Origin of the sequence: Micromonospora sp. GCM10011541 (assembly GCF_042650725.1) — a bacterium.
Taxonomy (GTDB): domain Bacteria; phylum Actinomycetota; class Actinomycetes; order Mycobacteriales; family Micromonosporaceae; genus Micromonospora; species Micromonospora sicca.
In genome coordinates, this window is sequence record NZ_JBHSBP010000049.1 from 558910 (window position 1) to 783936 (window position 225027).

Here is a 225027-nt window from a genome sequence, read left to right on the forward strand (position 1 = left end):
TGGTCGCCGAGCTGCTCGACAACGCCACCCGGTTCTCTCCGCCGAACACCACGGTGGTGGCCGACGGCCGGCGGATCCGGGACTACGTGCTGATCCAGGTGGAGGACCGGGGTCTGGGCCTCAGCGACGAGCAGCTCGACTCGCTGAACCGGCGACTGGCCGCCCCGCCGACCGTGGACGTGGCCGCGTTCCGCCTGATGGGCCTCGCCGTGGTGAGCCGGCTCGCCTCCCGCTACGGCATCCGCGTCGAGCTGCGGCGGAACGTGGAGGGCGGGACGGTCGCCCAGGTGACCCTGCCGAACTCCACGGTGGTGCTGCCGGCCAGCCGGGGCCACGACCCGGCGCCGCTGACCCGGCCCCGCCAGCCGCTGGCCGTCGAGCAGACGCCGCCGGCCCCGGTCGGTCACGCCGACCCGTTGGCCGGCGTCGGGCGTACCGCCGCGGCCACCCTGACCGACCAGTGGCGTACCCCGGCGCCCGCGCCGGCCCGCTGGCAGGGGCCGGACACCGGCCCCGCGGTGCAGGTAAGGGGCTCCACCGGCGCGCTGCCGAGCCTGCCCACCATGCCGGCCACCACGCCGGCCGCGCCTCCGCCGCCGGCACCCGTCTCCAGCGGCGGCCTGTCGGTGGGTACCTCCACCGGCGCCCACCCCACCCGCAAACCGCTGCCGAAGCGGACCCCGGGCGGGGAGACCGCCGGCGCGGGCGCCACGGGGCTGCCGGACGGTCCGACCGCCGGACTGGGCGGCCGCGCCACGGCCGGCCGAGCCCCGGTGACCCCGCCGGTCGCGGCGGCTCCGGAGGCGCCGCCCGCGCCGGCCGTCCCGGTGGCCGCCGGGCGGGAACAGCCGGGCGAGGCGCCGATCTTCCGGGAGATGGAGGCGGTCTGGTTCCGCTCCCACGGTGACGACGAGACGACGATCTTCACCCGGCCCCGGTTCGACGACGAGCCGGCCCCGGCCGCGCAGCAGCCGGTCGCCGCGGCGTCGCGCCCGCCGCTGCCGGCCCGCACCCCGGGCGCGCAGGCGTCGGGCGTGACGTCGCCCCCGCCGTACACCGCGCCGTCGGCGCCGTCGGCGCCGTCCGTGCCGCCCGCTGCGGCCGTACCCCCGCCCGTGCCACCGGTCGCCGCGCCGGCGTCGGCGCCGCCCGAGGCGGACGCGGGCGCCTGGCGGACGGCGGCCGACGAGGGCTGGTCGCGGGCGACCCGAGCTGCCGAGCCGACCACCGGCGGCACCACCCGCTCCGGTCTGCCGAAGCGGGTGCCGCAGGCCCAGCTCGTCCCCGGCGGCATCGAGCCGAAGGGGGGCCGGTCCCAGAGCCGGCGCACGCCCGATGAAGTACGCGGCCTGCTGTCGGCCTACCACCGCGGTGTGCAGCGGGGTCGGACGGCCGGCGCGGACCTGAACAGCACCTCGATCAAGGAGACGAACCGATGAACAGGCCAGCGGCCATGCAGGACATGGGTTGGCTGCTCACCAACTTCGCCGACAGCGTGGCGGGCATCGCCCACGTGGTGGCGGTGTCCGCGGACGGGCTGCTGCTCGCCTCCTCCCGGGATCTGCCCGGGGACCGGGCGGACCAGCTCGCCGCGATCACCTCCGGCGTGGTGAGCCTGACCGAGGGCGCGGCGCGGATGTTCAGCGCGGGCGGCGTGCTCCAGACCGTGATCGAGATGGACAGCGGATACCTGTTCCTGATGTCGATCAGTGACGGCTCGTCGATGGCGGTGCTCGCGGCGCGCAGCTGCGACGTCGGGCAGGTGGGCTACGAGATGGCGCTGCTGGTGGAGCGGGTGGGTGCGGCCCTGGTGCCGCTGCCCCGGGACGCCGTGCGGTCCTGACCGGAACCCGCGTGACCAGGTGATCCGGAGCCGACCCGGCTCCGTACGGAGGGAGGTGATGGCGATATGGAACCACGGCGGGACCCGCGCGGCGCGCTGGTGCGGCCGTACGCGGTCACCCGGGGCCGTACCGAGCCGCTGCAGAACATCGCCCTGGAGGCGGTGCTGTCCTGCACTGCCACCCAGGTGGCCGAGGCGCGGTTCGCCGGGCACGACAAGTACCGCATCGCGTCGGTCTGCGAGGGCCGGGCGCAGTCACTGGCGGAGATCGCCGCGTACACCCGGATGCCGCTGGGTGTCGCCCGGGTGCTGGTCGCCGACCTGGTGGCCGAGGGCCTGCTGACGCTACACACCGCCGCTCCCGCCGAGGGATTCGAGGAGCGGATGAACCTGCTTGGAAGGGTGCTAAGTGGACTTCGCGAACTATGACCCCGCCGGGGCGCGCCGCAGCCGGGAGATCATCTCCGCGAAGATCGTGGTCGCGGGTGGCTTCGGCGTGGGCAAGACGACCCTGGTCGGAGCGATCTCCGAGATCACTCCGCTGACCACCGAGGCGTTGATGACGGCCGCCGGGGTGGGCATCGACGATCCGTCGAAGGTGCCCGGCAAGGAGACCACCACGGTCGCCATGGACTTCGGCCGGATCACCATGGCCGAGGACCTGATCCTCTACCTCTTCGGCACGCCGGGCCAGACCCGCTTCTGGTTCATGTGGGACGAGATCATCCGGGGGGCGGTGGGTGCGGCGGTGCTCGTCGACACCCGGCGGATCACCGACGCCTTCGCCCCGCTGGACTACTTCGAGAACCGCAATCTGCCGTACGTGGTGGCGCTGAACCGGTTCGACGGCGCGCCGCAGTACGAGGTGGAGGAGGTCCGCGAGGCGCTGGCCATCCCGCCGGACGTGCCGCTGGTGATGTGCGACGCGCGGCAGCGGGAGTCGGTCAAGCAGGTGCTGGTGACGGTCGTCGAGCACGCCATGCTCCGCCTCCAGGCCGAGCACGGCCGCGGCTTCCCGACTCCAGTGGGCTGAGTCCCCCCGGGTGTCCCGGCTCAGTCGACCCGGAGCCGGTAGCCGCGCTTGACGACGGTCTGCACCACGCGCGGGGCGCGCAGGCCGGCCCGCAGCCGGGCCACGGCCATCTCCACCGCGTGCTCGTCGGCGCCCCGGGGGAGCGTCCGCAGCAGGGCGGTCCGCGGCAGCACCCGGCCCGGGTTCCGGGCCAGCGCCCGCAGCACCGCCATCGGGGCCGGGGCCAGCGGGCGCAGTTCCCCGTCGACCACGGCCGCGTGCCCGCGCAGGGTGAGCAGGTGACCGGCGGCCTTCACGGTGACCGTCCGGCGCGGCAGCTCGTCGACGATCGTGCGGACCAGCGCGCCGAGCCGGGCCCGGCTCGGCGCGCTCACCGGCACCCCCCGCCGGACCAGCGGCTCCGCGGTGACCGCGCCGACGCAGCCGGCCAGCACGTCACCGCGGAGCGCCTCCAGCACCGTCTCGATCCGGTCCCCGGCGGCCCGCAGCAGGGCCTCCGCCGCCGGGGCCGAGGTGAACGTGACCGCGTCGACCAGCCGGTTGGCGACCAGGTCGATCAGCCGGTGCAGCGGCGCCGGGTCGGTCGGCGCGGCCCACCGGTAGACGGGCACCTCGATCACCGTGGCCCCGGCATCCTCCAGCGCGGCGGTGCACTCCGGCTGCCGGTCGCCGTGCAGCTGCATGGCGATGACCTGCCCGGCCACGCCGCGCCGGCGCAGGTGCTCCACCACCTCCTCGCAGCTCTCCGAGGCCGGCGACCACTGGTCGTGCAGGCCGGCGGCCCGGATCGCGCCGCGCGCCTTTGGCCCGCGGGCCACCACGTACGACTCGGCGAGCACCGAGCGCAGCGGTTCGGCCAGCCCCCAGCCCTCGGCCGCCTCCAGCCAGCCGCGCATCCCGATGCCGGTGTTCGCCATCAGGATGTCCGGCGGCCGGTCGAGGCAGGCCCGGGTGGCCTCGCGCAGGTCGGTGTCGTCGGCCAGCGGCACGATCCGCAGTGCCGGGGCGAGCACCACCCGGGCGCCCCGCCGCTGGAGCAGCGCGGCCAACTCGTCCCGCCGCCGGTCCGCGGTGACCCCGATCGTGAAGCCGGCCAGTTCGTCGGCCATCACTCCTCCTGTCGCAACCGCACCTCGACCATCCCGTCCCGGCAGCGCGCCCGGTGCCGCCGCAGCGTCACCTCCGGCAGGTCCAGGCAACGCCCGGTCCGCAGGTCGTAGACCTGCTTGTGCAGCGGGGAGGCGAGCGTCGGCACGCGGCCGCGGCTGCCCACGATGCCCCGGGACATCACGTACGCGCCGCCGACCGGGTCGAGGTTGTCGACCGCGTACAGTTCGCCGCCGGTGCGGAAGAGCGCCACCTGCACGCCGTCGACCAGCGCGGCGACACCCCGGTCGGGGTCCAGCCGGTCGAGCGGGCAGACCGCCGTCCAGTCCAGCGTGCTCGTCGGGTTCATCGGCGTACCTCCGGAAGGCCGAGCGCGACCGGCTGGCGGCGGCGGTCCGCGCCGGCCGCCGGCGGGGCCCCGCGCGCCGGTACGGGTTGGCCGCGTTCCACGGCGAAGGTGATGGACGGGTCGGGCACGTCCGGGGCGTTGACGAAGGAGGTGAACCGGCGCAGCCGGTCCGGGTCGTCGAGGACGTCCCGCCACTCGTCGGAGTAGGACGCCACGTGCCGGGCCATCGCCGCGTCGAGGTCGGCGCAGAGCCCGAGGGAGTCGTCCACGATGACCGCGCGCAGGTGGTCGAGGCCGCCCTCCATCGCCTCGATCCAGGCTGCGGTGCGTTGCAGCCGGTCGGCGGTGCGGATGTAATACATCAGGAATCTATCGATCAGCGGAATCAGCGCTTCTGTGGATAGGTCAGTGGCGAAGAGGTCGGCGTGCCGGGGCCGGAAGCCGCCGTTGCCGCCGACGTAGAGGTTCCAGCCGGTCTCGGTGGCGATGATCCCGAAGTCCTTGCTGCGCGCCTCGGCGCACTCCCGGGCGCAGCCGGAGACCGCCGACTTGATCTTGTGCGGGGCACGCAGGCCCCGGTAGCGCAGCTCCAGGGCGATGGCCAGCCCGACCGAGTCCTGCACCCCGTACCGGCACCAGGTCTCGCCGACGCAGGACTTCACCGTGCGCAGCGCCTTGCCGTACGCGTGGCCGGACTCGAAGCCGGCGTCGACCAGCCGGCGCCAGATCTGCGGCAGCTGGTCGACCCGGGCCCCGAACAGGTCGATCCGCTGACCACCGGTGATCTTCGTGTAGAGCCCGAAGTCCCGGGCCACCTCGCCGATCACGATGAGCTTCTCCGGGGTGATCTCGCCGCCGGGGATCCGGGGCACCACCGAGTAGCTGCCGTCGCGTTGCAGGTTGGCCAGGAAGTGGTCGTTGGTGTCCTGCAACGACGCCTGCTCGCCGTCGAGCACGTGCCCGGTGCCCAACGAGGCGAGGATCGAGGCCACCGCCGGCTTGCAGATGTCGCAGCCGCGCCCCCGCCCGTGCTCGGCGATGAGCTGCGAGAAGGTGCGGATGCCCCGCACCTGGACGATCTCGAACAGCTCCTGCCGGCTGGCGTCGAAGTGCTCGCAGAGGGCCGTCGACTGCTGCACCCCGGCCGCGTCGAGGAGCTGCTTCAGCATCGGCACGCAGGAGCCGCAGCTCGTGCCGGCCCGGGTGCACGCCTTCAGCGCGGGCACGTCCGCGCAGCCGTCGGCGATCGCCGCGTCGATCTGCTCGCGGGTCACCGCGTTGCAGGAGCAGACCTGCGCCGCGCCGGGCAGCGCGGCCACCCCGCCGCCGGTCTCGCCGGCCGGGGCCAGCAGCGCCAGCGGGGGAGCGGGCAGCGGCCCGCCGACGCTGGCCCGCAGCGTCGGGTAGGCGGTCGCGTCCCCGACCAGCACGCCGCCGAGCAGCGTCCGCGCGTCGTCGGAGAGGACCAGCTTCGCGTACGACCGGGTGGCCGGGTCGGTGAAGGTGACGTCGAGGCAGCCCGGGGTGGTGCCGTGCGCGTCGCCGAACGACGCCACGTCCACGCCCAGCAGCTTGAGCTTGGTGGCGGTGTCCGCCCCGGGGAAGGTGGCCGCCCCGCCCAGCAGCCGGTCGGCGACCACCTCCGCCGTCGCGTACCCGGGGGCGACCAGGCCGTGGCAGGTGCCGTCCACGGCGGCGCACTCGCCCACCGCCCAGATCCACTCGTCCGCCGTCCGGCACGTCGCGTCGACCAGCACCCCGCCGCGCGGGCCGACCGCCAGCCCGGCCGTCCGGGCCAGCTCGTCGCGGGGCCGGATGCCGGCGGCGACGACGACCAGGTCGGCGTCGACCGTGCCGCCGTCGGAGAGCTCCAGCGCCGCGACCGCGCCGTCCGGGCCGGGGCGGAGCGCGGTGGTGGCCACCCCGAGATGGGTGGTGACGCCCAGCTCCTCGACGTAGCGGCGGAGCATCGCGCCGCCCGCCTCGTCCACCTGGACCGGCATCAGCCGGGGCGCGAACTCGACGACGCTGGTCGCCAGGCCGAGCAGCCGCAGCGCGTTCGCCGCCTCCAGGCCGAGCAGGCCGCCGCCGATCACCGCGCCGGTCCGCCGCCCCGCGGCGTGCGCCCGGATCGCCGCCAGGTCGTCCAGCGTCCGGTAGACGAAGACCCCCGGCAGGTCCGTGCCGTCGACCGGCGGCACGAAGGCGGACGACCCGGTGGCCAGCACCAGCGCGTCGTACGGATGCTCGCCGGCCGCCGTGGTCACCACCCGCCGCGCCCGGTCGACCCCGGTGGCCGGCTCGCCGAGGCGCAGCGTCACGCCGTCGTCGGGGGTGTGCAGGTTCAACTCCTCGGCGCTCACCCCGTCGAAGAAGGCCGAGAGCCGCACCCGGTCGTACGCGGGCCGAGGCTCCTCGGCGAGCACCGTCACCCGCCAGCGCCGGTCGTGGTCCCGGGCGCGCAGCGCCTCGACGAAGCGCTGCCCCACCATGCCGTTGCCGATGACGACCAGATCGCCGCCACTCATCGCGTCACCTCCATCGCCTCGCGGTCCCATCCCGTCACCTCCGCCGGTTCGGCGCCGGCGAGCCAGTCGACGATGCCGGCGAGGGCGTCCCGGCAGCCGCCGCAGCCGGTGCCGGCCCGGGTCGCCCCGGACAGCGCGTCGACCGTCCGGGCACCGGACCGCCAGCAGGCCACCAGCGCCCCCTTGCTGACGTCGTTGCACTGGCAGACCGTGGCCGCGTCCGGCATCAGCGCGGGGGACGCGGCGGGCGCGGCCGGCACCGCGCCGAAGGCCCGGCCGAGCAGCAGCGACCGGCGGTCCGCCGGCACCGGGGCACCCCGGTCGAACAGCTGCACCACGGTGCCGACCGCCGGGTTGTCGCCGAGCAGGATCGCCCCGGTCAGCCGCTCGTCGCGGATCCGCAGCCGGGCGTACGTCCCCCGGGCCGGGTCGGCGAAGGTCAGTTCCTCCACCGGCTCGCCGGTCCCCGGGCCGTCGGTGGCGTCGCCCATCGCGGCCAGGTCGATGCCGGCGGCCTTGAGCCGGGTCACCACCGGCCGGGGCCGGTAGCGGGCCAGCGGGTCGTCCCCGGCCAGCACCTGCGCCACCACCCGGGCCTGCGCCCAGGCCGGGGCGACCAGTCCGGTCAGCGCGCCGTCGTGCTGGGCGCAGTCGCCGATCGCCGAGATCCGCCGGTCGCTGGTCCGCATCCGGTCGTCCACCACCACGCCGCGCTCGACGGTCAGTCCGGCCGCGGCGGCGAGGGCGGTGTCGGGGCGTACCCCGCAGGAGAGGACCAGCAGGTCGGCGGTGAGGGACCGGCCGTCGGCGAGGTCGAGGCGGACCCCGTCGGCGTCCGCGGCCACCCCGGTCGCCGACACCGCCAGCACGGTGCGCACGCCGAGTCCGGCGAGGGTGCCGACGAGCACCGCGCCGGCGGTCGGGTCGAGCTGCCGTTCCATCAGGTGGCCCATGGGGTGCACCACCGTCACGTCCAGCCCCCGGGCGGTGAGCCCGCGGGCCGCCTCCAGCCCGAGCAGGCCGCCGCCGAGCACCAGGGCGCTCCGGGCGCCCTCGGCGGCGGCGAGGATGCGCCGGCAGTCGTCCAGCGTGCGGAACGGCACCACCCGCTCGGGCAGCGGGTCGAGGCCGGGCAGCGGCGGCACCAGGGCCCGGCTGCCGGTGGCGAGGACCAGGTGGTCGTAGCCGTACCGGTCGCCGTCGTCGGTGTGCACCTCGCGGGCGGCCCGGTCGATCGCGGTGACCGCCACTCCGGTCCGCACGTCCACGCCCTGCCCGGCGACCTCGGCCAGCTCCACCTCCGGCTCGGCGATCTTCCCGGCCAGCAGGGTGGAGAGCATGATCCGGTTGTACGCCCGGTGCGGCTCCGCCCCGAGCACGGTGACCTTGTGGTCCCCGCCCCGGGCGTGCACCTCGGCGGCGAGCCGGGACCCGGCCATCCCGTACCCGACGACGACCACCCGCTGACTCACGACTCGACCCTTTCGACGCGGACGGCGCAGATCTTGAATTCGGGCATCCCGGAGACCGGATCGACCGCGTCGTTGGTGACCGAGTTGGCGCGGGCGGCGCCGGCCCAGTGGAACGGCGCGAAGACGGTGTCCGGCCGGATCGTGGGGCTGACCCGGGCGGGGGCGCGCAGCTCGCCCCGGCGGGAGACGACCCGCACCTCCTCGCCGTCGGTGACGCCGAGCCGGGCGGCCAGGTCCGGGTGCAGCTCGACGAAGGCGCCGGGTGCGGCCCGGCGCAGCGCGGCGACCCGCCGGGTCTGGGTGCCGGACTGGTACTGGGCCAGCACCCGCCCGGTGGTGAAGTGCAGCGGGTAGTCGGCGCAGACCTCCTCGGCGGCCGGCCGGTGGGTCACCGGGTGGAACCGGGCCCGCCCGTCCGGGGTGGGGAACCGGTCGGCGAAGAGTCGGGGGGTGTCCGGGCCGTCCGGGTCGGGGCAGGGCCAGAAGACGCCACTCGCGGCGTCGATCCGGTCCCAGGTCACGCCGGCGTAGTCCGCCGGCCCGCCGGCCGAGGCCCGCCGCAGCTCGGTGAAGACCGTCCGCGGGTCGGTCGGGAAGTCGACCGGTGCGTCGAGCCGGGTGGCGAGGCCGGCGAGGACCGCCAGGTCGGTGCGGACGCCGGGGGGCGGTTCGCGCAGCGCGCGGCGGCGGAGCACCCGGCCCTCCAGGTTGGTCATCGTGCCGTCCTCCTCGGCCCACTGCGCGACCGGCAGCACCACGTCGGCCAGGGCGGCCGTCTCCGAGCGCAGGAAGTCGGCGACGACCAGCAGGTCCAGGTCGCGCAGCCGGGACTCGATCCGGGCCGCCCGGGGCGCCGACACCACCGGGTTGGAGCCGAAGACCAGCAGCGCCCTGGGGCCGTCGGGCGTGCCGAGCGAGTCCAGCAGCCGGTACGCCGGCACCCCCGGCCCGGGCAGGTCGTCGGCCGGTACGCCCCAGACCCCGGCCACGTGCGCCCGGGCCGCCGGGTCGTCGATCTTCCGGTAGCCGGGGAGCTGGTCGGCCTTCTGCCCGTGCTCGCGGCCGCCCTGGCCGTTGCCCTGCCCGGTGAGGCAGCCGTACCCGGAGCCGGGGCGGCCGGGCAGGCCGAGGGCGAGCGCCAGGTTGACGAAGGCGGTGACGGTGTCGACGCCCTTGGCGTGCTGCTCGGCGCCCCGGGCGGTGAGGATGATCGCGCTGCCGGCGGTGGCGAGCGCCCGGGCGGTCGCCTCCAGGTCGGCCACCGGCACCCCGGAGAGCCGTTCCACCTCCGCCGGCCAGTAGCCGGCCACCGTGCGGCGGACGGCGTCGAAGCCGGTGGTGCGGGTGGCCAGGTACTCGCGGTCGAGCCAGCCCTCGGTGAGCGCGATGTGCAGCAGCGCGTTGGCGACCGCCAGGTCGGTGCCGGGGAGCGGTTGCAGGTGCAGGTCGGCCTGGCGGGCGGTCGCGGTCACCCGGGGGTCGATCACGATCAGCCGCCCGCCGCGTTGCCGCTGGTCGGTGAGGTGGCGCAGCAGCGGCGGCATGGTCTCCGCCGGGTTGGCGCCGACCAGCAGCAGGGTCTCCGCCCGGGCGAGGTCTTCGAGGGGGAAGGGGAGTCCCCGGTCGACGCCGAACGCCCGGATGCCGGCGGCCGCCGCGGAGGACATGCACCAGCGGCCGTTGTAGTCGATGTGCCGGGTCCGCAGCGCCACCCGGGCGAACTTGCCGAGCGCGTACGCCTTCTCGTTGGTCAGCCCGCCGCCGCCGAAGACCGCGACGGCGTCCCGGCCGTGTCCGCTCTGGACGGTGCGGATGCCGGCGGCGACCCGGTCCAGCGCCTCGTCCCAGCTCGCCGGGCGCTGCTCGCCGGTAACCGGGTCGCGCACCAGGGGGGTGGTGAGCCGTTCGGGGTGGTCCAGCAGTTCGGCGGCGGTCCAGCCCTTCTGGCAGAGCCCGCCGCGATTGGTGGGGAACTGCCGGGGGAGCACCTCGGTCCGCCCGTCGGTCTCGCGCAGCGTCATCCCGCACTGGAGCGCGCAGTACGGGCAGTGGGTGGCCGCCTCCCGGGATGTCGCCCCCGGTCGCGTCGCCACCCGTGCACCGTCTGTCATGTCGGCAAAGCGTGCCGCCGGGCGGTTTCCGGTCCGGGTCCCTTCTGTTTCGGTCCTGTCAAGAGCGCCTCACACCGCACGGGGTCACCGGGCCGGACCTCCGGGTTTAGAATGTGAGACAAAAATCCTGCATCTTGGGAGGCCGGGATGACCGTGGCGGACGCGTTCGACGCCGTGGCGGGGACGTACGACGAGGCCCGGCAACGGCTGGTGCCCTGCTTCGACGCCTTCTACGGGACCGCCGTCGAGGTCGCCGCCCCGCCGCTGCGGGCGGCGCTGGCGGCGGGACGTACCCCGGAGGTGCTGGACCTGGGCGCGGGCACCGGCCTGCTCTCCCTGCTCCTCTCCGCCGCCGTGCCGGGGGTCCGGCTGACCCTGGTCGACGCCGCGCCCGCGATGCTCGCCGTCGCCGCCGACCAGCTCCGCGCCCGGGACGTGTCGCACCGGGTGGTCCGGGCGGACCTGGCCGACCCGCTGCCGCCCGGCCGGCACGACGCCGTGGTCTCCGCGCTCGCCATCCACCACCTGGCCGACGCCGACAAGCGGGCCCTCTACCGCCGGGTCGCGGCGGCGCTCGTCCCCGGCGGGGTGTTCGTCAACGCCGAGCAGGTGGCCGGCCCGACGCCGGCTCTCGACCGCCGCTACGACGAGGTCTGGACCGCGCGGATCACGGAGCTGGGCTCGGACGCCGAGGAGATCGCCGCCGCCCGCGATCGGATGCGGCACGACCGGCCGGCCACGGTGGCCGACCAGTGCGGCTGGCTGGCCGAGGCGGGGCTGGTCGACGTGGACTGCTTCTTCAAGGAGTGGCGCTTCGCCGTGTTCGGCGGCCGGGCGGCCTGACCGCGTGGATGCCTCGTTGCTATCCGGAGCCGGCTCCGGATACGCTGACGTGCCCGGCGGCGATTCGCCGGGGATGTCGGTGGTGGGCGTTCTGGCGTCCCCGGCCGAGGGGCGCCGACCGGGATGACCAGCGGTCATACCAGCCGGTAATCTCTCCGGCATGACTGCCAAGGTGACACTCTCGTTCTCCGACGAGACGATCGAGGAGGCGCGCCGGTTCGCCAAGCGGGAGGGGCTGTCGCTCTCCGCCTGGATGGACCAGGCCGCCCGGGAGAAGGCGCTGCGCGAGGTCTTCACCGCGCACGCCGCCGCCGTCGGTCGCGCCGGCCTGGATCTGGAGTCCGACGCCCTCGCCGACGCCCACGAGGTCGCCCTGGTCGACGACGTGCTCTTCGGCGGACGCCCGCGTGCTGCGTAGGGGAGAGGTCTGGCGCATCGAGGGCGCCCGGGAACGGCTCGGGCTGGTGATCAGCTCCGACGTCTACAACTCCACCGACGTGCCCATCGTGATCGTCGTCGAGGTGGTCGACGAGTCGCTGCTGCGGGACTCGCCCCTCGCGGTGACGATGGGCCGCTGGGTGGTGATGCCCGACCGGCTCTCCTCACCGATGAAGAAGTGGTTCACCGAGTGCGTCGACGTGGCCGACACCGAGACCATGCAGCGGGTCGGCCGGGCGCTGCGCATCCTCCAGGAGATCTGACCGGCTCACCACCGGTCCGGGGCGGACGTGCGATCCCCGTTTCCGGAACGACCCCCGACGGGCACCGCCGGGAAACCGCCCGTTCCTAGGCTCCTCCTCGTCGCATCGACGAGGAGGAGTCGCCGTGAGCACACTGGCCCCCACCCCCACCCCCACCGCCACCCCCACCCCCACCGCCACCGCCGCCCCGGCCGCCGCCGGCCGCCGCCCGGCCATCACCGACTGGCGCCCCGAGGACCCGGAATTCTGGCGTACGACCGGCGCCCCGATCGCCCGGCGCAACCTGTACGTCTCGATCTTCGCCGAGCACGTCGGCTTCTCGGTGTGGAGCCTCTGGTCGGTCACCGTGCTCTTCCTCGGCCCGGCGTACGGCATCGACCCGGCCGGGAAGTTCCTGCTCACCGCCGTACCGGCCGCGCTGGGCGCGGTGCTGCGGCTGCCGTACACGCTGGCGGTGGCCCGCTTCGGCGGCCGGAACTGGACCATCGTCAGCGCGCTGCTGCTGCTGGTGCCGGCAGTGCCGATGGCGGTGCTGCTCGAACCCGGGGTGTCCTACCCCACCTTGATGGTGCTGGCCTGCCTCACCGGGGTGGGCGGGGGCAACTTCGCCTCCTCGATGGCGAACATCAACCTCTTCTACCCCGATCGCCTCAAGGGCCGGGCGCTCGGGCTCAACGCCGGCGGCGGCAACCTCGGCGTGCCCGCGGTGCAGCTGGTCGGGCTGGCGGTGCTGGCCACCGCCGGGGCCGCGTACCCCCGGCTGGTGCCCGCGGTCTACCTGCCGCTGATCGTGCTGGCGGCGCTGGCCGCGGCGCGCTGGCTGGACAACCTCCCCGGGGCGCGCAACGAGCCCGGCGCGCTGCGCGAGGCCGTCCGGGAACCGCACACCTGGGTGATGTCCCTGCTCTACGTGGGCACCTTCGGCTCGTTCATCGGGTTCGGCTTCGCCTTCGGGCAGGTGCTCCAGCTCCAGTTCCACGACCGCTTCCCGACCCCGGTCGACGCCGCCTGGCTGACCTTCCTCGGGCCCCTGGTCGGGTCGCTGATCCGGCCGCTCGGCGGGCAGCTCGCCGACCGGCTCGGCGGGGCCCGGGTGACCTTCTGGAACTTCGTCGCCATGGCGGCCGGCGCCGGGCTGGTGCTGTACGCGGCCCGGGAGCGGTCGCTGCCGCTCTACCTGGCCGGGTTCCTGTCCCTGTTCGTCTTCTCCGGGATCGGCAACGGCTCGACGTACAAGATGATCCCGGCGATCTTCCGGGCCCGGACGGCGGCCGCGGTCGACCGCGGGGCGGACCCGGTGGCGGCCCAGCGCCGCGGCCGGCGGCTCTCCGGGGCCCTGATCGGCATCGCCGGCGCGGTCGGCGCCTCCGGCGGGGTGCTGGTCAACGTCGCCTTCCGGCAGTCGTTCCTGACCTCCGGAAACGCCGACGCCGCCTACCTGGCCTTCATCGGCTGGTACGCGCTCTCCTTCGTGGTGACCTGGGCGGTCTACCTGCGGCCGGGGCCGCGCCGGCTGGCCGGCGTGTGACCTGTACCATCGCCATGTCGCGAGCCGCGCTGGGGTGACCCCCCGTTTTGACCTGCCGACCGGGCGGCGGGTATCGTTGCCTGCTGTTGTACGACATCCAGAGGCGTGCCGCATCAGGTACGCTTGGTCGTTCGTGCGCGCCTGGTCACCTCGGCGCGCGACCCCAGACCGACGACGAGACAAGGTAGACCTGTGCGTACGTACAGCCCGAAGCCGGGTGAGATCGAGCGTCAGTGGCACGTTATCGACGCCTCTGATGTCGTGCTGGGCCGCCTGGCCACCCACGCCGCCACGCTGCTGCGCGGCAAGCACAAGCCGACTTTCGCGCCGCACGTCGACACGGGCGACTTCGTCGTCATCGTGAACGCGGGCAAGGTGGCGCTGACCGGCAACAAGCGGCAGACCAAGATTGCCTACCGCCACTCCGGTTACCCGGGTGGTCTGAAGCAGGTCGGCTACGACGAGCTGCTGACCAAGCGTCCCGAGCGGGCCGTCGAGCTGGCCGTGAAGGGCATGCTCCCGCACAACAAGCTCGGCCGTCAGCTGATCAAGAAGCTGAAGGTCTACGCCGGTGCCGAGCACCCGCACGGCGCGCAGCAGCCGGTGCCGTTCGAGATCAAGCAGATCGCGCAGTGAGCGCGGGCGAAGGAAGCAGCATGACCGACATCACCGAGACCGAGGTTGCCCCCGAGGCCACCGAGGCGCCGGCGCCCGTCGCCCGCGCGCCCCGCGGTGACCGCCCGATCCAGACCGTGGGTCGGCGCAAGGAGGCCATCGTCCGGGTGCGCATCGTCCCCGGCAGCGGCAAGATCACCTGCAACGGCCGGGACCTCGAGGCCTACTTCCCGAGCAAGGTGCACCAGCAGCTCATCAAGGACCCGCTGGTGACCGCCGAGAAGCCCGAGGCGTTCGACGTCATCGCCAACCTGCGGGGCGGCGGCACCACCGGCCAGGCCGGTGCGCTGCGGCTGGCCATCGCCCGGGCGCTGATCGTGAACGAGCCGGACGACCGCCCGGCCCTGAAGAAGGCCGGCTTCCTGACCCGTGACGCCCGGGTCAAGGAGAGCAAGAAGTACGGCCTCAAGAAGGCCCGTAAGGCTCCTCAGTACTCGAAGCGCTGATCTTCGACAGCGCGTTGTACTTCTGACGGACGGCCGGGTCCGCCTCCCTCGAGCGGGAGGTGGCCCGGCCGTTCGCCTTTCCCTGGGACCGTTTATCGGAGGTTGGCGGGTATGGGCCGGTTGTTCGGCACGGACGGGGTACGCGGGCGGGCGAACGCGGATCTCACCCCGGAGTTGGCGCTCGCGGTGGCGGTGGCCGCCGCCCACACGCTTGCCGAGACGGACAAGAGTCATCCGCCGCTCGCCGTGGTCGGGCGGGACACCCGGGCCAGCGGCGAGATGCTGGAGGCGGCCGTGGTGGCCGGTCTGACCAGCGCGGGCGCCAACGTGGTGCGGGTCGGCGTGCTGCCCACCCCCGCGGTGGCGTTCCTCACCGCGGAGGCCAAGGCCGACCTGGGCGTGATGCTCTCCGCCTCGCACAACCCGATGCCGGACAACGGGATCAAGCTCTTCGCCGCCGGTGGGCACAAGCTGCCGGACGAGATCGAGATGCGGATCGAGGCGGCCGTCGAGGCGAACGCCACCACCGCCTGGGACCGGCCGATCGGGGCCGGCGTCGGGCGGGTGCACGACCTGCTCGACGGCGCCGACCATTACGTACAGCACCTCGTCGGCACGGTGCCGCACCGGCTGGACGGGATCAAGGTCGTCGTGGACTGCGCGAACGGCGCCGCCGCCGAGGTCGCCCCGGTGGCGTACCGGGAGGCGGGCGCCGAGGTGATCGCGATCCACGCCGAGCCGGACGGGCTCAACATCAACGACGACTGCGGCTCCAACCACATCGACGCGCTGCGCGCCGCCGTGGTCGAGCACGGCGCACACCTGGGCATCGCCCACGACGGCGACGCCGACCGGTGCGTCGCGGTGACCGCGGACGGCGACGAGGTCGACGGCGACCAGCTGATGGCCATCCTGGCGGTGGGCATGCGGGAGGCCGGCGAGCTGACCCAGGACACCCTGGTCGCGACGGTGATGAGCAACCTCGGCCTGCGGCTGGCGATGTCCGCGCAGGGCATCCGCCTGGTCGAGACCAAGGTCGGCGACCGGTACGTCCTGGAGGAACTGCGCGCCTCCGGCCTCGCGCTCGGCGGCGAGCAGAGCGGCCACATCGTCATGCCGGCGTACGCCACCACCGGCGACGGGGTGCTGACCGCGCTGCACCTGATGTCCCGGATGGCCGCCACCGGCAAGTCCCTCGCCGAGCTGGGCTCGGTCGTCACCAAGCTGCCCCAGGTGCTGATCAACGTGCCGGTCGCCGACCGTACCGTGGGCGCCGCCGCGCCGGCCGTCCGCGCCGAGGTGGAGCGGGCCGAGACCGAGCTGGGCGAGACCGGCCGGGTGCTGCTGCGCCCGTCGGGCACCGAGCCGCTGGTCCGGGTGATGGTCGAGGCGGCCACCGAGGCGGCGGCCCGTGAGGTCGCCGAGCGCATCGCCGCCCACGTCCGCGTCGCCAGCCCCACCGCCTGACCGGCTCTTCGGCTGACCGGTTCTTCGGCTGACCGGTTCTTCGGCTGACCGGGCGCGGCGGGGCAACCCGCCGCGCCCGGTCGCGTCCGGCCGTCGTCCCGGTCCGTGCGTCGCCGCAGCGCCTGCTTGCTCCTGCGGCGCTACGAAGCTGATGACGTGAATGGATCACGGCGCGACATCGGCCGGGACCGCCCGTGGTCGCCGCTGGTGATCCACCTACGTCATCAGCTTCGTAGCGTCACGTCACCCATGTCCGGGTCGGTCGAGCGCCGATCGCACAGCGCCGGTCGTCCGGAGGAAGCGGTCGGCGAGGTCGATGACCTGGTCGGGGTCCAGCTCCAGGGCGGGCCCGGCCACCGTCACCTCGGCCATCGCCACGCCGGGCAGCTCGGTCTCCTGCCAGCCGCCCACGAACCAGGCCTTCTCCTCTTCGGCGAGGGCGAGGTTGGCGTCGTTCAGGGCGCCCGCCGGGTGCGGCAGCCACAGCCGGAACTGGTGGGTGTGCGGCGGCGCCGGGTGGATCCGCGCGCCCGGCAGCCCGGCCAACGCCTCCGCCACCCGCTTCGCGTGGGCGACGTAGGCGGGCAGCCGGGGCAGCTCGCGGTCCAGACCGGCCAGGGCGGCCAGCGCCGCCGGCCACTGCTGGAACAGGTTGCCGCCGTAGCGGTGCCGCCAGGCGCGGGCGTAGCGGACCAGGTCGGCCGTGCCGGCGAGGGCCGCGCCCGAGTGGCCGCCGAGCGATTTGTAGAACGAGACGTAGGTGCTGTCGGCCAGCCCGGCCACCTCGGCCGGCGAGCGTCCCAGGTGGACGGTGGACTCCCAGAGCCGGGCGCCGTCCAGGTGCACCCGGAAGCCACGGTCGCGGGCCGCCCCCACCACCGCGACCAGTTCGTCCCAGGTGGGCAGAACGAAACCCGCGTCCCGCAGCGGCAGCTCCAGCAGCAGGGTGCCGACCGGCTCGTCCAGCCCGGCGATCTCCTCGGCGGTCGGATTGCGCGGTGCGCCCGTGGTCCGCACCGCGCGCAGGCCGCCGAGCACCGCGTACGCGTCGCGCTCGTGCATCAGCGGGTGACTCAGCGGGTGCAGGCCGACGCCGTCCCGACCGGTCAGCTCGGCGCCGTACCGCATGGCGACCTGCTGGGCCATCGTGCCGGTGGGGAAGAAGGCGACCGCCTCCGTGCCCAGCAGCTCGGCCACCCGGCGCTCCACCGTCTCGACCGCCCCGCCCTCGCCGTAGAAGTCGGGCAGCAGTTCCTCGGTCGCGGTCGCCCGGATCGTGTCGAGCTGCTCGGCAACGGACGTCGGCCGGATGCCGGAGAGCACGGTGTCGCAGGCGCGCAGCGCCGCCACCCGGCGGACCCGATCGGCGTACGCGTCGGTCATCTGTTCTCCTTCAGTCGGCGCAGCCGGGCCACCGCCTCGGTCAGCACCTCGGGTCGCTTGCAGAAGGCGAAGCGGACCAGCCGCCGGCCCGCCTCGGTGTCGTCGTAGAAGACCTGGGTCGGCACCGCCACCACCCCGCAGCGCTCGGGCAGCGACCGGCAGAACTCCACCCCGTCCCGACCGCCCAACGCGGTCACGTCGGCGGTCACGAAGTACGTCCCCTCCGGGGCCAGCACCTCGAACCCGGCGTCGGTGAGCCCGTGGACGAGCTGGTCCCGCCGCCGCCGCATGCCCTCGGCGAACTCCGCGAAGTAGGCGTCCGGCAGGGCCAGCGCCACGGCGACCGCCGGTTGCAGCGGACCCGCGTTGACGAAGGTGAGGAACTGCTTGACCCGCAGCACCGCGGCGACCAGCGGCGCGGGTCCGCTCACCCAGCCCACCTTCCAGCCGGTGCAGGAGAACGTCTTGCCGGCCGAGGAGATCCGCAGCGTCCGCTCCCGCATCCCGGGCAGCGTGGCCAGCGGCACGTGCGGGGCGGCGGCGTCGGGGAAGACCAGGTGCTCGTACACCTCGTCGGTGACCGCGTAGGCGTCGCGCTCCCGGCAGAGCTCGGCGACCAGCGCCAGCTCGTCCGGGGTGAACACCTTGCCGGTGGGGTTGTGCGGGGAGTTGAGCAGCACCAGCCGGGTCCGCGGGCCGAACGCCGCGCGCAGCTCCGCCGGGTCGAAGGCGTACCGGCCGCCGGCGGCGGGACGCAGCGTGACCGGGCGGCGGACCGCGCCGGCCAACGCGATCGAGGCGGCGTACGAGTCGTAGTACGGCTCGAAGCAGACGACCTCGTCGCCCGGCTCGCAGAGGGCGAGGATGCTGGCGGCGATCGCCTCGGTGGCGCCCGCGGTCACCACGATCTCGTCGTCCGGGTCGTACGCCAGGCCCCAGAACCGGCGCTGGTGGGCGGCGACGGCCGCGCGCAGGGCCGGGATGCCGGGGCCGGGCGGGTACTGGTTGTGGCCGGTGCGCAGCGCCTCCGCGGCCGCGGCCAGCATCTCCGGCGGGCCGTCGGTGTCGGGGAACCCCTGGCCGAGGTTGACCGCGCCGGTACGCACGGCGAGCGCGGACATCTCGGCGAAGATGGTGGTGCCGAACGGCCGCATCCGGGCCACCAGGGGATCGGTCGTCGTCACGCGGGCCAGCCTACGGTCCGCCGCCGACGCCGCAAGCCCGCCGCCGGCCGCGCGCCCGGTGCTACCAGCCGAAGCACGCCGTCCCGTACCGCCCCGTCTGTTGCGAGACGACCTTGCCGTTGAGGATGATCCGACAGCGGCCCCTGACCGGTGACCTCGTACGCGACGGCGAACCGGCCAGGTCCGCTGGACGGGGTGGCGGCGGGCCTCCCGCTGGGGGTGGGGGTCGGTGCCGGCTGCCCGCCCTCGGCCGCCTCCGCGTCCGGGTCCTCGTTCTCGCCCTCGTCCGTGGTGGTCGGCCCGTCCTGCCGCGGCTCGGCGGCCGTCGGCCCGCCGAACGGGTCGACCGCGCGGCACCCACGGTTCGGGCGCGGCTGTCGGGCCGGCCCGGACCGCGCCCGCCGGCGGCTGTGGGTCGGGGGGTGGCGTCGCCTCGGACATCAGTTCGGCTCGCAGGGGACGGGCGCGGAGAACGTCCGCGCCGGGGCGGCGTGCCGGGGGTGCGGCATCGCCCCGGCAGGAGAGCCCCAATCTACGCGGGCGGCGCCGTCCGCGAGGACGGGACGCCCTGCCGCCCGGGCCGGCGCGGTCGTCCCCCCGACCGGTCGGCGCGGGGCCATCCGGGCTGAGTGATATGTCCGATCCTTCGGTGGTGTTCACCTGAACGCTCAAATTCAGTGATCGATTACCGCACTTCCGCGCACACGCGATGAGCGGAACTGGGTTAGGCTCGGGGCCATGTGTGGAATCGTGGGTTACGCCGGCGCGCGCCCGGCGCTCGGCATCGTGCTCGACGGACTGCGGCGGCTGGAGTACCGCGGCTACGACTCGGCCGGCGTCGCCATCGTCTGCGACGACGAGCTGCTGACCGAGAAGAAGGCCGGCAAGCTGGCCAACCTGGAAAAGGTGCTCGCCGAGCGCGCCGCCGTCGACCCGGAGTCCTGCGCCGCCAGCCCGATCGGCATCGGTGACGGCACCACCGGTATCGGCCACACCCGCTGGGCCACCCACGGCGGCCCCACCGACCGCAACGCGCACCCGCACGTCGCCCCCGACGGCCGCGTCGCGGTGATCCACAACGGCATCATCGAGAACTTCGCGAAGCTCCGCGCCGAGCTCGAGGCCGACGGCGTCGAGTTCGCCAGCGACACCGACACCGAGTGCGCCGCGCACCTGCTCTCCGCCGCGCTGGCCGACCTGCGCTCGGCCGGCGAGGTGGACAGCCCGCAGCTGCTCGCCTCCGCCATGCGGGTGGTCTGCCGGCGGCTGGAGGGCGCCTTCACCCTGCTCGCCGCCGACGCCGGCATCCCCGGTGCGGTGGTCGGCGCCCGGCGCAACTCGCCGCTGGTCGTCGGCCGCGGCAACGGGGAGAACTTCCTGGCCAGCGACGTGGCCGCGTTCATCGAGCACACCCGCGACGCGGTCGAGCTGGGCCAGGACCAGATCGTCCTGATCACCACGGACAGCATCGAGATCACCGACTTCGCCGGGCAGCCCGCCACCGGCAAGGACTTCCACATCGACTGGGACGCCTCGGCCGCCGAGAAGGGCGGTTACGACTGGTTCATGCTCAAGGAGATCGAGGAGCAGCCGCAGGCGATCGCCGACACGCTGCTCGGCCGGCTCACCGAGACCGGTGAGATCGCCCTCGACGAGGTCCGCCTCAGCGAGCAGGACCTGCGCGACGTCGACAAGATCTTCATCGTCGCCTGCGGCACCGCGTACCACTCCGGGCTGGTCGCCAAGTACGCCATCGAGCACTGGACCCGCATCCCCTGCGAGGTCGAGCTGGCCAGCGAGTTCCGCTACCGCGACCCGGTCCTCGACCGGTCCACCCTGATCGTGGTGATCTCGCAGTCCGGCGAGACCATGGACACCCTGATGGCGCTGCGCCACGCCAAGGAGCAGAAGGCCCGGGTGCTGGCCATCTGCAACACCAACGGCTCGACGATCCCCCGCGAGTCGGACGCCGTGCTCTACACCCACGGCGGCCCGGAGATCGCGGTCGCCTCCACCAAGGCGTTCCTCACCCAGCTCGTCGCCTGCTACCTGATCGGCCTGCACCTGGCCCAGGTGCGTGGGATCAAGTTCGCCGACGAGGTGGGTGCGGTGGTCGCCCAGCTCCAGGAGATGCCCGGCAAGCTGCGCGAGCTGCTCGACCGGATCGAGCCGGTCCGCGAGCTGGCCCGCGAGCTGAAGTCCGAGCCGACGGTGCTCTTCATCGGCCGGCACGTCGGCTACCCGGTGGCCCTCGAGGGCGCGCTCAAGCTCAAGGAGCTGGCGTACATGCACGCCGAGGGCTTCGCCGCGGGCGAGCTGAAGCACGGCCCGATCGCGCTGATCGACAAGGGCACCCCGGTGATCTGCGTGGTCCCGTCGCCGGTCGGCCGGGGCATGCTGCACGACAAGGTCGTCTCCAACATCCAGGAGGTCCGCGCCCGGGGCGCCCGGACCATCGTGATCGCGGAGGAGGGCGACGAGGCGGTCGTCCGCTACGCCGACCACCTGATCTACGTGCCGCGTACGCCGACCCTGCTGGCCCCGCTGGTCACCACGGTGCCGCTCCAGGTGCTCGCCGCCGAGATCGCCGCCGCCCGCGGGCACGACGTCGACCAGCCGCGCAACCTGGCCAAGTCGGTCACCGTCGAGTAACCGGCTGCCATCCGCGCCGGGCCCCCTCCACCGCGGTGGAGGGGCCCCGCGCATTGGTGAGGCCCGCGTTCACCGGCCCAGCACGATCCGGGCCATCCCGTCGAGGGCCGGGTTGCCCGGGTCCCAGTAGCCGGTGTGGCCGTACCGGCCGCTGGGGAAGCGCCGGCCGCCGAAGCCCGGATCGCTCGGGTCGTGCCCGAACCACAGCTCGTGCTCGCCCAGCTGGAGCAGCGACGCCGCCGGGCCCAGCGGCGTCGCGCCGAGCACCGCCCGGCGGGCCAGCTCGTCGGGCGGCCGGGCCAGCCGGATCACGTCGTCCGGCGCGGTGCTCGCCCACACCTGACCCGCCGGCATCCGCAGCTCGGCGGCGTGCGCCACACCCACCCCGGGTGAGCCCACGAAGACCAGGGCGTCGGCGCTCAGCCCCTGGTCGCGGGCGGTCGTGCCCACCACGACCGACCCGTAGCTGTGCCCGAGCACGGTGTGCCGGGCGGGTGGCCCCTCGTGGGAGGCGCGCAGCCCCTCCTGGAACCGGTGCAGCGCCGGCCCCGCGTCCCGCGCCTGCCCGCCCCACGCCGCCTCGTGCAGGAAGTCCGGGGCGTCGTAGTCCAGCCAGAGCACCGCCGCCGTCTCCTCGGCCGGGGCGAGCGCCGCGCAGCGGTCCAGCACCCGCGCCGCCCGGCCCAGCTCGCCCGGGGCGTCGGCCAGGTCGGCGGTCATCCCCGGCACGTACGTCAGCACCGCGCCGGCCCGGTCCGGGTTGCCCAGCGCCACGATCGCCCGCCCGTCGCCCGCCGGGTCGAGCCCGAGCAGGTACGCCCGGGGTGGCCCCGGTGCGGCCAACCGCTCGGTGAGCGCGTCCAGCCCGCGCAGCGCCGCCGCGACCCGGGCCAGCGCGGCCACCGCCAGCGGGTCGGGGTGCGCCCGGCTCAGCAGCCCCCGCTCCCGCGCCAGCAGCGCAGCCCGCCGCGCGCCCAGCAGCAGCCGGTTGGCCTGGTCCCGGGCGGTCACCGGCACCCCGTCCAGGCGACCGACCAGGGTCGGCTCGTGCGCCACCAGCCACCGGCGCTCCGCCGGCGTGAGCCCCGCCCACCAGCGGCCCACCTCGGCCGGGCCGGCGTCGGCGGGTGGCCGCCGGCCGGGCGGGACGCTCACCCAGCCCGCGCCGGCCGCCGCCGTCAGCTCGGCCAGCCGGGCGCTCGCCTCCCGGTCCGCCGCCCCGGCCAGCTCCAGCGCCGCGCGCACCGCCGCCGCCACCTGGGCCACCCCGGGGCCGACCCGCTCGGCGGGACGCGGCACGGTCGGATCCGCCCGGACCCGGCCCGACCGGTCGACCAGCAGTCGGCCCTGCTCGGCGAGGGCGACGGCGGTGGCGAGCCGGGCCTTCGCCCCGCGCAGCCGGGCGGCGAACTCGGCGAGCACCTGGTCGACCTCGATCAGCGCGGGCAGCACGTCGGTCAGCTCGGTGCGGAGCCCGGTGAGCCGCTCCCGCGCCGCGTCACCGGCCGCGCCGGACCAGGCGGGACGCAGGCCCGCCACCCGGGTGTCGAGGGCCGCCACCCGCCGGCCCACCGGGCCGGTCAGCCCGCGCCAGGCCGCCCCGGCCGCGGCCCAGGCGGCCGGGTCGGCGGACCAGAGCTGGGCGTATCCGACCGCCTCCGGCGCCCCGGCCGCGCCCACCGACGACGCCCCCGCCGCCGGGGGCCCGGGGTGGCGGCTCACCGGGGCACTCCGGCCAGGCGGCGCGCGGCGCGCTCGTCGACTGCCTCGTAGCCCTCCGCCGCGAGGCGGACCGCGTCGGCGGTGGCCGCCACCCGGGCCGCCCGCGCCCCGCACCAGCGATGCACCGCCGACTCCAGCTCGGCCAGCGCCACCCCGGCGCGCCAGCCCTCGGCCGGCACCACCAGCCCTGGGGCGCCGGTCAACCCGCAGGCCAGCCGGTACGCGTCGTCCGCGAGCGACCGGGCGGCCTCGCGCAGCACCTCGGGTTCGACGCTCAACGGCTCCTCGGTCATCGGCGGGCTCCCCGGCTCGGTGGCCACCGAGCGAGGGACGTCGGCGGCGGATCGACGCCCGCCCCGGTGACGGGCCGGGGCCGGGCGGGCAACGGGGACGACGCTAGGCAGCCCACTGCCCACGGCACCGGCCCTGTGGATGGCGGGCGGTGGTCGTACCGGCGGGTCGTCCACAGGCGTTGCCCACCGCGGAGCCGGTGGCTAATCTGCGCCCCGCCCGCCGGTAGGGTGAGTGCCGTGATCGTGGCTGTCGGCATCGACGTCGTGCTGGTGGACCGGTTCGCCCGGGCCCTCGCCCGGACGCCGCTGCTCGCCGACCGGCTCTTCACCGAGGGCGAGCGCTACACCCGCTCCGGCAACCCGCGCTCGCCGGAGTCGATGGCCGCCCGCTTCGCCGCCAAGGAGGCGGTGGCCAAGGCCCTCGGCGCCCCCGCCGGGCTGAGCTGGCACGACTGCGAGATCGTGCCGGACCCGGACGGCCGGCCCTGGCTGACCGTCTCCGGCACGGTCGCCGCCGCCGCGGCCGAGCGCGGGATCAACCGCTGGCATCTGTCGTTGTCGCACGACGGCGGGATCGCGTCGGCCATGGTGGTGGCGGAACGGTGAGCTGGCCGGCGGGCCGGCCGGCCCGCCGGGGATGGGACGGGGTGGCATGAAACCGGTGTGGCGGGTCGCGGACGTACGCGCGGCGGAGGCAGGCCTGATGGCCACCCTCCCGCCGGGGACGCTGATGCAGCGGGCCGCCGCCGGGCTGGCCCGCCGCTGCGCACTCCTCCTCTCCGACCGGGGCGGGGTCTACGGCGCGCGGGTGCTGCTGCTGATCGGCTCCGGCGACAACGGCGGCGACACCCTGTACGCCGGCGAGCGGCTGGCCCGGCGCGGCGCCGCCGTGTCCGCCCTGCTGCTCACCCCCGGCCGGGCGCACGCCGAGGCGCTGGCGGCGCTGCGGGCCGCCGGCGGGCAGCTGGTCGACCGGCCGCCGGCCCTGGTCGACCTGGTGCTGGACGGCATCATCGGGATCGGCGGCAGCGGCGGGCTGCGGGAGACCGCCGACCAGTTGGCGGCGAGCCTGGTCCGGCACTGCGGGCGGGACGGCGACCGGGCCACCGTGGTGGCGGTGGACGTGCCGAGCGGCGTGGCGGTGGACACCGGGCACGTGCCGCTGACCGCTTCCGGCCGGCCGAGCGCGGTGCGGGCCGACGTGACGGTCACCTTCGGCGCGCTGAAGCCGGCGCTGGTGGTCGGCCCGGCCGCCGAGCTGGCCGGGCACGTCGAGCTGGTCGACATCGGGCTGGCGCCGTGGCTGCGCGGTTCGCCGGCGCTGCGGGTGACCGAGTGGTCGGACGTGGTCGACTGGTGGCCCCGGCTCGGCGCGGCCTCCGAGAAGTACACCCGGGGCGTGGTCGGGGTGGCGACCGGGTCGGCGACGTACCCGGGGGCGGCGGTGCTCTCGGTCGGAGGGGCGCTGGCCGGGCCGACCGGCATGGTCCGCTACGCCGGCGGGGCACGCCCGGAGGTGCTGCACCAGCACCCGTCGGTGATCGCCACCGGCCGGGTCGCGGACGCCGGCCGGGTGCAGGCCTGGGTCTGCGGCTCCGGGCTGGGCACCGGCGAGGAGTCCGCCGCCGAACTGCGTGCGGTGCTCTCCGCGCCGGTGCCGGTGGTGCTCGACGCGGACGCGCTCACCCTGCTGGTGGACGGCAAGCTGGCGGACCGGCTGCGCGACCGGGACGCCCCGATCGTGGTGACCCCGCACGACCGGGAGTACGCCCGGCTCTGCGGCGAGACCCCGGGCGCGGACCGGGTGGCGGCGGCGCTGCGGCTGGCCGCCTGGATGAACGCGGTGGTGCTGCTCAAGGGGGATCGCACGATCATCGGCACACCGGACGGCCGGGCGTACGTCAACCCGACCGGCACCCCGGTGCTGGCCACCGGGGGCACCGGGGACGTGCTCGCCGGGCTGCTCGGCTCGCTGCTCGCCGCCGGGGTGCGGGCGGACCGGGCGGCCGCCGCGGCGGCGTACCTGCACGGGCTGGCCGGCCGGGAGGCGGCCCGGAGCGGGCCGGTGACCGCGCCGGACGTGGCCAATGCGCTGCGCCCGGTGCTGGCCCGGCTGCCCTGATCCCGCGGCGCGGGCCCCCGCGAGCCCGGCTGCGACCCGCCGTGATCACCGGCGGAAGTAGGCTGGGGACATGTGGCAGTCGGAGGTACGCGTCGACCTGGACGCGATCCGGGAGAACGTGACCCGGCTCAGATCGGGCACGAGCGCCGAGTTGATGGCGGTGGTCAAGGCCGACGGGTACGGCCACGGCATGGTCCCGGCCGCCCGCGCCGCGCTGGACGCCGGGGCCGACTGGCTCGGCGTCTGCACCCTCGACGAGGCGCTGACCCTGCGCCGGGAGGGGATCAGCGCCCCCGTGCTGGCCTGGCTGCTGAGCCCGGGTTTGCCGCTGCACGACGGGGTCGCCGTCGGCGTGGACCTGGGCTGCGCCAGCCTGCCGCAGCTGGACGAGATGATCGAGGCGAGCCGCCGGGCGGACCGCCCGGCGCGGCTGCACCTGAAGATCGACACCGGGCTGTCCCGGGGCGGCGCCACCGTCGCCGACTGGCCCGCGCTGCTGGAGGCCGCCGCGAAGGCCCAGGCCGACGGCCTGGTCGAGGTGGTCGGCGTGTGGAGCCACTTCGTGTACGCCGACTCGCCCGGCCACCCCACGACCGACCGGCAGCTCGCCGTCTTCCACGAGGGGCTGGCCATGGTCGAGCGGGCCGGGCTGCGCCCGCGGTACCGGCACCTGGCGAACTCGGCCGCCACGCTGACCCGCCCGGACACCCACTTCGACCTGGTCCGCCCGGGGCTGGCGGTCTACGGCCTGTCCCCGGTGGCCGGCGAGCGGTACGGGCTGCGCCCGGCGATGACCGCCCGGGCCCGGGTGATGCTGACCAAGCGGGTGCCGGCCGGCACCGGGGTCTCGTACGGCCACACCTACCTGACCGAGCGGGAGGCGAACCTGGCGGTGGTGCCGCTCGGCTACGCCGACGGGGTGCCCCGGCACGCCTCCAACACCGGTCCCGTGCAGCTCGGCGGCAAGCGGCGGACGATCTCCGGCCGGGTCTGCATGGACCAGTTCGTGCTGGACTGCGGCGACGACGAGATCGCCGCGGGTGACGTGGCGACGCTCTTCGGCAGCGGCGCGGACGGCGAGCCCACCGCCGACGACTGGGCCGAGGCGGTCGGCACCATCAACTACGAGATCGTGACCCGGTTCGGCGGGGTCCGGGTGCCCCGCGTCTACGACGGCGAGCGGCCGTGACCTCGTCGCCCCGCTTCCGGGTCCCCCGGCCCCGGACCGCGGCCGGCAAGGTCGCCGGTGTGGTCGGCGCCGCCGTCGGCGTGGCCGCCGCCGGGCTCGCCGCGGGCGTGGTGAGCGAGCGGATCCTGGTCCGCCGGCTCAAGGGCGACCCCACCGATCCGTACGCCCACGAGGTCTTCGGCCAGCAGCGGTACGACGAGTCGTACCGGTTCGAGATGCCGGACGGCACCGACATCCACGTGGAGGTGGTCGAGCCGACCCGCCCGGTCGCGGGGCACCCGACCGTGGTGCTGGTGCACGGCTTCTGCCTGGACATGGGGACCTTCCACTTCCAGCGGGAGATGCTCGCCGCCCGCGGCGACTACCGGATCGTCGCGTACGACCAGCCGGGGCACGGCCGGTCGGGCCGGCTGGAGACCGGGGAGTACGACCTGGCCGCGCTGGGCCGGACGCTGCGCCGGGTGATCGACGAGACCGCGCCGGAGGGGCCGCTGGTGCTGGTCGGCCACTCGATGGGCGGGATGACCATCATGGCCCTGGCCGAGCTGTACCCGGAGATGTTCGGCGACCGGGTGGTCGGCACGGTGCTGATGGCCACCTCGGGCGGTCTGATCGCGGAGACGAAGCTGGTGGCGCCCGCTCTGCTCGGCCGGGTCGGCGCCCCGGTGCTCTACATGATGAGCAACGCCACCCGGTACGGCGGTTCCGTGATCGACAAGGCCCGGAAGTCGACTACCAACGTCGCCTGGCTGCTGACCCGCCGATACGGTTTCGGCACCCCGAAGCCCAGCCCCGCGCTGGTGTCGTACGTGGAGACGATGAACTCGCGGACCTCGGCCGACACGGTGACCCGCTACCTGCGGACCCTGGCCACCCACTCCCGGTTCCCGGCGCTGGCCGCGCTGGCCGGCACGCCGGTGCTGGTGATCGTGGGGGACAAGGACATGATCACTCCGGTGAACCACTCGGAGGAGATCGTCCGGCGGCTGCCGCATGCCGAGTTCGTCAAGATCCACGACAGCGGGCACGTGGTGATGCTGGAGCACGCCGACGACGTCAACGCCGCGCTGGAGCACTTCCTTGACGAGCTGTGAGCGGGGAGGCGCTGTGACGGTCGTCGTCATGCTGCCGACGGTCGAGGACACCCACGGGTTCGGCCGGCGGCTGGCCGGCGTGCTGCGCGCCGGTGACCTGCTGCTGCTCAGCGGCCCGCTCGGCGCCGGCAAGACCGCGCTCACCCAGGGCATCGGCGCCGGCCTCGGCGTGCGCGGCGACATCACCTCGCCGACCTTCGTGATCGCCCGGGTGCACCGGCCCGACCCGGCGCGGGGCGGCACGGTGTCCCTGGTGCACGCGGACGCGTACCGGCTGGGGGAGTCGGCGGATCCGCGCGCCGAGATCGACGACCTCGACCTGGACGCCTCGGTGGACGAGGCGGTGACCGTGGTCGAGTGGGGCGAGGGAATGGTCGAGCAACTGGTCGACGCCCACCTGCGGGTCCGCATCGACCGACGCGAGGACGACACCCGGGTGGTGACCCTGGAACCGGTGGGCGGTGACTGGGCGGAGCGCCTCGCCACCCTCGACTGACGGCCTGTCGTACCCGCTGCCTACAGTGCCCGGGACCGACTGCGAAAGGTTGCCGATGCTCGACGACGCCCCGACCCTCGACCTGCTGGCGCTCCTCCCCGAAGAGTGGCGCGCGGTGCTCGCCCCGCACCTCGACCCGGCCCGCACCGCGGCGCTGGCCGAGTTCGTCGCCCGGGAGTACGCCACCCAGACCGTCTTTCCCCCGGTCGAGGACCTCTTCTCCGCCTACCGGCTGTGCGGGCCGGCGGGCTGCCGGGTGCTGATCCTCGGGCAGGACCCGTACCACAAGGCGGGGCAGGCGCACGGGTTGAGCTTCAGCGTCCGCGAGGGGGTGACGGTGCCGCCGTCGCTGCGCAACGTCTTCAAGGAGCTGGGCGAGGACCTGGGCGTGCCGAAGCCGCGCAGCGGCAACCTGAACGGCTGGGCGGCGCAGGGCGTGCTGCTGCTCAACTCGGTGCTCACCGTCCGCCAGGCCACCCCCGGCTCGCACGCGAACTCCGGCTGGGAGGAGTTCACCGACGCCACCATCCGCGCCCTCGACGCCCTCGACCAGCGGGTGGTCTTCCTGCTCTGGGGCGGGTACGCGCGCAAGAAGGCGGCCCTGGTCACCAACCCGCGGCACGTGGTGCTGGAGGCCGGCCACCCGAGCCCGATGAACCCCCGCGGCTTCCTCGGCAGCCGCCCGTTCAGCGCGGCCAACAAGGCACTCGCCGACGCCGGCCTGCCCACCATCGACTGGGAGCGCTCAGCCGGCTGACCCCGCCCTGCGCGCCCCGGCGGCCCGCGGTGCGCGTGGCGGGTCGCCGGCCGGGTCGCCGGCCTGCCGCTGCCGGTGGCGGCGCAGCAGGTCGGCGGCGCGCGGATCGGTCAGTTCCACCTGGAGCAGCGGCACGACCGGATAGGAACGGCCGCCGTGCCGGACCTCGATCGACTCGGGCAGCTCGTCGCACAGCTGCGCCCGGATCTCGCCGTACCGGGTCCGCCAGCGGTGCTCGCCCGGTTCCTCCGGCTCCAGGTGGAGGCCGCCGAACTCCTCCCACCGGGCGTTCCAGCGCTGCCCGTACGCCGCTTCGAGCCAGGCGGTGAACCGCGCCGAGTCGCGCCACCGCAGCGCGATCTGCACCGCCTCCACCGGGAGCGGAGCGCCCTGGAGCAGCGCGGCGGTGCTCCCCGTCAGCAGGTGGGGCAGGTCCCCGAGCCGGTCGATCATCCGGTCCAACCCGAGATCGTCGATCCGGTCGGCCAGGGGCCGGGCGGTCAGCTCGGCCATCCTGGCGTCGAGGTGGCTGTCCAGCGGCTCGACGCCGACCGCGAGCTGAAGGTCGAGCGCGGCGAGGAGCCGCTCGACGAGGGGGATGCTGGGCAGTCGATCGCCCCGCTCGACGTGGGCCACCGCGCTCTGGCTCACGCCCGCCAGGTCGGCCGGCGCCTGCTGGCTGAGGAGGTGGGCGCTCCGTTCTCCGCGGAGGACGGCGGCGATCTGGCCGGCGAGCCGGCTGTCGTCGGGCAGGACCTCGCAGGCGATCCGATCGCGGGCTCCGGCGGCCCCGGATCGCACGGCGGTTGGCGCACCGACCGCGGCGCCGGACCGGATCGCCGGGAGTTGCCGGGCCGGCTCGACGAACGAGGGCGCGCCGGGCAGGGACGGTCGTCGTCAAGGAGGCGGTCCCGCTGCCGCGTGCCGGGACGGGGTGTGACCGGGTGTGCGCGGAGCCGACTAGGCTGGCATACCGTGCTCGTACTGGTGGTGGACTCCTCGACGCCCGCGGTGACCGCGGCGCTGGTCGAGGTCTCGGCGGACGGCGTCACGACCCGCGCGCAGCGGTGCACGGTCGACGCCCGGGCGCACGGTGAGCTGCTCGCCCCGCAGGTCGACGCGGTGCTGGCCGACGCCGACGCCCGCCCCGCCGACCTGGCCGCGATCGTCGCCGGGCTCGGCCCCGGGCCGTTCACCGGGCTGCGGGTCGGCCTGGTCACCGCCGCCACCATGGGTCAGGTGCTCGGCATCCCCACGTACGGCGTCTGCTCGCTGGACGGGATCGGCCACCCGGTGGCGGCCGGCGAGCCGGTCCTGGCCGCCAGCGACGCCCGCCGCCGGGAGATCTACTGGGCCGTCTACGACGGCGCCGGCCAGCGGATCGCCGGACCGAACGTGGACGCCCCCGTGGTCGCCGCCGAGCGCGCCCGCGACCTGGCCGTCACCGTGGCCGTCGGCGACGGCGCGCACCGGTACGCGGACGTCCTCGGCCTGCCGCTGCGGGCCGAGCCGCGCTACCCGGACGCGACCGTGCTCGCCGCGCTGGCCGCCGAGCGGATCCGGGCCGGCGCCCCCGGCGAACCGCTCACCCCGCTCTACCTGCGCCGCCCGGACGCGGTGGCGGCAACCGGGCACAAGCCGGTCCTACCGTGAGCGCGGTACGGCTGAGCCGGTTCCGCTGGTGGCACATCGACCAGGTGCTGCCGATCGAGGCGGACCTCTTCGGCGCCGAGCAGTGGTCCCCGGCGATGTTCTGGAACGAACTGGCCCACGGGCACCACTACCTGGTCGCCACCGACGACGACGGCAGGGTGCTCGGGTACGCCGGGCTCACCGTGACGCCGCCCGACGAGGCCTGGGTGCAGAACATCGCGGTCCGCCGGGACGCGCAGCGCCGGGGCATCGGCCGGCTTCTGCTGGAGGCGCTGCTCGCCGAGGCGGACCGGCGCGGCGCCCGCAGCACCCTGCTGGAGGTCGCGGCGGACAACGCCCCGGCCCAGCGGCTCTACGCCACCTACGGGTTCGAGCCGATCGGGGTGCGGCGCGGCTACTACCAACCGAGCAACACCGACGCGCTGGTCATGCGGCGCAACGAGGATTGATGAGCATGGCTGACGAACCCCTGATCCTCGGCATCGAGACCTCCTGCGACGAGACCGGCGTCGGCATCGTACGCGGGCACACCCTGCTCGCCGACGCGCTGGCCTCCAGTGTGGAGGAGCACGCCCGGTTCGGTGGCGTGGTGCCCGAGGTGGCCAGCCGGGCCCACCTGGAGGCGATCGTCCCGACCATGGACCGGGCCCTCGCCGAGGCGGGGGTGACCATCGCCGACATCGACGCGATCGCCGTCACCTCCGGCCCGGGCCTGGCCGGCGCGCTGCTGGTGGGCGTGGCCGCGGCCAAGGGCTACGCCGTCGCCGCCGAGAAGCCGGTGTACGGGGTGAACCACCTCGCCGCGCACGTCGCCGTGGACACCCTGGAACACGGGCCGCTGCCCGAGCCGGCGATCGCCCTGCTGGTCTCCGGCGGGCACTCGTCGCTGCTGCTCGTCGACGACCTGGCCCGCGGGGTCACCCCGCTCGGCTCGACCATCGACGACGCCGCCGGTGAGGCGTTCGACAAGGTGGCCCGGCTGCTCGGGCTGCCCTTCCCCGGCGGCCCGTGGATCGACCGGGAGGCCCGGGCCGGCGACCCCGGGGCCATCGGCTTCCCGCGCGGCCTCACCGCCGCCAAGGACCTCGCCGCCCACCGGTACGACTTCTCCTTCTCCGGCCTGAAGACCGCGGTGGCCCGCTGGGTGGAGGCGCGGCAGCGGGCCGGCGAGCCGGTGCCGGTGGCCGACGTGGCCGCGTCCTTCCAGGAGGCGGTCTGCGACGTGCTGGTCGGCAAGGCGCTGGACGCCTGCCGGACGAACGGCGTCGAGACGCTGGTGATCGGCGGCGGAGTGGCTGCCAACTCCCGGCTGCGGGCGATGGCCGAGCACCGGGCGGCGAAGCAGGGCGTCCGGGTCCGGGTGCCGCGCCCGAAGCTCTGCACCGACAACGGCGCGATGGTGGCCGCGCTCGGCTCGCACCTGGTGGCCTCGGGCGTCGCGCCGAGCCGCCTCGACCTGCCCGCCGACTCCGCCATGCCGCTGACCGTGGTCAGCGTCTGACATGCCGCCCGCCGCTGACGAGAGGGACGACGTGATCGTACGGATGTGGGAGGCGCGCGCCGAGCCGTACGGCTTCGCCGACCTGATCACCTGGGTCTGCGACACCGCCCTGCCCGAGTTCGAGCACGACCCGCTGCACCTGTCCAGCGAGGTCTTCTCCTCCACCGACCACCGGCTGGTGGTGATCTCCAAGTGGCGGAGCAGCCCCCGGGACCTGCCGGAGCCGCCGATGCGGCTGGTGGCCCGGCCCCCGCACTCCTGGGACTTCACCCAGGTCGACCGCTGACCCGACGGCCGGCGGTCGACCTGGGGCCGGTCAGACCTGGATGGTGGGCGCCGGGTTGGGCCGGTCGCGGATCGAGGGATCGGTGCCGATCTGGAACGACGGCAGGAACTCCAGCCGACCGTCCGCCTTGTACACCACCGGCACCGAACCGGCCATCATGTACGACATGTCGCCGCCGACCAGGAACTCCCGGGCGCCCACCTCGAACACGTAGAACGCGTCGTTCTCGACGATCTTGCGGTCGTCCAGGCAGTAGGTGCCGATCGGCCAGTCCGGCTCGGTCGCCCGGCGCACGATGTCCCGGGCCTGCTCGTAGGTGACAGCCATGAGGCGTGATCCTATCCGGGGGGTCGAACGAACTGGGTGAGGCCACCGGGCATGGGGATGTCGTCCAGCCGGACGAACGAGGTGCTGTGCCCCTGGGCGAAGTAGTCGGCGACGTCCCGGCCGGCGTTCTGGCCGTCGATGAAGCGGACCTTGCCGCCGACGTTCTCCACGTTGAACACGTGGCCGCCGCCGTTCTTCCACTGGATGGCGACCACGCCGCGGGACCCCGGGCCGAAGTTGTCGAAGGCCTTCTCGATGTCGGCCTGGCCGCCGGAGGTGAACCGGCGCCCCCAGGTGTTCTCGATGTCGGCGAGCGGACGCCCGCCCCACGGGTGGTACGCCTTCGGCAGCGCGGTCGCCTCGACGTCGATGCCCCGCCGGCGCAGCTCGTACGTCTGCACACAGTGGGTGCAGTTCGCCGAGTAGTCCGGGTGGGGCGGGTCGAACTTCGGGTTGACCCGCTTGAGGTCGTGCGCGATCTGCCGCTCGACCTTGCGGGCGGCCCGCTTGGCGCCCACCTTGCGGGCCAGCTTGAGCAGCCGTTTGGCCTGCTCCAGGATCTGCTTGAGCACCGTGCGGACCTGCTGCACGATCATCCTGATCAGGCGTTGGCAGATCATCCGGGTGGCGGCGATGAAGCCGGGCACGGTGGTGGTGGAGGCGCCGACGGTGGCGATCGCGGCGGCGAGCGCGATGGTCACCTGGACCAGCAGGATGATCAGTTGGACGATGAAGGCGATCTTCATGGCCAGCGTCATCGCCGCGAAGATCATCAGCACCGCGCCGATGAGCTGCGCGGCGATCGCGTCCTCCAGCAGCCGCAGCTGCGGGCCGTCCTCCCGCTGCCACCACGCCTCGAACGCGTCCACGGTGTCACCGGTGTTGTACCGGCCGACCGCCGCGGCGGCCCCGTTCGCGCGTTCCGCGGCGGCCTGCAACGTCATCCCGAAGGACAGCCACTGCTGTCCGGCGGCGAAGAGCAGCTCCTCGTCGGCCTGCGGCCACTCCAGACCGATCCAGCTCAGCGGCTCGGTCAGCTCGGCCGGGAGTTCGAGCCCCACCGGTCAGGCTCCCAGCCGGCCGTGCAGCGAGGTGAAGAGCGCGTCGGACTGCTGGTCGACCTCGACCACCTGCTGCGCCCAGTCGGCCAGCCCCTCGGCGGCGGTGATCAGCAGCTGCACGTGCGAGCCGTACGTCTCCAGCGCGTGCGACAGCACCTCGGTGTACGCCGCCCCGAAGACCGTGCCCGGCTCGTCGGCGCCCCACGGGTTCTGCGTGGTCACCGTGGCCTCCAGGGCGCCCAGGCCGGTCTCCAGCTCCACCGCCACCCCGGCGATCTGCTGGGCCGCCCCGGCCAGCACCTCCGGCTCGGTGTGCATCGGCTTCATCATCGCGGCGCCGCCCCGCCCATCCGGTCCAGCCGGTCCGCGATCTGCTGCGCCGCCGCGGCCAGATCGTCCAGCCGGCGCTGCGCGCCGAAGCCGAGGTCGTTGAGGAGCGGACCGAGCCCCTGCGGCAGCGTCACCGGCTGCGCGGCGAGCTGCTCCTGCAGGGCGGCCTGCAACGCGGCGCGGGCGGCGCCGAACGCCTCGCGGATCGCGGCCGCCAGGTCCTCGGAGGGCAGCCGCATGACCCGCGGGTCGAGGTCGAGGGCGCTCAGGTCCCCGGTGCCGTCCAGCTCGACGTGCACCAGGCCACCCGCCGCGTCACCGGAGCCCCGGGCGGCGGCGAAACGGCCCAGCGGGCCCTCCGATCGGTCGTACTGGTCGGTCACGCGGCCACCCCGTTCCCCGGTCGACTGTGGAGGGACCCGGACCCGCCGCGTCCCGCCGGAAGCGTAGCGACCACTGGCGACCGGGGTGGTCCCGCCGTCCTCGTCGGCGGTGCGACCTGCGTCGCACCCGGCGCTGACCGGCGGGAATTCGGATGCGGCCGGCCGGCCCGCCCGCCTAGCGTCGGGTCGCCATGCGTTTCTCACCGGCCGGCGATCCCGGCATCCCCGACGACCGGTCCGCCACCCGCTACCTGCTGTGGCTGGCCGGCCGGCACCCGTTCCTCTTCGGCTCCGGCATCGCGCTGGGCATCGTCTGGATGGTCGCCCAGGCGCTGATGCCGGCCGCCGTGGGCCGGGCGGTCGACGCCGGCCTCGCCCACCGGGACCCGGACGCCCTGCTGACCTGGGGCGCCGTGCTGCTGGGGCTGGGCGTGCTCCAGGCGGTGGCCGGGATCCTGCGGCACCGCTGCGCGGTGCACAACTGGCTGGCCGCCGCCTACCGGACCGTGCAGGTCACCGTCGGGGCCACCAACCGGCTGGGCGGCGCGCTGCACCGCCGGGTCGCCGCCGGCGAGGTGGTCAGCATCGGTACGGCCGACATCGAGCACATCGGCAGCGCCATCGACATCACCGCGCGGGGCGCCGGTTCGATCGTCGCCGTCGGCACCGTCGCGGTGATCCTGCTGGACGCCTCGGTGCCGCTCGGGCTGGTGGTGGTGCTCGGCGTGCCGCTGCTGATGGGCCTGGTCGGGCTGCTGATCCGGCCGCTGCACCGGCAGCAGCAGGCGTACCGGGACTCGGAGGGGCGGCTGACCGCCCGGGCCGGTGACATCGTCTCCGGGCTGCGGGTGCTGCGCGGCGTGGGCGGCGAGCCGGTGCTCTCCGCGCGCTACCGGGCGCAGTCCCAGGCGCTGCGCGCCGACGGCCTCCGGGTGGCCCGGGTCGAGTCGCTGCTGGAGGCGGCGCAGGTGCTGCTCCCCGGCGCGTTCGTGGTGCTGGTGACCTGGCTCGGCGCCCGCTTCGCGCTGCGCGGTGAGATCAGCGCCGGCCAGCTCGTCGCCTTCTACGGCTACACCGCCTTCCTGGTCAGCCCGCTGCGCAACCTGACCGAGGCGGCGGACAAGCTGACCCGGGGGCACGTCGCCGCCCGGCGGGTGGTGCGGCTGCTCCGGCTCACTCCGGAGCTGGTCGATCCGGCCCACCCGGCGGCGCTGCCCGCCGGCCCCGGTGACCTGGTCGACGTGCAGTCCGGGCTGGTGCTGCGACCGGGCCGGTTCACCGCGCTGGCCGCCAGTGCCCCGGAGGACGCGGCCGCGATCGCCGACCGGCTCGGCCGGTACGCCGACGGCGACGTGACGCTGCACGGCGTACCGCTGCGGGACCTGGCGGTGGCGACGGTGCGCGAGCGGATCCTGGTGGCCGACAACGACGCGCACCTCTTCACCGGCCCGCTCCGGTCGGAGCTGGATCCGCACGACGCGGCCGACCGGGCGGCGGTCGAGGCGGCGCTGGTCGCGGCGAGCGCGACGGACATCGTCGAGGCCCTGCCCGACGGGCTGGACGGCCGGGTGGCCGAGCGGGGACGGGAGTTCTCCGGCGGGCAGCGGCAGCGGCTGCGGCTGGCGCGCGCGTTGGTCGCCGACCCGGAGACGCTGGTGCTGGTGGAGCCGACCAGCGCTGTGGACGCGCACACCGAGGCGCGGATCGCCGAGCGGCTCGGCGCGGCCCGGCGCGGCCGGACCACGCTGGTCTGCACCACCAGCCCGCTGGTGCTGGGCCGGGCCGAGCACGTGGTCTTCGTGGAGGACGGCAAGGTGGTGGCCGAGGGCCGGCACGACGAACTGCTCGCCGCCGAGCCGCGGTACGCGGCCACGGTCAGCCGGGAGGAGGAGCGATGAGCAACGCACTGCCCGTCGCCGACGCCGACCAGGTCCGTCGGTACGCGCGCACGCTGGTCCGCCGGCACCCGCGCGGCCTGGCCGGGGCGCTCGGCCTGCACGCCCTCGCCGCGGCGGCCGGCCTGGTGGCGCCCCGGCTGCTCGGCGACCTGGTGGAGGGCATCTCGCGGGGCGTGTCGGCGGTGACCGTCGACCGGGTCGCGCTGGCCATCGCGGGTTTCGTGGTCGTCCAGTCGGTGCTGGTCCGGTTCGCGCACCTCGCCTCGGCCCGGCTCGGCGAGCGGGTCCTGGCCGAGCTGCGGGAGGACTTCGTCGACCGAGTGCTCGCCCTGCCGCTGTCCACGGTGGAGCGGGCCGGCACCGGTGACCTGCTCACCCGGACCTCGCGGGACGTCTCGGCGTTGTCCCGGACGGTCCGGTTCGCGGTGCCGGAGACGCTGATCGCGGTGGTGACGGTCGCGCTGGTCCTCGGCGCGCTGCTGCTGACCGGCCCGCTGCTGGCGCTGCCCTGCCTGCTCGCGGTCCCGGTGCTGTTGGCCGGCACCCGCTGGTACCTGCGCCGGGCGCCGGCGGGTTACCTGCGGGAGAACGCCGTCTACTCGGACATCACCGACGGGATCAGCGAGACGGTGGAGGGGGCGCGGACCACGGAGACGCTGCGCCAGCAGGCCCGCCGCCGGGCCCGCAGCGACGCCGACATCCGCCGGTCGTACGCGGCCGAGCGTTACACCCTCAACCTGCGTACGGTCTTCTTCCCGGTCGCCGAGATCGGGTACGTGGTGCCGGTGGTCGCCACCCTGGTGATCGGCGGCTGGTTCCACCTGAAGGGCTGGGCCAGCCTGGGTCAGGTCACCGCGGCCACCCTCTACGTGCAGCAGCTGGTCGACCCGATCGACCGGCTGCTCTCCTGGCTGGACGAGCTGCAGGTCGGTGGCGCCTCGATGGCCCGCCTGCTCGGGGTGGCCGTCGACGGGCCGTCCGCGCCGGCGACGGCTGCCGCGTCCGTTCCGGCGGACGGGAAGCGCCGGCTCGCCGCCCGGGACGTCCGGTACGCCTACCGGGAGGGTCACGACGTGCTGCACGGGGTGACCCTGGTGCCGCGGCCGGGGGAGAAGCTGGCCATGGTGGGCCCGTCCGGCGCGGGGAAGTCCACGCTGGGGCGGCTGCTGGCCGGGGTGCACGCACCCCGCTCCGGTTCGGTGACGGTGGACGGCCGGCCCCTGGCCGAGCTGCCCCTGGCGGAGCTGCGCACCCACGTCGCCCTGGTCAGCCAGGAGCACCACGTGTTCATCGGCACCCTGGCGGAGAACGTGGCGATGGTCCGGCCGGAGGCGGGCGACGCCGAGGTCCGGGCGGCGCTGGCGGCCGTCGACGCGCTGGGCTGGGCGGAGGCGCTGCCGGAGGGGCTGGCGACGCCGGTCGGCTCGGGCGGGCATCCGCTCTCCCCCGCGCAGGCGCAGCAGCTCGCGCTGGCCCGGCTGGTCCTCGCCGACCCGCACACCCTGGTGCTGGACGAGGCGACCTCGCTGATCGACCCGCACGCCGCCCGAGAGTTGGAACGTTCGCTCGCCGCCGTGCTCGACGGTCGGACGGTGATCGCGATCGCGCACCGGCTCTTCTCCGCGCACGACGCGGACCGGGTGGCGGTGGTCGAGGACGGCCGGATCACCGAGCTGGGCTCGCACGACGAGCTCGTCGCGGCGGGCGGCTCGTACGCGGCCCTGTGGCGGTCCTGGCACGGCTGACGGACGCGACCGGTCCCCGCCGGGGTGGCGGGGGCCGGTCGGTGCCGGTGCTCCGGGTGGCCTGCTGCGCCCCGCGTCAGCTGCGGCGCAGGATGCGGTACGTCGCGATGCCGGCGGTGCCGAGGGCGGCGAGGAAGACCAGCCAGACGACGGTGGTGCTGACCTCGGCGCCGCGGCCGCCGCTGCCGACGTTGGCGGCTGCCGCGGCGACCAGCGAGTCGCTCTGCGCCGGGGGCAGCGCGGCGGGCGGCAGCTGCTGCCAGCGGACCAGCCCGGTGCTCTCCAGCATCGCCATGTGGTCGGAGACGAACTTGTTGGCCTCGTCGGCGAGCTTGCGGACGGTGGCGTCCCGGGTGCTGGCCCGGACCGCCCCGATCACCGGGAAGATCTTGCCGTGGGCGACCCGGAGCCGGGTGACGAAGATCTGGTCGAAGCGGGCGCCGGTCGCGTTCTGCAGCTCGCCCAGCCACCCCTTCTGCTCGGTGGTCGGGTCGGTCGGCAGGGTGGCGCCCAGCTTGTTGGCGGCGTTCACCACGAGCTGGTCGAGGACGCCGTGCTGCCGGGAGATCTCCGCCCCGATCTCGCGTACCCGGGGCGAGAGGCCCTTCTCGGCGGCCATCTGCCCGGCCGGCATCTCCCAGAGCCCGGCCAGCCGTACGCCGTTGAGCAGGGTCATGTCGGCGGCGTTCAGCTGCGCGCCGGGCGCGGCGACGGCCACCCCGGGGAGGACGCCGAGCCCCGCGACGAGCGTGATGAGCAGCAGCGCCACCCGGCGGGTCCGGTGCGCTGGCCGGCGGCGTGCGGATTGCAGCGGTGCCATTGTTGCGGTGCCTCCTCGGTCCGGACCGAACGCGGGTGTCGCGGGCGTCCGCACCCCGTCGGCCGCCCGTCCGCACACTGGTACGGATCACCGGCGCGATCAGTTCACCGGCCGGGCCGTGGCCCGCCTCGTCAGGCCTCCAGCGGGTCCGCGAGCAGCCGCTCGAAGGCCAGTTCGGCCGCCCCGACCAGGGCGGCGTCCCGCCCCAGTTGCGGGGTGCGGAGCCGGACGTGCTCCAGGCACGCCGAGAGGCCCACCGAGTTGAGCCGGCTGCGCACCTGCGCCGCCGCCGCGAGGTAGAGGTCCCGCATGGTTCCCCCGAAGATCACCATCTCCGGATTGAAGATGTTGACCAGGTTCCCCACGCCGAAGCCCAGCCAGTCGCCGACCTGCCGTACCGCCGCCTGGGCCCGGGCGTCCCCCCGGTCGGCGGCGTCGATGACCGCGAGCACCGCCTCCCGGCCGGAGGCCGCCGGGCGACCGGCGGCGTGCAGGAGCGCGTACTCGCCGATCTCGGTCTCCCAGCAGCCGCGCGACCCGCACTCGCAGCGGGACCCGTTCCGGTTGACCACCATGTGGCCCACCTCGCCGCCGTAGCCGCCGTGCCCGGTCAGCCGGCGGCCGCCGGCGATGATGCCGGCGCCCACGCCGACGTCCCCGTACAGGTAGATGACGTTGTCGCGCCCGGCCGCGGCGCCGCGGGCGTGTTCGGCGAAGGCGCAGACGTCGGCCACGTTGGCCACCACCACGGGCGTCTCCGCGTCGAGTTCGGCGGCCAGGGTGGCGCCGATCGGCTCGTTGACCCAGCCGGTGTGCGGGCTGAGCCGGACCAGGCCGTCGTCGCGGCGCACCATGCCGCAGACCGCGATCCCGGCCCCGACGCAGATCGTCCCCGGCGGCACCGCCGGTTGCATCTCCTTGAGCGCCCCGGCCAGCAGCGGCGCGGTCTCCGCCGCGACCAGACCGCGCGGCCGGCTCAGCTCGCGCCGATCGAGTACGACGCCACCGAGCCCGACCCGGGCGGCCTGCAACCGGTCCACCTCGATGCTGAACGCCCACGCGTGGACCCGGGCGGACTCGGGCCGGACGACCAGCGAGGGGCGCCCGGCCCGCCCCCGCTGCTTCGGGGTCGCCTCGCTGACCAGTCCGGCGTTGGCCAGGTCCGCGGTCAGCGCGCCGATGGTGCTGCGGTTGAGCCCGAGGGCGGAGGTGAGTTCGGCCCGGGACATCGCCCCGTGGACGTGGACGTGGCGCAGCAGCGCGCCGAGATTCTGCCGGCGAATCTCCTCCTGGCTCGGACCCGCGCGCATCGCCGGCCTCAGCGGTTTCCGGTCGCGAGGGCGCGGCGCCGGGACAGCGCATCGACCCCGGCGGCGAGCAGCAGCACCAGCCCGGTGAACAGGTACTTCACCCCGGAGCTCGCATCCATCAGGCCCATGCCGTTGTCGATGACCGCGACCACCGCGCCGCCGAGCACCGCGTCGACCACCCGGCCCTTGCCGCCGAAGAGGCTGGTGCCGCCGATCACCGCCGCGCCGACCGCGTAGAGCAGCACGTCGCTGCCGCCGGTCCGGGCGTCCACCGAGCTGAACCGGCTGGCCGCCACGATGCCGCCGACCGCCGCCATCGAGGAGCAGACCACGAAGACGGAGATCCGGATCCGGTCGACGCTGATGCCGGCCCGGTGGGCGGCCTCCCGGTTCCCGCCCACCGCGTAGATGTGCCGCCCGTACGCGGTGCGGGACAGCACGAAGCTCAGCGCGACGAGCAGTACCCCGACCAGGGGCACGACGACCGGCATGCCGCGGTTCGAGCTGATCAGGCTGTTCAGGCTGCGTTCCATGTTGAGCACGTACACGGCGACGCCGACGACGGCGGCGAGGCTGCCGATCCGGAGCAGCACCATCGACATCGGATCGGTCGCCAGGTCCCGGGCCCGCCGGTTGCGGTACCGGAGCAACTGGGTGGCGGTGTACCCGCCGACGGCGGCCGCGGCGAGCAGCCAGCCGACCAGCGGCGGTAGGTTCCGGTTCTCGATGGCGACGATGGGGGCGGCCTGGACCGAGACGTTGGTGCCGCCCTTGATCAGCATCAGCATGATGCCCTGGAAGGCGAGGAACGCGGCGAGCGTGACCACGAAGGACGGAATGCCGACCTTCGCCACCAGGAAGCCGAGCACCAGGCCGATGGCCGCGCCGGTGGCGAGGGCGGCGAGGGTGGCCACGTACCACGGGTACCCCTGCAGGGTCAGCAGGTTGGCCAGCACGGCCGCGCAGACCCCGCTCGCGAAGCCGGCGGACAGGTCGATCTCGCCCACCAGCAGGACGAACACCAGCCCCATCGCGATCAGGACGACGGCCGCCCCCTGGGTGAACAGGTTCGCGAAGTTGCCGGCGGTGAGGAAGTTGGGCCGCAGGACCGAGAAGAACACGCAGAGCACGACCAGACCGAGGATCGCCGGCAGGGCGCCCATCTCACCGCCCCGCAGGCGGGCGAGGTAGCCGCGTACGTGGGCGCCGAGACCGGTCCGCGGGGCGGCCGTCTCCGGCTGGGGGTGGGCCAGGTCGGCTTGGGTGATCATTTCTCGGCTCCCGTCGTCCCGGTGCCCCGGTAACCGTTGGCGTTCCTGCCGGCCGTGCCGAGCGAGCCACTGCGCCCCGAGGTGATCAGCTCGACCACCTGGGCGTGCGTGACGTCGGTGGTCCGGACCTGGGCGACCATCTGACCGAGGTAGAGGGTCGCGATCCGGTCGGAGACGGCGAAGACGTCGTTCATGTTGTGCGAGATGAGGACGACGGCCAGCCCGTTGTCGGCGAGCCGCCGGACCAGTTCGAGGACCTGGGCGGTCTGCGCCAGGCCGAGGGCCGCCATCGGTTCGTCGAGGATGACCAGCCGGCTGTTCCAGAGCACCGCCTTGGCGATCGCCACCGTCTGGCGTTGGCCGCCCGAGAGGCTGGACACGTGCTGGCGCAGTGAACTGATCGTGCGGATGGAGAGCCCGGCGAGCGTCTTGGCGGCCAGTTCCTCCATGGCCGGCTCGTCGAGGACGAGGCCGGAGCGCCGTTCCCGGCCGAGGAACATGTTCTGCACGATGTCGAGGTTGTCGCAGAGCGCGAGATCCTGGTACACCACGTCGATGCCGAGCCCGGCGGCGTCCCGGGGACCGTTGACGGTCACCGGCCGTCCCTCGAAGAAGAACTCGCCGGCGTCGGTGCCGTAGATGCCGCTGATGCACTTGACCAGCGTCGACTTTCCGGCTCCGTTGTCGCCGACGAGCGCGGTCACCTGGCCCGGATACACCGAGAAGGCGACGTCGCGGAGCACCTGCACGGGGCCGAAGCTCTTGTCGACGCCACGCAGTTCCAACAGGGGTGTCTCGGACACGGGTGTCTCCTTCAGTTCAGCCGATGCCGGCCCGGGCGCACAGCTCGGCGTACTTCGCGGTGCACACGTCGGCCTTGTCGACGTAGCCGTCCGCGATGACGTTCTTCACCGTCTCCTTGGTGATGGCCTGGGCGCCCAGCAGCACGGCGGGGACGTTCCGGTCGCCCTTGGGGTCGTGGAAGGTCTGCTCGGTCTTCTTCTTCTCGCCCCGGGCCAGCGCGATCGCCAGGTCGGCCGCCGCCTCGGCCTCCGTCCTGACCGGCTTGTACACGGTCATGCACTGGTCGCCGGAGAGGATGTGCTGCAGGGCCTGGGCGTCGGCGTCCTGGCCGGTGACGGGGACCTTGCCGTTGAGCTTGTTCTTCGCCAGCACGGAGATGACGGCGTTGGCCAGCCCGTCGTTGGCGGCGACGACGGCGTCGATCCGGCCGTTCGTCTGGGTCAGCATCTGCTCGAAGATGGTGCCGCCGGTGGTGTTGTTCCACTCGGGCACCGACTGGTCGGGGCCCTTGAGGTACTCCTTCGCGTCGTACCTCGGCGCCAGGACCGAGTCGTAGCCCTCCTTGAACTGGGCCGCGTTGTTGTCGGTCGGCGAGCCGTTCAGCTCGGCGACCACCGGCTTCTTCACGCCCTTGTCGGTGAGGCACTTGACCAGGCCCTCGCCCTGGAGCCGGCCGACCGCGACGTTGTCGAAGCTGACGTAGTACTGCGCGGAACCGCCCAGCGTGGGCCGGTCGTAGTCGATGGTGGCGACGCCCTTCTGGGTCGCCTTGTCCAGAACCGCCTTCCCGGTACCCGAGTCGAGATTGGTGATCATCAACGCGGTCACGCCATTCGTGATCATCTGTTCGGCGATGGTGACGAATCGCGCCTTGTCGTTCTGGGCGTTCTGGATGTCGTAGTCCACCCCGGCCGCTTTGAAGGCGGCCTCCAGGTATCTGCGGTCCGCGGTCTCCCACCGGTTCGACGAGGCGCTGTCGGGCAGGATGACCCCGATCTTCGGCCTGGGACTGCCCGCGGCGCCGTCACCGGAGTCGGTGCCGCAGGCGGTGAGGTTTCCCGCGGCCAGCAGGCCGACCGCGGCGACGGTGAGGATCCCTCTGCGCATTCTGCACGGTTCCTTTCAAGGGGGACGGAACTCGAGGGGAAGGTGGGTGGGGTGACGAGCCGGTGAGCCGCGGGGTCGCGCTGCCAGCGGTTTGTTGTTCCGGGCAACGTATTGTTCGTCGCTCGGGCGCACAAGACCGTAGTGGCCAGCAGTTTGTTGTTGCCAGTAACAATTCGGCAACGCGGCCGACATTCGACCGCTCCCCCGTCGCTGGCGGTGGAGCGCCCTGCCCGCGGAATTGGTGTGGATCGGGAATGCCGCCGGCGCAGATATCGACGGTGAGAGATTATTTTGCTGCCAGACCTTGGCCGCCTTCGATGTGCGCGTAAGAAGGTCAGCACTCACCGCTGACCCGCCGGCCGGGCGTCGCGCTCGTGCTCAGCGGCCGGCGAGCGGGGCCGTCACCGCGCCGGTCAGGGCGATCAGGTCGGCGGGGCTCAGTTGGAGCTGGAGTCCGCGGCGCCCCGCGGAGACGTACACGGTCGGGTGGTCCAGCGCCGAGGCGTCGACCACGGTCGGGAGGCGCTTGCGCTGGCCGAGGGGGCTGATGCCGCCGCGGACGTACCCGGTGGCCCGCTCCGCCACCGTGCGGTCGGCCATGGTCGCCCGCTTGCCGCCGACCGCGGCGGCCAGCGCCTTGAGGTCCAGCTCCCCGGTGACCGGGACCACCGCCACGATGAGCCCGCCGTCCACCTCGGTGACCAGCGACTTGAACACCCGCTCCGGCGGGACCCCGAGCGCCGCCGCCACCAGGGCGCCGTAGTTCGGCGCCTCGGGGGAGACGTCGTACGGGTGCGTGCTGTGGCTGATCTTCCGCTTCGCGAGCAGCGCGGTCGCCGGAGTGCCCTGTCCCGCCATGCCGACAAGCTAGCCCGGGCCCGGCCGGCGGGGCGAGCCGAATTCAGGCGGCTACCGGGTGGCCGACGAGCACGGTGGGCGCGCCGGCCACCCGGGTCAGCACCAGGCTCGCCGCCGCGTCGCCGGAGAGCCGCAGGGCCCGGCGCAGCTTCTCCGGCTCCAGCGCCGAGCCGCGCTTGAGGATCTCCACCCGGCCGACCCGGCGTTCTCGGAGCAGGGCGCGCAGCCGCTTGAGCGAGAACGGCAGCACGTCCGTCACCTCCAGACAGCGGGCGTACGGGGTGCGGACCGGGGCGTCGGCGTACAGGTAGGCGATGCTCGGGTCGGCGAGGGTGGCGTCCAGCTCCGCGGCCAGTTCGGCGACCAGGTGCGCGCGGACCACCGCCGGGTCCGGGTCGTACAGGAACCGGCGGGCCGGGCCGACCGGGGCCTCCGCCGCGCCGGATCCGGTCAGCACGTGCGGCGTGCCGCCGCGCAGCAGGGTGGCCCGGCGGGGGACCTCGGCGAGCCGGCCGCACCAGAGCGCGGCCTCCACCAGGTCGCCGTCCACGCTGACCCATTCCGCCTCGGCGCCGGGCGGGATCAGCGCGTGGTCCAGCCCCGGGGCCACCTTCACCACGGTGTGCGGCACCCGCTCGGCGAGCCCGGTGACGAAGTCCCACGGCGGCGAGTAGGAGTTCGGGTCGAAGATCCGCCGCCCGGTGCCGGCGGTCCGCCGGGCCGGGTCGCAGAAGACGCCGTCCACCCGGCTGACGTCGAAGGCGGTCGCGTCGCCGCACTCCACCGTGAACCGCTCGGCCAGCCCCGCCGCCTCGGCGTTGGCGGCGGCCATCGCGGCGGTCACCGGGTCGGCCTCCACGCCGTACACCCGGATCCCGGCGCGGGCGGCGGCGAGTGCGTCCGCGCCGAGGCCGCAGCCCAGGTCGGCCAGGGTGCGTACCCCGGCGGCGTGCAGCCGCGCGGCCCGCCGGTCGGCGACCACCCGGCGGGTGGCCTGTTCCAGGCCGGCCCGGGTGAGGAACATCCGCGCGGCGGCCGGCCCGAACTTGCCGGCGGCGCGGCGGCGCAGCTCGGCCTGGGTGAGCGCGGCGGCGGCCAGCCCGGCCGGCACCCCGGCCGAGCGGAGCGCGGCGGCCGCGGCCAGCGGGTCGCCGCCGGCCACCTCGGTGGCCGCGGCGAGCGCGGCCGACCCCTCGGCGGTACGCAGCGCGGCCAGCTGGTCGAGATCCACCGTGCCATTCTCCCCGCCCGTCGGGGCGGATCGGCCGGGCGGGGGCGGGTGCGGCATGGTGGGGTGCTGCCCCCGGGCTGCCGCGACCGGCCGCGGGCGGAGTTGATCATGTTCGTCGGGACGACGCGCCGGACGACGGATTGGCACTCTCCTTGACGGAGTGCTAGCCGAGGAATAACCTGCGATTAGCACTCTCCCATCGAGGGTGCCAGCTTCCGGGCCTCGGCCCGGGCGCTGAACGCCAGGCGGACCGGCACCCGCGACGACGGCCCCGCCCGGTGGCATGTGGCAGATTGACGCCGTTCGGCTTGCCGTCCGGCAACGAAACCAAGTACCCCAGGAGGGTATGCCCGTGACTACCGCGACCAAGGTTGCGATCAAGCCGCTCGAGGACCGGATCCTGGTCCAGGCGAACGAGGCTGAGACCACCACGGCGTCGGGCATCGTGATCCCCGACACCGCCAAGGAGAAGCCGCAGGAGGGCACCGTCCTCGCTGTCGGCCCGGGCCGCATCGATGACAAGGGCAACCGGATCCCGGTTGACGTCAAGGTCGGCGACACCGTCATCTACTCGAAGTACGGCGGCACCGAGGTCAAGTACGCCGGCGAGGAGTACCTGGTGCTCTCCGCCCGCGACGTCCTCGCGGTCATCGAGAAGTAACCAACCGATCAGTGTCGTTGCCCCGGTCCGGCTCGCCGGGCCGGGGCAACGTCGCTTCGAAGGGACATTCATGGCGAAGATCCTGAGCTTCTCGGACGACGCCCGGCACCTGCTCGAGCACGGTGTCAACGCCCTCGCGGACGCGGTCAAGGTCACCCTCGGCCCGCGTGGGCGCAACGTCGTCCTGGACAAGAAATTCGGTGCGCCGACGATCACCAACGATGGCGTGACCATCGCCAAGGAGATCGAGCTCACCAACCCGTACGAGAACCTCGGCGCGCAGCTGGTCAAGGAGGTGGCGACCAAGACCAACGACGTCGCCGGCGACGGGACCACCACCGCGACCGTGCTGGCCCAGGCCATGGTCCGCGAGGGCCTGCGCAACGTGACCGCCGGGGCGAACCCGGCCGGCCTCAAGCGGGGCATCGACGCGGCGGCCGCCAAGGTCTCCGAGGCGCTGCTCGGCCGGGCCGTCGAGGTGGCCGACAAGGAGTCGATCGCGCACGTGGCGACGATCTCCGCGCAGGACGCCACCATCGGCGACCTGATCGCCGAGGCGATGGAGAAGGTCGGCCGCGACGGCGTCATCACCGTCGAGGAGGGCTCGGCGCTGCACACCGAACTGGACGTGACCGAGGGCCTCCAGTTCGACAAGGGCTTCATCTCGCCGAACTTCGTCACGGACGTGGAGGGGCAGGAGTCGGTCCTGGAGGACCCGTACATCCTGATCACCACGCAGAAGATCTCGGCGATCGAGGAGCTGCTGCCGCTGCTGGAGAAGGTCCTCCAGAACAACCGGCCGCTGCTGATCATCGCCGAGGACGTCGAGGGCCAGGCCCTGTCCACGCTGGTGGTCAACGCGATCCGCAAGACCCTCAAGGTCTGCGCGGTGAAGGCCCCCGGCTTCGGCGACCGCCGCAAGGCGATGCTCCAGGACATGGCCATCCTGACCGGTGCCGAGCTGGTCGCCCCGGAGCTGGGCTACAAGCTCGACCAGGTCGGCCTGGAGGTGCTCGGCACCGCCCGGCGCGTCGTGGTCGACAAGGAGACCACCACCGTCGTCGACGGTGGCGGCCAGACCTCCGAGGTCGCCGACCGGGTCGCCCAGATCCGCAAGGAGATCGAGGCCTCGGACTCCGAGTGGGACCGGGAGAAGCTGGCCGAGCGGCTGGCGAAGCTCTCCGGCGGCATCGCGGTCATCAAGGTGGGCGCCGCCACCGAGGTCGAGATGAAGGAGCGCAAGCACCGCATCGAGGACGCCATCTCGGCGACCAAGGCCGCGGTGGAGGAGGGCACGGTCCCGGGCGGCGGCGCCGCCCTGGCCCAGATCCTCCCGGTCCTCGACGACGACCTCGGCTTCACCGGTGACGAGAAGACCGGCGTCTCGGTCGTGCGCAAGGCGCTGGTCGAGCCGCTGCGCTGGATCGCCCAGAACGCCGGCCACGACGGCTACGTGGTGGTGCAGAAGGTCGCCGGCAAGGAGTGGGGCAACGGCCTCGACGCCGCCCGCGGCGAGTACGTCGACCTGGTCAAGTCCGGCATCATCGACCCGGTGAAGGTGACCCGCAACGCGGTCACCAACGCCGCCTCGATCGCCGGCCTGCTGCTCACCACCGAGAGCCTCGTGGTGGAGAAGCCGGAGAAGGCCGAGCCGGCCGCCGCCGGTGGGCACGGCCACGGCCACGGTCACGGCCACCAGCACGGCCCGGGCTTCTGACCCGACGCCGTACGGACGACGTCAGGGCACACCGTCACGCCGACGGTGTGCCCTGACCCGTATCTGGTTACGGAACGCTGACGCCGCTACCGGTCCGGCGGGGTGATCGACAAGACTGTTCCGATGACCACCACGTCCCGCGGGTACGCCGCGCTGGCCGGGATCACCGCCGCCGCCGTGGCGATCGGCGCCGCCGAACCGGTGGCCGTCCTCACCGGTGCCCGTTCCGCGCCGCTGATCGCGGTCGGCGGGCTGGTCGTCGACGTCGTCCCCGCGCCGCTGAAGCAGTTCGCCATCGCGCTCTTCGGCACGTACGACAAGATCGCCCTGCTGGTCGGGACGGCCCTGCTGCTCGCGGCGTTCGCCGCGCTGCTCGGCGTGCTGGCCGCCCGCCGGCTCTGGGCCGGGCTGGCCGGCATCGCGGCCTTCGCCGCCCTCGGGGTGGCCGCCGCGCTGACCCGGGCCGGCGCGAACGTCCTCGACGCGCTGCCCTCGCTGGTCGGCGCGGCGCTCGGCGCGCTGGCCCTCTGGCTGCTCCTGGCCGGGCCGCTGCAACCCGAGCTGTGGTCCTGGTCGCCGCCGGTCGCCCCGGAGAGGGCCCCCGAGCCGGTCGCCCCGGAGGCGGCCCCCGAGCCGGTCGCCGCGGACGAGGCCCGCGAGCCGGTTCCGGCCGGCGGGGCGGAGGTCGACCCGGAGGGGCGGCGGCGCTTCCTGACCGGGGTGGGCACCCTGCTGGGCGTGGCGGCCGTGGCCGGGGTCGGCGGGCACTGGCTGGCCGGGCGGCGGGGCGTGTCGGCGGCCCGGCAGGCCGTCGCGTTGCCGACCCCGTCGGCCGCCGCGCCGGCGGTGCCCGCCGGGGCCGACCTCTCGCTGGCCCAGCTCGCCCCGTACGTCACCCCGAACTCCGGCTTCTACCGGATCGACACGGCGCTGGTGGTGCCGCAGGTGGATCCGGCGACCTGGCGGCTGCGCATCCACGGCCGGGTGCGCCGGGAGATCGAGCTGAGCTTCGCCGACCTGCTCGCCCGGCCGATGGTGGAGCGGTACGTCACCCTGGCCTGCGTCTCCAACGAAGTCGGCGGGGACCTGATCGGCAACGCGCGCTGGCTGGGTGTGCCGATCAAGGAGCTGCTCGACGAGGCCGAGCCGGAGGAGGGCGCCGACCAGGTGGTCGGCCGCTCGGTCGACGGCTGGACCTGCGGCACCCCCACGGCGGTGCTGCGGGACGGGCGGGACGCGCTGCTCGCGGTCGGGATGAACGGCGAGCCGCTGCCGGTCGAGCACGGCTTCCCGGTGCGGATGGTGGTGCCCGGGCTCTACGGCTACGTCTCGGCCTGCAAGTGGGTCACCGAGCTGGAGCTGACCAGCTTCGCCGACTTCGACGCGTACTGGGTGCCGCGCGGGTGGTCGGCGCAGGGGCCGATCAAGACGGAGTCGCGGATCGACACGCCCCGGTCCCGCAACCGGCTCACCGCCGGTCCGGTGATGGTCGCCGGGGTGGCCTGGGCCCAGCACCGGGGCATCCGCAAGGTCGAGGTACGCGTCGACGACGGCCCCTGGCGGGAGGCGACGCTCGCCCCGACGGTGTCGGTGGACACCTGGGTGCAGTGGTCCTGGCGCTGGGACGCCACCCCGGGCGAGCACACCCTCCAGGTGCGGGCCACGGACGCCGACGGCGTCACCCAGACGGCGGATCGGCGGCCGGTCGAGCCGGACGGCGCCACCGGCTGGCACGCCGTCGAGGTGACCGTGCGTTGAGCAGGTCAGCCACCGGTCGGGCGCCCGGCGCCGACGGCGGTCATACCGATCAATCAGGGGATCTGGGGGCCGACCCTCGCTAACCTGATGCCGTGGGGGAACGGCGGGGCCGCAGGCGCTCGTTGATCCATGGCTATGGTGCGGCGCGGCGGGCCAGCTGGCTGGAGCTCTTCTTCGACCTGGTGTTCGTCGTCGCGGTGTTCCGGCTCGGCCAGTTGCTGCTGGACGATCCGTCGGCGCGCGGCGTGCTGGTCTTCGCCGGTCTGATGAGCACGATCTGGTGGTTGTGGTTCAGCTTCTCCTACTTCGCCGACCTCTTCGACGACGATCGCCCACCGAGCCGGATCGTGCAGTTGGCCGCGATGCTGGGCGTGCTGGCACTGTCAGCCTCCCTTCCCCACTGGTCGGCCGGCGACGCGGACCGGTTCGCGGTGGCGTACGGGCTGCTGCTGGCGTTGCTCACCGCGACGTACGGGATCGTCGGACGGATCGACGTCGAGGCACGGGAGTTCTGCTGGTGGAACGCCGCCGGCTTCCTGATCGGCGCCGTGCTGTGGTTCGGCTCGCTCCTGGTGTCCGTGCCCGCCCGGTACTGGGTCTGGGGGGTCGCACTCGTCGTCAACGCCGCCATCGCCGGACCACTGGCCTACGCCGTGGTGCGCCGGGCGCCGACGCAGAAGTCCCACATGCCGGAGCGGTTCGGTCTGTTCACCATCGTCGTGCTCGGGGACGCCGTCCTGGCGGTCGCGAACGGCATCGGCGCCACCGGCTGGAGACCGGCCGCGGTGGCGATCGGGGTCGGCGGCTTCATCATGGCCAGCGGAGTCTGGTGGGTGTATTTCCTCGCCACGTACGACAGCGAGGCGGGCAACCGGGTGCTCCGCGCCGGGCGGGAGGCGGTGGTCCGGAGCTACTTCTACGCCTACGGTCACCTGCTGGTCTACGCCGCGATCGTGACCGCGGGTGTCGCCGTCGAGTTGGCGGCGAAGGAGGCGGCACATCCGGGCCCAGGGCACGATGTGGCCGGGCGGCTGCTGGGAGGCAGCCAGCTGGCGATGATGGCCGGTTGCGTCATCATCTACCGCGGGATCAGCCTGTCGGTCAGTCGCCCGGTGGCGCTGACCCAGTCGGGGTTGGCGCTCGTCGCGCTGGTGATCGCGTTGGCGGGACTGCCGCCGGTCGTGGCGGTGTCTCTCAGCGCGATCGCCTGGGTACTGCTGGCGGTCGTCGAGCAGCGATCGGCGTCGGATCGGCCCCGTTGACTCTCGTCTTTCCGGGGCGGCGCGCGACTGCCGGACGCGCCCCCGGGTCATCCCCGGCCGGGCCGCGGCCCGCTCCACGGTGGCGTGGAGCGGGCCGCGCGGTGGTGTGCAGCGGGCTCAGACCGCGATGCGCCCACCGTCGACGGGCAGGATCGCGCCGTGCACGAAGCTCGACCGGTCGGTGGCCAGGAAGGTGATCGCTTCGGCGATCTCCTCGGCCGACCCCGGACGTCCGGCCGGGATCGTGGCCGCCAGTTGGTCGAGGTCCTCGCCCATCCCGGCGGTGCCCTCCGTCCGGGTGGGGCCGGGGCTGACCGCGTTCACCCGGACCCCGTGCGGCCCGTACTCGGCGGCCCAGGACTTGGTGAGCAGCACCAGCGCCGCCTTGCTCGCCCCGTACAGGCCCATCCCCGCCAGGCCGAACTCGGCGACCATCGTGCTCAGGTTGATGATCGCGCCCTGGCCGCGCTTCGCCATCTCCGGCGCCAGCTCGGCGACCAGGAAGTACGGCGCCTTGACGTTCAGCGTGAACACCGAGTCGAAGGTCTGCTCGCTGGTCTGGTCGGTCGGGCCGAACGGGTAGATCCCGGCGTTGTTGACCAGGATGTCCACGTGGCCGACCAGCTCCCTGGCCCGAGCGGCGAGCTCCCGGGCGGACGCCTCGTCACGCAGCTCGGTGGCCACGAAGTCGGCCCGGCCACCGGCGGCGCGGATGTCCCGGACCACCTGGTTTCCCCGGACCTCGTCGCGACCGGAGATCACGACGTGCGCACCGAGCTTGGCCAGCGCGACGGCAGCCGCCCGGCCGATGCCGCTGTTACCCCCGGTCACCAGCGCCGACCTGCCATGCAGTTCTGTCATTGTTCTCCACCCACATTCTGTTCCGCGATGAGCGGCTTCGGTCGGACGTGCCCCGACCAGTGGGTGCAAGTCGCACGGCGGCTGAAGCTTTCCCGCCGAGCTGATCAAGCAACTTATGGCCGCTATAAGCGACCCGCGTCGGCTGCCGATCGGACCTGCTCCAGCCCCCGGACCTCCAGAGCGGCGATGAGGCGACCGAGGTCGCGCCGGTGGGAGCTGGCCGGCCACACCGCCCAGGTACGCCGGACGAGGGGATGGCCGACCAGCGGCGACCAGGTGACCGAGTCCGGGATCGGTTGCGACCAGCTGGGCGGTGCCAGCGCGAAGGCCCCACCGGCGGTGACCGCCGCGAGTTTCACCTCGGGGATCAGCTCCTGCCCTTCCGGTGCGGCGGGTCCGAGATCCAGGCCGTGGCTGCGCAGGATCGCGGTGAGTTCGTCGTACCAGGCGGGGCTCCCGGAGCGCGGGAAACCGACCCAGTCCAGCCCGGCGAGCGCGTCCAACCGGATCCCGTCGGGGCCGGCGACGGCGGCGGCCTGGTCGGCGGACAGCAGCACGCCCAGCGCTTCCTCGACGACCAGGACGGCGTCCAGGTCGGGGCCGATCGGGTGTTCCCGCACCAGCCCGACGTCGATCTCGCCGGCGCGGAGCGCGGCGAACTGGGCGGCGGTGGACATGTGGCGGGCCTGGACCCGGGTACCCGGGTGGGCCGCGGCGAGGTCGGCGAGCGGCCGGGACAGCAGGTCGGTGGGGAGCTCCAGCGGGATCCCGAGCTTGAGCACCCGGTCGCCCGCGGCGGTGTGCCGGGCGACGGCGGCCACCGCCTGATCGTGCCGGGAGAGCACCGCGCGAGCCTCGGCGAGCAATGTCATGCCCGCCTCGGTGGCCTGCACGCCGGTACTGCGGCGGACCAGCAGCTGCACGCCGAGCTGTCGCTCCAGCGCGTTCATGGTCTGGGACAGCGCGGGCTGACTCACGTGCAACCGCCGCGCGGCCGCGGAGAGGCTCCCCTCCTCGACGACCACGACGAACGCCCGCATTTCCCGCAGTTCCACCCGCCCATCACACCACGCGTGCCCACGGCCACCGCGTGGGAAGCCGGTCGCACCGGCCCCGGTCCGCTCGGCCGACGCCGACGACATCCCCGCGGACCCGGGAGAGGCGTCGACGCCGCGCCCCGGGGCGGGGCGCGGCGTCGGTCGTCGGTGTCGTCGCGGTGGGTCGGGTCAGGCGATCTTGCGCTGGTCCGGCACGGCCGACTTGTGCGGTCGGCCGAGGCGGGCCTCCAGCCGGGCGATGTCGACCCGGCTCTGCCGGCGGTCGGCCAGGTCCTCCCAGCCGAGGGCGAGCAGCCGGAGCCGCTCGGACTCGCTGAACCCGCCCCACACGCCGTACGGCTCGCGGACCGCGAGGGCGTGCGCGGCGCACTCGGCGCGTACCGGGCAGGCCCGGCAGACGGCCTTGGCGCCGGACTCGCGCCGCAGCCGCGACGAGCCACGCTCGCCGTCCGGGTGGAAGAACTGGGTGCTGTCCCGGCCCCGGCAGGCACCGAGCCGCTGCCAGTCCCAGAGATCGACGATGGGTCCGGGCAGTCTACGTACGTTCGACATCAGCACCCCTCCTCCCGCGCGGCACCGCGGAGAATCCTTCATGGCCAGCTACCGGGCGGCGGTCCGCGCAGGCGCACCGTTTCCGGCCTGGCGTCTCGGTACCCGGGCTTTCCCGCGCTCACACATCTGTGATCGAAAACCTCGGACAACTCGCGGCATATGCCCCATCTGCCGGAAAAGTTCGGATGATTGCCCGGAACCTCCTCGCGACGCGACTCGGCCATGGTCTGCTCTGAGTCGGAGAGGAGACCACTGTGCGTACCGTTCTCGTGTGCGTTCGGACACCGACCGCGGCCCAGCAGCTGACCTCCGCGGCGGCCCGACTCGGACTGTCCGCGATCGTCCGGACCGCCGTCTCCGATCCCGAGGTGATGTTGCGGCTCGCCGAGCGTCCGGTGGACGTCGTGCTCGCCGACACCGCGCTCACCCGACCGGACAGCGCCGGCTTCGTGCGCCGGGTGCTCGCCCGGGCGCCCCAGGCCGCCGTGCTGCTGCTCGGCACCGAGGAGTCGGAGGCGGCCGCGGCCACCATCAGCGCCGGGGCGCGGGGGCTGATCCAGGGCGCCGACCACGACCTCACCAGCGCGGTGGCCAAGGCGCTGCTGCTGCTCGCGGCGCCCGGACGACCGGCCCGGCACCGGGTCACCGACCCGGCCCGGGACGCCGCCTCCGTCGGCGGGCCGGTACGGTCCGCGGCGCCGGGGCGGCCGGCGTCCGGCTGGACGACGGTCCCGGGGGAGGGAACAGGCGGCGTGCCGACCGTGGTGCCGGTGCAGCGCGGCGACGACGAGGCCGAGCCGGAACCCGCGCCGGCGGGCGGCCCGCAGCGCGCCGGGTCGGGCGCGCGCGGCGGCCGCACCCCTGTCGGGCTGACCGAACGGGAGCTCCAGGTGCTGCTCGGCATGGCCGAGGGGAAGAGCAACGCGGAGATCGGCCGAGAGCTGTTCGTCTCCGAGGACACCGTCAAGACCCACGCCCGGCGGCTGTTCCGCAAGCTCGGCGCCCGGGACCGGGCGCACGCCGTGGCCGCCGGCTTCCGGGCCGGACTGGTGGCCTGAGCCGCCCTACCGCCGGCCCGGCCCGGCGGCTCAGGCGTCCGCCGCGTCGTCCTCCTCGGTGCCCTCGGTCAGCGTGTCGTGCACGCCGTCGGCGTAGCCGCGGGCGTAGTCCCAGGTGACGTAGTGGTCCGGGTCCGGGTCGTAGGCCGGCTCGTGCACCCGGGGCCGGCCGGAGCTGAGCAGGTGGCGCAGGTTGCCCCGGAGCAGGTCCCAGTCGAAGTAGTGCGGCTCGCGGCAGTCCTCGCACTCGATGACCAGCCCGCGCACCCCGATCGGCGCCAGCAGGGCCTGGTAGATCTCCAGGTCGGCGAGATCCTCCAGGACGTCCTGGCGCTCGACCTCGGTCAGCGGGTCCAGCGGGTCGTCCTCGCGCGGATCCTGCAGCCCGGCGGTCGGATCGGCCGGGTCGCCGTTGAACGGGTCGATGGGCTCGTCGTGCACCCCCTCACCGTAGTCCCAACCGGCGGGGGAAGTCCGCCCCCGGCGCTCACGGGGGCGCCGCCCGGCCGCGCTGCCGCTGCCGGGGCCGGGCCAGCTCAATGGGTACGATGAAGCGACGCGCCGTCACCTTGGCGTGCGCCGGTGCCCGCGCGCGCCGCCTCGCTGAAGCCCGTCCGAGCAGCTCAGGAGAGCAATCGTGGAAAATTCGCCCAGCACCGATCTTCCGGCCGGCGCCGACAACGGCGAGCTGGGCGGTCACCTGCCGGAGCTGCCCGCCGGCTCCGCGCGGGTGGTGCCGCTCGGGCTGACCTTCGACGACGTGCTGCTCCAGCCGGGCGAGTCGGACGTCGTGCCCAGCCGGGTCAACACCCGTACGAGGCTCACCCGGAACGTCGAGCTGACCGTGCCGCTGCTCTCCAGCGCGATGGACACCGTCACCGAGGCCCGGATGGCGATCGCCATGGCCCGGCAGGGCGGCATCGGCGTGCTGCACCGCAACCTGTCCCTCGAGGACCAGGCGCTCCAGGTCGACCTGGTGAAGCGCTCCGAGTCCGGCATGATCACCAACCCGGTCACCGCCAGCCCGGACGACACCCTCCGGGACGTCGACGAGCTCTGCGGGCGGTACCGCATCTCCGGCGTGCCGGTGGTGGACGCCGACGGCGGGCTGGTCGGCATCGTCACCAACCGCGACATGCGTTTCGTCTCCGACCCGGCCACCCCGGTCCGCGAGATCATGACCCGTCCGCCGCTGATCACCGCCCCGGTCGGGGTGAGCAAGGACGACGCGCTCGACCTGCTGCGCCGGCACAAGGTGGAGAAGCTGCCGATCGTCGACGACTCGGGCCGGCTGCGTGGCCTGATCACGGTGAAGGACTTCACCAAGAGCGAGCAGTACCCGAACGCCACCAAGGACTCCGCCGGCCGGCTCCGGGTCGCCGCCGCGGTCGGTGTCGGCGAGGACGCGTACAAGCGGGCCCGCACGCTGGTCGACGCGGGCGTGGACGTGCTCATCGTGGACACCGCGCACGGGCACCAGCGGGCCGTGCTGGACATGGTCCGCCAGCTCAAGGCCGACGTCGCCATCGACATCGTCGGCGGCAACGTTGCCACGTACGCCGGCGCGAAGGCGCTGGTCGAGGCGGGCGCCGACGGCATCAAGGTGGGTGTCGGCCCGGGCGCGATCTGCACCACCCGGATCGTCGCCGGGGTGGGCGTGCCGCAGATCACCGCGATCATGGAGGCGGCCCGCGCCGCCCGCCCGGCCGGCGTGCCGGTCATCGGTGACGGCGGCATCCAGTACTCGGGCGACATCGCCAAGGCGCTGGTGGCCGGCGCCGACACGGTGATGCTCGGCAGCCTGCTGGCCGGCTGCGAGGAGAGCCCCGGCGAGCTGATCTTCATCAACGGCAAGCAGTACAAGGCGTACCGGGGGATGGGCTCGCTCGGCGCGATGCAGTCCCGCGGCCAGGGCAAGTCCTACTCCAAGGACCGCTACTTCCAGCAGGACGTGCTCGCCGAGGACAAGCTGGTCCCCGAGGGCGTCGAGGGTCAGGTGCCCTACCGGGGCCCGCTGTCCGCGGTCGCCCACCAGCTCATCGGCGGGCTGCGGGCCGCCATGGGCTACGTCGGCGCGGAGAGCATCCCCGAGCTGCACCGGCGTGGCCAGCTCATCCGGATCACCGCGGCCGGCCTGAAGGAGAGCCACCCGCACGACATCCAGATGACGGTCGAGGCGCCGAACTACCACTCCCGTTGACCAACACCCCCAAACACCTGGAGTCCCCCATGCGTGACGTGGTCGAGATCGGGCTGGGCAAGACCGCGCAGCGCGGCTACCACCTGGACGACATCGCCATCGTGCCGAGCCGCCGGACCCGGGACGTCGACGACGTCTCCACGGCCTGGCAGCTCGACGCGTACCAGTTCGGCATCCCCTGCGTCGGGCACCCCTCCGACGCGACGATGAGCCCCTCGTCCGCCGTCCGGCTCGGCCAGCTCGGCGGTCTCGGCGTGCTCAACGTCGAGGGCCTCTGGACCCGGTACGAGAACCCGGCGAAGGTGCTGGAGGAGCTGGCCGGCCTCGACGAGGACGCCCGCGCCACCAAGCGGCTCCAGGAGGTGTACGCCGAGCCGATCCGTCCCGATCTGATCGCCGAGCGGGTCCGCGAGCTGCGGGCCGGCGGCGGCACGGTGGCCGTCCGGGTCTCCCCGCAGCACACCCTGGCGCTCGCCCCGGTGATCCTCGACGCCGGCGTGGACATCCTGGTCATCCAGGGCACCATCGTCTCCGCCGAGCACGTCTCCACCACCGACGAGCCGCTCAACCTCAAGGAGTTCATCGCCGACCTCGACCTGCCGGTCATCGTCGGCGGCTGCACCGACTACAAGACGGCGCTGCACCTGATGCGGACCGGCGCGGCCGGCGTGATCGTCGGCATCGGCGGCGACGACTGGTCCACCACCGAGTCGGTGCTCGGCATCCGGGTGCCGATGGCGACCGCGATCGCCGACGCGGCGGCGGCCCGCCGGGACTACCTGGACGAGACCGGTGGCCGGTACGTGCACCTGATCGCCGACGGTGACATCCAGACCTCCGGCGACATCGCCAAGGCGCTGGGCTGCGGCGCGGACGCGGTGATGCTCGGCGAGGCGCTCTCGCTCTGCGAGGAGGCCCCCGCCGGCGGCGCCTGGTGGCACTCGGCCGCCAGCCACCCGTCGCTGCCCCGGGGCGCGTTCGAGGTGGCCGGCGAGCCGCTCGGCTCGATGGAGCGGCTCCTCTTCGGCCCGGCGGACGAGCCGGACGGCCAGCTCAACCTCTTCGGCGGCCTGCGCCGGGCGATGGCCAAGTGCGGCTACCGGGACCTCAAGGAGTTCCAGAAGGTCGGCCTCGTCCTCGACCGCTGAGGCGGCGCGAGCGAACCACGGCGCGGGTGTGGATTCCGGTCCCACCCGCGCCGTCGCGCCTCTACGCTCGGCGGGTGACCCGCGGGCGGTGGTACGCGGCGGCGCTGGTCGTGGCGCTGCTGATGGGCGGCTGCACCCGCGGCGACGACGGGCGGTTCCGGGCCGGGGCGGCCGACGCGGGGGACCCGTACGTGCCCGGGGCGGGCAACGGCGGGTACGACGTCGCGCACTACCGGCTGAAGGTCCGCTACGACCCGGGCAGCGACCGGCTCACCGGCGAGGCGACGATCACCGCCACCGCGACCGCCGGGCTGTCCCGGTTCAACCTCGACCTCGCCGGCCTCGCCGTCGACCGGGTCCGCGTCGACGGCGCACCGGCTCGGCACCGCCGCGACGGCAACGAACTCGTCGTCACCCCCGCCCACGGTCTGGCGTCCGGGAAGTCCTTCACCACCGAGGTGACGTACGCCGGGGTGCCGCAGCCGCTGCCCAGCGGCGAGCTGGGCAGCGGCGGCTTCCACGCCACCGGGGACGGCGCGATCGCGCTCGGCCAGCCGGAGTCGGCGAGCACCTGGTTCCCGGTCGACGACCACCCCTCCGACAAGGCCACCTACGACATCGAGGTGACCGTCCCGGACGGGCTCGCCGCGCTGAGCAACGGGGTGCTGCGGTCCCGGGCGAGCCGGGACGGATGGACCACCTGGAGCTGGTCCGAGGGCTCGCCGATGGCCAGCTACCTGACCACGCTGGTGATCGGGAACTACCGGGTGTCGACCGGCAGCCACGCCGGGAAGCCGATGGTCACGGCGGTGGCCGCCGGGCTGCCGGCGGACGGGCCGGCCGCCGCCTCGCTCGCCCGCACCGGCGAGATCGTGGACTTCCTGGCAAGCCTCTTCGGCCCGTACCCGTTCGACGCGTACGGCGGCATCGCGGTCGCCGACGACCGCATCCGGTACGCCCTGGAGACCCAGTCCCGGCCGGTCTACGGGCCGGGCTTCTTCCGGGGCGGCCGGCCCGACACCGAGGTGGTCGCCCACGAGCTGGCCCACCAGTGGTTCGGCGACAGTGTCTCGGTGGCCCGGTGGAGCGACATCTGGCTCAACGAGGGCTTCGCCACGTACGCCGAATGGCTCTGGACCGAGCACGACGGCAGCCGCACCCTGGCCCGGAGCTTCGCCACCCAGTACGCGGCCACCGACTGGACCCGGCCGTCGGTCGACCCGGGCCGGCCGGCGATGTTCGGCGACGCCGTCTACCAGCGGGGGGCGCTGGCCGTGCACGCGCTGCGCCGCGCGGTCGGCGACGACACCTTCTTCCGCATCCTGCGCGGCTGGACGACCGAGCGCCGGGACGGCACCGCCACCACCGCCGACTTCGTCGCGTACGCCGAACGGGCCGCCGGCCGGCCGCTGCGCGCGCTCCTCGACGCCTGGCTCGTCGGCGGCACCGCGCCGGCGCTGCCCTGACGCGGGCCCGCGAGCCCGCGGGCCGCTCGGTAGGCTGCCGCGGGCGGAGCGGCCGGGCCGCCCACGGTCGTTCCCGGGAGGGTCGAGACGATGACGCTGACGCGGCGGGGCGTGCGACGGCGCCTCGGGTTGCTGGTGGTGGGAACGCTGCTGCTCGCCGGCTGCGGCTCGGCCGGCCCGGAGCGGACCGCGCCGACGCCGACGCCGGCCTCTCCGACGACGGCCCGGACCTTCGCACCCGGCGCCGCCGGCGCCGGCGATCCCTACTTCCCCGGTTACGGCAACGGCGGCTACGACGTCGCCCACTACATCGTCCGGGTCCGCTACGACCCGGCGAAGGACCGACTGACCGGTACGACCACGGTGCGGGCCACCGCCACCGCGAACCTGTCCGCGTTCCACCTGGACCTGGCCGGGCTGACCGTCCGCTCGGTGACCGTGGACGGCGTCCAGGCCGCCCACGCCCGCGCCGCCGACGAGCTGATCGTCACCCCGGCGACCGGGCTCAGCTCCGGCAACGGCTTCGTCGCCGAGGTCCTCTACGACGGCGTGCCGACCACGTTGGACAACGAGGTGCTCGGTGAGGGCGGCTGGCTGCACACCTCGGACGGCGCGATCGCGCTCGGCCAGCCGGAGTCGGCGAGCACCTGGTTCCCGGTCAACGACCACCCGTCGGACAAGGCCACCTACGACTTCGAGATCACCGTGCCGAAGGGACTGACCGCGGTCAGCAACGGCGTGCCGAAGGGGCGGACCACCCGGGGCGGCTGGACCACCTGGTCGTGGTCCGAGGGCGCGCCGATGGCCAGCTACCTCAGCACGGTGGTGATCGGGAAGTTCCGGGTCACCACCGGCGAGCACCAGGGACGGCCGGTGTTCAGCGCGGTCACCACCAAGGTGGCGAAGGGCGCCCCGGACCGGTCGATCAAGCGGACCGTCGAGGTGGCCGACTACCTGGAGAGCGTGTTCGGGCCGTACCCGTTCGACGCGTACGGCGGGGTGGTGGTCGCCGACGACCGGATCCGGTACGCGCTGGAGACGCAGACCCGGCCGGTCTACTCGGCCGGGTTCTTCCGGCAGGGCGACGACACCGGGGTGGTGGCGCACGAGCTGGCGCACCAGTGGTTCGGCAACAGCGTCGCGCTCCAGCGCTGGCAGGACATCTGGCTCAACGAGGGGCTGGCCACGTACGCCGAGTGGCTCTGGGCCGAGCACACCGGTGAGTCCACCGTCCAGCGCGCCTTCGACCTGCGGTACGCGGCGGCGTCCGGGCAGGTCTGGCGTACCCCGCCCGGGAAGCCGGGGGTGGCGAACCTGTTCGGCGAGTCGGTCTACCAGCGCGGCGGGATGACCGTGCACGCGCTGCGGGTGGCGGTCGGCGACGCCGCCTTCTTCACCATCCTCCGCACCTGGGCGGAGGAGAAGAAGAACGGCAACGGCACCACCGCCGAGTTCCGGGCGCTCGCCGAGCGGGTCTCGAACAAGCAGCTGGACAAGCTCTTCGACGCCTGGCTCTACGGCACCGAGCGCCCCGCCGAGCCGAAGCCGCTCTGAGTCAGGTCCGCACCCGCAGGGTGGGATGGGTCTTGAGGAACTGCTCGGCGTGGCCGGCGCGGAGTTCGGCGAGGAACTGGCGGCCCACGGGGCGGAGCTGCTCGCCCCGGTAGGCGCCTCCCTTGCCGACCGCGTCGCCGGGGAGGCCGACCAGGACCAGGCCGTCGGCGGGCATCCCGCCGAGGGCGTACGCGAAGTCGACCAGCCGCCGCCCGCCGCCGGTGTACACCATGGTCTTGCCGAGGGTGCGGACCACCTGCTCGACGCGGTCCGGGTCCCGGGCCAGCCCCTGACCGAGGATCTTGCGGATCAGTGCCCGGATCAGCTGCTGCTGGTGGCGCTGCCGGGCGTAGTCGCCCCCGGCGATGTAGCGCTGTCGGGCGTAGTCCCGCGCCTGCCAGCCGTTGAGGTGCCGGTTGCCCTTCTCGTAGACCATCTGCGGCCCGGTGTACCCGCCGGCCGTGTGTGGCCGGTACTGCCCGTCCGGGCGCCGGTGGATCGAGGCGACCCGCTGGTCGACGTAGAGGTCCACCCCGCCGAGGGCGTCGACCAGCCGGTCGAAGCCGAAGAAGGTGAGCACCGCGCCCGCGTCGATGCGCAGCCCGGTGTACCGGCTGACGGTGGTGCGCAGCAGCTCGTACCCCTGAGCGGTGCTCGGGTGGGCCTTGTCGCCCGGGACCCGGCTGCCGTAGCTCATCGCGTGGGTGAGCTTGGTCCGGCCGCCCGGGTAGCCGGCCTTCGGGTAGGCCGGGATGTCCACCACCAGGTCGCGGGGGAGCGAGAAGAGGTATGCCTGCTTCAACCCCGCATCCACGTGCATGACCAGCACCGCGTCGGCGTGCGGCTCCCAGCCGGGCACGGTGACCCGGGTGTCCACCCCGACGATGAGGAAGTTCAGCGGGCCGGTCAGGTCGGCGCCGGGCGGCGGGGTGGGGCTCGCCGGGGCCGGGGCGGGGCTGCTCGCCGACGCCGACGCCGTGGGCGTGGCCGGGCCGGCCGTCGGGCCGGGTGCCGGGGTGGACCAGGAGAGCCGGCGGGCGGCCACCACCGCGCCGGCGGCGACCAGGAGCACCGCAACCACGGCGGCCACCCCCAGCGTCCAGCGCCGTCGTGGTTTTGCGGTCTCCTGCGTCATCAGGCTTCCTCCCCCGTACGGAACGACGCTCGGACGGGGGCCCGGGGTTGCCACCGGCGGGCCCGGTCGACCGAGCGTCCTGCATGATCCCCAAAATCTGGCGCTGGCGCGATGGCTACCCGTCGGTAATGATGCGTCCATGCGGTATGACGTGGTCGTCATCGGGTCCGGTTTCGGCGGCAGCGTCACCGCGCTCCGGCTGGCGGAGAAGGGCTACTCGGTCGGGGTGCTGGAGGCCGGGCGGCGCTTCGCCGACGACGAGTTTCCGGAGACCTCCTGGCGGGCCCGGCGCTTCCTCTGGGCCCCGAAGCTCGGGTGCTACGGCCTCCAGCGGATCACCCTGCTCCGCTCCGCGGACCGGAAGGCCGGCGGGGGAGTCATGGTGCTCTCCGGCGCGGGCGTGGGCGGCGGCTCGCTGGTCTACGCCAACACCCTCTACGAGCCCCTCGACGCGTTCTACGCCGACCCGCAGTGGCGGGACATCACCGACTGGCGCGACGAACTGGCCCGCCACTACGACCAGGCCAAGCGGATGCTCGGGGCGACCACGTACCCGGTGCGGACCGGTGCGGACCGGGCGATGCGGGCGGTGGCCGAGCGGATGGGGGTCGGGCACACCTTCCACGCCACCCCGGTGGGCGTGCACATCGGCCGGCCCGGCGAGCGGGTGCCCGACCCGTACTTCGGCGGGGCCGGGCCGGAGCGGACCGGTTGCCTGCACTGCGGCTCGTGCATGACCGGCTGCCGGCACGGCGCCAAGAACACCCTGGTCAAGAACTACCTCTGGCTGGCCGAGCGGCTCGGCGTCCAGGTCCACCCGCTGACCACGGTCACCGCGGTCCGCCCCACCGCCGACGAGGGCTACGAGGTGCACACCGAGCGCACCGGCGCGTGGCTGCGCAAGCGGCGCCAGGTGATCCGCGCCGACCAGGTGGTCTTCGCCGCGGGCGCGCTGGGCACCCAGCGGCTGCTGCACGAGATGAAGGCGACCGGGGCGCTGCCCGCGCTGTCGCCCCGCCTCGGCGAGCTGACCCGGACCAACTCGGAGGCCATCCTCGGCGCCTCGGTGCCCCGCCGGCAGGCGCGGGAGCGGCGGCTGGACTTCACCGAGGGGGTGGCGATCACCAGCTCGTTCCACCCCGACCCGCAGACCCACATCGAGCCGGTCCGCTACGGCCGGGGCTCCAACGCGATGGGGCTGCTCCAGTCGCTGCTGGTCGACGGCGGGCCGCACCGGGTCCGGCGCTGGCTGGGCAGCATCGTCCGGCAGCCCGGCCTGGCCGTCCGGATGCTGTCGGTGCGCGGCTGGTCCGAGCGGACGGTGATCGCCCTGGTGATGCAGTCGGCGGACAACTCGCTCAGCACCCGCTGGCGGCGCGGCCCGCTCGGCCGCCGGCTGGTCTCCGGGCCGGGGCACGGCGCGCCGAACCCGACCTGGATCCCGGCCGGCAACAACGCGGTGCGGCTGCTCGCCGAGGAGATCGACGGTACGCCGGGCGGCGCGCTGACCGAGCCGTTCAACATCCCGATGACCGCGCACATCCTCGGCGGGGCGGTGATCGGCGCCACCCCGGCCGACGGGGTGATCGACCCGTACCACCGGGTGCACGGGCACCCGGGGCTGCACGTGGTGGACGGCGCGGCGGTCTCGGCGAACCTCGGGGTGAACCCGTCGCTGACGATCACCGCCCAGGCGGAACGGGCGATGTCGTGCTGGCCCAACAAGGGCGAGGAGGATCCGCGGCCGCCGCTCGGTGCGGCGTACCGGCGGGTGGAGCCGGTCCCCCCGCGTCACCCGGCGGTCCCGGCGCACGCCCCCGCCGCCCTGCGCGGGTGATCCGCGCGACATCCGGGCGGGACGCGCCACGCGGACGGCCGGGCCGCGCCCGGCGCGGAGGTGACGGTCGGTAGGCTTTCTGCACATGAGCACGCCTCGCCCCGTCCTCGTGGTGGACTTCGGAGCCCAGTACGCCCAGCTCATCGCGCGCCGGGTGCGTGAGGCGAAGGTCTACTCGGAGATCGTCCCGCACACCATGCCGGTCGCCGAGATGCTGGCGAAGGACCCCGCCGCGATCATCCTGTCCGGCGGTCCGGCCAGCGTCTACGCACCCGACGCCCCGCAGATCGACGCCGGCATGTTCACCGCCGACGTCCCGGTCTTCGGCATCTGCTACGGCTTCCAGGCGATGGCCCAGGCGCTCGGCGGCACGGTCGCGCGGACCGGCAACCGGGAGTACGGCGGCACCCCGCTGCACGCCCGCGCCGAGGCCGGCGTGCTGCTCCGCGACCTGCCGGACGACCTGCCGGTCTGGATGAGCCACGGCGACTGCGTGACCGAGGCCCCCGCGGGCTTCACGGTGACCGCCGAGTCGGCGGGCGCGCCGGTCGCCGCGTTCGAGGACGTGGCCGGCCGCCGGGCCGGGGTGCAGTTCCACCCGGAGGTGGGGCACACCGCGCACGGCCAGGAGATGCTCACCCGCTTCCTGTACGACATCGCCGGCGTCGAGCCGACCTGGACGCCCGAGAACATCATCGACGAGCAGGTGGCCCGGATCCGTGCGCAGGTGGGCGACAAGGAGGTCATCTGCGGCCTGAGCGGCGGCGTGGACTCGGCGGTCGCCGCCGCGCTGGTGCACCGGGCCGTCGGTGACCAGCTCACCTGCGTCTTCGTCGACCACGGCCTGCTCCGGGCCGGGGAGGCCGAGCAGGTGGAGAAGGACTACGTGGCGGCCACCGGCATCAAGCTCAAGGTGGTCGACGCGCAGGACCGCTTCCTCGGGGCGCTCGCCGGGGTGACCGACCCGGAGCAGAAGCGCAAGATCATCGGCCGGGAGTTCATCCGGGTCTTCGAGGCCGCCGCCCGGGAGATCGCCTCCCACGGCGACGTCGAGTTCCTGGTGCAGGGCACCCTCTACCCGGACGTGGTGGAGTCCGGCGGCGGCACCGGCACCGCCAACATCAAGAGCCACCACAACGTCGGCGGCCTGCCGGAGGACCTGAAGTTCGCGCTGGTCGAGCCGCTGCGCACGCTCTTCAAGGACGAGGTCCGGGCGCTGGGCCTGGAGCTGGGCCTGCCCGAGGCGATGGTCTGGCGGCACCCGTTCCCCGGCCCCGGCCTGGCCATCCGGATCATCGGCGCGGTCGACCGGGAGCGGCTGGACCTGCTCCGCAAGGCCGACCTGATCGCCCGGGAGGAGTTGACGGCCGCCGGCCTGGACCGGGGCGTCTGGCAGTTCCCGGTGGTGCTGCTGGCCGACGTGCGCAGCGTCGGCGTGCAGGGCGACGGGCGCAGCTACGGGCATCCCGTGGTGCTGCGCCCGGTCTCCAGCGAGGACGCGATGACGGCCGACTGGTCCCGGCTGCCGTACGAGGTGGTCGCCCGGATCTCGACCCGGATCACCAACGAGGTGGCCGAGGTGAACCGGGTGGTCCTGGACGTCACCAGCAAGCCGCCGGGCACCATCGAGTGGGAGTGACGCCGGCTCACCCGGCGGTCGGCGGCTGAGGCTGCGGCCGGGGCGCCGGCTCCGGCGTACCCGCCGGCTGCGTCGCCGGCCCGCCGGTCGCGGTCGGCCCGGCGGCCGGCTGCGGCCAGCCCTGCGGCGCGGGGGCGCCGGGCGGCCAGCCGCCCGGCGCGGCGCCCGCCGGGTGCGGCCAGGCGGGGGCGCTGGCCGGCTCCTCCGGCATCAGGAACCACATGATCGGGTACGCCAGCGCGGCGAAGCCGCCGGTGAGCAGGGTGGCGACGGCGAAGACCACCCGGACGAGGGTGGGGTCGACGGCGAGGTAGCGGCCGAGGCCGCTGGCCACGCCGGCCACCATGCGGTCGGTGGTCGGTCGGCGGAGCTGCTTGTACGGGGCCTGAGGGGTGCTCGTTGAGGTCATGTCCCCACGGTCGCTCGCCGGCCGGCGGACGGCCTCGGTGACCGCCCGGACTCCTACCCTGATCGATCCCTGAGGCGCCAGCGATGAGTCAGGAATCCGACTCTTTTCGATGGAGGTAACCCGGCGCGGGGAGAATTGCCTCCCGTGACCACCTTGCTGGAGCCGCTCCGCAGGATCGCGGCATACGCAGTTTGTGCTGATCAAGACGGCCGAGTGTTGCTGGTCCGCGCATCGGAGCGCTCCGGCACCCCGGGCAGCTGGTCGCTGCCCGGCGGGGCGGTCGACCACGGCGAGGACCCGAAGCACACCGTCGTCCGCGAGACCGCGGCGGAGACCGGCATATCGGTCGCCGTCTCCGGGCTGGCCGACGTGCTCGCCGACATGCGGGCGCTGCCCGAGCGCGGCATCACCCTGCACACCGACCGCCTGCTCTACACGGTCTCGGTGCGGGGCGGGACGCTGACCGACCGGGTGGACCGCCCGACCGACCTGGTCCGCTGGGTGACCCTGGACGAGGCCCGGGGGCTGCCGCTGCGGTCGTTCACCGCGCGCGCCCTGGGGCTCCCCGCCTCCTCGGCCGACGTGGTGCCCGAGGAGGTCCCCGAGTTCCCCTCCTTCTACGCGGTGCCCGGCCCGGACGGACTGCACCGGGCGCAGCGCTTCGCCGCGTACGCGGTGGTCACCGACCCGGAGGAGCGGGTGCTGCTCACCCGGGTCTCCGACGGCTACCCGGGCGCCGGCTGCTGGCACCTGCCCGGCGGCGGCACCGACTACGGCGAGCAGCCGGGCGCGGCGCTGATCCGGGAGCTGGTCGAGGAGACCGGGCAGACCGGTCGCCTGGTTGAGCTGCTCGGCGTGGCCAGCCACCGGGACGCCGCCTCGCTCGGCCCCGAGGGCTACCCGATCGACTGGCACGGGGTGCGCGCCTTCTACCGGGTGGTCGTCGACCAGCCCGCCCCGCCCACCGTGGCCGACGTCGGCGGCTCCACCTGCGAGGCCCGCTGGTTCCGTCGGGAGGAGCTCGGCGCCCTCCCCACCGACCGCCTCACCGAGGTCACCGCCGAAGCCGTCCAGGCCGCCCAACTCCTCTGACCCTCACCCCACTCTGAGCTCCTACCCACCTGCCCTTCCGGTGATCATGAAGTTGTTGCCCCGACACGCCGTGCCGGCGGGCAATAGGTTCATGATCGACGGGAACGGTGGGTCGGGTAGTGGGAGCAGGGGGCTGATGGAGGAGCGGCGGCGGATCGGCGCGTACGGGGTGTGCCGGGACGGGGAGCGGGTGCTGCTCGTGCGGGGGTCGGCCACCGCGGACTTTCCGGGGGTGTGGCAGCTGCCGGGGGGTGGGCTCGACCACGCCGAGCATCCCGAGGCCGCGGTGGTGCGGGAGTTCGCCGGGGAGACCGGGCTGACCGTGGCGGTGGCCGGGCTCCGGGACGCCGTGGCGGACGTGACCCGGTACCCCGACCTCGAGGTCGCCCTGCACACCGACCGGATCATCTTCGACGTCACGCCCACCGCAGGGACGCTCCGGGACGAGGTCGACCGGACCGGCGACCTGGCGGCCTGGTTCACCCCCGCCGAGGCGGCCGGGCTGCCGCTGCTGCCGTTCACCGCGGAGCTGCTCGGCCTGCCGGTCGACCCGCTGCCCGCGCGGACGGCCCGGGCGCCGTTCGGGCCGGCGCCCACCGACCGGCGGCAGCGCTTCGCCGCGTACGGGCTGGTCACCGACCCGGCGGGGCGGGTGCTGCTCACCATGATCGCCGAGGGGTACCCGGGTGCCGGCAAGTGGCACCTGCCCGGTGGTGGCACCGACCACGGCGAGCAGCCGGCCGCCGGGCTGCTCCGCGAGTTGGTCGAGGAGGCCGGCCAGCTCGGCCGGGTGGTCGAGCTGCTGGCCGTCGACAACCTGCACAATCCGGCCGCGCTCGGGCCGGAGGGGCGGCCGCTGGACTGGCACGGGGTGCGGGTGATCTACCGGGTGCTGGTGGACGCCCCGACCGAGGCGGTGGTGACGGAGCTCGCCGGCGGGTCCACCGCCCGGGCCGCCTGGTTCCTTCCGGAGCAGGTCAACGGCTTGCGGCTGACCGACGTGGCCGCGCTGGCAACCGGACGTCGAGGTCGATAGCACCCGCTCGCCGAGCGCCTTGGGCTCGCTCCGGTACAGTCGTTAGCTGGGATTGGTGGAAGAAACGGGCGATGGAGCCCGAGTTGGGAACAAGAGAGCGGTTCGTGCGGTTAAGAGAGCTATAAGTACCGCCGGCAGCTATCGCCAAGCCCCTTTCCCTTGTGCAATGGTGTACTCCGCAAAACGGGCTGCCGGACCAGCAAGGTCCGGCACGAGACAGCCGGACAGCCCGCCCTGGTGGCGGGTCAGCCGATCCGGTGATGGAGGAAACGTGCCGAGAGCCCCATGGCGCCGGCGTCGTACGACTGACAGTCCGCGCCCCGCAGGGCGTCGCTGGGCGGGCCGGTTGCGCCGCAGCAGCACGTTCGCCCGCCAGGTGCTGCTGGTCCGGGTGGGCCGACGGGACGACGTCGTCCCCGGCGCCGACCTGGTCGTTCCGGACCACCGCTACGCCGACCGTCAGCGTCGCCGCTACGGCCGGTTCAACCGCGCCGAGGTCGAGGCCATCATGCCGGTCAGCCCGGCGCTCGCCCCCACGTCGGCGGTCGACGACGACGCGACGGCGATGTCGATCCCGCTCCTGCCGGGCGAGCGCACCGCCGCCCGCCGGATGAAGTTCGCGGTGGTCAACGGCTGCACCCTGAGCAGCCTGATGCTCGGCATGCTGGCCATCTTCCTGGCCATGCAGGGCGAGGTGCGGGTCGCGGCGCTCTGCCTGATCGCCTGCGTCGTGTTCGACGGTCTCGACGGCGCGCTGGCCCGCAAGCTCGGCGTGGCCAGCCCGTTCGGCGCCCAGATGGACTCGCTGGCCGACATGTGCTCGTTCGGCCTCGCCGCCCCGGTGGTGGTCTACGCCTCGCTGGCCGGCTCGGTGTCGGCGGCCGCCGCCGCGGTGGCCTGCGCCCTCGTCGCGGCCTGCGCCGCGATCCGGCTCGCCCGATTCAACGTCTCGCCGAAGGACGGCCGGTTCTTCTGCGGCGTACCGACCACCATGGCGGCGGCCGTGCTGGCCCTGACCGTGGCCATCGGGCTGCCGGTCCCCGGCCTGGTGCTGGTCGGCGGGGTGGCCCTGCTGGCCTTCGCGATGGTCTCCAGCTTCCCGTACGCGAAGCTCGCCCGGCTGGTGAAGCTGCCGCCGTGGCTCTGGCTGGCCCCGGTGGTCGGCGCCCTGGTCGACATCCGGCTCACCTTCGCCCTGGTGGTGGTGGGTTACCTGGTCAGCGGCCCGCTGCTCTGGCTGCACCAGCGCCGTACCGCCTGATCCGAGCCATCGAAAAGGGGCGCCGCACTCGCGGCGCCCCTTTTTCGTGTCTCCACGGTCAGACCCAGCGGGCGATCACCGTCGAGCCGCCGACCACCTTGTCGCCGGGGCCGACCAGCGGCTCGGCGGCGTCCGCCGGCAGGTAGACGTCGGTCCGCGAGCCGAACCGGATCAGCCCGAAGCGCTCGCCCTTGGCCAGCAGGGCGCCGACCGGGGCCCGCTGCACGATCCGCCGGGCGATCAGGCCGGTACGCTGCGCGACCACCACCGTGCCGTGCTCGGTCTCCAGCACCGTGTACGCCGCCACGTTGTGCTCGGCGTCCGGCTTCATCGCGTTGACGAAGCCGCCGTCGGCGACGAAGTAGTCGACCACCTTCCCGGCGACCGGGGCGCGGTTGACGTGCACGTCCAGCACGGAGAGGAAGACCGCGAGCCGCAGCCACTCGCCCTCGCCGAAGCGCTCGTCGTGCAGCCGCTGCACCGAGAGGACCTGACCGTCCGCGGCGGCGACCACGGCCGACGGGTCCTCCGGCACGTCCCGCTCCGGGTCCCGGAAGAAGGCGGCCACCGGGGCGGCGGCCAGCGCCGGCAGCAGCCAGAGCTTCGACTTCGGGCGGGCCACCCGGGCCAGCGCCGCCAGCCCCAGGCTGATGCCGGCCGCGGCGACGCCGTTCGAGTCGATGTGCATGCTCCGGGTCAGCGGCACGCTGGAGGGCCGGTACGCCGGCGCCAGCCGGCCGGCCACCGCGGCGCTGGCCGGCGTGAAGCGGAGGTGGTGCACCCGGACCGGCGGGGAGTTGCGCAGCACCAGGTCGGTGCGGACGCCGTGCAGCACGCCCTGCCGATCCAGTTCGGTGCCGGCGCCCTCGGTCCGGAAGAGCGGCGCGGCCACGCTCAGCACCGCGCCGTCGGACAGGTACTTCGACAGCCCGTCGACGGCCGTCCGGGCCTCGTCGGCGGTGCCGGTGAACGGCCCGGCGGCGATGACCACCTCGGCGGCGTCCGCCTCGGCGAGGGTGTCGACCACGCGTACCCGGTCGGCGACCCAACGGCCCTGGGCCGACACGTGCTCGCGGAGCGCGGCGGCGGACGACCCCTCCGCCGGCACGACGGTGAGCCGGTCGCCGGGGAGCAGCGCCTCGATCGCCGCGGCCAGGACCGCGGACTCCGCAGCCGCGCCGACCAGCAGGGCGGCCTTCGGGTCGTTGCGCCGGGCGAGCTCGCTGACGAGGGTACGGGCGGCGCGCTCGCCGATCCGGACCGGACCGGACGCGCCGGCGGTGCGCACGGCGGGGGACTGGGTCATGTCGGACGGGCTCCTGACGGGGTAGAGACGGGAAAGCGGTGGGACCGCCACGGCGACCTGGTCGGCCGGGGACGAGGCTCGGCGACCGGGACCACCGGGTCCGGGCGGAGCCCGGCGACGTGGCGGCCCGGCCGCGGCCGAGGCCCCACGGCGTGGGCCGGCCGGCGGAGGCGAGATCTCCACCGGTCAGCATATGCGCCGCCGGAGGAGCCCCGCACCGCCGCGCTCGGCCCGGTTACCGCTCCTCGCCGTCCGGGCCCGCCGCCGGGCCGGCTCCGGCGGCCCGCTGCTGCCGGGTGGCCGGCGCGTCGCCGACGGTGGACCGCCCGGGGCTCGTCGGTCCGAGGTCGACGGTGGGCTGCTCCCGGGTCGTCGCATCCGTGCTGGTGCCGGGGTCCGTCGGCGGCGCGGACGGCGACCAGCGCGATTCGCCCGCCCCTCCGCTGACCGGCCGGTCCGCCACCGCCTCCGCCGCGTCGTCGCCTACCGCGTCGGTGCGCCACTCGTCGGCCTCCGGCGCGACCGGCGGGGTCCACTCCGGGCCGCCCTCGTAGGGAGCCGACACGGTCGTCTCGGCGTCCGTCCCGGCGGTGTCCCGGTCGGCGTGCCGGCCGGAGCGCAGCGCGCCGGCCAGGCCCAGCACCCCGATCAGGATGAGCGCGCCGGCCAGGAACCATCCCACCGGCGGGAGCGTCAGCCCGAGGATCCGGGCCAGCAGCCACCAGACGGAGAGGGCCAGGAAGACCAGCCCGAACGCGAGCGAGACGAGGTCGGTGCGGTGGGCCTTCACCGGGTCACCTCCAGGTTGCCGGCGTTGACGTGGATGAGCAGGCGCAGTTCGCCGCCGCCCGGGCCGTCCGGGCCGACGTCGGTGCTCTCCCGGAGGTTGCCGTCCATGCCGCCGGAGCGCCGGCCGAAGACGGTGGCGTCACCGGCGTTGACGTCGGCCACCGTGGTGACGTCGACGTTCGACGGCACCACCACGGTCGCCTCGCCGAAGTTGATCGCCACGGTGATCTGCGTCTCCTTCTTGTCGAAGTCGACGCCGCGCAGGTCGAGCACGGCGTCGCCGAAGTTGTTCTCGTACCGGGTCGCCAGGTCGCGGTAGTCCGTCGGGGCCCAGGTCACGTCGCCGTCGATGCCGCGTACCCGGTCGTAGGACTCGGCGACGGTGGCGACGCCGAGCGCCGTGGCGGTCACCAGGCCCAGCGCGATCAGCCAGCGCGCCCGGCCGAACCAGGTGCCGACCAGCAGCCCGAGCCCCATCGTGGCCAGCGCCGCGGCGAAGTACCCGGCGGCGCCCACCGGAAAGACGTCGAGCAGGTCGAGCACGGCGACCACGCCCAGCGCCAGGAAGATCAGCGAGAACGTCGCCGCGCCGAGCGGGGAGCGTTCCTTCGGCCGCTTGGGCGGCTTGGGCGCCCGGACCCGCGGCTGCGGCGGCGGGTACGGCCCGGCGTACGGGCCACGGGGGGCGAACGGCGCCCGGTAGCCGGTCGGCGGCGGCGCGGTGGGCGGTACGGGGACCGCCACCCCGGCCGGCGCGCCGATCGTCGGCGCGGCGGGCCAGACCGGCGCCTCCGCGCCGGCTCCCGTGGTGGGTGGGGCGGCCGGCAGGCCCGAGGCCGGGACGTCGGCGGGCGGGGCGTACATCTGCGGGGCCGGCCAGGTCACCGGCGGCACGGGACCGGGAGGTGTCGCGGGCGGGCCGGACGCGGCTCCCGGCGCCGCCGTCCCCCGGTGTTCCCGATTGAGCAGCAGCGCGCCGCCGATCAGGATGGCCGCGCCGAGCAGGACGGCCCGGAAGGCGTCGGTGACGATGTAGCCGAAGCTGACCGCGACCAGGATGCTGAGCACGATGACGGTCACCGGGGACATGCTGGACCGGCCCCGGCCGAGCATCGACTCCACCGGGGAGGCGGTGTCCCCCTCGCCGGGGATGATCAGCCAGGCGGCCACGTAGACCAGGATGCCGATGCCGCCGAAGAAGCCCAGCACGGCGAGCAGCACCCGCCAGAGCACCGGGTCGGTGTTCGTGGCCCGGCCGATCGCTGCGCAGACGCCGGCCAGGTAGCGCCCCTCGCGGGGGCGGACCAGCCCGTACCGCGAGGTGAAGCCGGCGGCGCCGGGCGGCGGGGCGTACCCGGGCGGCGGATCGCCGAGCGGCTCGCCGCCGGCGGCCGACGCGCCCGGCGGCGGGCCGGCGGGTCCGGCGGCGGACCACGACGGGTCGCCGGCAGGGTCCCCGGCCGGCGGAGCGCCCTGCTCCGAACCGGCCTGGGTGGTGGGCGCCGGTGCCGGCGCCGTGGGTGGCGGTGGCCCGTCCGGCGGTGCCGCCCCGGGCAGGGGCGGACGGGCAGCGTCCTCGGTCATGCTCCGATCCTGCTGCCCCGGGCGCCCGAGCGTCCTCCGGAACCGACCCTGACGCCACCCTGAGATCCGCGCCGGCCGAATGTCGGGGGCCTCCCCGTGGTCCGGGGCGCCCCGGCCGTGTGACGATCGGAGCGGCGCCGGAACCGGCCCGTACCTCGTCCCATGACCAGGGAGCTTCCGATCAGCAGCACCGTGTCCCCACCCCCGCCGCGGCTCTACCGTGCCCCCGAGCACCGGTTGGCCGCGGGGGTGGCCGCCGGCATCGCGGACCACCTCGGCATCTCCGTGGTCCGCGTCCGGGTGGCCTTCATGGTGCTGCTCGGGCTGAGCGGCCTGGGCCTGCTGCTCTACGCGGCCTTCTGGGCGGTGGTCCCGCTGCGCCCCGGCGACGCCGTACCGCCCCGCCGGGACCTCGCCCAGCTCCTGCCCTTCGTCGCGATCGGGCTGGGCGTGCTGCTGACCCAGGTGATGGTCTTCGACTCGGTGGGCGCGGCCGGCACCGCCGGCTGGCTGGTTGCGATCATCGCGGTCGGCGCCGGGGTGATCTGGCACCAGTCCGCCCCGGAGCGCCGCCGGCAGTGGGGCGAGTCGATGCCGGTGCCGTGGCTCGGCGCGGTGGTGGAGGAGAGCGACCGCCGAGCGTTCGTGCTCCGCTTCATCGGCGGCGGCGTGCTGGTCGCGGTCGGCATCATCGGCGTGGCGGCGGTCTACTCGCCGGCGCAGAACTTCGACGCCGTGCTCAACGGCGTGATCTTCGCGCTGGTCGGGCTGGCCGGTGTCGGCGTGGTGGCCGCGCCCGTGCTCTGGCGGACCTGGAACCAGCTCCGCTCGGAGCGGGAGGGGCGCATCCGCGAGCAGGAGCGCGCCGAACTGGCCGCCATGGTGCACGACCAGGTGCTGCACACCCTGGCCCTGATCCAGCGCAACGCCAGCGACGTCAAGACCGTCCAGCGGCTGGCCCGGGGCCAGGAACGGTCGCTGCGCAACTGGCTCTACAAGCCGACCGGCTCACCGAGCGAGCGCTTCGCCGCGGCCCTGGAGCAGGCCGCCGCCGAGGTGGAGGACACCTTCGCCATCACGGTGGAGGCGGTGGTGGTCGGCGACCGGGAGACCGACGAGCGGGTCGGCGCGCTCGTCGCCGCGGCCCGGGAGGCGCTGGTGAACGCCGCCCGGCATGCCGGGGTGCAGACCGTCTCGCTCTACGCCGAGGTGGAGCCGGACCAGGTCAGCGTCTTCGTGCGGGACCGGGGCAAGGGCTTCGACCCGGATACCGTGGAGGATCACCGGCACGGCGTCCGAGGGTCGATCATCGGGCGGATGAAGCGGCACGGTGGCCGGGCGGAGATCCGGTCCGAGCCTGGGGAGGGGACCGAGGTGCGGCTGATCCTGCCGATCACCGGCACCGGCTCCGCGACGGAAAGGGACAAATGACCATGGCCGAGCACGGACCGGTCGAGGGGGCGCAGCCCCGGGGCGGGCGGCTGCGGGTGTTCCTCGTCGACGACCACGCGATGTTCCGGGCGGGCGTCCGCGCCGAGCTCGGCGGCCATGTGGAGGTGGTGGGCGAGGCGAGCACGGTGGCCGAGGCGGTCACCCGGATCGCCGCCACCCAGCCCGACGTGGTGCTGCTGGATGTGCACATGCCCGACGGCGGCGGCCGGGCGGTGCTGGACGCGATGCGGCGTACCCACCCGCAGGTGAAGTTCCTCGCGCTGAGCGTGTCGGACGCGGCCGAGGACGTGATCGGGCTGATCCGGGCCGGCGCCCGGGGGTACGTCACGAAGACCATCTCGCCGGACGAGCTGACCGACGCCATCCGCCGGGTGGCCGACGGCGACGCGGTGTTCAGCCCGCGGCTGGCCGGGTTCGTGCTGGACGCGTTCGCGGCCCGGCCGGACGCGCCGGTGGCCGATCCGGAGCTGGACCAGCTCACCAACCGGGAGCGCGAGGTGCTCCGGCTGCTGGCCCGGGGGTACGCGTACAAGGAGATCGCCAAGGAGCTGTTCATCTCGATCAAGACGGTCGAGACGCACGTGTCGAACGTGCTCCGCAAGCTCCAGATGTCCAACCGGTACGAGCTGTCCCGGTGGGCGGCGGACCGCCGGCTGGTGTGAGCGGGTGAGGCGGTCGTGACCGTTTCCGCCCAGGGCTCGGTCTCCTTCGGCGGGGTCTGTCTCTTCGCCGGTCGGTAGCCGACGCGGTCACTCCGTGCGGAGCACGGTGAACGACTCGGCCAGCCGGCCGGCGGGCAGGCCGGCGTTGTCGGCCACCGTGGTGAGCCAGCCGCGTACCCAGGTCTCCACGTCCAGGTGCGCGGTCTGCGAGCGGTGGGCCCGCATCGCGGCGATCTTCCGGTCGAGGTACGGGGTGACGTCCACGGCGTGGTCCGGGGCGGGGCCGCCGGCGTACCAGACCTCCCGGACCACCCACGGCTCCAGCCCCTCGTCCAGCAGCTCGGGGAAGGCGAAGGCGTTGCGCGCGTCCGGGTAGACCGCGCAGGTGGTGGCCTCGCCGACCGCCAGGTGGTCCGGGTGGCTCGGGCCGGCGAGATGCTCCCAGCGGCGCAGTGGAGAGCTGGTGAGGACCCGTTCCGGCCGGAACCGCCGGATCGCCGCGGCGACCTGCCGGCGCAGGGCGAGGCTGGGGGTGAGCATCCCGTCGGCGTGGCCGTCGACGAAGTCCACCCGGTGCACCCCGACCGCGGCCGCCGCGGCCCGCTGCTCCCGTTCGCGCAGCCGGGGCACCTCCTCGCGGGGGGTGTCGTCGAAGCCGCCGGACTCACCCCGGGTGATGATGAGGTACGCGACCTCGATGCCCTCCTCCACCCAGGCGGCAATGGTGCCCGCACAGCCGAAGTCGACATCATCCGGATGGGCAAATACGGCCAGCGCCCGATGGAGGCCGGACAGTGCCGGAGCGGAGGCAGGGAAGCTCACAGGGACCGAGAGTACGTGCCGTGCTCGCCCCATGTGACCGCGTCTTTCCTGTTCAGCGAGGTCCGACTCGGGCGTTTCATGATCTTTTCTCAGGTATCGGCAACGTGGCGGGCAACTAACGGCTTGATAACGGCACCTTCACGTAATGGGCCGGTGGGTGTCACAGTGGCAGCACCTCACCCTCGTTGTGAGGCACCCCGTCGGGCCCGCCGACCACGTGACGCCGCTTCTCGTCGCGGAACGTGGCCGTCGACCCTGCGCGGTGTCGCCCGGCGAGAGTGTGGTGCCCGGCGGATCGGTACCCCTGGGGTGTCCCGATTTCCCCTGCGGTAACCGTCGACCTGCGGTTCGGGTCGGCGGCGGCGTCACCCCCCAGACGTGCGTGAACCCACGACGGAACCAGGTTAGAAAGAGGAGGCCCCTCGGTATGAGAGTCTCGAAGCGGGCGACCGGCGCCCTCGCGGTCGGTATGGCCGCCGCGCTGGTCGCTACCGGTTGCTCGAGCAGTGAGGGTGGCGGCGGCGAAGCCGGCGCCACCAAGGACGGCGCGATCACCATCCACGGCGTCCAGCCGGAGAACCCGCTGGTTCCGGCGAACACCACCGAGACCGGCGGCGGCAAGATCATCGACTCGCTCTGGACCGGCCTGGTCGAGTACCCGAACAACGGTGGGGCCCCGCAGAACGCGCTGGCTGACTCCATCGAGACCAAGGACTCGAAGGTCTTCACCATCAAGATCAAGAAGGGTACCAAGTTCCACGACGGTACCGAGGTGAAGGCGAAGAACTTCGTCGACGCCTGGAACTGGGCGGCCTACTCGCCGAACGGCGCCGCGAACGGCAGCTTCTTCGCCGACATCCAGGGCTACGGCGACGTCGCCACCGAGGACCCGGACGGCGACGGCCCGCAGAAGGCCCCGACCCCGAAGGTCGACAAGATGTCCGGCCTGAAGGTCGTCGACGACCAGACCTTCGAGGTCACCCTCTCCGCGCCGACCGCGGTCTTCCCGACCAAGCTCGGCTACAGCGCCTTCATGCCGCTGCCGGACGTCTTCTTCACCCAGAAGCCGGAAGAGTTCGGCAAGAAGCCGATCGGCAACGGCCCGGTGAAGTTGGTTTCCTGGGAGGACAACGTCTCGATCAAGCTGACGCGCTTCGACGACTACAACCTGCGCGACAAGCTGAAGATCAAGGACGTCACGGTCAAGCTCTACCAGAGCGAGGACGCCGCCTACGCCGACCTGCTGGGCGACAACCTCGACTTCATGGAGACCATCCCGACCTCCGCGCTCGCGGGCGAGAAGTACAAGACCGACCTGGGCGACCGGGCCATGTCGACCGTCACCCCGTCGACCGCGTTCATCGCCTTCCCGATCTACGACAAGCGCTTCCAGAACCCGAAGCTGCGCAAGGCGGTCTCGCTGGCGATCAACCGGCAGGAGATCTCTGACAAGATCTTCTTCGGCACCCGGAAGCCGGCCGACAGCTGGGCCAACCCGCTCACCCCGGGCGCCCCGGCCGGTAACTGCAGCGTCTGCAAGTTCGACCCGACGCAGGCCAAGCAGCTGCTCCAGGAGGCCGGTGGCTTCCAGGGCGAGATGGTCTTCTACTACAACGCGGACTCCAGCCACAAGGACTGGATGGAGGCCGTCGCGCAGCAGGTCAAGACCAACCTCGGCATCAACGCTCGCGCCGAGGGCATGCCGACCTTCGCGGTGTTCCGCCAGAAGATCAACGCGCACAAGATGACCGGCCTCTACCGCGCTGCCTGGCAGCAGGACTACCCGGACATCGAGAACTGGGTCAACCCGCTCTACGTCAAGGGTGGCTCCTCCAACGACGGCCTCTACAGCAACTCCGAGGTCGACGCCGGCGCCAAGGCCGCCAGCGGCGCGCCGAGCCTGGAGGCCTCGCACCAGCAGTTCGCCGAGGTCCTCAAGAAGGTCGACGCGGACGTGCCGACCATCCCGATCTACTTCTACGGCCAGCAGTCCGGCCACTCGGAGAAGATCAAGAAGCTCGAGCTGAACAACGTCGGCGAGCTGGACCTCTCCTCGGTCGAGCTCTGATCCGAACGCTCTGACCCCGGGTCGGGCTCGCCACATCCGGTGGGCCCGGCCCGGGGCAGTTCCGCGAGCGGGTGTTACAACATCCGCCTCGCACGTTGTCGCCATCGTGTCGGCCGTCCGACGCGCCCCCTGTCTGGAGGACCACCCCATGGGCCGTTATCTCTTGAGACGGCTGCTCCAACTCGTGCCGGTCTTCATCGGCACCACGTTCATGATCTACGCACTCGTCTGGGCCGTCCCGGGTGACCCGTTCGCCGGCAAGTGCGGCGAGCGGCCCTGCCCGCCGCAGTACGTCGCGTTCATGACTGAGAAGTACCACCTCGACCAGAGCATCTTCGTCCAGTACGCGACGTACATGCAGAACCTCCTCAAGGGGGACTTCGGGCAGACGTTCAGCGGCCGGTCGATCAACGACATCATCGCGACCGCGTACCCCAACACGCTGAAGCTCGCGGTGGTGGCCCTGCTCATCGAGGCGGTCATCGGCCTCGCCGCCGGGGTGCTCAGTGGTCTGCGCCGCAACGGCTTCCTGGACAACCTGGTCCTGGTCTCCTCGCTGTTCCTGATCGCGCTGCCGGTCTTCGTGGTCGGCTTCGTGCTCCAGTGGCTGTTCGGCGTGCAGTGGGGCCTGGTCAAGCCGACCGTCTCGAGCGAGATGCCGATCTCCGAGCTGATCATCCCCGGCTTCGTGCTGGGTAGCGCCTCGATGGCGTACATCGCCCGGGTGTCGCGGACGAGCATCGCCGAGAACCGGCGGGCGGACTACGTGCGCACCGCGATCGCCAAGGGCCTGCCGATGCGCCGGGTGGTCGGTGTCCACCTGCTGCGCAACTCGCTGATCCCGGTGGTCACCCTGCTCGGCACCGACCTGGGAGCCCTGATGGGCGGCGCGATCGTCACCGAGGGCATCTTCGGCATCAACGGGATCGGTCGGCAGGTCTACCGGTCGATCGTGACCAAGGAGAGCGCTACGGTTGTCTCCATCGTGGTGGTGCTGGTGGTGGTCTACCTGCTGATGAACCTGCTGGTAGACCTGCTCTACGCCGCCCTGGACCCGAGGATCCGCTATGAGTGACCCTTCCACCGCCTCGATCGTCAGCACCCCGAGGCCGGAACAGCCGGGTGAGATCGGTGCCCCCGCGAACGCCGGCCTGCCGGAGAGCGCCCGCAGGGAGAAGCCGCGCGGCCTGCTCGGCGACGCCTGGCGCGACCTGCGCCGCAAGCCGCTCTTCTGGCTGTCCGCCGCGTTCATCGTCCTTTTCGTCGTGATGGCGGCGTTCCCGTCGCTCTTCACCTCCGGGGACGCCGTCAACGGCGACCTGTCGCGCAGCCTGGGCAAGCCGTCGGCGCACGCCTGGTTCGGGTACGACGTGCAGGGTCGCGACGTGTACGCCCGGGTGATCTACGGTGCCCGTGCCTCCATCGTGGTGGCGTTGCTCTCCGTGGTTGGCACCCTCTTGGTCGGCGGCGTGGTGGGCATCATCTCGGGTTACCGGGGCGGCTGGGTGGACTCGCTGCTCTCCCGGATCGCCGACGTCTTCTTCGGCCTGCCGTTCGTGCTCGGTGCGATCGTCATCCTCACCACGTTCAACGGTTCCGGCACCAGCAACAGCAAGTGGCAGATCATGGGCCTGGTCATCGCCTCCCTGGTCGTGCTGAGCTGGCCGGTCGTGATGCGGCTGATGCGCTCCTCGGTGCTCTCCACCAAGGAGGCCGACTACATCGTCGCGGCCCGGGCCCTGGGCGCGGGGACCGGTCGGATCATCCTCAAGCACCTGCTGCCGAACTGCCTGGCGCCGCTGCTGGTGTACGGGACAATCATGGTCGGCTCCTTCATCGGCGCCGAGGCGACGCTGTCGTTCCTGGGCGTCGGCCTGAAGAGCCCGGTGGTCTCCTGGGGCATCATGATCAGTGAAGCGCAGAACTACATCCGGGTCTCGCCCTATCTGCTCTTCTTCCCCGCCGCGTTCCTCGTCACCGCCGTGCTGAGCTTCGTGATGCTCGGCGAAGCGGTCCGCGAGGCCCTCGACCCGAAGCTCCGATAGGGGAGACTGAGTTGTCCGACATTCTCGTGTCCGAGCAGACCGCGCCGGGCGCCGACGGCTCCGGCCGCCCCTCCGGCCGGCTGCTCGAGGTCGACGACCTGCGGGTGGAGTTCCGCACCCGGGACGGCGTCGCCAAGGTCATCAACGGGGTCACGTACCACGTCGACGCGGGGGAGACCCTCGCCGTGCTCGGCGAGTCCGGCTCCGGCAAGAGCGTCACCGCGCAGACCATCATGGGCATCCTGGACACCCCGCCGGGCTTCGTCACCGGCGGTCAGGTCCGCTTCCACGGCAAGGACATGCTCGAGATGTCCGCCGAGGAGCGCCGCCGCATCCGCGGCGAGGGCATCGCGATGATCTTCCAGGACTCGCTCTCCGCGCTGAACCCGGTCTTCACCGTCGGGTTCCAGATCGCCGAGCAGTTCCGCATCCGGCGCGGCATGAGTCGCTCGGACGCCAAGAAGCGCGCGATCGAGATGCTCGACCAGGTCAAGATCCCGAACGCCAAGGGCCGGTTCAGCAACTACCCGCACCAGTTCTCCGGCGGTATGCGGCAGCGCGCGATGATCGCGATGTCGCTGGCGCTCGACCCGGAGGTGCTGATCGCGGACGAGCCGACCACCGCGCTCGACGTGACCGTGCAGGCCCAGATCATGGACCTGCTCGGCGAGCTCCAGCGGGAGCGGCGGATGGGCATGATCCTGATCACCCACGACCTCGGCGTGGTCGCCGACGTCGCGGACCGGATCGCGGTCATGTACGCCGGCCGGATCGTCGAGGAAGCCGACGTGTACGACCTGTACGCCAAGCCGGCGCACCCGTACACCCTCGGCCTGCTCAACTCGATCCCGCGGATGGACGAGAAGGGGCAGGAGCTTCGCACCATCAAGGGGCTCCCGCCGAACCTGATGAACATCCCGCCGGGCTGCCCGTTCAACCCGCGCTGCCCCATGGCGCAGCCGGTGTGCCGGGAGAACCTGCCCCCGCTGCTGCAGATCGGCCGCGGCCGGGCCAGTGCCTGCCACTTCGCCGAGGAGCTGGTGAACCGTGACTGAGAACATCATCGAGGTCCGTGACCTGGTCAAGCACTACCCCGTCACCCGCGGGGTGGTGTTCAAGAAGACCGTCGGTCACGTCAAGGCGGTCGACGGCGTCTCCTTCGAGCTGAAGGCCGGCGAGACGCTGGGCGTGGTGGGCGAGTCCGGCTGCGGCAAGTCGACGCTGGCCCGGGTCCTGATGAACCTGGAGAAGCCGACCGCCGGCAGCGTGCTCTACAAGGGGCAGGACATCTCCAAGCTCTCCGGCGGGGCGCTGCGGCGGCTGCGCCGGCAGATCCAGCTGGTGATGCAGGACCCGTACACCTCGCTCAACCCTCGGATGACCGTGGGTGACCTGATCGGTGAGCCGTTCGAGATCCACTCCGAGGTGGCTCCGAAGGGCAGCCGCCGGAGCAAGGTCAAGGAGCTGCTCGACCTGGTCGGCCTCAACCCGGAGCACATCAACCGGTACCCGCACCAGTTCTCCGGCGGCCAGCGGCAGCGCATCGGCATCGCCCGGGCCCTGGCGCTGCGGCCGGAGGTCATCGTCTGCGACGAGCCGGTCTCGGCCCTGGACGTGTCGATCCAGGCGCAGGTGATGAACCTGCTGGAGAAGCTCCAGAACGAGTTCGGCCTGTCGTACGTCTTCATCGCCCACGACCTGTCGGTCGTGCGCCACCTCTCCGACCGGGTCGCGGTGATGTACCTGGGCAAGATGGTGGAGGTCGGCACCGAGGACGAGATCTACGAGCGGCCGACCCACCCGTACACCCAGGCGCTGCTCTCGGCGGTGCCGGTGCCGGACCCCACGCTGCGGGAGAACAAGGCGATCATCCGGCTCACCGGTGACGTCCCCTCCCCGGTGAGCCCGCCCTCGGGCTGCCGGTTCCGCACCCGTTGCTGGAAGGCGCAGGACCTCTGCGCTCAGCAGGTGCCGCTGCTGCAGGTGCGGCCGGGCACGGACCACCCGAGCGCCTGCCACTTCGCCGAGAAGCGGGAGATCGTCGCCACCCACGAGGCGTGATCCGTCCGGACCGCCTGCCGGCGTCAGCTCGACGCCGGCAGGCGGTTCGTCGTATCCGGCCCGCCCGCGGCGGCCCGCCGGGTGGCCGGCCGGGCCGGGTGGCCGGGCCGGGCCGGCCCGCCTCACAGTGGGCCGCGTCCGGCGCGGAGCAGCAGCAGCGCGAGCTGGGTCCCGTCCGCGCCCAGCGCCTGCCGGAACCGCTCCAGGATCTCCCGCTCCCGGGAGAGCACCAGCCGGGTGCCGCCCGAGGCGAGCCGGGTGGCCCCCACCTCCTGGGAGAGGGCGGCCCGTTCCTGCCACAGCGCGATGATCATCCGGTCGATCTCGTCGATCCGCTCCCGGATCGCCACGATCCGCTCGGCGGCCGCCGAGTCGCCGGTGCCGGTCCCGGCGGTCGCGGCCGCCGTCGGACCCGGGTCGGCCCGGTCGTGGTTCTTCGCCAGGCTGCCGCTCTGCTCCGCCACGTCAGTCATCATCGTCGTACCCCTCGGGTGTCGGGCCCGGTGCCCGGATCCCGGGACGAAAAAGCCCCGGGCTCTCCGAGCCCGGGGCTTTCGCAGGTCTTGTGATCAGGCGCGACCTACAGCTGCCGGACTCCCGGTGCCGTAGTAAAAGTAGAAGCGCTGACCGAACACGTCGTCGAGTATGCCGAGCGGTGGCCGGGGTGCGCAAGGATTCCCGCCAACAGGTGGGACGGGGTGCGTTTCCGTCCCCGGTGACGGCTTCGTCTCGTCGGGGCGTGCTCGGGCGGGAAGTGTCCGTCCGGCGGCATAGACTCGCCGTGCGATGCATCCTCTCTTCGACATTCCCGCGTCCCCGCCCGCGCCGGAGCCGACCCCGCCGCACCGGCCCGGGTCCTACGACGACTCCAGCTCGGCTGGCGGCCAGGATTCGGCCTCCGCGCCGCTAGGCGGCGCTCCGGACCGAATGAAGGCCGGTCTGTCGCCGCGCCGCGACCGGGAGCCGTCGGCCGCCCGGCTGGACCCGCAGGCCCTCCTCGCCGGGCTGAACGCTCCCCAGCGCGACGCCGTCACGCACGCGGGTTCGCCCCTGCTGATCGTGGCCGGCGCCGGTTCCGGCAAGACCCGGGTGCTGACCAACCGGATCGCGTACCTGCTCGCCGCGCGGGACGTGCACCCGGGCGAGATCATTGCGATCACCTTCACCAACAAGGCCGCCGGCGAGATGAAGGAGCGGGTGGCCGCCCTGGTCGGGCCGCGGGCCCGGTTGATGTGGGTGTCGACCTTCCACTCCGCCTGCGTCCGGATCCTGCGGGCCGAGCACGAGCACGCCGGGCTGAAGTCGACGTTCTCGATCTACGACGCGGACGACTCGCGCCGGCTGATGCAGATGGTGGCCCGGGAGCTCGACCTCGACCCGAAGCGCTACCCGGCGCGCGGGCTCGCCGCCCAGGTGTCCAACCTCAAGAACGAGCTGGTCGACCCGGAGGCGTTCGCCAGCCGGGCCAAGGGGCCCAACGAGCGGGCGCTGGCCGAGGCGTACACGCTCTACCAGCGGCGGCTGCGCGAGGCGCACGCGCTGGACTTCGACGACCTGATCATGACGACGGTGCACCTGCTCCAGTCGCACCCGCACGTCGCCGAGAGCTACCGACGCCGGTTCCGGCACGTGCTCGTCGACGAGTACCAGGACACCAACCACGCCCAGTACGTGCTGATCAAGGAGCTGGTCTCCGGCACCGAGGGGATCGAGCCGGCCGAGCTCTGCGTGGTCGGCGACGCCGACCAGTCGATCTACGCCTTCCGGGGCGCGACCATCCGCAACATCCTCGAGTTCGAGCGGGACTTCACCGACGCCCGGACGATCCTGCTCGAGCAGAACTACCGCTCCACCCAGACCATCCTGAACGCCGCCAACGCGGTGATCGACCGGAACACCTCCCGCAAGCCCAAGCGACTCTGGAGCGACGCCGGGGCCGGCGAGCAGATCGTGGCGTACGTCGCCGACACCGAGCACGCCGAGGCGGACTGGGTGGCCCGGGAGATCGACCGGCTCGTCGACGACGGCGAGACCCGGCCCGGCGACGTCGCGGTCTTCTACCGCACCAACGCCCAGTCCCGGGTCTTCGAGGAGGTGTTCATCCGGGTCGGCCTGCCGTACAAGGTGGTCGGCGGGGTGCGCTTCTACGAGCGCAAGGAGGTCCGCGACGCGCTGGCCTACCTGCGCGCGGTGGTCAACGACGACGACACGGTCAGCCTGCGCCGGATCCTCAACACCCCGCGCCGGGGCATCGGCGACCGGGCCGAGGCGTGCGTGGAGGCGCTCTCCAGCCGGGACCGGATCTCCTTCGGGGCGGCGCTGCGCCGGGCCAACGACGCGCCGGGCATCTCCACCCGGGCGGCCAACGGGATCGCCGACTTCGTCGCGCTGCTCGACGGCGCCCGGCAGCTGGCCGAGACCGGCACCCCGGAGGAGGTGCTGGAGGCGCTGCTGACCCGCTCGGGTTACCTGACCGAGCTGGAGGAGAGCCTCGACCCGCAGGACGCCGGCCGGGTGGACAACCTCCAGGAGCTGGTCAGCGTCGCCCGGGAGTACACCGAGCGGATCGAGGCGCTGGGCGAGGAGGGGGAGCGGGCCACCCTGGCCGGCTTCCTGGAGCAGGTGGCGCTGGTCGCCGACGCCGACCAGATCCCCTCCGACGACCCGGACCACCAGGGCGTGGTCACCCTGATGACCCTGCACACCGCGAAGGGCCTGGAGTTCCCGGTGGTCTTCCTGACCGGCCTGGAGGACGGCGTCTTCCCGCACCTGCGCTCGCTCGGCGACACCCGGGAGCTGGAGGAGGAGCGCCGGCTCGCGTACGTGGGCATCACCCGGGCCCGGCAGCGGCTCTACCTGTCCCGTTCGGTCACCCGTTCGGCCTGGGGGCAGCCGGCCTACAACCCGCCGTCGCGGTTCCTGGAGGAGCTGCCGCCGGATCTGGTCCGGTGGGAGCGCACCGAGGGGTCGTACACCTCGTGGGCCGGCGGGGGCGGCGGCGTCGGCGGCCGGGCGGACCGCGCCCCCGGCGGACGGGGCGGCTTCACCGGCGGCACCCCCAAGGCGGCGCAACTGGCGAAGCGGCTCGGCGTGGACGGCAGCCGGCTGGCCACTGCCAGCGAGCTGCCCCAGGGGCCGAAGGTGGCGGCCGGCGACCGGGTCAACCACCAGCGCTACGGCCTGGGGCGGGTGCTCGCCGTGGAGGGGCACGGCCCGGGTGCCCGGGCGCAGATCGACTTCGGCGACCAGACCATGTGGCTGGTCCTGCGGCACGCCCCGATCGACAAGCTCTGAGCGACCACGAAGGGCCCGGGCCGGCGAACCGCCGGACCGGGTCCCTCGTCGTGCTCCGCGACCGTCAGCAGGCCACGTCGATGCCCCGCGCGCGCAGGAACGGCGCCGGGTCGATCTGGTTCCACATCGCGCCCTTGTGCACCTCGAAGTGCAGGTGCGGGCCGGTGGCGTCGCCGGTGGCGCCCTCGTAGCCGATCACCTCGCCGGCGCTGACCTTCTCGCCCACGCTGACCGCGATGCGGCTCTGGTGGGCGTAGTGGGTCAGGTAGCCGTTGCCGTGGTCGATGAAGACCGAGTTGCCGTACCCGTCGCCGACGTCGCCGGCCTTGACCACGGTGCCCGCCGCCGCGGCGTGGATCGGGGTGCCCGCGGGCATCGCGAAGTCGATGCCGGCGTGCAGGGTGCCCCACCGCTGCCCGTAGCAGGAGGTGATCGCGGCGCCCTGCATCGGGATGACCCAGGAGGGCTTCGGCTTGGCGGTCTTCTTCGGCGTCGGCTCGGCGGTGGCCGCCTTCTTCGTCGGCGTCGGGCTGGCCGTGGAGGGGCTCGGCGACGGGCTGGCCGCGGTCGCGGACGGGGTGACCGGGGCGGTCGACTCCCGGACGGAGCGGTCGGCGCGGGCGGCGGCCTCGGCGCGGGCCTGGGCGTCGAAGTCGACGGCGGCGGGGGTCGGTGTGCCGTGGTCGGCGGTGGCGACGGAGACGCCGCCGAGGCCGAGGCCGATCAGCGCCACCGCGCCGACCACGAAGTACGTGCTGCGCCGGCCCGGCCGCCTGCGCGCCCGGTGCCGGGGAACGTCGTGGGTGATCTCGTTCTGGACGGAGCTGTCTTCCTGCACGGCGGACCTTCACAGTCGAGGGCACTTGACCTCGAAATACTGGTGTCGGCCCGGTCCGCGCCGGGTAGGGGCTCCGGTGGGACGGCCGGGCTGCTGACGGCCCACGTCCGGTTTCGCCTCAGCTGGGTGATCTGACCCCGGAAAACGATCATGCTCTGCTGTGTCTCCGCTCACAGTTGTCGCTGTGACCCGGCAGACTTCGCGTCAACGAAAACCGCCCGGATCCAATGATCCGGGCGGCAAACGGGCGGTACCCAGCGTCAGGACGCCGCTACCTCGCTGTAGATTGCCTCGACTTGCAGCTTGATGTCCACTCCGCGGTCCTCGAGCCACGGCACCGGGTCCAGCGGCTGCCCGTTGACATGGATCTCCAGGTGCAGATGCGAGCCGTAGGAGTGCCCAGTGTTGCCGACCAGACCGAGCTGGTCGCCGGCCTTGACCTGCTGGCCCTCCTGGACGCTCACCGTGGAGGAGTGGCCGTAGATGGCCTCGCTGCCGTCCGGGTGCTGGACGATCACGGCGTAGCCGTACCCGCCGAACCAACCGGCCTTGGTGACGGTGCCGGAGTGGATCGCGACGTACGGGGTGCCCTCCGGAGCGACCAGGTCGACGCCGGTGTGCAGCTTGCCCCAGCGCATGCCGTACGGCGAGTTGAAGTCGTAGCCCTGCAGGGGGAGCAGCCAGACGTCCTGCTCGGTCCCGGCCTTGGCGACCCGGCTGTCCCGGGTGGCGCGGTCGGCGGCGTCGGCGCGGGCCGCCGCGTCCTGGCTGGTGATCGAGGCCTGCTTGAGCTCGTCGAGGACCGACGGGCTGACGCTCTTGGCGTCCGGCAGGGCGTTCGCGCCGAGGGCGACGATGCCGGCCCCGACGAAGGCGGTGGTGACGACCGCCGCGTAACGGCTCCGCGGGGGGGTGGGTACGCGGCGGCGGCCGCGATATCTATCGGGCTCAGACGACAGGCGCTGGCGCACGCACACCCTCCGTTGTCGGGGTTCCGATGCGGTCGACCGGCGCCCGGGAAACTCGGGTGAACGTCGGCTGGCCGCGTCGTCACCCGTCCATGGACCTGATGACAACCGTGGTCACGTTAGCCAACTGCCACTCCAGTCACAAGCCGAAGCGCCGAATTGGGGTTTCGTTCTGTCCCTTTCCGTCCGCTGATGTCATAGCTCGCGCCCCCGGACGGGGGGCCCGTTAACCGTCCGTTCGTCGCGCACAGTGACCGTTCGGCGGAGGCGTCCGACTTCCGGGCGGTGCGGTCGAAGGCTATGGGTGCAGCCCGGCTTCCCGGCGTCGGGGCGGGCGGGTTACCGTTCGTTCAGGTGATAGCCGCGGAGCCGGTGAAAGGTGTGCGCTGATGAGCTCTCGTATCCGGGTCGTCGTCGCGAAGCCCGGCCTGGACGGCCACGACCGGGGCGCGAAGGTGGTCGCGCGCGCCCTGCGCGACGCCGGCATGGAGGTCATCTACACCGGCCTGCACCAGACCCCGGAGCAGATCGTGGAGACCGCCATCCAGGAGGACGCCGACGCGGTCGGCCTCTCCGTGCTCTCCGGGGCGCACATGACGCTCTTCAAGCGGGTGCTGGAACTGCTCGCGGAGCGGGACGCCCGGGACATCGTCGTCTTCGGCGGCGGCATCATCCCGGACGCCGACATCCCCGAGCTGGAGCGGCTCGGCGTGGCCAAGATCTTCACGCCGGGTGCCACCACCCAGTCCATCGTGGAGTGGGTCCGGCAGAACGTCGCCCAGCCGGTCGCCTGACCGCAGCCTGGCTGCCGGCGGCGGTGTCGTCGCGGATTGCTCGTCGCAAGCGTGGGCGCCGCGGAGCGGGTTCGCGCCCGTAGCCGGGGTGTCCAGGAAGGGCGCCGGCAGTCGAGGCCGCGCCGGACGGGCGTGCGATGCGGGCGCCTGCGGGTGCGGCCCCGGCCGATGGACGCCGTTGGGTGACCTCCCGGCCCGGTAGGCGCGCGTGCATGCTGTTGCGTGCGGTCCCGGCCCGGTGGGCGTGCGGTGGATGCCGTTGCCCGAGGTCCTGGCCTGCGGGTGCGCGTGGGCGCTTGCGGGCGAGGTGACAGCCCGGCTGCTGCGCGGTGGGCGCGGTCGGGCGGGAATGACCGGAGCGCGGGCAGGGGGAAGGGCCGGACGCACCCCTCACACGCCCGGCCCCTCTATGCACGATGCCCCGCCGCCACCCCTCGACCGACAGGGCATCGGCCGTCTCCCGTCATCGCGCTGATCAGCGCTCCGACATCAGACTCAACGACGCCCCCACGACGGGGTTACGCATCTTCCGCAACATCCCCCGGACGGCTGAATCGACGCCCGCGGCGGGCGCGGCAGCCCTCTCCACCGGGCCCGCTGCCGGCCTGGCACCCCGCCGATGCCGGCCCGATCCGTGCCTGATCCACTTTGGATTCGCGATCTGGGGCTGCCCGGGTGACGTGGGCAGCCCCCACATCGCGGATCTGGAGTCGATCATGAGGTGCCGCGAGGCCTTTTGGGGTCCGCGTCACGTCTGCCGGGGCCTGTCCGCCGCGGTGCGGGCCGTACCCTGTGGCTCCCCGTACCGCATTCCGCGGTCGATGACCCCGCCGGGAGCCTGCCGTGAACCAGCCGCCGCACCCGCAGCCGAACCCCGCCGCCGGGCCGCCGCCAGGTCCACCGGCCGCCGGCTGGCCGCAGCAGGGGCAGCCGGACGGCACGAGCGGGGGCTGGCCCGCGCCGCCGCCGGCCGGTCCGGGTTGGTCGGGGCCGCCGCCGCAGGGCTATCCGGGTGGGCCGGGCGGCGGTTGGTCGGGGCCGCCGCCGCAGGGGTATCCGGGCGGGTCGGGCGGCGGTTGGTCGGGGCCGCCGCCGCAGGGGTATCCGGGCGGGCCGGCGCAGTTGCCGCCGCCCTGGCAGCCGCCGGCGGCGCGACGGGCGAAGCGGATCCCGGAGGACCAGCCGTTCGTCGCCCGGCCCAGCCTGCGCAAGCGGGGGCTGGCCCTGGGCGGCCTCACCCTGCTGATCGGGCTGGTGATCGCCTGCCCGCTGGGGCTGGCGGCGTCGTCGGAGAACGGCGGCGCGGAGATCCTGCTCGCCGTACCGCTGATCATGTTCTTCTTCGCCCTGGTGGTCGGCCTCCAGCTCTGGCTGGTCTCGTCCGGCGGTCCGGTGCTCGCGGTCGGCCCGGCCGGGCTCTGGATCAAGACCCGGCCGACCCGGGGGCAGGCGATCTGGCTGCCGTGGGAGGCGATCGACCAGATCTACCGGCGGCGCTGGGGGCTGGAGAAGATGCTCTGCGTGCGGGCGCGCGACCCGCGGGCCGGCGGTGACCTGGGTGCCTTCACCGCGCTCGACGCGGGAATGCAGCAGGCGTTCTTCGGCACCGGGTTCACCGCCACGGTCAACTTCGCCGACCGGTCGGAGCAGGAGCTCATGGCGGCGGTGGTCCGCTACTCGGCCGGCCGCTGCCGGGTGGCCTGACCGGTCGGGCCGGCGGCTGTGCATTACCGCACACCCCGCACCCGCTCGGTTGCCCCCGGTTCCCATCTCGTTAGGCTGCGGCAAATGACCTGTCTCATCTGATGACAGGCGTCAAACTGATTTTCCAACGCTGGTGGCGGCGCGACGGCGCGCCGCGGAGACGGGACGGGACGCGCAATCGTGGACCTGTACGAGTACCAGGGGCGGGACCTGTTCGAGCGGCACGGGTTGCCCGTGCTCGCCGGCGGCGTCGCCACTACCCCGGAGGAGGCCCGCGCGATCGCCGAACGCCTCGGCGGTCGGGTGGTCGTCAAGGCGCAGGTGAAGGTCGGCGGCCGAGGCAAGGCCGGCGGCGTCAAGCTGGCCGAGGGCGCGGAGGAGACGGTGGCCCGCGCCACCGACATCCTCGGCATGGACATCAAGGGTCACACGGTCCACAAGGTCATGATCACGGTGACCGCGGACGTGGCCGAGGAGTACTACTTCTCGTACCTGCTGGACCGGGCGAACCGCACCTTCCTCTGCATCGCCAGCGTCGCCGGCGGCATGGACATCGAGCAGGTCGCCGCGGAGACTCCGGAGAAGGTGGTCAAGGCCCCGATCGACGCCAACACCGGCGTCGACGAGGCGAAGGCCCGCGAGATCGTGAGCGCCGCCGGCTTCCCGGCCGAGGTCGCCGACCAGGTCGTCGACATCGCGGTCAAGCTGTGGCAGGCGTTCGTCGCCGAGGACGCCACGCTGGTCGAGGTGAACCCGCTGGCGAAGAACGCGGACGGCAAGGTGCTGCTGCTCGACGCCAAGGTCACCCTGGACGAGAACGCCGCGTTCCGGCACCCGGACCACGAGGCCCTGGTCGACCAGGCCTCGGTGGACCCGCTGGAGCAGGCCGCCAAGGAGAAGGACCTCAACTACGTCAAGCTCGACGGCGAGGTCGGCATCATCGGCAACGGCGCGGGTCTGGTCATGTCCACCCTCGACGTGGTCGCGTACGCCGGTGAGCGGCACGGCGGCGTCAAGCCGGCGAACTTCCTCGACATCGGCGGTGGCGCGAGCGCCGCGGTGATGGCGAACGGCCTCGAGATCGTCCTCTCCGACCCGTCGGTGAAGAGCGTCTTCGTGAACGTCTTCGGCGGCATCACCGCCTGCGACGAGGTCGCCAACGGCATCATCCAGGCGCTGGGGCTGCTCGAGCAGCGGGGCGAGAAGGTCACCAAGCCGCTCGTCGTCCGCCTCGACGGCAACAACGCCGAGGCCGGTCGGGCGATCCTCGACAGCGCGAACAACCCGCTCGTGCAGCGGGTGGACACCATGGACGGCGCGGCCGAGCGGGCCGCCGAGCTGGCAGCTGCGGGGGTCTGATCATGGCTATCTGGCTGACCAAGGACTCCAAGGTCATCGTGCAGGGGATGACCGGTTCCGAGGGTTCCAAGCACACCCGGCGGATGCTCGCCGCCGGCACCAACGTGGTGGGCGGCGTCAACCCGCGCAAGGCGGGCCAGACGGTCGACTTCGACGGCACCGAGCTGCCGGTCTTCGCGTCCGTCGCGGACGCCATGAAGGAGACCGGAGCCGACGTCACGGTCATCTTCGTGCCGCCGCAGTTCACCAAGGGCGCGGTCGTCGAGGCGATCGACGCCGGCATCGACCTGGCCGTGGTGATCACCGAGGGCGTCCCGGTGCACGACACCGCCGCCTTCTGGGCGTACAACGTGGCCAAGGGCGAGCGGACCCGGATCATCGGGCCGAACTGCCCGGGCATCGCCTCGCCGGGCGCCTCCAACGCCGGCATCATCCCGGCCGACATCACCGGCACCGGCCGGATCGGCCTGGTCAGCAAGAGCGGCACGCTGACCTACCAGATGATGTACGAGCTGCGCGACATCGGCTTCTCGACCTGCGTCGGCATCGGCGGCGACCCGATCATCGGGACCACCCACATCGACGCCCTGGCCGCGTTCGAGGCCGACCCGGAGACCGACGCCATCGTGATGATCGGTGAGATCGGTGGCGACGCCGAGGAGCGGGCCGCCGAGTTCATCAAGGCCAACGTCACCAAGCCGGTGGTCGGCTACATCGCCGGCTTCACCGCGCCGCCGGGCAAGACCATGGGTCACGCCGGCGCGATCATCTCCGGCTCGGCGGGCACCGCCGAGGCGAAGAAGGAGGCCCTCGAGGCCGTCGGCGTGAAGGTCGGCAAGACCCCGACCGAGACCGCCAAGCTGATGCGGGAGATCATGTCCGCCGGCTGAGCCGTACGTGACGTGGTGGAGGGGGGCGACCGGCAGCGGTCGGCCCCCTCACCTGTACCAGTACAGGTCGCGGCCGCTGGCCCGCCAGATCGCGCTGCCGATGATGTTGATCACGCCGAACGCGATGGCCAGGTAGCCGAGCACGGGTGACTTGCCGAACCGCTTCGCGTCCCGGATCGACAGCCAGCCGAAGACGATGCCGAGGATGCCGCAGCAGATCAGGCCGAGGACGATGCCCAGTACGCCCCAGAGGGTGGTGCGGTCCCGGCCGGCGGCCGGCGGCGGTGGCGGCGGCGGATACGGAGCGTTCACGGCTTCCTCCGAGCGGTCGGTGCCGCGACAGGGAAGGGTCGCGTCCTGGGCCGAGGCTAAACCGGATCGAGGTCGGGAAGCCGGTGGATCACGGAACTCGCCGCCCTTCCGGGGCGGTATCGGACTGCCGCCGCTCGTGCGGCATGCCAGAGTAGAGCCGATGTCACCCGTCACCCCTGACCAGCCCCGCCGCCCCGCCGCCGGAGTCGCCGCCGACACCCGGCCGCCGGGCCGTGCCCGGCCGGCGTCCCGGGTGCCCGCGCCCCGGTCGGGGGAGGCGCCACGACGCCGGGCGCCGCTGCCCGTCGCCGCCGGCGTGGCGGCCGGGTGGGCGGCTCTCACGTCCTGGCTGCCGGTCACCGTCGTGCTCGGCCTGGCCCAGCTCAGTGAGGACGCCGGCTCGCCGGCGGGCGCGCTGCGCACCGGGCTGGCCGGCTGGCTGCTCGGCCACGGGGTGCCGCTGGAGACCTCCGCCGGCCCGCTCGGCCTGGCGCCGCTGGCGCTGGCGGCGCTGGCGGTCTGGCGGTTGACCCGGGCCGGGGTGCACGTCAGTCGGGCCATCGGCGCCCGCGACGGCCGCTCACCGCGGCAGGCGCTCACCGCCGCGGTCGCGGTCGGCATCGGGTACGCCCTGCTCGGCGCCCTCGCCGCGGCCGTCGTCGGCGTGGGCGGCCCGCGGGTGTCCCCGGTCCGGGCGGCGGTCACCTTCGCGGTCTTCGGCGCGCTGTCGGCGCTGGTCGGCGCGCTGCGCACCACGGGCGTGTCGGGCCTGCTGGCCCGGCGTTCCGCGCCGCCGTTGCGGGACGGGGTGCGGACCGGGCTGGTCGCCGGGCTGCTGCTGCTCGGCGCGGGCGCCGGGGCGGCCGGCCTGTCGGTGGCGACCGGGGGTGGCGACGCCGCCGACATGATCGGGGCGTACCGGACCGGGGTGGCCGGCCAGGCGGGCATCACCCTGGTCAGCCTCGCGTACGCGCCGAACGCCACCGTCTGGTCGGCCGCCTACCTGCTCGGCCCCGGGTTCGCCGTCGGCACCGACACGGCGGTGCGGACCAGCGAGGTCTCCGTCGGCGCGCTGCCGGCCGTACCGCTGCTGGCCGGACTGCCGCGCGGGCCGGTCGACGGGTTCGGCGCCGGACTGCTCGCGGTGCCGGTGCTGGCCGGGATGGCCGCCGGCTGGCTGCTCGCCCGGCGGCTGCTGCGGCTGGCCGTCGAGGACCGGACGGTGGTCGGCTGGGGGCCGCTGCTCGCCCCGGCGGCGCTCGCCGGACCGGTCGCCGGCCTGCTGCTCGGCGCGGCGGCCGCCGCCTCGGGCGGGCCGCTCGGCGGTGGCCGGCTGGCCGAGATCGGTCCGGTGCCCTGGCAGGTGGCCGGGGTGGCCACCGGGGTCGTCGGGGTCGGCGCGCTGCTCGGCGCCGCCGCCACGAAGCTCCTCGCCCGGCCACGCGGGCCTGAACTCTTGGTACAGCGAAAGGGGCATCCCGGACCACGCCGGGACGCCCCCATCACCTGATGGCCCGGCTCAGGCGCCGGGAACATTCATGTTGAGCGCCACAATCGCGATGATCTGCGCGATTCCCAGCACGATGCCGATCGCCCCGCAGATCAGGCCGGTGGTGACCTGGCTGCCGTTGGCCGCCACGCCCTGGCTGACCTTCTGCTTGCCGAGGTAGCCGGTGACCACCGCGGCGATGCCCAGCGGGATGCCCAGGTAGCAGCAGGCCAGCGGGATGGACGCGATGCCGAGGATCATCGACACCAGGCCGAGGGTGTTCTGCTGGCCCTGCGGCATCGGGTAGCCGGCGTTCGGGTACGTCGGCGCGGCGCCGTAGGGCGGCTGCTGGCCGTACGGGTCCTGGTACGGCTGCTGCCCGTACGGCTGTCCCGAGGTCGGCTGCCCGTACGGCTGGCCGGGGGTCGGCTGGCCGTAAGGCTGGCCGTACGGCTGTCCCGAGGTCGGCTGCTGCCCGTACTGCGGCGCCTGCGGCTGGGTGTACGGGTCCTGCGGCTGGCCGTAGGGCTGGCCGGCCGGGGGCTGCTGCCCGTACTGCGGCGCCTGCGGCGGCGGCGCGTACGGGTCCTGGTACTGCGGAGCGGTCGGATCCTGCGGCGGCTGCTGGCCGTACGGGTCCTGACCGGGGTAACCGGGCTGCATTACTGGATGCTCCTCAGGCTGGGGGTCGGCGGTCGTCAGTTCGTGCTGTTGCCGCTCATCATTCCGCCGACGCCCAGGGCGAGGCAGCACACGACCGTCAGGGCGATCCAGATGATGCCGATGATGAGGGCCAGCTTCGACCACTTCTTCGACTCGGCGGCGGCCGCCTGGGCGCCCGCGTAGTCACCCTGCTGGAGCAGCGGGTTCACCTTGGACGCGTTGATGATGGCCGGGATGGCCAACGGCCAGAACAGGAAGATCGAGACGATCGACATCGTCATGTTGTTGTCGATCTGCGGCGGCGGCTGCTGCTGCGGGTAACCAGGCTGCATGGCGGGCGTACTCCTCGTTCCATCGGCACCCCCGGGGGTGCCGGTTCACTGACGGGTGCGGGGCCGGGCGTACGCCGGGCACCGAGCGAAGCGACCGGCAGCGTATCGTGCCCGGGCCATCCGGGTGACCGCCCGAAGCGGCGCTGCCCGAGCGCTGGACGCCCCGACCTGCCCGATAGGGTGGCCGCGTGACCGAGCCCGCGTCCGTCGCCCGCCTCGTCGTCCTCGTCTCCGGCTCCGGCAGCAACCTTCAGGCGCTGCTGGACGCCGCCGCCGACCCCGCGTACGGGGCCCGGGTGGTCGCCGTGGGTGCCGACCGGGACGGGATCGCGGGCCTGGACCGGGCCGCCGCGGCCGGGGTGCCGACCTTCGTCGACCGGGTGAAGGACCACCCGACCCGGGAGGACTGGGACAAGGCGCTGACCGCGCACGTCACCGAGCACCGGCCCGACCTGGTCATCAGCGCCGGCTTCCTGAAGCTCGTCGGCCCGCACTTCCTGGCCGCGTTCGGCGACCGCTACCTCAACACGCACAACACCCTGCTGCCGGCGTTCCCCGGCATCCACGGTCCCCGGGACGCCCTCGCCTACGGCGTGAAGCTCACCGGGGCCACCCTCTTCTTCGTCGACGCCGGCATGGACACCGGCCCGATCGTCGCCCAGGTCGCCGTGCCGGTGCTGGACGACGACGACGAGGAGACGCTCACCGAGCGCATCAAGTCCGCCGAGCGCCGCCAGCTCGTCGAGCAGGTCGGCCGGCTGGTCCGTGAAGGTTGGACGATCACCGGAAGAAAGGTCACCGTGCCGTGAGTTCCACTCAGGACGAGCGCCGTCCGATCCGGCGGGCGCTGGTCAGCGTCTACGACAAGACCGGCCTGGTCGAGCTGGCCCGGGCCCTGCACGACGCCGGGGTGGAGCTCGTCTCGACCGGCAGCACCGCGTCGACGATCGCCGGCGCGGGCGTGCCGGTGACCCCGGTGGAGCAGGTGACCGGCTTCCCGGAGATCCTCGACGGCCGGGTGAAGACCCTGCACCCGAAGATCCACGGTGGCCTCCTCGCCGACCTGCGCAGGGACTCCCACGCGGCCCAGCTCGACGAGCACGGCATCGCCGGGATCGACCTGCTGGTCTCGAACCTCTACCCGTTCCAGGCCACCGTCGCCTCCGGCGCCGACCAGGACGAGTGCGCCGAGCAGATCGACATCGGCGGTCCGGCGATGGTCCGCGCCGCCGCCAAGAACCACGCCTCGGTCGCCGTGGTGACCGACCCGGCCGCGTACCCCGCGCTGCTGGCCGCCCTCGGCGCGGGTGGCTTCACGCTCGCCCAGCGCCGGGCGCTCGCCGCCCGCGCCTTCGCCGTCATCGCCGACTACGACGTGGCGGTCGCCGAGTGGTTCGCCGCGACGCTGGCCCCGGCCGCCGACGGGTGGCCGGAGTTCGCCGGGCTGGCGCTGACCCGGCAGGCGGTGCTGCGCTACGGCGAGAACCCGCACCAGGCGGCGGCCCTCTACGCCGACCCGGCCAGCCCGGCCGGCCTGGCCCAGGCCGAGCAGCTGCACGGCAAGGAGATGTCCTACAACAACTACGTCGACGCGGACGCCGCCTGGCGGGCCGCCAACGACTTCGCCGACCGGCCGGCGGTGGCGATCATCAAGCACGCCAACCCGTGCGGCATCGCCGTCGGCGTGGACGTCGCCGAGGCGCACCGCAAGGCGCACGCCTGCGACCCGGTGTCGGCGTACGGCGGGGTGATCGCGGTGAACCGCCCGGTGAGCGTGGAGCTGGCCCGTCAGGTCTCCGAGATCTTCACCGAGGTGCTCGTGGCGCCCGGATTCGACGAGGGCGCGGTGGAGATCCTCCAGGGGAAGAAGAACATTCGCCTGCTGCGCGCCCCGGAGTTCAACCCGCTGCCAGCGGAGTGGCGGCAGGTCACCGGCGGCGTCCTGGTGCAGTTGCGGGACCGGATCGACGCCGCGGGCGACGACCCGGCGAACTGGCGGCTGGCCACCGGCGAGGCGGCCGACGAGGCGACCCTGCGGGACCTCGCCTTCGCCTGGCGGGCGGTGCGCGCGGTGAAGAGCAACGGGATCCTGCTGGCCAGGGACGGCGCGACCGTCGGCGTGGGCATGGGCCAGGTGAACCGGGTCGACTCGGCGCAGCTCGCGGTCAGCCGGGCCGGGGCGGACCGGGCCCGCGGGTCGGTCTGCGCCTCGGACGCGTTCTTCCCCTTCGCCGACGGGCCGAAGATCCTGATCGAGGCGGGCGTCCGGGCGATCGTCCAGCCCGGCGGCTCGATCCGCGACGAGGAGGTCATCGCCGCGGCGAAGGAGGCCGGGGTGACCATGTACCTCACCGGCACCCGGCACTTCTTCCACTGACACGTCGTGGGAAGCGGGGCGCGGCCGGCGGCCGTGCCCCGCTTCGGCGTTGAGCCTCCACTCGGGAGCGCTCCCTCGGTCGCCGCGCTGACCAGCCGAAAGTACGACCATCAACCCGTTGCCGGTCGTCAACTGGTGTTGCTAGCGTGATCCCGGCAGCAAGCGATCGACCCCCCGGATACTCCTTACCACCCGTCTCCCGCCCGCGGCCCCCGGCCGCCCGCCCGAGCGGCGTCCGACATTCCTCGTTCCGACAGGTTGGCCCCATGCGCGTGTGCGACCGGTTGAGCGCCGTCGTCGTCGCGCTGGCGTTCGTCCTGGCCGGTCTGGGCGCGCCGGCCTGCGCGGAGGCCCACCTGCCCGGCGCGGTGGTCACCGCCGCGCACCGGTCGATCGCCCACGACGCGTCGCACGTCGTCCCTCCTGACGTACGGCGCATCGTCGCCCCGGTCGCCGCGCCGCACCCTGCCGCCCCGCCGTCCGGCGACCTCCGGGTCGTCGGGGAGCGCCACGCGCACCCCGACACTCCGCCGGAGCTGCGGGCGGAGGTTCCCGGCGGGCCCTGTGGTGACCACCGCGCCGGCGTCGGCCAGGCCGACGGACCGGACGATCTCCTCCTCGGCGCGCCCCTGCGGGTCGACGGCACGACGGTCGCCGTCCTCGCCGCGACCCCTTACCGGCCGCCGGTCGTTCCGCTGCCGCCCCGGGGCACCCTGCTCACCCGGGCGCCACCCGCCACCGCCTGACCCTCCCCGCCGTCCCGGTCCTGCCGGGCCCGACGAGGTGTGACTTGTCCGCCAGGTGGACGCCGCAGCGCGACGAGGGTCGAATCCGGACGGTGCCCGTCCGATCACCACGCAGCACACCACGGCCACGCCATCCGCCGCCGTGGTCTCCCTCCCCGGGCCCACCCTGCCCGGGACCTCCCTGAATCCTGGAGAATTCACATGTCGAAATTCCGCTGGCGCAAGCCGGCGACAATCGCGGGCGCGCTGGTGCTGACCGCCGCGCTCGGTGGCGTCGCGGCCACCAACCACGAGGTCCTCGAGGCCCTCGGCCTGGCCCAGGAGCCGGGCGCCAACCTGCCCTGGCACCCCCGGGAGTTCGCCGAGATGGCGGCCGGGGAGAACTCGGAAGAGGCCGGCGAGGAGGCCTTCGAGGCCCGGGTCATCGCCGAGCAGTTCGCCCAGGCCCGGTCGGCCCCGGGCATCGTCGCGCCGGGCGCGTACTCGAACGCGTTCAGCCAACTGAACGGGCTGCCGGCCACCAAGGGCAGCTGGCGCGAGGTCACCAAGATCAAGTACGACGGGGACGACCCCCGCTACCGCGACTACGCCTCCAACTCCTCCGGGGGCGCGGGCCTGGTGACCGGTCGGATCACCGGCCTCGCGGCGGACAACAGCGGGTACGTCTACGCGGCCGGCGCCGACGGTGGCGTGTGGCGGTCCTCGATCGGCGGCGGGAGCTGGACGCCGATCACCGACCAGCTGCCCACCCTGTCCAGCGGCGACGTGGTGCTCGCCGCCGACGGCTCGCTCTGGTACGCCTCGGGCGAGGCGAACACCGGCGCGACCTCGTACGTCGGCGCCGGCGTCTACCGGCTGGCCAGCCCGAAGACCGGTCAGTTCACCGCGGCCGACCGGGTCGGCGGCACCGAGCTGGAGAGCACGGTCATCAACAAGCTGCGGTTCTTCGACGGCAAGGTCTGGGCCGCCACCAACCGGGGTCTCTACTCGCACTCGATGAGCAGCGGCTCCGGGGCGTGGAAGTTCGAGTGGGCGCCGAACCCGAGCTACCTGCCGGGCGGGGCGGACGCGGGCACGGCCAACGCGGCGTACAAGAACATCGTCAACGACGTGGCCGACGACCCGCGCAATCCGAAGCACGTCGTGGTGGCCTCGGCCTGGCGGTCGGGCGACACCTACAACGGCTTCTACGAGACCGCCGACTACACGGCGGGCGGCTGGGCCAAGGTCAACCCGACCGGCTCCATCCCGGCCGACGACATCGGCTACGTGACGTTCGCGTTCTCCGCCGACGGCGGCAAGCTGTACGCGATCAACCAGTCGCCGAAGCTGCTCAACAAGCCGGCCGGCAACGTCAACAGCTACCTGGACGGCATCTACGTCTCCAACAACGGTTCGCCCGCCGGGCCGTGGAGCAAGATCGCCGACTCGTCGAAGCTGGGCAACTCCGGCTCCGCACTCAAGCAGACCGTGATCGGCAAGGGCTACGGTCCCGGCATCCAGGCCTGGTACAACCAGTTCCTCGCGGTCGACCCGGCGAACCCGAACCACGTCTGGGCGGGTCTGGAGGAGGTCTACGAGTCGACCGACGGCGGCGCCAACTGGAAGACCGTCGGGCCGTACTGGAACTTCGGCTTCTCCTGCTGGAACATCTACGACGCGCAGAACAAGTGCAACAAGACCACCCACTCCGACCAGCACTCGGTCGCGGTGGGCAACGGCTTCGTCTACGTCGGCAACGACGGCGGCATCTACCGCCGGCCGATCAACGGGAAGACCGACAAGGACGGGCACGCCACCGACTGGCAGAGCCTGAACGACGGCAGCATCGACGCCCTCCAGTACTACTCGGTCTCGGTCGGCAAGGACCCGGCCAAGGCGGGCACGGTGGTCTCCGGCGGTCTCCAGGACAACGGCGCCTCGGTGCTGCGGGCCGGCGACACCGTGATGGGCTCCAACTTCGGCGGTGACGGCGGCGACTCGCTGGCCGACCCGGCGAACGGCTGCCGGCAGGTCCAGGAGTACACCAACCTGGCCATGCGGGTGACCGAGAACTGCAACGCCAACCCGGGCCCGGGCACGGCGTCGACCTCCACCTCGCGGGACATCCAGCCGTACACCTCGGCGCCCGGCGACGAGCTTGCCCGGTTCATCGCGCCGTTCTCCCCGGACGCGAAGGACGCGAACGTGTGGGTCGCCGGCGGCCAGCACGTCTGGGTGAACACCAAGGGGTACGCGATCTCCAACGGCAAGGGCTGGACGAACGTCTTCGACCTGGGCGGCGGCCATACCGCGACCTCGGTGGGCGTCTCCGGCGGCACGGCGTACGTCGGTTGGTGCGGTCCGTGCAACAACGCCGGGTTCACCCGGGGCGTCGCGGTCGGCAAGGTGAACGACCCGGCGAGCTGGCACCAGCTGACCCTGCCGGCGGACTTCCCGAACCGGTTCGTGCAGGGCGCCGGCGTCGACCCGGCCAACCCGGCGCACGCCTTCCTCGCGATCAACGGGTTCTCCCGGCGGTTCACCGAGGGCCCGGGCGCCGGCTACGGCCACGTCTACGAGACGACCGACGCGGGCGCGACCTGGAAGGACGTCTCGGCGAACCTGCCGGACGTGCCCGCCAGCTCGATCAGGGAGCTGTCGAACGGCGCCCTGGTGCTCGCCACCGACCTGGCCACCTTCTACCGGGCGCCCGGGGCGACCGACTGGCAGCGGCTCGGCGCCGGCCTGCCGCTGACCGTCGGGATGGACGTCGAGTACAACGCGGTGGACAACTCGGTCTACGTGGCCACCCACGGCCGTGGCATCTGGGCGTTCGACCTGGCCCAGCTCTGAGACGTCGGCGGTCCGGCCCGGTTCCCGATCCGGGCCGGACCGCCGGCCCGACACCAGCCGGCCCCCGTCCCCTGTCCGGGGGCGGGGGCCGGCTGAATTCGGCGCGCGGCGGTTCGGTCGGCGGGTGGGGTGGGTCAGGCGGCGGCGGGGCGCACCTCGGCGAAGTGGCAGGCCGAGGGGTGCGGGTCGGCGGCGCGCAGGACCGTCTGCGGGTCCTGGATGGCGCAGATGTCCTGCGCCTTCCAGCAGCGGGTGCGGAAGTGGCAGCCACTCGGCGGGTCGGCCGGGCTGGGCACGTCGCCGGTGAGCCGGATCATGTTCCGGTTCTCCCGGGCGTCCGGGTCCGGCACCGGCACGGCCGAGAGCAGCGCCTGGGTGTACGGGTGGGTGGCCCGCTCGTAGATCTCCTGCTCGGTGCCGATCTCCACGATCCTGCCGAGGTACATCACCGCGACCCGGTCCGAGATGTGCCGGACCACCGACAGGTCGTGCGCGATGAAGATGTACGACAGCCCGAACTCGTCCTGGAGCTGCTCCAGCAGGTTGATCACCTGGGCCTGGATCGACACGTCCAGGGCCGAGACCGGCTCGTCGCAGACGATGACCTCCGGCCGCAGCGCCAGGGCCCGGGCGATGCCGATGCGCTGCCGCTGGCCGCCGGAGAACTGGTGCGGGTACCGGTTGATGTGCTCGGGGTTGAGCCCGACCACGTCCAGCAGCTCCTGCACCCGCTTCTGCTTGCTGCCCTTCGGTGCCGCGTCCGGGTGGATCTCGAACGGCTCGCCGATGATGTCGCCGACCGTCATCCGCGGGTTCAGCGAGGTGTACGGATCCTGCATCACCATCTGCATGTTGCGGCGCAGCCGGCGCAGCTCCGCGCCGGAGGACTTGAAGAGGTCCTTGCCCTCCAGCGTGGCCCGGCCGGAGGTCGGCGTCTCCAGCCGCATCAGCAGCCGGGCGAGGGTCGACTTGCCGCAGCCGGACTCGCCGACGATGCCGAGCGTCTCGCCCCGGCGCAGCTCGAAGCTCACCCCGTCGACGGCCTTCACTGCGCCGGTCTGCTTCTTGAACAGCACACCCTGGCTGATCGGGAAGTGCTTCACCACGTTGTCGACGGAGAGGATCGTCTCGCCGCGGACCTTGGTCGGGCTAGCGGGCGCTGTCATCACGGACCTCCTGCGCGAAGTGGCACGCGCTGGTCCGGCCGTCGCCGAGGACCAGGTCGTGCGGCACCACGTCCACGCAGACCTGCTGCGCGTACGGGCACCGGGGGTGGAACGGGCAGCCAGAGGGGATCCGCATCAGGTTCGGCGGCAGCCCCTTGATCGTGGAGAGCGCCTGCCCCCGTACGTCCATTCGCGGAATCGATTCCAGCAGGCCCTTGGTGTACGGGTGGGCCGGCGCCCGGTACAGCGAGCGCACGTCGGCGTGCTCGACGATCCGACCGGCGTACATCACGGCGATCCGGTCCGCGACGCCGGCGACCACGCCGAGGTCGTGGGTGATCAGGATCATCGCCATGTCGAGGTCCCGGCGCAGGTCGGCCAGCAGGTCCATGATCTGGGCCTGCACGGTGACGTCGAGCGCCGTCGTGGGCTCGTCGGCGATCAGCACCTTCGGGTTCAGGGCCAGCGCCATCGCGATCATGACGCGTTGCCGCATGCCGCCGGAGAACTGGTGCGGGTAGTCGCCCAGCCGCTTCGCCGCCGCCGGGATCTTCACCAGGTCCATCAGCTCGACGGCCCGCCGTCGGGCGTCGGCCCGGGACATCCCCTCGCGCTGGCGCAGCGTCTCGCCGATCTGCCAGCCGACCGGGAAGACCGGATTCAGCGCGGAGAGCGCGTCCTGGAAGATCATCGCGATCTCCTTGCCGCGCACCTGCCGGCGCTGCTCCTCCGACTGGGTCAGGAGGTCCCGGCCCTGATACAGGATCTGGCCGGAGCGGACGTGGGCCGGGGGAGTGTCGAGGATGCCCATGATCGCCTGGGCGGTCACCGACTTGCCGGAGCCGGACTCGCCGAGCACCGCCAGGGTCTCGCCCGCGTCCAGGTGGTACGAGACCCCGTTGATCACCTTGGCCACGCCCTCATGGGTGCGGAACTCGACGTGCAGGTCGCGTACCTCGAGCAGGTGGCCGCCGGGCGGGGTGGGAGAGGCCGGCGTCGGCCGGACAGCGGACTGGGTCATGAGAGTGTCACCGCAGCTTCGGGTCGAAGGCGTCACGGATCGCGTCGCCGAGCATGATGAACGCCAGCACGGTCAGCGCGAGGAAGGTCGACGGGACGATCAGCGGGGTCGCCGACTCCCGCATGTGGATCCGGCCGGTGTCGATGTCCTGGCCCCACGAGATCGTCGGCGCCTTGAGACCGATGCCCAGGAAGGAGAGCGTCGCCTCGGCGGCGATGAACGAGCCGAGCGCGATGGTGAGTACCACGATGGCCGGGGCCAGCGAGTTCGGCAGGATGTGCCGCCACATGATCCGGCCGTGGCCGGCGCCGAGCATCCGGGCCGCCGCGACGTAGTCCTGCTCCTTCGCGGTGATCACCGACGAGCGCACCACCCGGGCGGCCGTGGTCCAGCCGAGGATGGCCAGCACGAAGATCACCGCCGTGATCCGGACCGTCGGGCTGGCGTTGCCGACCCGCTTGAGCAGCACGATCGCGGCCAGCAGCAGCGGGATGCCGAGCACCACGTCGATCACGCGGGAGAGCACCGCGTCGATCCAGCGGCCGAAGTAGCCGGCCACCATGCCGACCACCAGCGCGATCACCCCGGTGCCCAGCGCGGAGAGCGCGCCGACCAGCAGTGAGGCGCGAGTGCCGTGGACCGCGCGGGAGTACGTGTCGCAGCCCTGAAAGTCGTACCCGAAGATGGCCCCGCCGGACGGCCCGGCGTGCTGCCGGGAGAGCAGGCAGTCGCTCGGGTCGTTCGTGGTGAACAGGCCGGGGGCCAGGGCCATCAGGGTGAAGATGACCACCAGCGCCAGCGAGATCCAGAAGATCGGGTTGCGCCGCAGGTCGCGCCAGGCGTCGCCGGCCAGGCTGCGCGGCTTGTGCGCCGCGCCGATCTGGTTGGGCGTGCCCGGCTCGCCGGAGGGGCCCCGGCGGGCGGCCTGGTTCTCGGTCGCCGCCACCGTCTCAAAATCACTCATAGCGGATCCTCGGATCGAGTACGGCGTACAGGACGTCCACCACCAGGTTCGAGACCAGGTAGACCACGACGAGCACGCTGACGATGCCCACCACCAGCGGTCCGTCCTCGGTGCGGATGCCGCGGAAGAGGTTGAAGCCGACACCGGGGATGTTGAAGACGCCCTCGGTGATGATCGCGCCGCTCATCAGGTTGCCCAGCTCGACACCGAGGAAGGTGACCACCGGGATGAGCGAGTTGCGCAGCACGTGGACGGTGACGATCCGGCGCTTGACCAGGCCCTTGGACCGGGCGGTGCGGACATAGTCGGCGCGCAGGTTCTCCGCCACCGAGGTACGGGTCAGCCGCAGCGCGGTGGCCAGCGACAGCGAGCCGAGCACGATGCCCGGCAGCAGCAGCGCGTAGAACGTCGGCTCGGAGCCGGCGGTGGGCGGGAAGAGCTGCCACTTGACGCCCAGGAAGTACTGGGCGAGCGGCGCCAGCACGATGGTCGGGATGCCGAGCACCAGCAGGGTGAGCACCAGCGTCGAGTTGTCGAAGATGCTGGCCCGGCGGATGCCGGCGATCACGCCGGCGGTGACGCCGAAGATGATCGCCACGGCGAGCGCGATCAGCGCGAGCTTCACGGTGATCGGCCAGGCCGCCTGAAGGATGTCGCCGATCTGCCGGCCGGTCAGCGACTGGCCGAGGTCACCCTGGAGCAGGCTCTTGACGTAGTCGAAGTAGCGGTAGAAGAAGCCACCGACGCCCGTGGCGTCCAGGTGGTACTTCTCGGTCAGGTATGCCCGCTGGGCCGCCGTCACCGGTCGTTCGCCTGCGAGGGCCTGGATGGGGTCGCCCTGGCCGGCGAACATCAGCGCGTAGACGATCAGGGTGGTCCCGAAGAACGCGAGGACCATCTGCAGTAGGCGCCGCAAGATGTAGCGGAACATGCTTAGCAGTCTCTCCGGAAATGTGCGAAAGGGTCGCGCGACGGCATCTCTGGTCGTACCGGAAATATCCGGTAGGGGTGCCGTCCGGCCCGGCCGGGGTAGCGCGGTCCGGGCCACCCGGGCGTCGTCGCCCGGGTGGCCCGCACCATGGTCAGCTCAGCTGGCCGCTTCGATCTTGACGAGGTTGACCCGCTGGAACAGGTCCATCTCAACGTTCTTCACCTTGGACGAGTGGCCGAACACGTTCTCGCCGAAGCGGAGCGGGATCACCGGCATGTCCTTGGCCAGGATGTCCTCCGCCTGCTGGTACTTGGCGATCGCCTCGTCCTGTGTCTTGGCGGCCGAACCCTCCTTGACCAGCTTGTCGAACTCCGGGTTGCTGTAGCCGTAGTAGTTCGACGAGCCGTTGGTGGTGTACAGCGGGCCGAGGTAGTCCTCCATCGACGGGTAGTCCATCACCCAGCCCATCCGGAACAGACCCACCGGCTGCTTCTTCTCGACCTTGGTCAGCAGGTCGGCGAACTTCGGCTCGGCCGAGCCGACGACGTCGACGCCCAGGTTGGCCTTCAGCTGGTTGGCGGTGGCGTCGACCCAGTCCTTGTGACCGCCGTCCCCGTTGTAGGAGATGACGATCTTCGACGGGCCGCCGGCGGCCTGGTAGAGCTTCTTGGCCTCGGCCGGGTTGAACTCCCCGGCAGCGCCCGCGGTGTTGTCCCGGTAGCCCGGCAGCACCGGCGAGACGAACGAACGGGCCGGCTGCTGCGAACCCTTGAAGATCGACTTGGTGATCTCGTCCCGGTCGATCGCCATCGAGATGGCCTTGCGCACGTCCGGCTTGCTGTAGTCCTTGTCGAACGTCGGGAACGCGAGGAACTGGAACGACGACATCGGGCTGGTCTGGTACCGGTCACCGAGGTCGGTCGGCGCGGTGCTCAGGTTCTCGGTCGGGATCGTCGGGAGGACGTCCAGGTTGTCCCCCTGCACGTCCGCGTAGGCCGCGGTGAGCTGCTGGTAGACCCGGAACTCGACGCCCTTGACCTTGGGCTTCTGGCCCGGGTACGCGTCGTACCGCTCGACGTCGATCTTGGCGTCGTGCTGCCAGGTGCCCTTCATCTTGAACGGGCCCTGACCGATCGGCGCCTGCTCGTACGAGTCCTTCAGCACGCCCGGGCCGGAGAACGCGGCCTCCGGCAGCGGGTAGAAGGCGGTGTAGCCGAGCATCGTCTTGAAGTCGATGTACGGCTCGGACAGCGTCACGGTGAAGGTGAGGTCGTCGACCTTCTTCAGCCCGGACATCGTCTTGGCCTTCGGTTTCTCGCCCTGCAGGTCCTGGTAGCCGGCGATCTTCTCGAAGAAGTAGCTGGCGCCCTGGCCGTTGGGGGCGTACGCGCCGTAGTTCCACGCGTTGATGTAGTCGTCGGACGTGGCCTTCTCACCGTTGTGGAAGGTGAAGCCGTCCTTCAGCTTGATCGTCCAGACCTTGTTGTCCGACGACGTCACCGACTGGGCCGCCACCTCGTACGGCTTGTTCTGCGCGTCGTAGTCGACGAGCGGGCTGAACAGGCCGGCGAGCACCTGGGAACCCGACGTCTCGGTGGTGTTCGTCGGAACCAGGTGCTGCGGCTCGCTGATCTGGATGCTGACGGCCGCGTTGGGGTCGCTGCTGCCGGATCCGCTGCCTCCGCCGCCGCCGCAGGCCGCGAGGCCCAGGGTCACCGCGAGCGGGAGGGCGGTCCAGGCAGCAAGCCTACGAACTCGCATTGAGTCTCCTCATCTCCTCACGCTGCGCAGTCAGGCCCGGCGTTGGGTGACGCTGCGCAACAATCGGCAACGGTAGGTCGCCGGCGGCAGCTTCGACAACGAGAGCGTTGCGAAGGGGTAACGGAGTGGGGTGCCGGGCCTTGTCGACGTCGGGCACCTCTGCTAAAGAGGAGGCCGGAATCCCTGCTCAGGCTGCCTCTCCGCCCGCCCGGCCGCGCGCCTGGCGTGCGGTCGCGATGCAGCCGCGACCTTGCGTGCCCGTTGTCCGCTCTGTGGAGGTTGATGATCGCCTGTCGGTCCCACGATGTGGCGCGATCCACAGCACGTAACTGTGAGTGATTAAACCCACGTTACGTTCAGTCACGGTTTGCCGTCGTCGGCCGGGCGGGCGACGCGCGTGAGACGATCGGTGCGTGACGGCGACGATCCTGGACGGCAAGGCGACCGCGGCGGAGATCAAGGACGAGCTGCGAGTACGGGTCAAGGCGCTCGCGGAGCGCGGCATCACCCCCGGGCTGGGCACCGTCCTGGTGGGTGCCGACCCCGGCTCCCAGGCGTACGTCAACGGCAAGCACCGGGACTGCGCCGAGGTGGGCATCGCCTCGATCCGGCGCGAGCTGCCCGCCGACGCCACCCAGGCCCAGCTCGACCAGGTGCTGACCGAGCTCAACGCCGACCCGGCCTGCCACGGCTACATCGTCCAGCTGCCGCTCCCGGCCCACCTGGACACCCAGCGCGCGCTGGAGATGATCGACCCGGACAAGGACGCGGACGGCCTGCACCCGGTCAACCTGGGCCGGCTGGTGCTCGGCTACGATGCTCCGCTGCCCTGCACCCCGCGCGGCATCGTGGAACTGCTCCGCCGGTACGACATCGCGCTGCGGGGCGCCAAGGTCGCCCTGATCGGCCGGGGCAACACGGTCGGGCGCCCGCTCGGCCTGCTGCTCACCCGGCGCAGCGAGAACGCCACGGTGACGCTCTGCCACACCGGCACCCTGGACCTCGCCGCGCACACCCGGGCGGCCGACATCGTCATCGTCGCGGCCGGCGTGCCGGGACTGCTCACCGCCGACATGGTCACGCCGGGCGCCACCGTGGTCGACGTCGGCATCACCCGGGTGATCGGCGCGGACGGCAAGGGCCGTTACACCGGCGACGTGGACCCCGAGGTGGCCGAGGTCGCCGGCGCGCTGGTGCCGATGCCCGGCGGCGTCGGCCCGATGACCCGGGCGATGCTGCTGACAAACGTCGTCGAGCGCGCCGAGCGCGGCTGATCCGCCCGCACCCGGCTCATCGGGTCGCCGGGGTGCTGTGTCGTTACGCCCAAGCGCGTCATAACCGTCCGCCCCTCGCCCGATCGGTGCCAGGATGGCTGATACGGTCCGGAAAACCGACTGGTATCAGGGAGTGGGACGACCATGGGTAAGAAGGTCACTGTCGTCGGCGCCGGCTTCTACGGCTCCACCACCGCACAGCGCCTGGCCGAGTACGACATCTTCGACACCGTCGTGATCACCGACATCGTGGAGGGCAAGCCGGCCGGTCTCGCGCTGGACCTCAACCAGTCGCGCGCGGTCGAGGGCTTCGAGACCAAGGTCGTCGGCGCCACCACCGGCCCGAACGGCGAGGGCTACGAGGCCATCGAGGGCTCCGACGTCGTCGTCATCACCGCCGGCCTGCCCCGCAAGCCCGGCATGAGCCGGATGGACCTGCTGGAGACCAACGCCAAGATCGTCCGTCAGGTCGCCGAGAACGTCGCCAAGTACGCCCCGAACGCCGTCGTCATCGTGGTCTCCAACCCGCTCGACGAGATGACCGCGCTGGCTCAGCTCGCCACCCAGTTCCCGAAGAACCGGGTGCTCGGCCAGGCCGGCATGCTCGACACCGCCCGGTTCACCAACTTCGTCGCCGAGGCGCTGAACGTACCGGTGAAGTCGGTCAAGACCCTCACCCTCGGCTCGCACGGCGACACCATGGTCCCGGTGCCCTCCAAGAGCACCGTCAACGGCAAGCCGCTGCGTGACGCGATGCCCGCCGCCCAGATCGAGGAGCTGGTCGTCAAGACCCGCAACGGTGGCGCCGAGGTGGTCGCGCTGCTGAAGACCGGTTCGGCGTACTACGCCCCGTCGGCCGCCGCCGCCCGGATGGCCAAGGCCGTCGCGGAGGACTCCGGCGAGGTCATGCCGGTCTGCGCCTGGGTCGACGGGCAGTACGGCATCTCCGGCGTCTACCTGGGCGTCGAGGCCCAGATCGGCCGCGAGGGCGTCAAGAAGGTCGTCGAGACCGACCTGGACGCCGACGAGCTGGCCAGCCTCAAGGCCGCCGCCGAAGCCGTCCGCGCCAAGCAGGCCGACATCGCCAACATGTGAGCTGATCCAACCCCGAAGGGGCACGCCGGCACCCGCCGGCGTGCCCCTTCGCCGTCCCCGCCCACCCCCGCCCCGGCCCCGGCCCCGGCCGAGTTGATCAGGAAGTTTGCGATCAGTGGGGTGGGGGGTGGCTCACAGGGGGGTGAAGGGGGTGCCGAGGTGGGGGGTGGCGAGGAGGGTGAGGCCGGGGGTCGCGGTGAGGGTGTGCAGCAGGGCCGTGCGGGAGGTGCGGGCGGCGGCGGGATCCTCCTCGTGGGCGTACGCGAGGGTGGGGTCGACCAGTTGCACGGCGTGCACCAGCAGGTCGCCGGTGAGCAGCAGGCGTTCGTCGCCGGAGTCGACCAGCACCGACTGGTGGCCGGGGGTGTGGCCCGGGGTGCTCAGCACGCGTACCGCCGGGGTCAGCGGGGTGTCGCCGTCGACCACCCGGAGCCGGCCGGCGGCGCGCAACGGGCCGACCAGCCGGGCCGGCAGCTCGGGGTGGAACGACTCCAGCGCGTCCAGCTCGGTCCGCTGCACCAGGTATTCGGCGTTCGGAAAGTAGGGGCGGCCCGGTGTGCCGGTCACCGCCCAGCCGATGTGGTCGCTGTGCAGGTGGGTCAGCACCACGGTGCGTACGTCGGCGGGATCGACGCCGGCGGCGGCCAGTTCCGCCGGCAGCCGGCCCGGCACCGGCGCCCAGCTCGCGGCGGGCGAGTCGGCCGGGCCGATGCCGGCGTCGACCAGCGTCACCGGCCCATCGTCGTCACGGACGGCGAAGCTGCGGAACTGCAGCCACCACTCCCCGTCGGCGGTCACCGACCCGGGATCGCGCCGGTCGGCCTCGCGCCACTGCGCCTCGGTGGCGTCGGGGAACGCCTCGGCGCGGGGCTGGAAGAACGGGCCCTCGCCGTCGGTGAGGGCGGTGACCGTGATAGACCCGAGGGTGCGGCTCAGTGGCATCCGGTGATGCTGCCAGTGGTTTCCTGCGCCGTGCACCCCGATTCCCGGCCGACCGAGGCCGGCTGGGGCACCCCGGCCAGTTTCCAGTACGCTCGTACTGCTTGAGCACGTGTCCCCCGAGAGGAGCGCCGGCCGATGGCGAAGATCAAGGTAAACAACCCGGTCGTGGAAATCGACGGCGACGAGATGACCCGGATCATCTGGAAGCAGATCCGGGAGCAGCTGATCCTGCCCTACCTCGACGTCGACCTGCACTACTACGACCTGTCGATCCAGCACCGCGACGAGACCGACGACCAGGTCACCGTCGACGCCGCCAACGCCATCAAGCAGCACGGCGTGGGCGTCAAGTGCGCGACCATCACCCCGGACGAGGCCCGGGTCGAGGAGTTCGGCCTGAAGAAGATGTGGCGGTCGCCGAACGGCACCATCCGCAACATCCTCGGCGGCGTCGTCTTCCGCGAGCCGATCATCATGTCCAACGTGCCGCGGCTGGTCCCCGGCTGGACCAAGCCGATCATCATCGGCCGGCACGCCCACGGTGACCAGTACAAGGCCACCGACTTCGTCGTCCCCGGCCCGGGCACGGTGACCATCACCTACACCCCGGCCGACGGCGGCGCCCCCATGGAGATGGAGGTCGCCAACTTCCCCGGCGGCGGCATCGCCATGGGCATGTACAACTTCGACGAGTCGATCCGGGACTTCGCCCGGGCCTCGTTCCGGTACGGGCTGGACCGCAACTACCCGGTCTACCTGTCCACCAAGAACACCATCCTCAAGGCGTACGACGGCCGGTTCAAGGACATCTTCGCCGAGGTGTTCGAGAACGAGTTCAAGGCCGAGTTCGACGCCGCCGGCATCACCTACGAGCACCGGCTGATCGACGACATGGTCGCCGCCGCGCTCAAGTGGGAGGGCGGCTACGTCTGGGCCTGCAAGAACTACGACGGTGACGTGCAGTCCGACACCGTCGCGCAGGGCTTCGGCTCGCTCGGCCTGATGACCTCGGTGCTGCTCTCCCCGGACGGCCGCACCGTCGAGGCGGAGGCCGCGCACGGCACGGTCACCCGGCACTACCGGCAGTGGCAGAAGGGCGAGAAGACCTCGACCAACCCGATCGCGTCGATCTACGCCTGGACCCGGGGCCTGGCCCACCGGGGCAAGCTGGACGGCACCCCGGCGGTCACCGAGTTCGCCAACACCCTGGAGCAGGTCATCGTCGACACCGTCGAGGGTGGCCAGATGACCAAGGACCTCGCGCTGCTCATCTCGCGGGACGCCCCGTGGCTGACCACCGACGAGTTCATGAACGCGCTCGACGAGAACCTGGCGCGCAAGATCAACGCCTGATTCCGCCCCGCGTCACCGACCGAGCCCGCCGGCACCCGCCGGCGGGCTTCGTCGTACCCGGGGGCGACGTGCGCGTCGGCCGTGGTGGCGCCGGCGACCGTCGCGGCGTCACCCCGTGGGGGTGCGGGTCGTTGAGCTGGGTGGACGTGATGCCAGTCCCGTCCAGGAAGGTTGACCGCGGTCGCCTCGCGGCCCGAGTGCCGATCAGCCAGCCTTCCCGGCTGTCGCGCACAGCCAGCCGTCCCTTCCCTGCGGGGGGCCCTGTCCCGGGCCCCCCGCGCCCGGTCTCCCGCCTCTGCCGGCAGCCGCCCCGCGTCGGCGCCTGGGCTCATGATCCAATCGCGTTGCGGCAGGTGGCGGTGTCCCGGTCGTCCGACACCGCCACCTCGCGCAGCTCAGGTGGACCATGCCGGACCGGACCGGACCGGGCCGGGCCGGGCCACGGGCCGAGGTCAGGCGGCGCGGAGGAGTTCGGCGGCCCGCTCAGGGGCGATGTCGTTGATGAAGACGCCCATCCCGGACTCCGAGCCGGCCAGGTACTTCAGCTTGTCCCTGGCGCGGCGGATGGTGAACAGCTGCAGGTGCAGGTGCCCCAGCTCGCGGTCGATCCGCACCGGCGCCTGGTGCCAGGCCGCGATGTACGGCATGGGCAGGTCGAACAGCCCGTCGAAGCGGCGCAGCACGTCCAGGTAGAGCGGCCCGAACGCGTCCCGCTCGGCGTCGTCGAGCGCCGGGATGTCCGGCACCGGCCGGTGCGGGGCGACGTGCACCTCGAACGGCCAGCGGGCGGCCGCCGGGACGTACGCGGTCCAGTGCTCGTTGCTCGCCACCACCCGCTTCCCGGCGGCCCGCTCGGCGGCGAGCACGTCGGCGTAGAGGTTGCCGCCGGTCCGCTCGGCGTGCCGCCGCGCGGCGGCCAGCATCGACCGGGTCCGCGGCGTGACGAACGGGTACGCGTAGATCTGGCCGTGCGGGTGGTGCAGGGTCACGCCGATCTCCACGCCCCGGTTCTCGAACGGGAAGATCTGCTCCACCCCGGGCAGCTCACCCAGCGCGGTGGTCCGGTCGGCGAGCGCGTCCAGCACGGTCCGCACCCGGCGCGGCGGTAGACCGGCGAAGGAGGCGTTGTGGTCGTCGGTGAAGCAGACCACCTCGCACCGGCCGCGCCCCGGGCGGACCGGGGTGAACGGGGTGATCTCCGCCGGCTCCTCGGCCACCCGCTGGCTCAGTGCCGGGAAGCGGTTCTCGAAGACCGCCACGTCGTAGTCGGGGGCCGGGATCTCGCTGAGCCGGTCGGCGGTCGACGGGCAGAGCGGGCACTGGTCGGCCGGGGGCAGGAAGGTGCGGGTCTGCCGGTGCACCGCCACCGCCACCCACTCGTCGGTGAGCGGGTCGAAGCGCAGCTGGGAGGCGGGCGGCGGCGGGAGGAGGTCGCGGAGGTCCGGCCGGTCGCGGACCGCGTCGTCCCGCTCGTCGAAGTAGATCAGCTCACGGCCGTCGGCCAGCTCGATCTGCGTACGCTTCACTCCGCCGCCTCCTCCGTGAGCCGCCCCGTGGCCCGCACAATCACCAGCTCACCCACCTTCTCGTCGAGTACCCGTCGTGCTTCCGGCGCCAACCGGTCGTCGGTGACCAGCACGTCCGCGGCGTCCAGACCGACGATGGAGGAGATCCCCACCGTGCCCCACTTGGTGTGGTCGGCGAGGACGACCAGCCGATCGGCGGCCGCCACCAGGGCCCGGTCGGTGTCCGCCTCCATCAGGTTGGGCGTGGTGAAGCCGGCCCGCTCGCTGATTCCGTGCACGCCGAGGAAGAGCAGGTCCAGGTGGAGCGAGGCGATCGCGGCCACGGCCAGCGGGCCGACCAGCGCGTCGGAGGGCGTACGGACACCGCCGGTGAGCACCACCGTCTGGTCCGGCCGCCCGCCCATGTGCAGGATCTCGGCCACCGGCAGCGAATTGGTCACCACGGTCAGCCCCGGCACGTCGACCAGGCGGCGGGCCAGCTCCGCGGTGGTCGTACCGGCCGACAGGGCGATCGCGGCGCCGGGGCGGACCAGCTCGGCGGCGCGGTTGGCGATCGCCGCCTTCTCCGCTGACTGGCGGACCGCCTTGGCGTGGAAGCCGGGTTCGTCGGTGGAGCTCGGGCCGGTCAGCGTGGCGCCGCCGTGCACCTTGGCGAGGAGGCCCTGCTCGTGCAGCGTCTCCAGGTCCCGCCGGATGGTCATGTCGGAGACGCCGAATTCGGCGGCCAGCTCGGTGACCCGCACGCCGCCGGCGCTGCGGACCCGATCCAGGATGGCCGTCTGCCGCTGCCGCGCCAGCATCCGTCGCACCTCCGGGGTCCCGCGACCACGTGTCCACGCGGTCGAACGTGTTCCAACAAAGATGAACACTAGCGCGCAGAAGGTCACGACGGAAGGAATGCCGCTGCAGACGGCGCCGCCGCCCGTCCCCGCCGGCCGGTCGACGAGCGGACCGGGGCGGGAAGCGGGCGGCGGCGGGGCCGAACGGGAGGCGGGCGGTGGGACGCCGCGCGGGTCAGGCGGACTGGAGGCGGGGCTCCACCCAGCCGGTCTCGGTCAGGTGGTTCATCACCACCTGGACCGCCTCCTCGATGGTCATCTCGGTGGTGTCCACCACCAGGTCGGCGTCGGTCGGCTCCTCGTACGGGTCGTCGATGCCGGTCATCCCGGTGAGCAGGCCGGCCCGGGCGCGGGCGTACAGGCCCTTGCGGTCACGCTGCTCGCAGACCTCCAGCGGGGTGGCGACGTGGACCAGCAGGAACCCCGCCCCGGCGGCGTGCGCCATCTCCCGGGCGGTGGCCCGGGCGGCGGCGTACGGGGCGATCGGGCAGCAGATCCCCACCCCCCGGTGCCGGGCGATCTCGGCGGCCACCCAACCGATCCGGCGCACGTTGAGGTCCCGGTCGGCCTTGCTGAAGGTCAGCCCGGCGGAGAGCTCCCGGCGCACCACATCCCCGTCGAGCAGGGTGATCGTCCGGTCGCCTCCCTCGCGCAGGGAATCCGCCAGACCGCGGGCGATGGTCGACTTGCCGGACCCGGAGAGCCCGGTGAAGAAGACCACCAGCCCCCGGTGCCGGCGCGGCGGGCGGGCCCGGACCAGCTCCTTGGCCACCGCCGGCGGGGTGTGCCACTCGGGCAGCGGGAAGCCCCGGTCCAGCAGGTCGTCGATCTCCTCCTGGGTCAGCGCCAGCCGCCGGTTGCGCGGCGGGATGTCCTCCCGCCAGCGCCACTGCCCGTCCCGGTTGTCGTAGGCCAGCTCGCGGGGCACCAGCACCCGCAGGCCCGCCCCGGAGAACACGTCGGTGGTGGAGAGCAGGTGGGTCACCCCGTACGCGGCGGCGACCCGGGCCCGCAGCAGCGCGTCGCTGATCTCGTCGCGGCGCCGGACCAGCGGCACCGCCACCAGGGTGGCCGGGGGCATCCGGTCCCGGGCGGCGAAGACGCTGCGGACCAGCGCCTCGGCCGGCAGCCCACCGGTCGCCTCCTCGCCAACCGGGATCATCACCAGCAGGTGCGCGCCGAGCGTGCGGGCCGCGTGCGCGATCTGGGCGAGCTGCGGCCGGTGCAGCGGCCGGTCGGCGAACACCCCGAGCACCCGGCCCGGGGGCAGCAGCGCCTTGACCTCGTCCGGGCCGCGGCGCAGCCGCTGGAACGGCCCGTGCCCGCCGTCGCCGAGCCGGCGGACCGCGCCGCCCACGCCCGCCGTGCCGTCCCGCACCGGCCAGACGTCGGTCACGTCCATCGCGGCCACCGGGGCGCCCTCGCCGTCGGTGAGCACCAGCGCCCGGCGCAGCGGGTCGTCCAGCGCCAGGCCGTCGGCGAGCGCCGCCGGCACCTGCAGGGTCACCGGTACGGGCCAGGGCGTCCCGTCGGCGAGCCGGCCGCGTCGGCTCAGCGCGGCCAGGTCGGCGCGGGTCATGAAGCCGGTCAGCGGGGCGTACGCCCCGGTCAGCAGCAACTCCAGATCGGCCAGTTCACTGGTGCGTGGCGCGTACGCCGGAGCATCCCGCAGCACGTCCTCGGGCAGCACCCACCCGTTGCTCATCTAACCCCCAACTCACCGGCCGGCACACAGTTTCGCAGCCCACCGGCGATCGGTCGAGAGCGCCACTCCACCTGCCGGCCACCGGCCGTTCGGGCGGCCGTCGGCCGGGCGCCGCCGGATCAGCCGGCGGGAGTCAGCGGGGCCGCGCCGAACGACGCCGCGAACCGCTCGCACCAGATCGACACGCTGGTCAGCCCGGTCGGTTCGGTCCCGGCCGGCAGGTCGTACGCCTGGTCGCCCCGGTTGCCCTTGAGCGGGCCCAGTTCGACCCGGCGGCCGTCGTCGAAGACCTTCCACCCGGACGGCCCGGTGCGGACCGGCTGGTCGGTCAGCGCCGGTGGTGTCGTGCCTTACGGAAGGCTTACCCCTAGTGGGGGAACCCGCCGAGGATCAGGGGCGCGCCGGATGCCGCGACGAGCACCCACTTCCTAGGCTGTGCAGCGTGACACTGATCGCGACCGAGTCGCTGACCAAGACGTACGGAGGTCGGGTCACCGCGTTGGCCGACCTCACGGTGTCGGTCGAGCCGGGGATCATCGGCCTGGTCGGCGCGAACGGCGCCGGCAAGTCCACGCTGATCAAGATCCTGCTCGGCCTGCTCCCGCCCACCAGCGGCCGGGCCGCCGTGCTCGGCCTCGACCCGACCACCGAACCGGCGGCGGTCCGCGCCCGGGTCGGCTACATGCCCGAGCACGACGCCCTGCCGCCGGACCTCTCCGCCGCCGAGCTGGTCACCCACCTGGGCCGGATCAGCGGCCTGCCCCGGACGGTGGCCCGCGAGCGCGCCTCCGAGGCGCTGCGCCACGTCGGCCTCTACGAGGAGCGCTACCGACCGGTCGGCGGCTACTCCACCGGCATGAAGCAGCGGGTCAAGCTCGCCCAGGCCCTGGTGCACGACCCGGACCTGCTGCTCCTCGACGAGCCGACCAACGGCCTCGACCCGGCCGGCCGGGACGCCATGCTCGCCCTGATCCACCGGATCGGCACCGAGTTCGGCATCTCCGTGCTCGTCTGCTCGCACCTGCTCGGCGAGGTGGAGCGGATCTGCGACACGCTGGTCGCCATCGACGGCGGCCGGCTGCTGCGCGCCGACCGGATCGCCGCGATGACATCGGTGACCGACGTGCTCGCGGTCGAGGTCAGCGAGGGTACGGACGACCTCGCGGCCCGGCTCGCCGCGCTCGACCTGCCGGTGGCCCGGGAGGGGCGGCTGCTGCTCGTCCCGCTCGCCGACGACGCCACCTACGACCTGATCCTCGGCGCGGTCGCCGAGCTGGACCTGCCGCTGCACCGGCTGGACCAGCGCCGGCACCGGGTGGCCGAACTCTTCGCCACGAGGGAGCCCAGCCATGTCTGAGCCGACCGGTGTCATCCACGACATCGGCTACCAGCGCTACACCGGCCCGCGACTGGGCCGCCGGCACGTCTTCGGCGCGCTCTACCTGCACGGCCTGCGGACCGTCTTCGGGTTGGGCCGTACCGCCAAGGCGAAGATCTTCCCCTGGCTGGTGGTCGGCATCGTCACCCTGGTCGCCGCCGGGATCACCGCGGTCCGCAGCCAGATCGGCGAGGTGGTGATGACGTACGCCCAGTTCGCCGACTCGATGAGCTGGCTGGTCATCTTCTTCGTCGCGGTGGCCGCCCCCGAGCTGGTCTCCCGGGATCTGCGCAGCGGCGTGCTGCCGCTGTACTTCTCCCGGCCGCTGCCCCGCGACGACTACCCGCTGGCCAAGCTGCTGGCGCTGGTCACCGCGATCTGGCTGCTGCTCGGCGGGCCGCAGCTGGTGATGTTCCTCGGCGCCGCGTTCACCACCGACAAGGGCATGCGCGGGGTCTGGGACGAGCTGCTCGACCTGCTGCCCGGCCTGCTCTACGCCGGGCTGTGGGCGGCGGTCTTCGCCTCGATCGGGCTGCTGGTCGCCTCGCTCACCGGCAAGCGCGCCTTCGCCGCCGGCGGGATCGTGGCGGTCTTCCTGATGACCACCCCGATCGTCGGGACGCTGTCGATCCTGCCGTCCCGGACGATCAACGAGCTGGCCTTCCTCGCGTCGCCCTCGACGCTCGTCGGCGGGGTGGGCACCTGGGCGCTCGGTGACCTGCTGGTGCCCGAGGGCCGGGGCGGCGGCGTCCCGATCGGTGGCTTCGGCCCCGTCTACGGGGTGGCCGCCGTCCTGCTGGTCGCCGCCTGCGTCGCCCTGCTGTTGCTGCGATACCGGAAGGTGGCCGCCCGATGACCACGATCAGCGCCAGCCCGGAGGCGGCGGCCCCGACCGCCGCCGCCAGCACCCTCGACCTGGCCGGCGTGTCCCGCTGGTACGGCAACGTGGTGGCGGTCAACGACGTCACCATGCGGCTCGGCCCGGGGGTGACCGGCCTGCTCGGCCCGAACGGGGCCGGCAAGACCACCCTGCTGCACATGATGGCCGGGTTCCTCGCCCCCTCGCGGGGCGCGGTGACCCTGGACGGGGAGCCGACCTGGCGCAACCCGGGCGTCTACCGGCGGCTCGGCCTGGTCAGCGAGCGGGAGGCGGTGCACTCCTTCCTCACCGCGTACGAGTTCGTGCTGGCCAGCGCCAAGCTGCACCGGCTGCCCGACCCGGAGGCGGCGGCCCGGCGGGCGATCGCCCTGGTCGAGATGGCCGACGCGCAGGACCGGCGGATCGGCACGTACTCCAAGGGCATGCGGCAGCGGACCCGGGTCGCCGCGGCGCTGGTCCACGACCCGCAGGTGCTGCTGCTCGACGAGCCGTTCAACGGGATGGACCCGCGCCAGCGGCTGCACATGATGCAGCTGCTGCACCGCCTGGGCGACGCCGGCCGGACCATCCTGTTCAGCTCGCACATCCTGGAGGAGGTCGAGCAGGTCTCCGGCACCGTCCAGGTGATGGTGGCCGGAAGGCTCGCCGCCTCCGGCGACTTCCGCACCATCCGCCGGCTGATGACCAACCGGCCGCACGTGTTCGCGGTCCGCTCCACCGACGACCGGGCGCTGGCCGTGGCGCTGATGGCCGAGGTCTCGGTCACCGGCGTCGAACTGGACCGGGCCGGCCTGACCGTGCGGGCGGGTGACTACGGCGCCTTCACCCGGGCGCTGCCGAAGATCGCGCTCGCCCACGGCATCCGGGTCCGGCAGTTGACCCCCGAGGACGAGTCCCTGGAGAGCGTCTTCTCCTACCTGGTGGAGGCCTGATGTCGACCGTTTCCTGGATCACCGCGCGCGGGCTCTTCGGCCGCCGCCGGTTCCTGATGCTGCTGCCCCTGCCGCTCGTGCTGGTGGCGTTGGCGGTGCTCTGCCGGTCGCTGGGGGTGGACCCGGGCCAGTGGGGGCCGCCCGTGCTGGTCGGTCTCGGCCTGGCCGTGGTGCTGCCGGTGGTGGCGCTGATCGTCGGCACCGGCGTGCTCGGCGCTGAGATCGACGACGGGACGGTGGTGCACATCCTCACCAAGCCGCTGCCCCGCTGGCAGATCGTGCTGCCGAAGCTGGCGGTGGCCGTCGGGGTCAGCGCGGCCACCGTCGCCGTGCCGCTCTACGTCGCCGGCGTGCTGGCCGATTCGGTACGCCTCGGCCTGGCGCTCGCCGCCGCCTCGGCGCTCGGCGCGCTGGCGTACTCGGCGCTGTTCCTGGCGCTCAGCCTGGTCACCCGACGGCCGGTCCTGCTCGGGCTGGTCTACGTGCTGATCTGGGAGGGGCTGCTCGGCAACTTCGTCAGCGGCACGAAGGTGCTCTCGATCCAGCAGTGGGTGATCGCCCTCGCCGACCGGATGGCCCCGACCGAACTGCTCTCCACCACGGTCTCCGTCCCGGTCGCCGGGGTGCTCACCGCCCTGGTCAGCGTCGGCTTCACCGTCCTGGCGATCGACCGCCTCCGCTCCTTCTCGGTGGCTGGCGAGACGAGCTGACGCCGCCCGGTGGCAGCGGGTGCCGCCGCGGCGGTATGCCTGAGAGGCATATTTATGACTCTCAGGCATATCGCTCACCGAGGACCTGCCTCCGCGCCGCCTCCGGTCAGAAGGCGCAGGCGATGACCAGCTCCGGGGTGCGGTCGGGGAGCAGGTCGAGTTTCGCGATCCGGCCGGCCGCGCGGAGGTCGTCGGCGATCAGCGTGAGCTGGTCCAGCAGGGCGGCCGGGCCGAGCGCCTCGGCCAGCGGGACCTCCGCCTTCATCGACAGCTTCCGCTCCGACTTGGCCCGGCGCACCTGGCTGAGCGCGTCGGAGGCCAGCCGCAGCAGCTCCGGGTCACCGGGCGCCTGGACCGCCCGACCCACCTCGTACGTCGTCGGCCAGGTCGAGCGGTGCACCGAGCCGTACCGCCACCACGACCAGACCTCCTCGGTGACGAAGGGCAGCACCGGCGCGAAGAGCCGCAACTGCACCGACAGCGCGGTGGCCAGAGCGGCCCGGGCCGAGTCGGCGCCCGGCCCGGTGCCGTAGGCGCGCTCCTTCACCAGTTCGATGTAGTCGTCGCAGAACCGCCAGAAGAACGCCTCCGTCGCCATCAGGGCGGCCGTCTGGTCGTACCCGTCGAAGGCGGTGGTCGCGGCGGTGACCACGCCGGACAGTTCGGCGAGCATGGCGGTGTCCAGCGGCTCGGTCGCCGCGGCCCGCAACGCGTCCGCGGCGCCCAGCCCGAGGGCGAACCGGGACGCGTTGAGCAGCTTGGTGGCCAACCGCCGGCCCACCCTGATCTGGGCCGCGTCGAAGGCCAGGTCCATGCCGGGCTTGCCGTTGGCCGCCCAGTACCGGACGGCGTCCGAGCCGTGCTCCTCCAGCAGCCCCGTCGGGGTGGTCACGTTCCCCTTGGACTTGGACATCTTCTTCCGGTCCGGGTCGAGGATCCAGCCGGAGAGCACCGCGTCCCGCCAGGGCAGCACGCCGTGCTCCAGATGCGACCGGACCACCGTGGCGAAGAGCCAGGTACGGATGATCTCCTGGCCCTGCGGGCGCAGATCCATCGGGAAGACCCGGCGGAACAGGTCCGGGTCGGTCTCCCAACCACCGACGATCTGCGGGGTCAGCGACGAGGTCGCCCAGGTGTCCAGCACGTCCGGGTCGCCGACGAAACCGCCCGGCACACCGCGCTGCGACTCGTCGAAACCGGCCGGGGCGTCGCTGGACGGGTCGATCGGCAGCTGCGCCTCCTCCGGTGTGAGACGCTGGGTCCAGTCCGGCTCGCCAGCGTCGTCGAGCCGGTACCACACCGGCACCGGCACCCCGAAGAAGCGTTGCCGGCTGACCAGCCAGTCGCCGTTCAGCCCGCCCACCCAGTGGTCGTACCGGTGCTTCATGTGCTCGGGCACCCAGCGCAGCTCCTCGCCGCGGGCCAGCAGCTCGGCCCGCAGGTGGGCGTCCCGGCCGCCGTTGCGCAGGTACCACTGCCGGGTCGAGACGATCTCCAGCGGGCGGTCGCCCTTCTCGTAGAACTTGACCGGGTGGGTGATCTCGCGCGGCTCGCCGACCAGGTCGCCCGCGTCGGCCAGCAGCTGCACGATCGTCCGGCGGGCGCCGTTGACCGTCTGCCCGGCCAGCGCCCCGTACGGCTCCGCCGGCACCCCGGCCGGCGGCTCGGGCAGCAGCCGGCCGTCCCGGCCGATCACCACCCGGGTCGGCAGGTCCAGCTCCCGCCACCAGGTCACGTCGCTCAGGTCGCCGAAGGTGCAGACCATCGCGATGCCGGTGCCCTTGGCCGGGTCCGCCAGCGGGTGCGTGCGCACCGGCACCTCGACCCCGAAGAGCGGGGTACGCACCGACGCCCCGACCAGGCCGGCGTACCGCTCGTCGTCCGGATGGCAGACCAGCGCCACGCAGGCCGGCAGCAGCTCCGGCCGGGTGGTGTCGATCAGCACCTCCCGCCCGTCCGGCCCGTGGAACCGCAGCCGGTGGTACGCCCCGGGCCGCTCCCGGTCCTCCAGCTCCGCCTGGGCCACCGCGGTGCCGAACCCGACATCCCAGAGCGTCGGCGCCTCCGCCTGGTACGCCTCGCCCCGGGCCAGATTCCGCAGGAACGCGCGCTGGCTGGTGGTGCGGGCGAGCCGCCCGATCGTGGTGTACGTCAGCGACCAGTCCACCGACAGTCCGAGCCGCCGCCACAGCGCCTCGAAGATCTGCTCGTCGGAGGCGGTCAGCTTCTCGCACAGCTCGATGAAGTTGCGCCGGGAGATCGACGTCGGGTTCTTCCGGGCGGCGTCGCTCACCGGGGCGGCGGGCGGCACCCAGGACGGGTCGTACGGCAGGGCGGTGTCGGGGCGCACCCCGTACACGTTCTGCGCCCGGCGTTCGGTGGGCAGGCCGTTGTCGTCCCAGCCCATCGGGTAGAAGACCGTGCGGCCGCGCATCCGCTGGAACCGGGCCACCGTGTCCGTGTGCGTGTACGAGAAGACGTGTCCCATGTGCAGCTCGCCGGATACGGTCGGCGGCGGGGTGTCGATCGCGTACACGTCCGAGCGCTCCTTCGCGCGGTCGAACGCGTACGTGCCCTCCTCCTGCCAGCGGCGCGCCCAGGTCTCCTCGATGCCGTCCAGGGTCGGACGTTCGGGGACGCCGGCGCGGGCCGTCCTCGCCGTATCGGTCATCAGCCGATCCTAGGCAGCCAGTGACGGAACGACCACGGCTTAACCATCGTGCCGCCCTGCCGGTTGTCTCCGAGACCACGGCGACGCCGGAGCAACCCTGACGGTCCTCAGATCAGCGAGTCCCGCCACTGGCTGTGCAGGGTGGCGTACCGGCCGCCCGCGGCGGCCAGCTCGGCGGGGGGACCGTCCTCCACGATCCGGCCGCCGTCGAGCACCAGCACCCGGTCGGCGATCTCCACGGTGGAGAGCCGGTGCGCGATCACCAGGGCGGTCCGGTCCCGCAGGATGCTGCCGAGCGCCCGCTGCACCAGCCGCTCGGTCGGCACGTCCAGCGACGAGGTCGCCTCGTCCAGGATCAGCACCCGCGGGTCGGCCAGGAACGCCCGGGCGAACGCGACGAGCTGGCGCTGCCCGGCGGAGAGCCGGCCGCCGCGCCGGTGCACCTCGGTGGCGTACCCGTCGGGGAGCGCGGCGATGAAGTCGTGCGCGCCGATGGCCCGGGCCGCGGCCTCCACCGCCGCGTCGTCCGCGCCCGGCCGGCCGAACCGGATGTTCTCCGCCACCGAGCCGCTGAACAGGTGGTTCTCCTGGGTGACCAGCACCACCGCCCGGCGCAGCTCGGCGTCGGCCAGGTTGCGCAGGTCCACCCCGTCCAGGGTGACCGCGCCGGCGGCCGGGTCGTGGAACCGGGCCAGCAGCTTGGCGATGGTCGACTTGCCGGCGCCGGTCGGGCCGATCAGCGCGACGGTCTGCCCGGCCGGCACGGTCAGCTCCAGCTCGGACAGGATCGGCGCGTCGGGCCGGTAGCCGAAGGAGACCGACCGGAAGGCGACGGCGCCCCGGCCCGGCCCGGCCGGCAGCGACGTCGGCCGCTCCGGCTCGGCCACCGCGGGCCGCTCGTCGAGCACCCCGGCCAGCTTCTCCAGCGCGGCCGTGGCCGACTGCAGCGAGTTGTAGAACTGGCTCAGTTCCTGCATCGGCTCGAAGAACCGGCGCAGGTAGAGCAGGAACGCGGCGAGCACGCCCACCTCGGTCCGCCCGCCCAGCACCCGCCAGCCGCCGTAGCCCAGCACCACCGCCACGGTGAGGTTGCCGATCACCTTGATCCCCGGCGAGTAGACCGCGATCAGCCGGAAGGCGCGCAGGCTGGCCTGCCGGTAGTCGTCGTTCACCGCCGCGAAGATCCGCTGGTTGCGCGGCTCCCGCCGGTACGCCTGCACCGCCCGGATGCCCCGCAGCGACTCGACGAAGTGCACGATGACCAGCGCGACCGCCTCCCGGGTCCGCCGGTACGCCCCGGCGGAGGCGCGGGCGAACCAGCGGGACAGCCAGAACAGGAACGGGAAGGCGAGCAGGGTGGCCGCGGCCAGCGGCAGGTCCAGCCAGAGCAGGATGCCGGCGACGGAGAGCACCGACAGGGCGGCGACCACCAGGTTGTCGATCCCGCCGTCGACCAGCTCGGCGATCGAGTCGAGGTCGCTGGTCAGCCGGGCGACCATCCGGCCGGACGTGTACCGCTCGTGGAAGCCGACGTCCAGGCGGAGGAAGTGGCCGTAGACCCGCTGGCGGAGGTCGAGCAGGACGGCCTGGCCGATCCGGGCGGCGAGGGTGAGGAAGCACCGCCGGGCCGCGTACTCGGTGACGCTCGCGGTGGCGAACGCGGCGGCGACGGCGACCAGCGGCCCCGGGTCGCCGGCCCGCAGCGGCGTGATGGCCCGGTCGATGCCCAGCATGACCAGGTACGGGCCGGACATCGCGGCGGCGTTCTGGGCCAGCAGCAGGGTCACCGCCAGCCCGAGCCGCCGCCGGTGTGGGCGGAGGAGCTGCCCGAGCAGCGCCCGGCTGCGGGCCCGGAGCCGGGCGACGGCCTCCGGCGCGACGTCCTCGGCCCGGCTGCGGTCGGCGTCCGGGTCGGTGGCCCGCCCGCGCCACCGGGCCAGGTCGAGCTCGTCGTCCAGGGCGTGCCTCGGTCGCGGGACTGTCGGTGATCCGTCCGGCGGCTCCGTCACGAGCGCACCAGGCCGGCGCCGTCGTGCCGTTCCACCGGTCCGGCCGACAGCACCGCCCGGTACGCGGGCACGGTGGCCAGCAGCTCGGAGTGGGTGCCGACGGCGACGATCCGGCCGTCGTCGAGCAGGGCCACCCGGTCGGCGAGCGCCACGGTCGACGGTCGGTGCACCACCAGCAGCGCGGTGGTGTCCCGCAGCACCCGCCGCAGCGCCGCCTCGACCAGCGCCTCGGTGTGCACGTCGAGGGCGGAGAGCGGGTCGTCCAGGACGAGCAGCGCCGGCCGGCCGAGCACCGCCCGGGCCAGCGCCAGCCGCTGCCGCTGCCCGCCGGAGAGGGAGAGCCCCTGCTCGCCGACCCGGGTGGCCAGCCCCCACGGCAGGTCGTACGCGAACTCGGCCTGGGCGAGAGCGAGCGCCGCCCGGACCTCCTCCTCGCCGGCGGCCGGCCGGCCGAGGGTCAGGTTCTCCCAGACCGACATGGAGAAGAGCGTCGGCTCCTCGAAGGCCACCCCGACCAGCCGGCGCAGCGAGGCGAGCCGCAGGTCCCGCAGGTCGTGCCCGTCCAGGGTGATCCGCCCGCCGGTCACGTCGTGCAGCCGGGGGACCAGCGAGAGCAGCGTGCTCTTGCCGCAGCCGGTGGCACCGACGAGGGCGAGCGTCTCGCCCGGCTCGACGGTCAGGTCCACCTCCCGCAGCACCGGCGCGCAGCCCGGGTAGTGGAACGAGACGCCCTCGAAGCGCAGCTGGCCGCGCACCTGCGCGCGGTCCAGCTTCCGCGCGTGCGGGGCGTCCACGATGGTCGGCCGGGTGTCCAGCACCTCCTGGATCCGGTCGGCCGCGGTCGCCGCCTCCTGCCCGTTGGCGATGATCCAGCCGAGCGACTGCACCGGCCAGATCAGCATCAGCTGGAGGCTGACGAAGGCGACCAGCTCGCCGATGCTGAGCGCGCCACGGGCGGCGGCGGCCGTGCCGGCCACCAGCACCACCCCGAGGGTCAGGTTGGGCACCAGGTCGAGCAGCGCCGAGGTGCGGGCCAACAGCCGGGCCTTGGCGATGCCGGTGTCGTGCAGCGCGCGGGCGCCGCTGGTGAACCGGGCCGCCAGCTCCGGCCCCCGCCCGTACGCCCGCATGGTGCGCAGCCCCTGCGCCGTCTCCTCGACCAGCGTGGCCACGTCGCCCTGCTGGTCCTGCATCCGGCGGGAGGCGGCGTGGTAGTGCCGGGCGAACCGGCGGCTGATCAGGAACAGCGGCACCGCGCTGGCCGCCACCAGCAGTCCCAGCGCCGGGTGCAGGCGGACCAGCAGCACCACCACGGCCAGGTAGGTGACCAGGTTGAGGATCAGGAAGAGCAGGCCGAAGGAGAGGAACCGGCGGATCACCGACAGGTCGCTGGTGATCCGGGAGAGCAGTTGGCCGGACTGCCACCGGTCGTGGAAGCCGGCCGGCAGGCGTTGCAGGTGGGCGTAGATGTCGGCGCGGATGGCCGCCTCCATGCCGACCGAGGAGGAGGACTGGGTCCACCGCCGGATGAAGATCAGCACGGCCTCGGCCAGGCCGAGCAGGAGGGCGAGCAGGCCGAGCCGGAACAGCCCGGCCGCGTCGTGCCCGGCGACGGGTCCGTCCACCACCCGCTGCACCACCAGCGGTACGGCGAGGCTGGCCGCGGTGGCCGCGAGAGCCGCGACGAGCAGCCAGGCGAACTCCACCGCGTACGGGCGCAGGTAGGGGCGCAGCCGCCAGAGGTTGCGCAGCGGATGCCGGCCGGCGCCGTCCCGGGCCGCCGGGTCGCCGTCGCTCTGCGCAGGCACTACCCGACGGTAGCGGCAAACGGTGGCGGTGCCGGTGTCAGCTTGCCGTCAACCGCCGCTCATGACCGAGAAGCCACTTCTTCACGTCCAACCCCCAGCGGTAGCCGCCGAGTGTCCCGTCGGTGCGCAGCACCCGGTGGCAGGGGACGAAGAGCGCGGCGGCGTTGCGGGCGCAGGCGGCCGCGGCGGCGCGGACCGCCGCGGGGCGGCCGGCCAGCCCGGCGAAACCGGTGTACGTCACCGGCTCGCCCGGCTTCACCTCGCGGAGCACCTGCCAGGCGTGGCTCATGAACTCGCCCCCGCTGTGCTGCTCCACCGGCACCGCGTCGATCGCGGTCAGGTCACCGTCCAGGTAGGAGCGGACGGCCACGGTCACCGGGCCGAGGTCCGGCCGGTCCCGCAGTTCGCCGCGCAGGCCCGGGTGGGTCAGCGGCAGCAGGCCGGCCGGGTCGGCGGTGAAACCGGCCGCGCGGACCGCGCCGTCGGGGCCGGTCAGGATGCTCAGCGGGCCGGCGGGGGTGTCGATGACGCTGCTGTCCAGGATGGTCATGCTGCTCTCCAGAGTCGGATCACCGCGTACGACCGCCAGGGGCGCCAGCGGTCCGCGTACGCATCGAGGGTCTTCGGGTCGGTGGGCAGGCCGAGCGCGGCCGCGCCCCGGCGTACGGCGAGGTCGGTGGGGAGGAAGACGTCGGGGTCGCCGAGGGCCCGCATGGCCACGTAGCCGGCGGTCCACGGCCCGATCCCGGGCAGCGCCGTGAGCCGCCGTACGGTCTCCTCCCGATCCCCGCCCGGCTCCAGCTCGAGCCCCCCGTCCACCACCGCCCGCGCCACCCCCCGGATCGTCTCCCGCCGCACGGCGGGCATCCGGAAGGCGCCATCCGGCAACCCCACCACCTCCTCCGCCGTGAGGAACCCCCGCAGCGCCCCACCCCACTCGGGTCGATCATGAAGTTGTTGTCCCGACACGCCGTGCTCGACGGCAACATCGGGGTGGACGGCGGGGTCAGGGGTGGGGGTGGCTGCCTGGCGGAGGCGGGTGAGGGTGGTTCGGGCGGACTGGAGGGAGACCTGTTGGGTGGCGATGGCGCGGAGCGCCATCTCGAAGCCGTCGACGGCGCGGGGGAGACGGACTCCCGGTTCCGCCCGCACCGCCGGCGCCAGGGCGGGATCGTGGGCGAGGGTCTCGTCGACGGCGGTGGGGTCGGCGTCGAGGTCGAGCAGGCGGCGGCAGCGGGCGACCGCGGGGGCCAGGTCACGCATGTCGGCCAGCCGCAGGGTCGCGGACACGTGCCCGTCGGCCGGGGTCAGCGACACCTCGCCGGTCCCGTGCGGCAGCCGCAACCCCCGGCGGTACGTCCCGTCGCGGACCTCCTCCACGCCGGGCAGCGCCCGCAGCGCGAGGAAGTCGAGCAGCGCCGCCGCGTGCAACGGCGGCCGGTACGCCAGCCGCAGCGTGATCGTGCCCGCCCCGCCCGCCGCCGGCCGGCCGCCCCGGCTGACCCGCAGCTCGGACGGGGCGGCCGCGTACACCTCCCGGACCGTGTCGTTGAACTGGCGGACGCTGCCGAACCCGGCGGCGAACGCGATCTCGGCCATGCCCAGGCCGGTGGTCTCGATGAGGATCCGGGCGGTCTGGGCGCGCTGGGCGCGGGCCAGCGCGAGCGGCCCGGCGCCCAGCTCGGCGCGGAGCATCCGGTGCAGGTGCCGCTCGGTGTAGCCCAGCCGGGCCGCCAACCCCGGTACGCCGTCCCGGTCGACCACCCCGTCGGCGATCAGCCGCATCGCCCGCCCGACCACGTCGGCCCGGACGTCCCACTGTGGCGAGCCCGGCGCGGCGTCGGGGCGGCAGCGGCGGCAGGCCCGCAACCCGGCGCCCTGCGCCGCGGCGGCCGACGGGAAGAACCGGACGTTCTGCCGCTTCGGCGTCGTCGCCGGGCAGGACGGCCGGCAGTAGATCCCGGTCGAGGTCACGCCGGTGTAGAACCAGCCGTCGAACCGCTGGTCACGGCTGTCCACGGCCCGGTAGCACCGTTCGAAGTCCAACTCCACGCCACCGATACTGCCTCGCCGCTCGGGGCGACGGCTGGCGGGATTCGGACCTGGCCGTGCGGAGCCCGGCGGAGACCGCGTGCGGCGCGGCCGGGCGCGCGGTCAGCGGGGTGACGGGCTGGGCGGCGACGACGGCTTGGCCGGGCTGGGTGACGGCACCGGGCGGGTGCCGACGGGGCTGGGCCAGGCGGCGGAGGGCCGGGGGCGGCGGGGCTGGCCGCCGGCGGCCCCGGCGCCGCCGGGCCGGCCGGGCTGGGGGTGGCCGACGGCCAGGGCCGGCCGGATGCTGACGGGCTGGGCAGCGGCGGTTCGGTCGGGGGCGTAGGGCTCGGTGCCGGTGGCAGCGAGGGGAGGGTGCCGGTCGGGCTCGGCGTCGCCGGGCGCGGCGGGACGCTCGGGGCGGCCGGGCGCGCAGCGTCCGAGCCGTTCGCCGCGATCGCCAGCGGAGCGGCGTCGCCGGGGTGCGGCTCGCCACGAAGTCGGCCAGTCGGGCCCGTTCGTCCTCGTCCACCCACCCTCCCCGTTCTCACTGTCACAGTTACAGACGCCCCAGCTCAGGCCGGCTATCCCTGACACGGCAACGATTTCCCGGCCGAAAGTGTCGGTAGTGGCCGGTACCGTCCCGCCACCAACTCAAGAAAAGGTGCGGGGGATGGCGAGCGTGGCCGGGCGAGGTGCCCGCTGATGCGGTCCGGACGGGTCCGGCTGGACCGCGCGGTGGTGCAGGGCTTCTGCGACCGGATGCGGGTGGTGGCGCCGGCGGCCTACGGCGCGATCGAGCGGGACCGCGCCGACGACCCGGGGCGGGCCTTTCCGGAGACCGCCTGCGGCCGGCTCGCCGGTTCGCTGGACGCGGCCGGGCTCCGCGCGCTGGGCATGTGGGCGCACCACTGGTGTGTGCGCTTCTACGACGACGACACTCGGGTGGGCCTGCGGCTGGTCCGGGAGATCGCCGGCCGGGCGGGGCTGGGCTGGACCGTCGACGAGGTGCGCTGGATGCTCGACGAGTCGGACGCGGCCGGCCCGGCCGCCGTGCACCGGTTCGTCCTGCCGCGCGCCGCGGCGGCGGAGCTTTCGCCGGGTGCGTTGGCCGACCGGGCGGACCGCGACGCCCCCGACTGGCGTCGGTTGCTCGCCGGCTGACCGGTCAGCTGGCCGACCACCATCGCGGTGACCGCCACGGCCGCCCCGGCCGCCCCGGCCGACGGGGACCGGAGGGCGGGCTGCGCGGGCCGGCCCTCGTACCGGAGGATGATCGTGCCCGCCAGCCGCCGACCGGGAGGACGACCATGCCCGCCAGCGAACCCACCGTCGTCGCCACCAGCATGGGCTTCTCCAGCCGGCACCGCGGCCCGTACGACGCGCGGCCCGGCCCGGTCTTCGAGCTGATGGCCGAGCTGGCGCAGGCCGGTGACGCGCCCCGGATCTGCTACCTCAACCAGGCGGTCGGCGACCAGCCGACCTCGTTCACCGTCTTCTACAGGGCGTTCGCCGGCACCCGGTTCCGCCCGTCCCACCTGGCCCTCTTCCCGATGCCCACCGTCGAGGACGTGCGGGCCCACCTGCTCGCCCAGGACGTCATCTGGGTGGGCGGCGGCAGCGTGGCCAACCTCTGCGCGGTCTGGCGGGTACACGGCCTCGACGAGATCCTGCACGAGTGCTGGCAGGCCGGCGTGGTGCTGGGCGGGGTCTCCGCCGGGTCGATCTGCTGGCACCTCGGCGGCGCCACCGACAGCTTCGGCCCGACCCTGCGGCCCTTCGTCGACGGGCTGGGCTGGCTGCCGTACGGCAACGGGGTGCACTACGACGCCGAGGAGCAGCGCCGGCCGCTGATGCACAAGCTGGTCGGTGACGGCACACTCCCGGTGAGCCACTGCACCGACGACGGGGTGGGGCTGGTCTACCGGGGCATCCGCCTGGCCGAGGCGGTCGCCGACCGCGAGGGCGTGGCGGCGTACGAGGTGAGCCGGGCCGAGGACGGCAGCGTCCGGGAGACCCGGATCGAGCCCCGGCTGCTCGGCTAGACCCGGTCCTCGAAGGCGGCGCAGACGGTGGCCCGCACCTGCGGGCCCTCGATCGCCCGGAGCAGCTCCCGGGCCAGCGTGACCTGGTGGTCCTCGTCCACCGTCCGGTCCATCGGGGTCAGCTCGACCCGCCACCGGAAGTAGAGGTAGTCGTCCTCGTCGCTCGCGGCCAGCCGCGGGTCGGCCCCCTCGTTGGGGTTGATCTCCAGCAGGTTGCCCCGGACGTCCACTGAGTCTCGCCGGTAGGGCACCGCGTCAGGCAGCCGAGTGCGGATCCGGTCCAGCAGCTCCGCCGATTCCAGCGGGCCGTCCACCATGATCAGGAACTGCAACGTCGTCTGCACCCTGTCACCTTGCCAGATGCCGGTCCGCTCAATCGAGCGGGAGGAACGGGCCGTTGTCGAACTTCCCGCCGCGCCGCAGCACCGAGAACTGCACCTTGTGCGGCACGTGCACGTCCATCAGTTGGCGACGCAGGGCGGTGAAGTCGGTGCCGAGGTCGAAGCTGGCGAGCTGACCGTTCTCGTTGATCCGGCGCAGCATCGTCCTGCGCAGCCGGGTGCCGGCCGGCGCGCGGGCGAGGGAACGCTCGGCCAGGTCGAAGAAGGCGTCGTCGTCGACGATCAGCGCCACGTCGATGTCCGAGTCGGTGCGGGCGCTGCCGCATACCCGACTGCCGTGCGCGACCAGGTCGCCGTCCGGCAGTCCGGCCTGCCGCTGGGTCTGCCGGGCGCCCCGGGCGAACCGGGTCCACTGCCGCTCGGTGAAGCCCTGCGGGATCCGCCGCGCCGTCCGGGCGGCGGCCGACTCGGCGGCCTCACCCGCCACCTCGTCGGCCTGGTGCATCATGCTCCGGGCGGCCCGGGCGATGATGCCCCGGGCGGCCGAGGTCGCCCCGCCCGGTACGCCGTGCCGGCCGCTCATGCCGGCCCCGCCGTTCGGTGCCGAAGCACCGCGTCGAAGACCTGGGCGAGCTCGGCGGCGTCCTCCCCGGCGTGGTGGGTGTGCGGCACGTCGTACAGGCCCAGCTCGTGCTTGATCTTCCCCTTGCGGGTCTGCACCCACTCGCTGCCGGTCAGCCCCATCCAGTAGCTGCGCAGGTCCACCCCGGAGCCCGTCGCCCCGAAGGGGCTGTGGCCGACGAACCGGACGAAGTACCAGTGCACGAACATGCCGTCCCACACGGCGGGGGCGGCGAGGAAGACCGGCCGCCCGATCGTCCGCAGGCCGTTGACCCACTTCGCGGCGGCCGACATGGCCTCCTCGGCGGTCGGCGCCTCGCGGAGCAGGCGGTCCCGGTCCAGGCCGGAGACGGCCAGCGCGGCGGGCACGAAGTCGTCCGAGATGGGTCGCAGCTCGGTGTAGAAGCTGAGGTCCGGCCGGCCCGCCACGGCCATGCCCAGCGAGATCATGCTGTACGGCCCGGGGATCGGGCCGTCCGCCTCCACGTCGACCGCCACGTAAAGCTCCGGCAGTGGGGAAGTCATCCGAGCACCACCCCGATCGCCTGGTCGACGAGGATTCCGAGCACCACGTCGGTGAGCTTCTTGAAGACCGGGATCTCCAACAGCGAGGCGCCGAAGGTGGGACCCGCCGTGACGACCGCCTGGAGGATCTGAATCAGTAGGATGGTCAGCTGGACGATCACGTTGATCTTCAGGGCCAGCACGATCAGGGCGCAGACGAAGAGGGTGGCCGCCACCATCTGGGCTCCGGTGGCGCCCTTCTGGAGCACGGTGATCGCGGACCCCTCGGCCGTCCAGCGCTTCCCGAAGGCGGCCATCGCCTCGCCGGAGTTGCCGTCGAGCAGCCGCTGCGCGGTAGCCGCCCCCTCGGCCGCCGTCCGCTGCAGCGAGCCGGCCAGCTCCAGCCACATCTGGCCCAGCGCGAACAGTTGCGCCTCGTCGGACTTCGGCCAGGTGTACCCCAGCTCGTTGAGCAGCCCGGCCAGTTCGCCGGGGAGCATGATGCCCATCGCCGCCTACCAGCTCAGGTTGCTGAAGTTGGCGAGGTTGTCCTGCTCGGCCAGGTCGTACCGCTCGGCCATCACGCCGAGGCCCGCACCGAAGCCGCGCAGCCCCTCGACGACGGAGCGCAGGCACTCGCCCGCGATCTCCTCGGCCACCTGGTACGACATGCCGATCAGGCCGCCCACGTCGTCGTCGCCGAAGATGTCGCCCATCGCCGCGGTGCGGGCCTGCAACGCCTCCCACTGGGCGGCCACCTGCTCGGCGACCGCCGCCAGCTCGCTGCCACCCTGGCGGAGCGCGGGCGGGTGGACCTCGTATCCGCCGGTCACCGGCCCCCCTCCTGGATCCGCTGCACCACGTCGGTCAGCGCCTGGCTCATCGCCGACATGCTCCGCACCGACTGGTCCTGCAGCTGGCCGAGGGTCTCGCCGAGGGCGGCCGGGTCGAGCGCGGCCGGCTCCGCCCCGGCCTGCCCGGCCTGGTGGCGCAGGTCGTCCAGGGCGGCGTTGACCGCCTGGGCGACGTACTCGCCGAGCAGTTCGGCGCCCGCCCGCAGCACCCGCGGGTCCAACCGCACCGACTCGACCCGCTGGCCGACCAGCACCACCTCGACCTGGCCCTCGGCCGCCGTGCCCGCCGCCCGCAGCGGCTCGGCAGCCTCGTCCGCCCCGGACGTGGCCGCTGTTCCGCGCATCGAGGCGAGCACGAGCCGGCTCTGCTCGAACAACCGGTTGAATTCGGTCACCTGGTCCACAACGCCTCCCCGCGGGCCTACGGCACCGAAGAGGGTAGCAACGTCCCGCCACGTAGCGGTGACCGTCCTTGACAGCGCGTGCGGGGGCGGTGACCGGCGGTTCGCGTACCGGACGGGACGCCGGCCGGCAGGGCCAGGTCGGGGGCCGCGTAGACTGGCCGCCCGTGAGCCTCACCATCGGGATCGTCGGCCTGCCCAACGTCGGCAAGAGCACCCTGTTCAATGCGCTGACCAAGAACGACGTGCTCGCGGCGAACTACCCGTTCGCCACCATCGAGCCGAACGTCGGCGTGGTCGGGCTGCCCGACGAGCGGCTGGGCACGCTCGCGGAGATCTTCGCCTCGCAGAAGGTGCTGCCGGCGCCGGTGTCGTTCGTCGACATCGCCGGCCTGGTCCGGGGCGCCTCGAAGGGGCAGGGTCGGGGCAACGCGTTCCTGGCGAACATCCGCGACGCCTCGGCGATCTGCCAGGTGGTGCGCGCCTTCTCCGACCCGAACGTGGTGCACGTCGACGGCAAGGTCTCCCCGGCCGACGACATCGAGACGATCAACACGGAGCTGATCCTGGCCGACCTCCAGACCCTGGAGAAGGCGCTGCCGCGGCTGGAGAAGGAAGCCAAGCTCCGCAAGGACCGGGCCGCCGCGGTCGAGGCCGCGAAGAAGGCCGTCGACGTCCTCGACGGCGGCACCACCCTGTACGCCGGCGCGGCCGCCGCCAAGATCGAGCTGGAGCACCTGCGCGAGCTGCACCTGCTCACCACCAAGCCGTTCCTCTACGTCTTCAACGTGGACGAGGCCGAGCTGGGCAACGCCGAGTTCCTCGACGAGCTGCGGGCGCTGGTCGCCCCGGCGGAGGCGGTCTTCATGGACGCCAAGATCGAGTCGGAGCTGGTGGACCTGCCCGAGGAGGAGGCCCGCGAGTTGCTGGAGTCGATCGGCCAGTACGAGCCGGGCCTGAACCAGCTCGTCCGGGTCGGCTTCCGCACGCTCGGGCTCCAGACGTACCTCACGGCGGGGCCCAAGGAGGCGCGGGCCTGGACCGTCCCGGTCGGCGCGACCGCGCCGGAGGCCGCGGGGGTCATCCACTCCGACTTCCAGCGCGGCTTCATCAAGGCCGAGGTGGTCTCCTACGACGACCTGGTCGCGGCCGGATCGATGGCGGCGGCGAAGGCCGCCGGCAGGGTCCGGATCGAGGGCAAGGAGTACGTCATGCAGGACGGCGACGTGGTGGAGTTCCGCTTCAACGTCTGAATCCGGCCCGTTCCCTCAGGAGGTTGTGCCCTCGCTTGGGGGCGCACTGGGGGCACAACCCAGCTCCGGCTAGATGGGCCTAGCCGTTGGTCGCCCTGGGAAGGACCGGAAGACCCTGGTGGGTCAGATCCGCGGCGCGGGGGGCTCGAGTTCCCGGCCTCGGGCGCGCCACGCATCCCAAACGGCGATTGCGGCCAGCACGGTCGCGGCGGCGGCACCGGTAGTCAGCGGTGGCGCGTACCAGGTGGCCGGGATCAGGAGGCCGAGGGTGAACAGGCCGGCCAGCCTCGATCGGGAGACCCGACTGAAGACCTGGAGTTCAATAAGCGCTCGCCCAGCCAGGAACAGTGCAGGTCCGCCGAGGATGGCGATGAGCCACTGCGGTTCGGGCCGGCCGTGCGGCTCGATGATGTCGAGCTCGAAGCCGACAGCAGCAAGGACGACACCGGCGATCATGAGCAGGTGACTCCCGGCGACCGCCACGGACTGCCGGTCCGGGTTCCGGGCGCGGGTGATGGCCAGGGGCAGGGCGGCGCCGGCCCGGTAGAAATAGATTCGCCAGAGCAGCACGATGCTGACGAACGCCAGCCCGAACCCGGCAGCATGCGGGATGCCGAAGTCGCTGTCGCTCAGTGCCTTGCCGGATACGAAGACGGCCTCACCCAACGTGATCAAAAAGAACTGCTGCAACCGCTCGGCCAAGTGTTCGCCGGCAACCGGTACGCCGACCGTTCGTCCAAGCCCGAGCGCGAACCCGCCGTACTCGAGGGCCAGCGCGAGGGCCCAGAGCACGGCGCGGAGAAGCAAATCGTCCACTAGCGCACCCACGATCCACGGCACCGCGCCGACGACGATAGAGACCTTCAGCGGGATAGGGGCTCGCTGCGCCGGGCGGACGATCGCGTTGAGCAGCTGACGGCTTATCCGGGCCGCCACGTAGGCGGCTGCGAAGACGAGAGCCCGTTGCTCGAACCCCTGCGCCACCGCGACGGCCATTACCACGCCGCCCGCCATCGTCATGAACACCGCGATCTGACCCGGCCACGAATTCGGATCCACTCGGCTGGTCAAAACAACCGTCGAGACCCACAGCATCCAGAGCGCCAGGAACAGCAGGAAGGTCGGGGCGGCCTCGCTGAACAGGAGCCGGTGCCCGGTGGTGAAGTCGTTGATGAGCCGCATACTGACCTGGTTGAGTGCGAACACGAAGACAAGGTCGAAGAACAGCTCCAGGAAGGTTGCCCGCCGCCAGGTGGCTTCCTCGCGTACGCGCTGCTCGCGGCCCGGCTCACCCATCAGTCGTCAGCCGGGCGTAGGTGCCCAGAGCGGTCATGGCGTTCCCTCTCGTAGAGATGATCACTCCACTCAACGAGTCAGGGACGACAGAAGCCGCTCGTCATTCACCTAGTCCCCGGTAGGCACGCCGGGGCTCTGAGTTCCGCTTCAACGTCTGACCGTCCGACGCGTACGCGCGCCTAGAAGTCGATCCGCATCACGACGCGCCGGCGTGTCGGTCTGGTGACTTCGGTGAACCCGGCGTCGTCGAAGATGCTGCGGCTCCCGACGTAGAGCTCGCCCCAGGTGATCACCTTGCCGCACACGGTGATCATCGGGTAGCCCTCGATGGCCCGGGCGCCGCGCTCCCGGACGAAGTCGACGGCCGCGGCGGCGAGCGCGCCGCTGACGCCGCGTCGCCGGAAGCCCACGCGGCTGACGAAGCAGGTCACCGCCCAGACGCTGTCGTCGGCCGGGTCCTCGTCGCGGCCGGACCAGACGACCCGGCTGCCCAGCAGGTGCGCGTAGACGGAGCGCGGCTGGACGGCGCACCAGCCCGCGGGCTCGCCGTCGAGGTAGGCGACCAGGCCGCTCGTCGTGCGGGCCCGGGACTGGCCGCACCGGGTCTCCTCGCGCAGTCGCCGGGCGCGTTCCTCGACCGACTGCGACCGCCACTCGGCGGGCGTGCTCTGGAACCACTGGCACTGGCACTCGGCCGCGCCGCCGCGCGTGCCGAACACGGCCTGCAGGTCCTCCCAGCTCGCCTTGTTGGCGGGCACGACGGAGATGACGGCGTCCTTGGCCTTCCCGGTCGTGTCCGCCATCGCCGCCACACCGTCCCTCCGGATTCGGCCGAGCCCCCGCGACCGGCCACGACGATGAGGTTGCCCACCCGGTGCGCGGACGTCAACAGGGGCTGCCGCCGGTCCCGGCGGAGTCGGTCCCCGGCGGACTTCTCCCACACCGAGACGTGCTGGCGGCTCTCGCTGGTGAACGGCTCCCTGGTCCATCCGTCCCAAGATGCGCAAGCGCCTGCAACCCTGAGCCGTCCTACTGGCCGAAGGTGTGCCGCAGGTTCGCGTTGATCAGTTGGTTGAGGCGCTTGCGTAGGTGACCGAGCAGGGGCGGTTCCGGCATCGGCTCCGCCACGAACAGCGTCCAGCGCAGGTCGGTCCCGGCGCTGCCGTCGGACGGCAGGTCGAGGCGCACCAGCGCGTCCGGTCGCTTGTGCCAGAGCGAGGACCACACGACGAGGTGGGGCTTCTCGGCGCGGAAGATCCGCGGGCGCTGCTCGTCGTCGAGGAGCAGCAGCCAGGGTCGGGCCCGGTCATGGTCCGGTTCGGTGAGGGCTTCGTCCGGCTGCCGACTTCGATCACGCCTCAGGCTAGACGTCCGGCCCTGTGTCTGGCTCGTTGGAGTCGGACGGATCGTGGAAGTAGACGGTGGCCGACCACCAATCGCCGTCGGCGGTGATCTCGTTGTGGAGGACCAGGTCTTGGACCTCGATGCCGGCGTACGCCTCAATGCTGTCGGCGATGCGCCGGAGTAGCGCCGGGACGCTGCCCTGCCCCGGGCCAGCCGGATTGGCCCGCGAGAAGTGTCGGATCGTCCACGAGGGTGTTTCGGCTGGCACGGGCGGAGTCTGCCAGACCGCCGCGGCCGGGCGTGGCCCGCCTGGTCTGGTGGATGGGGCGTCGCGGGAGCGGATGCGGCCGCACGGCGCTACGAAGCTGATGACGCCAATGACTCAGCGTGGACGCGTCGCCACGTCGATAGCCCTTCGCCGACACCCGGCGAGCTGTACCCGGAGACCGCCGACGTCCGTGCGCTGGCGGAGCCCGCCCCACACATCACCAGCCGGGTCCGGCCTGGTCAAGCTCGGCCGGATAGGGGGCGGGTCAGCTCCACCTCGTCGCCCGGCAGGACCTCGACGTTGCCTTTCGGGTCGCGGACTTCAAGGATTGGTACGCCCTCGTCGAGCTGCATCGACCGGCGCTCGCCGCCACTCGGCATCCGCGCGATGACCGACGCGCCCGGCGGCACCTCGACCTGCCGCCGCTGTGGAGTCTCCCGAATATAGCTGCCGTGTCCGCGCACGGTGGTGACCAGTCCCTCGGAGCGCAGCAGCGAGATCGACATCCGCACCGCCTCACGGCCGATCCCGTACTCCTGGGTCAGTCGCGCCTCGCTGGGCAAGGCTGACCCTGGCGCCAGCTCTCCCGCCTCGATCTGCTCACGAAGTGTGTCGGCGAGCTGCACGTAGACCGGCGTGTGCGAGCGCGGATCGATGGCCATGACGCATAAGCCTCATTCCCCCGTGTGCAAGTCTGGTTGTGCCCCTAAGCCCCTGCCCGTATAGTCGCAGTGACGTTCGGTGCCCGGGTGGAAACGCTCGTATGTGCTGACGTCGCTGAACAGCCCTGCTGCCGTACCGCTGATTGGAGTTGCGGTGGTGGGGCCGGGGTGGCCCGCCCGCGCGCGGCGGGCGGGTGGGGCCACCCCCTCCATCCCGAGTACGAAGAGAGGTGGGGCGATCATGCGTGCCTTCTTCCGGAGACCGCGCCGACTCGGGCGGGCAGAGCGCGGGCCGTCGAGCTGCTACCGCTCCTCGACGTACGTCCCGCTGGCGCCCTGGCAGGTGCGGGAGCGACGGTTCCGGCCAATCCGGTTCGGCCGGCGCGGCCTCGACCCGGCCGAGGTGCAGGAGTTCCTCGACCGGGTGGCCAGCGACCTCGCCGCCTACCTTGCACTGGGCGACAGCCGGCAGGAGACGGCGCGGATCAAGGACGCGCTCCGGCGCTGGCAGTCCGAGCAGGCCCAGCGGGCCAACGCCGGCCGGTACCGCTGATGGTCGAAGGGAAGCGTTTCGTCATCCACCTGCCGGTGGCCGCCGGCGACCTGGTTGGCGCGGTACGGCTGGCCCGGGTGGTGGCCCGCTGGGCGACTCTGCTCTCCTCGACGGACCCGGGGGAGACCACCGTGTCGGCCGAGGACGACCAGGGTGTACGGCATCGGGTCTTCTGTGACCTGTTGCTGCCCGGCGGCCGGCGCTGCCTCCTCCGCGCCGACCACGACGGGCCGTGCGCCCGCCGCCTGGTCCGTTGACCGGGCAATCCCGGCTGTTGTCGGGGCCCGCCGCTAGCGTGAGTCCATCGACGTCGGAGGAGGTAGAGGGATGAAGGAGCGGCATGCCGCGCTCGCGCGGCTCGACGTGCTCGTCGGGCGGTGGACCGTGCAGCCGAAGGTCGAGGGCCTCGGCACCGGGTGGACGGACATCGACTGGGTCGAGGACGGCCAGTTCCTGCGTCAGGTCACGGACGCCGAGCCGGTGCCGGACACCGCGCCGCAGGCCTGGCGGGAGAACGCCCCGTTCCCCACCACGGCGCTGATCGGCCTGGACGACTCCGCCGACGAGTTCACCATGCTGTACGCCGACGCGCGGGGCGTGCACCGGGTCTACCGGATGACGTTCGCCGACCGGGTGTGGCGGATCCGGCGGGACGCGCCCGGTTTCCACCAGCGCTTCACCGGCACCCTGAGCGCCGACGGCGACACGATCGACGGCCGCTGGGAGAAGTCCGCCGACGGCGTCGACTGGACGCTCGACTTCGAGCTAACCTACCGCCGCTGACGCCGCCCGCCGGCCCGGTCAGTCGGCGGCGCGGGCCATGACGATCAGTTCTCCGTCGTCGTTCGCGCCCACCGGCTCCCGGCCCCATCCGCCGTGGATCCGCTCGACCGCGAAGCCGGCGGCGGCCAGGGCCGTCCGCAGTTCCGCCTCGGTCCGGAAGCGCAACGTCCCCGGGCTGCGCAGCTCGTCGCCGTCGGGCAGGAGGTAGTGGTGAACGAAGCTGACCAGGCCGGCGCGTACCTCGGTCAGCTCGGTCCAGGCGTCGACCACCGTGCCGTTCGGCAGCGTCAGGCGGCGCCGGGAGTCCCGGGGGTTCCAGCGCTCCCACCGGCGGGCCGCCGGGTCGCGGGAGTCGAAGACCAGCCGGCCGCCGGGCACCAGCGCCCGGCGCAGGTGGGCGAGCGTCCGCCGCCAGTCGTCCTCCGCGCGGATCTCCTGCGCCACGTGGCTGGTCAGCACCGCGACGTCGTACGCCGCGTCCGGCAGGACCTCGGCGGTGCCCTCGATCCAGGTGATCCGGTCGGCGCCCGGCTTGGCCCGGGCGGCGTCGAGGGACGCGCGGTGCGGATCGACGCCGGTGACGGTGTGGCCGGCGGCGGCCAGCGCCAGGGCGAGGCGGCCCGTGCCGCAGCCGAGGTCGAGCACCCGCGCCGCCGGGGTCTGGTCGACCGCCGTGAGAAAGAAGTCGTCGTCGCGGCCCCACCGGTTCTCCGCGTCGTAGACGGCCGCGAGGCACCGGACCATGCAGTGGTCCACGTCGGCCATGACGCGGTCGGCGTCCTGCCGCCGCTGCGCGTGGAGATCCGCCATGACTGATCAGGATAGGGGTCAGGAGATGTGGTGCAGGATCACGTTGTGCACGTGGTGGCTCTTCTGCGCGCCCCGGAACTCGACCTCGTAGGTGTGCGTACCGACGTGGATGGCGATCGCGCCGGTGGAGAAGAACGACCCGCCCCACGACTTGTTGCTGACCACGCTGACGCTGGTGATCTTCGAGTACGGGATGCTGGTGATGGCGTGCCGCTTACCGACGAACGACCGGTCCTGGATGATCACCCGGCGATCGGTCAGGCCGATGAAGCCGGTGCCCGTGCCCACCGCGTCGTAGACGGCGATGATCTGTTCGCCGTCCAGGAGCCCACTCTGGATCTGCTGGAACTGTTCCTTACGGTCGTACGTCGCGTTCACCATGCGTCCCACGGTAGGCAGGGTGCGCCAACAGCCGGCGGACAGCAGAGGAGCCCCGCCGCGCATCGACGGATTCGCGGCGGGGCTCCGGAATGACCTGGTGGGTCAGGAGCGGATGTCGGTGACCGCGCGGAAGGCGTCCTCGATGCGGGCGGCCAGCAGGACCTCGCCCTCGGTCAGCGGCTCGCCGTCGCCGTGCCCGACCCGGATCTGGGTCTGGTCGGCGCGGCGGCTGATCTCGGGGCGCAGGCGCAGCGCGTCGGCCACCACCTTGACCCGTTCGGTCAGGGCCGCGTGCTGGGTGTCGTCGAGGACCATGGTCCGGCGGATCTGCTCGCCCTCGCGGGTCCACCCGGACAGCAGGGTGAGCGCGTCGCTGAGGTAGTCGTGCTTTGCTCGGCCGCTGAACAGCACACGCATCACCGCACCTCCCAGGCGTCGTTGCCGGCTTGTGGCCAAATCGCCGCCATCCCGTGTCCTCGTAGACGACCTCTAGTCTGTCGTCGCACACATGGTGTGTCCACGCCCACACTTCCGTGTTCTGTTGGCCTGACGGCCGACTCCGGTACCCAAACCGCCGATTGATCTGGCACGCTGGACGCCCGTGCGGACCGAACGGGTAAGCGGATACGGGCAGCCCGACCGGCGCGAGCCGAAGGTGGTCGTCGGAGCGGCGATCATCGCCGACGGGCGGGTCCTGGCCTGCGCGCGCTCCGCGCCCCCCGAGGTCGCCGGCCGGTGGGAGTTCCCCGGCGGCAAGGTCGAGCCGGGCGAGAGCGAGACCGCCGCCCTGGTTCGGGAGTGCGTCGAGGAACTCGCCGTACGCGTGGAGATCGGCGACCGGGTCGGCCGCGACGTCCGGATGGCGCACGGTCGCTCGGTGCTCAAGGTGTACACGGCCCGGCTGCTCCACGGCGACCAACCGAAGGCGCTGGAACACTCCGAGCTGCGCTGGCTCACCGCCAGCGAACTCGACTCCGTCGCCTGGCTCCCCGCCGACGCCCCGATCGTCGCCGCCCTCCGCCCACTGCTCGCCGCCGGCTGACCGCGGAAGCGGACACGGAGGCGAAAACGGGACGGGGGCCGGCGGCAAGTCGCCGCGGCCCCCGTCTTCGTTGTTGTCGTCGTGCTCAGTGCTTCGGCTCGTCCTGGCTCGGGTGAGCGAAGTTGAGGTGCTCGGGCGGCAGCGGGAAGGTGACGTCGTCGCCGAACGGCGACGGCGCCGCCGCCCGGTCGAAGGTCAGCTCCGTCAGCGGCAGCCTGCCGTTGGCGTCGACGGGCGCGGCGGTCGGGTGCGGCACCTGGCGGTGCCAGTTGACGCCCTTCTGCGCCTCCGCCTCATGGCGCGGGTCGTGCGAGCCGCCCGCGTGCGAGTGCACGCCGCCATGGGCGGCAGCGGAATGCGCCGCGCCGCTCTGCTGCGCGCTGGTTACGAAGGTCTGAGGCACCTGACCCCTCCGGAAGATCTTGCTACCAAGCCACACGAGGGGATCGTACCTGCGGTCGACGAACCGCTCCTTCATGGGGATGATCCCGTTGTCCGTGATCTTGATGTGCTCGGGACAGACCTCGGTGCAGCACTTGGTGATGTTGCAGAAGCCCAGACCCTGCTCGGCCTGCGCGTACTCCTTGCGGTCGGTCTTCGCGTCGAGCGGGTGCATGTCCAGCTCCGCGGCCCGGATGAAGAACCGCGGACCGGAGAACGCCTGCTTGTTCTCCTCGTGGTCGCGGATCACGTGGCAGACGTTCTGGCACAGGAAGCACTCGATGCACTTGCGGAACTCCTGCGAGCGCTCGACGTCCACCTGCTGCATCCGGTAGTCGCCCGGGGCGACGTCGGCCGGCGGCGCGAAGGCCGGGGTCTCCCGGGCCTTCTCGTAGTTGAACGAGACGTCCGTGACCAGGTCCCGGATGACGGGGAAGGTCCGCAGCGGCGTGACGGTGACCGTCTCGGTCTCCTCGAACGTCGACATCCGGGTCATGCAGCTCAGCCGCGGCTTGCCGTTGATCTCCATCGAGCAGGAGCCGCACTTGCCGGCCTTGCAGTTCCACCGGCAGGCCAGGTCGGGCGCGTCGGTGGCCTGGAGCCGGTGGATGACGTCGAGGACCACCTCGCCCTCGTTCACCTCGACCGTGTAGTCCTGCAGGTCGCCGCCGGTCTCGTCGCCCCGCCAGATGCGGAACTGTCGCTTCGCGCCCGGCTTGCCGGCCGCCTGGGATTTCTGCTCACCCATTTCGTCAGCTCTCCTTCTGCGCGAGGGCGTCGAACTCGGCGAGCTCCTCGTCGGTCAGGTACTTGGACAGCTCGGCACGGTCGAAGAGGCTGATCAGCTCGCCCCGCATCTTCGGCAGCGGCTTGTGGGTCAGCCGGACCGTGTCGCCGTCCAGCGAGCAGACCAGGTTGACCCGCCGCCACTTCGGGTCCATCGCCGGGTGGTCCTCCCGGGTGTGCCCGCCGCGCGACTCCTGCCGCTCCAGCGCCGCCTTCGCGGTGCACTCCGAGACCACCAGCATGTTGCGGAGGTCCAGCGCCAGGTGCCAGCCCGGGTTGTAGCGCCGGCCGCCGGCCGCGCTCACCTTCGCCACCCGCTCGCGCAGCTCCGCCAGCCTGCCCAACGCGTCGACCAGCTCACCCTCCCGCCGGATGATGCCGACCAGATCCCCCATCACCGCCTGGAGGTCCTGCTGGAGGGTGTACGGGCTCTCCCCGGTGTCCCGCTGCAGCGGCGCCAGCGCCGTCTCCACCGCGGTCTCCACGGCCGCGACCGGCACCTTCGGGCGCGAGGTCAACTGGTCGGCGTACGAGGCGGCGTGGCCGCCCGCCCGCTTGCCGAAGACCAGCAGGTCGGACAGCGAGTTGCCGCCGAGCCGGTTCGAGCCGTGCATGCCGCCGGAGACCTCACCGGCGGCGAAGAGCCCGCGCACGGCGCCGAACGCGGCACCGCTGTCCGGGTCCACCTCGACGCCACCCATCACGTAGTGACAGGTCGGGCCGACCTCCATCGGCTCCCTGGTGATGTCGACGTCGGCCAGCTCCTTGAACTGGTGGTACATCGACGGCAGCCGGCGGCGGATCTCCTCGGCCGGCAGCCGGGAGGCGATGTCCAGGTAGACGCCGCCGGCCGGCGTACCGCGACCGGCCTTGACCTCGCTGTTGATCGCGCGGGCGACCTCGTCGCGGGGGAGCAGCTCCGGCGGACGTCGGTTGTGGTCCGGGTCCTCGTACCAGCGGTCCGCTTCCTCCTCGGTCTCCGCGTACTGCTTGCGGAAGACGTCGGGGACGTAGTCGAACATGAACCGTTTGCCGTCGGAGTTCTTCAGCACGCCGCCGTCGCCACGCACCGACTCGGTGACCAGGATGCCCTTCACCGACACGGGCCAGACCATGCCGGTCGGGTGGAACTGGAGGAACTCCATGTTGATCAGAGTGGCCCCGGCGCGCAGGGCGAGAGCGTGACCGTCTCCCGTGTACTCCCAGGAGTTCGAGGTGACCTTGTAGGACCTTCCGACGCCGCCGGTGGCGAGGACCACCGCGGGTGCCTCGAACAGGATGAACTCGCCGGACTCCCGGTAGTAGCCGAACGCGCCGGCCACCCGCTCGCCGTCGAGCAGCAGCTCGGTGATGGTGGTCTCGGCGAAGACCTTGATCCGGGCCTCGTAGTCGCCGAGGTCGCGCTTGTCCTCCTGCTGCAGGGAGACGATCTTCTGCTGGAGGGTACGGATCAGCTCCAGGCCGGTCCGGTCACCGACGTGCGCCAGGCGGGGGTACTCGTGGCCACCGAAGTTGCGCTGCGAGATCTTCCCGTCCTTGGTGCGGTCGAAGAGCGCCCCGTACGTCTCCAGCTCCCAGATCCGCTGCGGCGACTCCTTCGCGTGCAGCTCGGCCATCCGGAAGTTGTTGAGGAACTTGCCGCCGCGCATGGTGTCGCGGAAGTGCACCTGCCAGTCGTCCCGGCTGTTCACGTTCCCCATCGCGGCTGCCGCGCCGCCCTCGGCCATCACGGTGTGGGCCTTGCCGAAGAGCGACTTGGAGATGATCGCCGTCTTCTTGCCGGCCAGTCGGGCCTCGATCGCCGCCCGCAGGCCGGCGCCGCCGGCCCCGATCACGACGACGTCGTAGTGGTGTCGTTCGATTCGCGTCTCAGTCATGTCCAGGGCCTCTAGTTGATGAACCGCAGGTCGTTGAACCAGCCGGCCCCCACCGCCATGACGTAGAAGTCGGTGAGCGCCAGGGTGCCGAGGGTGATCCAGGCGAGCTGCATGTGCCGGACGTTCAGCCAGGAGATGAACGTCCAGGCCTTGTACCGCACCGGGTGCTTGGAGAAGTGCTTGAGTCGCCCGCCGATGATGTGCCGGCAGGAGTGGCAGGAGATGGTGTACGCCCAGAGCATCACCACGTTGGCCAGCAGGATCAGGTTGCCGAAGCCGAAGCCGAAGCCCTTCGGCGAGTGGAAGGCGTAGATCGCGTCGTACGTGTTGATCAGCGAGATGATCGCGGCGGCGTAGAAGAAGTAGCGGTGCAGGTTCTGGCCGAGCAGCGGGAACCGGGTCTCCCCGCCGTACGACTCGTGCCCGTCGGGGACGGCGCAGGCCGGCGGCGACAGCCAGAACGACCGGTAGTACGCCTTGCGGTAGTAGTAGCAGGTCAACCGGAACAGCAGCAGGAACGGCAGGGTCAACGCCGCGTCCGGGATGATCCACCAGCCGGGCAGGAAGCTGCCGAAGTGCGAGGAGCCCTCGACGCACCGGTCCGTCACGCACGGGGAGTAGAACGGGGTCAGGTAGTGGTACGCGTCCACCCAGTACCACTTGTGCATGAAAACCCGGACCGTCGCGTACGCGACCCAGGCGCTGAGCCCGATGACGGTGATCAGTGGCTGGAACCACCAGCGGTCGGTCCGCAACGTCTTCGCCGCGATCGCGGCGCGTGCCCGCGCCCCCCGCGGCCTCGTTGCCGTTGATGTCATTCGAGTCGTCTCCCTGACGGGGCCCTCGCGGGCGGCGGATCAGTCGTACCGGTCAGCGGACCGGCGAGACCGCGTCCACTGCCACGTCTTGCGCACGCAGGCGACCGCACCGGCGTACCGGCGCAGCTAAGTGACACACGTTACGCCGATCTTCGCGGCCGGGCCGCGCAACGCAGTGTCCCGTGTGTCCCCCAGCTTGGAAAGAGCCGGAGCACGATCGATGTCCGGCTGTTAGGAAAGATCGTCCGGCGTGGTCAGCCCGAGGCGCCGCCGGTGAAGTTCCAGGCGGCCAGGCGCACCGGCGGCGCCTCCCACCACACGCCGTCCACCCGGTCCGGTTGCCGCACCGGCCGCCGGCCGAGGCCGAGCACCGCGCCCGGGCCGAGCGCCCGCGGGTACGACTCGGTGAAGCGGAAGTCGCGGACCGCCCGGGTCGGCACGCCGTCCTCGACCAGCCAGACCCCGTTGCGGGTCAGGCCGGTGATCACCAGGCGCTTCGGGTCGAGCACCCGGGTGTACCAGAAGTCGCTGACCAGCAGCCCCCGCTTCACCCCGGCGACCAGCGCGGCGGTGTCCGGGTCGGCCACCGCGCCGACGTCCGCGACCGGGACGCCGGCGGCCGGCCCGCCGTCGCCATGCGTGGCGAGGAGGCGGAGGTTGTGGGGGAGCGGGCCGAACGTGGTGCTGCCCGGGCCGCCGTGACCGGTGGAACCGGTGCCCGCCTGCGCGCCGCTGCGCCGATCGTGTGCCACGGCCCGGGTGATGCCCCCGTCCACCAGGGTCAGCGCCCGCCGGGCGGTCCCCTCCGGGTCGTACGGGAGGGCCGAGCCGTGCAGCGGGTCGTCGACCAGGGTCACCGCGGGGTCGAACTGGGCGACGCCCGGCTCGGCGAAGGACTGCCGCTCCAAGTACCGCTTGCCGTTGAAGCCGTACCACGCCAGGTTCTGCAACAGGTCGGCGACGGCGGCCGGTTCGAGCACCACCTCGTACCGGCCCGGCGGCAGCTCCACCGGGTCGGCGGCGGCGCGCGCCTTGGCGGCCGCCCGGGCGCCGAGGGCGGCGCCGTCGAGGTCGGCGAGGCGGTCGGCGCAGAGCCGGGCCACCCCGTCCGCCCCGCCGGTCCGCGCGATCCCGTCCATCGCCGCCTCGGTGGAGCGTCCGCGGGCGCTGTGACCGGCGGAATTGGCGAACGCCCCGGACCGGTGCGTCGTACGGCAGTAGCCGGCCGCCTCCAGCCCGCCGACCGCGTCCACGAAGGCGCGTACCCGGGCGGCGCGCTCGTCGGGGTCGGCGTGCGCGGTGGCCTCGTCCCAGTCGCCGGCCGGCGGCACCGCCGACGGCGGGATCAGCCCCGGCCAGGCCGGGTCGGGCGGGCCGAGCCGCGCCGCGGTCAGCGTCCGCTCCACCAGGGCGCGCAGCCCGTCGGGGGTGGCCACGCTGCCGCTGCCGGCGGCGGTCCGGCCGTCGACGTGCAGCCGCAGCCGGACCCCGATCGCCGACTCGGCGACGTTCTGGTGGATGAAGGAGTTGGCGAACCGGGTCAGCGCCAGCTCGAACCGGTTCGCCACCACCTCGGCCTGCGCCTGTGGCCCGGCGAGCCGGCGGACCAGCTCCACCACCTGACCGGCGACGTCCAGCTCGGTCACTCCCGCACCCTTCTGCCGGTCGGCCGAGTGGTCGTTCACGCCCGCACCCCCACCCGGACGTTGCGGAACCGGGCCGGGGCGGCCGGGTGGCCGGTGTGGCCGGTCTGGCCGGGTTGACCCTTGCCGCAGTTCGGCGTGCCCCACGGGACGATCTCGCTGGAGAGCATGTCCATCGACCGCCAGAAGAGCGGGCCGATCCCGGTGTACGTCGGGTTGCGCAGCATCCGCCCGCGCCGGCCCTTCTTCACCTCCCAACCGATCTCGCAGCCGAACTGGAAGTTGAGCCGCTTGTCGTCGATCGACCAGGAACGGTTGAGGTCCATCAGCACCCCGTCGTCGGTGGCGGCGATGATCTCATCGAGCGTGTGCGGGCCGGGCTCCAGGCCGACGTTGGTCATCCGCACCATCGGCAGCCGGGCCCAGCCGTCGGCGCGTACGCTGCCGCCGTGGTCGAGACCGGCGACGGCGGCCGAGTCCCGGCCGGCGAGCACGCCCACCCACCGCCCCTCGCGGACCGCGTCCCGCTTCACCGCCGGGGAGCCCTCGTCGTCGTAGCCGAAGCTGCCGAGTGCGCCGGGCAGCGCCGGGTCGATGGTGACGTTCATCAGCTCCGAGCCGTAGCGCAGCGTGCCGAGCTGGGCCAGGTCCAGCCAGGACGTGCCGGCGAAGGCGGCCTCCCAGCCGAGGATCCGGTCCAGCTCGATCGCGTGCCCGACCGACTCGTGGATCTGCAGCGCGAGCTGCTCGCCGCCGAGGATCAGGTCGGTCTCGCCGCTCGGGCACTCGGGTGCGGTGAGCAGCGCCCGGGACTCCTCGGCGATCCGGGCGGCGTGCGCGGCCAGGTCGAGCGAGGTGACCAGCTCCCAGCCGGTGGTGCCGTACTGGCCCCGGTAGCTGGGGTAGGAGCGGCGCTGCGTCTCCCCGTCGCCGATGGAGGTGGCCGAGATGCCGCCGCCGCACTCCCGGATCCGCTGGTCGATCCGGTGCCCCTCGCTGGAGACGAACCACTTGGCGGTGTCCCAGATCTGGTAGAGCCCCTCGGCCAGGTCGGCGCCGTGCTCCCGCATCGTCGCGGTGGCCCGCACCAGCAGGTCGCCCTTGTCCGACAGGGGCACGCCGAGCGGGTCGACGGCACAGTCCGAGGCCCAGCTCGCGGTGGTCGCCTCGACGGGGACCAGGTCGATGGGCGGGCCGGGGACCCGCGCGCTCGCGGCGGCTATCCGCGCGGCGCGCCGGCCGGCGTCCCGGGCCGCCGCGTCCGACAGGTCCGGTACGGCGTGGAAGCCCCAACTCGACCCGACCAGCGCCCGGACGCCCAGCCCGTTGCTCTCGTCCTGGGTCAGCTCCTCGATGTCGCCGTTGCGGGCCGACATCGACTCGTAGCGGCGGTGCATCACCCGGGCGTCCGCGTACCGGGCGCCCGCGTCGAGGGCGGCCTGGACGGCGGCGGTCGCCGCGTCGAACTCGGTCATGCGACCGACCCTAGGCGAGCCGACCGACATCCGTCAGGGGACGAGATCCTCCGGCCGGATCGTCGCCCGCACCGGCTCGGTCAGCTCCAGGACCTGGCCGGGCTTGGTCACCGACTGCTCCTTGTAGTGGCTGTGGTGCCGACGGTGGAGATGCACGGTGCCGGTCTCCTGCTCGATCAACAGATAGCATTCGATGCCCGCGGCGGCGTAGTAGTGCATCTTGAGCACCTTGTCGGTGGCCGCGTTGCTGGGCGAGATGATCTCGCAGACCAGCCGCACGTCCCTGGCCTCGACGTTGAGCTCGTCGAAGTCGATGGGGCCGGTGATGACGAGATCGGGAATCGGGATGCGGCCGGGCCGGAGCCGTACGTTGACCGCTTCGAGCACGTGCAACCCGGCCGCGCGCGCGGGGAGGCGCAGTGCCGCCCGCAACTCGCCGGAGATGTTCTGGTGCCGTGGGGTGGGGGCTGGGGTCACGTGGAGGCTCCCGTCGAAGAGTTCGACGCGTTGCTGCATCTCGCCGAGGGCGAGGTACTCCTCTTCGGTCCACGGTCCGTCGTGGCCGAACACCGCCGCGGTCATGGTCACCTCCACCTCGTGTCGGCGGGAATCTTCACGTGGTTACCCCGACCATGGTCGCACCCGACGTGCGACCGACGCGGGACGACATCGAGTTGTGGCGGTGAATGTCCAGGTGAGGGCTGTTCATGGCCGATGCCGAGTCGTTACGCTGAGCCCCGCTGACAGCTCCCGCCTTGTAGCTTATTTTCGCCCTCAGGACTTTGCTGTAGGTTCTCTTCACTACTGAGGGAGGCGGTCGTGGGCAGGTCGGAGTCGGCGCCGTCCGGGGAACCGGACCGCCCCGAAATGCCGGAGCAGCGCTCCAGCGAGGGGCCCTACCTGCGGGTGAACGACCTGCGGGTCCGGTTCGACACCGAGGACGGCGTGGTGCGCGCGGTCGACGGGGTGTCGTTCGCGGTCGAGCGGGGCCGCACGCTCGGCATCGTCGGCGAGTCCGGCTCGGGCAAGAGCGTCACCTCCCTGGCCGTCCTCGGCCTGCACAACGCCAAGCGCGCCAGTATCACCGGCGAGATCTTCGTCGGCGGCCGCCAGCTGGTCGGCCTGCCGGAGGAGGAGGTACGCCGGCTGCGCGGCCGGGACATGGCGATGATCTTCCAGGACCCGTTGTCGGCCCTGCACCCGTACTACACGGTGGGCAGGCAGATCGCCGAGGCGTACCGGGTGCACCACCCGAAGGCGGGGAAGCGGGAGGCCCGGCAGCGGGCGGTGGACATGCTCGGGCGGGTGGGGATTCCGCAGCCGGCGCGGCGGTTCGACCAGTACCCGCACGAGTTCTCGGGTGGCATGCGGCAGCGGGCGATGATCGCAATGGCCCTGGTCAACGATCCGGATCTGTTGATCGCGGACGAGCCGACGACGGCGCTGGACGTGACGGTGCAGGCGCAGATCCTGGATCTGCTGGCTGATCTGCAGGCGGAGTTCCATTCGGCGATCATTCTGATCACCCATGACCTGGGTGTGGTGTCGCAGGTGGCCGACGACGTGTTGGTGATGTACGGCGGTCGGGCGGTGGAACACGGGAGTGTGGCGCAGGTGTTGCGGCGGCCGCAGCATCCGTACACGTGGGGGTTGCTGTCGAGCGTGCCGTCGTTGCGCGGTGACGCGGACGCGGACCTGGTGCCGATTCCGGGCAATCCGCCGTCGTTGATCAATCTGCCGTCGGGGTGCGCGTTCCACCCGCGCTGCCGCTACGCCGGCCGCAACGGCAACCGGTCGACCACCGAGGTGCCCGAGTTGCGCCCGGCCGGGGAGGACGGGCACCTGGTCGCCTGCCACCTGCCGGCCGAGGAGCGCACCCGGCTCTACCAGGAGGACGTGGCACAGGTGGGGGTGGCGCGATGAGCGAGGAGCCGCTGCTGCGGGTGCGAGGTCTGGCGAAGCACTTCCCGGTGCGCGGTGGCTTCCGCACCACCGGGTTGGTGCGGGCGGTCGACGGCCTGGACTTCGACGTCCGGCCCGGGGAGACCCTGGGCCTGGTCGGGGAGTCCGGCTGTGGGAAGACCACCACCGGGCGGATGCTGGTGCGGTTGCTGGAGCCGACGGCCGGCAGTATCGAGTTCGCGGGGCGGGACATCACCCACGCCCGGCGGGGCGAGTTGCGGCCGTTGCGGCAGGACCTGCAGATCATCTTCCAGGACCCGTACGCGTCGTTGAACCCCCGGCACACGGTCGGCCGGATCGTGGCCATGCCGTTGCAGGTCAACGGCATCACCCCGCCCGGCGGCGTGAAGCAGCGGGTCCAGGAGCTGCTGGAACTCGTGGGGTTGAACCCGGAGCACTACAACCGGTACCCGCACGAGTTCTCCGGCGGGCAGCGCCAGCGCATCGGCATCGCCCGCGCCCTGGCGTTGCGGCCGAAGCTGATCGTCGCCGACGAGCCGGTCTCCGCCCTGGACGTGTCGATCCAGGCGCAGGTGATCAACCTGCTGCGGGATCTGCAACGCGACCTGGACCTGGCGTTCGTGTTCATCGCCCACGACCTGGCCGTGGTCCGGCACTTCTGCCACCGAGTCGCCGTCATGTACCTCGGCAAGATCGTCGAGATCGGTGACCGCGACGACATCTACCAGCGCCCGCAGCACCCCTACACCCGGGCGCTGCTGTCGGCGATCCCCGACGTGACCACCCTCGGCCCGGCCGGCCGGATCCGGCTCACCGGCGACGTGCCCACCCCGCTCAACCCGCCGTCGGGCTGCCGCTTCCGCACCCGCTGCTGGAAGGCGCAGGAGCGGTGCGCGACCGAGGAACCGGCACTGGTGCCGCGCGGCGGCAACCAGGCCACCGCCTGTCATTTCCCGGAGACGGGAACGATCAGCCCGAGCGCGAGCCCGGACCCCGCGCGGGCCGGCGCGAGTTCGGCCGGGCCGGTCGGCGAGACCGCCGAGGAGGTGTCGAAATGAGCATGTCCCCGGTCGAGGGCGTGGCACTGGCCGAGATCGAGTCCACCGGCACGGGTCCCGAGGAGAAGTCCCTCGTCGGTCGCTCACCGGGCCAACTGGTCTGGAGCCGGCTGCGGCGCGACCGTACCGCGCTGGTCAGCGGTGTGGTGCTGGCCCTGTTCGTCCTGCTGGCGGTGGCGGCGCCACTGGTCCAGCGGCTCTACGGGGTGTCGCCGAACGAGCAGTTCGGTGACCTGCTGGACACCACCGGCATGCCCCTCGGTTACGTCGGCGGGGTCAACGCCGACCACTGGTTCGGGCTCGAACCGGGCCTGGGCCGGGACATCTTCATCCGGATGATCTTCGGTATCCGCACCTCGCTGCTGATCGCGCTCGGCGCCGCGCTGGTCACCGCGACGATCGGGGTGGTGCTCGGGATCCTCGCCGGTTACCTCGGCGGGGTGATCGACTCGGTGATCGGTTGGGTCACCGACGTCGCCCTGGCGATGCCGTTCCTCGTCTTCGCGCTGGCCGTGGTGCCGACGTTCTCGCTGCGCTTCTACGGCCCCCGGGACGCGGTGCCGACCTGGTTCGCGGTCACCACGCTGATCGTGGTCTTCGCCGCGTTCGGCTGGACCGGCACCGCCCGGCTGGTACGCGGACAGGTGGTGTCGCTGCGCGAGCGGGAGTTCGTGGAGGCGGCCCGGGCCAGCGGGGCCGGGCTGGGACACATGCTCTTCCGGCAACTGCTGCCGAACATCTGGGCCCCGATCCTGGTCTCGTTCTCGCTCGCGGTGCCGGCGTACGTGACCGGCGAGGCCGCGCTGTCCTTCCTCGGCATCGGACTTCCCGAGTCGGTGCCGAGCTTCGGCCGGATGATCTACCGCAGCATCGACTACCTGCAGACCGACCCGGCCTACGTCTTCTTCCCCGGCATCACGATCTTCGCGCTCGTGCTGGCGTTCAACCTCTTCGGCGATGCGCTCCGCGACGCGCTCGACCCGAAGTCGTCACGGTAAGGGGTACTGCGCATGATGCGCTTCCTGCTGAAGCGGGTGCTGCTGGCGGTCTCGGTGCTGTTCGCGGTGAGCGTCGTCAGCTTCCTGATGTTCTTCGCGCTGCCCCGCGACCCGGTGACCGGCATGTGCCCGAAGAACTGCAACGCCGAGCGCCTGGAACGGGTGCGTACCGAGCTGGGGCTGAACGACCCGAGGACGGAGCAGTACGCCAACTACATGAAGGGCATCTTCGTCGGCCGCGACCTGGGCAGCGCGCAGGGCGGCAAGTGCGAGGCGCCCTGTCTCGGCTACTCCTACGTCAACAGCGAGGCGGTCAGCGACACCTTCGCCCGGGTCCTGCCGGTGACGTTGAACATCGTCATCCCGGCGGCGGTGCTGTGGCTCGCCCTCGGGGTCGGGCTGGGGATGATCTCGGCGTTGCGAAGAGGTTCGCTGCTCGACCGCGTCTCGATCGGGCTCACCCTGACGTTCGCCTCGTTGCAGCTCTACTTCGTCGGCGCCGTGCTGTTGCTGATCTTCGTCTACACCCTGAAGATCCTGCCGACGCCGCGGTACACGCCCCTCATGGACAACCCGGTGGAGTGGGCGCGGGGGCTCGTGCTGGCCTGGGTCACCCTGGCGCTGCTCTTCTCCGCGATCTACGCGCGGTTGTCGCGGGCGCAGATGCTGGAGACGCTCTCCGAGGACTTCGTCCGGACGGCCCGGGCCAAAGGCATGGCGAAGCGGCAGGTCTACGGGCGGCACGCGCTGCGGGCGGCGATCACGCCGATCGTGACGATCGCCGGTCTGGACGTGGGCGGCGCGCTCGGCGGCACGGTGATCACCGAGACGACCTTCGGGATCCAGGGGCTGGGCCGTACCGCGGTGGAGGCGGTCCGCCAGGGGGACCTTCCGACCATCATGGCCACCGTGTTGATCTCCGCGCTCTTCGTGGTCGTCGCGAACGTCGTCGTCGACCTGCTCTACGCGTTCATCGACCCCCGGGTACGCCTCGGCTGACCTCCCGGGTGCCGATCGTTGTGGCCCCGTTACCTGCTCGAAATTTACGGCGAACGAAAGCTAGGCGAAGCTTTCCTTCAATGGCGATCCCGGAGGAGTGAGTATGCGAGCAAGACTCGTCACCGCCATGGGCGGTGCGATCGCACTGGCGGTTGCCCTCGGTGCGTGCAGCAAGAACACCGGCGACAACGCCGACAGCGTGGACAACAACAAGCCGCGCACCGGCGCCATCGCGACCGACCCCAAGGACTCCCTCGGTCCGGCGCCGGAGGTGGCCGGCGCGGCCAAGGGTGGGACCTTCTACATCCTGCGCGAGAACAAGATCTCCCACCTGGACCCGCAGCGGGTCTACTCGTTCGCCGGTCTGATGGGTAGCCAGCTCTACGCCCGCTACCTCACCACCTTCAAGGACGACGGCAAGGGCAACGTCACCCTGGTCGGCGACCTGGCCGAAACCCCCGGCACCAACGTGAACAACGACTGCAAGGTCTGGGAGTTCAAGATCAAGCAGGGGGTGAAGTTCGAGGACGGCCGGCCGATCACCGCCAAGGAGATCGCGTACGGCATCGCCCGCTCCTTCGACCCGGACCTCACCGGCGGCCCGACCTACCTGCAGGAGTGGCTGGCCGACAGCCCGCAGTACGACACCAAGTGGAACTTCAAGGCCAACAAGACGTCGCTGCCGCCGGGGCTGAGCACGCCGGACGAGCGGACGCTGCGCTTCGAGTTCAACAAGCCCCGCTGCGACCTGCCGTTCGCCGTGTCGCTGCCGGCCACCGCTCCGCTGCCCGCGGACAAGGACACCGGCGTCAACCTCGACCAGCAGCCGTTCTCGTCCGGGCCGTACAAGATCACCAAGAACACGCCGGGCGTGGAGATGGTGCTCGAGCGCAACCCGAACTGGGACCCGGCGACCGACCCGGTGCGCCACCAGTACCCGGACAAGTTCATCTGGTCCTTCGGCGCGGACAACGCCACCCAGACCAACCGCGTGCTCGCCGGCACCGGCAACGACGCCGCCGCGGTGGCCACCGGCGGAGTCCCGTCCGAGCTGATCGCCAAGGTCACCGGCGACGCCAAGCTCAAGGAGCGGATGATCGTCGCCGCCACGCCGAACGCGTACCGGCTGAGCATCAACACCACCCGGGTCACGGACCTGTCCGTGCGGCAGGCGATCAACTACGCGATCGACCGCAGCAGCATCACCAAGAACCTCGGCGGCCCGTACGGCGCCGTGCCGCTCACCACGCTGCTGCCGCCCACCACGCTCGGCTACCAGAAGTCCGACGTGTACCCGGCCGGCGAGAGCGGCAACCCGGAGAAGGCGAAGGAGGTGCTCGCCGGCAAGAGCGTCAGCCTGGTGCTCGGCACCTCCGACGACACCCCGTCGCAGGAGACGGCGACCCAGGTCAAGAACGCCCTGGAGAAGGCCGGCTTCACGGTCACCATCAAGCCGATCCCCGAGGACGGCTACCTCGACGCGGTGAAGAAGAAGACCAACCCGTGGGACATCTGGGTCGACTCGTGGGCGGCTGACTGGCCCAGCGGCGCCTCGATCCTGCCGGTGCTCTTCGACGGCCGCAACATCAAGGCCGAGGGCAACAGCAACACGTCGCAGCTCAACAACGAGGCCATCAACGCCGAGTTCGACCGGGTGCTCGCGCTCGACCCGGCGAAGCAGGCCGACGAGTGGAGCAAGCTGGACGAGCGGCTCATGAAGGAGTCGGCGCCGGCCGTGCCGCTGTACAACGAGGTGGTCTCCGTCGCCCATGGCGAGAAGGCCGGCGGGGTCTTCGTGGGCAGCATCTTCGGCTGGCCCAGCTTCGTGGACGCCTACGTCAAGCAGTAACACCGCACGGATCGCCCCCGGCCGACAGCGTCGTCGGCCGGGGGCGGTCGCATCCGCGGGCCCTTCTCGTCGACGAGGCGCTCCTCACCGCAGGTGGGTGCGGAGGAAGTCCAGTTCCAGCTTGAGCAGGCGCTCGGCGGTGCCGCCGGTCGCCATGTGGGTCGCCCCGGTCAGCGGCAGCACCGCGTGCGGCCGGCCGGCGGCCAGCAGCGCCGCCGAGAGCCGCAGCGTGTGCGCGGCCAGCACGTTGTCGTCCACCAGGCCGTGCACCAGCAGCATCGGCCGGGCCTGCTCCGGGGCGCCGACCGGCTCGGCGGCCAGTTCCACCAGCGAGTGGTGGGCGTACACGTCCATCCCGTCTTCCGGCAGCCCCAGATAGCGCTCGGTGTAGGCGGTGTCGTACAGCGTCCAGTCGGTGACCGGCGCGCCGACGATCGCGCAGCGGAACAGCTCCGGGTGGCGCAGCACCGCCAGCCCGGCCAGCCAGCCGCCGAACGACCAGCCCCGCACGGCCACCCGGTCCAGGTCCAGGTCCGGATGCTTGCCCGCCAGGGCGGTGAGCGCGTCCACCTGGTCGGCCAGGATCACGTCGGCCAGCCGCCGGTGGATCGCCTTCTCGAACGACGGCGCGATCCCCGGGGTGCCCCGGTTGTCGATCGTCACCACCGCGAAGCCCGAGTCGGCCCACCACTGCCGTTCCAGCCAGGCCCCCCGGGCGGAGATCACCTCCTGGTGCCCGGGACCGCCGTAGACGTCCAGCAGCACCGGCAGCCGGGTGCCCTTCACGTGGTCGGTCGGGTAGAGCACCGCGGTCGGCAGCCGCCGGTCGGTCACCCGGACCAGGGTCGGCCTCGGCGCGTACGGCGGGTTGGCGGCCAGCGAGCGGAGCCGTGCCACCTCCCGGTCCTCGTGCCAGACCGACCACCTGGTCCCCGGGTGCTCCAGCGACGCGGTGCCGACCGCCAGCGTCGCGCCACCGATCGCGGCGGTGTGCCAACCCGGGTCGCCGCTCAACCGGCGGGCGTCCACGCCGCCGCCGATCGCCGTCCGGACCCGGAACAGGTGCCGTTGGCTCGGCTCGCCCTCGCTCGCCTCGACCAACAGGTCCGCCGGGCCGTTCGGGCCCGCCGGCAGCCGGCCCACCACCCGGCGTACGTAGAGCGACGGCGGGGTGAGCAGGGTGCCGTCGGCGAACAGGCAGCGGGCGTCGTACCCGTCGTGAGCCAGCTCCCCGCCCACCAGCACCCGCCCGTCGGGCAGGTGGGCCGGGGTGCCGGGGATCGGCTCCACCCAGCGCGGGTCGGCCAGCTCGGCGTGCACCTGGGTCTCCCCGGTACGCGGGTCCACCGCGAGCACCAGGCCGTGCTGCTGGGACCGGCGCAGCACGGTGATCAGCGGCCCGCCGTCCGCCCAGTCCACCGAGGTCAGGTACGGGTAGGTCTCGCGGTCCCAGTGCACGTCGACCCAGCCGCCGTCCAGGTCGAGCAGGTGCAGACTGACCTCGGCGTTCTGCCCGCCCGCGCGGGGGTACGCGATGGTCGTCGGCGGGCTCGCCGGATCGGCCGGGTCGTGCAGGTGCCAGTGGGGCAGCCGAGACTCGTCCACCCGCGCGGCCAGCACCGAGCGCCCGTCCGGCGCCCACCAGTAGCCGCGGAAGCGGTCGAACTCCTCGGCCGCGATGTGCTCGGCCAGACCCCAGGTGACGCCGCTGTCCTCGCCGGCCAGCAGGGTGTCCGTGCCGTCGGACTCGACCACCCGGAGCTGCCCGCGGCGCACCCCCTCGGCGGCGTCGGTGACGTAGGCCAGTCGTTCCCCGGTCGGATCCGGACGGGGGTCGATCACCGGGCCGACGGTGGCCACCTCCACCACGTCGCCGTGCACCAGGTCCGCCCGAAACAGGCGGCCGGCCAGCGGGAACACCGCGATCCGGCCGGCCGCGTCCAGGGCGTACGAGCCGATGCCGGCGGCGCTGAGCCGCAGCCGTTCGCGCAGCGCCCGCTCGCCCGGCGCCAGCGCGGCCGGGTCGGCGTCCGCCTCGAGCAGGGTCGCCGGGTCGGCGACCAGCCGTTCCTCGGCGGAAGCGACGTCCAGCAGCCAGAGCGCGTCGGCGGGGTCCTCCGGACCGGACGAGCGCAGGAAGATCACCCGGGAGCCGTCGTCGGCGACGGAGACGGCGCGCGGCGCCCCGTGGCTGAACCGGCGGGTACGGGCGGCCAGCTCGGGAAAGTCCACAGTTCGGATCGTAGAGCCGCATCGGGCGTGATGTGGCCGACCTGGGTGGACGCGTCAGGCTCGGTCGGCGGAGGACGACGGTTAGAGTGACGGTCGTGACGACCCTGCCCGACCGCCGCCTGCTGCTGGTCCACGCGCACCCCGACGACGAGTCCATCGGCACCGGTTCGACCATGGCGCACTACGCCGCGACCGGGGCCCACGTCACCCTGGTGACCTGCACGCTGGGCGAGGAGGGCGAGATCCACGTGCCCGAGCTGGCCCAGCTCGCCGCGGCCGAGGCCGACCAGCTCGGCGGGTACCGGATCGGCGAGCTCGCCGCCGCCTGCGCCGCGCTCGGCATCACCGACCACCGCTTCCTCGGCGGCGCCGGCCGCTACCGCGACTCGGGGATGATGGGGCTCGCCACCAACGAGCACCCCCGCGCCTTCTGGCAGGCGGACGTCGACGAGGCCGCCGGGCACCTGGTGGAGATCATGCGCGAGGTACGCCCGCAGGTCATGATCACGTACGACCCCGACGGCTTCTACGGGCACCCGGACCACATCCAGGCGCACCGGGTGGCGATGCGGGCGGTGGAACTCGCCGCCGTCGGGGGCTTCGCCCCCGCGAAGGTCTACTGGACGGCCATGCCGCGCAGTGTGCTGGCGGCCGGCCTGGAGCACTTCGTCGAGGCCTCGGACAACCCCTTCGCCGGCATCGAGAGCGCCGACGAGCTGCCCTTCGGCACCCCCGACCCGGAGATCGCCGCCCGGATGGACGCCACCGACCAGCACACCGCCAAGGAGGCGGCGATGCGGGCGCACGCCACCCAGATCCCGGCCACCTCCTGGCTCTACTCGATCGCCGGCAACTTCGGCGCCGAGTTCATGGGCGTCGAGTACTTCACCCTGGCGGTCGGCGAGAAGGGTCCGGGCAACGGCCCGTACGGCTGGGAGGACGACCTGTTCGCCGGGCTGGCGCTGGACGGGCCGGACCGGTCCCCGGTCGCGGCAGCCGGCCTCCGGTGACCCTGCCGACCGCGTCGATGTCGGTCGTACCCGAGCAGGAGCCGGCGCCGCCGCCCGCGCGCCCACGGCCGGCGGTCGACCTCGCGCTGCGGGTCGCCGGTGGCCTGATCGCCGTGCTCGCCGGGGTGCTCTCGGCGGTGCTGGAGCTGCTGCTCTCCACCGTGCGGGTGGGCGGTCAGCTGATCGGCGTGTCGGCGCTGGTGGCGATCGGCGCCGGCATCGCGCTGAGCTGGTTCGCCCACGAGGCGGTCGGCACCCGGTGGGCGGTGGTGCTGCCCGCCGTGCCGTGGTTCGCGCTGATGGCGGTGGCCTCGGTCCGGACCACCGAGGGGGACCTGCTGGTCTCCGGTGACAACTGGGTCGGGCTGGCGATGATCGTCGCCGGGGCGATGACGTTCGCGGTGATGGGCTTCCGGCAGATCCTCGCGCCACCGGCCCGGCACCACGGGTGATGACGGCACACAGGTTGCGGTGGTAGACATTCCTGCCAGAAGTCCCGCCGCTCCGGCGGGCGTACGGCGGAGGTGTGCGATGGGGCGGTGGCGCGCGGTGGGCGTGCTCGCGATGGCGCTGTTCGCGGTCAACGTGCTGGCCCGGCTGGTCATCAGGTTCGGTTTCGAGGGCGACGACAGCGCCGCCGACCGGGTGTCCCTGGTGATGTTCGCGGTGATCGGGCTGATCCTCGCCGCGCTGGCGTTCCGCTGGGGGCGCGACCGTCCGGTGGGCCGCTGGGCCGGTGAGCTCGCCGCTGCGGTGGGCGTGGCGCTGGCGCTGACCGTGTTCGTCGCCCCGCTGCTGGTCGGCGAGAACCCGTTCGGCGGTGGCGCCGGGCTCTTCTTCGCCCAGATCTGGCTCTACCTCGCCGCCGCGGGGGCGGGCGTGCTGGTCGGCTACCTGATCCTCACCGCGCTCGGCCGCGACTACCGCTCCCAGCAACTCAAGCGGTACGCCCAGCTCAAGGCTGCCAAGCCGCGCCGCGTCGTTCGCCGCTGACCCCCACACACAGCGCCATGATCGTCTGTTGCTGAGGGGCCCGCCGCGCCGTCGGCCGGCCCACTGCACAGCAGACGATCATGAATCGAGGCGGCGGGTCGCGCCGCGGGCTCAGGCGGGGGCGACGCGGGTCAGGTACGTGTGGTGGGTGGTGAAGCCGAGACCCCGGTAGAGGGCCACCGCCGGGGTGTTGCGCTGCTCGACCTGGAGGAAGGCGTGGCTCGCCCCTTGCGTCGTGCCCCAGTCGACCAGCGACCGCAGCACCCGGCCGGCCAGCCCCTGCCGACGCGCCTCGGGCAGCACCTCGATCAGGGTCAGGCCGAGCCAGCGCCCCTGCCCGGTGACCGTGCCCCGGCCGACGGCGACCAGCCTGCCGTCGGCGTACACCTGGGCGAAGCGGACCCGGTCCACGGCGGTGAGCACGTGCCGGGCGGCGTCCGGCAGGCCGCCCTTGCGGCCGGCGGCGACGGCCAGCCAGTCGTCCGACGGCGCGGCGGCCAGCTCGACCGGCGGCAGGCCGGCGCGGGCCGGCGCGGGTGCCGACAGCGCGGCGAGCGCCACGGTCTGTACCAGCACCGGCGGCCGGGCGCCCCACCCCCGCGCGTCCAGCTCGGCGCCGACCGGCGCGGCGAGCGGCAGCGGGGTGTTGACCATGGCCGGCTGGCCGTGGTCGGCGTACCAGCGCTCGACGGCGTCCAGGGCGGCCGGGAGCGGGCGGTCCGGGTCGCCCACCGGCAGCGCCGAGTTCGCCCGGCCGGTCCAGCCGTCGGCGCTGCGCAGCAGCCAGTCGCCGAGCCGACCGCGGACGGGGGCGGGCCACGCCTCGTCGGCGGCCAGTTCCAGGGCGACCACCGCGGCGGCGGTCGGCCGGCGGGCCGGCGGCACCCGCTTGGCCCGGTGCACCTCGCCCACCGGGACCCGCAGCCGGCCCTGGGCGGTCGCCAGCGTGATGTGGGTCTCGCTCAGCTCGACCAGCTCCCCGAGGGCGTCGGAGAAGAGCGGCCGGCCTTCGCGAATCCCTACAATCCGGCGGACCACGATCCGGTGTCCCACGTCCTGCTGCCGGAGCACCATTCATCCCCTCCCCGGCGAGATACTAGGCTCTTACCGTCGCGGGTGATCGCGGCGAGTCTTGCGGAGGAGAAGACCGGTGACCTACATCATCGCCGAGCCGTGCGTCGATGTGCTCGACAAGGCATGCATCGAGGAGTGCCCGGTCGACTGCATCTACGAGGGCAATCGGATGCTCTACATCCACCCCGACGAGTGCGTCGACTGTGGTGCCTGTGAGCCGGTCTGCCCGGTCGAAGCGATCTTCTACGAGGACGACGTCCCGGAGCAGTGGAAGGACTACACCGGGGCGAACTACGAGTTCTTCGAGGACCTCGGCTCGCCCGGCGGCGCCTCCAAGATCGGCAAGGTGGAGAAGGACGCCTCGTTCGTCGCCGCCCAGCCGCCGCGCGGAGAGGGCCACTGAACCGGCCCGCGCCGGTCTCGTCGCGGCTGCCCGACTTCACCTGGGACACCCTGGACGCCGCGGCCGCGACGGCAGCGGCGCACCCGGACGGTCTGATCAACCTCTCCATGGGCACGCCGGTGGACCCGGTGCCCACGGTGATCCGGCAGGCGCTCGCCGACGCGTCCAACGCCCCCGGCTACCCGCTGACCGCGGGCACCCCCGCGCTGCGGGAAGCCATCGCGGCGTGGGTCGCCCGGGCCTGCGGCGCCGGCGTCGACGGGCTGGGGGTGCTGCCGACGATCGGCTCGAAGGAGCTGGTCGCCTGGCTGCCCACGCTGCTCGGCGTCGGCCCCGGTGACGTGGTCGTGGTGCCGTCCATCGCCTACCCGACGTACTCCGACGGGGCCCGGCTGGTCGGCGCCACCACCGTCCGCACCGATTCGCTGACCGCGGTCGGCCCCACCTCCCGGGTACGCCTGGTCTGGGTCAACTCGCCCGGAAACCCGACCGGCCGGGTGCTGCCCGCCACCCACCTGCGCAAGGTGGTCGACTGGGCCCGCGAACGCGGCGCCGTGGTCGCCAGCGACGAGTGCTACCTGCCGCTGGGCTGGGAGGCCGAGCCCGTCTCGATCCTCTCGCCGAAGGTCTGCGGCGGGTCGTACGACGGCGTGCTGGCGGTGCACTCGCTCTCCAAGCGCTCCAACCTGGCCGGTTACCGGGCCGGCTTCGTCGCCGGTGACCCGGCGCTGGTGGCCGAGCTGCTCAAGATCCGCAAGCACGCGGGCATGATCGTGCCCGCCCCGGTGCAGGCCGCGATGGTGGCCGCGCTCGGCGACCAGGCGCACGCCGACGCCCAGCGGGAGCGCTACCGGGCCCGCCGCGAGCGGCTGCACTCCGCGTTCACCGGCGCCGGCTTCACCGTCGAGCACTCCGAGGCCGGGCTCTACCTGTGGATGACCCGGGACGAGGACTGCTGGGAGACCGTCGACTGGCTGGCCCGCAGGGGCATCCTGGTCGCCGCCGGGGTCTTCTACGGCCCGGCCGGCTCCCGGCACGTCCGGGCGGCGCTGACCGAGTCCGACGAGCATGTCGCGGCGGTCGCCGGCCGGTTGCGCGGCTGACCCCGGGGCTGCTGCGGCGATGACTGACGGGGTGAGCGACAAGCGCCCGGTCCTCGGCGAGCGTACGGCCGCGGTGATCGGTACCGGACTGATCGGCGGGTCGGTGCTGCTGCGGCTACGCGCGGCCGGGCTGGACGTCGCCGGGTGGGACCCGGACCCGGCCACCCGCCGGTACGCCGACGCGCAGGGCTTCGTCGCTCCGGACACCCTGGAGGAGGCGGTCGCCGGCCGGGACGTGGTGTTCCTCTGCGGTCCGCTGCCGAGCCTGCCGGGGACGCTGTCCCGGGTCGCCGCCGCCACCGACGAGCACTGCGTCCTCACCGACGTGGGCAGCACCAAGGCCCAGGTGGCCGCCGCCGCCGGCGCGCTGGGGCTGGGACATCGGTTCGTCCCCGGTCATCCGATGGCCGGCGCGGACCGCGCGGGTCTCGCCTCCGCCTCCCCGGGGCTGCTCGACGGGGCGGCCTGGGTGCTCTGCCCGACCGGGTCGGGGATGGCCGCGTTCCGGCGGCTCGCCGCGCTGGTCATCGACGTCTTCGGGGCCTGGGTGGTGCCCATGTCCGCGCCGGAGCACGACGTGGTCGCGGCCCTCTCCTCGCACGTGCCGCACCTGCTGGCCGGTGCGCTGGCCGGGGCGGTGCAACGGTCCGCGCTGCGTGAGGCGGTGCTCGCCCTCGCCGCGGGCAGCTTCACCGACGGCACCCGGGTGGCCGGCGGCCCGCCCAACCGGACCGCGAACATGCTGCTGGCCAACCGGGGACCGGTGCTGACCGGGCTGGATGCGGTCCGGGTCGTCCTCGACGACCTGGCCGACGCGCTGCGGGCCGGTGACCGGGCCACCCTGACCGCCCTGCTCGACGAGGGCCGCGCCGCCCGCGCCGCGGTGCGGGGTCGGCCCTTCACCGCCCACCGCCGGGAGTTCCGGGCCGGGGTCGACCACGCGGGGGAGCTGGCGTACCTGCGAGAGCTGGGCGCGGCCGGGGGCCACCTGACGGAGTGCCGGGTCGAGGCCGGGGCGGTCGCCTACACCGGGCACCTGCCGGGGCCGCCCGGCTGAACCGCGCCCCGCGCCCCCGCGCCCGGGACGGCCGCGGTTAGGGTGAGGGCATGGCGGACGCACCGGTGGTGGCGGTACGCGGCGAGGCGTACCGGGAGGTCGCCCCCGAGCTGGCCGAGTTCACGGTGACCGCGACCGCCCGGGACCGCGACCGGGAGACGACGTTGACCCGGCTGGCCGAGCGGGCCGCCGCGGTCCGGGTGCTGCTCGACTCCTCCGGCCCGGCCATCGAGCGCCGGGAGACCGGCCAGCTGCGGGTCTGGCCCGAGACGAAGCGCTCGGGCGAGCGGGTGGTGGCGTACCACGGCAGTGTGGGCACCACCGTCACCATCACCGACTTCACCGCGCTCGGCGAGCTGATGCTGCGCCTGGCCGACCAGGACCAGGTCGAGGTGGCCGGCCCGTGGTGGTCGCTGCGGCCGGAGAGCCCCGCGTACCGGGAGGCCCGGCACGCCGCGATCGCGGACGCGCTGGCCCGGGCCCGGGAGTACGCGGAGGCGCTCGGCGCCCGGGTGACCGCCCTGCTGGAGCTGTCCGACACCGGTACGGGCGCCCAGCCGATGATGGCCCGCGCCGCGTTCGGCAAGGGCGCCGGCGGGCGGGCCGACGTCGCGCCGGAGCTGGAGCTCGACCCGCGCCCGCAGTCGGTGCAGGCCGCGGTGGAGGCGCGTTTCACCATCAGCGAGCCGGTGCTCGGCTGATGCCTCCGGCGCAGGTCCTGCCCTTCGACGAGCTGGCCGCCCGGGCGCGGACCCTCGCCGCGGCCGGTCCCCGGCAGCTGCTCGGCATCGCCGGGGCACCCGGGGCCGGCAAGTCCACGCTGGCCGAACGGCTCGTCGCGGCGGTCGGGCCGACCGCCCGGCTGGTGCCGATGGACGGCTTCCACCTCGCCCAGTCCGAGCTGGTCCGGCTCGGCCGGCAGGAGCGCAAGGGCGCGCCGGACACCTTCGACGTCAACGGGTTCGTCTCGGTGCTGCGCCGCCTGCGGCGGCTGGAGCCGACCTCGGTCTGGGCGCCGGCGTTCCGCCGGGATCTGGAGGAGCCGGTCGCCGGGGCGATCGAGGTGCCGCCCGAGGTCCGGCTGGTGGTGACCGAGGGGAACTACCTCCTGCTGCGGGACGAGCCGTGGGAGGAGGTCCGGACCCTGCTGCACGAGATCTGGTTCCTCGATCTCGACGCCGAACTGCGGCTGCGTCGGCTCACCGCCCGGCACGAGGCGTACGGGAAGTCGCCGGAGCAGGCCCGGGCCTGGGCGCTCGGCAGCGACGAGGCCAACGCCGCCCTGGTCTCCGGCACCGCCGGCCGCGCCGACCTGGTGGTACGCCTGACCGAGCCCCCGCCCGTTTGACGGCACCGCGCGGCGCAGCAGCCAGGCCACCCGGGCCCGTTCCCGGTGGAACTCCGGCGCGTGCCTTGCGGTTGGACGCGGTCAGGCGAGTTCGCGTACGACCCGGGCGGGGTTACCGACCGCGACCACGTTGGCCGGGAGGTCCTTCGTCACGACGGCCCCCGCGCCGACCACCGTGTTCTCGCCGATGGTGACCCCGGCGAGCACGATGACCCCGCCCCCGAGCCAGACGTTGTCCCCGATGGTGATCGGCTTGGCCGCCTCCCACTTGGCCCGGCGCGGCTCCGCCTCGATCGGGTGGGTCGCGGTGAGGAGTTGGACGTTCGGTCCGATCTGGACGTCGGCGCCGATGGCGATCCGGGCGACGTCGAGGAAGACGGCGTTGAAGTTGACGAAGCTGCGCGGGCCGATGTGGGTCTGCCAGCCGTAGTCGCAGTGGAAGGGTGGCCGCACCCAGGTGTCCTCGCCGAGCGAGCCGAGCAGTTCCCGCAGCGCCGCGAGCCGACCCTCCGCGGCGGAGCTGGTGTTGAAGCGTTCGGTCAGCCGGGCGGCGCGGTCCAGGTCGGCGATGATCTCGGGGTCGTCGGCGATGTACGCCTCGCCGGCGAGCATGCGTTCCCTCATGGAGCTCACCGGGTGATCATCCCTGGACCCCTCGTCGTTTGGTGCCACCGTCGCGGTGTCCGCCGTCAGTCGTTGGCGTGCAGGGCGGCGTTCAGCTCGATGCCCCGGCCGCTGCGCTGCTTCGCCTCCAGCGCCCCGGTGACCGAGTTGCGCCAGAAGAGCAGCCCGTCCACGCCGGAGAGCTCGCGGGCCTTGACCACCCGGCCGTCCGGCAGGGTGATCTTCGAGGCGGCGGTGATGTAGCAGCCCGCCTCCACCACGCAGTCGTCGCCGAGGGAGATGCCGACACCGGCGTTCGCGCCGATCAGGCTCCGCTCGCCGATGCGCACCTTCTCGGTGCCGCCGCCGGAGAGGGTGCCCATGATCGAGGCGCCGCCGCCGATGTCGGAGCCGTCGCCGACCAGCACGCCCTGCACGATGCGTCCCTCCACCATCGAGGTGCCCAGCGTGCCGGCGTTGAAGTTGACGAAGCCCTCGTGCATCACGGTGGTGCCGGCGGCCAGGTGCGCGCCGAGCCGGACCCGGTCCGCGTCGGCGATCCGTACGCCGGCGGGGACCACGTAGTCGGTCATCCGGGGGAACTTGTCCACCCCGTACACGGCCAGGTGGCGGCCGGCGGCCCGCTCGATGACGCGCAGCTCGTCGACCCGCTCCGGCGGGCATGGCCCGGCCGAGGTCCAGGCCACGTTGGCCAGCTTGCCGAAGATGCCGTCGAGGTTGAGCTCGTTGGGTCGCACCAGGCGGTGGGAGAGCAGGTGCAACCGGAGGTACGCGTCGGCGGCGTCCTTGATCGGGTCGTCCAGCGAGCCGATCACGGTGGTCACCTCGACCGTACGCAGACCGGGCAGCGCCCGCTCGCCGACCGCGCCCGGAGGCAGGTCCAGTACGTCGGCCTGGTCCTCCCCGGGGACCAGCGGCAGCTCGCCGAGGCCCAGCTTGCCGGTCGGGTACCAGGTGTCGAGCACCTGATCGTCAGCGGTCACGGTGGCCAGGCCGATGCCCCAGGCAGACTGTGCGGTCGTCACGATTGTGACGGTACCGTGCCAACCATGGAGAACCCGTTGACCCCCGAGGTCTTGGCTGATCCGGTGGCGCTCACGCGCGCCCTGGTCGACATAGAGTCCGTCTCCCTCAACGAGAAGGCGATCGCCGACTGCGTGGAGGAGGTGCTGCGCTCGGTGCCGCACCTGACGACGTTCCGGCACAGCAACACGGTGATGGCGCGTACCGACCTGGGCCGGGCGCAGCGCGTGGTGCTCGCCGGCCACCTGGACACCGTGCCGCTCAACGACAACTTCCCGTCCACCATGCGCGGCGACCTGATGTACGGCTGCGGCACCTCCGACATGAAGTCCGGGGTGGCGTTCGCGCTGCACCTCGCGGTGACCCTGCCGGACCCGCGCTACGACGTGACGTACTTCTTCTACGAGGCCGAGGAGATCGAGTCGAGGTACAACGGCCTCACCCTGGTCGCCGAGGCGCACCCGGAGTGGCTCGAGGCCGACTTCGCGGTGCTGCTCGAGCCGACTTACGGGATCGTCGAGGCCGGCTGCCAGGGCACCATGCGGGCGATCGTCACCACGCACGGCGAGCGGGCCCACGCGGCCCGGTCCTGGCACGGGGTGAACGCCATCCACGGCGCGGGCGAGGTGCTGGACCGGCTGCGGTCGTACGAGGCGCGGCGGGTCACCATCGACGGCTGCGACTACCGCGAGGGCCTGAACGCGGTGCGGATCACCGGCGGGGTGGCCGGCAACGTCGTCCCGGACCGCTGCGAGATCGAGATCAACTACCGGTACGCCCCGGACCGCGACCCGGCGGACGCCGAGGCGCACCTGCGGGAGGTCTTCGCCGGCTTCGACCTGGCGGTGACGGACGCGGCGGCGGGCGCGGCCCCCGGCCTGGACGCGCCGCCGGCGCAGGAGTTCCTGACGGCGGTGGGTGCGGCCCCGATCGGCAAGCTGGGCTGGACGGACGTGGCCCGGTTCGCGGCGATGGGCATCCCGGCGCTGAACTTCGGCCCCGGCGACCCGAACCTGGCCCATCACAAGGACGAGCACGTCGAGCTCACCAAGATCCGCGACGGCGCGGCCACCCTGCACCGCTGGCTCGCCCCCGCCTGACCCGCCCCAGAGACGATCAAGAGGTTCGCGTCACCGGATCCCGGTCGACGCGAACCTCCTGATCGACGGTCGACCGGTCAGCCGGCCGGGGTGAGGGACTGGTCCGCCGGGGGGCGGGACTCGGTCGGGTCACCGCTGAGGTCATGGGCTTCCAACTGCCGGGCGCGGCGGCGCTCCGCCACCACGTCCCGGATCCGCCGCTGCATCTGTCGCCGGATCCGGATCATCTCGCTGTTGCTGATCACGCTTGCTCCTCCCCGAAGGCGCGCGCCGGGGCATACCCGGTATGTGAATAGTAAGACGTACGGGCGACCGAATTAGTTGCCCAAGATCCCGAACAATTTCCCCGGCTCGCCGGCCCGCACACCCGGCCGCCCCGGCTCCACTACGGTGGCTCCCATGAGCCAGAGCAACGGGCGGCACCAGCCCGGCCCGGACCGGGGACGGGAGCGGCACCGGGGCGCCGTCACGCTGCGTCGCGGCGCCATCCCGACCAGCACCGCCGACCAGCGGCTGCTCGACTCCCGGGGGCGCGGCGACTGGAAGACCAAGGACGCCTGGCGGGCGCTGCGCATCCTGTCGGAGTTCGTCGAGGGCTTCGACACCCTGGCCGACCTGCCGCCCGCGGTCAGTGTCTTCGGCTCGGCCCGGAGCATGCCGGAGAGCCCGGAGTGCCGGATGGCCGAGGAACTGGGCGGCGCCCTGGCCCGGGCCGGGTACGCGGTGATCACCGGCGGCGGTCCGGGCGTGATGGAGGCGGCCAACCGGGGGGCCAGCGAGGCGGGCGGCCTCTCCGTCGGGCTCGGCATCGAGCTCCCGTTCGAGCAGGGCCTCAACGACTGGGTCGACCTGGCCATCGACTTCCGCTACTTCTTCGCCCGCAAGACCATGTTCGTCAAGTACGCGCAGGCGTTCGTCGTGCTGCCCGGGGGCTTCGGCACCATGGACGAGCTGTTCGAGGCGCTCACGCTGGTGCAGACCGGCAAGGTCACCCGCTTCCCGGTGGTGCTGATGGGCGCGGACTACTGGCGCGGGCTGCTCGACTGGCTGCGGGACAGCATGGCCGCCGAGGGCAAGATCGGGCCCTCCGACCTGGAGCTGATCTGCCTCACCGACGACGTCAACGCGGCGGTCCGGCACATCGTGGAGGCCGAGGCGGTGCTCTCCGCCGAGCAGGAGGCGATCCGCGTGGAGTCGGTCGCCCGCGCCGAGGCGGACCAGCGGGCCGCCGCCGACGAGGGCGGGAAGGGCTGAATGGCCGCCATCTGCGTGTTCTGCGCGTCCTCCCGCACCCTCGACCCACGCTGGCTGGACCTCGCCGCCGAGACCGGCGCCGAGCTGGCCCGGCGCGGGCACACCCTGGTCAGCGGCGGCGGCTGCGTCGGGATGATGGGGGCGGTGGCGGACGGCGCGCGTTCCGCCGACGGGTACACCCTCGGGGTGATCCCGCAGGCGCTGGTGGACCTCGAGGTCGCCGACCTGGCCTCCGACGAGCTGCTGATCACCGAGGGCATGGCCGGCCGCAAGACGCTGATGATCGACAAGTCGGACGCGTTCATCACCCTGCCGGGCGGGCTCGGCACCCTGGACGAGCTGTTCGAGGTGTGGACCACCGCCACGCTCGCCATGCACGCCAAGCCGATGGTGCTGATCGACGCGGACGGCTTCTACCGCCCGTTGCTCGACTGGCTGGGCGGCCTGGCCGACCAGAACTTCCTCAAACCCGCCGGCCTGCACCTGCTCACGGTGGCCCGAACCGTCCCCGAGGCCCTCGACATCCTCGAATCCCGCCTCACCTGACGCCGCCCCGGCAACGCTCCATCATGAAGTTGTCGTCGTCGATGCCGGCGTGTCGGGGCGACAAACTCATGATCAACGTGAGTTGGGCGCGAGGGTGAGATGGTGTCGCGGGAGGTGTCGTACGGGCGTGGTGGGATGAGCTGATGCAGGCGTACCGGCTGGTGCGTCGGCCTGGCGAGGCGGTCCGGGGGGACGGGCCGCCCGGCGGGGCGGCGCGGGGGGACGGTCGGTCCGGAGGGACGACCGCGGCGGAACGCCGGCCCGAGGGGTCGGCGGGCGATGACGCGCACCCCACGGTCCGGCTGGCCGACCCGGTGCAGGCCGAGGTGGTGGCGCACACCGACGGGCCGATGCTCGTCGTCGGCGGTCCGGGCACCGGCAAGACCAGCACCCTGGTCGAGGCGGTCGCCGCCCGGGTCGCCGAGGGCGTCGACCCGGAGCGGATCCTGGTGCTCACGTTCGGCCGGCGGGGCGCCACCGACCTGCGTCACCGGATCGAGGCGCGGATCGCCGGGGACGGGCACCGGGTGGTCCGCGAGCCGCTGGTGCGGACCTTCCCGGCGTACGCCTTCGGTCTGCTCCGCCGGGCCGCCGCCGAGCGGGGCGAGCCGTCGCCCCGGCTGCTCACCGGTCCCGAGCAGGATCTGATCATCCGCGAGCTGCTCGACGTGGTCGGCGAGGAACCCGACGACGACCCGGTCGGCTGGCCGGAGGACCTGCGCCCCGCGCTGCGCACCCGGGCGTTCGCCGCCCAGCTCCGCGACCTGCTGATGCGCGCCGCGGAGCGCGGCGTCGGCCCGGTCGAGCTGGCCCGGCTGGGGGAGAAGCTGGGCCGCGCCGACTGGCCCGCGGCCGCGCGCTTCCTCCGGGAGTACGTCGCCGTCCTCGCCCTGCGCGACGTGAGCAACCGCGGCTCGGTGGCGTACGACCCGGCCGAGCTGGTCCGGGCCGCCACCGGGATGCTGCTCGACGACCCGGAGCTGCTGTCGGCGGAGCGCCGCCGGCTCGCCCACGTCTACGTCGACGAGCTGGCCGACACCGACCCCGCACAGCTCGACCTGCTCGCCGTGATCGCCGGCGGTGGCCAGCCGCTGGTCGCGTTCGCCGACCCGGATTCGTCCACGTACGCCTTCCGTGGCGCCGACCCGGCCGGGGTGACCGCCTTCCCGCACCGGTTCCGCACCGCCTCCGGCGCGCCGGCCGCCCAGGTCGTGCTCACCACCTCGTACCGGGCCGGCCCCGGGCTGCTGGCCGCGACCGCCCGGCTGGCCCGCCGGCTGCGCGGCCCGGCGGCGCACCGGAAGCTCCGCCCGCTGCCCGACGCCGCGCCCGGCGCGGTCGAGGTCCGCACGTTCCGCTCGGCCACCAGCGAGTCGGCCTGGCTGGCCCACGCGCTGCGCGAGGCCCACCTGCTCGACGGGGTGCCCTGGTCGCGGATGGCGGTGCTGGTCCGCTCGACCGGTCGGCAGCTGCCGTCGCTGCGCCGCGCCCTGCACACCGCCGGCGTGCCGACCGTCGTGCACGGCGAGGACCTGCCGCTGCACCTGCAACCCGGGGTGGCGCCACTGCTGCTCCTGCTGCGGTGCGCGCTGGAACCGGAGCGGCTGGACGAGGAGGCCGCGGTCGCCCTGCTGCACTCGCCGCTCGGCGGCGCCGACCCGCTCGCCGAGCGGCGGCTCCGCCAGGGGCTGCGCGCGCTCGCGCTGGCCGGCGGCGACCGGCGGCCCTCCGGCGAGCTGATCGTGGAGGCGCTGCGCGACCCGGCCGAGCTGGCCGCGATCGACCGGCGCTGGGCGGCGCCCGCGCAGGCGGTGGCGGCCCTGCTGGAGACCGCGCGGCAGGCCGCGGCCGCCCCGGGCGCCACCGCGGAGACCGTGCTCTGGGCGGTCTGGCGGGACAGCGGCCTGGCCGAACGCTGGGCCGGGGCGATCACCCGGGGGCGGGCGGCCACCGGGGAGCACGAGACCGCCCAGCGCTGGCGGGCCGAGGCCGCCGACCGGGACCTCGACGCCGTGCTGGTCCTCTTCGACGCGGCGGCCCGGTTCACCGACCGGCTGCCCGGCGCGCGGACCGAGGTCTTCCTCGACCACGTGCTCGGGCAGGACCTGCCGGCCGACACCCTGGCCGCGAGCGCCGACCGCGGCGACGCGGTCCGGCTGCTCACCGCGCACGCCGCCAAGGGCCTGGAATGGGATCTGGTCGCGGTCGCCGGCGTGCAGGAGGGTGTCTGGCCGGACCTGCGGCTGCGCGGCAGCCTGCTCGGCTCCGAGCGGCTGGTCGACGTGCTGGCCGGCCGGGCCGCCGGCGCCGGCACCCGGGCCAGCCTGGTCGGGCAGACCTCGGCGCTGCTGGACGAGGAGCGACGGCTGTTCCACGTCGCGATCAGCCGGGCCCGGCACCGGCTGCTGGTCACCGCGGTCGCCTCGGCGGCGGTGGGCGGCGACGACCACGAGGAACAGCCCAGCCGCTTCCTGCACGAGCTGGCCGCCACCGAGCCGCCCGCGATCGGCGGCGGCGGACCGGCGGCGGGTCCGGCCCCGTCCGGGCCGACGGCACGCGGCCCGAAGCCGGCGGGCCCGAAGCCCGGCGGCTCCGGCGGTGCTCGGCCGGGTGACGGCTCGGCCCTCGCCGTCGGCGGCGACCCGCCCGGCGACGCCGGGGCCGCCCGCTCGGGTGACGGCGCGGCGCTGACCGTCGAGGGCGAGCCGCCCGGCGACGCCGGGGCCGATCGGCCCGGCGTGCTGCCGGTCACCCTCCCGCCGCGCGGGCTCACCCTCTCGGCGCTGGTGGCGGAGCTGCGTACCGCGGTCACCGACCCGGCGGCACCGCCCGCCCGGCGGCGCGCCGCGGCGGCCGAGCTGGCCCGGCTGGCCGCCGCCGGGGTCCCCGGCGCGCACCCCGACGACTGGTGGGGGCTGCGTGGCCTCTCCGACGACCGGCCGCTGGTCGACGACGGCGAGCCGGTCCGGGTCACCCCGTCGGCCATGGAGAGCGCGCTGCGGTGCAGCCTGCGCTGGCTGCTGGAACGGCACGGCGGCAGCGGCCCGGCCAGCGCCGCGCAGGGGGTGGGCAACCTGGTGCACGCCGCGGCGATGCTCGCCGAGGACGCCAGCGCCGACCGCACTGCTCTGCTGGAGTACGTGGCCGCCCGGTTCGACGCGATCGAGCTGGCCGCCCGCTGGATGGTCGGGCCGGAACGGGCCCGTGCCGAGGCCATGGTGGACAAGCTGCTCCGCTGGCTGGCCGGCAACCCGCGCCGGCTGCTCGCCATCGAACACGAGTTCGCCGTCCGCCTCGACGACCCGCAGCGGCCCGTCGAGCTGACCGGCCGGGTGGACCGGCTGGAGGTCGACGCCGACGGCCGGCTCGTGGTGATCGACCTGAAGACCGGCAAGTCCACCGCGGTCACCGAGCGGGAGGTCGCCGAGCACCCGCAGCTCGGGGCGTACCAGGCGGCGGTGGAGGCGGGGGCGTTCGCCGAGTTCGGCGAGGAGTCGGGCGGCGCCGCGCTGGTGCAGCTCGGCACCGGGGCGAAGGACGCCAGGGAGCAGACCCAGGCCGCGGCCGGGGAGGGCCCGGAGGCCGGCTGGGCGACCGCGCTGGTCCGGCGCACCGCCGATACGATGGCCGCCGCCACCTTCGCGGCCGTCGCCAACTCGAAGTGCCGGGTCTGCCCGGTGCGCACGAGCTGCCCGGTGTCCGGGCAGGGCCGCCAGGTCGTCGAGCCGCCGACCGTCCGTCCCCCGGAGAATCCGTGAGCGCCAGGAGTAGGCCACGAGGCCGGCAGTCGCGAACCGAGGCGGAGACGTGACCCAGCCCGCGCTCTTCAGCACCGCGACCCCGGCGCCGCGGACCGCCGACTCCGGCCCCCGCTACACCCCGGTCGAGCTGGCCAAGCTGCTCCGGCTGCCGGCGCCCACCCGGGAGCAGGCGGCCATCATCGCCGCGCCGGTGGAGCCGCTGCTGGTGGTCGCGGGCGCCGGCTCCGGCAAGACCGAGACGATGGCCGCCCGGGTGGTCTGGCTGGTCGCCAACTCGTACGTGCGGCCGGAGCAGATCCTCGGCCTCACCTTCACCCGCAAGGCCGCCGGCGAGCTGGCGCACCGGGTGCGTACCCGGCTCGACCAGCTCATCCGTCGCGTCGGCCGGCAGGGCCGGGACCCGCACGAGGACCCCCTCGCGGGCGAGCCGACCGTCTCCACCTACCACTCGTACGCCGGCCGGATCGTCACCGAGCACGGGCTGCGCGCCGGGTACGAGCCGACCACCCGGCTGCTCACCGAGGCGTCCCGGTGGCAGCTCGTGGACCTGCTGGTGCGCAACTACGACGGCGACATGTCCGAGGTGGAGCGGATGCCCAGCACGATCACCGACGCGGTGCTGGCGCTGGCCGGGGAGCTGGACGAGCACCTGGTCGACCCGGCCACCCTCGCCGCCTGGACCGGCCGGTTCTTCGCGGACGTGCAGGCCCGCCCCGGCCGGGTCTACGCCGACGTGCGGAAGGCGCTGCGACTCCAGCAGACCCGGCTGAAGCTGCTCCCGCTGGTCCGGGCGTACGCCCGCCGCAAGGACGACTTCGAGGCGATGGACTTCGCCGACCAGCTCGCCCGGGCCGCCCGGGTGGCCCGTGACCACGCCGGCGTCGGGGTGATCGAGCGGGACCGCTTCCGGGTGGTGCTGCTCGACGAGTACCAGGACACCAGCCACGCCCAGGTGGTGCTGCTCAACGCGCTCTTCGGCGGGGGCCACCCGGTCACCGCGGTCGGCGATCCCTGCCAGTCCATCTACGGCTGGCGGGGGGCCAGCGCCGGCACCCTGGACCGCTTCCCCGGCGACTTCGCCCGCGCCGACGGCGCCCCGGCCGACGTGCTGAGCCTGACCACGAGCTGGCGCAACCGCCCGGAGATCCTCGGCGTGGCGAACGCGCTGGCCACCCCGCTGCGGGCCGCCGGGGCGCAGGTGCCGGAGCTGCGGGCCGCGCTCAGCGTGAAGGAGCCCATCCCGCACCGCAGCCCGCGCGGCCACGCCGCCGGCACCGTGCACTGCGCGCTGCTCCAGACGTACGCCGACGAGGCCGAGTGGATCGCCGACGGCGTCCTCGGCGCCTGGCGGGGGGCGGCCCGGATGCCCGGGGCGCTGCCCGAGCACATTCCGGTGCCGCAACGCCCCACCACCGCCGTGCTGGTCCGGCTGCGCAGCCAGATCCCGGCCATCGAGTCCGCGCTGCGCGCCCGCGGGCTGCCGGTCGAGGTGGTCGGCCTGGGCGGTCTGCTGGACACCCCCGAGGTCCGGGACGTGGTCTGCACGCTGCGGGTGCTCGCCGACCCGACCGACGGGGCGGCGCTGCTGCGGCTGCTCACCGGGGCGCGCTGGCGGATCGGGCCGCGCGACCTGGTGGCGCTGCACCGGCGGGCCCGGTCGATCGCCCGGTCCCGCCGCCAGTTGACCGGCGACGACGGGCCGGAGATCGCCGTGGACGTGCTGGACGAGGCCACGCTGGTCGAGGCGCTGGCCGACCTGGGGCCGGCGCAGGCGTACTCGGCGGAGGGGTACGCGCGACTGCGCGCGTACGGGATGGAACTGGCCCTGCTGCGGTACCGGCTCGACCAGACCCTGCCGGAGCTGATCGCGGACATCGAGCGGACCATCGGCCTGGACGTGGAGGTGGCGGTCCGGGCCGGCCGGGACGGCGCCGGCGACGCCGGCCTGGCCCGCGGCCACCTCGACGCCCTCGGTGACGTCGCCGCCCGGTTCAGCGGGGAGACGCCGGGCGCGACCCTGGCCGGCTTCCTGTCCTTCCTCGCCGCCGCCGAGGACGAGGAGCGCGGGCTCGCCCCCGGCGAGGTCGAGGTGGTGGAGGGTGCGGTGCAGATCCTCACCGCGCACGCCGCCAAGGGCCTCGAGTGGGACGTGGTCGCGGTCGCCGGGCTGACCCGGGGCGTCTGGCCGGGGCCGGTCCGCAACTCCGACCACTGGCTGGGCGGCCTGGGTGTGCTGCCGTTCCCGCTCCGCGGCGACGCCGACGGGCTGCCCGAGCTGAAGCTCGCCGCCGCCGAGGACCAGCGCGGGGTGGCCCGGGCGGTGGAGGACTTCACCGACGCCTGGCGGGCGCACGACGAGCGGGAGGAGCGCCGGCTGGCGTACGTGGCGGTGACCCGGCCCCGGCGGCTGCTGCTCTGCTCCGGGTACTGGTGGGGGGAGGGGACGAAGCGGTTCCGCGGGCCCTCGGTCCTCCTCCGCGAGGTGCACGACGCCTGCCTGGACGGCGGGGCCGGGCACCTGGTCGACGAGTGGGCCGCGGAACCTCCCGGCGACGCGGTCAACCCGACCACGGAGGTGGTGCTGCGCGCCGAGTGGCCCGCCGACCCGCTCGGCGCCCGCCGGCCGGCCCTGGCCGAGGCCGCCGCCCTGGTCCGCCGCTTCCTCGCCGATCCCGAGGCGGCCCGCCGGCAGCCCGCCGAGCCGGAGCCGGCCAACCGGGAGCCCGTCGACCCGGAGACGGTCCGCCCCGAGCCCGTCGGCCCGGAGACGGTCCGCCCCGAGCCCGTCGGCCCGGAGGCGGCCCGCCCCGAGCCCGTCGACCCCGAGGCGGCCGCCGGACCGGCGAGGGCCGGTGCGGGCCGGGACGGCGCCGCCGGAGCACCGGGCGACGCGGCCCCGGCCGCCGGCGGTGCGGACGACCCGGAGGTGGCGCGGTGGCGGCGGGAGGCGGACCTGCTCCTCGCCGAGCGGGCCGAGCTGCTGCGTCGGGCCGAGGCGGTCGAGGTGGAGCTGCCCCGGCACCTGTCCGTGACCCAGTTGGTGGCGCTGCGCCGCGACCCGGGGGCCCTGGCGCGCGCCCTGCGCCGCCCGATGCCCACCGAGCCCAACCCGTACGCCCGCCGGGGCACCGCCTTCCACACCTGGCTGGAACAGCGCTTCGGCGCCGACCGGCTGCTGGACGTGGACGAGCTGCCCGGCGCCGCGGACGACGACGCGGCCCCCGACGAGGCGCTCACCGAGCTGCAGGAGCGATTCCTGGCCAGCGAGTGGGCCGACCGGGTGCCGCTGGAGGTGGAGGTGCCGTTCGCCACAGTGATCGCCGGGGTGGTGGTCCGGGGGCGGATGGACGCGGTCTTCGCCCGGCCGGGTGGCCGGTTCGACGTGGTCGACTGGAAGACCGGCCGGCAGCCCGCCGGGCGGGAGGCCGAGGTGGCCGCCGTGCAGCTCGCCGTCTACCGGCTGGCCTGGGCCGAGCTGGCCGGCGTGCCGGTCGAGCGGGTGGGCGCCGCCTTCCACTACGTGCGGGACGGCGTCACCGTCCGCCCGGCCGACCTGCTCGACGCCGACGGGTTGACCGCGCTGATCGCCGGCGTACCGGAAATTTCGGCGGACCGCCCCACGTTACGTAATCCGTGGTAGGTTAGGCGCGTTGCAGTTTTGGTTTCCAGAGACTCTGTGTGCGCCTGGCGGATTGTGGCCCCAGGCGCTCTTTGTTGTGTCCGGAGTTCTCCGGGCGGGGCGACCAGCAGCGACAGGCGATTCGCGCATGCCCGCGCGGAGCGCTCCTCTTCGAGCCCGCAACAGGTGCGGGTTCGACGTTCCGTCAAGGAGACGAAACAAATGGCTATTGGCACCGTCAAGTGGTTCAACGCTGACAAGGGCTTCGGCTTCATCACCCCGGACGGCGGCGGCGCCGACGTCTTCGCCCACTTCTCGGCGATCCAGTCCTCCGGCTACCGGAGCCTGGACGAGAACCAGCGGGTCGAGTTCGAGGTGACCCAGGGCCAGAAGGGCCCGCAGGCGGAGAACATCCGCCCGCTCTGATCTTCGGATCACCCAGCACCATCCACCGCACCCTCTCGGGTGCGGTGACGGGACCGGTCCGCCGCGCCGCCCACCCGCTCCGCGGGGCGCGCGTGCTGCGGCGGACCGGCCCGTACCACCTTCGGTTCGTGCTTGTGAGTCGCGACGGGCTTGACCGCCGACGACAGCGCCGCCCTGCGGCGCCCTCCCTCGACACGTGCCGCGTCGAGGAAGGCATTCCGCATGACCATGACCATTCCCACCTTCGCCGCGACCGGGCTCGCCCCGGCGCTGCTCACCGAGCTGGCGGCGCAGGGCATCACCGAGCCGTTCCCGATCCAGTCGGCGACGCTGCCGGACTCGCTCGCCGGCCGGGACGTGCTCGGCCGGGGTCGGACCGGCTCCGGCAAGACGCTCGCCTTCGGGCTGCCGCTGCTGCACCGCATCGCCGGCCGCCGGGCCCGCCCCGGCCGGCCGCTCGCGCTCGTGCTGGTGCCGACCCGGGAGCTGGCCCAGCAGGTCACCACCGCGCTCGCCCCGTACGCCCGTGCCCTCGGGCTGCGCTGCGCCACCGTGGTCGGCGGCCTGTCGCTGCAGCGGCAGGCGGACGCGCTGCGCGCCGGCGTCGAGGTGGTCGTGGCCACCCCCGGCCGGCTGCACGACCTGATCAACCGCGGCGACGCCCGCCTCGGCGAGGTCGCCATCACCGTGCTCGACGAGGCCGACCAGATGGCCGACATGGGCTTTCTTCCGCAGGTCACCAAGCTGCTGGAGCAGGTCGCCCCGGACGGCCAGCGGATGCTCTTCTCCGCCACGCTGGACGGCGGCGTGGACCGGTTGGTCCGCCGCTTCCTGAGCAACCCGGTGTCGCACTCGGTCGACCCGGGCACCGCCACGGTGAGCGCGATGACCCACCACGTGCTGCACGTCGACGCGGTGGACAAGCCCGCCGCGCTCACCCAGATCGCCGCCCGCGAGGGCCGCACCATCCTGTTCATGGGGACCAAGCACCGCGCCGACCGGCTGGCCCGCCAGCTGCTCTCCAAGGGGGTACGCGCGGCCGCGCTGCACGGCGGCAAGTCGCAGCCGCAGCGCACCCGGATCCTGGAGCAGTTCCGCACCGGCCAGGTGACCGCGCTGGTGGCCACCGACGTGGCCGCCCGGGGCATCCACGTGGACGGCCTGGACATGGTGGTCAACGTGGATCCGCCGACCGAGGCGAAGGACTACCTGCACCGGGGCGGGCGTACCGCCCGGGCGGGGGAGTCCGGCACCGTGGTCACCCTGGTCCTGCCCGAGCAGCGCCGGGACGTCTCCCGGCTGATGAGCGTGGCCGGCATCAAGCCGCAGTCGACCCAGGTGCGCCTCGGCGACGAGGCGCTGGCCCGGGTGACCGGGGCCCGCGAGCCCTCCGGCCTGCCGGTGACCATCGTCACCCCGCAGCCGGCGGCCGCCGCGCGCCCCAGGCCGGCCAGCGGAGCCGGCGACGGTGGCCGTGCCCCGCACCGCGCCTCCGGGCGCTCCCGCCGCCCGCGTCGGCCCCGCACCGCCTGAGCGCACTGCCTGACGAACGGCCCCTTCGGGGGCCGTTCGTCGTTTCCGTCGCGCTTCGGCGCCGGGGCGGACCTTGAGTCGGGGATCAGCGGAAGGCGGGTCCGATGGCTGACTGCGGCCGGCCGCGGGCGCGCCGATGCTGGCACCCGGGGGAAGAGGTCGGGGGACCGGCCGGGCGCGGGAGGGGCGATCATGACGGGTGACGCCGGCTCGGGGACGCGGGAGTTGCTGCTGGTCCTCGCGGTGGCGGGGGCGGGTCTGCTGCTCGCCATGGTCGCCGCGTTCGGTCCCTGGCACCCGACCGCGGACCGGGCCGCCCGGGCCGGGCTGGTCGTGCTGCACAGCCCGACCGGGCGGGTCGGCGGGCCGAGCGCGAGCTGAGCCGCGCCGCCGGCCGGTGCCGGGAGCGGCGCCGTCAGCGCGTCCCGGCGCGGTCCACCAGCAGGTCGGCGAGGGTGGTCCGGTCCACCACCAGGGCGATCGCGCCGTCCACCGCGAGCCAGACGTCCCGCAGCCCGGTGGCCGCCCCGTGGTAGCCGGCGCGGTCCGCCGGCAGGCCCCGCACGCTGGTCAGCGAGCCGCCGAGCGCGCGCAGCACGTCGCCCACGCTGATCTGGTCGGCGGGGCGGGTCAGGGCGTAGCCGCCCTCGGTGCCCCGGTGGCTGTGGAGCAGCCCGGCCCGCCGCAGGTCGAGCAGGATGCCCTGGAGGAAGCTGAGCGGGATGTCCTGGCGCTCGGCCAGGCTCGCCGCCTTGACCAGCTCGCCGCCACCGTTGGCCGCGCCGTCGGCGGACCCGGCGGTGTCGGCGACGGCGAGCATGGCCCGGAGCGCGTAGTCGGCTCTCGCGGAGACGTACACGGGCTCAGTTGCCGGCCTGGTCCAGCACGCCCCAGCGGCGCCGGATCGCCTTGTCCGCGGCGCCGAACGCGGCGTCCACCAGGATGCCCACCACCAGGATGACGATCATGATCGCCATCAGCCGGGGCGCGTCGGAGAAGTCCCGCGCGTAGGTGAGCTGGGCGCCGATGGACGTCCTCTCGGCGATGACCACCAGCAGCTCGCCGGCCATCAGGCTGCGCCAGGCGAACGCCCACCCCTGCTTCAGTCCGGCCACGATGGCCGGCAACGCGGCGGGCGCGATGACGTACCGGTAGAGGTTGAGCCCGCGGGCGCCGATGTTGCGGCCGGCCCGGATCAGCAGCGGTGGCACGTAGTCGACGCCGTGGATGACGCCGTTGGCGACGGACGGCGCCGCGCCGAGCACCACCACGAAGAAGATCGCCTGCTCGGTGAGCCCGAAGAGCAGGATGGCCAGCGGGAACCAGGCGATCGAGGGCATGGTCTGCAGCGCGGTGATCATGGAGCCGAGCGCGGCCCGGAGCACCTTCACCCGGGCCACGGCCAGCCCGAGCACCAGGCCGACGGCGACGGCGGCGGCGAAGCCGACCGCGGCCCGCCGGCCGGTGGTGGCCAGACCGTCCCAGAACGCGGCGGTGAGCACATAGTGGCCCAGGTCCGCGAAGACCGTGGCCGGCGGGGAAAGCGCCCACTCGTCCTTCCAGCCGGTCCAGACCACGGCCTGCCAGAGCCCGATGGTCAGCGCCAGGGCGGCCAGCTTCGGCCAGGTCGCCGACCAGAACCGGCGTACCCGGGACGGTCCCTTCTCCCGGCCGGCAATCTCCAGCGCGTCCAGGCCGGAGATCTCCGCGTCGGTGCGCGGAGCTTCGGCGAGCGTGTCACTGGCCATGGCGGCCCACCTCCGTACGCAGCCGGTCGGTGACCTCGGCGGCGATGTTCGCGATCTCGGGCGAGTCGATGCGTCGGGGCCGGGGCACGTCGACCGGGGTGGAATAGATGATCCGGCCGGGCCGGCTGGAGAGCAGGATGATCCGGTCGGCGAGCCGGGCGGCCTCGCGGACGTTGTGCGTCACGAAGAGCACGGTGAGCTTCCGCTCGGACCAGATCCGCTCCAGCTCGTCGTGCAGGATGTCCCGGGTCATCGCGTCGAGCGCGCCGAACGGCTCGTCCATCAGCAGCACCGGGGTGTCCAGGGCGAGGGTGCGGGCCAGCGCGACCCGCTGCCGCATGCCGCCGGAGAGCTGGTGCGGCCGCTTGCGGCCGAACTCGGACAGGTGGACCGTGCGCAGCAGCTCGGCGACCTTCGCGCGGCGTTCGGCCCGGGGCAGCCCGCGCAGCTTGAGCGGCACCTCGAGGTTGGCCTCGACGGTGAGCCAGGGAAAGAGCGCCGGCTCCTGGAACATCAGGCCCGGGTTGACCCCCTCGTCGAGGTCGATCCGCCCGCCGCTGGCCCGGTCCAGGCCGGCGACCAGGTTGAGCAGCGTGCTCTTGCCGCAGCCGGAGGCGCCGACCAGGCAGACGAACTCGCCGGGCGCGACGTCCAGCGACACCCCGTCCAGGGCCAGGACGGCGTTCTCGCCCTGGCCGTACACCTTGGTCACGCCGCGCAGCGCGACCGAGCCGGTCGCGCTACGCGGCGTCGTGGTGGTCGACGTCACGGCTGGCTGACCTCGGACTTGCCCTCGGCCTTCAGCACCTCGTTGAGGAACTTCAGGTCGTAGAGGCCGTTCAGGTCGACCGGCTGGGTCAGCTCGACGGCGACCGCGTGGTCCAGGCCGGCCTTCAGCGAGGAGGCGATCGGGTCGTTGGTGAACTCCAGGGTCGGCCACGCCTGCCTGATCAGCTTGACGTCCAGCGGCTTGCCGGTGATCTTGCCGATGTGGTCGGAGATGGCCTGCTGCGCCTCGTCCGGCTTGCTGTGGACGAACTCGTTCGCCGCGACCTGCCCCTCGACCAGCTTCTTCACCACGTCCGGATGGGCCTTGAGGAACTTGGTGCTGACGATCAGGTTGGTGATGACGAACTTCTTGTCCGGCCACAGGTCCCGCTCGTCGACCAGGACCTTGCCGCCGGCGTTGACCAGGCGGGAGACGAAGGGCTCCGGCACCCAGGCGCCGTCGATGGCGCCGCTGGCGAAGGTCTCCACCGTCTGCGCGTTCTCCTGCGGGACGACCTTGACGTCGCCGCCGCCCTCCTTGGTGGTCTTCAGGCCCTTGTCCTTGAGCCAGTAGCGCAGCGCCACGTCCTGGGTGTTGCCGAGCTGCGGGGTGGCGATCTTCTTGCCGCGCAGCTGCTCGACCGTGGTGATCTCCGGCTTGACCACCAGGGCCACGCCGCCGGAGGCGGCGCCGGAGACGACCCGGACGGCTTCGCCCTTGGACTTGGAGAAGGCGTTCACGGTCGGGTTCGGACCGATGTACGTGGCGTCGAGCGCGCCGGAGAAGATCGCCTCGATCGCGGCCGGCCCGGCGTTGAAGGTCTTCGTCTCCAGCGTGACGTCGCTGCCCAGCTTCTCGGCGAAGATGCCCTTCTGTACGCCGACCACGGCGGGGGCGTGGGTGATGTTGGGGAAGTAACCGAGCCGCAGGGTGACCGGGCCGGACTTGCCGGCGGCGCCGTCGCTGTCGTCGCCACAGGCGGCCGTGGCGCCCAGGGTGGCCGCGCCGACGACGGCGAGCGTGGCGAGGGAGACCAGCCGGCGGAAGGGGAGCCGTCTCATCATTGTCCAATCCACAGTATTCCTACTTAGTTGGTAGGAAGAGTGGGGCAGGTCGTGGCCGGCGTCAAGACCGATCCACCATCCGGGACGCCTCGCTCCGGCGTTCTCGGCAATTCCCACCTGTTCGGTGGACTTCGCGGCGCCGGTCGGGCCACCGGCGGGACCGCCGTCCGGGCCGCCGCCGGAATCCGCCCGGCACACTGCCCACAGCTGCGCCGAGGAGCCGGGTACGCGGGGGGCCGACGCGCTACTGTCGATCTCGTGCCGACGCGGAGAGCGAAGATTCCAGCGACGAAGTACCCGGTCGAGCGGTTCAGCCTCGACAACGGCCTGCGGGTGGTGCTCACCCCCGACCGCAGCGCCCCGGTGATCGGGGTGGCGGTGGTCTACGACGTCGGCATCCGCTCCGAACCCGAGGGACGCACCGGCTTCGCCCACCTCTTCGAGCACCTGATGTTCCAGGGCTCGGAGAACCTCGAGAAGCTGGCCCACTTCCGGCACGTCCAGGGCGCCGGGGGCACCTTCAACGGCTCCACCCACCTGGACTACACCGACTACTTCGAGACCCTGCCGAGCAACGCGCTGGAGCGCGCGCTGTTCCTGGAGGCCGACCGGATGCGCGGCCCCCGGCTGACCGAGGAGAACCTGCGCAACCAGGTCGACGTGGTCAAGGAGGAGATCCGGGTCAACGTGCTCAACCGGCCGTACGGCGGGTTCCCCTGGCTGACCCTGCCGCCGGTCATGTTCGACACCTTCCCCAACGCGCACGACGGGTACGGCTCCTTCGACGACCTGGAGTCGGCCACCGTCGCCGACGCGGCCGACTTCTTCCGCCGCTACTACGCCAGCGGCAACGCGGTCCTCGCGGTCAGCGGGGACGTCGACGTGGCCGAGGCGACCGAGCTGATCCAGCGGCACTTCGGGGACGTGCCGGCCCGGCCCGCCCCACGGCGCCCCGACTTCACCGAGCCCGACCTGACCGCCGAGCGGCGCGCGTCGTACCCCGACAAGCTGGCGCCGCTGCCGGCGGTGGCCGGGGCCTGGCGGGTACCCGACCCGGTCGACGACTTCGCCGGCTACCTGCCCTACGTGGTGCTGGCCGAGGTGCTCACCGACGGGGACGCGTCCCGGCTGGTCGAGCGGCTGGTCCAGCGGGACCGGACGGTCACCAGCCTCGGCGGCTACCTGGGCTTCATGGGCGACCCGTTCGACGTGCGCGACCCCACGGCCCTGCTGCTCCAGGCGCACCTGCCGCCCGGCGGCGACGTGGACAAGGTGCTGCGCACCATCGACGAGGAGCTGGACCGGCTGGCCACCGACGGGCTGACCGAGGGCGAACTGGCCCGTACCCAGGCGCGCATGGCCACCCACCTGCTGCGCGACACCGACGCGGTGCTCGGCCGGGCGCTGCGGATGGCCGTGCTGGAGCAGCAGCGCGGCGAGCCGGGCCTGCTCAACGAGTTGCCCCGGCTGGTCGGCGAGGTCACCGAGGAGCAGGTCCGCGCCGCCGCCGCCACCCTGCGGCCGGAGCGCCGCGCGTCCATCGAGGTCATCGCCGGAGGTGCCCGGTGAGCGCGAGGAGCGAGCCGGGTTTGCGAGCCCCGCAGTCGCGAACGAAGACAAGTCAGGTGAGCGCGAGGAGTGAGCCGGGGTTGCGAGCCCCGCAGTCGCGAACGAAGACAAGTCAGGTGAGCGCGAGGAGCGAGCCGGGGTTGCGAGCACCGCAGTCGCGAACGGAGGCGGGTCAGTGACGGCAACCGTGGAGACCGGGACGCGGCCGCTGCCGCCGCTCGGCCCCAACCGCAAGCTCAAGCTGCCCAAGCAGGCCGAGCGCACGCTCGCCAACGGGCTCACCGTGATCGCCGTACGCCGGCCGGCGGTGCCCCTGGTGGAGCTGCGGCTCTGGATGCCGTTCGGGCGCAGCCACCTGGCCCGCGGCGCGATGCTCGCGGAGACCATCCTCTCCGGCACCGAGACGATGACCGCGAACCAGATCGCCGCCGAGCTGCAGCGGGTCGGCGGCGGGCTCTCCGCCGGGGTCGACCCGGACCGGCTGATGCTCTCCGGGGCCGGCCTGGTCACCGGGCTGGACCGGATGCTGGAGATCCTCGCCGACGTGCTGACCGGGGCCACCTACCCCGCGGAGTGGGTCGACACCGAGCGGGACCGGCTGGTCGACCGGATCCAGGTGGCGCAGAGCCAGCCCGCGCACCTGGCCCGCACCGCGCTGCTGAAGCGGATCTACGGCCGGCACCCCTACGCCGTCCAGACCCCGGAGCCCGACCAGGTCCGCGCGGTCCGCCCGCCGGCCCTGCGCAAGCTGCACGCCGAGCGGGTGCACCCGGCCGGCGCGGTGCTGGTGCTGGTCGGCGACGTGCAGCCGGAACGCGCGCTGGACGCCGCCGAGCAGGCGCTCGGCGGTTGGCGCGGGGGCGGGCACCCCGCCGAGCTGCCGCCCGCCCCGCCGCTGGAGCCCGGTCCGCTGCTGCTGGTCGACCGCCCCGGCTCGGTGCAGTCGTCGCTTCGGCTCGCGCTGCCGGCGGTCCCGCGCACCCACCCCGACCACGCCGCGCTGCAGCTGGCCAACCTGGTCTTCGGCGGCTACTTCTCCTCCCGGTGGGTGGAGAACATCCGGGAGGACAAGGGCTACACGTACGGCCCGCACTCGCTGGTCGAGCACTCGGTGGCCGGGTCGGTGCTGGTCGCCGGCGCCGAGGTGGCCACCGAGGTCACCGCCCCGGCGCTGCTGGAGACCATGTACGAGCTGGGCCGGCTGGCGTCGTTGCCGGTGCGGCCGGAGGAGCTGGAGCAGGCCCGCCAGTACGCCCTCGGCACACTCCAGCTCGGCATGTCCACCCAGGCCGGGCTCGCCTCGCTGACCAGCGCGTACGCCGGCAACGGGCTGCGCCTGGACTTCCTCGCCGAGCACGCCGCCCGGTTGGCGAAGGCGACCGTCGCGGACGTCGCCGAGGCCGGGGCGCGCTACCTGTCCCCGGCGAAGGCGGTCACCGTCGTGCTCGGTGACGCCGACCGGGTCGCCGGGCCGCTGTCCGCCCTCACCCCGGTGCGCACGGAGTCGGCGTGACCGGTGAGGCCGCCCCGCCGCTGGCCCGGTCCACCCTGGACCGGGCGGCGCACCGGCGCACCGACCCGGGCTGGCTCGCCGAGGCGTGGCAGCGGGCCCGGGTGCTGGTGCTGGACTCGACCGACGACGGCCGCGCGCTGGTCCGGGGCGAGGCGGCCCCGCCGGAGCTGGTGCTGCTCGACTCCGGCGAGCTGCCCGAGGTGCCCCGGTCGGTGCCGATGTTCCTCGGCGTCGAGCCGGACGGGGTGCCGGTCTTCGCGGTGGACGCGCCGCTGCCGGCGCTGCCCGGTGCCCGGCCGGTCAACCTGCGCGAGGTGGGACATCTGCTCGTCGACCGGGACGCGGGCATCTTCACCACCGCGCTCGCGCTGCTGAACTGGCACCTCCGGCACGGCTACTCGTCCTCGACCGGGCAGCCGACCCAGGTGGACGAGGCGGGCTGGTCGCGGATCGACCCGGACGGCGGCCGGGTGTGGCCGCGTACCGACCCGGCGATGATCGTGCTGGTGCACGACGGGGTCGCCGGGCCGGAGGGGCGCTGCCTGCTCGGCAACAACGCCACCTGGCCGAGCACTCCCGGGCAGCGTCGCTTCTCCTGCCTCGCCGGGTACGTCGAGCCGGGGGAGTCGGCGGAGGCCGCCGTGTTGCGCGAGGTCCGCGAGGAGGTCGGCGTCGGGGTCGAGGAGATCGCGTACGCGGGCAGCCAGTCCTGGCCGTTCCCGGGGTCGCTGATGCTCGGCTACCTGGCCCGCGCCGACGCCGACGAGCCGGTACGCGTCGACCCGGCGGAGATCGCCCATGCCCGCTGGTTCACCCGGCGCGAGATCGGCGCCGCCCTGGCCGGGCGCCCGGTCGACGCGGGCGAGGGCAACCTGCTGGTCCTGCCGCCGCCCTCCTCGATCGCGCTCTTCCTGATCCACCGCTGGCTCGACGGCCACTGCTGACCCGGGGCCGGACGCGGTCCCGGCCCGTGACCGTCGTTGCCGCGAGGGTCACGGGCCGGGAACACGGGCCGTCGTGGTCGGCTGGGGCAAGGAACACGGCGGGGGAAGCCGGTCCGGCCACGACGGACGTCAGGTGCGGGTCAGGTGCGCTCCCAGCGGTACGGCTGCCCGGGGTCGGGGTCGGCGAGGGGCACCACCTTGACCCGTTGCCGGCCGGAGCGGACCGCCCCGACGGTGGCCAGGGCCCGGGCCAGCACCAGCGCGGCCTCGCGGTCCTCGGCGTGCACGACCTGGCGGCGGGGTTCCGGTGTGGTGGTCTCGTCCCGCAGCCGGCCACCGCCGGCCCAGGCGGCCGCGATGTCGTTGTCGGCGGCGGTGCGGATGTCGGTGCGAACGATCAGGAACCGCATGGGTGTCCCCCGGACGGATCGCGACGGACGAGTACGCGCTGGAACTTCCACGTCACTCTTTCGTCATGTTACGCCCGGTGGTCGTCCCAGCAAGTGAAACTCGACGATCCCCGGCGGCGTAGACCGATCGGAGGACCCCTGGTCAGGACGGTCGTCGGCAGTGGACACGCGAGAGGGCCGCCGGCGCTGCGCCGACGGCCCCTCGGTCATCGGCGGATCAGTTCAGATCGAACTGCCCGTTCTTCGCGCCGGCGATGAAGCCGAGCCAGCCGGTCCGGTTGAACAGCAGCACCGGGCCACCCCGGTCCTTGCTGTCCCGCAGGGCGACGGCGGCCGGCCCGGCCCGCAGCGGGGCGACCTCCACGCAGTTGGAGGTCTGGCTGCGGGTGCTGGTGCGCCACGACGCATCGGCGAGCTGCTGGGCGAGGCCGACCGGGCTGTTGCGGATCTCGTTCATGGTCCTGCTCCTGCTCTGGAGTGCTCCGATGGGGGCGAGTGACGCCGCCGGCCGGACGGACCCGTCCCCTCGTGGGGTCACCGATCCGTCGTGAGGCGCCCCGAGTTCCGGCGGCGCTGGACCGGCGCCGTTGCCGGGCCGTACGCCGCCGTGGCCTCGGGTGCCGTCTCGGTCAGCCGCCCCGTCGCCTCGATGAGCCAGGAGAGGGTGTCCGATGCGGAGAGCGCCGCCGAGCATAGCCACTCGAACGCCACTTTATAGCGATTTAGGGCGTTTGCCTCGGTCGACATGACGTCGGTGAAGCCACCTTCGATCGCGAGCGTCTCCGGATCGAGCGGATCGGCGAACCGGTAGACCGAGAAGGCGGTCGGCGGCAGGTACCAGTCGGCGATCCGGGTGTCCCGCAGCAGCAGGTGCAGCGTGACGTTCGGCAGCATGGCCAGCTCGCAGAGGTGCACGATCTGCTCGTGCAGCACCTCGGGCGGCCCGGCGCGCCAGCCGAGGGCCGCGTCCTCCAGGACTGCGGTGTAGCGGGGCGCGTCGGGGGAGCGGGTCAGCAGTGACTGCCGGGCCTGCCGGGCGCGTACCTCGGTCTCCGGGTCCTCGCCGGTCTCCGGGTCGCCGGCCTGCTCGGCGACCTGGGCCGCGGAGATGATCCGGTGCCGGGCGTAACCCGGGGTCTGCAGCAGCCCGGGCACGATCACCGGGTTGTACTCCGAGATCTCCGCGCAGCCCGCCTCCAGCTCGGCGAAGCCGCGCTGCTGCTGGGTCATCACCGGGAAGTTGCGCAGCCAGCCGCGCATGTCGCCGGCCTCCTGGGTGATCCCCAGCAGCTCCTCGTGCAGTTCGTCCTCGGCCCCGTAGAGGGCGAGCAGGTCCCGGACGTCGTCCGGGTCCGGGCGGCTGCGGCCGTTCTCCAGTCGGGACAACTTGGACGCGGAGGCCCAGCCGACCCGCTCGATGACCTGGTCCCCGGTGAGACCAGCTGCCTCGCGCAGCCGGCGCAACTCGGTGCCGAGCCTGCGCCGGCGCAGGATCGGGCTCGGTACGGCAGGAGGCACGATGTCCTCTTCTCCGTCGACCGCCGCAGGAGGCGACGGTAACTGTATGGAATTCGCCCCCCACGGCCAGTATGGACGGCGCGACCGGTGTCGGAGGTTCCGGCGAGGGCGTGTCTCGCGAGAAAAGAGGACCGTGGAGAGGTGCCGGCCGCCCGACGACGGGGTCCCCGCCGGCGCCGCCCCCGACGCGCCCGCCCTCGGGCGCCGCCCCGCCGGAGGGAACGCATGCGCACCGTCCTGCGCCGCCCCGAATTCCGCCTGCTCTTCGCCGCCCTGCTGGCCAGCATGGCGGCCGAGTCGATCCTGCTGCTGGCCCTCGCCGTCTGGGTGAAGGAGCTGACCGGATCGGACGGGATGGCCGGCGCGACCATCTTCGCGATCATCGCGCCGATGACGCTGGCGCCGCTGGTCGGCTGGGTCGTCGACCGGTACCCCCGGCGGCCGTTCTTCGTGGCCGCCAACCTGGCCACGGCCGTGCTGCTCAGCCCGCTCTTCGCGGTCCGGGACCGGGCCGACGTCCGGATCATCTACGTGGTGGCCGCGCTGTACGGCCTGTCGTACATCACGCTCAGCGCGGTGCTCAGCGGGCTGATCCGGCAACTCGTGCCGAGCGAACTGCTGGCCGAGGCGAACGGGGTGCTGCAGACCGTGCGGCAGGGACTCCGGCTGGTCGGCCCGCTCGCCGGGGCCGGGCTGTACGCCGCCGTCGGCGGCTGGCTGCTGGTCACCCTCGCGATGACCGGTTTCCTGACCGCCGCCGCCGTGGTCGGCCTGCTGCGGGTCGCCGAGACGCCGCCGGCCGCCGCCGAGCTGCGCTGGCCGGCCGAACTGGGCGCCGGGCTGCGGCACCTGGCCGGCGAGCCCGCGCTGCGCCGGGCCCTGCTCGGGTACGGCCTGGGCTCGCTGGTGATGGGCTTCACCGAGTCGTTGATCTTCGCGTACGTGGACCAGGGGCTGCGCCGGGACGTCGCGTTCGTCGGCGTGCTGGTCACCGTGCAGGGGATCGGCGGGCTGGTCGGTGGGCTGCTCTCGGCGACCGCCGTCCGGCGGGTGGGTGAGGTGGGCGCGCTCGCCGCCGGGGTGACCTTCTTCGGCCCGGCCGCGCTGGCCCTGGCGTACCCGCGGCTCTGGCTCGGGGTGATGGCCCTGCTGCTGGCCGGGGTGTCGCTGCCGCTGACCATGGTCGGGCTGAACACGCTGATCCAGCGGCGTACCCCGGTGGGGTTGCTCGGCCGGGTGGCCGCGGCGTCCGAGGCCCTGGTCAGCGGCCCGCAGGCGGTCTCCATCGGGGCCGGCGCCCTGCTCGTGGGCGCGCTGGACTACCGCCTGCTCTTCGCCCTTGTCGGGGTGATCACCACCGCCGCCGGCGCCTATCTCTGGCACGGCCGCCGCCTCACCCCACCCCCACCCGAGCCCGCGTCCCCCCACCGCCCCCGCATCCCCTCCCCCCGCCCCCCGACCGACCCCGCCCTCACGCTCGCCACCGGCGTCGATCAGGAAGTTGTTGTCACGACACGCCGAGGACGAGGGCGATAACTTCATGATCAACCGGGGCGAGCCGGGGAGGGCGGGGGTCGGGAGATGGAAGAGCGGCCGGCCCCGGAGGGGGCGGCCGCTCTTTCCGTGCGGTGCTGTGGGTCAGGCGTTCAGGCTGGCGAGGTGCTGCTTGACCTGGGTGATCGAGGGGTTGGTGAGGGCGCTGCCGTCGGCGAAGCGCAGGGTCGGGACGGTCTGGTTGCCGCCGTTGACCTTCATCACGAACTCCGCGGCCTTCGGGTCCTGCTCGATGTCGACCACCTCGTACCCGATGCCCTCCCGGTCGAGCTGCGACTTCAGCCGGTAGCAGTAGCCGCACCACGTGGTGGAATACATCGTCAACATGATCAGGTCCTCCAAGGGGTGGCTCACGCCCGGTCAGATCAGGCCAGGCTAACCGCTGCAACATCGCCGGCGGCTGGAATGATTCCTGCCTGTGGTGGTTCACTCAGCGGCGGAACGGGTGCTGGCCGGGCTCGACCCGGAGCAGCGGTCCGCGGTGACCGCCCCGGCCGGTCCGGTCTGCATCCTGGCCGGCGCGGGGACCGGCAAGACCCGCGCGGTGACCTCCCGGATCGCCCACCGCGCACTCACCGGGGACATCTCCCCCCGGAACGTGCTCGCGGTCACCTTCACCGCCCGGGCCGCCGCCGAGATGCGGGCCCGGCTCACCGCGCTGGGCGTGGCCGGCGTGCAGGCACGCACCTTCCACGCCGCCGCCCTGCGCCAGGTGCGCTACTTCGCCCCCCGGCTGCTGGAGGGGCGGGCCATGCCGGAGCTGCTGGACAGCAAGGTCCGGGTGGTCACCCTGGCCGCCGCCAAGGTGGGCCTGCGGGCCGACCGGGCCGCCGCCCGGGACCTCGCCGGCGAGATCGAGTGGGCGAAGTCGTCCCTGGTCGAGCCCGGCGAGTACGTGGTGGCCGCGGCCAAGGCGCTGCGCGACACCCCGCACGAGCCGGCGAAGGTGGCCGAGGTCTTCGCCGCGTACGAGAAGCTCAAGCGCGGCAACGGCGTGATCGACTTCGAGGACATGCTGCGCGCCGCCGTCTGGGGGATCGAGGAGCACCCCGACGTCGCCGAGCAGGTACGCGGCCAGTACCGGCACTTCGTCGTCGACGAGTACCAGGACGTCAACCCGCTCCAGCAGCGGCTGCTGGAGGCCTGGCTCGGCGGCCGGGACGACCTCACCGTGGTCGGCGACGCCAGCCAGACCATCTACTCCTTCACCGGGGCCAGCTCGTCGTACCTGGTGGACTTCCCGCGCCGGCACCGGGGCGCCACGGTGGTCCGGCTGGTCCGCGACTACCGCTCCACCCCGCAGGTGGTCGGGCTGGCCAACGCGGTGATCTCGCAGGCCCGGGGCGCCGAGGCCCGGCTGCGGCTGGAGCTGGTGGGGCAGCGCCCGGCCGGTCCCGAACCGGAGCTGCGGATCTTCACCGACGAGCCGGCCGAGGCCAACGCCGTCGCGGCCCGCTGCCGGGCGCTGGTCGACGGCGGCACCCCGGCCCGGGAGATCGCGGTGCTGTTCCGCACCAACGCGCAGTCCGAGGCGTACGAGAAGGCGCTCACCGAGGCCGAGGTGCCGTACGTGGTGCAGGGGGCGGAGCGCTTCTTCGAGCGGCCCGAGGTGCGCCAGGCGATGGTCGCGCTGCGCGCCGCTACCCGCTCGATCCCGGGGGAGACACCGCTGCCGACCGCCGTCGTCGAGGGGCTCTCCGCGGTCGGCTGGGCCCCCGACGCCGCCCCGGCCGGCGGCGCGGCCCGGGAGCGCTGGGAGGCGCTCGCCGCGCTGGTCCAGCTCGCCGAGGAGTACGCCGCGACGCCCGAGGTGCTGCCGGTCGGCGAGGCCGCCGCGGTGGAACGGCCGGTGACGCTCGCCGACTTCAACGACGAGCTGGCCCGGCGCGCCGCCCAGCAGCACGTGCCCACGGTCGACGGGGTGAGCCTGGCCTCGCTGCACTCCGCCAAGGGCCTGGAGTGGGACGCCGTCTTCCTGGTCGGTCTCGCCGAGGGCACCCTGCCCACCACGTACGCGAAGACCCCGGAACAGGTCGAGGAGGAGCGCCGGCTGCTCTACGTCGGGATCACCCGGGCCCGGGAGTGGCTCTGGCTGTCGTACGCCGGGGCCCGATCGCCGGGCGGACGGGCCCGGCGGCCGTCCCGCTTCCTGCCCCAGCTCGACCGCTCGGGCGGCGGCGCCGAGCGGGCCGGCCCGGGCGCGGCCCGGCGGACCGAGCGGCGGCGCAACCAGGTCGTCTCCTGCCGGATCTGCGGCGCGACCCTGCTCGGCGGGGCGGACCGCAAGCTGGGCCGCTGCCCGACCTGCCCGTCCGACATCGACGAGGAACTGTACGAGCGGCTGCGTGAGTGGCGGCAACGGGTGGCCGGCGCGCAGAAGGTGCCGGCGTACGTGGTGTTCACCGACGCCACGCTGACCGCGCTGGCCGAGCGGAAGCCGGGCCGGACCGAGGAGCTGATCGCGATCGCCGGGATCGGTCCCCGCAAACTGGGCCTTTACGGCGAGACCGTGCTGGCCCTGGTGGAGGGCGCGGCGGTCGACGACGTCTGCCCGGAGAAAACTTTCGAAATCGAGTCGTAAATTCGTTTGCCCTCGCCCTGGGGCGAGGAATAGCCTCAGGACACACCTTGGGAGCGGCGCCATTCCGGCTGCTCACAGGGGCTGAGTCCATAGTCGGCACGAGGAACGTGAGGGAGGTGGCACCCGTGGAGATCTTCACCTATGAGCGTCCGGCGGTGATGCCGGCTGCCTGCGCTCCGCTGTCGGCTGTCCGGGTGGTCCTTGCCGCTGCGCGACCGTCCGTTCCGCAGGTGCACCAGGTCCAGGTTCAGGCCGAGCTGACCCTGACCGTTGCGCCCACCGGAATTCAGAACCCGGGGACCAGTGGCTTCACGGGCAAGGGCATCGATGGCGCCAAGAAGCGCATGGATGTCCGCGGCGTTCCACCTCGAGGTAGACCGGTCTGATCACCAGACCACCGGCTCACCTCGAGGCCGCGGAACCCGCACACCGGGATCCGCGGCCTCAGTTTTTTTGCCCTGCCGAAGTACGTCGGAAATGCGATCCACGAGATCGAAGTGAGAGAGAGGTGACCGGGCATGAGTCTGGCGTTGGCCCCGCTCGACGTGAGCGTCGACGTGGAGGCGAACCTGCCCTGCCGGAAGTTCGACCCCGACCTGTGGTTCTCCGACTCGCCTGCCGAGCTCGAGCTGGCCAAGTCGCTCTGCGGGGACTGCCCGCTGCGCGTCGAGTGCCTCGCCGGTGCGGCGGAGCGGGCCGAGCCCTGGGGCGTCTGGGGTGGCGAGATCTTCGAGCGTGGCGCGGTCGTCCCGCGCAAGCGGCCCCGTGGCCGTCCGCGCAAGGAGGACCTCGCCCGTGACGCCGCCCTGCGGGTCGAGGCCGAGGCGCGACTGGCGGCCAGTGGGCTGTCCGAGTCGCGGCACGCGGTCCGGCTGGCAGCCTGACAATGCACCCGATCCGTACCCAGGCCGGCCGCGAGCCGGTTGTCAGAGAGATGAATCAAATGCTGTACGCACCCAATGGAGCCGTCGAGATGCAACTACTCCACGAAGCGTTGTCCCGGGCCCGAATGCCCCGGCCTCAGGCCGGTCGCACCACCACGAGCACTGAGGCAACCCGTTCCGCCCGTACCGTCGCCATGACCAGCCGCAAGCAGTCGGCTCGCGACCTGGGCGTTCTCTAGTCCGTACCGATTCGCGGGGGCGGTGGCCGGAATTCCGGCCACCGCCCCCGCGGGGTTCCGTCGGTCAGGCCACCGGGGCGAAGCCGGGGAGCCAGCGCTCCAGGATCGCCCGGTACGGCGCCTTCGCCTCCAACTGGCAGAGCACCCCGATCGAGCCCAGCGTCACCCGGTGGATCATCAGGTACGACGGGGGCAGGTTGAGCTGCCGGCTGAGCTGGAAGGTGGGCGACCGGGGGCTGGCCAGCCGGGTCGCCTCGCCCCGCAGCCAGGCCCGGGTGAACCGGAACTCCTCGGCGGCGATCGGCTCCAGCATCGGCCGGAGGAAGTCGAGCACCGCCTCGGCGTCGATCGGCTCGGTGGGGCTGACGAAGCCCTCCTCGCGCAGGCCGGCCACCACCGCTTCCGCGTCGCCGCGGAGCGCCAGCGCGGCGATCCGGCCGATCGGCTCGGGGGTGCCCTCGGGCATCCGGGCCACCGCGCCGAAGTCGATCACGCCGAGCCGGCCGTCGGGCAGCAGTCGGAAGTTGCCCGGATGCGGGTCGGCGTGCAGCAGTCCGGCCCGCATCGGCGCGGAGAGGTGCAGCACGGCCATCAGCCGCCCGGCCTCGTCGCGCTCCTCCTCGGTGCCCTCCCGGATGATCTGCGACAGCGGCGTCCCCTCGATCCACTCGGTGATCAGGACCCGGGGCGAGGAGTCGAGCACCTCGGGGATGAAGATCTCCGGGTCGTCCGCGTACGCCGCCGCGAAGGCGCGCTGCGATTCGGCCTCGAGCTCGTAGTCCAGCTCCTCGGTGATCCGCTCGCGCAGCTCCACCAGGAGCGGCTTGACGTCCAGCCCGGGCTGGATCGCCCGGAACATCGCGCCCAGCCGGGAGAGCTGCTTGAGGTCGGCGAGCAGCGCGTCGCCCGCGCCCGGGTACTGGATCTTCACCGCCACGTCCCGGTGCTTCGGGCCGCCGGACGGGCCGTACCCGGGATCCCGCCAGACCGCGCGGTGCACCTGGCCGATGCTGGCCGCCGCGGCGGGGGTGTCATCGAACTCCACGAAGCGGTCCCGCCAGTCCGGGCCGAGCTGCTCGGCGAGCACCTTGTGCACGGTCGCCGCGGGCAGCGGCGGGGCGGCCTCCTGGAGCTTGGTGAGCGCCTGCCGGTACGGGGCCGCGATCTCCTCGGGCAGGGCCGCCTCGAAGACCGACAGCGCCTGGCCGAACTTCATCGCCCCGCCCTTGAGCTGGCCCAGGACGCTGAACAGCTGCTCCGCGGTGCGCTGCTGAATCTCGGCGGAGATGACGTCGGACGCGAGCCCGGTGACCCGCTTGCCCATCCCGAGGACGGTCCGGCCGGCGAAGCCGAGCGGCAGAGCGGCGAGCTTGGCGGTCCGGGTCACGGCCCGGCGCGGGATGTCGGTCACCCGGTCATTGTTACCGACTCGGGGGGCCCGCTGCTGCTACGAAGCCGGGAGCGGGTGGGCTCGAACCGGATCCGGCGACCACCCGAGCATTCGCAGGACGGATGGGGGGACCAGATTCGACGGCGGAACCGGCCGGCGCCGCCGACCTCGACCGTGCAGCCGAGCGTCTCCGGGGTGCCGCCGTCGAGGTGGGCCAGCGCCTCCGCCGCCGCGTACGCCACCGCCGCGAGCCCGGTGGTGGCGGCGCAGGCCTGGTCCGCGTCGCCGGCCGCGAGCTGGGCGGCGAGCGCGGGCCAGTCCGGGTCCCGGTCGACCCGGTGCAGGTCGAGGCAGTTCAGGCAGGGCCCGACCGGGGGCCGGACCAGCGGGCCGACCAGCGGCACGCCGCCGCGCAGGCCGACCAGGAGGTGGGGCTGGCGGCGCTGGGCGTACCGGGCGGCGAGCAGGGCGGCCGGCCGGTCGGTGCCGAGCTGGACGACCAGGTCGACCCGGCCGCGTCGCAACGGCGCGGTCCCAGTGCCCGGCGCGACGGGCCCGAGCAGGCCGCGGAGCGCGGCGGCAAGGGGCCGGCCCACCTCGGCGGCGGCCAGGCCGGTGCCGACCAGGTCGGCCGGGCGGACCGGGCCGGCCAGGTCGGGATCCAGGTGGCCGACGCCGGCCTGGGCCAGCGCCACGGTGAGCGGACCGCCGAGCCGGCCGGCGCCGGTGACCAGCACCCGGGCGGCCCGGCGGCGGCGCAGCACCTGGGCGGGCGTGCCGGGCGGCCCGGGCACGGCCAGCGCCAGCGCCCCGGCCTCGGCGGCGAGCCGGGCCCGCACCGGCCCGGCGAGGTCGCGGGGGAGCAGGGTGTGCGCGGGTACGACCAGGCCGGCGGCGTGCAGCGTGTCGAGCAGGGCGCGGGCCTCGTCGGACGGTACGTCCGCCGTCGTCGCGCAGTCGAGGACGCTGCGCTCGCTGCGGGTGCCGTCCAGCAGGTCGAGCAGGTGGGCGGCCCGGGGGTTGGCCACCTCCAGCAGGACGGCACGGCCGGGCTCCACCCCGAGCTGCAGGGTGTGCCGGTCCCGCCAGAGGCGGGTCAGCCCGGGCAGCAGGGTGGGACGGGTCAGCGGGGTGGCACGGCTCATGACACGGATGGTGATCGTGTCCGTGCCCTCCGTCGATCGTTGTCCACAGGTGCGCCGCGCCCTACCCAGGGTTGTCCACAGGAATGAGCGGGTTTTCCACAGCCCGCCGGTGGTCGTGTCGGCCAGCCGACAGTCCGCTCCGTCCCGGGACGGCAAACGGGGGAGGGGTGGCCATCGGCCACCCCTCCCCCGGACCCGTACGGGTCAGACCTTGGCCTTGCCGAGAATGCGGTTCACTGTTGTCCCGCAGACCGGGCACTTGCCCTTGGCCATGTTCATGCCGGTCTTCGAGACCTCGATGTGCCCCTCGAAGTCCCGCTTCTCCTTGCACTTGACGCAGTAACCGTTGTAGGTCTGGGCCTGGTCGGCCACGGTAGCCTCCTCGTCTCGTCCGCCGGACACGCCGTCCCAGCGGGTTTCCCGGCGGCGGGCCACGAGGCGCCGGCGCTGGGTCTTTCTCCGCGGCCACGCTCATGACCGCTGGTTGGCGGACCCTACCCAGGAACGGGCAGTTCCATGTCAGCTGTGCATCGACACTGTGAGGAAGTCGACGTCGAGAGTGTGCATGCCGAATTACGTCGGATAAGTCAGTTTCGCGGGGACACGCCGGGTGAATGCGCTCAGATCCCCCTTCCGGCGGCCCCCGTGCGGCGCTCCGCCGGGTGATCACCTAACGTGGGTGGGCGCCGGCAGGTGACGCGCCGGCGGCCGGACCGGCCGCCACGAAGGGTGACCGGAGACGACTTCTCGTCCTCCGCAAAGAAATTTTTCAGGACTCCTGGCGACCAACCACCATTTTCCGGGCGCGTGTCGTCGTGTTGACTCTTGCGGACCCCTGGTCAGTACGCATTAGCTTTCCCTCGTGACAGTCATCCGAGGCTGCGCGGGTCAGTGATGGCCGGGACGCGGAAGCCCGTCGTCGAGGTGCGGCGCAGTCAGCGCCGGCGACGCACAGTGTCCGCGTACCGCGACGGCGAGCGGGTCGTGGTGCTCATCCCCGACCAGTTCTCCCGGGCCGAGGAGAGCGAGTGGGTCGACCGGATGCTGGCCCGGCTCGCCGCCCGGGAGGGTCGGCTGGCCCGCTCCGACGCGGAGCTGCTCGCCCGCGCCGCCCGGCTGGTCGACCTCTACCTGCCCGACCACCGCGCCGAGACCGCGCCGGCCAGCGTCCGCTGGGTCACCAACCAGAACGGCCGCTGGGGTTCCTGCACCCCGGCCGACCGGACCATCCGCATCTCCCACCGCATCCAGGACATGCCGGACTGGGTGGTCGACTACGTGCTCCTGCACGAGCTGGCCCACCTGATCGTGCCCAGCCACAACGCCCGGTTCTGGGGTCTGGTCGGCCGCTATCCGAAGACCGAACGGGCCCGCGGCTACCTGGAGGGCGTCGCGGCCGCCTCCGGCGTCCCCCTCTCCGACTGAGCCACCCCGCCACGCCCGGTCGATCGACTCCGGGTCGCCGACCTGGCGGTGTCGGTGGGTGTCGGACAGCGCCACGGCGGGGATCTGGAGTGGGGCGGGGTCCCGGTGGTCCGGGTCGGGCGGGGTGCGTAGCGCGGGGCTAGGGTCGGGGCGTGGCCCGACGTGTGGTGGTGGCGTTGCTCGCTCCGGTGGCGTGGACCCCGCCAGGAATCGACCCGACGCGGTGGCGTACGGCGCTGGCCGAGGACGTGGTGGACCTGCTCGCCACGCTCAACGAGGTGGAGACCGCGGTCGCGGTGACGGCCGGCGACCGGTGGCTGGCCGATGCGGTGGTCTGGCCCGACATGGCCGTGCACGAGGTGGCCGCGCCCACGGTCAACGCGGTGTTCGCCGCGCTGGCCGCCGCTGACGGTGGCGGGCGGACCGGGTACGACCAGGCGGCCGTGGTGGCCGCCGACGCGCCCGACGTGCCCGGGCTGACCCTCGGCAAGCTGCTCCGCCCGCTCACCAGCCGGCCCGTCGCGGTCGCCCCGGTCGAGGGATCCGGGCCGGGGCTGCTCGGTGTCGCGGCCCGGCTGCCCGTGCCGGAGTGGTTGCCGCCGGTGGACCTGGACACCGCCGTACCCGCGGACGTTCGGGACGGGGCCCCGCACCCGGGCGACGTCGCGGTGACCGCCGGCTGGCGACGGCTGCGCGGCCCGGCCGACCTGGGCACGCTCGACCCGGCCTTCGAGGGCTGGGAGGCGACCCGGGCCCTCCTCTCCGGCCAGGCCGGCTGACCGTCCCCGGCCGGCGGGTCAGGACTTGCCGGTGTCGTCGCCCTCGTCCGGGCGGGGCGGGGTGTCGCCGCCCGGCGCCTTCTCCTCGGGACCACCCGGCGCGCTGAAGTCGAAGGAGGCCAGCTCGTCGTCGAGGTCGAGCCCACCGGCGGCGAAGGCCGCCGGGTCGGCGAAGTCGTCGTCGGAGGGGAGGAGGTCCGGGTGGCCCCAGACCGCGTCCCGGCCGGCGATGCCCCGGTGCTCGGTCAGCGCCGCCCAGAGCACCGACGCCTCGCGCAGCCGGCGCGGACGCAGCTCCAGGCCGACCAGGGCGGCGAAGGTCTGCTCGGCCGGCCCGCCGGCGGCCCGGCGACGGCGGAACGCCTCGCCGAGGCGTACGACGTTGGGCAGCCGCTCGCCGGCGGCGGTGTCGACCACGTGGCAGACCCAGCCCTCGACCAGGGCGAGCACCGTCTCCAGGCGGGCCAGGGAGGCCTTCTGCGCCGGGGTGTCCTCCGGCGTGAAGATGCCCTCCAGGGCGATCGCCTGCATCGACTCCGGGTCGGTCGGGTCGACCCGGCCCATCGCCTCCTCGATCGCCTCCCGGTTGACCCGGATGCCCGCGGCGTAGTTCTCCACGGCGGTGAGCACGTGCCCGCGCAGCCACGGCACGTGCTGGAAGAGCCGCTGGTGCGCGGCCTCGCGCAGGGCCACGTAGAGGCGTACCTCGTCCTCGGGCAGCTCCAGGCCCTCGCCGTACGCCCGGATGTTGGCCGGGACGAGCGCGGCCGTGCCGGCCGGGCCGAGCGGCAGGCCGATGTCGCCGGCCGAGAGGACCTCGGCGGCGAGTGAGCCGAGCGCCTGGCCGAGCTGGCCGCCGAAGAGGGCGCCGCCCAGCGTCGCCACCATCGACTGCATCGGGCCGAGCTGGGCCCGGGCCTCCGGCGGCACCAGGTCGCCCATGGCGCCGACCATCCGGCTGGCCACCGGGTCGCAGAGCTTGCGCCAGACGTCGAGGGTCTTGTAGATCCACTCGTTGCGGTTCCAGGCGACGGACGTCCGGATGCCGGTGGGCCACGAGGTCGCCGGCTCCAGCCAGAGGTCGGCGATGCGCAGCGCCTCCTCCACCGCGTTGCGCTCGAACGGCGAGACCGCCGGGTCGCCCGCGGCGGCGAGTTGGCTGGCCGCCACCTGCCGGGCGAGGTCCCAGTTGACCGGCCCGCTGCCCGGCGCGGAGAGCAGGTGCTGCAACTGCGACATGAACTGCTGCATCTGCGCGGGATCGTTGGGGTCTGGTGGTTGCCCACCCGGGAGCGCGAATCCGAACGGAATATCAGGCACGACATCTACGGTACGCGTGCCCCGCCCCAGGTCGCCGCCACCGGCGTTCCGCTGAGGGCGAAGTCCCGCGGTCACCGCGCCGGGCGACGCCGGGCGGATCGGTACGCTCTGCCGCATGAGACGTCGCGGCGTGACCGTACTCCTCGGTGCACTGCTCACCGCCCTGCTCAGCGTCGGCGTGCTGAGCGTGCCCATCCCGTACGTGGTGCTCGGCCCCGGCCCGACGGTCAACACGCTCGGCACCTCGGACGGCAAGGAGGTCATCCAGGTCACCGGGCGGGCGACGTCCACCTCCGCCGGGCAGCTGCGACTCACCACGGTCGGCGTGCAGCCCACGGTCAAGCTCCGCTCGGCGCTGGCGGGTTGGTTCTCGAAGGACGAGGCGGTGGTGCCCCGCGAGCTGGTCTACCCGCCGGGGGAGTCCCAGGAGGAGGTGGAGAAGCGCAACGCCGAGGACTTCCAGAACTCGCAGACCAGCGCGGAGACCGCGGCGCTGCGGGAGCTGGGCTACCCGATCCAGGTGCTGGTCAAGGCGGTGACCGCGGGCGGCCCGTCGGTGGACGTGCTCAAGCCCGGCGACGCGCTCACCTCGGTCGACGGTCAGCCGGTGACCAGCGCCGGCCGGCTCACCGAGCTGATCCGGGCCAAGCCGGCCGGCACCGCGCTGAAGATCGGCTACCTCCGGGAGGGGGCCGCCGCCACGGCCACCGTGACCAGCCGGGAGCAGGACGGCCGGCCGCGGATCGGGGTCGAGATCGACCAGCAGCAGCCGCACCCGTTCACCCTGAAGATCGACCTGGGTGACATCGGCGGGCCGAGCGCCGGACTGATGTTCGCCCTGGGCATCGTGGACAAGCTGGAGCCGGCCGACCTGACCGGCGGGAAGGTCGTCGCCGGCACCGGCACCATCGACGACGAGGGCCGGGTGGGCCCGATCGGCGGCATCGCCCAGAAGCTGGTCGGCGCGAAGGAGGCCGGCGCGAAGGTCTTCCTGGTACCGGCGGACAACTGCGCGGAGGCGGTCCGCAACCCGCAGCCCGACCTGCCGCTGCTCAAGGTGGCCACGCTGGACGACGCGCTGACCGCGTTGGAGAAGCTGCGCGCCGGGGGACAGCCGACCCGCTGCTGAGCCACGGCTCACCGGACGCCCGACGATCGTGACGTGACCTTGACCCGACGTGTCCAGGAACACCCCGTACTCTGGGTGCCTGGTCGGAGCCGATCACATCGAGCGTGCGGAGCCAACAGTGGTCATGCGTAGCAGCCCCCTGCCGAGGATGAGCCGGCGCGGACGCGTCACCATCGGGGTCCTGATCGGGGTGTTCGTGCTCTTCACCCTGCTCGGGTGGGGTGTCAACGCCTGGACGGACTGGCTCTGGTTCGACGAGGTCCGCTACACCCAGGTCTTCACCGGGGTGCTCGCCACCCGCCTGCTGCTCTTCCTGCTGGTGGGGCTCGGCATGGCGGCCGTCATCGCGGCCAACCTCTGGCTGGCCCACCGGCTGCGGCCGAGGATGCGCCCGCACTCCGTCGAGCAGGCCACCCTGGAGCGGTACCGGATGCTGCTGAGCCCCCGGCTCGGCACCTGGATCGCCCTGGTCGCCGCGGTCATCGGACTCTTCGCCGGGCTGTCCGGGCAGAGCCGGTGGAGTCAGTGGCTGCTGTTCCGCAACGGCGGGAACTTCGGCGTGAAGGACCCGGAGTTCGGTGTCGACGTCGGTTTCTACGTCTTCCAGCTGCCGTTCTGGCGCTACCTGCTCGGCGTCGGCTTCACCGCGGTGGTGCTCGCCCTGCTCGGCGCGCTGGCCGTGCACTACATCTTCGGCGGGGTCCGGTTGCAGGGCGTCGGGGACCGGATGACCAACGGCGCCCGGGCCCACCTGAGCACGCTGGTCGCCGCCTTCGTGCTGCTCAAGTTCGTGGCGTACCTGCTGGACCGGCGGGCGATGCTGTTGGAGTACAACGAGGGCGCCAAGCTCTACGGCGCCGGCTACGCCGATGTGAACGCGCTGCTGCCGGCGAAGGAGATCCTGGCGTACATCTCCATCGTGGTGGCCATCGCGATCATCGTGTTCTCCAACGCGGTGATGCGGAACCTGGTCTGGCCCGGCATCTCGCTGGCGTTGCTCGGCGTCTCGGCGGTGGCGATCGGCGGCATCTACCCGTGGGCCGTGCAGACCTTCGAGGTGAAGCCGAGCGCCCGGGACAAGGAGGCGCCGTACATCTCGCGGAGCATCGAGGCGACCCGGTCGGCGTTCGGGCTGGGCGGGACGAAGAGCGCCGGGTACGCGGCGAACAACTTCACCCCGCCGGCCAGCCTGGCCACCGACACCTCGGTGGTGTCGAACATCCGGCTGCTCGACCCGCAACTGGTCTCCGAGACGTACACCCAGCTCCAGCAGGTCCGGGGCTTCTACGACTTCGGCCCGAAGCTGGACATCGACCGGTACGCGGTGAGCGGCAAGACCTCCGACTACGTGGTCGGCGTCCGTGAGATCAACTACGGCGAGCTGACCCCGCAGCAGAACAACTGGATCAACCGGCACACCGTCTACACCCACGGCTACGGCCTGGTCGCCGCCCCGGCCAACCAGGTCTGCAACGGGCAGCCGTACTTCGTCTCCGGCTTCCTCGGCGACGCCGGCAAGGAGACGGCGGGCTGCTCCTCGTCGAGCGAGCAGATCCCGGCCCAGCAGCCGCGGATCTACTACGGCGAGCGGATGGAGGCCGACGACTACGCGATCGTCGGGCAGACCGACGAGAAGCGGAACGTCGAGTTCGACCGCCCGACCTCGACCGGCGGCGAGCAGTACTACACCTACACCGGTGACGGCGGCGTCAAGATCGGGTCGTTCACCCGCCGGCTGCTCTACTCGATCAAGGAGCAGGAGTCGAACTTCCTGCTCTCCGAGGCGGTCAACGACAACTCCAAGCTGCTCTACGTGCGCAACCCGCGCGACCGGGTGGAGAAGGTCGCCCCGTTCCTCACCCTGGACGGCGACCCGTACCCGGCGGTGGTGAACGGCCGGATCCAGTGGATCGTCGACGGCTACACCACGGCGGCGACCTACCCGTACGCCGAGCGGGTCAACCTCCAGGCGGAGACCACCGACGAGCTGACCGGGCGGGGCACCTTCCAGCTCGCCCGGGAGAACGTCAACTACATCCGCAACTCGGTGAAGGCCACGGTCGACGCGTACGACGGCACCGTGCGGCTGTACCAGTTCGACGAGACCGACCCGGTGCTGAAGGCGTGGAACAAGGCGTTCGGCGGGGACCTGGTGCTGCCGAAGTCGGCCATCCCGGCGGAGCTGGCCGAGCACTTCCGCTACCCGGCGGACCTGTTCAAGGTGCAGCGCAACCTGCTCACCAAGTTCCACGTCACCGACCCCGGCGACTTCTACTCGGGCCAGGACTTCTGGCAGGTGCCGAACGTGCCGGACGCGCCGGACAGCGGGCAGAAGCAGCCGCCGTACTACCTGTTCACCGAGTTCCCCGGGCAGGAGGGGCCGCGGTTCCAGCTCACCTCGGCGGTCACCCCCAACGGGCGGCAGAACCTCGCCGCGCTGATCTCCGGGTCGTACGTGGACGGGCAGCCGAAGCTGGAGGTGCTGGAGCTGCCGGACCAGACCCGGACCGCCGGCCCGGTGCAGGTGCACCAGCAGATGACCAACAACGGCGACATCCGGCAGCAGCTCAACCTGCTCTCGTCCAACCAGGCCCAGGTCCAGTACGGCAACCTGCTGTCGCTGCCGTTCGCCGACGGGATGCTCTACGTCGAGCCGGTCTACGTGAAGAGCAACAACCAGGACGCGTTCCCGTCGCTGCAGAAGGTGCTGCTGTCGTACGGCGACGGCGCATCGTACGTGGCGCTGGCGAACAACCTCAGCGACGGCATCAAGCAGCTCGTGGAGCAGGGCAAACGGGCCGGCCAGGGCGTCCCGCCGCCGGCCGGTGGAACGCCGCCGCCGAGCACCGGCGGGGCCCCGCCCGCGCTGACCGGTGAGCTGGCCGACGCCGCCGCCAAGGTGCAGAGCGCCATCGCCGAGGTCAAGGCCGCGCAGGCGTCCGGCGACTTCGAGCGGTACGGGCGGGCGCTGAAGACCCTGGACGAGGCGATGACGGCGTTCCAGCAGGCGCAGGTGGCGGCCAACCCGTCGGCCGCGCCGACGCCGAGCGGCAGCCCGTCCGCGTCCCCGCCGGCGTCCGGTTCGGCGTCCCCAGCGCCCACGCCGAACGGCTGACGCCCGGCTCGACCACGGAGCCCGTGGCCCGAGGACCCGTACCGGTCCCGGCCACGGGCTCTGTCGCATTCCGGACCCTGCGCCCGCAACCCGGCGCCCGGTTCCCCCGTCATCTGTTCAGGTGGGCCAGCGGGGAGGAGTGATCGCCAGATGAGGGACGCGCCGAGTTTCGACGACTTCTACCGGACCACGTCGGCCCGGACCCTTCGCTACGGCCGGGCGGTGGTGGGCGATCCGGGCGAGGCCCAGGACCTCGTCCAGGAGGCGTACGCCCGGGCCTGGCGGCAGTGGGGGAGGCTGGTTGCCCATCCGGCCCCGGCGGCGTGGCTGCGCCTGGTGGTCAGCCGGCTCGCCACGGACCGGTGGCGCCGGTCGCGCGGCTGGTGGCTGGCGATCAACCGTACCGGGCCACCGGACCACGTGCGGCCACCGGGCGAGGACAGCGTGCTGCTGGTCGGCGCGCTCCGGCAGCTGCCGGTGAACCAGCGGCAGGCCCTGGCCCTGCACTACCTGTTCGACATGTCGGTGGAGGACATCGCCCGGGAGGCTCGGGTGCCCATCGGCACCGTGAAGTCCTGGCTGTCCCCGCGGCCGGTCCCGGCTGGCCGAGCTGCTGCCCGGGGTCTCCGCCGAGGAGCTGGAGGTCGACGATGTCGCGTGAACTGAGCCGCCTCTACCGGGCGTTGGTGGAGGAGACCGACGGGCGGGCGCTGATGGCGCCGGAGCAGCTGCGTCGACGGGCCGACCGTCGGGCGCGGAACCGGGCCGCCGTCGGGGCGCTGGCCGTCGCGGCGCTGGTCGCCGGGACCGCGGCCGGCGCGCAGCTCGTCCGCACCTCGGGTCCGGACACCCCGCCCGGGCCGCCGGCGGGCACCCCCACGTCGGCGCGGCCCACGCCCGACGCCTCGTCCCCGGTGCCGTCGCCGACCACGACCCGGGCCACCCCGTCCCGTACCCCGGGCACGTCGCCCTCCGCCGGCCCGCCGAGCTCCCGGACGCCGATCACCATCCCGGACCGGGCCTTCTTCGCCCTGGCCCCGGGGAACGACGCCGGGATCGCCGCGGAGTTCACGCCGGGGCCGGTGCTGCCCGAGCTCTGCGGCGCCGAGCCCGGCGGGTCCGGCGTCGTCCAGCGCCGGGCGCGCGTGCTGGCGTACAAGCTGACCGGCACCCCCGCGGGGTACGTGCCGGACGGCAGCTACCGGCACAGCATCACCATCTACCGCGCCGGCCGGGCGGACGACGCGCTGCGGGAGCTGCGGCAGGCGGTCCGGGACTGCCCGCTGCAGCAGGTGCCCGACGCGCCGGGGGTGCGGTCCACCCAGCGCCTGTTGGACGACGGCGGGTACGGCGACGAGTCGGTGCTGTTCGAGGTCCGTACGCCGTACCGGGACGTCAACGGCCGCCCCACCGGTGGCGACGAGCTCCGGCTGGTCCGGGCGGTCCGGATCGGGGACGTGGTCACCGTGCTGTGGGAGCAGGGCTGGGAGAACACCTCCAGCATCCGGTCGCAGGTCGACGCGGACAGCCGCCGCGCGATGGAGGCGATCCGGAGGTGGTGGAACTGACCGCCCGTCCCGTTTTGCGGGCCGGGGGGTCGGTAGGCTACGGTTGTCGTACCGACGCGGGGTGGAGCAGCTCGGTAGCTCGCTGGGCTCATAACCCAGAGGTCGCAGGTTCAAATCCTGTCCCCGCTACCACACCGGACGGCCCCCAGGATCTGATCCTCGGGGCCGTTCCGCTTCTCCGCCCGGTGGTTTCCGGCCGCCTCGGCCGGATCGGGGACCCGGCCGATCTCCCTGCCGGGCATGCGATAGGCTGTACATACCGACGCGGGGTGGAGCAGCTCGGTAGCTCGCTGGGCTCATAACCCAGAGGTCGCAGGTTCAAATCCTGTCCCCGCTACTCGTCACGAAGGCCCCGGAGTTCGCTCCGGGGCCTTCGTCGTGTCGTGGCCCGGCCGAGTTTCTCGCCTCCTGTCGGTTGTCCGGAAAATTCTGAGAGGGTACTCTCGAGACATGTCTCTCAGAAACGCCGAGGACGAGACCGGGGGAAACCCGTACGGTGACCTCGAACTCACCGAGCCCACGGCGATGCGCGCGCTGTCCCATCCGGTCCGGCTGGCCATCCTGTCGAGGCTCCAGCGGCACGGCGCCGCGACGGCGACCGAGCTGTCCGAGCACGTCGGCGCCTCCCCGTCGGTGACCAGCTGGCACGTGCGCCACCTCGCCGGGTTCGGCCTGGTCCGGGACAGCGCCGTCGGCGGGGACGCGCGTAAGCGGTACTGGGAGGCGAGCGCCCGGGGCTTCCGCTTCCGGTTCCCCGACGACGAGGAGGGGCGAGCCGCGAGCCGGCTGCTCAGCCGGACGCTCTTCCAGCAGTACGACGACCTGCCGCGGCGCTGGATGGCCGAGGACGAGCCGCGGCTCGAACCGGAGTGGCAACGGGAGGCGGGCCTGTCGAACACCACCGTGCGGCTGACCGCGGCGGAACTGGCCGCCGTCAACGCCGCGATCGAACAGGTGCTGGCGCCGTACGTAACCCGCGACGCGGCCGACCAGCCCCCGGGCTCGCGGCACGTGCGGTTCATGCGCTACGTCATGCCCGAGGCGGGGGAGCGATGAGCGGCGCGGCGGAGCCGCGCGTGCCGCTGTTCCGCCAGCCCCGCTTCCGGTCGTTCTTCGTCGCGCACGCGACCTCCCAGTTCGGTGATCGGATCTCCGAGCTGGCGTTCCCGCTCCTCGCGGTGCTCGTACTCGACGCCACCGCCGCACAGGTGTCGCTGCTGACCGCGCTGGTGTGGCTGCCGAACCTCACCGGGATCTTCCTCGGCGCCTGGGTGGACCGGCGGGCGCACAAGAAGCGGCTCCTGGTGGCGGCTGACCTGATCCGCGCGGCGCTGCTGGTGACGGTGCCGGTCGCGTTCGCGTTCGACGCGGGCACGCTGGCGCAGTTGTACGTGGTCGCGCTGCTGACCGGCGCCGCGTCGGTGCTGTTCAACACGGCGTACCCCGCGTTCTTCGTCCGGCTGGTGGACCGGTCCCGCTACCTCGACGCCAACAGCGCGCTGAGCGCCAGCAGGTCCGTCTCCTTCATCGCCGGGCCCGCCCTCGGCGGTGTGCTGGTGCAGGTGTTGACGGCGCCGATCGCGCTCCTGCTCGACGCGGTGTCGTTCGTGGCCTCCGCGCTGGGCATCGGTCGGATCCGACTCGACGACGCGGCGGCGCACCCGGAGGAGCCCGAGCCGGAGACGTTGTGGCGCCGGGCCCGGGACGGGCTGAGGTTCACCCTCAGGGACCCCGTGCTCCGCGCGGCCCTCGGCTGCACGACGACCGTCAACTACTTCAGCTTCGTGTTCGGCGCCCTGCTCGTGCTCTTCGCCAGTCACACGCTCGGCCTGTCCGCGGGGCTGCTCGGCCTCGCCCTCGGCGCCGGTGCGGTCGGCGGCCTGCTGGGTGCCGTCGTCGCGCCGCGACTGTCCGCGCGAATCGGCGTCGGGCGCAGCATCGTGGCGGGTGCGATCGTCTTTCCGGCCTCGATCTCCCTCGTCGCCGTCGCGGACGGTCCGCTGTGGGCGCGGGTCGGGCTGCTGGCCGCGGCCGAGTTCTTCTCCGGGCTCGGCGTGATGTTGTTCGACGTCAACCTCAACGCGCTGAACGCCGCCGTGATACCCGACGGCCTGCGTAGTCGGGTGGCCGGCGCATACTCCACGGTCAACTACGGAGTCCGTCCGCTGGGCGCGCTGACCGGCGGAGCACTCGGCACCTGGCTCGGTCTCCGGCCCACGCTCTGGATCGCGGCGGTCGGCGGGGTCCTGTGCGTGCTGTGGCTGCTGCCCTCGCCGATCCCGGCGGTGCGTTCGCTCGAGCACCTGGACGGTCTTGACGGTCCTCGGCCTGAGCTGTCCGAGGCCGGGCGCAGTTCAGGGCGGTGAGGAGTCCGTGTCCGCCCTGCCGTGGTTGCGCCGTTCGGCGAGGATGGGGGCATGTCTGCTTGGAGCAAGTGGTGGGGCCGGCTCGGCGCGGTCCTCGGTGCGGTCGTGCTCTCGGTGTTCGTACCGGTCGCGGCCTGGGCGTCCACGGGTAGCGGCGAACTGGTCGTGGAGGCCGCGCGGCGGCGGTCACGGGGCGGCGGTGTGGGCTTCCTCGGTCTGCTCTGCTGCCTGGTGGTGGTCGTCGTGATCGTGCTGCTGGTGCTGCGACTGATGCGCGGCCGGCGGGGTGGCCCGCCGCGTTGATCCGACCTGGGCCCGGGCCCGGCGGCCGACGCCCGCCGGGCCCGCGCTCCGCGGTCCACCTGCTGGGGGACGCCCCCGGCCGGGCCGCGCGGCCGGTCACTCGGCCAGGGCCGCGTTCGCCTGGGCGATGAACTTGGCGGTGGCCGCGCGGGCGCCGGAGCGTCCGGAGCGGATGCTCTCGGCGGCGGCGATGAGCAGGGTACGCACCCGCGCGTGCCCCTTCGGCGGCGGCGCGGGGGCGGGTCCGAGCAGGCCGTCCAGGGCGGTGCCGAACGCGACCACCCGCTGCTGGGCCCGGTCGGTGACGCCGTCGGCGACGAACCGGCGCACCGCGCTGCTGGCGTTCAGGCCGCGTTCGACGCCGAGGATCCGGCCGGCCGCCACGTTGGTGGTGAGGAAGTTGATCACGTCGACGACCACCCTCGGGTGCCGGGTGCCCCGGAACGCCGCCCAGTACATGGACGCCCGCGCCCATTGGGCGGCCGGGCTGCCGGGCAGGCTGACGATGCCCAGCTCGTCGTCGGTGTGGCGCTGGAGTTCCGCCAGCTGGTGCGACCAGGCGAAGGACGCCGCGGTGTGCCCGGTGACCACGAGCTGCCGGGCCAGGTCGCCGGTGTCGGCCTGCTCCACCAGGGCCGCGCTCGGGGTGGCCCGCCGGCTCCGCGCCACCTGCCACAGCTCGAACCAGTCGAGCAGTTCGGCGCCGCCGAACCCGAGCTGCCGCCCCTGGTACAACTCGCCGCCCTGGCCCCGTAGCCAGAGCCACAGCGCCCGATAGTCGCCCGAGGGATCCATCGTCCCGGCCACCCGCTTGCCGGAGTCGCGGGTGACCCGGGCGGCCCACTCCACGTAGTCGCGCCAGGACATGCCGGTGCGCGGCTCCGGCACCCGCAGCCGGCGCAGCAGGTCCCGGTTGTAGACCAGCGCGGCGCTGGTCTGGGCGGCGGCCACGGCCACCGTACGTTCGTCGACCTGGCCGTAGTGGGCCAGGCCCTCCGGCAGGCCGCCCAGGTCGAGCCGCTTGTCCGCGACGTACCCGCTGAGGTCGAGCACGATCTCGCGCTGCGCGTACTCGGTGAGGACGGTGTCGTCGATCTGGAACAGGTCCGGCACGTTCCCGCCGGTGGCCTGGGTGGCCAGCCGGTCGTAGTAGCCGGTGAGCCCCTGCCAGGTCACCCGGAACCGGACCCGGGGGCTCTCCTGGGAGTACAGGCGCAGCGCCTTCTCGGTGGCCTCGGCCCGCCGGGTCCCGCCCCACCAGAAGACCGACAGCTCGATCGGCCCGTCGTCGACCCGCGTCTCCTCCTCCCGGCCGCACCCGGCGAGGCCGCCGGCGGCGAGCAGCGGCAGGCCGGTCAGCGCGCCGAGGAGCCGCCGCCGGTCGAGACCGGGGCGGGGCGGCACGAGCGGGTGAGCGCGCACGGGGACTCCTGGGGCGCTGGCGAGCTGCTGCGGACGGACCATTTACACAGGCAGCGGGCGAGGGTGTCAACGCCGGGGCGGTTTGCCCCCGTACGGGGGTCCTTCGACACCGGTGCGCCGAGGGCCGGTCGGACGCGCGGTGGTCGCACCGGGCGTCGCTGCGCCACATGGTGTACTAGGCGCCGTGGAACTTCTGCACTCTGGCAAGGTCCGGGACGTCTACACCGACGGCGACGACCTGATCCTGGTCGCCTCGGACCGGATCTCGATCTACGACGTGGCGCTGCCCACCCCGATCCCGGACAAGGGTCGCCTGCTCACCGCGCTCTCGCTCTGGTGGTTCGAGCAGCTCGCCGACCTGGTGCCGAACCACGTCATCTCCGCCACCGACGTGCCGGCGGAGTTCGCCGGCCGGGCGATCCGCTGCCGCCGGCTCGACATGGTCCCGGTCGAGTGCGTGGCCCGCGGCTACCTGACCGGCGGCGGCTTCGCCGAGTACCAGCGCAGCGGCGCGGTCTCCGGCGTCGAGCTGCCCCGGGGCCTGGTCGAGGCGTCGATCCTGCCGGAGCCGATCTTCACCCCGTCGACCAAGGCCCCGAAGGGGGAGCACGACGAGCCGATCACCTACCACCAGGTCGTCGACAAGGTCGGCGCGGAGGTCGCCGAGCGGCTGCGCCGGATCACCATCGACGTCTACCGGCGCGGCGCGGAGATCGCCGCCGACCGGGGCATCCTGGTCGCCGACACCAAGATCGAGCTGGGCTGGGCGCCGGACGGCACTCTGGTTCTCGCCGACGAGGTCCTCACCTCCGACTCGTCCCGGTTCTGGCCGGCCGAGTCGTACCAGCCGGGCCGCGCCCAGTTCTCCTACGACAAGCAGTACGTCCGGGACTGGGCCACCGGCAGCGGCTGGGACAAGCAGCCCCCGGCGCCGGAGGTGCCGGCCGAGGTGGTCGAGGCGACCCGGGCCCGCTACGTCGAGGTCTACGAGAAGCTGACCGGCAACCGCTGGAACTGACGCGGGACTCTCCGGGCACGGCAGCCCGTACCCGCGGGAGCGCGCGCGGTCGCCCGACGTCGGTCCGTACGATCACCAGGCGTGCGTGACATTGCCGTATTCAGCGGAACCGCCCATCCCGACCTCGCCGCCGAGATCTGCGCCCACCTCGCCGTTCCGCTGCACCCGGTGCGGGTGTCCCGGTTCGCCAACGACTGCCTCGAGGTGCAGTTGCAGGCGAACTGCCGGGAACGCGACGTCTTCCTCATCCAGCCGCTGGTGCCGCCGGTGCAGGAGCACCTGGTCGAACTGCTGCTCATGACCGACGCGGCCCGCGGCGCGTCCGCCGGCCGGATCACCGTGGTGCTGCCGCACTACGCGTACGCCCGCTCGGACAAGAAGGACGCCCCGCGCATCTCCATCGGTGGCCGGCTGGTGGCCGACCTGCTCACCTCGGCCGGGGCGGACCGGGTGCTCGCGATGACCCTGCACTCGCCGCAGGTGCACGGCTTCTTCAGCGTCCCGGTCGACCACCTGCACGCGCTGCGCGAGCTGGCCGCCCACTTCAAGGGGTACGACCTGGGCAACACCGTGGTGGTCTCGCCGGACCTGGGCAACGCCAAGGAGGCGGCGGCGTTCGCCCGGATGCTGGGCACCCCGGTCGCGGCCGGCGCGAAGCAGCGGTACAGCGACGACCTGGTGAAGATCAGCACGGTCATCGGCGACGTGACGGACCGGGACGTGATCGTGCTGGACGACGAGATCGCCAAGGGCAGCACGGTGATCGAACTGATCGCGCACCTGCGCGAACGGAACGTCCGCTCGATCCGGCTGGCCTGCACCCACGGCCTCTTCTCCAGCGGCGCGCTGGAGCGGCTGAGCGCCCAGGACGGGGTGCTGGAGATCGTCTGCACCAACACGGTGCCGATCCCGGCGGAGAAGCGGGTGCCGAAGCTGGAGGTGCTCTCGGTGGCGCCGGCGCTGGCCGAGGCGATGCGGCGGATCCACAACGGCGAGTCGGTCAGCGCTCTCTTCGGCTGACGCCCGACCCCGGCCCGTGCGCGCGCCGGCGTCGATCCACTCCCGGCGGGGAGGGGCTACTCGGCGCGGTGTCGGCCGACGCGCTCGGTCGAGGCGACGGCGGCGCCGATCCGGACGGTCGTGCCGTCCTCGCCGGTCACGACCTCCATCGTGTCGCTGAGCTCCCGCGCGAGCCAGAGACCCCACCCGCCGGCGGTGTCCGGGGCCGGGCGGGCCCGGTCGTCGAGCCACCCGGTGCTGATCCCGTTCCCGTGGTCGGCGACCTCGCAGACCAGCTCGCCCTCCTGCCGCCACAGCCGCAGCGAGCCCTTACCGCCGCCGTGCCGCACGGCGTTGGTGATCAGCTCGTTGACCGCCAGCACGAAGTCGTCCAACCGCTGGCCGGTGAGCCCCGCCGCGTGCGCACAGGAGGTGACCGAGTGGCGCAGCTCGGTCACCTGTGCCCGATCGAAGGCTTCGGCGATGAGGAGGGAAGATTCGATGGGCACAACCGTACGCGGTACGCGGGGTGATGCGTTCGTCATGGCCCCGTCCCGGCGCTGGATCTCGGAGTTATTCGCGGCATTTCCACCGTACGTCAGGGTTTCCCGAGCCGCATCCATGGCTGTCCCCGGCGTCCCCTTGGACTGTGGCATGGTGTCGCGCATGCCGTCGTCTCCCGGAGGTCTCGAGGTCCCGCTCTGGCGGTCCATCGCGGTGTTCCGGTTCGCCTCGCTGGCGTACGTCGGTGTGCTGGTTCTCCGCGACGCCCACCGGTACGCGCACCCGCTGGCCGCCGGCGGCGTACTGCTGGTGATGCTGGCCTGGTCCGGGGTGACCGCGGCCGGCTACGCGCGCCCGGCGGGACGGCGCTGGCCGCTGCTCCTGGCCGACCTCGGCGTGGTGCTGGCGATCGTGCTGGCCACCCCCTGGGTGGTGGGCCGCGCGGCGCTCGCCGCCGGCGTGCCCACCCTGACCGTGGCCTGGCTGGCCGGGCCGGTGCTGGCCTGGGCGGTCTCCGGCGGCCGGCGCCGCGGCGCGGTCGCCGCCCTGGTGCTCGGCGCCGCCGACCTGGCCACCCGGGAGCGGATCAGCCAGTCGTCGCTGACCGGCGTGATCCTGATGCTGCTGGCCGGGGTGGTGGTCGGGCACGTCGCCCGGCTGGCGGTGACCGCCGAGGAGCGGCTGCAACGGGCGGTCGAGCTGGAGGCGGCGACCCGGGAGCGGGAGCGGCTGGCCCGGGACATCCACGACTCGGTGCTCCAGGTGCTGGCGCTGGTGCAGCGACGCGGCGCCCAGCTCGACGGCGAGGGCGGCGAGCTGGCCGGGCTGGCCGGTGAGCAGGAGGCCGCGCTGCGGGCGCTGATCGGCCGCTCCGGCGGCGACCCGGACGACGACGGCGGCACCCGGGACCTGCGCGCCCTGCTCGACCGGTACGCCACGACGACGGTCGTGGTCTCCGCGCCGGCCACCGGAGTACCGCTGCCCACGCGGGTCGCCCGCGAGCTGGCCGCCGCCACCGGCGCGGCACTGGACAACGTGGCCCGGCACGCCGGCGGGCGGGCCTGGGTGCTGATCGAGGACGAGGGGGAGACGGTGACCGTCTCGGTACGCGACGAGGGACCGGGGATCCCGGAGGGGCGGCTGGCCGAGGCCGCGGCCCAGGGGCGGCTCGGGGTGGCCCAGGCCATCCGGGGGCGGGTGGCCGACCTCGGCGGTGAGGTGCGGATCGTCTCCGCCCCCGGCGCGGGCACCGAGATCGAGCTGGTCGTGCCCCGGGACGCCCGGTGAGCGGCGCGGCCGGGCAACCGGACGGCCGGGTCCGGGTGATGGTGGTCGACGACCACCCGATGTGGCGGGAGGGGGTGGCCCGCGACCTCACCGAGGCCGGCCACCTGGTCGTGGCCACCAGCGGCGAGGGGCGGCAGGCCGTGCGGCTGGCCGCCGCCGCCCGGCCCGACGTGGTCGTGCTCGACCTGCAACTGCCGGACGTCTCCGGGGTCGAGGTGATCCGCGGGCTGCGTGCGGCGCTGCCCGAGGTGCGGGTGCTGATGCTGTCGGCCAGCGGGGAGCCGCAGAGCGTCCTGGACGCGGTGAAGGCCGGCGCCACCGGCTACCTGGTCAAGTCGGCCGCCCCGGCGGAGTTCCTCGACGCGGTGCGGCGCACCGCCGCGGGCGAGCCGGTCTTCACCCCGGGACTCGCCGGGCTGGTGCTGGGGGAGTACCGGCGGCTGGCGGCCGAGCCACCGAGCGGGCCCGCCGCCGACTCGGCACCCCGGCTCACCGAACGGGAGACCGAGGTGCTGCGCCTGGTGGCCAAGGGCCTGTCGTACAAGCAGATCGCCGAGCGGCTCGGGCTCTCCCACCGGACGGTGCAGAACCACGTGCAGAACACGCTCGGCAAGCTCCAGCTGCACAACCGGGTCGAGCTGACCCGCTACGCCATCGAACGGGGCCTGGACGACTAGAACCAGGCCCGGACGACTAGGTCGCCTCCGGCGGCCGGGTCTCGTGGATGGCCAGCTCCTCGGCGGTCGCCCCGCCACCGGCCGAACCGGCGTCGTACGCGACGTTGTCGGTCTCCTGGTCGGTGTGGGCGCCCTCGTCCGGCTCGACCAGCCGGCCCACCTCGGCGTCGGCGATGCTGCCGAGCTGCCCGTGGTCGTAGATCGAGACCGGCGAGCGCGGGTCGGAGGTGGGCCCCGGGTCGATCACGTCGGCGTCGAGCTGGGCCTGCGCGGCGGCCTCCTCGCTGTCCGCCTCGGCGGCGATGCCCGGGTCCACCGGGCCCGCGAGGGGGTCGTCGGCCGGACGCTCGTAGCTCTCCCGCTGGAGCTTGTAGTCCAGCGACTCGCCGTCGAGCTGCTCCTCGGCGGTGGTCCCGAACCGGTCCACCGCCACCGGCGTGCGGTCCCCGGGCAGCTGGGCGGGCTCCGGTCCGTCCGCCTCGCGGCCGGTCAGGACGTCGTCGTTGGCGGTCGAGTCGTCGTCGGCGGTGTCGGGCAGCCCCTCCGCCTCGGGGTCGGACACGGGGGTCGGGTACTCGTCGTCGCGCATGGCTGAGCACTACCCACTGCGCTGCCCGGATTAACCGGATCGAGGGCCGAGGATCGGGAGCAAAGGGAAGAAACACCCCGGCCGGGCCCGGCCGCGCCCCCGGTCAGCTCCGGTGGGCCACCTCGTCCTCGGGATGCAGCACGCACCAGACGACCTTGCCGTCCGGCAACGGGGTGCTGCCCCAGCGCCGGGCGACCGTGTCGATCAGCAGCAGGCCCCGGCCTCCGGCCGAGTTGAGCGGGGCCAGGCCGGCGTACGCGGGCAGCCGGGAGGAGTGGTCCCGGACGGCCAGGTGCAGCGAGCTGTCCCGCGGGGCCACCCGGACGGCCATCGGGGTGCCCGCGTGGGCCACCACGTTGTTGACCATCTCGGTCACCGCGATGCACGCCGGCTCCGCCAGCTCCGGCACGCCCCACCGGTCGCAGCCGTCGGTCACCAGCGCCCGGGCCTCCCGGGCCGCGCCGACGGTCGGCAGCAGGTCGGCGTTCAGCACCGCGGCCAGCGGCGCCCCGGCCAACTCCTCCTGCGCCTCGTCCAGGGTCGCCCGGACCGGCGCCCCCTCCCGCGCGGCCGCCGGATCCAGCACCAGCAGGTCGGCGGCGGGCCAGTCGGCCACCACGCGGCGCACCTCGTCGAGGACGGCGCGGGCGGCGGGCTCGGCCACCCGCAGCCGGGTGAGATCGGCGATCACCGGGCCGGGCCGGGCCCAGAGCCGGGCCAGCAACGCGTCCCGGACGGCGTCGACGGCGGCCAGGTCCAGCACGCCGGTCAGCCTGACTACCGCAGACGATTCGTCCGTCTCCACCAGGCAGCGCACGTCCGTCGGCATGATCGTCCCATTGTGCATGCCGGGTCCGGGCCGCGCATCCGACCGGTCGATGCGGTTCATCAGCGGTCCGTCCGGGCCCGGCGGTTGATCGCCGCCATCGTGCCGACGGCGGTGCCGGCCGCCGCCAACCCGAAGGCGGCGGTCACCCGGACCAACTGCCGCCGCCGGCCCTGCCAGCCACCGAAGCGCTCCGCCTCGGCGTCGTCCCGGAAGACGTTGCCGGTGCTGTCCAGCCGGACGCCCGGCCCGAACTGGGTCCGGTGGGTGTACCAGCCGAGCGCCCGCTCGGCCAGCGCCGGCGCCAGCCGCCACTGCAGGCCGAGCAGCCGCGCGGCGCCGCCCGCGTACGCCTCCCGGCGCGGCCGGCGCAGCAGCCGCACGATCGTCTCGGCGACCACCTCCGGCGGGTACACCGGCGGTGGTGGGGTCAGCTCGTGGCCGCTGTGGTTCGCGGCGTGCCGGAAGAACGGGGTGTCGATGGTGGCCGGCAGCACCGTGCAGATGGAGATGTTGCCCCGACCGGTCACCCGCAGCTCCTGCCGCACGGTGTCGGCCAGCCCGCGGATGCCGTGCTTGGTCGCGTTGTACGCCGACTGGTAGGGCATCGCCACCTCGGCCAGCACCGAGGCGTTGTTGACGACGACCCCGCCGCCGGCCGCCCCCAGCCAGGGCAGCGCCGCCTTCGTCCCGTACGCCGTGCCGAGGAGGTTCACCGCCACCACCCGCCGGAACTCCGCCACCGGGATCTCGTCGAAGAGGCCCACCGCGCTGACCGCGGCGTTGTTGACCCAGCCGTCGATCCGGCCGAACTCCGCCGCCGCGCGGGCGGCGAGCCGCTCCACCGCCTCCGGGTCGGTCACGTCGGTCGGTACGACCAGGACCCGCCCACCCAGTTCCCGGCAGCGCGCGGCGACCCGCTGGAGGACCTCCTCGCTGCGGGCCGCGAGCACCACGTCGGCACCGCGACGGGCCAGCGCGTACGCGGTCTCCGCGCCGATGCCGCTGGAGGCGCCGGTGATGACGACCGTGGCGTCGTCGAGGTTGCGGGTGAGAGGCATTCTTCGCCGGTACCCCCGGTCCGGGTGGGTCATGCGGATCCGGGCGCCCCGGATCCCGGTCGCGCCCGGCCGAGTTCGCTCCGCCGGTCCGGTCCCGATCTGCCAGGTTTCGGCTCACCAGCGCCGGGTTAATGGGACCCTCTGACCGGGAGGACCCACCGCTCGCTAGAACGCATGGAGGTGCACCATGCGCGTCGGCCTTGTGTGCGCGCACGCCGGCCCGTCCAGGCAGGTCGACGGTCCGACCGTCGGCACGCACCAGCACATCGCCCGGGTCGCCGCCGAGCTCGCCGACCGGGGCCACGACGTACGGGTCTACGAGCGCCGCGACTCCGCGGGGCAGCCGGAGCGCGTCGAGGTGGACGGCTACCGGCTGGAACGCGTGCCGGTCGGCCCGCCCATCCCGCTGCCCACCGCCGCACTGGTCCCGCACGTGGCCGAGTACGGCCGCTGGCTGGCCGAGCGGTGGTCCGGCGACTGGACCCCGGACGTGGTGCACGGGCACTACTGGGTCGGTGGCCTGGCCGCCGCCCACGGGGTGCGGGAGACCGACATCCCGGTCGTGCAGACCTTCCACTCGCTCGGCGTCGAGCAGCTGCGCCACCTCGGCGGGCAGTACGACGGGCCGGGGGAGCGGATCCCGCTGGAGCGGGCGCTGACCCGGGCGGTGGACATCGCGGTCGCGCAGTGCAACGACGAGGTCGACGAGCTGACCCGGATGGGACTGCAACGCACCTCGGTGGCGATGGTGCCGACCGGCGTCGACACCGGGCAGTTCCACCCCGACGGCGAGGCGGCGCCCCGGGACCAGCGAGCCCGCATCCTCTCCGTCGGCGGGCTGTCGCCCGGGCACGGCCAGGAGGACCTGGTCCGGGCGATGCGGCTGGTCGGCGACGCCGAGCTGGTGATCGCCGGCGGGCCGCCCGCCGAGCAGCTGGCCGACCACGCCGAGGCGCGGCGGCTGCGCGAGCTGGCCGAACGCACCGGGGTGGCCGACCAGGTGAAGCTGGTCGGCGCGGTGCCGCACGACCAGATGGCCACCTGGTACCGCTCGGCCGACGTGGTCGCCTGCACGCCGCACTACTCGTCCGCCGGGCGGGTGTCGCTGGAGGCGATGGCCTGCGGGGTGCCGGTGGTCGGCTACGCGATGGGCGGGATCGCCGACGCGGTGGTGGACGAGGTGACGGGCAAACTGGTGCCGCCGGGGGACGTCCGCGCGCTCGGGGTCACCCTGCGCCGGCTGCTGGCCGACAACGCCGGGCGGTTCGCGTACGGGCACGCGGCGGTCGACCGGGTCCGCTGCAGCTACACCTGGGAGCGGACGGCCGGCGCCCTGGAGCGGCTCTACGAGCGGGTCATCGGGCGGCGCAAGCCGGTCGAGAAGCCCGCCGAGAAACCGGTCGAGAAGCCCGTCGAGGCGGCCTGACGCCGGTACGGCGGGCCGCCTCCGGCGGCGTGTTCGGTCAGCGGCGGGGACGGGCGGCGGCCCCGGCGCCGATCATCGGGCGCTCCCGCTCGCGGGCGACCGCGTGGTGGTGCTGCGGTTCGGCGTACCGGGTGAGGCCGACCACCGACGCCAGCGTGATCAGGAAACCGACCCCGGCCAGCCACTCCCGGCCCGGCCAGATCCGGTCGTTGAGCAGCAGCAGGCCGATGATCGCCGCGGGCACCGCCCCGGCGGCGTCCATCGCGGCCACCGCCGCGGTGGTGGAGCCCCGCTGCATCGCCAGGCCGAGGAGCAGTTGGCCCACCACCGAGTGGGCGATCAGCAGGTAGAGCAGCGGGTCCCGGACGAACGCCTCGGCGGAGTCCGCCGAGGCCAGCGGGCGGGCGGCCACCGCGGCGGCGGAGAACGCCATCCCGGCCAGCGAGCCGAGCGCCACCGAGCCGGGCGCCCCGTGCAGCCGGGCCGCGAAGAAGCCGGCCACGGCGATCACCCCGACCGCCACGGTCAGGCCGATCAGACCGGCAGTGCCGAGCTGCCGGGAGGGGGCCGGCTGGGCGGCCAGCACCAGTGCGGTGATCCCGCCGAAGAGGAGCGCCAGCAGCGCCACCTCGGCGGCCGGCAGCCGCCATTTCAGCACCAGCACCCCGAGTATCGCGGTCACCCCGAGCCCGGCCGCCACGCTGGCCTGGACCAGGAAGAGCGGCAGGTCCCGGCGGGCCAGGAAGGCCAGCACGAAACCGGTGACCTGACAGATCAGCCCGACCAGGTACGTCCGGTGGCTGGCCAGCCGCAGCAGCAGCCCCGGGTCGAAGGTGTGGTGCACGGTGGTCCGCGCCGCGGCGACGGACTGGAGCAGATTGGCGAAGCCGTACGCGACGATCATGGCCGCGAGGAAGCACCAACCGGAGGACACCACCTGGCGAGGATAGAGGCAACCGGTCGGTCAGCGCGCGGCTGGCTCTCCCAGCCGCTCCAGGATGTCGGCGTGGAGGAGGCCGTTGGTGGCGATCGCGCTGTTCTCCCCGCCAGCCGGCGCCGGTCGACCGGCCCGGTCGGTGACCGTGCCGCCGGCCTCGGTCACGATCGGCACCAGCGCGGCGACGTCCCACAGCGACAGCTCCGGCTCCACCATCACGTCCAGCGCCCCCTCGGCCAGCAGCATGTAGCCGTAGAAGTCGCCGTACGCCCGGCTGCGCCAGGTGTGCCGCATGACCTGCAGGATCGCGTCCAAGCGGCCGGCGGACTCCCAGCCGGTCAGCGACGAGTAGCAGAAGCTCGCGTCGGCGAGATCCTTGACGCCCGAGACCCGGATCGGTGCGCCGGAGGCGGCGTCCGGGCCGGCGTACGCGCCCGCGCCCGTCGCGGCCCACCAGCGCCGGCCCAGCGCCGGGGCGGAGACCAGGCCGAGCACCGGGCGGTCGGACTCCAGCAGGGCGATCAGGGTGGCCCAGACCGGCACGCCGCGGACGAAGTTCTTGGTGCCGTCGATCGGGTCGACCACCCAGCGCCGCCCGTCGGGCCCGGCGGCCGGCTGCTCGCCGTACTCCTCGCCGAGCAGGCCGTCACCCGGCCGGTGCTCGGCCAGCAGGGCGCGGATCTCCCGCTCGACCGCGGTGTCCGCGTCGGAGACCGGGGTCAGGTCCGGCTTCGACTCGACCCGCAGGTCGAGGGCGCGAAACCGGTCCGTGGAGATGGCGTCGGCGGCGTCGGCGAGCAGGTGGGCGAGGGCGAGGTCGGCGGCGTACCCGGTCATGCCGGAAACGGTAGCGGCGGACACCGGGTCAGGACCCGGCGGGCGGTGCGTCCGGCCCGCGCTGGTCACCCTCGCCGGGCCCGCGGTGGTCGACCTCCCCGCGCTGGTCGCCCTCCCCGCTGCGGGAGGCCAGCAGCCGGCGGTACGACGCCAGCCGGCGCGGGTCGGCCTTGCCGGCGGCCACCCAGGCGTCCAGCGCGCAGTGCGCCTCCTCGGCGGTGTGCTGGCAGTTCGCCGGGCAGTCGACCGTGGCCTCCACCAGGTCGGCGAAGCCGTGCAGCAGGCTCTCCGCGGAGACGTGCGCCAGCCCGAAGCTGCGTACCCCGGGCGTGTCGACGATCCAGCCGGGATCGCCCTTCGCGCCGGTCGTGGGCGGCAGCCGCAGGGCCACCGCGCTGGTCGAGGTGTGCCGGCCGCGGCCGATCGCGCTGACCGTGCCGACCGCCCGCTCGGCCTCCGGGACGAGGCGGTTGACCAGCGTCGACTTGCCGACCCCGGAGTGCCCGACCAGCACCGAGACGCGCCCGGCGAGCAGCGCGCGCAGGGCGTCCAGGTCTGAGTCGGGCCGGATCAGCACGTACGGCAGCTCCAGCTCGGTGTAGTAGCCGAGCACCGCCTCCGGGCCGGCCAGGTCCGCCTTGGTCAGGCAGAGCAGCGGCTCGATGTCCGCGTCGTACGCGGCTACCAGGCAGCGGTCGATGAACCCGGTGCGCGGCGGCGGGTCGGCCAGCGCGCTGACGATCACCAGCTGGTCGGCGTTGGCCACCACGACCCGTTCCAGCCGGCCCTCGGCGGTGGTCGCGTCGTCCTCGGCGGTGCGCCGCAGCACCGACCTGCGCTCGGCGATCCGGACGATCCGGGCCAGCGACCCGGGCGCTCCCGAGGTGTCCCCGACCAGCCCGACCCGGTCGCCCACCACCACCGACTTGCGGCCCAGCTCCCGGGCCCGCATCGCGGTGATGATCGGGTCGTCCGGCCCGGCGTCCGGTCGTACGCAGGTGTAGCGGCCCCGGTCCACGGCGATCACGAAACCGTCGACCGCCTCGGCGTGCCGGGGGCGGGTGCGCGTACGCGGGCGCGACGACTTCCCGGGCCGGACCCGCACGTCGTCCTCGTCGTACTCGCGCCGTTTGGTCGCCAGGACCTGCCCCCTGTCGCGTCAGCTCTTGCCGGTCACCATTCCTGACCATAGCGCCGGAAACTCGGGCATGGTCTTGGAGGTGCACGCCACGTCGTCCACCTCGATGCCCGGTACGGCCAGCCCGGCCACCGCGGCGGCGTGCGCCATCCGGTGGTCGGCGTACGTCCGGAAGGTCCCGCCGCGCAGCGGGCGGGGGCGGATCTCCAGCCCGTCGGCCGACTCGGTGATGTCCGCGCCGAGCGCGGTGAACTCCTGGGCCAGCGCGGCGATCCGGTCGGTCTCGTGGCCCCGGATGTGCCCGACGCCGGTCAGCCGGGACGGCGAGTCGGCGAGCATGGCCAGCGCGGTCAGCGCCGGGGTCAGCTCGCTGACGTCGGAGAGGTCGGCGTCCAGGCCGTGCACGGCTCCGGTGCCCCGCACGGTGAGCCCGCCGGTGGTCAGCGTCACCTCGCCGCCCATCCGGTGCAGCAGCGCACGGAGCTGCTCGACCGGCTGCATGCTGCTGCGCGGCCAGCCCTGCAGGGTCACCTCACCGCCGGTGACCAGCGCGGCGGCGAAGAACGGCACCGCGCCGGAGAGGTCCGGCTCGATCTCCCAGCCGCGCCCGCTCAGCGGCCCCGGCTCGACCGTCCAGACGTCGGGCACGCTGTCGTCGACCGCCGCCCCGGCGGCGCGGAGCATCTGGACGGTCATCCGCAGGTGCGGCGCGGAGGGAACCGGCGGGCCCTCGTGCCGGACCACCACGCCCCGGTCGAACCGCGGGGCGGCCAGCAGCAGCCCGGAGACGAGCTGGCTGGAGGCGGAGGCGTCGATGACCACCTCGCCGCCGGCGACCCGGCCGGCTCCGAGGACCGTCAGCGGCAGGCTGCCGGTGTCGGGCGTGTCGATGCGTACGCCGAGGGAGCGCAACGCCCCGATCAGCGGGCCGAGCGGGCGGACCCGGGCCTGCGGGTCGCCGTCGAAGGTGACCCGCCCCTCGGCCAGACCGGCCACCGGCGGGAGGAAGCGCATCACCGTGCCGGCCAGGCCGACGTCGACGTGCGCCGGGCCGACCAGCCGGTGCGGCCGGACCAGCCAGCGGTCGTCGTCGGAGATCGACATGTGCGCGCCCAGGGCGCGCAGGCCGCCGGCCATCAGCTCGGTGTCCCGGGCGCGCAGCGGCCCGCCCAGCGTCGACGGGCCACCGGCCAGCGCGCTGAGCACCAGGGCCCGCGCGGTCATCGACTTGGAACCGGGCAGGCGCAGCGTCGCGGCGACCGGGTCGCTGGCGGTCGGTGCGGTCCACGGCTGCGGCGGCCGGGTCGCGGTCGGATTCCCCACGGTTACATTCTGCCAAGTCCGGCAGCGCATGGAGCCGGCCGTGGGGCCCACTCCCGGTTGGCGGGACAGCCGGGACGCCGTCGGGGCGTTAGCGTGTGCCCCATGTGCGGGAGGTACGCGACGACCCGGAGCGCGGGCGACCTGAGCGCGCTGTTCGAGTCGTACGACGAGACCGGCGGCGCGGTCGGCCCGGACTTCAACGTGGCCCCGACCGATCCGGTGCCGCTGGTCCGGCTGGCGCCCGAGGGGCACCGCACGCTCTCGGTGGGCCGCTGGGGCCTGGTCCCGCACTGGTCCCGCAGCGCCACCGGCGCGGCCCGCATGATCAACGCCCGGGCCGAGACGATCGCCACCAGCCGGGCGTACGCCCCGTCCTTCGCCCGCCGCCGCTGCCTGGTCCCGGCCGAGGGCTGGTACGAGTGGGTCCGCGAGGCCGGCGGCCGCCGGCAGCCCTACTACATGACGCCGGCGGACGGCTCGGTGCTCGCCTTCGCCGGCATCTGGTCGGTGTGGGAGGCGGCGGGCCGCGCCCTGCTCACCTTCAGCGTGCTCACCACGGCGGCCGTCGGCGAGCTGGCCGAGGTGCACGACCGGATGCCGTTGCTGCTCCCCCGGGACCGCTGGGCGACCTGGCTCGGCCCGACCGAGGAACCCGCCGCGCTGCTGGTCCCGCCGCCGGCGGACTGGCTCGCCGGGTTGGAGATCCGCCCGGTCTCCCCGGCGGTGGGCGACGTCCGCAACGACGGTCCCGGCCTGACCGTCCGGGTCCCGCTCGCGCGCGAGGAGGCCGACTCGGAATTGACCCTGTTCTGATCACTGTCGGCGCATTGTCGTGTGCTGATTTGCCGGGGTTGCGCCTGAAACGTCGCCCGGTCTTTTAGCCATCTTTACCGCAGAGTCTTGTCCCCGCGTCCGCAAGTGCGATAGAACACAGCGCCGGCGGTGGGCGTCGATTCGCACGGGGCGGATGACGCCCATCGATCCTTGGTGATCTTGCCGGTCCCACGGGGGAGGTGGGTGGATTTGACACGGGCACGTATGCCCCGCCCGCACGAGGTGGCCGCCGCACGACGAGATCCGCGACTGCTGCGGGCGTTGCGCGAGCGGCGACAGGACGAGGCGTGGCGGACCAGAGGGACCTGCCAGAGCGTGGACCCGGAAACCTTCTTTCCGGCGCCCAACGAGCCGGCCGACGCGGCCGTCACGCTCTGCCGCAGTTGTGACGTCCAGGGCTCCTGCCTCGCCTGGGCGCTGGAGGTGGGGGACTGCCACGGCGTCTGGGGCGGCACCACGCCCCGCGAGCGCCGGGCGATGCTCGTCGCCTGGCGCAGCGAGGTGCAGCCGGATCCGGACGCGGTCGACGAGGCCGGCCCGCCGGTCCGGGACCGCCTGCTCACCCTGGTGCCGCTCAGTCGCTGAGCTGATCGGGTAGGCCTCGCCGCCCGCCTCGCAACCCTGGAGGCGGGCGGCGACGTCGTTTCCGGCCCGGGCGCCGGCCCGGGTGGGTGTGCGGCGAGCGGCCGCCGGGTCGGGTCGGCCGGCGTCGGCGGAGAATGGGCCGGTGCGGCACAGCGACGAGACCGACACCCCCCGCGGACCGGCCCGGGTCGACACCGACCTGCCCGCCGGTCCCGTCAGCACCGCGCTGGTGCTCGGGCACGGCGCGGGCGGCGGGGTGGACGCCCCGGACCTGCGCGCCGTCCGGGACGCGGTGACCGCCGCCGGGGTGGCCGTGATCCGGGTGACCCAGCCGTACCGGGTCGCCGGTCGACGGGCGCCGGCGCCGGCCGGGCAGCTCGACGAGGCGTGGACGGCGGTGCTGGCCGCGCTCCGCGAGCGCCACCCGACCGTGTCCGACTGGGTGGTCGGCGGGCGCTCCAGCGGCGCCCGGGTCGCCTGCCGCACCGCCGGGGCGGTCGGCGCGAGCGGGATCGTCGCCCTGGCCTTCCCGCTGCACCCGCCGGGCCGTCCCGAGCGCTCGCGCGCCGCCGAGCTGGCGACCGGGCTGCCCACCCTGGTGGTGAACGGTGACCGGGACCCCTTCGGGGTGCCGGAGCCGGGACCGGGCGTCGAGGTGGTGCTCCGCCCGGGCGAGCGGCACGACCTGCGGGGCGACCCGGCCGCCACGGCCGCCGTGGTGCGCGACTGGCTGCGTGGGCGGGGCTGGACACGCCGCTGAACGGGGCCCGGGGAAATCGTCTGCCCCGGACGGCGGGGAGGGATCACGCCCGGGCGTGACCGGGGGCGGCGGCGGGTCGTTGCTACGGATGGTGCCGGATGCACCGGTTCGGGCATTCGGGACCATCCTCCCAGGCCCTTCCTGGTCCCAGCGTCGGTCGCGGCCGAGGCGGGGACCAGGAACGGCGGGGGTGACGGAATGTGTCGCCCCACTGCGCGGTTACTACCCCTGGACGACATTTCCAGCCGAGGGGGGTGACCGGTGCCGACCGAGACACGGGGCCGGGAGCGGGACAAGCGGGACGCGCGGCAGCTGAGGCGGCTGCTGGACGCGCCGGAGTGGCCCGCCGAGGCGCCGGCCGCGGTGAGCACCAGCACACCGGCCGGAAGTGAATCTACGGACAGCTCCGTACGCGTATCCTCGTCGAGGAAGCATCCGACGCGAGGGGATGTGCGGTTGACCACCGAGAAGACGGACGAGCGCAGGGCCCGCTTCGAGCGGGACGCGATGCCCTTCGTCGATCAGCTCTACGCTGCCGGACTGCGGATGACCCGCAACCTGGCGGATGCCGAGGACCTGGTCCAGGAGACGTATCTGAAGGCGTACGCGGCCTTCCACCAGTTCGAGCAGGGCACGAACCTGAAGGCCTGGCTCTACCGGATCCTGACCAACACCTACATCAACTCCTACCGCAAGCGGCAGCGCCAGCCGATTCAGGCGCCGACCGAGGAGATCACCGACTGGCAGCTCGCCGAGGCCGAGTCGCACACCTCCAGCGGGCTGCGCTCGGCGGAGACCGAGGCGCTGGACCGCCTGCCGGACAGCGACGTCAAGGAGGCCCTCCAGCAGCTGCCGGAGGAGTTCCGCATGGCGGTGTACCTGACCGACGTCGAGGGCTTCTCCTACAAGGAGGTCGCCGACATCATGGGTACGCCGATCGGCACGGTGATGTCGCGGCTGCACCGCGGCCGACGTAATCTGCGCAAGCTGCTCGAGCAGTACGCCGCGGAGCGGGGCTTCTCGTCCGCGCCGTCGTCGAAGGGTTCGACCGCCGCCGCCGGCCGGGAGGTGTGACCGTGAGCTGTGGAGAGCCGCACGAGACGGACTGCCGCGAGGTGCTCGCGGAGGTGTACCTCTACCTGGATCTGGAGTGCGCGGACGAGCGCCGGGTGCTGATCCGGACCCACCTCGACGAGTGCGGGCACTGCCTGCGCGAGTACGGCATCGAGCAGGAGGTGAAGGCGCTGGTCGCGCGGTGCTGCGGCAACGAGACCGCGCCGGCGCAGCTGCGCGAGCGGCTGCGGGTACGCCTCACCGAGCTGGTGGTCTTCGAGAGCACCGAGTCCCGCGAGCTGGCGGACTGAGCGCACGCCGCACTGAGCTGACAGAAACCGGTGGCCCGGGTCGGATCCGACCCGGGCCACCGGCGTGTCCCGGCCCGGGGCCGGGGAGCTGCTGATCCTCCAGGCGGGCACGGGCCCGCCGACGATCAGGAGTTGGGGCGCTTGCCGTGGTTCGCGTTGCTCTTCCTCCGGGCCTTCTTCCTACGGGCCTTCTTCGCCATGCTGTGCCTCCTTGTGCTGGTCACGGTCCGACCGCGGGCGAGCGCGGCGGAGGTCGCGTACCGGTCCTCCGGGCGTCCGGGGTCCGACGAGCTGATGCTAGTGCGG

209 protein-coding genes, 2 tRNA genes and 4 pseudogenes (1 of these 215 only partly in view) are annotated in these 225027 nt (G+C 73.4%); 118 read left to right on the top strand and 97 right to left on the bottom strand.

Annotation, left to right across the window (positions count from 1 at the left end; translation table 11 throughout):
• The 4 genes from ACFOYX_RS19860 to ACFOYX_RS19875 form a co-directional block, all read left to right on the top strand.
• On the top strand, positions 1–1439 hold the final stretch of the coding sequence (locus tag ACFOYX_RS19860; protein WP_322439008.1) for a sensor histidine kinase. Its footprint begins 1651 nt before the window's first position; only the last 1439 of its 3090 coding nucleotides appear in the window; its start codon lies off the left edge, out of view; it ends in the stop codon at positions 1437–1439.
• Positions 1436–1843 (top strand): roadblock/LC7 domain-containing protein, encoded by a 408-nt coding sequence (locus ACFOYX_RS19865; protein WP_007465177.1) that lies wholly within the window; start codon positions 1436–1438, stop codon positions 1841–1843. The genes ACFOYX_RS19860 and ACFOYX_RS19865 overlap by 4 nt, the downstream gene beginning before the upstream one ends.
• A 66-nt stretch (positions 1844–1909) precedes the next feature.
• Positions 1910–2272 (top strand): DUF742 domain-containing protein, encoded by a 363-nt coding sequence (locus tag ACFOYX_RS19870; protein WP_109800404.1) that lies wholly within the window; start codon positions 1910–1912, stop codon positions 2270–2272.
• Positions 2253–2876 carry an ATP/GTP-binding protein gene (locus ACFOYX_RS19875; protein WP_109800405.1) on the top strand — a complete coding sequence of 208 codons (624 nt, stop codon included), beginning with the start codon at positions 2253–2255 and terminating at the stop codon, positions 2874–2876. Before ACFOYX_RS19870 ends, ACFOYX_RS19875 begins: the two co-directional genes overlap by 20 nt.
• Positions 2877–2896: 20 nt before the next feature.
• On the opposite strand, the gene ACFOYX_RS19880 is transcribed toward ACFOYX_RS19875, so the two are convergent.
• Genes ACFOYX_RS19880 through ACFOYX_RS19900 form a run of 5 tightly spaced genes read right to left on the bottom strand, consistent with a single transcriptional unit; the run spans position 2897 to position 10443 of the window.
• Positions 2897–3985: a uroporphyrinogen-III synthase gene (locus ACFOYX_RS19880; RefSeq protein ID WP_322439007.1), complete on the bottom strand. Its 1089-nt coding sequence runs from the start codon at positions 3983–3985 to the stop codon at positions 2897–2899.
• The gene (gene nirD / locus ACFOYX_RS19885; RefSeq protein WP_322439006.1) at positions 3985–4332 is read right to left on the bottom strand and encodes a nitrite reductase small subunit NirD; all 348 of its coding nucleotides are present in this window, start codon (positions 4330–4332) and stop codon (positions 3985–3987) included. Before nirD ends, ACFOYX_RS19880 begins: the two co-directional genes overlap by 1 nt.
• The gene (gene nirB, locus ACFOYX_RS19890; protein WP_322439005.1) at positions 4329–6860 is read right to left on the bottom strand and encodes a nitrite reductase large subunit NirB; all 2532 of its coding nucleotides are present in this window, start codon (positions 6858–6860) and stop codon (positions 4329–4331) included. The genes nirD and nirB overlap by 4 nt, the downstream gene beginning before the upstream one ends.
• Entirely contained in the window at positions 6857–8332 is a 1476-nt protein-coding gene (locus ACFOYX_RS19895) for an FAD-dependent oxidoreductase (RefSeq protein ID WP_322439004.1), read from the bottom strand. The genes nirB and ACFOYX_RS19895 overlap by 4 nt, the downstream gene beginning before the upstream one ends.
• Positions 8329–10443 (bottom strand): molybdopterin oxidoreductase family protein, encoded by a 2115-nt coding sequence (locus tag ACFOYX_RS19900; protein ID WP_322439003.1) that lies wholly within the window; start codon positions 10441–10443, stop codon positions 8329–8331. The genes ACFOYX_RS19895 and ACFOYX_RS19900 overlap by 4 nt, the downstream gene beginning before the upstream one ends.
• A 147-nt stretch (positions 10444–10590) precedes the next feature.
• Between ACFOYX_RS19900 and ACFOYX_RS19905 the strand changes: the two genes are divergently transcribed.
• From ACFOYX_RS19905 to glmM, 7 genes are all read left to right on the top strand, one after another.
• Positions 10591–11286, top strand: a complete 696-nt coding sequence (locus ACFOYX_RS19905) for a class I SAM-dependent methyltransferase (RefSeq protein WP_322439002.1) — start codon at positions 10591–10593, stop codon at positions 11284–11286.
• A gap of 160 nt (positions 11287–11446) precedes the next feature.
• Positions 11447–11704, top strand: coding sequence for a DUF6364 family protein (locus ACFOYX_RS19910; protein WP_109800412.1), 258 nt, complete (start codon positions 11447–11449; stop codon positions 11702–11704).
• Positions 11694–11987, top strand: a complete 294-nt coding sequence (locus ACFOYX_RS19915; protein WP_109800413.1) for a hypothetical protein — start codon at positions 11694–11696, stop codon at positions 11985–11987. Before ACFOYX_RS19910 ends, ACFOYX_RS19915 begins: the two co-directional genes overlap by 11 nt.
• A 124-nt stretch (positions 11988–12111) precedes the next feature.
• Positions 12112–13515 carry a nitrate/nitrite transporter gene (locus tag ACFOYX_RS19920; protein WP_377534206.1) on the top strand — a complete coding sequence of 468 codons (1404 nt, stop codon included), beginning with the start codon at positions 12112–12114 and terminating at the stop codon, positions 13513–13515.
• A gap of 192 nt (positions 13516–13707) precedes the next feature.
• On the top strand, positions 13708–14151 hold the full coding sequence (rplM, locus tag ACFOYX_RS19925; RefSeq protein ID WP_089012545.1) for a 50S ribosomal protein L13: 444 nt from the start codon (positions 13708–13710) through the stop codon (positions 14149–14151).
• 20 nt (positions 14152–14171) lie between these two features.
• Positions 14172–14636: a 30S ribosomal protein S9 gene (gene rpsI, locus ACFOYX_RS19930; protein WP_088998399.1), complete on the top strand. Its 465-nt coding sequence runs from the start codon at positions 14172–14174 to the stop codon at positions 14634–14636.
• 111 nt (positions 14637–14747) lie between these two features.
• Complete coding sequence (gene glmM, locus ACFOYX_RS19935) at positions 14748–16103, top strand: phosphoglucosamine mutase (protein WP_322440286.1); 1356 nt, start codon at positions 14748–14750, stop codon at positions 16101–16103.
• A gap of 243 nt (positions 16104–16346) precedes the next feature.
• On the opposite strand, the gene ACFOYX_RS19940 is transcribed toward glmM, so the two are convergent.
• Together ACFOYX_RS19940 and ACFOYX_RS19945 are read right to left on the bottom strand one after the other, a co-directional pair.
• The gene (locus tag ACFOYX_RS19940; RefSeq protein WP_109799891.1) at positions 16347–17486 is read right to left on the bottom strand and encodes a low specificity L-threonine aldolase; all 1140 of its coding nucleotides are present in this window, start codon (positions 17484–17486) and stop codon (positions 16347–16349) included.
• Positions 17483–18670: a pyridoxal phosphate-dependent aminotransferase gene (locus tag ACFOYX_RS19945; protein ID WP_322440287.1), complete on the bottom strand. Its 1188-nt coding sequence runs from the start codon at positions 18668–18670 to the stop codon at positions 17483–17485. The genes ACFOYX_RS19940 and ACFOYX_RS19945 overlap by 4 nt, the downstream gene beginning before the upstream one ends.
• 738 nt (positions 18671–19408) lie before the next feature.
• Between ACFOYX_RS19945 and glmS the strand changes: the two genes are divergently transcribed.
• Positions 19409–21322 (top strand): glutamine--fructose-6-phosphate transaminase (isomerizing), encoded by a 1914-nt coding sequence (glmS, locus tag ACFOYX_RS19950; protein WP_109799893.1) that lies wholly within the window; start codon positions 19409–19411, stop codon positions 21320–21322.
• A gap of 69 nt (positions 21323–21391) precedes the next feature.
• Here the strand turns inward: glmS and ACFOYX_RS19955 are convergent, their stop codons facing one another.
• Together ACFOYX_RS19955 and ACFOYX_RS19960 are read right to left on the bottom strand one after the other, a co-directional pair.
• Positions 21392–23044, bottom strand: a complete 1653-nt coding sequence (locus ACFOYX_RS19955; RefSeq protein ID WP_322440288.1) for an alpha/beta hydrolase — start codon at positions 23042–23044, stop codon at positions 21392–21394.
• Positions 23041–23337 carry a type VII secretion target gene (locus ACFOYX_RS19960; RefSeq protein ID WP_322440289.1) on the bottom strand — a complete coding sequence of 99 codons (297 nt, stop codon included), beginning with the start codon at positions 23335–23337 and terminating at the stop codon, positions 23041–23043. Before ACFOYX_RS19960 ends, ACFOYX_RS19955 begins: the two co-directional genes overlap by 4 nt.
• Before the next feature lie 237 nt (positions 23338–23574).
• Between ACFOYX_RS19960 and ACFOYX_RS19965 the strand changes: the two genes are divergently transcribed.
• From ACFOYX_RS19965 to ung, 6 genes are all read left to right on the top strand, one after another.
• The gene (locus tag ACFOYX_RS19965; protein WP_109806077.1) at positions 23575–23943 is read left to right on the top strand and encodes a holo-ACP synthase; all 369 of its coding nucleotides are present in this window, start codon (positions 23575–23577) and stop codon (positions 23941–23943) included.
• Between the two features lie 46 nt (positions 23944–23989).
• The gene (locus ACFOYX_RS19970; RefSeq protein WP_322440290.1) at positions 23990–25459 is read left to right on the top strand and encodes an NAD(P)H-hydrate dehydratase; all 1470 of its coding nucleotides are present in this window, start codon (positions 23990–23992) and stop codon (positions 25457–25459) included.
• Positions 25460–25529: 70 nt separating this feature from the next.
• Entirely contained in the window at positions 25530–26648 is a 1119-nt protein-coding gene (gene alr, locus ACFOYX_RS19975) for an alanine racemase (protein ID WP_109806075.1), read from the top strand.
• Positions 26645–27742, top strand: coding sequence for an alpha/beta fold hydrolase (locus ACFOYX_RS19980; RefSeq protein WP_109806074.1), 1098 nt, complete (start codon positions 26645–26647; stop codon positions 27740–27742). The genes alr and ACFOYX_RS19980 overlap by 4 nt, the downstream gene beginning before the upstream one ends.
• A 28-nt stretch (positions 27743–27770) precedes the next feature.
• On the top strand, positions 27771–28238 hold the full coding sequence (gene tsaE / locus ACFOYX_RS19985) for a tRNA (adenosine(37)-N6)-threonylcarbamoyltransferase complex ATPase subunit type 1 TsaE (RefSeq protein ID WP_322440396.1): 468 nt from the start codon (positions 27771–27773) through the stop codon (positions 28236–28238).
• 55 nt (positions 28239–28293) lie between these two features.
• Positions 28294–28995, top strand: coding sequence for a uracil-DNA glycosylase (ung, locus tag ACFOYX_RS19990; RefSeq protein ID WP_109806073.1), 702 nt, complete (start codon positions 28294–28296; stop codon positions 28993–28995).
• Here ung and ACFOYX_RS19995 read toward each other — a convergent pair.
• Positions 28984–29796 (bottom strand): helix-turn-helix transcriptional regulator, encoded by an 813-nt coding sequence (locus tag ACFOYX_RS19995; RefSeq protein ID WP_322440291.1) that lies wholly within the window; start codon positions 29794–29796, stop codon positions 28984–28986. The two genes, ung and ACFOYX_RS19995, sit on opposite strands and share 12 nt — an antisense overlap.
• A gap of 174 nt (positions 29797–29970) precedes the next feature.
• On the opposite strand from ACFOYX_RS19995, the gene tsaB reads away from it, so the two are divergent.
• The 4 genes from tsaB to ACFOYX_RS20015 are packed head-to-tail and all read left to right on the top strand — an operon-like array spanning position 29971 to position 32435.
• A complete protein-coding gene (gene tsaB / locus ACFOYX_RS20000) occupies positions 29971–30648 on the top strand; it encodes a tRNA (adenosine(37)-N6)-threonylcarbamoyltransferase complex dimerization subunit type 1 TsaB (RefSeq protein ID WP_322440292.1) in 678 nt (225 codons plus the stop codon).
• Entirely contained in the window at positions 30645–31097 is a 453-nt protein-coding gene (gene rimI, locus ACFOYX_RS20005) for a ribosomal protein S18-alanine N-acetyltransferase (RefSeq protein ID WP_322440293.1), read from the top strand. Before tsaB ends, rimI begins: the two co-directional genes overlap by 4 nt.
• A 5-nt stretch (positions 31098–31102) precedes the next feature.
• Positions 31103–32149 (top strand): tRNA (adenosine(37)-N6)-threonylcarbamoyltransferase complex transferase subunit TsaD, encoded by a 1047-nt coding sequence (tsaD, locus tag ACFOYX_RS20010; protein WP_322440294.1) that lies wholly within the window; start codon positions 31103–31105, stop codon positions 32147–32149.
• Positions 32150–32180: 31 nt separating this feature from the next.
• Positions 32181–32435: a hypothetical protein gene (locus ACFOYX_RS20015; RefSeq protein ID WP_109802957.1), complete on the top strand. Its 255-nt coding sequence runs from the start codon at positions 32181–32183 to the stop codon at positions 32433–32435.
• Positions 32436–32465: 30 nt separating this feature from the next.
• Here the strand turns inward: ACFOYX_RS20015 and ACFOYX_RS20020 are convergent, their stop codons facing one another.
• From ACFOYX_RS20020 to ACFOYX_RS20035, 4 genes are read right to left on the bottom strand one after another with little or no spacing between them, the layout of a single operon-like run.
• Entirely contained in the window at positions 32466–32762 is a 297-nt protein-coding gene (locus ACFOYX_RS20020; protein ID WP_322440295.1) for a hypothetical protein, read from the bottom strand.
• An 11-nt stretch (positions 32763–32773) separates the two neighbouring features.
• Entirely contained in the window at positions 32774–33823 is a 1050-nt protein-coding gene (locus ACFOYX_RS20025; RefSeq protein ID WP_322440296.1) for a toxin glutamine deamidase domain-containing protein, read from the bottom strand.
• 3 nt (positions 33824–33826) lie between these two features.
• Positions 33827–34141 (bottom strand): hypothetical protein, encoded by a 315-nt coding sequence (locus ACFOYX_RS20030; protein ID WP_161557890.1) that lies wholly within the window; start codon positions 34139–34141, stop codon positions 33827–33829.
• 8 nt (positions 34142–34149) lie between these two features.
• A complete protein-coding gene (locus ACFOYX_RS20035) occupies positions 34150–34536 on the bottom strand; it encodes a YbaB/EbfC family nucleoid-associated protein (RefSeq protein WP_322440297.1) in 387 nt (128 codons plus the stop codon).
• Between the two features lie 191 nt (positions 34537–34727).
• Between ACFOYX_RS20035 and ACFOYX_RS20040 the strand changes: the two genes are divergently transcribed.
• The gene (locus ACFOYX_RS20040) at positions 34728–36434 is read left to right on the top strand and encodes an ABC transporter ATP-binding protein (protein WP_322440298.1); all 1707 of its coding nucleotides are present in this window, start codon (positions 34728–34730) and stop codon (positions 36432–36434) included.
• Complete coding sequence (locus ACFOYX_RS20045; protein ID WP_322440299.1) at positions 36431–38179, top strand: ABC transporter ATP-binding protein; 1749 nt, start codon at positions 36431–36433, stop codon at positions 38177–38179. Before ACFOYX_RS20040 ends, ACFOYX_RS20045 begins: the two co-directional genes overlap by 4 nt.
• Before the next feature lie 76 nt (positions 38180–38255).
• Here ACFOYX_RS20045 and ACFOYX_RS20050 read toward each other — a convergent pair whose 3' ends face one another.
• The 7 genes from ACFOYX_RS20050 to ACFOYX_RS20080 all read right to left on the bottom strand — a co-directional run bounded on the left by ACFOYX_RS20050 (position 38256) and on the right by ACFOYX_RS20080 (position 45580).
• Entirely contained in the window at positions 38256–38999 is a 744-nt protein-coding gene (locus ACFOYX_RS20050) for a DUF4142 domain-containing protein (protein ID WP_322440300.1), read from the bottom strand.
• A 131-nt stretch (positions 39000–39130) separates the two neighbouring features.
• Entirely contained in the window at positions 39131–40309 is a 1179-nt protein-coding gene (locus ACFOYX_RS20055; RefSeq protein ID WP_322440301.1) for an ROK family protein, read from the bottom strand.
• An 8-nt stretch (positions 40310–40317) separates the two neighbouring features.
• A complete protein-coding gene (locus ACFOYX_RS20060) occupies positions 40318–41580 on the bottom strand; it encodes a sugar ABC transporter permease (RefSeq protein ID WP_377534217.1) in 1263 nt (420 codons plus the stop codon).
• Positions 41577–42383 carry an ATP-binding cassette domain-containing protein gene (locus ACFOYX_RS20065; RefSeq protein ID WP_109802940.1) on the bottom strand — a complete coding sequence of 269 codons (807 nt, stop codon included), beginning with the start codon at positions 42381–42383 and terminating at the stop codon, positions 41577–41579. The genes ACFOYX_RS20060 and ACFOYX_RS20065 overlap by 4 nt, the downstream gene beginning before the upstream one ends.
• A gap of 16 nt (positions 42384–42399) precedes the next feature.
• Complete coding sequence (locus ACFOYX_RS20070) at positions 42400–43491, bottom strand: substrate-binding domain-containing protein (protein WP_322440302.1); 1092 nt, start codon at positions 43489–43491, stop codon at positions 42400–42402.
• A gap of 378 nt (positions 43492–43869) precedes the next feature.
• A complete protein-coding gene (gene ybaK, locus ACFOYX_RS20075) occupies positions 43870–44349 on the bottom strand; it encodes a Cys-tRNA(Pro) deacylase (RefSeq protein ID WP_109802942.1) in 480 nt (159 codons plus the stop codon).
• Between the two features lie 43 nt (positions 44350–44392).
• Entirely contained in the window at positions 44393–45580 is a 1188-nt protein-coding gene (locus ACFOYX_RS20080; RefSeq protein ID WP_322440303.1) for a methyltransferase domain-containing protein, read from the bottom strand.
• Between the two features lie 346 nt (positions 45581–45926).
• On the opposite strand from ACFOYX_RS20080, the gene groES reads away from it, so the two are divergent.
• From groES to ACFOYX_RS20100, 4 genes are all read left to right on the top strand, one after another.
• Positions 45927–46241: a co-chaperone GroES gene (gene groES / locus ACFOYX_RS20085; protein ID WP_109802944.1), complete on the top strand. Its 315-nt coding sequence runs from the start codon at positions 45927–45929 to the stop codon at positions 46239–46241.
• 70 nt (positions 46242–46311) lie between these two features.
• On the top strand, positions 46312–47958 hold the full coding sequence (groL, locus tag ACFOYX_RS20090; RefSeq protein WP_322440304.1) for a chaperonin GroEL: 1647 nt from the start codon (positions 46312–46314) through the stop codon (positions 47956–47958).
• 123 nt (positions 47959–48081) lie between these two features.
• Complete coding sequence (locus tag ACFOYX_RS20095; RefSeq protein ID WP_322440305.1) at positions 48082–49716, top strand: molybdopterin-dependent oxidoreductase; 1635 nt, start codon at positions 48082–48084, stop codon at positions 49714–49716.
• 92 nt (positions 49717–49808) lie between these two features.
• The gene (locus ACFOYX_RS20100) at positions 49809–50978 is read left to right on the top strand and encodes a low temperature requirement protein A (RefSeq protein ID WP_322440306.1); all 1170 of its coding nucleotides are present in this window, start codon (positions 49809–49811) and stop codon (positions 50976–50978) included.
• Between the two features lie 117 nt (positions 50979–51095).
• Here ACFOYX_RS20100 and ACFOYX_RS20105 read toward each other — a convergent pair whose 3' ends face one another.
• The 3 genes from ACFOYX_RS20105 to ACFOYX_RS20115 form a co-directional block, all read right to left on the bottom strand.
• The gene (locus tag ACFOYX_RS20105; RefSeq protein WP_109802948.1) at positions 51096–51839 is read right to left on the bottom strand and encodes an SDR family NAD(P)-dependent oxidoreductase; all 744 of its coding nucleotides are present in this window, start codon (positions 51837–51839) and stop codon (positions 51096–51098) included.
• Between the two features lie 122 nt (positions 51840–51961).
• Positions 51962–52894: a LysR substrate-binding domain-containing protein gene (locus tag ACFOYX_RS20110; protein ID WP_322440307.1), complete on the bottom strand. Its 933-nt coding sequence runs from the start codon at positions 52892–52894 to the stop codon at positions 51962–51964.
• 171 nt (positions 52895–53065) lie between these two features.
• Entirely contained in the window at positions 53066–53449 is a 384-nt protein-coding gene (locus ACFOYX_RS20115; RefSeq protein ID WP_322440308.1) for a WhiB family transcriptional regulator, read from the bottom strand.
• A gap of 254 nt (positions 53450–53703) precedes the next feature.
• On the opposite strand from ACFOYX_RS20115, the gene ACFOYX_RS20120 reads away from it, so the two are divergent.
• Positions 53704–54507, top strand: a complete 804-nt coding sequence (locus ACFOYX_RS20120; RefSeq protein ID WP_322440309.1) for a LuxR family transcriptional regulator — start codon at positions 53704–53706, stop codon at positions 54505–54507.
• 30 nt (positions 54508–54537) lie between these two features.
• Here the strand turns inward: ACFOYX_RS20120 and ACFOYX_RS20125 are convergent, their stop codons facing one another.
• Entirely contained in the window at positions 54538–54948 is a 411-nt protein-coding gene (locus tag ACFOYX_RS20125; protein WP_109802951.1) for a DUF5319 domain-containing protein, read from the bottom strand.
• Between the two features lie 196 nt (positions 54949–55144).
• Here ACFOYX_RS20125 and guaB point away from each other — a divergent pair, with 196 nt between their 5' ends.
• From guaB to ACFOYX_RS20145, 4 genes are all read left to right on the top strand, one after another.
• A complete protein-coding gene (gene guaB / locus ACFOYX_RS20130) occupies positions 55145–56707 on the top strand; it encodes an IMP dehydrogenase (protein WP_109802952.1) in 1563 nt (520 codons plus the stop codon).
• A 29-nt stretch (positions 56708–56736) separates the two neighbouring features.
• Positions 56737–57855, top strand: coding sequence for a GuaB3 family IMP dehydrogenase-related protein (locus ACFOYX_RS20135; RefSeq protein ID WP_238454922.1), 1119 nt, complete (start codon positions 56737–56739; stop codon positions 57853–57855).
• 122 nt (positions 57856–57977) lie between these two features.
• On the top strand, positions 57978–59321 hold the full coding sequence (locus ACFOYX_RS20140; RefSeq protein WP_322440398.1) for a M1 family metallopeptidase: 1344 nt from the start codon (positions 57978–57980) through the stop codon (positions 59319–59321).
• Between the two features lie 90 nt (positions 59322–59411).
• Positions 59412–60875, top strand: a complete 1464-nt coding sequence (locus ACFOYX_RS20145; RefSeq protein WP_322440310.1) for a M1 family metallopeptidase — start codon at positions 59412–59414, stop codon at positions 60873–60875.
• A 1-nt stretch (position 60876) separates the two neighbouring features.
• Here the strand turns inward: ACFOYX_RS20145 and ACFOYX_RS20150 are convergent, their stop codons facing one another.
• A complete protein-coding gene (locus ACFOYX_RS20150) occupies positions 60877–62010 on the bottom strand; it encodes an LCP family protein (protein ID WP_322440311.1) in 1134 nt (377 codons plus the stop codon).
• A 139-nt stretch (positions 62011–62149) separates the two neighbouring features.
• Between ACFOYX_RS20150 and ACFOYX_RS20155 the strand changes: the two genes are divergently transcribed.
• The gene (locus tag ACFOYX_RS20155; RefSeq protein ID WP_322440312.1) at positions 62150–63847 is read left to right on the top strand and encodes a GMC family oxidoreductase; all 1698 of its coding nucleotides are present in this window, start codon (positions 62150–62152) and stop codon (positions 63845–63847) included.
• Between the two features lie 85 nt (positions 63848–63932).
• On the top strand, positions 63933–65486 hold the full coding sequence (guaA, locus tag ACFOYX_RS20160) for a glutamine-hydrolyzing GMP synthase (RefSeq protein WP_322440313.1): 1554 nt from the start codon (positions 63933–63935) through the stop codon (positions 65484–65486).
• 97 nt (positions 65487–65583) lie between these two features.
• On the opposite strand, the pseudogene ACFOYX_RS20165 reads toward guaA, so the two are convergent.
• Positions 65584–65895, bottom strand: a pseudogene (locus tag ACFOYX_RS20165) (PspC domain-containing protein); the annotation flags it as partial.
• 144 nt (positions 65896–66039) lie between these two features.
• Between ACFOYX_RS20165 and ACFOYX_RS20170 the strand changes: the two are divergent.
• The 3 genes from ACFOYX_RS20170 to ACFOYX_RS20180 all read left to right on the top strand — a co-directional run bounded on the left by ACFOYX_RS20170 (position 66040) and on the right by ACFOYX_RS20180 (position 69284).
• The gene (locus ACFOYX_RS20170; RefSeq protein ID WP_322440315.1) at positions 66040–66987 is read left to right on the top strand and encodes an NUDIX hydrolase; all 948 of its coding nucleotides are present in this window, start codon (positions 66040–66042) and stop codon (positions 66985–66987) included.
• 136 nt (positions 66988–67123) lie between these two features.
• Positions 67124–68023: an NUDIX domain-containing protein gene (locus ACFOYX_RS20175; protein WP_322440316.1), complete on the top strand. Its 900-nt coding sequence runs from the start codon at positions 67124–67126 to the stop codon at positions 68021–68023.
• Between the two features lie 346 nt (positions 68024–68369).
• Positions 68370–69284: a CDP-alcohol phosphatidyltransferase family protein gene (locus ACFOYX_RS20180; protein ID WP_322440317.1), complete on the top strand. Its 915-nt coding sequence runs from the start codon at positions 68370–68372 to the stop codon at positions 69282–69284.
• A 58-nt stretch (positions 69285–69342) separates the two neighbouring features.
• On the opposite strand, the gene ACFOYX_RS20185 is transcribed toward ACFOYX_RS20180, so the two are convergent.
• The 3 genes and pseudogenes from ACFOYX_RS20185 to ACFOYX_RS20195 form a co-directional block, all read right to left on the bottom strand.
• Positions 69343–70590, bottom strand: a complete 1248-nt coding sequence (locus tag ACFOYX_RS20185; protein ID WP_322440318.1) for a phosphatidylserine decarboxylase — start codon at positions 70588–70590, stop codon at positions 69343–69345.
• Between the two features lie 606 nt (positions 70591–71196).
• Positions 71197–71380 (bottom strand): annotated as a pseudogene (locus tag ACFOYX_RS20190) (hypothetical protein); the annotation flags it as partial.
• Complete coding sequence (locus ACFOYX_RS20195; protein ID WP_322440319.1) at positions 71377–72963, bottom strand: PspC domain-containing protein; 1587 nt, start codon at positions 72961–72963, stop codon at positions 71377–71379. The gene ACFOYX_RS20195 and the pseudogene ACFOYX_RS20190, both read right to left, overlap by 4 nt.
• 162 nt (positions 72964–73125) lie before the next feature.
• On the opposite strand from ACFOYX_RS20195, the gene ACFOYX_RS20200 reads away from it, so the two are divergent.
• The gene (locus ACFOYX_RS20200) at positions 73126–74394 is read left to right on the top strand and encodes an ATP-binding protein (protein WP_109803451.1); all 1269 of its coding nucleotides are present in this window, start codon (positions 73126–73128) and stop codon (positions 74392–74394) included.
• 2 nt (positions 74395–74396) lie between these two features.
• Positions 74397–75077 carry a response regulator transcription factor gene (locus ACFOYX_RS20205; RefSeq protein ID WP_322440320.1) on the top strand — a complete coding sequence of 227 codons (681 nt, stop codon included), beginning with the start codon at positions 74397–74399 and terminating at the stop codon, positions 75075–75077.
• An 87-nt stretch (positions 75078–75164) separates the two neighbouring features.
• On the opposite strand, the gene ACFOYX_RS20210 is transcribed toward ACFOYX_RS20205, so the two are convergent.
• Positions 75165–75899 carry a PIG-L deacetylase family protein gene (locus ACFOYX_RS20210; RefSeq protein WP_322440321.1) on the bottom strand — a complete coding sequence of 245 codons (735 nt, stop codon included), beginning with the start codon at positions 75897–75899 and terminating at the stop codon, positions 75165–75167.
• A 427-nt stretch (positions 75900–76326) separates the two neighbouring features.
• Here ACFOYX_RS20210 and ACFOYX_RS20215 point away from each other — a divergent pair, with 427 nt between their 5' ends.
• From ACFOYX_RS20215 to ACFOYX_RS20235, 5 genes are all read left to right on the top strand, one after another.
• Entirely contained in the window at positions 76327–77967 is a 1641-nt protein-coding gene (locus ACFOYX_RS20215) for an ABC transporter substrate-binding protein (RefSeq protein ID WP_322440322.1), read from the top strand.
• 148 nt (positions 77968–78115) lie between these two features.
• The gene (locus ACFOYX_RS20220; RefSeq protein ID WP_322440323.1) at positions 78116–79042 is read left to right on the top strand and encodes an ABC transporter permease; all 927 of its coding nucleotides are present in this window, start codon (positions 78116–78118) and stop codon (positions 79040–79042) included.
• A complete protein-coding gene (locus ACFOYX_RS20225; protein ID WP_322440324.1) occupies positions 79035–80012 on the top strand; it encodes an ABC transporter permease in 978 nt (325 codons plus the stop codon). Before ACFOYX_RS20220 ends, ACFOYX_RS20225 begins: the two co-directional genes overlap by 8 nt.
• A gap of 26 nt (positions 80013–80038) precedes the next feature.
• On the top strand, positions 80039–81067 hold the full coding sequence (locus ACFOYX_RS20230; RefSeq protein ID WP_322440399.1) for an ABC transporter ATP-binding protein: 1029 nt from the start codon (positions 80039–80041) through the stop codon (positions 81065–81067).
• Positions 81060–82073, top strand: a complete 1014-nt coding sequence (locus tag ACFOYX_RS20235; RefSeq protein WP_322440325.1) for a dipeptide ABC transporter ATP-binding protein — start codon at positions 81060–81062, stop codon at positions 82071–82073. Before ACFOYX_RS20230 ends, ACFOYX_RS20235 begins: the two co-directional genes overlap by 8 nt.
• A 122-nt stretch (positions 82074–82195) precedes the next feature.
• On the opposite strand, the gene ACFOYX_RS20240 is transcribed toward ACFOYX_RS20235, so the two are convergent.
• Positions 82196–82549 carry a chorismate mutase gene (locus tag ACFOYX_RS20240; protein ID WP_322440326.1) on the bottom strand — a complete coding sequence of 118 codons (354 nt, stop codon included), beginning with the start codon at positions 82547–82549 and terminating at the stop codon, positions 82196–82198.
• Positions 82550–82859: 310 nt separating this feature from the next.
• Between ACFOYX_RS20240 and pcrA the strand changes: the two genes are divergently transcribed.
• The gene (gene pcrA, locus ACFOYX_RS20245; protein ID WP_377534227.1) at positions 82860–85367 is read left to right on the top strand and encodes a DNA helicase PcrA; all 2508 of its coding nucleotides are present in this window, start codon (positions 82860–82862) and stop codon (positions 85365–85367) included.
• A 64-nt stretch (positions 85368–85431) separates the two neighbouring features.
• Here pcrA and ACFOYX_RS20250 read toward each other — a convergent pair whose 3' ends face one another.
• On the bottom strand, positions 85432–86175 hold the full coding sequence (locus ACFOYX_RS20250) for a M23 family metallopeptidase (protein WP_377534275.1): 744 nt from the start codon (positions 86173–86175) through the stop codon (positions 85432–85434).
• A gap of 290 nt (positions 86176–86465) precedes the next feature.
• Positions 86466–87176, bottom strand: coding sequence for a M23 family metallopeptidase (locus ACFOYX_RS20255; protein ID WP_322440328.1), 711 nt, complete (start codon positions 87174–87176; stop codon positions 86466–86468).
• Positions 87177–87562: 386 nt separating this feature from the next.
• Here ACFOYX_RS20255 and ACFOYX_RS20260 point away from each other — a divergent pair, with 386 nt between their 5' ends.
• The 4 genes from ACFOYX_RS20260 to sucD all read left to right on the top strand — a co-directional run bounded on the left by ACFOYX_RS20260 (position 87563) and on the right by sucD (position 91920).
• On the top strand, positions 87563–87967 hold the full coding sequence (locus tag ACFOYX_RS20260; RefSeq protein WP_109803463.1) for a cobalamin B12-binding domain-containing protein: 405 nt from the start codon (positions 87563–87565) through the stop codon (positions 87965–87967).
• A gap of 843 nt (positions 87968–88810) precedes the next feature.
• Complete coding sequence (locus ACFOYX_RS20265; RefSeq protein ID WP_322440329.1) at positions 88811–89671, top strand: hypothetical protein; 861 nt, start codon at positions 88811–88813, stop codon at positions 89669–89671.
• A gap of 180 nt (positions 89672–89851) precedes the next feature.
• Positions 89852–91030, top strand: a complete 1179-nt coding sequence (gene sucC / locus ACFOYX_RS20270) for an ADP-forming succinate--CoA ligase subunit beta (RefSeq protein WP_322440330.1) — start codon at positions 89852–89854, stop codon at positions 91028–91030.
• A gap of 2 nt (positions 91031–91032) precedes the next feature.
• A complete protein-coding gene (gene sucD, locus ACFOYX_RS20275) occupies positions 91033–91920 on the top strand; it encodes a succinate--CoA ligase subunit alpha (protein WP_109803466.1) in 888 nt (295 codons plus the stop codon).
• Positions 91921–91968: 48 nt separating this feature from the next.
• On the opposite strand, the gene ACFOYX_RS20280 is transcribed toward sucD, so the two are convergent.
• Complete coding sequence (locus ACFOYX_RS20280; RefSeq protein WP_109803467.1) at positions 91969–92232, bottom strand: hypothetical protein; 264 nt, start codon at positions 92230–92232, stop codon at positions 91969–91971.
• 160 nt (positions 92233–92392) lie between these two features.
• Between ACFOYX_RS20280 and ACFOYX_RS20285 the strand changes: the two genes are divergently transcribed.
• The gene (locus tag ACFOYX_RS20285; RefSeq protein ID WP_322440331.1) at positions 92393–93742 is read left to right on the top strand and encodes a DUF6350 family protein; all 1350 of its coding nucleotides are present in this window, start codon (positions 92393–92395) and stop codon (positions 93740–93742) included.
• A 9-nt stretch (positions 93743–93751) separates the two neighbouring features.
• Here the strand turns inward: ACFOYX_RS20285 and ACFOYX_RS20290 are convergent, their stop codons facing one another.
• Both ACFOYX_RS20290 and ACFOYX_RS20295 read right to left on the bottom strand, forming a co-directional pair.
• Positions 93752–94384, bottom strand: coding sequence for a hypothetical protein (locus tag ACFOYX_RS20290; RefSeq protein WP_322440332.1), 633 nt, complete (start codon positions 94382–94384; stop codon positions 93752–93754).
• 35 nt (positions 94385–94419) lie between these two features.
• The gene (locus tag ACFOYX_RS20295; RefSeq protein WP_109803469.1) at positions 94420–94716 is read right to left on the bottom strand and encodes a CD225/dispanin family protein; all 297 of its coding nucleotides are present in this window, start codon (positions 94714–94716) and stop codon (positions 94420–94422) included.
• A gap of 188 nt (positions 94717–94904) precedes the next feature.
• On the opposite strand from ACFOYX_RS20295, the gene purN reads away from it, so the two are divergent.
• The 4 genes from purN to ACFOYX_RS20315 all read left to right on the top strand — a co-directional run bounded on the left by purN (position 94905) and on the right by ACFOYX_RS20315 (position 100674).
• The gene (gene purN, locus ACFOYX_RS20300) at positions 94905–95525 is read left to right on the top strand and encodes a phosphoribosylglycinamide formyltransferase (protein WP_109803470.1); all 621 of its coding nucleotides are present in this window, start codon (positions 94905–94907) and stop codon (positions 95523–95525) included.
• Entirely contained in the window at positions 95522–97093 is a 1572-nt protein-coding gene (gene purH / locus ACFOYX_RS20305; protein ID WP_322440333.1) for a bifunctional phosphoribosylaminoimidazolecarboxamide formyltransferase/IMP cyclohydrolase, read from the top strand. Before purN ends, purH begins: the two co-directional genes overlap by 4 nt.
• Positions 97094–97359: 266 nt before the next feature.
• Positions 97360–97839, top strand: a complete 480-nt coding sequence (locus tag ACFOYX_RS20310) for a hypothetical protein (RefSeq protein WP_322440334.1) — start codon at positions 97360–97362, stop codon at positions 97837–97839.
• A 201-nt stretch (positions 97840–98040) separates the two neighbouring features.
• Positions 98041–100674 (top strand): glycosyl hydrolase, encoded by a 2634-nt coding sequence (locus ACFOYX_RS20315; protein ID WP_322440335.1) that lies wholly within the window; start codon positions 98041–98043, stop codon positions 100672–100674.
• Positions 100675–100808: 134 nt separating this feature from the next.
• Here the strand turns inward: ACFOYX_RS20315 and ACFOYX_RS20320 are convergent, their stop codons facing one another.
• The 5 genes from ACFOYX_RS20320 to ACFOYX_RS20340 form a co-directional block, all read right to left on the bottom strand.
• Positions 100809–101840, bottom strand: coding sequence for an ABC transporter ATP-binding protein (locus ACFOYX_RS20320; protein ID WP_109803771.1), 1032 nt, complete (start codon positions 101838–101840; stop codon positions 100809–100811).
• On the bottom strand, positions 101824–102861 hold the full coding sequence (locus ACFOYX_RS20325) for an ABC transporter ATP-binding protein (protein WP_109803772.1): 1038 nt from the start codon (positions 102859–102861) through the stop codon (positions 101824–101826). Before ACFOYX_RS20325 ends, ACFOYX_RS20320 begins: the two co-directional genes overlap by 17 nt.
• Before the next feature lie 7 nt (positions 102862–102868).
• On the bottom strand, positions 102869–103825 hold the full coding sequence (locus ACFOYX_RS20330; protein ID WP_109803773.1) for an ABC transporter permease: 957 nt from the start codon (positions 103823–103825) through the stop codon (positions 102869–102871).
• On the bottom strand, positions 103818–104756 hold the full coding sequence (locus tag ACFOYX_RS20335) for an ABC transporter permease (protein WP_109803774.1): 939 nt from the start codon (positions 104754–104756) through the stop codon (positions 103818–103820). Before ACFOYX_RS20335 ends, ACFOYX_RS20330 begins: the two co-directional genes overlap by 8 nt.
• A gap of 156 nt (positions 104757–104912) precedes the next feature.
• The gene (locus ACFOYX_RS20340) at positions 104913–106517 is read right to left on the bottom strand and encodes an ABC transporter substrate-binding protein (RefSeq protein WP_322440336.1); all 1605 of its coding nucleotides are present in this window, start codon (positions 106515–106517) and stop codon (positions 104913–104915) included.
• Between the two features lie 413 nt (positions 106518–106930).
• On the opposite strand from ACFOYX_RS20340, the gene ACFOYX_RS20345 reads away from it, so the two are divergent.
• The gene (locus ACFOYX_RS20345) at positions 106931–107791 is read left to right on the top strand and encodes a bifunctional methylenetetrahydrofolate dehydrogenase/methenyltetrahydrofolate cyclohydrolase (RefSeq protein WP_322440337.1); all 861 of its coding nucleotides are present in this window, start codon (positions 106931–106933) and stop codon (positions 107789–107791) included.
• A gap of 144 nt (positions 107792–107935) precedes the next feature.
• The gene (gene mdh, locus ACFOYX_RS20350) at positions 107936–108886 is read left to right on the top strand and encodes a malate dehydrogenase (protein ID WP_109803777.1); all 951 of its coding nucleotides are present in this window, start codon (positions 107936–107938) and stop codon (positions 108884–108886) included.
• A gap of 132 nt (positions 108887–109018) precedes the next feature.
• On the opposite strand, the gene ACFOYX_RS20355 is transcribed toward mdh, so the two are convergent.
• Positions 109019–109828: an MBL fold metallo-hydrolase gene (locus tag ACFOYX_RS20355; protein ID WP_322440338.1), complete on the bottom strand. Its 810-nt coding sequence runs from the start codon at positions 109826–109828 to the stop codon at positions 109019–109021.
• A gap of 135 nt (positions 109829–109963) precedes the next feature.
• On the opposite strand from ACFOYX_RS20355, the gene ACFOYX_RS20360 reads away from it, so the two are divergent.
• On the top strand, positions 109964–111181 hold the full coding sequence (locus ACFOYX_RS20360; protein WP_322440339.1) for an NADP-dependent isocitrate dehydrogenase: 1218 nt from the start codon (positions 109964–109966) through the stop codon (positions 111179–111181).
• Positions 111182–111633: 452 nt separating this feature from the next.
• On the opposite strand, the gene galT is transcribed toward ACFOYX_RS20360, so the two are convergent.
• The 4 genes and pseudogenes from galT to ACFOYX_RS20380 all read right to left on the bottom strand — a co-directional run.
• On the bottom strand, positions 111634–112707 hold the full coding sequence (galT, locus tag ACFOYX_RS20365; protein WP_322440340.1) for a galactose-1-phosphate uridylyltransferase: 1074 nt from the start codon (positions 112705–112707) through the stop codon (positions 111634–111636).
• Entirely contained in the window at positions 112704–113507 is an 804-nt protein-coding gene (locus tag ACFOYX_RS20370) for a DeoR/GlpR family DNA-binding transcription regulator (protein WP_322440341.1), read from the bottom strand. The genes galT and ACFOYX_RS20370 overlap by 4 nt, the downstream gene beginning before the upstream one ends.
• Before the next feature lie 214 nt (positions 113508–113721).
• Positions 113722–115251 (bottom strand): adenylyl-sulfate kinase, encoded by a 1530-nt coding sequence (gene cysC, locus ACFOYX_RS20375; RefSeq protein WP_322440342.1) that lies wholly within the window; start codon positions 115249–115251, stop codon positions 113722–113724.
• 119 nt (positions 115252–115370) lie between these two features.
• Positions 115371–115583 (bottom strand): annotated as a pseudogene (locus ACFOYX_RS20380) (DM13 domain-containing protein); the annotation flags it as partial.
• A gap of 110 nt (positions 115584–115693) precedes the next feature.
• Between ACFOYX_RS20380 and ACFOYX_RS20385 the strand changes: the two are divergent.
• The 4 genes from ACFOYX_RS20385 to ACFOYX_RS20400 are packed head-to-tail and all read left to right on the top strand — an operon-like array spanning position 115694 to position 119151.
• Positions 115694–116608, top strand: a complete 915-nt coding sequence (locus tag ACFOYX_RS20385; protein ID WP_322440343.1) for an ABC transporter ATP-binding protein — start codon at positions 115694–115696, stop codon at positions 116606–116608.
• The gene (locus ACFOYX_RS20390) at positions 116601–117485 is read left to right on the top strand and encodes an ABC transporter permease subunit (protein WP_322440344.1); all 885 of its coding nucleotides are present in this window, start codon (positions 116601–116603) and stop codon (positions 117483–117485) included. The genes ACFOYX_RS20385 and ACFOYX_RS20390 overlap by 8 nt, the downstream gene beginning before the upstream one ends.
• A complete protein-coding gene (locus ACFOYX_RS20395; RefSeq protein WP_200206531.1) occupies positions 117482–118441 on the top strand; it encodes an ABC transporter ATP-binding protein in 960 nt (319 codons plus the stop codon). Before ACFOYX_RS20390 ends, ACFOYX_RS20395 begins: the two co-directional genes overlap by 4 nt.
• On the top strand, positions 118441–119151 hold the full coding sequence (locus tag ACFOYX_RS20400) for an ABC transporter permease (RefSeq protein WP_109800677.1): 711 nt from the start codon (positions 118441–118443) through the stop codon (positions 119149–119151). The genes ACFOYX_RS20395 and ACFOYX_RS20400 overlap by 1 nt, the downstream gene beginning before the upstream one ends.
• A gap of 106 nt (positions 119152–119257) precedes the next feature.
• On the opposite strand, the gene valS is transcribed toward ACFOYX_RS20400, so the two are convergent.
• The 4 genes from valS to ACFOYX_RS20420 all read right to left on the bottom strand — a co-directional run bounded on the left by valS (position 119258) and on the right by ACFOYX_RS20420 (position 127691).
• The gene (gene valS / locus ACFOYX_RS20405) at positions 119258–121822 is read right to left on the bottom strand and encodes a valine--tRNA ligase (RefSeq protein WP_322440345.1); all 2565 of its coding nucleotides are present in this window, start codon (positions 121820–121822) and stop codon (positions 119258–119260) included.
• A 107-nt stretch (positions 121823–121929) separates the two neighbouring features.
• Complete coding sequence (locus ACFOYX_RS20410; protein WP_377534277.1) at positions 121930–125658, bottom strand: ABC transporter transmembrane domain-containing protein; 3729 nt, start codon at positions 125656–125658, stop codon at positions 121930–121932.
• An 18-nt stretch (positions 125659–125676) separates the two neighbouring features.
• On the bottom strand, positions 125677–126189 hold the full coding sequence (locus tag ACFOYX_RS20415; protein WP_322440347.1) for a methylated-DNA--[protein]-cysteine S-methyltransferase: 513 nt from the start codon (positions 126187–126189) through the stop codon (positions 125677–125679).
• Positions 126186–127691: an AlkA N-terminal domain-containing protein gene (locus ACFOYX_RS20420; protein ID WP_322440348.1), complete on the bottom strand. Its 1506-nt coding sequence runs from the start codon at positions 127689–127691 to the stop codon at positions 126186–126188. The genes ACFOYX_RS20415 and ACFOYX_RS20420 overlap by 4 nt, the downstream gene beginning before the upstream one ends.
• Before the next feature lie 684 nt (positions 127692–128375).
• On the opposite strand from ACFOYX_RS20420, the gene ACFOYX_RS20425 reads away from it, so the two are divergent.
• Both ACFOYX_RS20425 and ACFOYX_RS20430 read left to right on the top strand, forming a co-directional pair.
• Complete coding sequence (locus ACFOYX_RS20425) at positions 128376–128834, top strand: hypothetical protein (protein ID WP_322440349.1); 459 nt, start codon at positions 128376–128378, stop codon at positions 128832–128834.
• A gap of 146 nt (positions 128835–128980) precedes the next feature.
• Complete coding sequence (locus ACFOYX_RS20430) at positions 128981–129715, top strand: peptidase E (RefSeq protein ID WP_322440350.1); 735 nt, start codon at positions 128981–128983, stop codon at positions 129713–129715.
• On the opposite strand, the gene ACFOYX_RS20435 is transcribed toward ACFOYX_RS20430, so the two are convergent.
• The 6 genes from ACFOYX_RS20435 to ACFOYX_RS20460 are packed head-to-tail and all read right to left on the bottom strand — an operon-like array spanning position 129712 to position 132439.
• Complete coding sequence (locus ACFOYX_RS20435) at positions 129712–130059, bottom strand: hypothetical protein (RefSeq protein ID WP_109801750.1); 348 nt, start codon at positions 130057–130059, stop codon at positions 129712–129714. The genes ACFOYX_RS20430 and ACFOYX_RS20435 overlap by 4 nt on opposite strands.
• 28 nt (positions 130060–130087) lie before the next feature.
• Entirely contained in the window at positions 130088–130639 is a 552-nt protein-coding gene (locus ACFOYX_RS20440; protein WP_322440351.1) for a nucleotidyltransferase domain-containing protein, read from the bottom strand.
• On the bottom strand, positions 130636–131202 hold the full coding sequence (locus ACFOYX_RS20445; RefSeq protein WP_322440352.1) for an exonuclease: 567 nt from the start codon (positions 131200–131202) through the stop codon (positions 130636–130638). The genes ACFOYX_RS20440 and ACFOYX_RS20445 overlap by 4 nt, the downstream gene beginning before the upstream one ends.
• Positions 131199–131690 carry a hypothetical protein gene (locus ACFOYX_RS20450; protein WP_322440353.1) on the bottom strand — a complete coding sequence of 164 codons (492 nt, stop codon included), beginning with the start codon at positions 131688–131690 and terminating at the stop codon, positions 131199–131201. Before ACFOYX_RS20450 ends, ACFOYX_RS20445 begins: the two co-directional genes overlap by 4 nt.
• Before the next feature lie 6 nt (positions 131691–131696).
• A complete protein-coding gene (locus tag ACFOYX_RS20455) occupies positions 131697–132014 on the bottom strand; it encodes a hypothetical protein (RefSeq protein WP_109801754.1) in 318 nt (105 codons plus the stop codon).
• Positions 132011–132439, bottom strand: a complete 429-nt coding sequence (locus ACFOYX_RS20460) for a YbaB/EbfC family nucleoid-associated protein (RefSeq protein WP_322440354.1) — start codon at positions 132437–132439, stop codon at positions 132011–132013. The genes ACFOYX_RS20455 and ACFOYX_RS20460 overlap by 4 nt, the downstream gene beginning before the upstream one ends.
• A 164-nt stretch (positions 132440–132603) precedes the next feature.
• Between ACFOYX_RS20460 and ychF the strand changes: the two genes are divergently transcribed.
• Positions 132604–133689, top strand: a complete 1086-nt coding sequence (ychF, locus tag ACFOYX_RS20465; RefSeq protein ID WP_322440355.1) for a redox-regulated ATPase YchF — start codon at positions 132604–132606, stop codon at positions 133687–133689.
• A gap of 123 nt (positions 133690–133812) precedes the next feature.
• On the opposite strand, the gene ACFOYX_RS20470 is transcribed toward ychF, so the two are convergent.
• The 5 genes from ACFOYX_RS20470 to ACFOYX_RS20490 all read right to left on the bottom strand — a co-directional run bounded on the left by ACFOYX_RS20470 (position 133813) and on the right by ACFOYX_RS20490 (position 137259).
• Entirely contained in the window at positions 133813–134985 is a 1173-nt protein-coding gene (locus ACFOYX_RS20470) for a low temperature requirement protein A (RefSeq protein ID WP_322440356.1), read from the bottom strand.
• Between the two features lie 179 nt (positions 134986–135164).
• The gene (locus ACFOYX_RS20475; protein WP_322440357.1) at positions 135165–135788 is read right to left on the bottom strand and encodes a GNAT family N-acetyltransferase; all 624 of its coding nucleotides are present in this window, start codon (positions 135786–135788) and stop codon (positions 135165–135167) included.
• Between the two features lie 226 nt (positions 135789–136014).
• Positions 136015–136212, bottom strand: a complete 198-nt coding sequence (locus ACFOYX_RS20480; protein ID WP_322440358.1) for a hypothetical protein — start codon at positions 136210–136212, stop codon at positions 136015–136017.
• 136 nt (positions 136213–136348) lie between these two features.
• Entirely contained in the window at positions 136349–136597 is a 249-nt protein-coding gene (locus ACFOYX_RS20485; protein WP_322440359.1) for a hypothetical protein, read from the bottom strand.
• 239 nt (positions 136598–136836) lie between these two features.
• Complete coding sequence (locus ACFOYX_RS20490) at positions 136837–137259, bottom strand: GntR family transcriptional regulator (RefSeq protein WP_322440360.1); 423 nt, start codon at positions 137257–137259, stop codon at positions 136837–136839.
• A 241-nt stretch (positions 137260–137500) separates the two neighbouring features.
• On the opposite strand from ACFOYX_RS20490, the gene ACFOYX_RS20495 reads away from it, so the two are divergent.
• The 3 genes from ACFOYX_RS20495 (at position 137501) to ACFOYX_RS20505 (ending at position 138595) form a co-directional block, all read left to right on the top strand.
• Entirely contained in the window at positions 137501–137812 is a 312-nt protein-coding gene (locus ACFOYX_RS20495; protein WP_322440361.1) for a DivIVA domain-containing protein, read from the top strand.
• Positions 137812–138069 (top strand): hypothetical protein, encoded by a 258-nt coding sequence (locus ACFOYX_RS20500; RefSeq protein WP_322440362.1) that lies wholly within the window; start codon positions 137812–137814, stop codon positions 138067–138069. The genes ACFOYX_RS20495 and ACFOYX_RS20500 overlap by 1 nt, the downstream gene beginning before the upstream one ends.
• 70 nt (positions 138070–138139) lie before the next feature.
• A complete protein-coding gene (locus ACFOYX_RS20505; RefSeq protein ID WP_322440363.1) occupies positions 138140–138595 on the top strand; it encodes a hypothetical protein in 456 nt (151 codons plus the stop codon).
• Between the two features lie 18 nt (positions 138596–138613).
• Here the strand turns inward: ACFOYX_RS20505 and ACFOYX_RS20510 are convergent, their stop codons facing one another.
• The 3 genes from ACFOYX_RS20510 to ACFOYX_RS20520 form a co-directional block, all read right to left on the bottom strand.
• Positions 138614–139405, bottom strand: a complete 792-nt coding sequence (locus tag ACFOYX_RS20510; protein WP_322440364.1) for a class I SAM-dependent methyltransferase — start codon at positions 139403–139405, stop codon at positions 138614–138616.
• Positions 139406–139423: 18 nt separating this feature from the next.
• Positions 139424–139786 carry a PH domain-containing protein gene (locus ACFOYX_RS20515; protein WP_109801761.1) on the bottom strand — a complete coding sequence of 121 codons (363 nt, stop codon included), beginning with the start codon at positions 139784–139786 and terminating at the stop codon, positions 139424–139426.
• A gap of 102 nt (positions 139787–139888) precedes the next feature.
• Positions 139889–140203 carry a 4a-hydroxytetrahydrobiopterin dehydratase gene (locus tag ACFOYX_RS20520; RefSeq protein WP_109801762.1) on the bottom strand — a complete coding sequence of 105 codons (315 nt, stop codon included), beginning with the start codon at positions 140201–140203 and terminating at the stop codon, positions 139889–139891.
• A 184-nt stretch (positions 140204–140387) separates the two neighbouring features.
• Between ACFOYX_RS20520 and ACFOYX_RS20525 the strand changes: the two genes are divergently transcribed.
• On the top strand, positions 140388–140828 hold the full coding sequence (locus tag ACFOYX_RS20525; protein ID WP_322440365.1) for a (deoxy)nucleoside triphosphate pyrophosphohydrolase: 441 nt from the start codon (positions 140388–140390) through the stop codon (positions 140826–140828).
• 85 nt (positions 140829–140913) lie between these two features.
• Here the strand turns inward: ACFOYX_RS20525 and ACFOYX_RS20530 are convergent, their stop codons facing one another.
• The 6 genes from ACFOYX_RS20530 to ACFOYX_RS20555 form a co-directional block, all read right to left on the bottom strand.
• Positions 140914–142017, bottom strand: coding sequence for a succinate dehydrogenase/fumarate reductase iron-sulfur subunit (locus ACFOYX_RS20530; protein WP_322440366.1), 1104 nt, complete (start codon positions 142015–142017; stop codon positions 140914–140916).
• Positions 142018–142021: 4 nt separating this feature from the next.
• Positions 142022–143932 (bottom strand): fumarate reductase/succinate dehydrogenase flavoprotein subunit, encoded by a 1911-nt coding sequence (locus tag ACFOYX_RS20535; RefSeq protein WP_322440367.1) that lies wholly within the window; start codon positions 143930–143932, stop codon positions 142022–142024.
• Positions 143933–143943: 11 nt separating this feature from the next.
• Positions 143944–144750 (bottom strand): hypothetical protein, encoded by an 807-nt coding sequence (locus ACFOYX_RS20540; RefSeq protein WP_109801766.1) that lies wholly within the window; start codon positions 144748–144750, stop codon positions 143944–143946.
• Positions 144751–145004: 254 nt separating this feature from the next.
• Positions 145005–146396, bottom strand: coding sequence for a metallopeptidase TldD-related protein (locus tag ACFOYX_RS20545; protein ID WP_322440402.1), 1392 nt, complete (start codon positions 146394–146396; stop codon positions 145005–145007).
• Between the two features lie 35 nt (positions 146397–146431).
• Positions 146432–147868: a TldD/PmbA family protein gene (locus ACFOYX_RS20550; protein ID WP_322440368.1), complete on the bottom strand. Its 1437-nt coding sequence runs from the start codon at positions 147866–147868 to the stop codon at positions 146432–146434.
• A gap of 33 nt (positions 147869–147901) precedes the next feature.
• On the bottom strand, positions 147902–148450 hold the full coding sequence (locus tag ACFOYX_RS20555) for a Uma2 family endonuclease (protein ID WP_322440369.1): 549 nt from the start codon (positions 148448–148450) through the stop codon (positions 147902–147904).
• Positions 148451–148735: 285 nt separating this feature from the next.
• Here ACFOYX_RS20555 and ACFOYX_RS20560 point away from each other — a divergent pair, with 285 nt between their 5' ends.
• The 5 genes from ACFOYX_RS20560 (at position 148736) to ACFOYX_RS20580 (ending at position 154695) form a co-directional block, all read left to right on the top strand.
• Positions 148736–149791: an ABC transporter ATP-binding protein gene (locus tag ACFOYX_RS20560; protein WP_322440403.1), complete on the top strand. Its 1056-nt coding sequence runs from the start codon at positions 148736–148738 to the stop codon at positions 149789–149791.
• Positions 149788–150849: a dipeptide ABC transporter ATP-binding protein gene (locus ACFOYX_RS20565; RefSeq protein ID WP_322440370.1), complete on the top strand. Its 1062-nt coding sequence runs from the start codon at positions 149788–149790 to the stop codon at positions 150847–150849. Before ACFOYX_RS20560 ends, ACFOYX_RS20565 begins: the two co-directional genes overlap by 4 nt.
• Positions 150846–151847, top strand: a complete 1002-nt coding sequence (locus ACFOYX_RS20570) for an ABC transporter permease (RefSeq protein WP_109801770.1) — start codon at positions 150846–150848, stop codon at positions 151845–151847. Before ACFOYX_RS20565 ends, ACFOYX_RS20570 begins: the two co-directional genes overlap by 4 nt.
• Positions 151848–151859: 12 nt before the next feature.
• Complete coding sequence (locus ACFOYX_RS20575; protein ID WP_322440371.1) at positions 151860–152846, top strand: ABC transporter permease; 987 nt, start codon at positions 151860–151862, stop codon at positions 152844–152846.
• A 103-nt stretch (positions 152847–152949) separates the two neighbouring features.
• Positions 152950–154695, top strand: a complete 1746-nt coding sequence (locus ACFOYX_RS20580; RefSeq protein WP_322440372.1) for an ABC transporter substrate-binding protein — start codon at positions 152950–152952, stop codon at positions 154693–154695.
• An 84-nt stretch (positions 154696–154779) separates the two neighbouring features.
• Here the strand turns inward: ACFOYX_RS20580 and ACFOYX_RS20585 are convergent, their stop codons facing one another.
• Entirely contained in the window at positions 154780–156927 is a 2148-nt protein-coding gene (locus ACFOYX_RS20585) for a prolyl oligopeptidase family serine peptidase (RefSeq protein WP_322440373.1), read from the bottom strand.
• Between the two features lie 86 nt (positions 156928–157013).
• Here ACFOYX_RS20585 and mshB point away from each other — a divergent pair, with 86 nt between their 5' ends.
• The 3 genes from mshB to ACFOYX_RS20600 all read left to right on the top strand — a co-directional run bounded on the left by mshB (position 157014) and on the right by ACFOYX_RS20600 (position 158930).
• Positions 157014–157937: an N-acetyl-1-D-myo-inositol-2-amino-2-deoxy-alpha-D-glucopyranoside deacetylase gene (gene mshB, locus ACFOYX_RS20590; RefSeq protein WP_322440374.1), complete on the top strand. Its 924-nt coding sequence runs from the start codon at positions 157014–157016 to the stop codon at positions 157935–157937.
• Positions 157938–157954: 17 nt separating this feature from the next.
• Entirely contained in the window at positions 157955–158389 is a 435-nt protein-coding gene (locus ACFOYX_RS20595; RefSeq protein WP_109801788.1) for a hypothetical protein, read from the top strand.
• Positions 158390–158468: 79 nt separating this feature from the next.
• Positions 158469–158930, top strand: a complete 462-nt coding sequence (locus tag ACFOYX_RS20600) for a hypothetical protein (protein ID WP_322440375.1) — start codon at positions 158469–158471, stop codon at positions 158928–158930.
• A gap of 111 nt (positions 158931–159041) precedes the next feature.
• Here ACFOYX_RS20600 and ACFOYX_RS20605 read toward each other — a convergent pair whose 3' ends face one another.
• Positions 159042–160001: a GNAT family N-acetyltransferase gene (locus tag ACFOYX_RS20605; RefSeq protein ID WP_322440404.1), complete on the bottom strand. Its 960-nt coding sequence runs from the start codon at positions 159999–160001 to the stop codon at positions 159042–159044.
• A gap of 79 nt (positions 160002–160080) precedes the next feature.
• On the opposite strand from ACFOYX_RS20605, the gene fdxA reads away from it, so the two are divergent.
• The 5 genes from fdxA to ACFOYX_RS20630 are packed head-to-tail and all read left to right on the top strand — an operon-like array spanning position 160081 to position 163915.
• Entirely contained in the window at positions 160081–160407 is a 327-nt protein-coding gene (fdxA, locus tag ACFOYX_RS20610; RefSeq protein ID WP_089005361.1) for a ferredoxin, read from the top strand.
• Complete coding sequence (gene dapC / locus ACFOYX_RS20615) at positions 160404–161510, top strand: succinyldiaminopimelate transaminase (RefSeq protein WP_322440405.1); 1107 nt, start codon at positions 160404–160406, stop codon at positions 161508–161510. Before fdxA ends, dapC begins: the two co-directional genes overlap by 4 nt.
• Before the next feature lie 19 nt (positions 161511–161529).
• Complete coding sequence (locus tag ACFOYX_RS20620) at positions 161530–162567, top strand: prephenate dehydrogenase/arogenate dehydrogenase family protein (protein ID WP_322440376.1); 1038 nt, start codon at positions 161530–161532, stop codon at positions 162565–162567.
• 50 nt (positions 162568–162617) lie between these two features.
• Positions 162618–163268, top strand: coding sequence for an SIMPL domain-containing protein (locus tag ACFOYX_RS20625; RefSeq protein ID WP_322440377.1), 651 nt, complete (start codon positions 162618–162620; stop codon positions 163266–163268).
• Positions 163268–163915 carry a nucleoside/nucleotide kinase family protein gene (locus tag ACFOYX_RS20630; protein WP_322440378.1) on the top strand — a complete coding sequence of 216 codons (648 nt, stop codon included), beginning with the start codon at positions 163268–163270 and terminating at the stop codon, positions 163913–163915. Before ACFOYX_RS20625 ends, ACFOYX_RS20630 begins: the two co-directional genes overlap by 1 nt.
• A gap of 81 nt (positions 163916–163996) precedes the next feature.
• Here the strand turns inward: ACFOYX_RS20630 and ACFOYX_RS20635 are convergent, their stop codons facing one another.
• Together ACFOYX_RS20635 and dapD are read right to left on the bottom strand one after the other, a co-directional pair.
• Entirely contained in the window at positions 163997–164548 is a 552-nt protein-coding gene (locus ACFOYX_RS20635; RefSeq protein WP_322440379.1) for a sugar O-acetyltransferase, read from the bottom strand.
• 56 nt (positions 164549–164604) lie between these two features.
• Positions 164605–165564, bottom strand: coding sequence for a 2,3,4,5-tetrahydropyridine-2,6-dicarboxylate N-succinyltransferase (gene dapD / locus ACFOYX_RS20640; RefSeq protein ID WP_109801780.1), 960 nt, complete (start codon positions 165562–165564; stop codon positions 164605–164607).
• A gap of 24 nt (positions 165565–165588) precedes the next feature.
• Between dapD and dapE the strand changes: the two genes are divergently transcribed.
• Positions 165589–166662: a succinyl-diaminopimelate desuccinylase gene (dapE, locus tag ACFOYX_RS20645; protein ID WP_322440380.1), complete on the top strand. Its 1074-nt coding sequence runs from the start codon at positions 165589–165591 to the stop codon at positions 166660–166662.
• A 77-nt stretch (positions 166663–166739) separates the two neighbouring features.
• Here dapE and ACFOYX_RS20650 read toward each other — a convergent pair whose 3' ends face one another.
• A complete protein-coding gene (locus tag ACFOYX_RS20650; RefSeq protein ID WP_201749624.1) occupies positions 166740–166907 on the bottom strand; it encodes a hypothetical protein in 168 nt (55 codons plus the stop codon).
• A 154-nt stretch (positions 166908–167061) separates the two neighbouring features.
• On the opposite strand from ACFOYX_RS20650, the gene ACFOYX_RS20655 reads away from it, so the two are divergent.
• The 7 genes from ACFOYX_RS20655 (at position 167062) to ACFOYX_RS20685 (ending at position 178182) form a co-directional block, all read left to right on the top strand.
• Positions 167062–167916, top strand: coding sequence for a TIGR00730 family Rossman fold protein (locus tag ACFOYX_RS20655; RefSeq protein WP_322440381.1), 855 nt, complete (start codon positions 167062–167064; stop codon positions 167914–167916).
• On the top strand, positions 167917–168462 hold the full coding sequence (locus ACFOYX_RS20660; protein WP_322440382.1) for a TIGR00730 family Rossman fold protein: 546 nt from the start codon (positions 167917–167919) through the stop codon (positions 168460–168462).
• A 143-nt stretch (positions 168463–168605) separates the two neighbouring features.
• Positions 168606–172220 carry an ATP-dependent DNA helicase gene (locus ACFOYX_RS20665; RefSeq protein WP_322440383.1) on the top strand — a complete coding sequence of 1205 codons (3615 nt, stop codon included), beginning with the start codon at positions 168606–168608 and terminating at the stop codon, positions 172218–172220.
• Positions 172221–172269: 49 nt separating this feature from the next.
• Positions 172270–175863 (top strand): UvrD-helicase domain-containing protein, encoded by a 3594-nt coding sequence (locus tag ACFOYX_RS20670; protein ID WP_322440384.1) that lies wholly within the window; start codon positions 172270–172272, stop codon positions 175861–175863.
• Positions 175864–176064: 201 nt separating this feature from the next.
• Entirely contained in the window at positions 176065–176268 is a 204-nt protein-coding gene (locus ACFOYX_RS20675) for a cold-shock protein (protein WP_007464836.1), read from the top strand.
• A gap of 222 nt (positions 176269–176490) precedes the next feature.
• On the top strand, positions 176491–177801 hold the full coding sequence (locus ACFOYX_RS20680; RefSeq protein ID WP_322440385.1) for a DEAD/DEAH box helicase: 1311 nt from the start codon (positions 176491–176493) through the stop codon (positions 177799–177801).
• Positions 177802–177993: 192 nt separating this feature from the next.
• Positions 177994–178182, top strand: a complete 189-nt coding sequence (locus tag ACFOYX_RS20685; RefSeq protein WP_322440386.1) for a hypothetical protein — start codon at positions 177994–177996, stop codon at positions 178180–178182.
• A 34-nt stretch (positions 178183–178216) separates the two neighbouring features.
• Here ACFOYX_RS20685 and ACFOYX_RS20690 read toward each other — a convergent pair whose 3' ends face one another.
• The 4 genes from ACFOYX_RS20690 to ACFOYX_RS20705 are packed head-to-tail and all read right to left on the bottom strand — an operon-like array spanning position 178217 to position 181379.
• On the bottom strand, positions 178217–178660 hold the full coding sequence (locus ACFOYX_RS20690; protein ID WP_322440387.1) for an Rrf2 family transcriptional regulator: 444 nt from the start codon (positions 178658–178660) through the stop codon (positions 178217–178219).
• 4 nt (positions 178661–178664) lie between these two features.
• The gene (locus tag ACFOYX_RS20695) at positions 178665–179549 is read right to left on the bottom strand and encodes an ABC transporter permease (protein WP_322440388.1); all 885 of its coding nucleotides are present in this window, start codon (positions 179547–179549) and stop codon (positions 178665–178667) included.
• Positions 179539–180318: an ABC transporter ATP-binding protein gene (locus tag ACFOYX_RS20700; RefSeq protein WP_109804802.1), complete on the bottom strand. Its 780-nt coding sequence runs from the start codon at positions 180316–180318 to the stop codon at positions 179539–179541. The genes ACFOYX_RS20695 and ACFOYX_RS20700 overlap by 11 nt, the downstream gene beginning before the upstream one ends.
• The gene (locus ACFOYX_RS20705; RefSeq protein ID WP_322440406.1) at positions 180315–181379 is read right to left on the bottom strand and encodes an ABC transporter substrate-binding protein; all 1065 of its coding nucleotides are present in this window, start codon (positions 181377–181379) and stop codon (positions 180315–180317) included. Before ACFOYX_RS20705 ends, ACFOYX_RS20700 begins: the two co-directional genes overlap by 4 nt.
• 261 nt (positions 181380–181640) lie before the next feature.
• Here ACFOYX_RS20705 and ACFOYX_RS20710 point away from each other — a divergent pair, with 261 nt between their 5' ends.
• From ACFOYX_RS20710 to nudC, 3 genes are all read left to right on the top strand, one after another.
• Positions 181641–182951 (top strand): pitrilysin family protein, encoded by a 1311-nt coding sequence (locus tag ACFOYX_RS20710; protein WP_109804803.1) that lies wholly within the window; start codon positions 181641–181643, stop codon positions 182949–182951.
• A gap of 175 nt (positions 182952–183126) precedes the next feature.
• Positions 183127–184464 (top strand): pitrilysin family protein, encoded by a 1338-nt coding sequence (locus ACFOYX_RS20715; protein ID WP_322440389.1) that lies wholly within the window; start codon positions 183127–183129, stop codon positions 184462–184464.
• The gene (gene nudC / locus ACFOYX_RS20720; RefSeq protein ID WP_322440390.1) at positions 184461–185408 is read left to right on the top strand and encodes an NAD(+) diphosphatase; all 948 of its coding nucleotides are present in this window, start codon (positions 184461–184463) and stop codon (positions 185406–185408) included. The genes ACFOYX_RS20715 and nudC overlap by 4 nt, the downstream gene beginning before the upstream one ends.
• 140 nt (positions 185409–185548) lie before the next feature.
• Here the strand turns inward: nudC and ACFOYX_RS20725 are convergent, their stop codons facing one another.
• The 3 genes from ACFOYX_RS20725 to ACFOYX_RS20735 all read right to left on the bottom strand — a co-directional run bounded on the left by ACFOYX_RS20725 (position 185549) and on the right by ACFOYX_RS20735 (position 187336).
• Positions 185549–185818 carry a hypothetical protein gene (locus ACFOYX_RS20725; protein WP_322440391.1) on the bottom strand — a complete coding sequence of 90 codons (270 nt, stop codon included), beginning with the start codon at positions 185816–185818 and terminating at the stop codon, positions 185549–185551.
• A gap of 217 nt (positions 185819–186035) precedes the next feature.
• Positions 186036–186275: a DUF397 domain-containing protein gene (locus tag ACFOYX_RS20730; protein ID WP_322440392.1), complete on the bottom strand. Its 240-nt coding sequence runs from the start codon at positions 186273–186275 to the stop codon at positions 186036–186038.
• Between the two features lie 77 nt (positions 186276–186352).
• The gene (locus ACFOYX_RS20735; protein WP_322440393.1) at positions 186353–187336 is read right to left on the bottom strand and encodes a helix-turn-helix transcriptional regulator; all 984 of its coding nucleotides are present in this window, start codon (positions 187334–187336) and stop codon (positions 186353–186355) included.
• Positions 187337–187561: 225 nt separating this feature from the next.
• Between ACFOYX_RS20735 and ACFOYX_RS20740 the strand changes: the two genes are divergently transcribed.
• Positions 187562–188872, top strand: coding sequence for an MFS transporter (locus ACFOYX_RS20740; RefSeq protein ID WP_377534244.1), 1311 nt, complete (start codon positions 187562–187564; stop codon positions 188870–188872).
• Between the two features lie 102 nt (positions 188873–188974).
• On the opposite strand, the gene ACFOYX_RS20745 is transcribed toward ACFOYX_RS20740, so the two are convergent.
• Positions 188975–189217 (bottom strand): mycoredoxin, encoded by a 243-nt coding sequence (locus ACFOYX_RS20745; protein ID WP_322444125.1) that lies wholly within the window; start codon positions 189215–189217, stop codon positions 188975–188977.
• A gap of 91 nt (positions 189218–189308) precedes the next feature.
• On the opposite strand from ACFOYX_RS20745, the gene ACFOYX_RS20750 reads away from it, so the two are divergent.
• From ACFOYX_RS20750 to ACFOYX_RS20760, 3 genes are all read left to right on the top strand, one after another.
• Positions 189309–191471, top strand: coding sequence for an ATP-dependent DNA helicase UvrD2 (locus tag ACFOYX_RS20750; RefSeq protein WP_322444126.1), 2163 nt, complete (start codon positions 189309–189311; stop codon positions 191469–191471).
• A 158-nt stretch (positions 191472–191629) separates the two neighbouring features.
• On the top strand, positions 191630–191857 hold the full coding sequence (locus tag ACFOYX_RS20755; protein WP_255544696.1) for a hypothetical protein: 228 nt from the start codon (positions 191630–191632) through the stop codon (positions 191855–191857).
• Between the two features lie 132 nt (positions 191858–191989).
• Positions 191990–192355 (top strand): WhiB family transcriptional regulator, encoded by a 366-nt coding sequence (locus ACFOYX_RS20760; RefSeq protein ID WP_109805172.1) that lies wholly within the window; start codon positions 191990–191992, stop codon positions 192353–192355.
• Positions 192356–192658: 303 nt separating this feature from the next.
• Here ACFOYX_RS20760 and ACFOYX_RS20765 read toward each other — a convergent pair whose 3' ends face one another.
• The 3 genes from ACFOYX_RS20765 to ACFOYX_RS20775 form a co-directional block, all read right to left on the bottom strand.
• Positions 192659–194005: an AarF/ABC1/UbiB kinase family protein gene (locus tag ACFOYX_RS20765; RefSeq protein ID WP_322441250.1), complete on the bottom strand. Its 1347-nt coding sequence runs from the start codon at positions 194003–194005 to the stop codon at positions 192659–192661.
• Positions 194002–195129, bottom strand: coding sequence for a TOMM precursor leader peptide-binding protein (locus ACFOYX_RS20770; protein ID WP_322441251.1), 1128 nt, complete (start codon positions 195127–195129; stop codon positions 194002–194004). Before ACFOYX_RS20770 ends, ACFOYX_RS20765 begins: the two co-directional genes overlap by 4 nt.
• 204 nt (positions 195130–195333) lie before the next feature.
• Positions 195334–195501, bottom strand: coding sequence for a DUF5679 domain-containing protein (locus ACFOYX_RS20775; protein ID WP_007072829.1), 168 nt, complete (start codon positions 195499–195501; stop codon positions 195334–195336).
• Between the two features lie 522 nt (positions 195502–196023).
• Here ACFOYX_RS20775 and ACFOYX_RS20780 point away from each other — a divergent pair.
• Together ACFOYX_RS20780 and ACFOYX_RS20785 are read left to right on the top strand one after the other, a co-directional pair.
• Positions 196024–196554 carry a M48 family metallopeptidase gene (locus tag ACFOYX_RS20780; RefSeq protein ID WP_322441252.1) on the top strand — a complete coding sequence of 177 codons (531 nt, stop codon included), beginning with the start codon at positions 196024–196026 and terminating at the stop codon, positions 196552–196554.
• Between the two features lie 152 nt (positions 196555–196706).
• The gene (locus tag ACFOYX_RS20785; RefSeq protein WP_322441253.1) at positions 196707–197333 is read left to right on the top strand and encodes a hypothetical protein; all 627 of its coding nucleotides are present in this window, start codon (positions 196707–196709) and stop codon (positions 197331–197333) included.
• Positions 197334–197351: 18 nt separating this feature from the next.
• Here the strand turns inward: ACFOYX_RS20785 and ACFOYX_RS20790 are convergent, their stop codons facing one another.
• Positions 197352–198584, bottom strand: a complete 1233-nt coding sequence (locus ACFOYX_RS20790) for a zinc-dependent metalloprotease (protein WP_255544066.1) — start codon at positions 198582–198584, stop codon at positions 197352–197354.
• Between the two features lie 184 nt (positions 198585–198768).
• Between ACFOYX_RS20790 and ACFOYX_RS20795 the strand changes: the two genes are divergently transcribed.
• From ACFOYX_RS20795 to ACFOYX_RS20835, 9 genes and pseudogenes are all read left to right on the top strand, one after another.
• Complete coding sequence (locus tag ACFOYX_RS20795; protein ID WP_322441254.1) at positions 198769–199782, top strand: PDZ domain-containing protein; 1014 nt, start codon at positions 198769–198771, stop codon at positions 199780–199782.
• Positions 199783–199906: 124 nt separating this feature from the next.
• Positions 199907–202897: a UPF0182 family protein gene (locus ACFOYX_RS20800; RefSeq protein WP_322441255.1), complete on the top strand. Its 2991-nt coding sequence runs from the start codon at positions 199907–199909 to the stop codon at positions 202895–202897.
• Between the two features lie 150 nt (positions 202898–203047).
• Positions 203048–203558: pseudogene (locus tag ACFOYX_RS20805) on the top strand (SigE family RNA polymerase sigma factor).
• On the top strand, positions 203548–204465 hold the full coding sequence (locus tag ACFOYX_RS20810; RefSeq protein ID WP_322441256.1) for a hypothetical protein: 918 nt from the start codon (positions 203548–203550) through the stop codon (positions 204463–204465). The pseudogene ACFOYX_RS20805 and the gene ACFOYX_RS20810 overlap by 11 nt, the downstream one beginning before the upstream one ends.
• Before the next feature lie 55 nt (positions 204466–204520).
• Positions 204521–204597, top strand: a tRNA-Met gene (locus ACFOYX_RS20815).
• Between the two features lie 131 nt (positions 204598–204728).
• Positions 204729–204802: transfer RNA gene (locus ACFOYX_RS20820), tRNA-Met, on the top strand.
• Between the two features lie 113 nt (positions 204803–204915).
• Positions 204916–205521 carry a helix-turn-helix domain-containing protein gene (locus ACFOYX_RS20825; RefSeq protein WP_322441257.1) on the top strand — a complete coding sequence of 202 codons (606 nt, stop codon included), beginning with the start codon at positions 204916–204918 and terminating at the stop codon, positions 205519–205521.
• The gene (locus ACFOYX_RS20830) at positions 205518–206831 is read left to right on the top strand and encodes an MFS transporter (protein WP_322441258.1); all 1314 of its coding nucleotides are present in this window, start codon (positions 205518–205520) and stop codon (positions 206829–206831) included. The genes ACFOYX_RS20825 and ACFOYX_RS20830 overlap by 4 nt, the downstream gene beginning before the upstream one ends.
• A 51-nt stretch (positions 206832–206882) precedes the next feature.
• Positions 206883–207134: a hypothetical protein gene (locus tag ACFOYX_RS20835; protein ID WP_322441259.1), complete on the top strand. Its 252-nt coding sequence runs from the start codon at positions 206883–206885 to the stop codon at positions 207132–207134.
• Between the two features lie 96 nt (positions 207135–207230).
• Here ACFOYX_RS20835 and ACFOYX_RS20840 read toward each other — a convergent pair whose 3' ends face one another.
• Complete coding sequence (locus ACFOYX_RS20840; protein WP_322441260.1) at positions 207231–208556, bottom strand: extracellular solute-binding protein; 1326 nt, start codon at positions 208554–208556, stop codon at positions 207231–207233.
• Positions 208557–208740: 184 nt separating this feature from the next.
• On the opposite strand from ACFOYX_RS20840, the gene ACFOYX_RS20845 reads away from it, so the two are divergent.
• Positions 208741–209574 carry a phosphoribosylaminoimidazolesuccinocarboxamide synthase gene (locus ACFOYX_RS20845; RefSeq protein ID WP_322441261.1) on the top strand — a complete coding sequence of 278 codons (834 nt, stop codon included), beginning with the start codon at positions 208741–208743 and terminating at the stop codon, positions 209572–209574.
• Positions 209575–209655: 81 nt separating this feature from the next.
• A complete protein-coding gene (locus ACFOYX_RS20850) occupies positions 209656–210594 on the top strand; it encodes a ribose-phosphate pyrophosphokinase (protein WP_109801227.1) in 939 nt (312 codons plus the stop codon).
• A gap of 56 nt (positions 210595–210650) precedes the next feature.
• On the opposite strand, the gene ACFOYX_RS20855 is transcribed toward ACFOYX_RS20850, so the two are convergent.
• Positions 210651–211118, bottom strand: coding sequence for an ATP-binding protein (locus tag ACFOYX_RS20855; RefSeq protein ID WP_322441328.1), 468 nt, complete (start codon positions 211116–211118; stop codon positions 210651–210653).
• A 121-nt stretch (positions 211119–211239) separates the two neighbouring features.
• On the opposite strand from ACFOYX_RS20855, the gene macS reads away from it, so the two are divergent.
• Together macS and ACFOYX_RS20865 are read left to right on the top strand one after the other, a co-directional pair.
• On the top strand, positions 211240–212364 hold the full coding sequence (macS, locus tag ACFOYX_RS20860) for a MacS family sensor histidine kinase (protein WP_322441262.1): 1125 nt from the start codon (positions 211240–211242) through the stop codon (positions 212362–212364).
• 38 nt (positions 212365–212402) lie between these two features.
• Complete coding sequence (locus tag ACFOYX_RS20865) at positions 212403–213041, top strand: response regulator transcription factor (RefSeq protein ID WP_322441329.1); 639 nt, start codon at positions 212403–212405, stop codon at positions 213039–213041.
• Between the two features lie 16 nt (positions 213042–213057).
• On the opposite strand, the gene ACFOYX_RS20870 is transcribed toward ACFOYX_RS20865, so the two are convergent.
• The 3 genes from ACFOYX_RS20870 to ACFOYX_RS20880 form a co-directional block, all read right to left on the bottom strand.
• Positions 213058–213630, bottom strand: coding sequence for a DUF5709 domain-containing protein (locus ACFOYX_RS20870; RefSeq protein WP_109801224.1), 573 nt, complete (start codon positions 213628–213630; stop codon positions 213058–213060).
• 103 nt (positions 213631–213733) lie between these two features.
• Entirely contained in the window at positions 213734–214459 is a 726-nt protein-coding gene (locus ACFOYX_RS20875) for an ATP-binding protein (RefSeq protein ID WP_322441263.1), read from the bottom strand.
• Positions 214460–214518: 59 nt separating this feature from the next.
• Positions 214519–215517: an SDR family oxidoreductase gene (locus ACFOYX_RS20880; protein ID WP_322441264.1), complete on the bottom strand. Its 999-nt coding sequence runs from the start codon at positions 215515–215517 to the stop codon at positions 214519–214521.
• Positions 215518–215704: 187 nt separating this feature from the next.
• Between ACFOYX_RS20880 and ACFOYX_RS20885 the strand changes: the two genes are divergently transcribed.
• Positions 215705–216943 (top strand): glycosyltransferase, encoded by a 1239-nt coding sequence (locus ACFOYX_RS20885; protein ID WP_109801222.1) that lies wholly within the window; start codon positions 215705–215707, stop codon positions 216941–216943.
• A 37-nt stretch (positions 216944–216980) separates the two neighbouring features.
• Here ACFOYX_RS20885 and ACFOYX_RS20890 read toward each other — a convergent pair whose 3' ends face one another.
• The 4 genes from ACFOYX_RS20890 to aroA form a co-directional block, all read right to left on the bottom strand.
• Positions 216981–217847: a hypothetical protein gene (locus ACFOYX_RS20890; protein ID WP_322441330.1), complete on the bottom strand. Its 867-nt coding sequence runs from the start codon at positions 217845–217847 to the stop codon at positions 216981–216983.
• Between the two features lie 60 nt (positions 217848–217907).
• Positions 217908–218717, bottom strand: a complete 810-nt coding sequence (gene hisN / locus ACFOYX_RS20895; RefSeq protein ID WP_322441265.1) for a histidinol-phosphatase — start codon at positions 218715–218717, stop codon at positions 217908–217910.
• Between the two features lie 28 nt (positions 218718–218745).
• The gene (gene rsgA, locus ACFOYX_RS20900; protein ID WP_377534279.1) at positions 218746–219669 is read right to left on the bottom strand and encodes a ribosome small subunit-dependent GTPase A; all 924 of its coding nucleotides are present in this window, start codon (positions 219667–219669) and stop codon (positions 218746–218748) included.
• Between the two features lie 207 nt (positions 219670–219876).
• Positions 219877–221178 (bottom strand): 3-phosphoshikimate 1-carboxyvinyltransferase, encoded by a 1302-nt coding sequence (aroA, locus tag ACFOYX_RS20905; RefSeq protein ID WP_322441266.1) that lies wholly within the window; start codon positions 221176–221178, stop codon positions 219877–219879.
• Positions 221179–221280: 102 nt separating this feature from the next.
• Between aroA and ACFOYX_RS20910 the strand changes: the two genes are divergently transcribed.
• The 5 genes from ACFOYX_RS20910 (at position 221281) to rsrA (ending at position 224721) form a co-directional block, all read left to right on the top strand.
• Positions 221281–221991 (top strand): SOS response-associated peptidase, encoded by a 711-nt coding sequence (locus ACFOYX_RS20910; protein WP_322441267.1) that lies wholly within the window; start codon positions 221281–221283, stop codon positions 221989–221991.
• 210 nt (positions 221992–222201) lie between these two features.
• The gene (locus ACFOYX_RS20915) at positions 222202–222597 is read left to right on the top strand and encodes a WhiB family transcriptional regulator (RefSeq protein ID WP_109801218.1); all 396 of its coding nucleotides are present in this window, start codon (positions 222202–222204) and stop codon (positions 222595–222597) included.
• Between the two features lie 142 nt (positions 222598–222739).
• Complete coding sequence (locus tag ACFOYX_RS20920) at positions 222740–223357, top strand: alpha/beta family hydrolase (protein ID WP_322441268.1); 618 nt, start codon at positions 222740–222742, stop codon at positions 223355–223357.
• A 261-nt stretch (positions 223358–223618) separates the two neighbouring features.
• Positions 223619–224431 carry a sigma-70 family RNA polymerase sigma factor gene (locus ACFOYX_RS20925; protein WP_322441269.1) on the top strand — a complete coding sequence of 271 codons (813 nt, stop codon included), beginning with the start codon at positions 223619–223621 and terminating at the stop codon, positions 224429–224431.
• Between the two features lie 2 nt (positions 224432–224433).
• Positions 224434–224721, top strand: a complete 288-nt coding sequence (gene rsrA, locus ACFOYX_RS20930; RefSeq protein WP_109804214.1) for a mycothiol system anti-sigma-R factor — start codon at positions 224434–224436, stop codon at positions 224719–224721.
• The last annotated feature ends 306 nt before the right edge of the window (positions 224722–225027 follow it).

Excerpts from the sequence above, each read along its gene's own strand:
- ACFOYX_RS19865 (WP_007465177.1), top strand. The coding sequence starts at position 1,436 with ATGAACAGGCCAGCGGCCATGCAGGACATGGGTTGGCTGCTCACCAAC.
- ACFOYX_RS19870 (WP_109800404.1), top strand. The coding sequence starts at position 1,910 with ATGGAACCACGGCGGGACCCGCGCGGCGCGCTGGTGCGGCCGTACGCG.
- ACFOYX_RS19880 (WP_322439007.1), bottom strand. The coding sequence starts at position 3,985 with ATGGCCGACGAACTGGCCGGCTTCACGATCGGGGTCACCGCGGACCGG.
- nirD (WP_322439006.1), bottom strand. The coding sequence starts at position 4,332 with ATGAACCCGACGAGCACGCTGGACTGGACGGCGGTCTGCCCGCTCGAC.
- nirB (WP_322439005.1), bottom strand. The coding sequence starts at position 6,860 with ATGAGTGGCGGCGATCTGGTCGTCATCGGCAACGGCATGGTGGGGCAG.
- ACFOYX_RS19900 (WP_322439003.1), bottom strand. The coding sequence starts at position 10,443 with ATGACAGACGGTGCACGGGTGGCGACGCGACCGGGGGCGACATCCCGG.
- ACFOYX_RS19905 (WP_322439002.1), top strand. The coding sequence starts at position 10,591 with ATGACCGTGGCGGACGCGTTCGACGCCGTGGCGGGGACGTACGACGAG.
- ACFOYX_RS19910 (WP_109800412.1), top strand. The coding sequence starts at position 11,447 with ATGACTGCCAAGGTGACACTCTCGTTCTCCGACGAGACGATCGAGGAG.
- rpsI (WP_088998399.1), top strand. The coding sequence starts at position 14,172 with ATGACCGACATCACCGAGACCGAGGTTGCCCCCGAGGCCACCGAGGCG.
- glmM (WP_322440286.1), top strand. The coding sequence starts at position 14,748 with ATGGGCCGGTTGTTCGGCACGGACGGGGTACGCGGGCGGGCGAACGCG.
- ACFOYX_RS19940 (WP_109799891.1), bottom strand. The coding sequence starts at position 17,486 with ATGACCGACGCGTACGCCGATCGGGTCCGCCGGGTGGCGGCGCTGCGC.
- glmS (WP_109799893.1), top strand. The coding sequence starts at position 19,409 with ATGTGTGGAATCGTGGGTTACGCCGGCGCGCGCCCGGCGCTCGGCATC.
- ACFOYX_RS19960 (WP_322440289.1), bottom strand. The coding sequence starts at position 23,337 with ATGACCGAGGAGCCGTTGAGCGTCGAACCCGAGGTGCTGCGCGAGGCC.
- ACFOYX_RS19970 (WP_322440290.1), top strand. The coding sequence starts at position 23,990 with ATGAAACCGGTGTGGCGGGTCGCGGACGTACGCGCGGCGGAGGCAGGC.
- alr (WP_109806075.1), top strand. The coding sequence starts at position 25,530 with ATGTGGCAGTCGGAGGTACGCGTCGACCTGGACGCGATCCGGGAGAAC.
- tsaE (WP_322440396.1), top strand. The coding sequence starts at position 27,771 with ATGCTGCCGACGGTCGAGGACACCCACGGGTTCGGCCGGCGGCTGGCC.
- ung (WP_109806073.1), top strand. The coding sequence starts at position 28,294 with ATGCTCGACGACGCCCCGACCCTCGACCTGCTGGCGCTCCTCCCCGAA.
- tsaD (WP_322440294.1), top strand. The coding sequence starts at position 31,103 with ATGGCTGACGAACCCCTGATCCTCGGCATCGAGACCTCCTGCGACGAG.
- ACFOYX_RS20020 (WP_322440295.1), bottom strand. The coding sequence starts at position 32,762 with ATGGCTGTCACCTACGAGCAGGCCCGGGACATCGTGCGCCGGGCGACC.
- ACFOYX_RS20030 (WP_161557890.1), bottom strand. The coding sequence starts at position 34,141 with ATGCACACCGAGCCGGAGGTGCTGGCCGGGGCGGCCCAGCAGATCGCC.
- ACFOYX_RS20040 (WP_322440298.1), top strand. The coding sequence starts at position 34,728 with ATGCGTTTCTCACCGGCCGGCGATCCCGGCATCCCCGACGACCGGTCC.
- ACFOYX_RS20045 (WP_322440299.1), top strand. The coding sequence starts at position 36,431 with ATGAGCAACGCACTGCCCGTCGCCGACGCCGACCAGGTCCGTCGGTAC.
- ACFOYX_RS20050 (WP_322440300.1), bottom strand. The coding sequence starts at position 38,999 with ATGGCACCGCTGCAATCCGCACGCCGCCGGCCAGCGCACCGGACCCGC.
- ACFOYX_RS20055 (WP_322440301.1), bottom strand. The coding sequence starts at position 40,309 with ATGCGCGCGGGTCCGAGCCAGGAGGAGATTCGCCGGCAGAATCTCGGC.
- ACFOYX_RS20060 (WP_377534217.1), bottom strand. The coding sequence starts at position 41,580 with ATGATCACCCAAGCCGACCTGGCCCACCCCCAGCCGGAGACGGCCGCC.
- ACFOYX_RS20070 (WP_322440302.1), bottom strand. The coding sequence starts at position 43,491 with ATGCGCAGAGGGATCCTCACCGTCGCCGCGGTCGGCCTGCTGGCCGCG.
- ybaK (WP_109802942.1), bottom strand. The coding sequence starts at position 44,349 with ATGGCGGGACAGGGCACTCCGGCGACCGCGCTGCTCGCGAAGCGGAAG.
- groES (WP_109802944.1), top strand. The coding sequence starts at position 45,927 with ATGCCCGTGACTACCGCGACCAAGGTTGCGATCAAGCCGCTCGAGGAC.
- groL (WP_322440304.1), top strand. The coding sequence starts at position 46,312 with ATGGCGAAGATCCTGAGCTTCTCGGACGACGCCCGGCACCTGCTCGAG.
- ACFOYX_RS20095 (WP_322440305.1), top strand. The coding sequence starts at position 48,082 with ATGACCACCACGTCCCGCGGGTACGCCGCGCTGGCCGGGATCACCGCC.
- ACFOYX_RS20105 (WP_109802948.1), bottom strand. The coding sequence starts at position 51,839 with ATGACAGAACTGCATGGCAGGTCGGCGCTGGTGACCGGGGGTAACAGC.
- ACFOYX_RS20115 (WP_322440308.1), bottom strand. The coding sequence starts at position 53,449 with ATGTCGAACGTACGTAGACTGCCCGGACCCATCGTCGATCTCTGGGAC.
- ACFOYX_RS20135 (WP_238454922.1), top strand. The coding sequence starts at position 56,737 with ATGCGTGACGTGGTCGAGATCGGGCTGGGCAAGACCGCGCAGCGCGGC.
- ACFOYX_RS20140 (WP_322440398.1), top strand. The coding sequence starts at position 57,978 with ATGGGCGGCTGCACCCGCGGCGACGACGGGCGGTTCCGGGCCGGGGCG.
- ACFOYX_RS20145 (WP_322440310.1), top strand. The coding sequence starts at position 59,412 with ATGACGCTGACGCGGCGGGGCGTGCGACGGCGCCTCGGGTTGCTGGTG.
- ACFOYX_RS20150 (WP_322440311.1), bottom strand. The coding sequence starts at position 62,010 with ATGACGCAGGAGACCGCAAAACCACGACGGCGCTGGACGCTGGGGGTG.
- ACFOYX_RS20155 (WP_322440312.1), top strand. The coding sequence starts at position 62,150 with ATGCGGTATGACGTGGTCGTCATCGGGTCCGGTTTCGGCGGCAGCGTC.
- guaA (WP_322440313.1), top strand. The coding sequence starts at position 63,933 with ATGAGCACGCCTCGCCCCGTCCTCGTGGTGGACTTCGGAGCCCAGTAC.
- ACFOYX_RS20175 (WP_322440316.1), top strand. The coding sequence starts at position 67,124 with ATGGAGGAGCGGCGGCGGATCGGCGCGTACGGGGTGTGCCGGGACGGG.
- ACFOYX_RS20185 (WP_322440318.1), bottom strand. The coding sequence starts at position 70,590 with ATGACCCAGTCCCCCGCCGTGCGCACCGCCGGCGCGTCCGGTCCGGTC.
- ACFOYX_RS20195 (WP_322440319.1), bottom strand. The coding sequence starts at position 72,963 with ATGACCGAGGACGCTGCCCGTCCGCCCCTGCCCGGGGCGGCACCGCCG.
- ACFOYX_RS20200 (WP_109803451.1), top strand. The coding sequence starts at position 73,126 with ATGACCAGGGAGCTTCCGATCAGCAGCACCGTGTCCCCACCCCCGCCG.
- ACFOYX_RS20205 (WP_322440320.1), top strand. The coding sequence starts at position 74,397 with ATGGCCGAGCACGGACCGGTCGAGGGGGCGCAGCCCCGGGGCGGGCGG.
- ACFOYX_RS20215 (WP_322440322.1), top strand. The coding sequence starts at position 76,327 with ATGAGAGTCTCGAAGCGGGCGACCGGCGCCCTCGCGGTCGGTATGGCC.
- ACFOYX_RS20220 (WP_322440323.1), top strand. The coding sequence starts at position 78,116 with ATGGGCCGTTATCTCTTGAGACGGCTGCTCCAACTCGTGCCGGTCTTC.
- ACFOYX_RS20225 (WP_322440324.1), top strand. The coding sequence starts at position 79,035 with ATGAGTGACCCTTCCACCGCCTCGATCGTCAGCACCCCGAGGCCGGAA.
- ACFOYX_RS20240 (WP_322440326.1), bottom strand. The coding sequence starts at position 82,549 with ATGATGACTGACGTGGCGGAGCAGAGCGGCAGCCTGGCGAAGAACCAC.
- pcrA (WP_377534227.1), top strand. The coding sequence starts at position 82,860 with ATGCATCCTCTCTTCGACATTCCCGCGTCCCCGCCCGCGCCGGAGCCG.
- ACFOYX_RS20260 (WP_109803463.1), top strand. The coding sequence starts at position 87,563 with ATGAGCTCTCGTATCCGGGTCGTCGTCGCGAAGCCCGGCCTGGACGGC.
- sucD (WP_109803466.1), top strand. The coding sequence starts at position 91,033 with ATGGCTATCTGGCTGACCAAGGACTCCAAGGTCATCGTGCAGGGGATG.
- ACFOYX_RS20285 (WP_322440331.1), top strand. The coding sequence starts at position 92,393 with ATGTCACCCGTCACCCCTGACCAGCCCCGCCGCCCCGCCGCCGGAGTC.
- ACFOYX_RS20290 (WP_322440332.1), bottom strand. The coding sequence starts at position 94,384 with ATGCAGCCCGGTTACCCCGGTCAGGACCCGTACGGCCAGCAGCCGCCG.
- ACFOYX_RS20295 (WP_109803469.1), bottom strand. The coding sequence starts at position 94,716 with ATGCAGCCTGGTTACCCGCAGCAGCAGCCGCCGCCGCAGATCGACAAC.
- ACFOYX_RS20310 (WP_322440334.1), top strand. The coding sequence starts at position 97,360 with ATGCGCGTGTGCGACCGGTTGAGCGCCGTCGTCGTCGCGCTGGCGTTC.
- ACFOYX_RS20315 (WP_322440335.1), top strand. The coding sequence starts at position 98,041 with ATGTCGAAATTCCGCTGGCGCAAGCCGGCGACAATCGCGGGCGCGCTG.
- ACFOYX_RS20320 (WP_109803771.1), bottom strand. The coding sequence starts at position 101,840 with ATGACAGCGCCCGCTAGCCCGACCAAGGTCCGCGGCGAGACGATCCTC.
- ACFOYX_RS20325 (WP_109803772.1), bottom strand. The coding sequence starts at position 102,861 with ATGACCCAGTCCGCTGTCCGGCCGACGCCGGCCTCTCCCACCCCGCCC.
- ACFOYX_RS20330 (WP_109803773.1), bottom strand. The coding sequence starts at position 103,825 with ATGAGTGATTTTGAGACGGTGGCGGCGACCGAGAACCAGGCCGCCCGC.
- ACFOYX_RS20335 (WP_109803774.1), bottom strand. The coding sequence starts at position 104,756 with ATGTTCCGCTACATCTTGCGGCGCCTACTGCAGATGGTCCTCGCGTTC.
- ACFOYX_RS20340 (WP_322440336.1), bottom strand. The coding sequence starts at position 106,517 with ATGCGAGTTCGTAGGCTTGCTGCCTGGACCGCCCTCCCGCTCGCGGTG.
- mdh (WP_109803777.1), top strand. The coding sequence starts at position 107,936 with ATGGGTAAGAAGGTCACTGTCGTCGGCGCCGGCTTCTACGGCTCCACC.
- ACFOYX_RS20355 (WP_322440338.1), bottom strand. The coding sequence starts at position 109,828 with ATGCCACTGAGCCGCACCCTCGGGTCTATCACGGTCACCGCCCTCACC.
- ACFOYX_RS20360 (WP_322440339.1), top strand. The coding sequence starts at position 109,964 with ATGGCGAAGATCAAGGTAAACAACCCGGTCGTGGAAATCGACGGCGAC.
- ACFOYX_RS20370 (WP_322440341.1), bottom strand. The coding sequence starts at position 113,507 with ATGCTGGCGCGGCAGCGGCAGACGGCCATCCTGGATCGGGTCCGCAGC.
- cysC (WP_322440342.1), bottom strand. The coding sequence starts at position 115,251 with ATGAGCAACGGGTGGGTGCTGCCCGAGGACGTGCTGCGGGATGCTCCG.
- ACFOYX_RS20390 (WP_322440344.1), top strand. The coding sequence starts at position 116,601 with ATGTCTGAGCCGACCGGTGTCATCCACGACATCGGCTACCAGCGCTAC.
- ACFOYX_RS20395 (WP_200206531.1), top strand. The coding sequence starts at position 117,482 with ATGACCACGATCAGCGCCAGCCCGGAGGCGGCGGCCCCGACCGCCGCC.
- ACFOYX_RS20400 (WP_109800677.1), top strand. The coding sequence starts at position 118,441 with ATGTCGACCGTTTCCTGGATCACCGCGCGCGGGCTCTTCGGCCGCCGC.
- valS (WP_322440345.1), bottom strand. The coding sequence starts at position 121,822 with ATGACCGATACGGCGAGGACGGCCCGCGCCGGCGTCCCCGAACGTCCG.
- ACFOYX_RS20415 (WP_322440347.1), bottom strand. The coding sequence starts at position 126,189 with ATGACCATCCTGGACAGCAGCGTCATCGACACCCCCGCCGGCCCGCTG.
- ACFOYX_RS20425 (WP_322440349.1), top strand. The coding sequence starts at position 128,376 with ATGCGGTCCGGACGGGTCCGGCTGGACCGCGCGGTGGTGCAGGGCTTC.
- ACFOYX_RS20430 (WP_322440350.1), top strand. The coding sequence starts at position 128,981 with ATGCCCGCCAGCGAACCCACCGTCGTCGCCACCAGCATGGGCTTCTCC.
- ACFOYX_RS20440 (WP_322440351.1), bottom strand. The coding sequence starts at position 130,639 with ATGAGCGGCCGGCACGGCGTACCGGGCGGGGCGACCTCGGCCGCCCGG.
- ACFOYX_RS20445 (WP_322440352.1), bottom strand. The coding sequence starts at position 131,202 with ATGACTTCCCCACTGCCGGAGCTTTACGTGGCGGTCGACGTGGAGGCG.
- ACFOYX_RS20450 (WP_322440353.1), bottom strand. The coding sequence starts at position 131,690 with ATGGGCATCATGCTCCCCGGCGAACTGGCCGGGCTGCTCAACGAGCTG.
- ACFOYX_RS20470 (WP_322440356.1), bottom strand. The coding sequence starts at position 134,985 with ATGGGTGAGCCGGGCCGCGAGCAGCGCGTACGCGAGGAAGCCACCTGG.
- ACFOYX_RS20475 (WP_322440357.1), bottom strand. The coding sequence starts at position 135,788 with ATGGCGGACACGACCGGGAAGGCCAAGGACGCCGTCATCTCCGTCGTG.
- ACFOYX_RS20490 (WP_322440360.1), bottom strand. The coding sequence starts at position 137,259 with ATGGCCATCGATCCGCGCTCGCACACGCCGGTCTACGTGCAGCTCGCC.
- ACFOYX_RS20495 (WP_322440361.1), top strand. The coding sequence starts at position 137,501 with ATGCGTGCCTTCTTCCGGAGACCGCGCCGACTCGGGCGGGCAGAGCGC.
- ACFOYX_RS20500 (WP_322440362.1), top strand. The coding sequence starts at position 137,812 with ATGGTCGAAGGGAAGCGTTTCGTCATCCACCTGCCGGTGGCCGCCGGC.
- ACFOYX_RS20505 (WP_322440363.1), top strand. The coding sequence starts at position 138,140 with ATGAAGGAGCGGCATGCCGCGCTCGCGCGGCTCGACGTGCTCGTCGGG.
- ACFOYX_RS20510 (WP_322440364.1), bottom strand. The coding sequence starts at position 139,405 with ATGGCGGATCTCCACGCGCAGCGGCGGCAGGACGCCGACCGCGTCATG.
- ACFOYX_RS20515 (WP_109801761.1), bottom strand. The coding sequence starts at position 139,786 with ATGGTGAACGCGACGTACGACCGTAAGGAACAGTTCCAGCAGATCCAG.
- ACFOYX_RS20520 (WP_109801762.1), bottom strand. The coding sequence starts at position 140,203 with ATGCGTGTGCTGTTCAGCGGCCGAGCAAAGCACGACTACCTCAGCGAC.
- ACFOYX_RS20530 (WP_322440366.1), bottom strand. The coding sequence starts at position 142,017 with ATGGGTGAGCAGAAATCCCAGGCGGCCGGCAAGCCGGGCGCGAAGCGA.
- ACFOYX_RS20535 (WP_322440367.1), bottom strand. The coding sequence starts at position 143,932 with ATGACTGAGACGCGAATCGAACGACACCACTACGACGTCGTCGTGATC.
- ACFOYX_RS20540 (WP_109801766.1), bottom strand. The coding sequence starts at position 144,750 with ATGACATCAACGGCAACGAGGCCGCGGGGGGCGCGGGCACGCGCCGCG.
- ACFOYX_RS20550 (WP_322440368.1), bottom strand. The coding sequence starts at position 147,868 with ATGACCGAGTTCGACGCGGCGACCGCCGCCGTCCAGGCCGCCCTCGAC.
- ACFOYX_RS20555 (WP_322440369.1), bottom strand. The coding sequence starts at position 148,450 with ATGACCGCGGCGGTGTTCGGCCACGACGGACCGTGGACCGAAGAGGAG.
- ACFOYX_RS20560 (WP_322440403.1), top strand. The coding sequence starts at position 148,736 with ATGCCGGAGCAGCGCTCCAGCGAGGGGCCCTACCTGCGGGTGAACGAC.
- ACFOYX_RS20565 (WP_322440370.1), top strand. The coding sequence starts at position 149,788 with ATGAGCGAGGAGCCGCTGCTGCGGGTGCGAGGTCTGGCGAAGCACTTC.
- ACFOYX_RS20570 (WP_109801770.1), top strand. The coding sequence starts at position 150,846 with ATGAGCATGTCCCCGGTCGAGGGCGTGGCACTGGCCGAGATCGAGTCC.
- ACFOYX_RS20575 (WP_322440371.1), top strand. The coding sequence starts at position 151,860 with ATGATGCGCTTCCTGCTGAAGCGGGTGCTGCTGGCGGTCTCGGTGCTG.
- ACFOYX_RS20580 (WP_322440372.1), top strand. The coding sequence starts at position 152,950 with ATGCGAGCAAGACTCGTCACCGCCATGGGCGGTGCGATCGCACTGGCG.
- ACFOYX_RS20595 (WP_109801788.1), top strand. The coding sequence starts at position 157,955 with ATGTCGGTCGTACCCGAGCAGGAGCCGGCGCCGCCGCCCGCGCGCCCA.
- ACFOYX_RS20600 (WP_322440375.1), top strand. The coding sequence starts at position 158,469 with ATGGGGCGGTGGCGCGCGGTGGGCGTGCTCGCGATGGCGCTGTTCGCG.
- ACFOYX_RS20620 (WP_322440376.1), top strand. The coding sequence starts at position 161,530 with ATGACTGACGGGGTGAGCGACAAGCGCCCGGTCCTCGGCGAGCGTACG.
- ACFOYX_RS20625 (WP_322440377.1), top strand. The coding sequence starts at position 162,618 with ATGGCGGACGCACCGGTGGTGGCGGTACGCGGCGAGGCGTACCGGGAG.
- ACFOYX_RS20630 (WP_322440378.1), top strand. The coding sequence starts at position 163,268 with ATGCCTCCGGCGCAGGTCCTGCCCTTCGACGAGCTGGCCGCCCGGGCG.
- dapE (WP_322440380.1), top strand. The coding sequence starts at position 165,589 with ATGGAGAACCCGTTGACCCCCGAGGTCTTGGCTGATCCGGTGGCGCTC.
- ACFOYX_RS20655 (WP_322440381.1), top strand. The coding sequence starts at position 167,062 with ATGAGCCAGAGCAACGGGCGGCACCAGCCCGGCCCGGACCGGGGACGG.
- ACFOYX_RS20660 (WP_322440382.1), top strand. The coding sequence starts at position 167,917 with ATGGCCGCCATCTGCGTGTTCTGCGCGTCCTCCCGCACCCTCGACCCA.
- ACFOYX_RS20665 (WP_322440383.1), top strand. The coding sequence starts at position 168,606 with ATGCAGGCGTACCGGCTGGTGCGTCGGCCTGGCGAGGCGGTCCGGGGG.
- ACFOYX_RS20675 (WP_007464836.1), top strand. The coding sequence starts at position 176,065 with ATGGCTATTGGCACCGTCAAGTGGTTCAACGCTGACAAGGGCTTCGGC.
- ACFOYX_RS20680 (WP_322440385.1), top strand. The coding sequence starts at position 176,491 with ATGACCATGACCATTCCCACCTTCGCCGCGACCGGGCTCGCCCCGGCG.
- ACFOYX_RS20685 (WP_322440386.1), top strand. The coding sequence starts at position 177,994 with ATGACGGGTGACGCCGGCTCGGGGACGCGGGAGTTGCTGCTGGTCCTC.
- ACFOYX_RS20695 (WP_322440388.1), bottom strand. The coding sequence starts at position 179,549 with ATGGCCAGTGACACGCTCGCCGAAGCTCCGCGCACCGACGCGGAGATC.
- ACFOYX_RS20705 (WP_322440406.1), bottom strand. The coding sequence starts at position 181,379 with ATGAGACGGCTCCCCTTCCGCCGGCTGGTCTCCCTCGCCACGCTCGCC.
- ACFOYX_RS20725 (WP_322440391.1), bottom strand. The coding sequence starts at position 185,818 with ATGCGGTTCCTGATCGTTCGCACCGACATCCGCACCGCCGCCGACAAC.
- ACFOYX_RS20730 (WP_322440392.1), bottom strand. The coding sequence starts at position 186,275 with ATGAACGAGATCCGCAACAGCCCGGTCGGCCTCGCCCAGCAGCTCGCC.
- ACFOYX_RS20740 (WP_377534244.1), top strand. The coding sequence starts at position 187,562 with ATGCGCACCGTCCTGCGCCGCCCCGAATTCCGCCTGCTCTTCGCCGCC.
- ACFOYX_RS20745 (WP_322444125.1), bottom strand. The coding sequence starts at position 189,217 with ATGTTGACGATGTATTCCACCACGTGGTGCGGCTACTGCTACCGGCTG.
- ACFOYX_RS20755 (WP_255544696.1), top strand. The coding sequence starts at position 191,630 with ATGCCGGCTGCCTGCGCTCCGCTGTCGGCTGTCCGGGTGGTCCTTGCC.
- ACFOYX_RS20760 (WP_109805172.1), top strand. The coding sequence starts at position 191,990 with ATGAGTCTGGCGTTGGCCCCGCTCGACGTGAGCGTCGACGTGGAGGCG.
- ACFOYX_RS20770 (WP_322441251.1), bottom strand. The coding sequence starts at position 195,129 with ATGAGCCGTGCCACCCCGCTGACCCGTCCCACCCTGCTGCCCGGGCTG.
- ACFOYX_RS20780 (WP_322441252.1), top strand. The coding sequence starts at position 196,024 with ATGGCCGGGACGCGGAAGCCCGTCGTCGAGGTGCGGCGCAGTCAGCGC.
- ACFOYX_RS20790 (WP_255544066.1), bottom strand. The coding sequence starts at position 198,584 with ATGCAGCAGTTCATGTCGCAGTTGCAGCACCTGCTCTCCGCGCCGGGC.
- ACFOYX_RS20795 (WP_322441254.1), top strand. The coding sequence starts at position 198,769 with ATGAGACGTCGCGGCGTGACCGTACTCCTCGGTGCACTGCTCACCGCC.
- ACFOYX_RS20800 (WP_322441255.1), top strand. The coding sequence starts at position 199,907 with ATGCGTAGCAGCCCCCTGCCGAGGATGAGCCGGCGCGGACGCGTCACC.
- ACFOYX_RS20810 (WP_322441256.1), top strand. The coding sequence starts at position 203,548 with ATGTCGCGTGAACTGAGCCGCCTCTACCGGGCGTTGGTGGAGGAGACC.
- ACFOYX_RS20825 (WP_322441257.1), top strand. The coding sequence starts at position 204,916 with ATGTCTCTCAGAAACGCCGAGGACGAGACCGGGGGAAACCCGTACGGT.
- ACFOYX_RS20830 (WP_322441258.1), top strand. The coding sequence starts at position 205,518 with ATGAGCGGCGCGGCGGAGCCGCGCGTGCCGCTGTTCCGCCAGCCCCGC.
- ACFOYX_RS20835 (WP_322441259.1), top strand. The coding sequence starts at position 206,883 with ATGTCTGCTTGGAGCAAGTGGTGGGGCCGGCTCGGCGCGGTCCTCGGT.
- ACFOYX_RS20855 (WP_322441328.1), bottom strand. The coding sequence starts at position 211,118 with ATGACGAACGCATCACCCCGCGTACCGCGTACGGTTGTGCCCATCGAA.
- macS (WP_322441262.1), top strand. The coding sequence starts at position 211,240 with ATGCCGTCGTCTCCCGGAGGTCTCGAGGTCCCGCTCTGGCGGTCCATC.
- ACFOYX_RS20865 (WP_322441329.1), top strand. The coding sequence starts at position 212,403 with ATGGTGGTCGACGACCACCCGATGTGGCGGGAGGGGGTGGCCCGCGAC.
- ACFOYX_RS20870 (WP_109801224.1), bottom strand. The coding sequence starts at position 213,630 with ATGCGCGACGACGAGTACCCGACCCCCGTGTCCGACCCCGAGGCGGAG.
- ACFOYX_RS20875 (WP_322441263.1), bottom strand. The coding sequence starts at position 214,459 with ATGCCGACGGACGTGCGCTGCCTGGTGGAGACGGACGAATCGTCTGCG.
- ACFOYX_RS20880 (WP_322441264.1), bottom strand. The coding sequence starts at position 215,517 with ATGCCTCTCACCCGCAACCTCGACGACGCCACGGTCGTCATCACCGGC.
- ACFOYX_RS20885 (WP_109801222.1), top strand. The coding sequence starts at position 215,705 with ATGCGCGTCGGCCTTGTGTGCGCGCACGCCGGCCCGTCCAGGCAGGTC.
- ACFOYX_RS20890 (WP_322441330.1), bottom strand. The coding sequence starts at position 217,847 with ATGATCGTCGCGTACGGCTTCGCCAATCTGCTCCAGTCCGTCGCCGCG.
- hisN (WP_322441265.1), bottom strand. The coding sequence starts at position 218,717 with ATGACCGGGTACGCCGCCGACCTCGCCCTCGCCCACCTGCTCGCCGAC.
- rsgA (WP_377534279.1), bottom strand. The coding sequence starts at position 219,669 with ATGCGGGCCCGGGAGCTGGGCCGCAAGTCGGTGGTGGTGGGCGACCGG.
- ACFOYX_RS20910 (WP_322441267.1), top strand. The coding sequence starts at position 221,281 with ATGTGCGGGAGGTACGCGACGACCCGGAGCGCGGGCGACCTGAGCGCG.